Source organism: Sphingobacterium psychroaquaticum (genome assembly GCF_004421025.1).
Lineage (GTDB): Bacteria > Bacteroidota > Bacteroidia > Sphingobacteriales > Sphingobacteriaceae > Sphingobacterium > Sphingobacterium psychroaquaticum.
Map to the genome: position 1 here is coordinate 1,384,114 of NZ_CP038029.1, position 230,686 is coordinate 1,614,799.

At 42.1% G+C, this 230,686-nt stretch carries 184 protein-coding genes (2 of these 184 running past the window's edge); 93 read left to right on the forward strand and 91 right to left on the reverse strand.

Going from position 1 to position 230,686, the window contains the following annotated elements:
- The 4 genes from E2P86_RS05700 to E2P86_RS05715 form a co-directional block, all read left to right on the forward strand.
- Positions 1-422, forward strand: partial view of a helix-turn-helix domain-containing protein gene (locus E2P86_RS05700; RefSeq protein ID WP_085473920.1) — the 3' portion only. Its footprint begins 574 nt before the window's first position; the window shows 422 of its 996 coding nt (coding positions 575-996); its start codon lies beyond the left edge, outside the window; it ends in the stop codon at positions 420-422.
- A 106-nt stretch (positions 423-528) separates the two neighbouring features.
- Entirely contained in the window at positions 529-1,131 is a 603-nt protein-coding gene (locus E2P86_RS05705; RefSeq protein WP_134431469.1) for a hypothetical protein, read from the forward strand.
- A 7-nt stretch (positions 1,132-1,138) separates the two neighbouring features.
- Positions 1,139-1,327: a hypothetical protein gene (locus E2P86_RS05710; RefSeq protein ID WP_085473922.1), complete on the forward strand. Its 189-nt coding sequence runs from the start codon at positions 1,139-1,141 to the stop codon at positions 1,325-1,327.
- Between the two features lie 274 nt (positions 1,328-1,601).
- Positions 1,602-2,585 carry a helix-turn-helix domain-containing protein gene (locus E2P86_RS05715; protein WP_085473923.1) on the forward strand — a complete coding sequence of 328 codons (984 nt, stop codon included), beginning with the start codon at positions 1,602-1,604 and terminating at the stop codon, positions 2,583-2,585.
- A gap of 680 nt (positions 2,586-3,265) precedes the next feature.
- Here the strand turns inward: E2P86_RS05715 and E2P86_RS05720 are convergent.
- Positions 3,266-5,041 (reverse strand): ABC transporter ATP-binding protein, encoded by a 1,776-nt coding sequence (locus tag E2P86_RS05720; protein WP_085473924.1) that lies wholly within the window; start codon positions 5,039-5,041, stop codon positions 3,266-3,268.
- 273 nt (positions 5,042-5,314) lie between these two features.
- Here E2P86_RS05720 and E2P86_RS05725 point away from each other — a divergent pair, with 273 nt between their 5' ends.
- The 7 genes from E2P86_RS05725 to E2P86_RS05755 all read left to right on the forward strand — a co-directional run bounded on the left by E2P86_RS05725 (position 5,315) and on the right by E2P86_RS05755 (position 11,162).
- Positions 5,315-6,388: a Glu/Leu/Phe/Val family dehydrogenase gene (locus E2P86_RS05725; RefSeq protein ID WP_085473957.1), complete on the forward strand. Its 1,074-nt coding sequence runs from the start codon at positions 5,315-5,317 to the stop codon at positions 6,386-6,388.
- A gap of 62 nt (positions 6,389-6,450) precedes the next feature.
- Positions 6,451-7,398 carry a transcription antitermination factor NusB gene (gene nusB / locus E2P86_RS05730; protein ID WP_166785156.1) on the forward strand — a complete coding sequence of 316 codons (948 nt, stop codon included), beginning with the start codon at positions 6,451-6,453 and terminating at the stop codon, positions 7,396-7,398.
- Between the two features lie 4 nt (positions 7,399-7,402).
- A complete protein-coding gene (locus tag E2P86_RS05735) occupies positions 7,403-7,861 on the forward strand; it encodes a DUF1573 domain-containing protein (RefSeq protein ID WP_134431471.1) in 459 nt (152 codons plus the stop codon).
- An 84-nt stretch (positions 7,862-7,945) separates the two neighbouring features.
- Complete coding sequence (gene yajC, locus E2P86_RS05740; protein WP_085473926.1) at positions 7,946-8,275, forward strand: preprotein translocase subunit YajC; 330 nt, start codon at positions 7,946-7,948, stop codon at positions 8,273-8,275.
- 144 nt (positions 8,276-8,419) lie between these two features.
- The gene (locus E2P86_RS05745) at positions 8,420-9,367 is read left to right on the forward strand and encodes a CdaR family protein (protein WP_085473927.1); all 948 of its coding nucleotides are present in this window, start codon (positions 8,420-8,422) and stop codon (positions 9,365-9,367) included.
- A 1-nt stretch (position 9,368) separates the two neighbouring features.
- Positions 9,369-9,962, forward strand: a complete 594-nt coding sequence (gene coaE, locus E2P86_RS05750) for a dephospho-CoA kinase (RefSeq protein ID WP_085473928.1) — start codon at positions 9,369-9,371, stop codon at positions 9,960-9,962.
- A gap of 219 nt (positions 9,963-10,181) precedes the next feature.
- A complete protein-coding gene (locus E2P86_RS05755; RefSeq protein ID WP_234991279.1) occupies positions 10,182-11,162 on the forward strand; it encodes an MBL fold metallo-hydrolase RNA specificity domain-containing protein in 981 nt (326 codons plus the stop codon).
- A gap of 277 nt (positions 11,163-11,439) precedes the next feature.
- On the opposite strand, the gene purH is transcribed toward E2P86_RS05755, so the two are convergent.
- Both purH and purN read right to left on the reverse strand, forming a co-directional pair.
- On the reverse strand, positions 11,440-12,966 hold the full coding sequence (gene purH, locus E2P86_RS05760) for a bifunctional phosphoribosylaminoimidazolecarboxamide formyltransferase/IMP cyclohydrolase (RefSeq protein ID WP_134431474.1): 1,527 nt from the start codon (positions 12,964-12,966) through the stop codon (positions 11,440-11,442).
- A 52-nt stretch (positions 12,967-13,018) separates the two neighbouring features.
- On the reverse strand, positions 13,019-13,594 hold the full coding sequence (purN, locus tag E2P86_RS05765; protein WP_134431477.1) for a phosphoribosylglycinamide formyltransferase: 576 nt from the start codon (positions 13,592-13,594) through the stop codon (positions 13,019-13,021).
- 104 nt (positions 13,595-13,698) lie between these two features.
- On the opposite strand from purN, the gene E2P86_RS05770 reads away from it, so the two are divergent.
- On the forward strand, positions 13,699-14,193 hold the full coding sequence (locus E2P86_RS05770; RefSeq protein WP_134431480.1) for a TlpA family protein disulfide reductase: 495 nt from the start codon (positions 13,699-13,701) through the stop codon (positions 14,191-14,193).
- Here the strand turns inward: E2P86_RS05770 and E2P86_RS05775 are convergent.
- From E2P86_RS05775 to E2P86_RS05790, 4 genes are read right to left on the reverse strand one after another with little or no spacing between them, the layout of a single operon-like run.
- A complete protein-coding gene (locus tag E2P86_RS05775) occupies positions 14,190-15,629 on the reverse strand; it encodes a serine hydrolase domain-containing protein (protein ID WP_134431483.1) in 1,440 nt (479 codons plus the stop codon). The two genes, E2P86_RS05770 and E2P86_RS05775, sit on opposite strands and share 4 nt — an antisense overlap.
- Positions 15,630-15,653: 24 nt before the next feature.
- Positions 15,654-16,403, reverse strand: coding sequence for a LytR/AlgR family response regulator transcription factor (locus E2P86_RS05780; protein WP_085473933.1), 750 nt, complete (start codon positions 16,401-16,403; stop codon positions 15,654-15,656).
- The gene (locus E2P86_RS05785) at positions 16,396-17,421 is read right to left on the reverse strand and encodes a sensor histidine kinase (protein ID WP_234991280.1); all 1,026 of its coding nucleotides are present in this window, start codon (positions 17,419-17,421) and stop codon (positions 16,396-16,398) included. The genes E2P86_RS05780 and E2P86_RS05785 overlap by 8 nt, the downstream gene beginning before the upstream one ends.
- 19 nt (positions 17,422-17,440) lie before the next feature.
- Entirely contained in the window at positions 17,441-18,343 is a 903-nt protein-coding gene (locus E2P86_RS05790; protein WP_085473935.1) for a LiaF transmembrane domain-containing protein, read from the reverse strand.
- A gap of 277 nt (positions 18,344-18,620) precedes the next feature.
- Between E2P86_RS05790 and E2P86_RS05795 the strand changes: the two genes are divergently transcribed.
- The 6 genes from E2P86_RS05795 (at position 18,621) to E2P86_RS05820 (ending at position 25,448) form a co-directional block, all read left to right on the forward strand.
- A complete protein-coding gene (locus E2P86_RS05795) occupies positions 18,621-18,956 on the forward strand; it encodes a DUF3276 family protein (protein WP_085473960.1) in 336 nt (111 codons plus the stop codon).
- Between the two features lie 132 nt (positions 18,957-19,088).
- Positions 19,089-21,209, forward strand: coding sequence for a S9 family peptidase (locus E2P86_RS05800; RefSeq protein ID WP_134431486.1), 2,121 nt, complete (start codon positions 19,089-19,091; stop codon positions 21,207-21,209).
- Positions 21,210-21,845: 636 nt separating this feature from the next.
- On the forward strand, positions 21,846-22,637 hold the full coding sequence (locus E2P86_RS05805) for a hypothetical protein (RefSeq protein ID WP_085474565.1): 792 nt from the start codon (positions 21,846-21,848) through the stop codon (positions 22,635-22,637).
- Positions 22,638-22,643: 6 nt separating this feature from the next.
- Positions 22,644-23,804 (forward strand): 1-deoxy-D-xylulose-5-phosphate reductoisomerase, encoded by a 1,161-nt coding sequence (locus E2P86_RS05810; protein WP_134431489.1) that lies wholly within the window; start codon positions 22,644-22,646, stop codon positions 23,802-23,804.
- Positions 23,805-23,867: 63 nt separating this feature from the next.
- Positions 23,868-25,187 (forward strand): RIP metalloprotease RseP, encoded by a 1,320-nt coding sequence (rseP, locus tag E2P86_RS05815; RefSeq protein ID WP_134431492.1) that lies wholly within the window; start codon positions 23,868-23,870, stop codon positions 25,185-25,187.
- A 57-nt stretch (positions 25,188-25,244) separates the two neighbouring features.
- On the forward strand, positions 25,245-25,448 hold the full coding sequence (locus E2P86_RS05820) for a YwbE family protein (RefSeq protein ID WP_134431495.1): 204 nt from the start codon (positions 25,245-25,247) through the stop codon (positions 25,446-25,448).
- A gap of 34 nt (positions 25,449-25,482) precedes the next feature.
- On the opposite strand, the gene asnA is transcribed toward E2P86_RS05820, so the two are convergent.
- The 4 genes from asnA to E2P86_RS05840 form a co-directional block, all read right to left on the reverse strand.
- Positions 25,483-26,487: an aspartate--ammonia ligase gene (gene asnA / locus E2P86_RS05825; protein ID WP_085474569.1), complete on the reverse strand. Its 1,005-nt coding sequence runs from the start codon at positions 26,485-26,487 to the stop codon at positions 25,483-25,485.
- 253 nt (positions 26,488-26,740) lie between these two features.
- Entirely contained in the window at positions 26,741-27,067 is a 327-nt protein-coding gene (locus tag E2P86_RS05830) for a HesB/IscA family protein (RefSeq protein WP_085474570.1), read from the reverse strand.
- 128 nt (positions 27,068-27,195) lie between these two features.
- Positions 27,196-27,600, reverse strand: a complete 405-nt coding sequence (locus E2P86_RS05835) for a DUF5606 family protein (protein ID WP_085474575.1) — start codon at positions 27,598-27,600, stop codon at positions 27,196-27,198.
- 73 nt (positions 27,601-27,673) lie between these two features.
- Positions 27,674-28,132, reverse strand: a complete 459-nt coding sequence (locus E2P86_RS05840) for a peptidylprolyl isomerase (RefSeq protein WP_085474571.1) — start codon at positions 28,130-28,132, stop codon at positions 27,674-27,676.
- A 162-nt stretch (positions 28,133-28,294) separates the two neighbouring features.
- On the opposite strand from E2P86_RS05840, the gene radC reads away from it, so the two are divergent.
- Positions 28,295-28,981: a RadC family protein gene (gene radC, locus E2P86_RS05845; protein WP_085474572.1), complete on the forward strand. Its 687-nt coding sequence runs from the start codon at positions 28,295-28,297 to the stop codon at positions 28,979-28,981.
- Here the strand turns inward: radC and E2P86_RS05850 are convergent.
- Positions 28,978-29,379 (reverse strand): putative signal transducing protein, encoded by a 402-nt coding sequence (locus E2P86_RS05850; protein WP_085474573.1) that lies wholly within the window; start codon positions 29,377-29,379, stop codon positions 28,978-28,980. The genes radC and E2P86_RS05850 overlap by 4 nt on opposite strands.
- A gap of 533 nt (positions 29,380-29,912) precedes the next feature.
- Between E2P86_RS05850 and E2P86_RS05855 the strand changes: the two genes are divergently transcribed.
- Genes E2P86_RS05855 through E2P86_RS05865 form a run of 3 tightly spaced genes read left to right on the forward strand, consistent with a single transcriptional unit; the run spans position 29,913 to position 46,470 of the window.
- Entirely contained in the window at positions 29,913-43,451 is a 13,539-nt protein-coding gene (locus E2P86_RS05855; RefSeq protein ID WP_166785157.1) for a T9SS type B sorting domain-containing protein, read from the forward strand.
- 33 nt (positions 43,452-43,484) lie between these two features.
- The gene (locus E2P86_RS05860; protein ID WP_085472516.1) at positions 43,485-44,498 is read left to right on the forward strand and encodes a PorP/SprF family type IX secretion system membrane protein; all 1,014 of its coding nucleotides are present in this window, start codon (positions 43,485-43,487) and stop codon (positions 44,496-44,498) included.
- A 13-nt stretch (positions 44,499-44,511) separates the two neighbouring features.
- Positions 44,512-46,470, forward strand: a complete 1,959-nt coding sequence (locus E2P86_RS05865) for an OmpA family protein (protein ID WP_134431500.1) — start codon at positions 44,512-44,514, stop codon at positions 46,468-46,470.
- 10 nt (positions 46,471-46,480) lie between these two features.
- Here the strand turns inward: E2P86_RS05865 and E2P86_RS05870 are convergent, their stop codons facing one another.
- The 4 genes from E2P86_RS05870 to E2P86_RS05885 all read right to left on the reverse strand — a co-directional run bounded on the left by E2P86_RS05870 (position 46,481) and on the right by E2P86_RS05885 (position 50,585).
- The gene (locus E2P86_RS05870; protein WP_085472518.1) at positions 46,481-48,487 is read right to left on the reverse strand and encodes an FUSC family protein; all 2,007 of its coding nucleotides are present in this window, start codon (positions 48,485-48,487) and stop codon (positions 46,481-46,483) included.
- A gap of 113 nt (positions 48,488-48,600) precedes the next feature.
- Positions 48,601-49,212, reverse strand: a complete 612-nt coding sequence (locus tag E2P86_RS05875; RefSeq protein ID WP_085472519.1) for a hypothetical protein — start codon at positions 49,210-49,212, stop codon at positions 48,601-48,603.
- The gene (locus E2P86_RS05880) at positions 49,202-49,711 is read right to left on the reverse strand and encodes an RNA polymerase sigma factor (RefSeq protein WP_134431503.1); all 510 of its coding nucleotides are present in this window, start codon (positions 49,709-49,711) and stop codon (positions 49,202-49,204) included. Before E2P86_RS05880 ends, E2P86_RS05875 begins: the two co-directional genes overlap by 11 nt.
- Before the next feature lie 10 nt (positions 49,712-49,721).
- A complete protein-coding gene (locus E2P86_RS05885; RefSeq protein WP_134431506.1) occupies positions 49,722-50,585 on the reverse strand; it encodes a TraB/GumN family protein in 864 nt (287 codons plus the stop codon).
- A 217-nt stretch (positions 50,586-50,802) separates the two neighbouring features.
- On the opposite strand from E2P86_RS05885, the gene E2P86_RS05890 reads away from it, so the two are divergent.
- Both E2P86_RS05890 and hpf read left to right on the forward strand, forming a co-directional pair.
- Positions 50,803-51,684, forward strand: coding sequence for a tyrosine-type recombinase/integrase (locus E2P86_RS05890; RefSeq protein ID WP_085472522.1), 882 nt, complete (start codon positions 50,803-50,805; stop codon positions 51,682-51,684).
- A 13-nt stretch (positions 51,685-51,697) separates the two neighbouring features.
- Positions 51,698-52,042, forward strand: a complete 345-nt coding sequence (hpf, locus tag E2P86_RS05895; RefSeq protein WP_085472523.1) for a ribosome hibernation-promoting factor, HPF/YfiA family — start codon at positions 51,698-51,700, stop codon at positions 52,040-52,042.
- A 74-nt stretch (positions 52,043-52,116) separates the two neighbouring features.
- On the opposite strand, the gene E2P86_RS05900 is transcribed toward hpf, so the two are convergent.
- From E2P86_RS05900 to E2P86_RS05925, 6 genes are all read right to left on the reverse strand, one after another.
- Positions 52,117-53,382 (reverse strand): hypothetical protein, encoded by a 1,266-nt coding sequence (locus E2P86_RS05900; RefSeq protein ID WP_134431508.1) that lies wholly within the window; start codon positions 53,380-53,382, stop codon positions 52,117-52,119.
- Positions 53,376-55,433, reverse strand: coding sequence for a hypothetical protein (locus E2P86_RS05905; protein WP_134431511.1), 2,058 nt, complete (start codon positions 55,431-55,433; stop codon positions 53,376-53,378). The genes E2P86_RS05900 and E2P86_RS05905 overlap by 7 nt, the downstream gene beginning before the upstream one ends.
- 10 nt (positions 55,434-55,443) lie before the next feature.
- The gene (locus E2P86_RS05910; protein WP_085472526.1) at positions 55,444-56,127 is read right to left on the reverse strand and encodes a hypothetical protein; all 684 of its coding nucleotides are present in this window, start codon (positions 56,125-56,127) and stop codon (positions 55,444-55,446) included.
- Positions 56,128-56,331: 204 nt separating this feature from the next.
- Positions 56,332-56,961: a response regulator gene (locus E2P86_RS05915; RefSeq protein ID WP_134431514.1), complete on the reverse strand. Its 630-nt coding sequence runs from the start codon at positions 56,959-56,961 to the stop codon at positions 56,332-56,334.
- Positions 56,958-59,237 carry an ATP-binding protein gene (locus E2P86_RS05920; protein WP_134431517.1) on the reverse strand — a complete coding sequence of 760 codons (2,280 nt, stop codon included), beginning with the start codon at positions 59,235-59,237 and terminating at the stop codon, positions 56,958-56,960. Before E2P86_RS05920 ends, E2P86_RS05915 begins: the two co-directional genes overlap by 4 nt.
- A gap of 106 nt (positions 59,238-59,343) precedes the next feature.
- Positions 59,344-60,678: a WG repeat-containing protein gene (locus tag E2P86_RS05925; protein ID WP_159451825.1), complete on the reverse strand. Its 1,335-nt coding sequence runs from the start codon at positions 60,676-60,678 to the stop codon at positions 59,344-59,346.
- Between the two features lie 173 nt (positions 60,679-60,851).
- Here E2P86_RS05925 and E2P86_RS05930 point away from each other — a divergent pair, with 173 nt between their 5' ends.
- The gene (locus tag E2P86_RS05930) at positions 60,852-61,271 is read left to right on the forward strand and encodes a GNAT family N-acetyltransferase (RefSeq protein WP_134431520.1); all 420 of its coding nucleotides are present in this window, start codon (positions 60,852-60,854) and stop codon (positions 61,269-61,271) included.
- 44 nt (positions 61,272-61,315) lie between these two features.
- Here E2P86_RS05930 and E2P86_RS05935 read toward each other — a convergent pair whose 3' ends face one another.
- Positions 61,316-62,038, reverse strand: a complete 723-nt coding sequence (locus E2P86_RS05935) for a 3-ketoacyl-ACP reductase (protein ID WP_134431523.1) — start codon at positions 62,036-62,038, stop codon at positions 61,316-61,318.
- 163 nt (positions 62,039-62,201) lie between these two features.
- Between E2P86_RS05935 and E2P86_RS05940 the strand changes: the two genes are divergently transcribed.
- Positions 62,202-63,632 (forward strand): phytoene desaturase family protein, encoded by a 1,431-nt coding sequence (locus E2P86_RS05940; protein ID WP_134431526.1) that lies wholly within the window; start codon positions 62,202-62,204, stop codon positions 63,630-63,632.
- A gap of 52 nt (positions 63,633-63,684) precedes the next feature.
- Here E2P86_RS05940 and E2P86_RS05945 read toward each other — a convergent pair whose 3' ends face one another.
- The 7 genes from E2P86_RS05945 to E2P86_RS05975 all read right to left on the reverse strand — a co-directional run bounded on the left by E2P86_RS05945 (position 63,685) and on the right by E2P86_RS05975 (position 71,162).
- Complete coding sequence (locus tag E2P86_RS05945) at positions 63,685-64,218, reverse strand: OmpH family outer membrane protein (RefSeq protein WP_085472533.1); 534 nt, start codon at positions 64,216-64,218, stop codon at positions 63,685-63,687.
- Between the two features lie 103 nt (positions 64,219-64,321).
- Positions 64,322-64,855 (reverse strand): OmpH family outer membrane protein, encoded by a 534-nt coding sequence (locus E2P86_RS05950; RefSeq protein ID WP_085472534.1) that lies wholly within the window; start codon positions 64,853-64,855, stop codon positions 64,322-64,324.
- A 256-nt stretch (positions 64,856-65,111) separates the two neighbouring features.
- On the reverse strand, positions 65,112-67,688 hold the full coding sequence (gene bamA / locus E2P86_RS05955) for an outer membrane protein assembly factor BamA (RefSeq protein WP_085472535.1): 2,577 nt from the start codon (positions 67,686-67,688) through the stop codon (positions 65,112-65,114).
- Between the two features lie 120 nt (positions 67,689-67,808).
- On the reverse strand, positions 67,809-68,546 hold the full coding sequence (locus E2P86_RS05960) for an isoprenyl transferase (RefSeq protein ID WP_085472536.1): 738 nt from the start codon (positions 68,544-68,546) through the stop codon (positions 67,809-67,811).
- 25 nt (positions 68,547-68,571) lie between these two features.
- Entirely contained in the window at positions 68,572-69,432 is an 861-nt protein-coding gene (porG, locus tag E2P86_RS05965; protein ID WP_134431529.1) for a type IX secretion system protein PorG, read from the reverse strand.
- Between the two features lie 119 nt (positions 69,433-69,551).
- Positions 69,552-70,445, reverse strand: coding sequence for an NAD kinase (locus tag E2P86_RS05970; protein WP_085472538.1), 894 nt, complete (start codon positions 70,443-70,445; stop codon positions 69,552-69,554).
- Positions 70,446-70,499: 54 nt separating this feature from the next.
- Complete coding sequence (locus E2P86_RS05975) at positions 70,500-71,162, reverse strand: CBS domain-containing protein (protein ID WP_134431532.1); 663 nt, start codon at positions 71,160-71,162, stop codon at positions 70,500-70,502.
- 323 nt (positions 71,163-71,485) lie between these two features.
- Between E2P86_RS05975 and E2P86_RS05980 the strand changes: the two genes are divergently transcribed.
- Complete coding sequence (locus E2P86_RS05980) at positions 71,486-72,316, forward strand: 1-acyl-sn-glycerol-3-phosphate acyltransferase (RefSeq protein ID WP_134431535.1); 831 nt, start codon at positions 71,486-71,488, stop codon at positions 72,314-72,316.
- 3 nt (positions 72,317-72,319) lie between these two features.
- Positions 72,320-73,276 carry a GNAT family N-acyltransferase gene (locus tag E2P86_RS05985; protein ID WP_134431538.1) on the forward strand — a complete coding sequence of 319 codons (957 nt, stop codon included), beginning with the start codon at positions 72,320-72,322 and terminating at the stop codon, positions 73,274-73,276.
- Positions 73,277-73,298: 22 nt separating this feature from the next.
- On the opposite strand, the gene E2P86_RS05990 is transcribed toward E2P86_RS05985, so the two are convergent.
- The 4 genes from E2P86_RS05990 to ubiE form a co-directional block, all read right to left on the reverse strand.
- The gene (locus E2P86_RS05990; RefSeq protein ID WP_085472542.1) at positions 73,299-73,748 is read right to left on the reverse strand and encodes a GatB/YqeY domain-containing protein; all 450 of its coding nucleotides are present in this window, start codon (positions 73,746-73,748) and stop codon (positions 73,299-73,301) included.
- A gap of 101 nt (positions 73,749-73,849) precedes the next feature.
- Positions 73,850-74,617, reverse strand: a complete 768-nt coding sequence (locus E2P86_RS05995; protein ID WP_134431541.1) for an SDR family NAD(P)-dependent oxidoreductase — start codon at positions 74,615-74,617, stop codon at positions 73,850-73,852.
- A 1-nt stretch (position 74,618) separates the two neighbouring features.
- Entirely contained in the window at positions 74,619-75,476 is an 858-nt protein-coding gene (locus E2P86_RS06000) for a hypothetical protein (RefSeq protein ID WP_085472544.1), read from the reverse strand.
- Complete coding sequence (gene ubiE, locus E2P86_RS06005; protein WP_085472545.1) at positions 75,473-76,213, reverse strand: bifunctional demethylmenaquinone methyltransferase/2-methoxy-6-polyprenyl-1,4-benzoquinol methylase UbiE; 741 nt, start codon at positions 76,211-76,213, stop codon at positions 75,473-75,475. Before ubiE ends, E2P86_RS06000 begins: the two co-directional genes overlap by 4 nt.
- 510 nt (positions 76,214-76,723) lie before the next feature.
- Here ubiE and dnaB point away from each other — a divergent pair.
- From dnaB to E2P86_RS06030, 5 genes are all read left to right on the forward strand, one after another.
- Positions 76,724-78,322, forward strand: coding sequence for a replicative DNA helicase (dnaB, locus tag E2P86_RS06010; protein ID WP_134431544.1), 1,599 nt, complete (start codon positions 76,724-76,726; stop codon positions 78,320-78,322).
- 345 nt (positions 78,323-78,667) lie between these two features.
- Positions 78,668-80,941, forward strand: coding sequence for an ATP-dependent helicase (locus E2P86_RS06015; protein WP_085472547.1), 2,274 nt, complete (start codon positions 78,668-78,670; stop codon positions 80,939-80,941).
- Positions 80,942-80,989: 48 nt separating this feature from the next.
- Positions 80,990-81,724, forward strand: a complete 735-nt coding sequence (locus E2P86_RS06020) for a DUF4290 domain-containing protein (RefSeq protein WP_085472548.1) — start codon at positions 80,990-80,992, stop codon at positions 81,722-81,724.
- Positions 81,725-81,849: 125 nt separating this feature from the next.
- Positions 81,850-83,172, forward strand: coding sequence for a UDP-N-acetylglucosamine 1-carboxyvinyltransferase (gene murA / locus E2P86_RS06025; protein WP_134431547.1), 1,323 nt, complete (start codon positions 81,850-81,852; stop codon positions 83,170-83,172).
- A gap of 113 nt (positions 83,173-83,285) precedes the next feature.
- Positions 83,286-83,918 carry a YceI family protein gene (locus tag E2P86_RS06030; RefSeq protein ID WP_134431550.1) on the forward strand — a complete coding sequence of 211 codons (633 nt, stop codon included), beginning with the start codon at positions 83,286-83,288 and terminating at the stop codon, positions 83,916-83,918.
- 53 nt (positions 83,919-83,971) lie between these two features.
- Here E2P86_RS06030 and E2P86_RS06035 read toward each other — a convergent pair whose 3' ends face one another.
- A complete protein-coding gene (locus E2P86_RS06035) occupies positions 83,972-84,946 on the reverse strand; it encodes a 2-hydroxyacid dehydrogenase (protein ID WP_085473017.1) in 975 nt (324 codons plus the stop codon).
- A gap of 273 nt (positions 84,947-85,219) precedes the next feature.
- On the opposite strand from E2P86_RS06035, the gene E2P86_RS06040 reads away from it, so the two are divergent.
- From E2P86_RS06040 to E2P86_RS06070, 7 genes are all read left to right on the forward strand, one after another.
- Positions 85,220-86,539 (forward strand): ammonium transporter, encoded by a 1,320-nt coding sequence (locus tag E2P86_RS06040; RefSeq protein WP_134431553.1) that lies wholly within the window; start codon positions 85,220-85,222, stop codon positions 86,537-86,539.
- A gap of 135 nt (positions 86,540-86,674) precedes the next feature.
- Entirely contained in the window at positions 86,675-88,465 is a 1,791-nt protein-coding gene (lepA, locus tag E2P86_RS06045) for a translation elongation factor 4 (RefSeq protein WP_085472552.1), read from the forward strand.
- A 48-nt stretch (positions 88,466-88,513) separates the two neighbouring features.
- Positions 88,514-89,395, forward strand: a complete 882-nt coding sequence (locus E2P86_RS06050) for a bifunctional 5,10-methylenetetrahydrofolate dehydrogenase/5,10-methenyltetrahydrofolate cyclohydrolase (protein WP_085472553.1) — start codon at positions 88,514-88,516, stop codon at positions 89,393-89,395.
- Between the two features lie 61 nt (positions 89,396-89,456).
- Positions 89,457-89,969: a hypothetical protein gene (locus E2P86_RS06055; protein WP_085472554.1), complete on the forward strand. Its 513-nt coding sequence runs from the start codon at positions 89,457-89,459 to the stop codon at positions 89,967-89,969.
- 144 nt (positions 89,970-90,113) lie between these two features.
- Complete coding sequence (locus tag E2P86_RS06060) at positions 90,114-90,566, forward strand: 3-oxoacyl-ACP synthase (RefSeq protein WP_134431555.1); 453 nt, start codon at positions 90,114-90,116, stop codon at positions 90,564-90,566.
- Positions 90,567-90,657: 91 nt separating this feature from the next.
- Positions 90,658-91,149 carry a BON domain-containing protein gene (locus E2P86_RS06065; RefSeq protein ID WP_085473018.1) on the forward strand — a complete coding sequence of 164 codons (492 nt, stop codon included), beginning with the start codon at positions 90,658-90,660 and terminating at the stop codon, positions 91,147-91,149.
- Positions 91,150-91,168: 19 nt separating this feature from the next.
- On the forward strand, positions 91,169-91,591 hold the full coding sequence (locus E2P86_RS06070) for an SH3 domain-containing protein (RefSeq protein WP_085472556.1): 423 nt from the start codon (positions 91,169-91,171) through the stop codon (positions 91,589-91,591).
- 105 nt (positions 91,592-91,696) lie between these two features.
- Here E2P86_RS06070 and E2P86_RS06075 read toward each other — a convergent pair whose 3' ends face one another.
- Together E2P86_RS06075 and E2P86_RS06080 are read right to left on the reverse strand one after the other, a co-directional pair.
- A complete protein-coding gene (locus tag E2P86_RS06075) occupies positions 91,697-92,530 on the reverse strand; it encodes an MBL fold metallo-hydrolase (protein WP_134431558.1) in 834 nt (277 codons plus the stop codon).
- A complete protein-coding gene (locus tag E2P86_RS06080; protein ID WP_085472558.1) occupies positions 92,517-93,401 on the reverse strand; it encodes a LysR family transcriptional regulator in 885 nt (294 codons plus the stop codon). The genes E2P86_RS06075 and E2P86_RS06080 overlap by 14 nt, the downstream gene beginning before the upstream one ends.
- A gap of 81 nt (positions 93,402-93,482) precedes the next feature.
- Here E2P86_RS06080 and E2P86_RS06085 point away from each other — a divergent pair, with 81 nt between their 5' ends.
- Positions 93,483-94,190 (forward strand): class I SAM-dependent methyltransferase, encoded by a 708-nt coding sequence (locus tag E2P86_RS06085; RefSeq protein ID WP_134431561.1) that lies wholly within the window; start codon positions 93,483-93,485, stop codon positions 94,188-94,190.
- Positions 94,191-94,228: 38 nt separating this feature from the next.
- Here the strand turns inward: E2P86_RS06085 and E2P86_RS06090 are convergent, their stop codons facing one another.
- The 11 genes from E2P86_RS06090 to E2P86_RS06140 form a co-directional block, all read right to left on the reverse strand.
- Complete coding sequence (locus tag E2P86_RS06090; RefSeq protein WP_085472560.1) at positions 94,229-97,399, reverse strand: efflux RND transporter permease subunit; 3,171 nt, start codon at positions 97,397-97,399, stop codon at positions 94,229-94,231.
- A 116-nt stretch (positions 97,400-97,515) separates the two neighbouring features.
- Positions 97,516-98,661, reverse strand: coding sequence for an efflux RND transporter periplasmic adaptor subunit (locus E2P86_RS06095; RefSeq protein WP_134431564.1), 1,146 nt, complete (start codon positions 98,659-98,661; stop codon positions 97,516-97,518).
- A 38-nt stretch (positions 98,662-98,699) separates the two neighbouring features.
- The gene (locus E2P86_RS06100; protein WP_134431569.1) at positions 98,700-100,034 is read right to left on the reverse strand and encodes a TolC family protein; all 1,335 of its coding nucleotides are present in this window, start codon (positions 100,032-100,034) and stop codon (positions 98,700-98,702) included.
- Position 100,035: 1 nt separating this feature from the next.
- The gene (locus tag E2P86_RS06105; protein WP_085472563.1) at positions 100,036-100,617 is read right to left on the reverse strand and encodes a TetR/AcrR family transcriptional regulator; all 582 of its coding nucleotides are present in this window, start codon (positions 100,615-100,617) and stop codon (positions 100,036-100,038) included.
- A gap of 516 nt (positions 100,618-101,133) precedes the next feature.
- A complete protein-coding gene (locus tag E2P86_RS06110; RefSeq protein WP_085472564.1) occupies positions 101,134-101,565 on the reverse strand; it encodes a c-type cytochrome in 432 nt (143 codons plus the stop codon).
- 12 nt (positions 101,566-101,577) lie between these two features.
- Complete coding sequence (locus E2P86_RS06115) at positions 101,578-102,222, reverse strand: SCO family protein (RefSeq protein WP_134431572.1); 645 nt, start codon at positions 102,220-102,222, stop codon at positions 101,578-101,580.
- Entirely contained in the window at positions 102,222-102,665 is a 444-nt protein-coding gene (locus E2P86_RS06120; protein ID WP_085472566.1) for a hypothetical protein, read from the reverse strand. The genes E2P86_RS06115 and E2P86_RS06120 overlap by 1 nt, the downstream gene beginning before the upstream one ends.
- A complete protein-coding gene (locus E2P86_RS06125; RefSeq protein ID WP_240775580.1) occupies positions 102,662-103,222 on the reverse strand; it encodes a DUF4442 domain-containing protein in 561 nt (186 codons plus the stop codon). Before E2P86_RS06125 ends, E2P86_RS06120 begins: the two co-directional genes overlap by 4 nt.
- A 365-nt stretch (positions 103,223-103,587) precedes the next feature.
- On the reverse strand, positions 103,588-104,232 hold the full coding sequence (locus E2P86_RS06130; protein WP_394346507.1) for a uridine kinase family protein: 645 nt from the start codon (positions 104,230-104,232) through the stop codon (positions 103,588-103,590).
- Positions 104,233-104,248: 16 nt separating this feature from the next.
- Positions 104,249-105,196, reverse strand: coding sequence for a DPBB and LysM peptidoglycan-binding domain-containing protein (locus tag E2P86_RS06135; protein WP_234991174.1), 948 nt, complete (start codon positions 105,194-105,196; stop codon positions 104,249-104,251).
- Between the two features lie 10 nt (positions 105,197-105,206).
- Positions 105,207-105,959, reverse strand: coding sequence for a hypothetical protein (locus E2P86_RS06140; protein WP_134431575.1), 753 nt, complete (start codon positions 105,957-105,959; stop codon positions 105,207-105,209).
- A 33-nt stretch (positions 105,960-105,992) separates the two neighbouring features.
- On the opposite strand from E2P86_RS06140, the gene E2P86_RS06145 reads away from it, so the two are divergent.
- Genes E2P86_RS06145 through trxA form a run of 3 tightly spaced genes read left to right on the forward strand, consistent with a single transcriptional unit; the run spans position 105,993 to position 108,553 of the window.
- Complete coding sequence (locus E2P86_RS06145; RefSeq protein ID WP_085472569.1) at positions 105,993-107,342, forward strand: NfeD family protein; 1,350 nt, start codon at positions 105,993-105,995, stop codon at positions 107,340-107,342.
- Between the two features lie 31 nt (positions 107,343-107,373).
- Positions 107,374-108,225 (forward strand): glycoside hydrolase family 25 protein, encoded by an 852-nt coding sequence (locus tag E2P86_RS06150; RefSeq protein WP_085472570.1) that lies wholly within the window; start codon positions 107,374-107,376, stop codon positions 108,223-108,225.
- 31 nt (positions 108,226-108,256) lie between these two features.
- Entirely contained in the window at positions 108,257-108,553 is a 297-nt protein-coding gene (gene trxA / locus E2P86_RS06155) for a thioredoxin (RefSeq protein ID WP_085472571.1), read from the forward strand.
- 9 nt (positions 108,554-108,562) lie between these two features.
- On the opposite strand, the gene E2P86_RS06160 is transcribed toward trxA, so the two are convergent.
- On the reverse strand, positions 108,563-109,735 hold the full coding sequence (locus tag E2P86_RS06160) for a cysteine desulfurase family protein (protein WP_240775581.1): 1,173 nt from the start codon (positions 109,733-109,735) through the stop codon (positions 108,563-108,565).
- A 79-nt stretch (positions 109,736-109,814) separates the two neighbouring features.
- Between E2P86_RS06160 and E2P86_RS06165 the strand changes: the two genes are divergently transcribed.
- On the forward strand, positions 109,815-110,639 hold the full coding sequence (locus E2P86_RS06165) for a mechanosensitive ion channel family protein (protein ID WP_085472572.1): 825 nt from the start codon (positions 109,815-109,817) through the stop codon (positions 110,637-110,639).
- Positions 110,640-110,676: 37 nt separating this feature from the next.
- Here E2P86_RS06165 and E2P86_RS06170 read toward each other — a convergent pair whose 3' ends face one another.
- From E2P86_RS06170 to E2P86_RS06235, 14 genes are all read right to left on the reverse strand, one after another.
- Positions 110,677-111,984: a sensor histidine kinase gene (locus E2P86_RS06170; RefSeq protein ID WP_085472573.1), complete on the reverse strand. Its 1,308-nt coding sequence runs from the start codon at positions 111,982-111,984 to the stop codon at positions 110,677-110,679.
- Positions 111,985-112,134: 150 nt separating this feature from the next.
- The gene (locus E2P86_RS06175; protein WP_085472574.1) at positions 112,135-113,631 is read right to left on the reverse strand and encodes a RagB/SusD family nutrient uptake outer membrane protein; all 1,497 of its coding nucleotides are present in this window, start codon (positions 113,629-113,631) and stop codon (positions 112,135-112,137) included.
- 65 nt (positions 113,632-113,696) lie between these two features.
- Positions 113,697-116,795, reverse strand: a complete 3,099-nt coding sequence (locus E2P86_RS06180) for a SusC/RagA family TonB-linked outer membrane protein (protein WP_134431578.1) — start codon at positions 116,793-116,795, stop codon at positions 113,697-113,699.
- A gap of 354 nt (positions 116,796-117,149) precedes the next feature.
- The gene (locus E2P86_RS18280) at positions 117,150-118,397 is read right to left on the reverse strand and encodes a GNAT family N-acetyltransferase (protein WP_134431580.1); all 1,248 of its coding nucleotides are present in this window, start codon (positions 118,395-118,397) and stop codon (positions 117,150-117,152) included.
- A gap of 224 nt (positions 118,398-118,621) precedes the next feature.
- Positions 118,622-119,188: a biliverdin-producing heme oxygenase gene (locus tag E2P86_RS06190; protein WP_134431583.1), complete on the reverse strand. Its 567-nt coding sequence runs from the start codon at positions 119,186-119,188 to the stop codon at positions 118,622-118,624.
- Between the two features lie 122 nt (positions 119,189-119,310).
- Positions 119,311-119,598, reverse strand: coding sequence for a hypothetical protein (locus E2P86_RS06195; protein WP_085472578.1), 288 nt, complete (start codon positions 119,596-119,598; stop codon positions 119,311-119,313).
- Positions 119,599-119,791: 193 nt separating this feature from the next.
- Positions 119,792-120,904 carry a cytochrome-c peroxidase gene (locus E2P86_RS06200; protein ID WP_134431586.1) on the reverse strand — a complete coding sequence of 371 codons (1,113 nt, stop codon included), beginning with the start codon at positions 120,902-120,904 and terminating at the stop codon, positions 119,792-119,794.
- Positions 120,905-120,910: 6 nt separating this feature from the next.
- Positions 120,911-121,852 carry a DUF5018 domain-containing protein gene (locus E2P86_RS06205; RefSeq protein ID WP_134431589.1) on the reverse strand — a complete coding sequence of 314 codons (942 nt, stop codon included), beginning with the start codon at positions 121,850-121,852 and terminating at the stop codon, positions 120,911-120,913.
- 76 nt (positions 121,853-121,928) lie between these two features.
- The gene (locus tag E2P86_RS06210; protein ID WP_085472581.1) at positions 121,929-122,519 is read right to left on the reverse strand and encodes a hypothetical protein; all 591 of its coding nucleotides are present in this window, start codon (positions 122,517-122,519) and stop codon (positions 121,929-121,931) included.
- A gap of 65 nt (positions 122,520-122,584) precedes the next feature.
- On the reverse strand, positions 122,585-123,568 hold the full coding sequence (locus E2P86_RS06215; RefSeq protein ID WP_134431592.1) for a hypothetical protein: 984 nt from the start codon (positions 123,566-123,568) through the stop codon (positions 122,585-122,587).
- A 27-nt stretch (positions 123,569-123,595) separates the two neighbouring features.
- The gene (locus E2P86_RS06220) at positions 123,596-124,399 is read right to left on the reverse strand and encodes an HmuY family protein (RefSeq protein ID WP_234991178.1); all 804 of its coding nucleotides are present in this window, start codon (positions 124,397-124,399) and stop codon (positions 123,596-123,598) included.
- Positions 124,400-124,852: 453 nt separating this feature from the next.
- Positions 124,853-125,539, reverse strand: a complete 687-nt coding sequence (locus E2P86_RS06225; protein ID WP_134431594.1) for a hypothetical protein — start codon at positions 125,537-125,539, stop codon at positions 124,853-124,855.
- 33 nt (positions 125,540-125,572) lie between these two features.
- Positions 125,573-126,322 carry an HmuY family protein gene (locus tag E2P86_RS06230; RefSeq protein WP_134431597.1) on the reverse strand — a complete coding sequence of 250 codons (750 nt, stop codon included), beginning with the start codon at positions 126,320-126,322 and terminating at the stop codon, positions 125,573-125,575.
- A 10-nt stretch (positions 126,323-126,332) separates the two neighbouring features.
- The gene (locus tag E2P86_RS06235; RefSeq protein ID WP_317128141.1) at positions 126,333-128,687 is read right to left on the reverse strand and encodes a TonB-dependent receptor; all 2,355 of its coding nucleotides are present in this window, start codon (positions 128,685-128,687) and stop codon (positions 126,333-126,335) included.
- Positions 128,688-128,975: 288 nt separating this feature from the next.
- On the opposite strand from E2P86_RS06235, the gene E2P86_RS06240 reads away from it, so the two are divergent.
- The 4 genes from E2P86_RS06240 to E2P86_RS06255 all read left to right on the forward strand — a co-directional run bounded on the left by E2P86_RS06240 (position 128,976) and on the right by E2P86_RS06255 (position 132,772).
- Positions 128,976-129,827, forward strand: a complete 852-nt coding sequence (locus tag E2P86_RS06240) for a heme/hemin ABC transporter substrate-binding protein (RefSeq protein ID WP_085472587.1) — start codon at positions 128,976-128,978, stop codon at positions 129,825-129,827.
- Positions 129,828-129,872: 45 nt separating this feature from the next.
- Complete coding sequence (locus E2P86_RS06245; protein ID WP_085472588.1) at positions 129,873-130,904, forward strand: FecCD family ABC transporter permease; 1,032 nt, start codon at positions 129,873-129,875, stop codon at positions 130,902-130,904.
- Positions 130,905-130,914: 10 nt separating this feature from the next.
- Entirely contained in the window at positions 130,915-131,724 is an 810-nt protein-coding gene (locus E2P86_RS06250; RefSeq protein ID WP_085472589.1) for a heme ABC transporter ATP-binding protein, read from the forward strand.
- An 85-nt stretch (positions 131,725-131,809) separates the two neighbouring features.
- On the forward strand, positions 131,810-132,772 hold the full coding sequence (locus E2P86_RS06255) for a helix-turn-helix transcriptional regulator (RefSeq protein WP_085472590.1): 963 nt from the start codon (positions 131,810-131,812) through the stop codon (positions 132,770-132,772).
- A gap of 11 nt (positions 132,773-132,783) precedes the next feature.
- Here E2P86_RS06255 and E2P86_RS06260 read toward each other — a convergent pair whose 3' ends face one another.
- On the reverse strand, positions 132,784-133,419 hold the full coding sequence (locus E2P86_RS06260; protein WP_085472591.1) for an NAD(P)H-dependent oxidoreductase: 636 nt from the start codon (positions 133,417-133,419) through the stop codon (positions 132,784-132,786).
- A gap of 43 nt (positions 133,420-133,462) precedes the next feature.
- On the reverse strand, positions 133,463-134,107 hold the full coding sequence (locus E2P86_RS06265) for a helix-turn-helix transcriptional regulator (protein WP_134431603.1): 645 nt from the start codon (positions 134,105-134,107) through the stop codon (positions 133,463-133,465).
- A gap of 352 nt (positions 134,108-134,459) precedes the next feature.
- Here E2P86_RS06265 and E2P86_RS06270 point away from each other — a divergent pair, with 352 nt between their 5' ends.
- Positions 134,460-134,954: a DUF2480 family protein gene (locus E2P86_RS06270; protein ID WP_085473022.1), complete on the forward strand. Its 495-nt coding sequence runs from the start codon at positions 134,460-134,462 to the stop codon at positions 134,952-134,954.
- A gap of 82 nt (positions 134,955-135,036) precedes the next feature.
- Entirely contained in the window at positions 135,037-135,597 is a 561-nt protein-coding gene (locus tag E2P86_RS06275; protein ID WP_134431608.1) for an NADPH-dependent FMN reductase, read from the forward strand.
- Between the two features lie 67 nt (positions 135,598-135,664).
- Here E2P86_RS06275 and E2P86_RS06280 read toward each other — a convergent pair whose 3' ends face one another.
- From E2P86_RS06280 to E2P86_RS06290, 3 genes are all read right to left on the reverse strand, one after another.
- Entirely contained in the window at positions 135,665-136,387 is a 723-nt protein-coding gene (locus tag E2P86_RS06280) for a 3-keto-disaccharide hydrolase (RefSeq protein ID WP_085472594.1), read from the reverse strand.
- A 118-nt stretch (positions 136,388-136,505) separates the two neighbouring features.
- Complete coding sequence (locus E2P86_RS06285) at positions 136,506-137,675, reverse strand: PepSY-associated TM helix domain-containing protein (RefSeq protein ID WP_206367995.1); 1,170 nt, start codon at positions 137,673-137,675, stop codon at positions 136,506-136,508.
- The gene (locus tag E2P86_RS06290; RefSeq protein ID WP_134431611.1) at positions 137,676-140,009 is read right to left on the reverse strand and encodes a TonB-dependent receptor; all 2,334 of its coding nucleotides are present in this window, start codon (positions 140,007-140,009) and stop codon (positions 137,676-137,678) included.
- Between the two features lie 203 nt (positions 140,010-140,212).
- Between E2P86_RS06290 and E2P86_RS06295 the strand changes: the two genes are divergently transcribed.
- From E2P86_RS06295 to E2P86_RS06320, 6 genes are all read left to right on the forward strand, one after another.
- Complete coding sequence (locus tag E2P86_RS06295; protein ID WP_134431614.1) at positions 140,213-140,728, forward strand: DinB family protein; 516 nt, start codon at positions 140,213-140,215, stop codon at positions 140,726-140,728.
- A 58-nt stretch (positions 140,729-140,786) separates the two neighbouring features.
- Positions 140,787-141,365: a Crp/Fnr family transcriptional regulator gene (locus E2P86_RS06300; RefSeq protein ID WP_134431617.1), complete on the forward strand. Its 579-nt coding sequence runs from the start codon at positions 140,787-140,789 to the stop codon at positions 141,363-141,365.
- Between the two features lie 74 nt (positions 141,366-141,439).
- A complete protein-coding gene (locus tag E2P86_RS06305) occupies positions 141,440-142,507 on the forward strand; it encodes an SDR family oxidoreductase (RefSeq protein WP_134431620.1) in 1,068 nt (355 codons plus the stop codon).
- A gap of 121 nt (positions 142,508-142,628) precedes the next feature.
- Entirely contained in the window at positions 142,629-142,976 is a 348-nt protein-coding gene (locus tag E2P86_RS06310; protein WP_085472599.1) for a cupin domain-containing protein, read from the forward strand.
- Between the two features lie 75 nt (positions 142,977-143,051).
- Positions 143,052-143,750, forward strand: a complete 699-nt coding sequence (locus E2P86_RS06315) for a hypothetical protein (RefSeq protein WP_085472600.1) — start codon at positions 143,052-143,054, stop codon at positions 143,748-143,750.
- Between the two features lie 13 nt (positions 143,751-143,763).
- Positions 143,764-144,747 (forward strand): lipoate--protein ligase, encoded by a 984-nt coding sequence (locus E2P86_RS06320; RefSeq protein ID WP_085472601.1) that lies wholly within the window; start codon positions 143,764-143,766, stop codon positions 144,745-144,747.
- Here the strand turns inward: E2P86_RS06320 and E2P86_RS06325 are convergent.
- The 4 genes from E2P86_RS06325 to dinB all read right to left on the reverse strand — a co-directional run bounded on the left by E2P86_RS06325 (position 144,740) and on the right by dinB (position 150,497).
- Positions 144,740-145,240, reverse strand: coding sequence for a GNAT family N-acetyltransferase (locus tag E2P86_RS06325; protein WP_134431623.1), 501 nt, complete (start codon positions 145,238-145,240; stop codon positions 144,740-144,742). The genes E2P86_RS06320 and E2P86_RS06325 overlap by 8 nt on opposite strands.
- A gap of 8 nt (positions 145,241-145,248) precedes the next feature.
- Positions 145,249-146,145, reverse strand: a complete 897-nt coding sequence (locus E2P86_RS06330; protein WP_134431626.1) for a 3-hydroxyacyl-CoA dehydrogenase — start codon at positions 146,143-146,145, stop codon at positions 145,249-145,251.
- Positions 146,146-146,274: 129 nt separating this feature from the next.
- A complete protein-coding gene (locus E2P86_RS06335; RefSeq protein ID WP_134431629.1) occupies positions 146,275-149,334 on the reverse strand; it encodes a DNA polymerase III subunit alpha in 3,060 nt (1,019 codons plus the stop codon).
- Positions 149,335-149,339: 5 nt separating this feature from the next.
- Positions 149,340-150,497 carry a DNA polymerase IV gene (dinB, locus tag E2P86_RS06340; protein WP_134431632.1) on the reverse strand — a complete coding sequence of 386 codons (1,158 nt, stop codon included), beginning with the start codon at positions 150,495-150,497 and terminating at the stop codon, positions 149,340-149,342.
- Between the two features lie 82 nt (positions 150,498-150,579).
- Between dinB and E2P86_RS06345 the strand changes: the two genes are divergently transcribed.
- Positions 150,580-150,834 carry a helix-turn-helix transcriptional regulator gene (locus E2P86_RS06345; RefSeq protein ID WP_085472606.1) on the forward strand — a complete coding sequence of 85 codons (255 nt, stop codon included), beginning with the start codon at positions 150,580-150,582 and terminating at the stop codon, positions 150,832-150,834.
- Here the strand turns inward: E2P86_RS06345 and E2P86_RS06350 are convergent.
- The 4 genes from E2P86_RS06350 to E2P86_RS06365 all read right to left on the reverse strand — a co-directional run bounded on the left by E2P86_RS06350 (position 150,800) and on the right by E2P86_RS06365 (position 155,081).
- Complete coding sequence (locus E2P86_RS06350) at positions 150,800-152,053, reverse strand: hypothetical protein (protein WP_134431635.1); 1,254 nt, start codon at positions 152,051-152,053, stop codon at positions 150,800-150,802. The genes E2P86_RS06345 and E2P86_RS06350 overlap by 35 nt on opposite strands.
- Before the next feature lie 106 nt (positions 152,054-152,159).
- Complete coding sequence (locus E2P86_RS06355; RefSeq protein WP_085472608.1) at positions 152,160-153,362, reverse strand: MFS transporter; 1,203 nt, start codon at positions 153,360-153,362, stop codon at positions 152,160-152,162.
- Between the two features lie 81 nt (positions 153,363-153,443).
- Complete coding sequence (locus E2P86_RS06360; RefSeq protein ID WP_085472609.1) at positions 153,444-154,370, reverse strand: helix-turn-helix domain-containing protein; 927 nt, start codon at positions 154,368-154,370, stop codon at positions 153,444-153,446.
- A gap of 6 nt (positions 154,371-154,376) precedes the next feature.
- The gene (locus E2P86_RS06365; protein WP_085472610.1) at positions 154,377-155,081 is read right to left on the reverse strand and encodes an NUDIX hydrolase; all 705 of its coding nucleotides are present in this window, start codon (positions 155,079-155,081) and stop codon (positions 154,377-154,379) included.
- Between the two features lie 308 nt (positions 155,082-155,389).
- On the opposite strand from E2P86_RS06365, the gene E2P86_RS06370 reads away from it, so the two are divergent.
- From E2P86_RS06370 to E2P86_RS06450, 17 genes are all read left to right on the forward strand, one after another.
- The gene (locus tag E2P86_RS06370) at positions 155,390-157,036 is read left to right on the forward strand and encodes a ribulokinase (RefSeq protein WP_134431638.1); all 1,647 of its coding nucleotides are present in this window, start codon (positions 155,390-155,392) and stop codon (positions 157,034-157,036) included.
- Positions 157,029-157,721, forward strand: coding sequence for an L-ribulose-5-phosphate 4-epimerase (locus E2P86_RS06375; protein WP_085472612.1), 693 nt, complete (start codon positions 157,029-157,031; stop codon positions 157,719-157,721). The genes E2P86_RS06370 and E2P86_RS06375 overlap by 8 nt, the downstream gene beginning before the upstream one ends.
- A 33-nt stretch (positions 157,722-157,754) precedes the next feature.
- Positions 157,755-159,254, forward strand: a complete 1,500-nt coding sequence (gene araA / locus E2P86_RS06380) for an L-arabinose isomerase (protein ID WP_134431640.1) — start codon at positions 157,755-157,757, stop codon at positions 159,252-159,254.
- 29 nt (positions 159,255-159,283) lie between these two features.
- Positions 159,284-160,981 carry a sodium:solute symporter family transporter gene (locus E2P86_RS06385; RefSeq protein WP_134431643.1) on the forward strand — a complete coding sequence of 566 codons (1,698 nt, stop codon included), beginning with the start codon at positions 159,284-159,286 and terminating at the stop codon, positions 160,979-160,981.
- A gap of 39 nt (positions 160,982-161,020) precedes the next feature.
- Complete coding sequence (locus E2P86_RS06390) at positions 161,021-162,163, forward strand: aldose epimerase family protein (protein ID WP_206367996.1); 1,143 nt, start codon at positions 161,021-161,023, stop codon at positions 162,161-162,163.
- Positions 162,164-162,238: 75 nt separating this feature from the next.
- Positions 162,239-164,197, forward strand: a complete 1,959-nt coding sequence (locus E2P86_RS06395) for a glycoside hydrolase family 97 protein (protein WP_134431646.1) — start codon at positions 162,239-162,241, stop codon at positions 164,195-164,197.
- 94 nt (positions 164,198-164,291) lie between these two features.
- Positions 164,292-165,272 carry a glycoside hydrolase family 43 protein gene (locus E2P86_RS06400; RefSeq protein WP_240775584.1) on the forward strand — a complete coding sequence of 327 codons (981 nt, stop codon included), beginning with the start codon at positions 164,292-164,294 and terminating at the stop codon, positions 165,270-165,272.
- A gap of 26 nt (positions 165,273-165,298) precedes the next feature.
- Positions 165,299-167,278, forward strand: coding sequence for an alpha-L-arabinofuranosidase C-terminal domain-containing protein (locus E2P86_RS06405; RefSeq protein WP_134431649.1), 1,980 nt, complete (start codon positions 165,299-165,301; stop codon positions 167,276-167,278).
- 7 nt (positions 167,279-167,285) lie between these two features.
- Positions 167,286-169,658, forward strand: coding sequence for a glycoside hydrolase family 127 protein (locus E2P86_RS06410; RefSeq protein WP_134431652.1), 2,373 nt, complete (start codon positions 167,286-167,288; stop codon positions 169,656-169,658).
- Between the two features lie 388 nt (positions 169,659-170,046).
- Complete coding sequence (locus tag E2P86_RS06415; RefSeq protein WP_206367997.1) at positions 170,047-173,220, forward strand: SusC/RagA family TonB-linked outer membrane protein; 3,174 nt, start codon at positions 170,047-170,049, stop codon at positions 173,218-173,220.
- An 11-nt stretch (positions 173,221-173,231) separates the two neighbouring features.
- Positions 173,232-175,229 carry a RagB/SusD family nutrient uptake outer membrane protein gene (locus E2P86_RS06420; RefSeq protein WP_134431655.1) on the forward strand — a complete coding sequence of 666 codons (1,998 nt, stop codon included), beginning with the start codon at positions 173,232-173,234 and terminating at the stop codon, positions 175,227-175,229.
- 192 nt (positions 175,230-175,421) lie between these two features.
- On the forward strand, positions 175,422-177,338 hold the full coding sequence (locus E2P86_RS06425; RefSeq protein WP_134431658.1) for a family 43 glycosylhydrolase: 1,917 nt from the start codon (positions 175,422-175,424) through the stop codon (positions 177,336-177,338).
- 38 nt (positions 177,339-177,376) lie between these two features.
- Positions 177,377-179,875 carry a sugar-binding domain-containing protein gene (locus E2P86_RS06430; protein WP_134431661.1) on the forward strand — a complete coding sequence of 833 codons (2,499 nt, stop codon included), beginning with the start codon at positions 177,377-177,379 and terminating at the stop codon, positions 179,873-179,875.
- Between the two features lie 14 nt (positions 179,876-179,889).
- Positions 179,890-181,017 carry a glycoside hydrolase family 88/105 protein gene (locus tag E2P86_RS06435; protein WP_134431664.1) on the forward strand — a complete coding sequence of 376 codons (1,128 nt, stop codon included), beginning with the start codon at positions 179,890-179,892 and terminating at the stop codon, positions 181,015-181,017.
- 11 nt (positions 181,018-181,028) lie between these two features.
- Positions 181,029-182,264: a DUF2264 domain-containing protein gene (locus E2P86_RS06440; protein ID WP_134431667.1), complete on the forward strand. Its 1,236-nt coding sequence runs from the start codon at positions 181,029-181,031 to the stop codon at positions 182,262-182,264.
- A gap of 14 nt (positions 182,265-182,278) precedes the next feature.
- Positions 182,279-183,601: a BNR repeat-containing protein gene (locus tag E2P86_RS06445; protein ID WP_134431670.1), complete on the forward strand. Its 1,323-nt coding sequence runs from the start codon at positions 182,279-182,281 to the stop codon at positions 183,599-183,601.
- 59 nt (positions 183,602-183,660) lie between these two features.
- A complete protein-coding gene (locus tag E2P86_RS06450) occupies positions 183,661-184,683 on the forward strand; it encodes an amidohydrolase family protein (RefSeq protein WP_134431672.1) in 1,023 nt (340 codons plus the stop codon).
- 100 nt (positions 184,684-184,783) lie between these two features.
- Here E2P86_RS06450 and E2P86_RS06455 read toward each other — a convergent pair whose 3' ends face one another.
- A complete protein-coding gene (locus tag E2P86_RS06455) occupies positions 184,784-185,293 on the reverse strand; it encodes an RNA polymerase sigma factor (protein ID WP_134431675.1) in 510 nt (169 codons plus the stop codon).
- Between the two features lie 246 nt (positions 185,294-185,539).
- Complete coding sequence (locus E2P86_RS06460; protein ID WP_134431678.1) at positions 185,540-185,869, reverse strand: hypothetical protein; 330 nt, start codon at positions 185,867-185,869, stop codon at positions 185,540-185,542.
- A 167-nt stretch (positions 185,870-186,036) separates the two neighbouring features.
- Here E2P86_RS06460 and E2P86_RS06465 point away from each other — a divergent pair, with 167 nt between their 5' ends.
- The 3 genes from E2P86_RS06465 (at position 186,037) to E2P86_RS06475 (ending at position 187,491) form a co-directional block, all read left to right on the forward strand.
- On the forward strand, positions 186,037-186,273 hold the full coding sequence (locus tag E2P86_RS06465; RefSeq protein ID WP_134431681.1) for a hypothetical protein: 237 nt from the start codon (positions 186,037-186,039) through the stop codon (positions 186,271-186,273).
- Between the two features lie 24 nt (positions 186,274-186,297).
- Positions 186,298-186,531 (forward strand): hypothetical protein, encoded by a 234-nt coding sequence (locus E2P86_RS06470; protein ID WP_134431684.1) that lies wholly within the window; start codon positions 186,298-186,300, stop codon positions 186,529-186,531.
- Between the two features lie 69 nt (positions 186,532-186,600).
- The gene (locus tag E2P86_RS06475; RefSeq protein ID WP_134431686.1) at positions 186,601-187,491 is read left to right on the forward strand and encodes an SDR family oxidoreductase; all 891 of its coding nucleotides are present in this window, start codon (positions 186,601-186,603) and stop codon (positions 187,489-187,491) included.
- A gap of 30 nt (positions 187,492-187,521) precedes the next feature.
- Here E2P86_RS06475 and E2P86_RS06480 read toward each other — a convergent pair whose 3' ends face one another.
- Positions 187,522-189,708: a GAF domain-containing sensor histidine kinase gene (locus tag E2P86_RS06480; protein ID WP_134431689.1), complete on the reverse strand. Its 2,187-nt coding sequence runs from the start codon at positions 189,706-189,708 to the stop codon at positions 187,522-187,524.
- A gap of 343 nt (positions 189,709-190,051) precedes the next feature.
- On the opposite strand from E2P86_RS06480, the gene E2P86_RS06485 reads away from it, so the two are divergent.
- Positions 190,052-190,708, forward strand: coding sequence for a response regulator transcription factor (locus E2P86_RS06485; RefSeq protein ID WP_085472632.1), 657 nt, complete (start codon positions 190,052-190,054; stop codon positions 190,706-190,708).
- A 6-nt stretch (positions 190,709-190,714) separates the two neighbouring features.
- On the opposite strand, the gene E2P86_RS06490 is transcribed toward E2P86_RS06485, so the two are convergent.
- A complete protein-coding gene (locus tag E2P86_RS06490) occupies positions 190,715-191,737 on the reverse strand; it encodes a threonine aldolase family protein (RefSeq protein ID WP_134431692.1) in 1,023 nt (340 codons plus the stop codon).
- Positions 191,738-191,829: 92 nt separating this feature from the next.
- Here E2P86_RS06490 and E2P86_RS06495 point away from each other — a divergent pair, with 92 nt between their 5' ends.
- The 3 genes from E2P86_RS06495 (at position 191,830) to asnB (ending at position 196,253) form a co-directional block, all read left to right on the forward strand.
- Positions 191,830-192,378, forward strand: a complete 549-nt coding sequence (locus E2P86_RS06495) for a GNAT family N-acetyltransferase (RefSeq protein ID WP_200811772.1) — start codon at positions 191,830-191,832, stop codon at positions 192,376-192,378.
- 120 nt (positions 192,379-192,498) lie between these two features.
- Positions 192,499-194,337, forward strand: a complete 1,839-nt coding sequence (locus tag E2P86_RS06500) for a UbiD family decarboxylase (protein ID WP_134431695.1) — start codon at positions 192,499-192,501, stop codon at positions 194,335-194,337.
- Positions 194,338-194,564: 227 nt separating this feature from the next.
- Positions 194,565-196,253 carry an asparagine synthase B gene (gene asnB / locus E2P86_RS06505; protein WP_085472635.1) on the forward strand — a complete coding sequence of 563 codons (1,689 nt, stop codon included), beginning with the start codon at positions 194,565-194,567 and terminating at the stop codon, positions 196,251-196,253.
- Positions 196,254-196,340: 87 nt separating this feature from the next.
- On the opposite strand, the gene E2P86_RS06510 is transcribed toward asnB, so the two are convergent.
- Positions 196,341-198,518, reverse strand: coding sequence for a S9 family peptidase (locus E2P86_RS06510; RefSeq protein WP_134431698.1), 2,178 nt, complete (start codon positions 198,516-198,518; stop codon positions 196,341-196,343).
- Between the two features lie 80 nt (positions 198,519-198,598).
- Positions 198,599-199,336 (reverse strand): 3-keto-disaccharide hydrolase, encoded by a 738-nt coding sequence (locus E2P86_RS06515; RefSeq protein WP_085472637.1) that lies wholly within the window; start codon positions 199,334-199,336, stop codon positions 198,599-198,601.
- A 65-nt stretch (positions 199,337-199,401) separates the two neighbouring features.
- Between E2P86_RS06515 and folB the strand changes: the two genes are divergently transcribed.
- The 4 genes from folB (at position 199,402) to E2P86_RS06535 (ending at position 202,609) form a co-directional block, all read left to right on the forward strand.
- Positions 199,402-199,767, forward strand: a complete 366-nt coding sequence (gene folB / locus E2P86_RS06520; protein WP_085472638.1) for a dihydroneopterin aldolase — start codon at positions 199,402-199,404, stop codon at positions 199,765-199,767.
- A 148-nt stretch (positions 199,768-199,915) separates the two neighbouring features.
- Positions 199,916-200,359: an Hsp20/alpha crystallin family protein gene (locus tag E2P86_RS06525; protein ID WP_085472639.1), complete on the forward strand. Its 444-nt coding sequence runs from the start codon at positions 199,916-199,918 to the stop codon at positions 200,357-200,359.
- Positions 200,360-200,524: 165 nt separating this feature from the next.
- Positions 200,525-201,100, forward strand: a complete 576-nt coding sequence (locus E2P86_RS06530; protein WP_134431701.1) for a hypothetical protein — start codon at positions 200,525-200,527, stop codon at positions 201,098-201,100.
- A 285-nt stretch (positions 201,101-201,385) separates the two neighbouring features.
- Positions 201,386-202,609: an MFS transporter gene (locus E2P86_RS06535; protein WP_134431704.1), complete on the forward strand. Its 1,224-nt coding sequence runs from the start codon at positions 201,386-201,388 to the stop codon at positions 202,607-202,609.
- Positions 202,610-202,651: 42 nt separating this feature from the next.
- Here E2P86_RS06535 and smc read toward each other — a convergent pair whose 3' ends face one another.
- From smc to E2P86_RS06555, 4 genes are all read right to left on the reverse strand, one after another.
- Positions 202,652-206,197 (reverse strand): chromosome segregation protein SMC, encoded by a 3,546-nt coding sequence (gene smc / locus E2P86_RS06540; protein WP_134431707.1) that lies wholly within the window; start codon positions 206,195-206,197, stop codon positions 202,652-202,654.
- Between the two features lie 126 nt (positions 206,198-206,323).
- Positions 206,324-207,025 carry a hypothetical protein gene (locus tag E2P86_RS06545; RefSeq protein ID WP_134431710.1) on the reverse strand — a complete coding sequence of 234 codons (702 nt, stop codon included), beginning with the start codon at positions 207,023-207,025 and terminating at the stop codon, positions 206,324-206,326.
- Positions 207,026-207,475: 450 nt separating this feature from the next.
- Complete coding sequence (locus E2P86_RS06550) at positions 207,476-208,612, reverse strand: EamA family transporter (protein ID WP_085472644.1); 1,137 nt, start codon at positions 208,610-208,612, stop codon at positions 207,476-207,478.
- A 1-nt stretch (position 208,613) separates the two neighbouring features.
- Positions 208,614-209,093, reverse strand: a complete 480-nt coding sequence (locus tag E2P86_RS06555; RefSeq protein ID WP_085472645.1) for an Lrp/AsnC family transcriptional regulator — start codon at positions 209,091-209,093, stop codon at positions 208,614-208,616.
- 232 nt (positions 209,094-209,325) lie between these two features.
- Between E2P86_RS06555 and E2P86_RS06560 the strand changes: the two genes are divergently transcribed.
- Together E2P86_RS06560 and E2P86_RS06565 are read left to right on the forward strand one after the other, a co-directional pair.
- Positions 209,326-212,250: an FAD-binding and (Fe-S)-binding domain-containing protein gene (locus E2P86_RS06560; protein WP_317128139.1), complete on the forward strand. Its 2,925-nt coding sequence runs from the start codon at positions 209,326-209,328 to the stop codon at positions 212,248-212,250.
- A gap of 55 nt (positions 212,251-212,305) precedes the next feature.
- A complete protein-coding gene (locus tag E2P86_RS06565; RefSeq protein ID WP_134431713.1) occupies positions 212,306-212,947 on the forward strand; it encodes a hypothetical protein in 642 nt (213 codons plus the stop codon).
- A gap of 37 nt (positions 212,948-212,984) precedes the next feature.
- Here E2P86_RS06565 and E2P86_RS06570 read toward each other — a convergent pair whose 3' ends face one another.
- Together E2P86_RS06570 and E2P86_RS06575 are read right to left on the reverse strand one after the other, a co-directional pair.
- Positions 212,985-213,773 (reverse strand): Cof-type HAD-IIB family hydrolase, encoded by a 789-nt coding sequence (locus E2P86_RS06570; RefSeq protein WP_134431716.1) that lies wholly within the window; start codon positions 213,771-213,773, stop codon positions 212,985-212,987.
- Between the two features lie 78 nt (positions 213,774-213,851).
- Positions 213,852-216,407 carry a TonB-dependent receptor gene (locus E2P86_RS06575; RefSeq protein WP_134431719.1) on the reverse strand — a complete coding sequence of 852 codons (2,556 nt, stop codon included), beginning with the start codon at positions 216,405-216,407 and terminating at the stop codon, positions 213,852-213,854.
- A gap of 479 nt (positions 216,408-216,886) precedes the next feature.
- Here E2P86_RS06575 and E2P86_RS06580 point away from each other — a divergent pair, with 479 nt between their 5' ends.
- The 4 genes from E2P86_RS06580 to E2P86_RS06595 all read left to right on the forward strand — a co-directional run bounded on the left by E2P86_RS06580 (position 216,887) and on the right by E2P86_RS06595 (position 225,206).
- Entirely contained in the window at positions 216,887-220,102 is a 3,216-nt protein-coding gene (locus E2P86_RS06580) for a TonB-dependent receptor (protein WP_134431722.1), read from the forward strand.
- A gap of 791 nt (positions 220,103-220,893) precedes the next feature.
- Positions 220,894-223,134 (forward strand): hypothetical protein, encoded by a 2,241-nt coding sequence (locus tag E2P86_RS06585; protein ID WP_134431725.1) that lies wholly within the window; start codon positions 220,894-220,896, stop codon positions 223,132-223,134.
- Between the two features lie 35 nt (positions 223,135-223,169).
- Positions 223,170-224,228: a hypothetical protein gene (locus E2P86_RS06590; RefSeq protein WP_134431728.1), complete on the forward strand. Its 1,059-nt coding sequence runs from the start codon at positions 223,170-223,172 to the stop codon at positions 224,226-224,228.
- 18 nt (positions 224,229-224,246) lie between these two features.
- Entirely contained in the window at positions 224,247-225,206 is a 960-nt protein-coding gene (locus E2P86_RS06595) for a T9SS type B sorting domain-containing protein (RefSeq protein WP_085472652.1), read from the forward strand.
- 21 nt (positions 225,207-225,227) lie between these two features.
- Here the strand turns inward: E2P86_RS06595 and E2P86_RS06600 are convergent, their stop codons facing one another.
- The 3 genes from E2P86_RS06600 to E2P86_RS06610 form a co-directional block, all read right to left on the reverse strand.
- Positions 225,228-225,944 carry a hypothetical protein gene (locus E2P86_RS06600; protein WP_085472653.1) on the reverse strand — a complete coding sequence of 239 codons (717 nt, stop codon included), beginning with the start codon at positions 225,942-225,944 and terminating at the stop codon, positions 225,228-225,230.
- A 382-nt stretch (positions 225,945-226,326) separates the two neighbouring features.
- A complete protein-coding gene (locus E2P86_RS06605; protein WP_134431732.1) occupies positions 226,327-227,280 on the reverse strand; it encodes a hypothetical protein in 954 nt (317 codons plus the stop codon).
- A 162-nt stretch (positions 227,281-227,442) separates the two neighbouring features.
- On the reverse strand, positions 227,443-229,317 hold the full coding sequence (locus E2P86_RS06610) for a TonB-dependent receptor plug domain-containing protein (RefSeq protein ID WP_134431735.1): 1,875 nt from the start codon (positions 229,315-229,317) through the stop codon (positions 227,443-227,445).
- 52 nt (positions 229,318-229,369) lie between these two features.
- Here E2P86_RS06610 and E2P86_RS06615 point away from each other — a divergent pair, with 52 nt between their 5' ends.
- A protein-coding gene (locus E2P86_RS06615) for an aminotransferase-like domain-containing protein (protein WP_085472656.1) crosses the window boundary here: on the forward strand, positions 229,370-230,686 show its 5' portion. 159 nt of this gene lie beyond the right edge of the window; only the first 1,317 of its 1,476 coding nucleotides appear in the window; it begins with the start codon at positions 229,370-229,372; its stop codon lies beyond the right edge, outside the window.

Below are 230,686 nucleotides of genomic sequence, written 5' to 3' on the forward strand. Positions count from 1 at the left end.
CGAAGCTCAAAGGGGTAGCCTTGCATCTGCTCTATTACTTGGTGGAACGTGGTAAGGACATGAGTTCGGTGCTCCACAAGATTTCAATTCATGACCTTAAAGAAATTGAAGTCACCACAGATTATTTACTTAAAAATTTACTCGACGTATTTCCGGGATTAGCCTTCCTTGCTAATATGACCAATATGTCGGTCTCCAAATACAAGTCCGTTTTTAAAAACGCGACCGGTGTTTCTCCAAATCAGTTTTTTGTTAACGAAAAGTTAAGGCTTGCAGAGGCGATGCTTTTGAGTGGAACGTACAAAAACGTGAATGAAGTGGCCTACGAGCTGGGTTACAACAAGCCTGGGCACTTCGCAAACCTCTATAAACGAACGTTTGATGTCAAACCAAGTGACGTCTTTATTCGGAGGAAAAATTAAACTACACGATTAACCTTTGGTTTAAATTCGGTCTTATTGTTATATTTTTTTGGCTTATCGTGGCTTTCTCTTGGTCGGGATTTCTCTTTCTTTGTATAAGAGAGTTATGGAAATATTATATACAGATTTAATCAGCAAACTACAAGAAAACGAATTTGACGTTAAAAGATCAAATTCAGCCGTCTACGGCGGCAGTACCATTGCGCGAAAAAGCAAAGGTACAGTAGTTTTCAGACGTCTGAATAATATGGATTACTTGATGATGATGAAAAATGTAGAAGACCTCAGTCTTTTGCAATTGGAAGCGAGGTCGGAGAGTGTTTTATATTACGTGATGCGTGTTTCAAAGATTGATGGGGAGTATATGGCTTTCGTGTTTTCGTCGGATTTGGGATGCTCTTACAGTGAGTTTGGGGTGGATGTCATCAACGATGTAATTATTTTCTGTACGGTCGATAATAAGCTTAAAAATCAATTTACGTATCTCCGATTCATGGGCGAATGGGTGCGTACAAAATGCATGAGCAAGAACAGCTTTAGTACCTGTGTTAAACTTAAACAAGAAGACGTGAAAGCTATGTTTAAACTGTTAAAAAGGGATCTTAAGAAGAGACCTGAATTTAGTCACTTTCCACGGAAAGTTGAGGGCAAAGGCGCACAAACTTTACTGCGCATGAATAATCAATGGGTATTGGATAAAGGAAAATAAAATTTAGATGGCGGAAGAAAAAGTTAGCAAAAGAAAGCGATATGATGACGCTGTGAAAACACAGGTAATCAAAGATATTGTAGAGGATGGTTGCCTAATTGGGGAGGTGCTGTTTAAGTATCGGATATCGAACAAGAGAACGGTTGTTAATTGGTTAAAGTCACATCTTGAAAATCAACAAATATTGAGCGCATAGGAATCGCATACCCTATATCTACCGCACTTTTGTGCACGAAAAATAATTTACTATGACAAAACATTTTGTCATAACCATTGTTAACTATAAATTAAATAATTTATAATTAATTTGTTATGCGCTCTAAACAGTATTTACTCAACCGCTTGAGTGTGATTATGCTATTATGCATGCTCTCGATGGTTATTTTTATTTTGTTTTTCGAAAAGTAATTACGAAAAAAGTTATATTAGTATACGATTATAATGTACTAAAGTAACGAAGGGATTTCTGCATGAAACAGTTGACGATAGGTTTTGGCGTGGAGCTGGATTGGGTGCCTAATTATGCGGCACAATTGGAAGCTGATATTCATGGTAATAATATCATGGTAGGTTCGACTTTATTTGAAGGAACTCGGTTTGCTTACCAAATAGATCCTAATATTAGTTTCTTAGTCTGCGATGCGATCTATAAGGAGGATATTCATTTTAAGTTTAAGAATACCCGATCAGATTTTATTGAGATACATTATAATTTATCGGAAGATCCAGGCCTGTATTATTTGAATAATCGCGCAAACGTGGTGGGCAGAGAAACCTACAACTTGGCGATCTTGGATAGTGCTATTAATGGGGAATATGTAGTAAAAAAAGGAAGTGCTGCTTTTGTGCTATCCATCTTTATTAAAAAAGAAGCGTATGTGCCGTATCTTTCAAAGATGGACGGGCATGAAGATATTCTTTCCACGATCTTTAATCCTAAATTTAATACGGTTATTCGAAATGACCGAATGACGAATAAGAGCTGGTGGCTCTTGAATGAATTGCGTAAAAAACCTGTTTACGGCGATTTGTACCGTTATTTCTGTTGCGGTACCGTTTATCAACTCATTGCAGAATATATTGAACAGCTGAAGGAAGTGAAGATAAAGATCGATAAGGTCACTAAAGGTGATATCGACGCGATTTTTTCGGCACAGATGCAGCTGGTTATGTCCCTAAAAGGTGCTTTTCCTGGGATTGATGTTTTAGCGGAAACAGCATGTATGTCGGCAACCAAGTTTAAGCATCTCTTTAAAAAAGTGACCTCACAGAGCCCACACTCATTTTACCTGACAAATAAACTCGCTGCAGCGAAGGATATGCTTGAAAAAGGCGGGAATAATATTACGGAAGTTGCGGATGCATTTGGCTTCGCCAACGCTGCTCACTTCGGTGAGGTTTTTAAGACCGTGTACCATATTAGTCCGAAGGAATATGTCAATCTATTAAAGTAGTTTATAGTTGGTAGATCGTTGTTTATAGTTGATTGTTCATTGTAGAGCCACAAACCCCGAAGGGCTCAGCGCAGCTAAATTTTGCAGTTCATAGTTCAAGGTTGGTAGTTCGTTGTTTATAGTTGATTGTTCATTGTAGAGCCACAAACCCCGAAGGGCTCAGTGCAGCTAAATTTTGCAGCTCATAGTTCAAGGTTGGTAGTTCGTTGTTTATAGTTGATTGTTCATTGTAGAGCCACAAACCCCGAAGGGCTCAGCACAGCTAAATTTTGCAGTTCATAGTTCAAGGTTGGTAGATGTTTGGGAACTATATCGTCATCTCGACTTTGGAGAGATCTACGAACTATCTAGGTGATGTACTCGTCATGGCTTCCACGATTGCTACGTCAATGTTTCGACAGGCTCAACATGACAGGTTAGGCTAAAAACGCAGACTTTAAACTATTGACGGCTAGATCCAACAAAAAAGACACAAGATCTTGTGTCTCTACATTACCCCTGACTCTATCACCCACCAACTACACTCTACCAACTATACTCTATCAACTACACTCTACCAACTATACTCTATCAACTACACTCTACCAACTATACTCTATCAACTACACTCTACCAACTATTCTCTATAAACCACCAACTATACTCTACCAACTACACTCTATCAGCTAGCCAACTACTCCCTAAACCGTTTCCAATAACTGCTTTTCATGGAGTTCAAAGTATTCCCCGCCTTGTTCCATCAGCTGGTCGTGCGTACCTTGTTCGATGATACGTCCTTGATCCAGTACTAAAATATGGTCCGCATTTTTAATGGTGGAGATTCGGTGTGCAATAAAGATAGTCGTCTTATCTTTCATGATCAAGCTCAGATTATGGAGGATTTCCTCCTCCGTCTTGGTGTCAACCGCCGATAAACAATCATCAAAAATCAGGATTTCAGGATCCTTAACCAATGCACGTGCAATTGATATCCGTTGCTTCTGTCCGCCGGAGAGCGTAATTCCGCGCTCCCCAATATGGGTTTGGAAACCTTCCTCAAAACCAACGACGTTATCGTAAACAGCGGCATCTTTGGCTGCCTTTTCAATGCGTGGCATGTCTACATTATCTAGGCCAAAGGCAATATTCTTCGCGATGGTATCCGAAAATAAAAATACCTGCTGCGGCACAAAGCCAATCTGTGAACGTAAACTACTAATTTTTAATTTCTCAATGGCAGTACCATCATATTGTATGCTGCCTTTATCGGCATCATACATACGAAGTAAGAGGTTTGCGAGGGTTGACTTTCCAGAGCCTGTGCGACCAATAATAGCTAATGTCTTTCCTTTGGCAATGGTAAAGGAGAGGCCATCGATGGCTTTGATACCCGTATCGGGGTAGGTGAAGTGTAGGTCTTTGACTTCGATGTTACCATGCAGGACGACTTCAGATTGACCGTCTATAATCTCAGGTTCTGTTTTTAGGAACTCATTGATCCGCTTTTGTGAAGCTGCTGCTCGCTGAAATAAGGATGTTACCCAAGCCAGTGACATCGCTGGAAAGGTAAGTTGATTCACATACAAGATAAACTCCGCGATATTACCAGCGGTAATGGTCCCATTATTTACTTCAATACCGCCTACATAAACCGTAATAATGGTACTGAAGCCCACTAAAAAGATAATAAGCGGAAAGAAGATAGCTTGTATGCGGACGAGATCAAGAGATACCTTATTATAATAGTTACTTTCATCGGCAAATACCCCCATTTTCTCTTCCTCACGGGCATACGTTTTTATGACACGGATGCCTGAAAATGTTTCCTGTACGAATGAAGAAAGGGTCGATAGCTGTCGTTGTATTTTCTCACTACGGATATTAATGATTTTGTTGACATAAAGGATAACGACCGATAAGATTGGGATGGGGAGCAACGAATAGGTGGCTAGCTTGGGATTGACATCGTACATGGCATAAATAATCATGATCGATAGTACCACCGTGTTTATGGCATACATAATTGCTGGCCCAAGGTAGTTTCGTACTTGGTTGACATCTTCGGTTGCTCGGTTCATCATATCCCCCGTATTATTGCGACGGAAGAAAGCAAAATCTAGTGCTTGGTAGTGTGCATAAATTTCGTTCTTAAGGTCGTACTCAATGTGTCGTGAGGTCAAGATTAAGGTTTGCCGCATAAAGAAAAGGAATATGCCGCGTAGCAAGGCCAAAACAAGGACGACCACACCAAAAAACAACAAGCTGCTGCCAAAAACTTTGTACACCAGATCCTGCCGCTCAAAGCCATCGTATAGACGGTATAGGTCTATGTTTTCTTTCACCAAATCGAAGGCCTCCCGGATTACCTTCGCGGGAAGGATACCGAAGTAGTTAGATATGATAACAAATAGGACGCCAGGGATTACCTGCCAGCGATATTTATAGAAGTATTTATTAAGATATGCTAACTCTTTCATCAATGACAAACTTAGATAAATTTGACTGTATATGCAATATAAGAACCGGTGGATAAATAGACCTATAGGGACTACAAATAGGGCTGATAATTTGTTTTACAGCGCAAAACGTAAGAATGAAATTTTAAACGATATGGGCTACTTATAGAAAAAATGTATAAAAAATGACATTGCTTTTCAAATGTTGTAATTCTTGTCAATAATAAAGCGGTGACAGAAAAATTTCCTAATTTTGCCCTAATATTTTTAGAAAAACTGGCATTTTTTAATGTTATGGAAATAAAGCAATCTTCTATCTTCGATCAGATGAGCCTTTCAGGTCATCAGAATCTGTTTTTTTGTCAAGATCAGGCCGTAGGCTTGCAGGCAATTGTTGCTATTCACGACACCACCTTGGGCCCTGCTATCGGGGGCGTACGGATGTTGCCTTACGAGTCGCTATCAGATGCCATTGATGATGCCTTGAGACTTTCGCAAGCCATCACCTATAAGTCTTCTTTGGCGGGTCTAAATTTAGGCGGCGGAAGTGCGATTATTATGGGGAATCACCGTACCGATAAAACGGAAGTGTTGATGCGTCGTTTTGGACAGTTTGTGCAAGGTTTGAACGGTAATTTCATTGCGGCAACCGATATGGGCACCACGCAGAAAGATTTGGAATATATGCTTTCTGAAACCAACTATGTAGCGGGCTTGCCAGCTTCATTGAACGGTGGTGGCGATACGACTGTTTTTGCAGCACGTGGCGTGTTCTATGGAATAAAAGCCGCGATCAAGGAACTTTATGGGGATGATAGCTTAGCGGGTCGTAAGGTTGCTGTGCAGGGATTGGGTAGTATCGGTGAGCAGTTGGTGAGTATGCTTCGTGCGGAGAATGCACGCGTATACGTATCGGATATGACGGAAGAGCGCAAGATGAAAATTGCAGCGCAATATAAGGCGGAGCCAATTACCTATGCGACAAGTTTCGAGCTGGATGCAGATGTATATGCGCCATGTGCGTTGGGCGGAACGGTGAATCCGGAAACCGTACCACGTATGCGTTGTAAGATTATTGCGGGTTCAGCAAACAATCAGTTGAAGGATGAAGAATTGACGAACAAATTGTTGAAGGAGCACGATATTCTATATACACCGGACTTCTTAATTAACTCGGGTGCGTTGATTAGCTGTTTCTCTGAATTAGAAGGGTATGGCAACGATCGCACTGATGCATTGGTGAAAAATATATACAATGCAACGCGCCACGTGATACAAAAATCAAAAGAAGATAACATTACTACCTTCGATGCCGCTAAACAATTGGCAGAAAAACGTATCTTTGACATCAAGAAGTTAAAAAGATAAAAAAACAATAAAAAAAGTATAATACGTTCTTATTTATATACAATCGTTCTTTAAATTAAATTATGCTTAACAGAAGACACCTCCGGGTGAAAGTAATGCAAACGCTTTATGCGTACAGTTTATCCGAGGATAAGCAAGTAAAGGATTTCGAAAAAGCGCTGTTCACGAGTATCGATGAGGTGAACCAGATGTACGTCTGGACGCTTAATCTGCTGGATGAAGTTGCTGAGTACGTGCTTCTTGATGCTGAGGGGAGAGCTAATAAATTTCTTCCGACGGAGAAGGATAAAGTGTACACCACAAAATTGAATAGTAATAGTTTTATTGAGTCACTGAGACAAAATAGAACATACTTGGAGTGTGTTAAGAAGTACAAGGTTGATTGGTCCTATGACCCGGAGATTGTACGTGCTATTTTTGCACAACTGAAGGAGTCTGAAGAGTATTTAGTCTATCTGAAACAGGAAGATCGTTCGATCGGTGCTGAGAAAGATATTATCAAATATATTTTCAAAAAGATCATCTTGAAATCAGCTGATATTGAGCAGGCTTTTGAAGCTCGCTTTATCAACTGGCCGGTGGATAAAGAAGTATTGCAAGCGATGATTGCAAAAACTTTTAAAAACTTCAGCAGCGAAAATCCAGTACAAAACAAATTGGCAGATCTGACGCCTAATTGGGATGAAGATAGTGAGTTTGTCAGTGAATTACTGAAGAAGACAATCCGCTATGAAGCGGAGTATCAGGAGATGATTTCTGTAAAGACGAAGAATTGGGAATCGGATCGTATCGCATTGATCGATAATTTGTTAATGCGCATGGCCATCTGTGAGTTAATCAATTTTTCGAGCATTCCTGTTAAAGTGACGATTAACGAGTATATTGAATTATCAAAAGCATTTAGTACATCGAAGAGTAATACCTTTATCAATGGTATTCTGGACAAGATCCTTGCCGAATTAATGGGACAAGGGCGCATTCAGAAAGCTGGTAGAGGACTAAAAGATTAATAACATGAACAAGATATTTGGATGGAGTTTAATGGTGGCGGTAGCTATGTTGGGTGTTTCTTGTGGAAACAGTACGAGCAACGCCACGGGAGAGAATGCAGCAACGGATAGCGCTTTGGTGGATCCGGCTCAAACAGCAAAAGCATCCACCGGAAAGGTGGAGTTTGAATCGCCTGTATTCGATTTTGGAACCGTGAAAGAAGGGGAAATTGTAGAACATATTTACGCCTTTGAAAATACCGGTGAAGCACCCGTTATTCTCTCGCAAGTATCGGCATCATGTGGATGTACCACACCTTCGTATACACAGACTCCAATATTGCCTGGTAAGAAAGGGGAGATTAAAGTAAGCTTTGATAGCAACGGACAGGTCGGTAAACAACAGAAAATTGTGACGGTGGTGTCGAATGCTACAAATGGGGTGACGACGGTGCAGTTGAAAGGTGAAGTATTGGCAAAGTAAGTGGTTTTTTAACACTTTACTTTTAATTTTGACTTTTTGAGTCTTTATTTTATAATTTTGACTTTTTAATTTTTACTTTTAAATATGATGACAACAATCTTATTGCAAGCGGCTCCAGCAGGGGGCGGATTGATGAGTTTCTTACCTATGGTGCTGATTATCGTAGTATTCTACTTCTTTATGATCAGACCGCAGATGAAGAAACAAAAAGATCACAAGAAATATATCGAAGAATTAGGTGTTAACTCTAAAGTCGTAACGACTGCAGGTATCCACGGACGTATTGTAGAAGTGAGCGAAACTACGTTTTTGGTAGACGTTGGTTCGGGCGTTAAATTGCGTTTCGACAAGACTGCGATTGCTTTGGACGCTTCTAAAGCTGCGAATACCGATACGGTGAAAAAAGATGCTTAACATGAAACACCGTCGCTATAGACGGGGTGTAGATGAAGGCCTAATCTGGTTTATATCGATTTAGGTCTAAAAGGAAAGCCATTCGTAGTCCGTGATTACGAATGGCTTTTGTGTTTAATACGGCTAAATGTTAACTTTGTTTTTATGGCTCAACCGAGAATCAGTAAAGTAAAACGACGGAAGCTTGCAATTTTTTTGCGATGCATCGTTATATCCTTTTTTGCTTGGCTGCTTTTTGCGATATCGAGCATACAGACGTATACGATTAAGGCGGGGATATCGTATGTGAATATTCCGGAACAGAAGGCTTTTCACCCCCTTCAATCGGATACCGTGAGTGTACGGATGAAGATGAGTGGATGGAAGATTTTCCTCAAAAAACTGTACCCGGATACACCACATGTCCAGGTGGACCTCAGCGGACTAAAGACAAAAAGTTTTATTGTTTTTACCAATCAGTTGGGCTATATCAATCGACAATTTCCGGCCGACAACCAAGTTGTTTCTGTTAGTCCAGATACACTGTTTTTTGATTTCTCGAAGCAGACACAACGAAAGGTACCTGTGCGGGCCCTTTATAGTATGCAGTTTAAGAAACAGTATGGTATCATTGGGGATACCAAAGCGAACCCAGATTATGTGACCGTCACGGGACCATTGGAGGATGTCGCAAATATTGAGTATTTGGAGACGGATACGATCCGTGGAACGGCTGTATCTTCGGATATACGGACGATTGCTTACCTAAATAAACATCAAAAGAATAATATCACGATTTATCCTACATTTTCGGAGATTACGATCCCTGTAGGAGAAATTACAGAGAAGGTATTGGAGCTCCCTATTCGGGTGGAGAATGGTGGTCGCTATACGACGGTGCGCACTATACCGACCAAAGTGAAGGTCACCTTCCTGGTTTCCCTGAAAGATTATAATAAGTGGACTTCGCGTGACTTTGAAGCTATTGTGGATATGGAGAACTGGGAAGAGAATAAAGTTAAAACGCTGCCCGTGATTATAACGAAAGTGCCCAATTATTGTCAGATAATTAGCATAGAGCCACAGAATATAGATTTTTTTGTACGAAAGTAATATGGGGTTGAAAGTTGGTATAACAGGCGGCATCGGTTCGGGAAAGAGCTATGTAGCAGAAATATTTAAAGCACTGGGCGTCCCTTTTTACGACGCGGATCGTGAAGCCAAGGATATTATGGTAACCAGTGATACGGTTCGCGAAGACTTGAAACAGGCATTCGGTGAAGCGGTTTATTTTGCGGATGGTCAGCTGAACCGTGCTTATCTTTCGTCGGTCGTATTTGGTGACGAGCGCCAGTTGCAACGACTGAACAGTATTGTACACCCTGCGGTCATTGCACATGGCGAAGCATGGTCTAACCGACAAACATATCCGTATTCACTGAAAGAGGCAGCTCTTTTATTTGAGAGCGGTTCGTATAAGAAATTAGATTATACGATTCTTGTGACAGCGCCCGAAGAGGAGCGTATAGCGCGTGTTATGAAGCGTGATAACGCGACACGAGAACAAGTGTTGGCACGTATCAGTAAACAATTACCGGATAGCGAAAAGAGGGAGATCGCGGATTTCATTATTGTAAATGATGGAGTTCAACCCCTGTTGCCACAAGTGCTGGAACTGCATAAACGATTTTTAGAAGAAGGTGCATAGGGGAGCTAGATGTTTGCTGGCATCAGGAAACGTTGGCGTGCTGGCGCGAGCTTTCAGCTCGTGTCCTATTTTGCTTGATCAAAGCACGAGCTACAAGCCTGTCTACCGCAGGCAGACTCGCACTAGCGTAGAGGTAGATTGCCGCTTCGCGAGGAGCTCCTCGCAATGACGTCGAGTGGGAAGTACTACAAACAACAAACCATCATCTAAAAACTACAAATGACAAAACGTCAAATGACAGATAATAATATATTAGCAGATTTTTTAGTCAAGACCTCCATAGGTTACTATTGTCGATATGGCAATTTTTATGTGGATGCCATGGCGCCTGTGGCGGTCAATGTTATTTCACATGCGCACGGTGACCATGCTACCGCAGGGCATAAGGCGATGTGGGCGACCGAAGCGACTTTCGCTTTTATGCGGAATAAATTTTCGAAACTTCCAGAAGATACCCTGCATACGGTTTCATTTGGAACCGCCTTCTCTTTGGGCGATGTAACCGTAACTTTGTATGCTGCGGGGCATATTTTGGGGTCGGCGCAGATCTTAATGACCTATCAAGGGGTTCGTTACCTGTATACCGGAGATTACAAACTGCAAGTAGATCCGACTTGCGAGCCGATTGAGATGGTGGCCGCAGATGTATTGATTACAGAGTCTACGTTTGCTAATCCTGCGGTTAAGCATCCGGATCCGGTTACAGAGATATTGAAGCTGAAGGACCGTCATAGTAATATCATGTTGGGCTGCTATACGCTCGGAAAATCGCAACGGATTACGGCGTTGATTAATCAACATCTACCAGAATTGGAGGTGTTGGTGCACCATAAGATGCATCCGGTGCATAAACTATATGATCAACTTGGTCCGCAGAAATTACGCTACACGTTGTATAATAGAAAAGCGATGAAGGAAGGCCCGACCAATAAGGTCTATTTGGTACCTCCTTTAACCTTTAATAGTTATTTTAAGGCGAAGAATGTGCTGAAGGCTTTTGCCTCAGGCTGGGCACGATTGCAACAACAGAATGATATTGAATTGTACATCTCCGATCATGTGGATTGGTTGGATATCCTTTCTTACGTGAATCACGTGAAACCTCGGGAGATATGGACGGTTCATGGCGATGGGAAACAACTCCAAGCTCATTTTGAAGGAACGCTCTTGGTGCGCGATATTTTAAAAGTTGTCGAATAACCTGATCACCCTTAACAAGTAAAAATGAAAAGATTTTTCAATGATCTATTGGGCGGAAGAGACGCGAAAACTGTAGGGAAGAGATGTCTCTTTTTTCTCTTAGGCTTTGTAGTGATCTACTGGCTTTTGGGATTTTTGTAGCGATAGGGCACGCTATGCTGTTTGTCCTTCGATAGCACTTCCACAGGAGGGCGCATCCGGCAGCTGCACGCTCTACTTCCTACTATGTACTCTCCACCAGAACTAAAAACAAAAAAGGGGCTTTAGCCCCTTTTTTTTAGTGTTTAAAGTGTCTTACACCTGTTGTTACCATCGCGACGCCTTTTTCGTTCGCCATATCGATTGATAACTGATCCTTGATTGAACCTCCAGGTTGCAATACCGCTACTACACCTGCTTCTCCAGCAATTTCCACACAGTCTGGGAATGGGAAGAAGGCATCAGAAGCCATAACACTACCTTTGATATCGAAACCAAAAGCATGTGCTTTTTCAATCGCTTGCTTAAGCGCATCTACACGGGATGTTTGTCCGACGCCTGAAGCGATTAATGTACCGTTCTTAGCAAAAACGATGGTATTGGATTTTGTATGCTTCACAATTTTATTTGCAAAGTATAAGTCTTTTAGTTGTTCATCTGTTGGTTGTACGTTCGTTACGCTGGTCATCAATTCAGGACCTTCAACCGTGTTATCTTTATCTTGAAGGATAACACCGTTTAATAACGTTTTGAACTGCGCAGTAGGTAGAGCAACTTCCTTACGTACCAAGATGATACGGTTTTTCTTTGCCGTTAGTATTTCAAGTGCTTCAGCACTGTATGAGGGAGCAATTAAAACTTCAAAGAACAAGTTGTTGATTTCTTCCGCTGTTTCTTTGTCGATTTCACCATTCGTAATCAATACACCACCAAATGCGGAAACAGGATCACAAGCTAGAGCATCGATCCATGCTTGTTTAACGGTTGGTCGTGAAGCCACGCCACAGGCATTCGTGTGTTTTAAGATAGCAAAGGTTGGCTCTGTAAACTCATCGATGATAGCAACTGCTGCATCCACGTCTACCAAGTTGTTGTATGATAATTCTTTACCGTTCAATTTATCGAACATCGCATCTAAATCACCGTAGAAAACACCTTTTTGGTGCGGGTTTTCACCGTAACGAAGCGTTTGTGCTTGTTGTACCGACTGTTTGAAGACAGGAAGTGGGTTTTCTTGGTTGAAGTAGTTGAAGATTGCTGTATCGTAGTGTGACGATGTATTGAACGCACGTTTAGCAAACTCTTTACGCTGCTCTAATGTCGTCTGTCCTTCTTGACTAGCTAGAATTTGCTCTAATTCAGTGTAGTCATTTTTTGAAGAGATGATTACGACATCATTGAAGTTTTTTGCTGCGGCGCGAATCAAAGAAATACCGCCGATATCGATTTTTTCGATAATATCTTGTGCCGCTGCACCTGATGCTACAGTTTCTTCAAAAGGATATAAATCAACGATTACTAAGTCGATTTCAGGGATCTCGTATTGTGCCAATTGCTCTTGGTCACCAGCCAACGGACGGCGAGCCAAAATACCACCGAATACTTTCGGGTGTAAGGTCTTAACACGGCCACCTAAGATAGATGGGTAGCTAGTAAGGTCTTCAACAGGTACAACATCTACACCTTGTTCACGGATGAAAGCTTCCGTACCGCCTGTAGAGTAGAAAGTAACATCGTACTTGTTTAGGAGTTGAACGAGGGGAGCTAGGTTGTCCTTGTAGTAAACCGACACCAAAGCATTTTTAATCTTAACAGGATGATTCATTGTCATTTATTTGGAGCCGCAAAGATAGCAATAAAGCAGATATATTCTGCTACTAATTGTACTTCTTCGATAAATTCTCGATGACTTTCGGAAAATACTGGTGCTCCAGCTGCTGTCCTTTGAATTTGAGTATCTCTAGCGTGTCACCCGGTTCCACGCGAAATTTCGCTTGGTGGATAACTTCTCCTTCATCAAAGTTCTCATTTACAAAGTGAATGGTAATACCGTGCTCTTCTTCACCGGCCGCCAAAACAGCTTTATGTACCTTATCACCATACATGCCCTTGCCACCATATTTCGGTAGTAAAGAGGGATGTATATTGATGATTTTATTCGGAAATGCTTTCAATAGGTTTTCAGGCACTAACCATAAGAAGCCGGCCAGGACGACAAGATCAATATCCAGACGTTTCAAGATATCGACCACCTCGTCTGTATCATAAAAAGCCTGACGATCGAAGACATGCGAAGGGATCTCGAAATTATCCGCACGCTGTAGCACGTATGCATCCGGGTTATTACTTAAAACTAAGGTTACTTCGACGAGGTTGGAGTATTTGAAATGCTCCATAATCTTTTGAGCATTGGAACCTGAGCCCGAAGCAAAAATAGCGATGCGTTTCTTCACGATAATGAAATTTTGTTCTGTATTTGTTGATTTGTAACCAAATATATAGTATTTTTCGGAAAAAAGCGAGCCTTTCGCATGGATTACACCTTAAATAATGCCGTATGAAACATTTCATGACAATAGCGCGATTAATGCTACTCTTCCTATGTATTCAAAGTATAGCTGCTGCTCAAGCACCCAAGCAATTACCTTCTTTTGTGAAGATTCACGATATCGCAAATAATGGTAAGCTACTGCAACAAGCGATACCAACGAAAGGGAAGGTCATGTTGATCTTTTATGACCCCGGATGTGGACATTGTCAAAAGTTAGGAGCGAGCCTGTCTAAGGCGTATGCAACATTGCCGCCCGTACAGATTTATTTTGTTACGATGAACGATAAGGAATATGTGGATAGCTACCTTAACATGTATGCACCAGCGTTAAAAGGAAAGAAAAATGTAGGCTTCTGGAAGGATCCGGGTGTGGAATTTATCGAGCGCTTTATGCCGAAAGAGTACCCTGCCACCTACATTTTCGATGCAGGCAGCAAGACTCTTATAAAAGATTTTCAAGGTGAAAGCGATGTGCAAAAGATTGTACCTTCTTTGCGTTAATTCTTACTTTCCATTAGCTTCTTTAAGATAGAAGCGCCCACACTATCTACAGCAAGTTCGGCATTGGAAAGCACAACTACGGCCGTTTTGCTATCTGGTGAAATCCCTAAAAAGGATCGGCTACCACCAGTGCCACCGTTATGCCATAAGAAAATACCTTGGTCTACCATATTCATGTGCCAGCCAAGCCCGATATCGGTATTGTTTGGTGTAGCCAGGGTAAATTCGCGAGTCAGACCCATCGCAGCTTGTAGGCCATTCTGTGGCATTTTAAATTGCTCGACTGCAAAAAGCATCATATCGCGAACCGTAGACTTTAGTCCACCAGCAGCAAACATGGACTGAAAGTTCCAAGTTGGAACCTCGATGCCGGATGCATTGTAGACTTTAATGAAATTTGTGTTTTTTGGATCCGGACGGTCGGTCGTGCTGTTCATCTGCAATGGGGTTAGTACGACTTCGCGCAGCTGCTGGGTAAACGGTTTCTTTGCAATGATACTAATCAGTTCACCCAACAAGCCAACCCCCAAATTACTGTACTCATAGGTCTCGCCTACTTCACGGGTTGCTTTATAGTTCTTTAGGTAGCTAAACAAAGCCTTGCGGTCATAGTTTGCATAAGGATCTTTCATCGTAAAGCCCGGTACTTTGTCCATATTATTTGCCAGACGTGGAAGACCTGAGCTGTGGTTTGATAAGCTCTTAAAAGTAATTTTCTGTAGATCAGGGTTACTCGCCAACGAGTCCGGAAGGTATGCCGTAATTGGGTCGTCTAACTTAGTAGTACCCTTGGTTACGAGGTCAGCCAGTAACACGGCGGTGAACACCTTGGTAATCGATCCAATTTCATAGATCGTATTTTCTGTAGGGGCCACACCACTACCTTTGATTGCTTCTCCGTAGAAATACTTGTTATATTGTCCGTCATGGAAAACACCAATAGCTAACGATTGCGCATTACCTTGCTTAACGAAAGGTTTGGCGACTGAGTCAACAAAGAAATCTACAGGTGATATTTTTTCGACCACACTGACTACTTCTTTCTTTTCTACGGGTTTTGCTGCCGGTTTTTCTCCGGGCGAAAACAAGATACCTTCGTATTTCAAAGTCGACGGGTCGACGGATAAGGTAAGCTTGATGAAGGCGGTCGGGTAGGTGAGCAAGTAAACACCGGACTGCTGTTTGAAATCCAATACTTCTACATTTTTGATCTTACCGAGCTGATACAGGTTGTTCATGGTAAAACCAAACTGATCGGCGCCAATTTTGCTTTTAAAGTTGTCGCTGGCCAAGTTGTAAATAGAATCTGTGTTCTTCGTGTTGATGAAAAACTCTAGTTTATTGAATACGGCCCTGTTTGCCAACTCTTCCTGACTCTGCCCGTAGGATGTCAGGGCAGCAGACAACATAAATGCGATAATAAGAATACGACTCATGCCCACAAAATTACAAACTATTGTTTACAAGCCAATAATTTGTTTTAAACGTGCGTAGCCCGATTTGCTTATATTTATCTTTTCTCCATTCAATAACGTAGCAATGTAACTCTCTTTTTCCAAAGGTTCAATTTTAGCCAATTGGTCTACTTTGGCAATAAACGAACGGTGTACACGTACGAACTGTTTGGGATCTAATTGCTTTTCAAAAGAACTCATCGTTTTGTTTTTTAGGAAAACGCCGTCTTTCGTGTGGATCTTAACATAATCGTCGTATGCTTCCAAAAAGAGTACCTGTTGGACGGGGATAATCTTGATCTGTGATCCATTTTTTACCACGATCCGCTCCAGCGATTCTTCTTCGGTTATCGCAGCCACTTTCTCGACAGTAGTTGTTGTACTACTGCCATTATTTTGGTTGGCAAAAGCATTCCTGAACTTAGATAACCCCTGTTCAAAGCGATCTTTACTGATCGGTTTTAATAGGTAATCGACCGCATTTTTTTCAAATGCTTTAATCGCATATTCATCAAAGGCCGTGGTGAAGATCACATTCGGCATTTCATCCAATATTTCAAGCATCTCAAAGCCAGTTAATTTTGGCATCTGGATGTCCAGAAAAACGAGATCCGGTTGGTGTTGCTGGATTGCTTTAGCACCCTGAAAGCCATCGCCACACTCCGCGACAATTTCAATATCGTCGTACTGTTTTAAATATTCCATAATAATAAGACGTGCCAAGGGCTCATCGTCAATAATGATGGTTTTAATCATATTGTGGGATTTTAAGAGTGGAGGTAAAAATATTGTTTTTTATCGAAGTGTCCAGTAAGTCGGTGCGTCCGTAGAGCAAAAATAAGCGTCGCTGGATGCTAGAAAGGCCAAAGCCGGTTCCTTTTTTCGTTTCAAACTGGTCGCTATCGAATGGGTTAGTAATCGTAATATAAAGCATGTAGTTCTCCAGACGTATGTCTATCGTTATTTCAACGTCGCCGATAACATTGTACAGGCCGAATTTAATGGCATTTTCCAATAGCGGTTGAATAATCATGGACGGGACTTTTGCTTTAGCGGCTTCTTCCTGGAGGGAGAAAGTGGTGGTAAGGCGATGCCCGAAACGTACCTTTTCGATGTCTAAATACAATGTCAGGTGTGTTATCTCATCAGATAGCGGTATCAATTGCTTGTCATCCTTTCGCATGGTTCCGCGTAAAAAATCAGATAATTGGAAGGTCATGTTGCGCGCTTGGTCGGGTTTGATACCAATCAAGGCGATAATAGAGTTTAAACTGTTGAACAAGAAATGGGGCTGTAGTTGTTGCCGCAAATTGTAAAGCTCGGCATCCCGAAGTATACGCTCGGACTCTTCTTTTCTCTTTTTGTTTTCCTCGTATTCTTCTTGTATGTTCCAAAAGATATTAATGATGGTTACACACAGTAGGAGAAGAAAGTTGATAATAAAGCGATAAGGAAGTACCTCGAAAAAGTGCGATAAGGAAAGGTTATCGAAAAATTGATTTAAAAAAAACAACGATAGCCCGACACTCACGGTGGTAAGGACGAGACAGATTACGGTGATTTTTATATACTGATTCTTCCGAGGTAGATAGTATTGTAGTGTGCTATAGATCAGGTAACAGCAGATCGTGATCGATAGGGCACCAATAATAGGTTCATACGGCGATACCGCCTTGGGACGATGGTCCCACCACAGGAGGAAATAGGATACCAAGAAGTATAGTATGCAAATAGTCCACGAACTTGCGTGGACCAATCGATTTTTGGATGTCATCTTAAAAATCATGTATCTGCTAGCTGTTCTTGATGGTTATATTACCTAATATGGATGTTCCCGTGATATAAAGACACTTGTTCTGATCCACCGCATGCGTTAAAATAACGCGACGGTCATCGTTTTCGCCCAAGATACTGGATACCGTTGTTGCCACGACCCAATGTGGAGGTACAATAATTTTTGTACTACCAAACAGCTGGAAGACATCTAGGGCTACAGGTTGTTGCATATCGGCTTGAAGCAGGTTAATCTGCGTACTGCCGAAGACATTCGTCACGGTGCCGCCCAAGAAGTTCTTGGAGAATATGTTTTTCTTGGCGTTTCCAAAGATGGAATCGACCTTGATATAGTTTTCCCCTTGGTGTGTAAAGTTATTTGTATAAGACTGCTGCTGTGCACTGCCCGGTGTGGTGCGGTATTCTTCTGCCTTTTGTTGAAATGGAGATTCTATCTCAGGTTCTTGCTGAAGCTCCTCTTCTGTACGCACGCGTTTGTCCCAATCAAAAATGTCGTTAGATCCATTGTCAGGTGTTGGTCCCGCTTGCGGTGGCACCGGTGGGATGCCTCCTTGGTTGCGGTTACGCATAATAAGGTAGATACCGATTATAATAGCACCTAATGGGATAATAACTTTTCCAAAGGATAGATCCATGAGGTTTTTAAGCAAGAATAAACCGCCTATTGAAATTAATATGATAGATGATTTTTTCTTGAACTGGGAATTGATCCCAATAACTAAACCGATAATAATCAGGACCATCTCCCAACCGAAAATCCAACGTGGAAACCAAATACCTAAATCTAGATTTTTCATCAAGAGGGCCAGACCTAGAAATACAATAATGGCACCGACGATATTAGCGCTCCTATTGTTTTTAGGCGGAATTCCTGGCGGGGTTGTATTATAGTCTCTTTCCATGCTATGTGTTATTTAATGTTTGATTCAAAAGTAAGGCAAACCTTTCGAATCAGTTAGCCAAAATAGGCAATTCGGAGCATTTATTCGGTGAATGACGGTTTTTTTTCGGTGAAAATTCCAGCGTGTTGTTGGGGTCGGTCAGTGTTTCGGTAGACTTTATTTTGGCAATCTCGAGAAAAATAACTTTTTTTTGAATAAAATTTGGTTGTTTGAAAGTATTTATTATATATTTATGACTGAAAAGAGAGGATTAAAACTTAAATACTTAACAATACTAATGGGAGATTTTGAAAACAAAGAGCGTGAGGAAGTATTTTCAAAAAAGGTGAGAGCCGGTAAGCGTACTTATTTTTTTGATGTTAAAGCGACTCGTTCTAACGATTATTATGTAACCATCACGGAAAGCAAGAAGCGTTTTGAAGATGGGCAGTTTATCAAACACAAGATATTCTTGTATAAAGAGGATTTTGAAAAGTTTGCTGAAGGGTTGACAGAAGTTGTGGAATACATCAAAGGTAATCAAGAGGTGGTTGAAAAACGCTACGAACCGAACCAGGATGATACAACATTTGATAACGGTGAATACGTAGAGAAGGATAACTTTACCTTCTAGTAACGTAAAGAACAACATAAAGGAGCCACTTAGTAGAGTGGCTTTTTTTGTGTTTGATAGGAAATATGTTACATCTATTTTGTCACGAAGCGCTGTAATATTGCTATTTTCGTGCATTATCAATAATCTATTATGTATAAAAAAATAACGGGTTCGCTTTTGGGCGTTCTTTTTTTCGCTGGGGTGCACGGGCAAACGAAGGAATTAAGCTTTGCCCAAGCTTGGGGTAGAGACTACTCGGTTACGCAAGCTATAAACTATTATAAAGGATGGGCCGATGCAGGGCATTACATTGAAAATGACCAAAAGGACCACCGTGATTATAAAGTGAATGTTAAAACGGGGGAACGGACACCTTATACACCACCGGCTACAGCTGATGTGGTTGTTTTTGTGAAGAATAAAGATATCTATATACAGTACGGAAAGTCGGAAGCGAAGCAAATTACGAAGTCCCCGGAGCTGGAAGAGCAGAATCCGACACTTTCGCCAGACGGAAAGTATGTGGCTTTTACACGGAAGAGTGATTTATATAGTGTAAATGTAGCAGACGGTCGTGAGTTACGCTATACATCTGATGGTACGGATGTGATCTATAATGGATGGTCCTCCTGGGTATATTACGAGGAGATTTTGGGTCGCTCGACTAACTATAAGGCTTTCTGGTGGTCTCCGGATAGTAAGAAGTTGGCTTTTATGCGTTTTGATGATACCAAGGTGCCGATGTTCCCGATCTATGTGTCGAAAGGGCAACATGGTTACTTAGAGGAAACGCGTTACCCGAAGGCGGGGGATGAGAACCCTGAAGTGAAGGTTGGTTTTGTGCAAGTGGAGGGATCGCCCGTGGTGTGGGCTGATTTTAATGCGAAGGATGACCAGTATTTTGGACAGCCGTATTGGAGTTTTGATAGCCAGTCGATCATGGTGCAATGGATGAACCGCGATCAGAACAATCTTAAATTTTATGCGGTAAATCCAAATGATGGTGTAAAGCGTGAAATTTATGATGAAAAACAACCGACATGGATTAATCTAGATCATGACGAACGCATTACTTACTTGGCGGATAACAAGCATTATATCTTGAAATCGGACAAGTCCGGTTGGGCACATTACTATTTGTACACTTTATCTGGGCAACTTGTGAATCCGTTGACATCAGGCGATTGGCAGGTGACATCGTTGCAATTGGTGGATGAAAAAAGTAAGGTCGTGTACTTTACGGCACGAAAAGAGAATTCGGCAACTTCTGACTTGTATCGGGTGGATTACTCGGGTAAGAATCTGAAACGATTGACATTTGGCGATTATACGCACAATGTTCAGGTGTCTCCCGATGGAAAATACTTTATTACGAACTATTCGAATGTAACCACACCGAATAAGGTAGCGCTGGTTGATAATAATGGAAAAATTGTAAAGGAGCTCGCGGATAGTAAGGGAGCTGACTTTGGTCAGTACCATGTTGGTAAGACGGAGTACATAACAATCAAATCGGATGATGGGAAATTTGATTTACCGATGGTGATTACATACCCTGTGAACTTTGATGCGACGAAGCAATATCCGGTTATCATGAGTATTTACGGTGGTCCGGATGCGGGAACCGTAAAGAATACTTGGAAGGGGATGTCGAATCAATTTTGGGCAAAAGAAGGCGTTATTCAGGTTGCTTGTGATCACCGTGCCTCTGGGCATTATGGTAAGCAAGGGGTCGCTTGGATGCACCGTAGCCTTGGACAGTGGGAGTTGGTCGATTATATTACGGTGGCCAAATGGTTTAAAGCAAAGCCTTGGGTAGCTAAAAATAAATTGTTGATTACGGGACATAGTTACGGTGGTTATATGACGTGCCTGGCATTGACTAAAGGAGCTGATTATTTTGATTATGGTATTGCTGGTGCACCGGTGACAAGCTGGGAGTTGTATGATACGCACTACACGGAGCGGTGGATGGATACACCACAGGATAATGCACAAGGATATAAAGAAGGATCCATCTTATCGTACGTGAATAACTATAAGGGGGTACTTCGTATTATGCATGGCGATTTAGATGATAATGTTCATCTACAGAATACGACGCAACTGGTCGATGCTTTGACGGATCGTAATGTGCCGTTTGAGCTGATGATTTATCCCGGTAGCAGACACGGTTTCGCACGTTCAAAATCGGCTTATGACTTTAAGGAGCGAGTGCGTTTCTATTATCAGTATTTATTAGAGAAACCTGTACCAAGCGATTTTAATTAAAGAAGGGGGCTCCTCTATGCCGGAGGGGCATACTCCTCTTTGCGGGAGAGGCATACTCCTCTTTGCCGGAGGGGCATCTTACTTTTGAAGCCAAAAGTAAGCAAAAGCTTGTCGCTAGGAATATTTGCAGGATGGGCAGTGCATGGGCAAGTTGCTACAGATGCAAATATTCCTCAGGCGACATAAAGTGATTATGGGTAGCTAGAAGCGATATAGTTAGTCTGTAGTTGGTAGTTTGTAGTTTATTGTGAGTAGTGGGGCGTGAATGATAAGTGTCACAAAGCTGATAAGCCCAACGTGGCTATTCGCATACCACGTCATCTCGACTTTGGAGAGATCCATAAACTATCTCGGTAAATTAATTCTTTGCCCATATGAGCTAGCTATGACGCTAAGGGCCAAATAATAGCGTACTAAAGGTGGGCGACCGCAAGGGGAGTCCCTACGTATGGCTTATAGATGTTTCGACAGACAGGACTGTCGCAGGATCGTCGAAGGGGTAGTTCATCGACCTAACTACGAACAACCACAGTCGTTTATATGCCACGTACAGAAAACAGCAAAAAATATCGCAAATCCCTTGATTTCAATTGATGCTTACTAAAATAATGCGATATTTGCAGTAATATTATGAGCATGTTAAACTATCTTAAAGAAAGTACTTTTAGAGCGAACGAAGTGTTTTTGCGGGCAATGTCAATCCTGCGTAAACATTATATCTCGATTGCAGGGCTTTGCTTTCTACTGTTTGTTACCAACAACCTTTCATCCTTTTTGGCGATGTACCTTAAGGAGAGCGCCGCTTCTGGGGTTAAAGTATTGCTGTTGTTTGTCTTCTTGACTCTTTTTTTTAGTTTGCAATTAATGTTGATCAAGCGTGCCCTCAATTTGGTGTCTTACAAAAAGAAACTAGGTTTTATGGGGTATATACCAACCACCAAGCAATTCGTGTCTTTTATTGTCGGTTTGTTAACGGCTATTCTTATCTCGGTTATTGTTGCTTGTCTGGTTTATGTCCTTTGTTTTCCCTTGCTTTATATGGGGATATCGATGGATCGTGTAATGTTTGAGATCCATCCTGTAATTACCGGGATTATTTCGGTTTATATTATTTTGCGCACTATGTTCTTTCCTTTCTTTATTTTGGACAAGAACTTTAGTGTTTTTAAATCCTATCGCTTTAGTTTGGCGGTGACGCGCGGAAATGTGTTCCGGCTGGTCTTGGTTTTGCTGTTGGTGTCTTCGACATTCTTACTGCAATTGGGATCGGAATATTTAGAGTACAACCTACTTGCACGAGCATTTAGTATCATCAACTCTTTTATCGTGATTCCGTCGGTGAGTTTGGTCCTGTCTATCGTGTATAGCGATATGATGAGCGAATATAAAGGTGAGGGTGATCCAGAGTTTCTGAAAAATATAATTTAGACCATTTTGAATAAAAGAAATATTGCCATTCTAGGGGCAACTGGTAGTATTGGGACGCAGGCGTTGGATGTGGTGCGGGCATTCCCAGAACTACTCGAGGTATCGGTGTTGACAGGGGCACGAAATGTAGCATTGTTGATTGAACAAGCGCTTGAGTTTAGACCTAAAGCGGTTGTTATTACCGATGAATCAGCTTACACGACATTAAAAGAGGCATTAGCGGGGACAAACATACGTGTCTTATCCGGCGTGGATGCTTTGGTCGAGGTGGTTACCGATCCGGAGATCGATGTGTTACTGAATGCTATTGTTGGGGCGGCAGGTCTAAAGCCTACCGTTGTTGCGATTGAGCATGGGAAAGATATTGCGTTGGCCAATAAGGAAACCTTAGTGGTTGCTGGAGAGTTGGTGATGGGCTTGGCTGAAAAGCATCAGGTGAAGATGCTTCCTGTAGATTCCGAACATTCCGCTATTTTCCAATGCTTGGTTGGGGAGGAACAGAATCCAATAGAAAAAATATACCTGACTGCTTCAGGAGGTCCTTTCCGGGGGAAAGGACGTCTTGACTTAATGGAGGTCACCAAAGCGCAGGCTTTGTTGCACCCGAATTGGGTGATGGGGGCCAAGATTACGATCGATTCGGCATCTTTAATGAATAAAGGTTTAGAGGTGATTGAAGCCAAGTGGTTGTTTGATCTGGAGGTCGATCAGATCGATGTTATCGTACATCCGCAGTCTATTGTGCACTCCATTGTACAGTTTCAAGACGGTTCTATGAAAGCACAAATGGGTGTGCCTGATATGAAGCTTCCGATCCAGAATGCATTGACGTATCCTTTGCGAATGCAGAATTCCTTTGAGCGGTTTGATTTCTTAAAATATCCTACGTTGACTTTTGAGCCAGCCGATCAGGAAACTTTTCGCAATCTGGAACTTGCCTACAGTGTCCTTCGTGCTGGAGGTGATCGTGCTTGCGTGCTTAATGCAGCTAATGAGATTGCCGTAGAAGCCTTTCTGAATGATCAAATCTCATTCTTGGGGATGAGCGATCTGATTGAAGCGACATTGTGTCAGCAAAAGATGGTAAAACAACCAACTTTAAATGACTATATTGCCATTGATCAGCAAACCAGACTTGTGGCACGAGATTTAATAGATAAGATATAATTAGGCAGAAAACGGTGTCGTTTTCTTGTTTTGTAAATTTTTACGATTGATTTATAGATTTTAATGGGAACATTAGTAATGATAGGACAAGTTGTTTTAGGCTTGTCAATTTTGATTATCCTGCATGAATTAGGACATTTTCTTGCGGCTAGAGCATTCGGAATCAAGGTGGAGAAATTCTATCTTTTCTTTGATGCTTGGGGAGTGAAACTCTTTAAGTTTAACTACCGGGGCTGCGAGTATGGTATTGGATGGTTGCCATTGGGGGGCTATGTGAAGATTGCCGGGATGATTGATGAGTCGATGGATACGGAGCAACTGAAAGAAGAACCAAAACCGTGGGAATTCCGTTCGAAACCAGCTTGGCAGCGCTTGATCGTCATGCTGGGAGGTATTATCGTGAACGTATTGGTTGGTATTGTTGTTTTCTGGATGTTGACTTTTAAATATGGCGAGTCTGATATCGATAACAGTAAATTAAAATATGGTGTTGTACCGGGTATTATCGGTAAGAACATCGGTATTGAAGCAGGGGATAAGATCCTTGCCGTTAATGGTAAGCCCGCGGTTCACTTTTTGCGTGACGTTTTAAGTACGGATGTACTTATGGGGGATGCGGTATTGACGGTAGAGCGACAAGGGCAACAGAAACAGATTACCGTTCCTCCGACAATCTTGAATGAGGTAGCAGAGCACAAAAGGAATGAATTTGTACAACCTCGTACAAAGATTGATAGTGTAGCTGACGTGGTCAAGGATTCGGAAGCAGAGCGGATGCAACTTAAAGCTGGAGACCGTATTTTGCGTGTTAATGGGCAGCCGATTGTGTTTTTTGATGAGTTTAAAGATGCCATGGAACGGGGTAAGAATAAGAGCGTAAACCTTGTGGTGTTGCGTCAAGGCCAGGAAGCGACATTAACAGGAACAATTGATTCTACTGCGACCTTAGGTTTTACCATGGCACAGGAAGAGCTTCCGGTTACCGCCAATGAATTTGGTTTGATGGAATCATTACCGATTGGTGCGAAAAAAGCATTCTCCGTGGTGACCGATAATATCAAAGGCTTTAGCAAGATTTTTAAAGGCGAAGTTCGTGCGGATAAGGCACTTTCTGGACCTGTTGGTATTGCGAAGATGTTTGGCGAGAAAGTAGACTGGTTCAAGTTTTGGAACTTGGTGGGAATGCTTTCTATGGCTTTAGCTTTTATGAATTTACTGCCTATCCCAGCGTTGGACGGTGGACATGTGATTTTCCTTTTGGTAGAGATGGTACAAGGAAAGCCGTTGAGCGATAACTTCCTCGAAAAGGCACAAATGGTCGGCTTCTTTATCTTAATCGCTTTAATGCTGTTCACCCTAGGAAACGATATCATTAAGTGGTAATATTTTACTAGATTTTATCGATAAGGGATCGTATTTAGTGCTTAAAAAAACAAAAGAATGAAAGACGGAAAGACACGTGCGAATATAAAACCAGGAATGTTGGTCAATATAGTATTGAAAAAAGACCAACGTAGTGGGACATTAACGGAGGGCATTGTGAAAGATTTATTGACCTCGGCTCCAGTTCACCATCGTGGTATTAAGGTACGCCTTACAGATGGACAAATTGGTCGGATACAAGAAATTATAGAAGAAGATTAATATAAAAAGGGGCGAATTTTTCGCCCCTTTTTATTTATAGTAAGTTAATATCTTTTTGTGCTAAGCTGCTTCGCTGACCATCATCCCAAATGCTCACTTGAACTTCGCCAATATGTGCTTTTTTCAGCATAAACATACATACCCTGGATTGTCCAATGCCGCCACCGATAGATTGCGGTAGCTCCTCATTGATTAACATGGAATGAAAGGATAGCTTTGTGCGGTCAAGACTTTGGCGTATTTCCAATTGCTGCAAAAGCGCTTTTTTGTCTACACGTATACCCATGGAGGATAACTCAAAAGCCGTGTCGAGGATGGGGTTCCATACCAAGATATCACCATTTAATCCTTTATAACCTTCACTATTATCGGTACTCCAGTCGTCATAATCTGCCGCTCGTCCATCATGTGGTGCGCCGTGGCTCAATTCGCCACCTATGCCGTATATAAAGACAGCTCCGTATTCTTTAGCAATGGCATTCTCACGTTGCTTTGGTGTGAAATCCGGATAACGATTTAGCAGTTGCTCCGAAGAGATAAAAAGAATCTCTTTGGGTAATATTGCTTCTTTTGCGGGGTAGCGCTGAGCCACCTCTTGTTCGGTTTCGTAAAGTGCCGTGTAGATTTTGAGAACGGTATCCTTTAGGTAATCGAAGGTGCGATCCTGCGCGGTGATATGCTTCTCCCAATCCCATTGATCGACATAGATGGAGTGGATGGGTGTATAATCCTCATCCGGGCGCAGTGCGCGCATATCTGTCAAAATTCCTTCGTCTACTTCAATTTCTAATTCCTTTAACCGCACTCTCTTCCACTTCGCCAATGAATGCACCACCACAGCCCGTTGTTCATTAAGCGATTTTATCGGAAAGCTCACCGGGCGTTCGATGCCATTGAGGTCGTCATTGATGCCAGTGCCATCTAAAACAACCAAAGGTGAAGAAACAGGAATAAGGTTTAAAGCCTCAATTAATTTGCGTGAAAAAGTCTCCTTAACAAACGTGATCGCTTGTTCAGTTTTTAGTAAGTTACGTCCCATAAAATATTTATACCCTCAAAATATCATAATCCAGATTTGTGGGTGTTGTTGATATTTTCTTAAAATTTATAAACAAAAGTAATCATTTTATTAATCAAACAACTTTTTTGTGTAAAAATTCGTGAAAAAATAAACAAACGATTGCCTGTGTAAAATAAAGAAGAAATCGGGGAGGAGGAAGATGTTTTTTGTGAAGAATCAACAAAAAAGAGCCTTTGTAAAAGGCTCTTTTAGAAATATTGTCATAGAGGTCTTATACAGAGAAACTTTCGCCACATGCGCATGTTCTGCTGGCGTTAGGGTTATGGAATTCAAACCCTTTTCCTGTTAATCCATCTGAATAATCCAGCTCTGTACCTGCGAGGTAAAGATATGATTTGATGTCCAAACAGATTTTTACACCTTTATCTTCACAGAACTGATCTCCTTTTTTTTCTTCGTTATCGAAATCTAGCTTGTAAGACAAACCAGAACAACCTCCGCTTTCTACGGCTACACGTACGAAATAGTTTTGATCATAGTTCTCTTCGCGCATGATCTGATCGATGCGTTCTTTTGCTTTATCTGTAATAGTAACCATAATACTTGCCTTCAATTTATTACACAAAGAACGGGATTCTTTTTATGAAATGCAATGCGGATAGGTAGGGGAAATGTCAAAAAAGAGAGCGGGCATAGGTGTATGCCCGCTCTCTTTTTTTATGTTTTTTATTGAATTGGCTCTGGAGCTTCTTCGTTGAAAAGAGGTAAATCTTTGATAATAGCATACCAAGAGATAATCTTCTTGATATCTGAAGAGTATACACGTGATTCGTCATGACCAGGAGCAACTTCGCGGAAGAACGTACGTAAGCTATTACCATCGGCTTTAACGTCTGGAATTGTTCCACCATTTTCTTTGATATTGTTTAATACATCTAAAAGACGGATTTCTTCCTCTTCACCATAAATGGTGATGTCTTCTAAAGTTGCCATTTTCGTTGTCGATAGGTTGACAACGCTTTTTATTTTTTTATCGTCTAATGATTCTAAGATAAAACCACCTTTATTCTGACCGATCAATTTAAATAGTCCTGGTTTGCCAGTTACGGATACTAAGGCTCTTAAGTTCATGAGTGTCTTTTTATTATAATAGTGGCGCATGGAATACGCCACGAATTTAGTTGTAATTGCTTTCTAGAATGAACTAGTCTTCGATAACTTCGATTGTTAAGATACGGTCGCCTTGGCGGATATCATCAACAAGATCTACATTTTCTACTACCTTACCGAAGCAAGTGTGGTTTCTGTCCAAGTGTGCCGTGTTGTTACGACTGTGGCACACGAAAAACTGAGAACCTCCAGTATTGCGACCAGCATGTGCCATAGAAAGAACACCGCGATCGTGGTATTGGTTTTCGCCTGTTAATTCACAATCAATTTTGTAACCTGGGCCACCTGTTCCAGGCATGCCTGTTGCTCCTTCACGCGTGTTCGGGCATCCTCCTTGGATCACAAAATCAGGGATAACACGGTGGAAAGTTAATCCATCATAGTATCCGGATTTAGCTAGTTTTATAAAGTTAGCAACGGTATTTGGAGCGTCCTCTGTGTAGAACTGAACAGTCATATCGCCCTTTTCTGTTTTGATAATTGCTTTGCTCATCGTATTCAATTTTTGTATTAAACGGCAAAGATAAAGTTTATAATCGAAAAGTCGGTTTTGTAAAGCTGAAGAATTGTTAAATAATTAATTTATAAGCTGTTGCTTTTGTGGTTTGTGTCGTTTTATGTATTTTGTGGATACCGAGATAAAAGTGGGAAGGATATGGATAAGTTAGTTATTAGGGAATGGGCTGAAGCAGATCGCCCACGGGAGAAGATGATCGATCAGGGACGTCGCGCATTGACAAATGCAGAGTTGTTGGCTATTTTAGTAGGTTCGGGGTCCCGTGGAGAGACCGCTGTGGAATTGTGCCGGCGCGTGTTGGCCGATGCAAATAACGACTTGGGAAGACTTTCCAAGTTAGAAATTGCCGAATTGCAACACTACAAAGGTATCGGCGAAGCAAAGGCGATTGCTATTGTTGCTGCATTAGAGTTGGGGCGCCGACGGAAAGAAGAGGTGCAGGCGGAGCAGCCGGTTTTGAACAGCAGTAAAAAGGTCTATGATTACTTCAGGTCATACCTGCAGGATTTATCGCATGAGGAGTTTTGGGTGCTTTATTTGAGTCCGGGTTGTAAGGTGCTGGATAAACATCTAATTGGTCGAGGAGGGCATGATTTTACACCGGTGGATGTGCGTGTCATCTTACGGTATGCATTAACCTGCAAAGCCCATGCGATTATTTTGATGCATAACCATCCCTCCGGAACGTTGAAGGCGAGTCCGCCTGACAAATTGTTGACGGCAAAGGTGGTACGTGCAGCAGATATGTTAGATATCAAGGTAAATGATCATATTATCTTTACGGATACTACTTATTTTAGCTTTCGAGATGAAGGTCTGCTTTAATTGAATACCTTATCACAATCTCGACATAAATAACTTTTCTTGGTGTAGATCGGGTAGGTCATCGTTATAAAAGATAGTACCGTCGCTAGTATTCCCCGTGTTCCTTCATTGTTTTTAATGTTATTAAAGATATTGGTTGACCCGCATTCGGGGCATCGTATCGCCACATCTTGGTCTGTTAATAAAGGGGTGTTATCTATTTCCTGTAGGACGAGACGTGCGCGGTCTAAATCTGCGGCTGCGACCATGAGTTTTATGCCCCCAACAGCAATATTTAACAGTGGGTTCAACCCGACAATATTTTCATCGAGTATGTAGCATGCAATATCCTCGCTTTCTAATTTACTTTTTAGTAAATGTGCGTCAATAGGGTTGTCGAATGTTTTTAATATTTCCATAATACTGGTTCGAGGGCACTGGCTCTTTAATAATACGACCAATATACCTTTTTTTTTAAGAAATTTTTTCGAAGAATGTTCTGTTATATATCAGAATAATGTATGATCATAAGGGTGATTCCTTATTTATTGAATTTTTATTGCGTTTTAATTAAGTTTTTGTGAATAATAATTTCTTTAATATATAGTGTTAGGGGTTTAATTTGTGTTTTTTTGATTTCCCTACTTTATTGTTGTTAATCGTTAATATTATTAATTAAATGATATTATTTCCTTTGGTGTTATTTGTTGGTTAAAAATATTGCTAATAGGTTTTTGCAAACCTATTGATTTTTAGGTTTTTAATAAATTTTTTAAAAAACTTGTTATTTCGCAATAAGTTTGTAATTTTATTTCGTGGTTAATTTGTTTTTAAAACATAATGTTTCGCAACATTTTTTTAAAGCAATTTAACTATAGCCTATGAAAAGAAATTATAACTTAACAAATGGTAGGACCCATACTACCAGATGTTAAAAGAAAGGAGCTTACTTATGAAATTTCAGACCGATTTGAAAGTCTCGTCGAATTCTATTTGGCATTTACTTTTTTTGCTTGTGTTTTTTTTAGCATCGGTACCGATTGTCGGTATAGGGCAAACTAAGGTTGTCGCGAATAATGTAAGCCATAAGAGTGGTAATGAAAAGATGACTTCTTTGCTGGGGTGTTTTGGGCCTTGTTTTGTCGCCACAGTAGAGACGCCTGAGAATGCCACGTTGGATGACAATACAAGCGCTAAGCTATTGGCTTCGCCTGGCATTGCTGTAGGCTTGGCTTCGTATATCGGTGAAATCGAATTACAGTTCCCTAATTCAATTCCCGCTAACCAGTGGACGTATGTGCGAATAGGTACGACCGATCCAGGTTTACTTAACGTACTGTTGGGGGGCTCTTTGGGTAATGCCTTAGGCACTGTTGCTGGGGGGCTCCTTTTTGGTAAACAAGAAATTGAAATTGACGCACGAACAAGTTCGGGTTCGGTTTTGTCGCGAAAGAGTACGGATGGTTTTAATACGGATCGGGTTCGTCTTGTACGCGATAATAATGGAAATAGTTTTATCGCCATAAAACCGGCATCAAGTTATGATCGCGTGCGTATCACCAACAGATCAACATCGGCCGTAGGCGCTGGTACGGAATTTACATTAGAGGTATTTTCTGCTGTTTCTTTTCAGAATGATGGTGGGTATTGTGGAAGACCAAGTTATACTTCTTTTGATGGCGGAGCGGGCCTATCTTTATCCCTTCTAGATTTGCAGGACCAACATCTTGAGCGAGCGATTGATGGGGATGAGTTAACGTATTCGTTATTGAAATCTTCGTCAGCAGCATCGATCAATGTTGGGAAATCGTTCTCACAGTTTTTTTACTTTCCATCAAAATCGCCGGCAGGACATAGTGTTAATATTAAACTAGCACTTGGTTCTGGGGGTGTTGTTAATACCGATCTGTTGGGCGGAATTGAAGTTGTATTTTGGGATGGAACGACACAAGTATATAAACGATCGTTGCAAAGTAGCTTATTGAATAATACCAGCGTGTTGGCTCTTTTGGGATCCGGTGGTGCAGCTACCCTTACTTTTGGACCAGGGAAAGCCTTTGATCGTGTGGAGGTTCGATTGAACTCGTCGGTCGGCCTCAGTGTTTTGGGAAGTGGTGTTCGAATTTTCGATGTGCAGCGTTATAGTGGAGCGGCAGGATGTGTTAATCCGCTGATCGGTGCGCCACCAAGCCCTACAGAAAGTCCATTTGATGCACCTTCATGTGCAAGCTCGTTGGTTGATTTTGAGAATGTCGATTTTGCGCAACAGGCCGTCGATAGTAATAATGAAACCTTTGCTACCCTCCATGCGGATGCGGGCAGTTTGCTTGTCGGTGGAGCCACAACCGGCTTTGTTGAGATGGATTTGGGGCGTACACTGTTAGCTAATCAAACAACCTATGTTCGGATCAATTACGATAAAGATGTGTTAGATCGGTTGCTGGGCGGAAGCCTTGGTAAGCTGGCTGCCGATTTGGCGAACAATCTCCTGTTGGGTAATCAATATTTTGAGGTGGAAGCCAAAAATGGGACGACTTCCGTGTTAAAGGAGTTGAGCTCTAATGCTTTTGCGGGTACGGCTGATGGGGTCGTAACATTAGTTCAAGATAAAGTGGGACGTTATTATATTGCGATTACGCCGAATAAGAGCTATAACCGTGTGCGTATCAGTAATCATGTGGTCGCCTTATTGCCAACCGGTAAGAAGGCGTCTTTGGACGTGTATAATGCTTGTTTTGAATTGGGTGAGGATAGTTGCTTTCCAGCCAACTTTACATCGTATAAAGGGGGAGGTTTAGGAATTAGTGTTGGAAATATTTCACAGGTGGGCGTTGTGGATAGTTACCGGGCGATTAGTGATAACTCGTCAGATTATTCGACTATAAATTTAGGTATTGCGGGAGTTGCTGCTAACGTATTCCAGACTATATATTTTAACCAAGGTTCGAAACCTAATGATTATGTGAAAATTCGCCTTGCAGTTGAACCGTCCTCTCTTTTGAGTTTGGATGTATTAGGTCGATACAAGATTCGCTTCTATAATGGTCAAACACAGGTGGGGCCAGACTATGTTCTGCAACAGGGTTTATTGAATAATATTGATCTCCTTACGTTGTTTAAATCTGGGGGGCTCGTCGATCTTCAATTTACGCCAACCGGTACTTTTGATCGGGTAGATATTGGCGCTGAATCCTTGGCCTCCGTGAATGTCGCGACAGAGCCGCTCCGGGTTTATAGCGTCAAACGGTTTGGTATTGACTGTCCGGAAACAATTGGGGAAAGTCCTTTTGTAACACCTATATGTGCCGATAAATTGGTTAGTGCCACGAATGCAGATGGGGTCAGTAATCTCTTTGATGCAGATTTCGATAGCTATGCCACACTGAAGTCTGGTGCTGGCACACTATTAGGCCTGGGGAATAAGTATGAAGGGTACGTTGAATTAGGGTATGGTGCGACGGTTGCGGCCGGAACAACTTCATATATCCGTGTTGATTTTGACCCTGGTGTATTAAAAGCGCTGGTAAGTGGTAGCCTCGGGAATGTGGTGAGTGGCGTTTTGAATAATTTGGTGCTAGGGAATCATTTTTTTGAAGTTGATGTGAAGATGAACACGTACAACGGTCAAGGAGCCGTTGTATCAAGTACTTCCGTGGCAAACGGCTCGAGTGCACAAGCTAGTGCTGGTGGCAATGCCATTATTCGGGTCGTACAGGATAAACTTGGTCGCTATTATATCGCAGTCACGCCAGCTCAAGCGTACAATGCGGTGCGAATCACAGATAAGACCAATAGCGCGTTGGGACTTTTAGCACAACCGAATACGATGAACGTATATGGTATGTGTCATGAATCCAGCACAGACCCATGTTTATCTCCTTTTGCGACTTCGTATGAACATTCGGGAATAAGTTTGGGGGTAAACGATCTTGGGGGCGCTGGTGTAGCTAATCCGCATTACGCCATCAATGAGGTGAATACAACGGATTATGCAGAGATCAGTAATGGTACTTTAGCCGTTGGTGCTTCGACGAAACAATGGATTTTCTTTAACTCATTGTCGACCAGTGATGATGTGGTAAATATCAAATTTAAAACAAGTGGTGGCGCTGTAGACATTGATCTTCTTGGAGGTTTGGAAATCAAAGCTTACCGAGGTAATGTCGAGGTTGCTCAGTTGAATTGGCAAAATGGTATCATAAATGGTATTAACATCCTGCAGTTATTGAGTACAAACCAGATGGTGGAAGTGCCATTTGCTCCGGGTGTAGTTTATGATCGGATTTCGGTAGGCGTTAAGACACTTGTACAAGGATCTGTATTTCCACCGGTTCATTTGTATGGTGTGACGCGTTGTTTTGCTAAGGCTGTCCCTTCCTTTGTGGCATGGAAATCCTTTTTGGTGAACAACGATGTAGCACTTAAGACCGTGAAAGGCGGCGAAGATATTGACTATACAATACATGTACGTAATACAGGATTATTAGCATTAAATGATTTAACCATTACAGATGCCATACCGGCGCACACGACTTTTGTCTCAGCTGGTAACGGAGGAACTGTTGCAGGTGGTGTGTTAACTTTCGCAAATGTAAATGTACCTGTTGGGGGGACGGCAACCGTGAGTTTCAGGGTGAAAGTAAACACGGAGTTAACAGGAGTTCCGTCGATATACAATGTTGCTTTAGTGAAGAAGGATGTCGCGGATCCCGGAACGTCAACATTGCCACCTTCACCAACGGATCCAAACAATCCTGATAATTCTGGAGGAACTGGAACAACTATTCCTGTTCTCGCAGTACCAACCATATCGACATGGAAAGCTGCTGCTGCAACACTTAGTGGAGCGGGAGTAACCAGTGTTTCGGGAGGCGAAGATATTACTTATACTATATATATTAAAAATACAGGGAACCAGAACTTGACGGGAGTGGTGGTCTCTGATGTACTTCCTACGGGAACCACCCATAAAAGTGGTGGTGCTTTGGCTGGAGGAACGGTTACGTTCAGTGGACTTGATATTCTCGTCGGGGAAACGAAACAAGTCACTTTCACCGTAACGGTTAAAAATAATCTTACAGGATTGACGCAGATTGCGAATGTGGCATCGGTTAATGCTGGTGGCATCCCTGTTTCTACAGCTCCAGCGGATCCCGCAGCTCCTGCAACGGGGCCTGCTCCAGGTTCGCAACCTGGGGAACCTACCGTCGTGCCAGTGACCGATAAGCATAATATGGTTATCTGGAAGGCATTTGTGATCAGTAATGATCCGCAGAAAACAACTGTTCGAGGGGGCGAAGAAGTTGAGTATACCGTGTATGTTCGTAATACCGGAAATAAGGATTTGACAAATATCGTAATAACGGATCCATTACCTCCTGGTGTTACCTTGATTTCGGGAAGCACCAATGTGACGATTCCAACATTAGCTGTAGGAGCAACTTCACAAGGTTACACTTTTAAAGTAAAGGTTGCCTCTGATTTGACTGGAATCACGCAGATTCGAAATGTGGCAACAGCGCAGAGCACGGAAATCAATACACCAGTTGAAAGCTATCCTCCGCTTGTCAACGATCCAACACAACCAAATACAGGTGGTGGAACGGGAACGGTTATCCCGGTTCAGGCCGTTCATAGCGTGCAGTTTACTAAATCGGGGCTTAATCAGTCTGGTGTAAAAACAGCTGCAATTGGGAATACTATTACCTATACATTGACCGTGGTTAATAACGGCAATAAAGACCTGACAAATGTGGTGTTGACCGATCCGCTTAGTGCGCATGTTAAACTCATTGAAATAGATGGGGTGGTCACCAATGGAGGGACCGTGACTCATAATATTCCACTCCTAAAGGTTGGCGAGACACATCAGGTGGAGTTAACATTTAAAGTGGAAGTATTGACGATTCCAGATAATGATGAGCCTTTGGTGAACACGGCGACAGCAACATTTAAGGATATTAATGGGGGGGATGATACCGTATCGGCGGTAGAAAGTTTACCAACTACTTGTGTAACACTGACGGCTGCAAACATTACCCTTACAAATAATCTTGACTGGTGTGCAGGATTGCCTGTGCAACTGACGGCTTCCTTTGCAAGCGCTGGTGGCATTACCCTATTGCCTCCGGGTGCTGACTTTATTTGGCGATTGAATAGCCCTACGGGACAGGTTGTACACACGGGAGCAAGCTATATGCCGACTATCACCAGTACAACCACCTATTATGTTTCAATTGAAGGTGAAGGCGCTTGTTTCCAGGCTCCTGCAAAAACGGTGACTGTTCAGATTATTGAAGCACCAACTGTACCGACTATTAATACGCCGGCTGCGGTTTGTGAAGGTACCAGTATTACATTGACTGCTGTAGGAACTGGTACTACCTATAAATGGTATAAGGGAACTACTGAACTGACAACAGAAACGACCAATACCTTGACGTTGAGTGGTAACCTTGGTGATGCAGGTCTATATTCTGTGAAAGCAGTAAATAATACAGGTTGTGAAAGTGGTGCTTCGGCTTCGGTATCTGTGATAATAAATGCTAGACCGGCAAAACCTACAATAAGTTCTTTGCCTGCAGGTGCGGTATGTTCGGGAACACCGGTAACCTTGACGGCTAGTGCTAGCGCTGGAACTTATCAATGGTATAAAGGTGGGACAGCAATTGCTAACGCCAACCAGGCGACATATGTAACAACAGAGGGTGGCGTTTACACCGTTACTGTGACGGACCTTCTAACGGGGTGCGCAAGTGATCCATCCGACGGAGCTACGGTTACCGTGAATGTTGCTCCGCAGATTACATTTGTAGATGGAGTGTCTTCGATTACGGGAATTGTAAATACACCGATCACTTTGCCATCTGTTGTTGCTGAGGGGGGAGTCACGTATCAGTGGTACAATAATCTCGGGAATCCGTCTACCACGGGTGCTGCTGGCCCTACAGCTACCTTCGCAACGCCAGGAGTTTATGCGTATACGGTGGTTGCAACGAACACAAGTACAGGTTGTACAAGTTCCGCTACGGTATTGATAAATGTGTATACGGCAGACAGCTGTCCGCCGCAACTTGTACGTGTATATGCAAACACGGAAAGTTCGGACTCCTTTCTTACAGGTGGGGTTACAAATGGAGGATTGGCTGTTGATGGAAATGTAAAGACTCATTCGACTATCACGACAGGGTTAGGGGTCTTGGGAATTGGTACAACATGGCAAAATTTACAATTTGCAGATGTGGTTCAAAAAGGAACACCGGTAACCATTAAACTAGGGAAGGAGTATTCGGGGTTAGCTGTGGCTGGTGGCCTATCTATCGTAGGAACTAAAAGAAATGGACTCGGAACACCAATCGATATCGGTGTGCTTAGGCCAGTAGCGGGAGGATTGGTTGACCTATTGGCGGCTGATAATGTGTTTGAATATACGTTTGTACCGGCTAATGTGTCGGGGCAACCTGAGGATTATGATGGTATTCGCATCGTACAAGGTGCTCTTCTTAGTGTGGCACAAAATGCGAAAGTATATGCCGCATATTACACCGTTCCTGGAACGGTAGATTGTGCTCCAATTGATAATGTTACCAACCCTGATATTCAAGATTTACTACATGGTGTTCGTGATATTGGCCTTGGTGTTTTAAGTGCAACGGCGACTGTGAAAGATGCATGGAAAGCTGTGGATAATGATCCGGATAGTTTTGCTGAAATCTGGAATGGTGTATCTGTTGCAAAGCAAACGTTTTTGACAGCAGTCTTCAAGTCTCGTAGCATGGCAACTGATTCGGTACGCATTGTAACACGCGTTCCGGGTAATCAGGTATTGAGCCTACAGTTACTAAAGGGATACCGCATTCAACGGTACTTAGGCGCTGCGAAAGTAGGTGCTGCGCTCGATGAAACAAGTAGTATCTTAGATTTAAAGCTTCTAGGAGCGATGGGAGATGGTAGTCAAAAGGTGTCGCTTATGATTCCTCCAATAGCGGATCCTTTTGATCGCGTGGAAATCAGTTATGAAAACCTATTGGGGGTTCTGGGTGAATTTACGAATGTGTATGACATCGGCATCATGCCTACCGTAACTGTGGGTACACAACCAGGTGCAACGGTAGAGGTATGTCAAGGGGCACAGATTACGATTACCGAACAAGATGAATGTACACGTTACGCCGTGTATGACGAAGCGGGTAATCCATTGGCATCGTCTATAGATAAATTAAATTTCACGGTTCCAGCAAATACAACAGTAGGTATTCATACGTATTATGTGCAGGCAATTAGACAAGGATGTGCCGTTGGTCCAAGACAACCGATCACCGTTCAGGTTAATGAATTGCCACGGGTGGAGAATCAGCCGCAAAGTGTTACGGTACATGCTGGGGCCACGGCTAGTTTCTCGGTTGCGTTAGTGAATAAAACACAAGTGGTTACTTATCAATGGCAAACCTCTATAGATGGTACGTCATGGACTGATATCGCAAATGCTACTGCTGCAACCTATAGTGTAAATGTTCCCGCCAATGTAGCTGCGGTAGGACCTTATGGTCAATACCGTGTTTTAATAGCCTCTGATAAAGGATGTACAGTGGAGTCTGCTGCTGCGTTATTGACGGTAACGCGAGAATATGGTTTTGACAATGATGCCATTCAAAAAAATGGACAAAATAATAATGAACATGCCGTAGCGGGTAAACCGTATACGTATACCGTTCAAGTCGAGAATAAAGGGCCTTCAACGATCTTAACAGGCACATCTATTTATTTCCGTGACTTGTTGAGTGCTGGACAGACGTTAACGGAAGTGGAATACAATGGTAGTACAGTTGTACCTGGTGCTAACGGCTTGTTTAGTCTTACGATGGCAAATGAGGTTGCCGTGGGTGCTACGTTTAATTTTATCGTTAAGGTTGGTGTAGCCGCGGACGCACCGAATACCATTAAGAATACCGTGCATATCTGGCAGGATAATCCAGGAACAAATATCAATACGCTTCCACCTGCAGATGGCACGGCTACCACGCCAGATATCCCAGTGGACCGAGACTATGGATGGGGCGACCCTGATGCCGTTAAGAAAGTGGGCAATGCGGCTACTGCGACAGCGGGCACGGGATTCGGCTATACGGTTACCTTGACGAACAAGGGTACCTCTACGATCTTGCCGAGCACGGTTCTTTACCTACAGGATGTACTGAGCGCCGGCCAGACCATGGGCACGGTGAGCTCGAGCAACGGCACGGTAGGCGCGATCGGTTCGAACGGTGCGTTCAACCTGACGGTTGCGAACAGCGTTGCACCGAACCAGAGCATCACGCTGACGGTTAATGCTACCGTTGCTGCTGACATTGCGGCCAGCATCATCAACAATACGATCAAGGTCTGGAGCATGGATCCGGCAGGCGACTACAGCACTCCGGATGGCACGGCTACCACACCAGATATCCCAGTGGACCGAGACTACGGATGGGGCGATCCTGATGCCGTTAAGAAAGCGGGCAATGCGGCTACGGCTACAGCGGGCACGGGATTCGGCTATACGGTTACCTTGACGAACAAGGGTACCTCTACGATCTTGCCGAGCACGGTTCTTTACCTGCAGGATGTACTGAGCGCCGGCCAGACCATGGGCACGGTGAGCTCGAGCAACGGCACGGTGGGCGCGATCGGTTCGAACGGTGCGTTCAACCTGACGGTTGCGAACAGCGTTGCACGGAACCAGAGCATCACGCTGACGGTTAATGCTACCGTTGCTGCTGACATTGCGGCCAGCATCATCAACAATACGATCAAGGTCTGGAGCATGGATCCGGCAGGCGACTACAGCACTCCGGATGGCACGGCTACCACGCCAGATATCCCAGTGGACCGAGACTACGGATGGGGCGATCCTGATGCCGTTAAGAAAGTGGGCAATGCGGCTACTGCGACAGCGGGCACGGGATTCGGCTATACGGTTACCTTGACGAACAAGGGTACCTCTACGATTTTGCCGAGCACGGTTCTTTACCTGCAGGATGTACTGAGCGCCGGCCAGACCATGGGCACGGTGAGCTCGAGCAACGGCACGGTAGGCGCGATCGGTTCGAACGGTGCGTTCAACCTGACGGTTGCGAACAGCGTTGCACCGAACCAGAGCATCACGCTGACGGTTAATGCTACCGTTGCTGCTGACATTGCGGCCAGCATCATCAACAATACGATCAAGGTCTGGAGCATGGATCCGGCAGGCGACTACAGCACTCCGGATGGCACGGCTACCACGCCAGATATCCCAGTGGATCGAGACTACGGATGGGGCGATCCTGATGCCGTTAAGAAAGCGGGCAATGCGGCTACTGCTACAGCGGGCACGGGATTCGGCTATACGGTTACCTTGACGAACAAGGGTACCTCTACGATTTTGCCGAGCACGGTTCTTTACCTGCAGGATGTACTGAGCGCCGGCCAGACCATGGGCACGGTGAGCTCGAGCAACGGCACGGTAGGCGCGATCGGTTCGAACGGTGCGTTCAACCTGACGGTTGCGAACAGCGTTGCACCGAACCAGAGCATCACGCTGACGGTTAATGCTACCGTTGCTGCTGACATTGCGGCCAGCATCATCAACAATACGATCAAGGTCTGGAGCATGGATCCGGCAGGCGACTACAGCACTCCGGATGGCACGGCTACCACGCCAGATATCCCAGTGGATCGAGACTACGGATGGGGCGATCCTGATGCCGTTAAGAAAGCGGGCAATGCGGCTACTGCTACAGCGGGCACGGGATTCGGCTATACGGTTACCTTGACGAACAAGGGTACCTCTACGATTTTGCCGAGCACGGTTCTTTACCTGCAGGATGTACTGAGCGCCGGCCAGACCATGGGCACGGTGAGCTCGAGCAACGGCACGGTAGGCGCGATCGGTTCGAACGGTGCGTTCAACCTGACGGTTGCGAACAGCGTTGCACCGAACCAGAGCATCACGCTGACGGTTAATGCTACCGTTGCTGCTGACATTGCGGCCAGCATCATCAACAATACGATCAAGGTCTGGAGCATGGATCCGGCAGGCGACTACAGCACTCCGGATGGCACGGCTACCACGCCAGATATCCCAGTGGATCGAGACTACGGATGGGGCGATCCTGATGCCGTTAAGAAAGCGGGCAATGCGGCTACGGCTACAGCGGGCACGGGATTCGGCTATACGGTTACCTTGACGAACAAGGGTACCTCTACGATCTTGCCGAGCACGGTTCTTTACCTGCAGGATGTACTGAGCGCCGGCCAGACCATGGGCACGGTGAGCTCGAGCAACGGCACGGTAGGCGCGATCGGTTCGAACGGTGCGTTCAACCTGACGGTTGCGAACAGCGTTGCACCGAACCAGAGCATCACGCTGACGGTTAATGCTACCGTTGCTGCTGACATTGCGGCCAGCATCATCAACAATACGATCAAGGTCTGGAGCATGGATCCGGCAGGCGACTACAGCACTCCGGATGGCACGGCTACCACGCCAGATATCCCAGTGGACCGAGACTACGGATGGGGCGATCCTGATGCCGTTAAGAAAGCGGGCAATGCGGCTACGGCTACAGCGGGCACGGGATTCGGCTATACGGTTACCTTGACGAACAAGGGTACCTCTACGATCTTGCCGAGCACGGTTCTTTACCTGCAGGATGTACTGAGCGCCGGCCAGACGATGGGCACGGTGAGCTCGAGCAACGGCACGGTGGGCGCGATCGGTTCGAACGGTGCGTTCAACCTGACGGTTGCGAACAGCGTTGCACCGAACCAGAGCATCACGCTGACGGTTAATGCTACCGTTGCTGCTGACATTGCGGCCAGCATCATCAACAATACGATCAAGGTCTGGAGCATGGATCCGGCAGGCGACTACAGCACTCCGGATGGCACGGCTACCACGCCAGATATCCCAGTGGACCGAGACTACGGATGGGGCGATCCTGATGCCGTTAAGAAAGCGGGCAATGCGGCTACGGCTACAGCGGGCACGGGATTCGGCTATACGGTTACCTTGACGAACAAGGGTACCTCTACGATCTTGCCGAGCACGGTTCTTTACCTGCAGGATGTACTGAGCGCCGGCCAGACGATGGGCACGGTAAGCTCGAGCAACGGCACGGTGGGCGCGATCGGTTCGAACGGTGCGTTCAACCTGACGGTTGCGAACAGCGTTGCACCGAACCAGAGCATCACGCTGACGGTTAATGCTACCGTTGCTGCTGACATTGCGGCCAGCATCATCAACAATACGATCAAGGTCTGGAGCATGGATCCGGCAGGCGACTACAGCACTCCGGATGGCACGGCTACCACGCCAGATATCCCAGTGGACCGAGACTACGGATGGGGCGATCCTGATGCCGTTAAGAAAGCGGGCAATGCGGCTACGGCTACAGCGGGCACGGGATTCGGCTATACGGTTACCTTGACGAACAAGGGTACCTCTACGATTTTGCCGAGCACGGTTCTTTACCTACAGGATGTACTGAGCGCCGGCCAGACGATGGGCACGGTAAGCTCGAGCAACGGCACGGTGGGCGCGATCGGTTCGAACGGTGCGTTCAACCTGACGGTTGCGAACAGCGTTGCACCGAACCAGAGCATCACGCTGACGGTTAATGCTACCGTTGCTGCTGACATTGCGGCCAGCATCATCAACAATACGATCAAGGTCTGGAGCATGGATCCGGCAGGCGACTACAGCACTCCGGATGGCACGGCTACCACGCCAGATGTTACAGTAAATAGAACATCTAATTTTAAAGTTGAAAAAACGACAACAGCAGCAAAAGCAATTGCTGGTCAAAGCGTAGACTTTAAAGTTGTATTGACAAACAGTGGACCATCTACTGCGAAAACAGGGCATGCCATTGTTGTAACAGAAAAACCAGACGGTTTGGTGATCACAGGTAATGATATCTCAATTATAAGTGGCAATGCTACATTCGATGGTATTTACAATAGTGGTACCGGTAAATTTACAATAAAAGTGAGTCAAGACATAGCCATTGGATCAACCATTGTGTTGAATATTAAAGGACATGTTCCAGGTAATGCGACAGGTGTGGTGAAAAATGGTATTGAGGTTGACGGAGATGAGGACGAGACGCCACCAATTCCAGTGGAATCACAGGCAAAACTTACTGTAACTAAAGTAGCAGATCAAAATCCGGTAAAAGCAGGTACAAACACCACGTTCACTATTACCATTTCGAATAGTGGTCCTGGGGAGATTGCATCGGGAAGAGTTATTCGTTTAGGTGAAATGCCAAGTGCGGGGCTAGCGATTAGTCGTTACGATATTACCTCGAACAATGGTACGGTGGTTGGATCGGGTAACACCGCTACCGTAACAACGAACAAGGTTGTTGCCGTAGGAGGAACGATCGTGGTGAAGGTGACGGCAGCTGTTGCGGCGGATGCGCCAACGACGATTAGCAATGGGGTTAAGGTTTGGGGACCTGATAAGCCAACGACCGAGACGCCTGATGATGAAGATAAGACGCCAGAGATTCCTGTAGTATACGAAACGAAGTTAAGTATTACGAAGAGAGCCGATCAGTCTAGGGTCAAAGTGCGGGAGATGACGACCTTCACCTTAGAGGTTAAGAATGATGGGCCAGCTGTGTTGCAAGCAGGTAAAACAATCTCGCTTGTTGAGCGTCCAGGACAAGGGTTAACGATCAAAGAATATGCTGTAACCAGCAATAACGCGACCGTTTCTGGTACTGGAAATAATGCTGTACTAACGACAACTGCCTCTGTTCCGGTAGGTGCGACAATTATCGTGAAAGTTACAGCCGAAATCGACGAGCAGTCACCAGATATTATTGCAAATGGTGTATCTGTTTGGGGACCAGGAAAAGATCCAGTTAAAGATCCAGAGGACGATCGCGATGATATTAATCCAATTCCTGTAGATTTTCTACTGATATCAGCGCAGGATGATGATGCTATGGTCAAAGCGGGTGCACAGGTTACGATCGATGTTCTCGCGAACGATATAGTGACGCTATCTGCTATAAATACAGCGACAGTAGCTGTTGTAAAACAGGCGCAAAAAGGAATAGCGGCGGTAAATATTAATGGAACGATAACCTATACCGCAGACAAGAATGCGACAGGTTCCGATATGTTTACTTATCGTGTACAAGATGCGAAAGCTAGATGGAGTAATGAGGCTGAGGTTACTGTAGCGATTTTAGATAACCCATTGATTATACCAAATGCATTCTCGCCGAATAATGATAATGTGAATGATCAATTTGTAATTGTTGGGGTAGAAGCCTACGATCAAATAAGTTTAACCGTTATCAATCGATGGGGTAATGAGGTATATCGCAATGATAAGTATAACAACGAATGGAATGGTTCGGGACTGAATGCTGGAACATATTTCTATCTGATTGAGGCAACAAAAGCAGGTAAGAAAGAAGTATTCAAAGGCTCAGTGTTGATTAAGAGAAACTAAAATTGGTGCAACTATTATTAAAGTGATAATATTATGAAACACGGAAAATATCTAGTCTTGATCATAGCAGGATGCTTGGGCCTAACGAAAGTTAGTGCCCAGCAAAGCATCCAGTTTACACAATATATGTTTAATTCCATGAGTGTTAATCCGTCTTATGCCGGATACAAGGAGGAATGGTTTGCCCAAGTAGGACTTCGTAGTCAATGGACAGGTTGGGATGGTGCACCTAAAACAGGGACTATTTCTGTCGACGGGGTTTTGGATCCCTACACGAAACGACATGGAGTTGGAATAAATCTAACGGCCGACAAATTGGGCGCACAGTCTGCCACTTCTTTTTATGCGAATTATGCGCTTCGTTTACAATTGGACGATGAGGACACCAAACGCTTGAGTCTGGGTGTGGCTGGGGGATTTACACAATATGGATTAGATGGGAATAAGATTATAACAACAGAGGGAAATGATCCTGTTCTCCCAGAAGGTAAAATTTCTGATTTCGTACCCGACATCAGATTGGGTGCTTATTTCTATACACCTAAATGGTATGTAGGGGTGTCTGTACAGGATTTATTCAGTGGCTCTAATTCAGGGTCCGATTATCGGTTTAATCAAAATATAACCGAAAGTATATATCGTACTGTGCATGGTTACTTTATTGCGGGAGCATTATTTGAAGTTCAGGAGGGGTTTCACATCCGTCCAAGCCTTTTGCTGAAGGAAGACTTTAAAGGTCCAACATCGCTAGATCTCAATGCAATGTTGGTTTTCAACCGAAAATTTTGGATCGGAGCGGGGTATCGTACGCGGGCCAAAGTATTCAAACGTACATATGAAGAACAGTCTGCTAATAAGCTAAGCGCTATGAATGCGATTACCGGAATAGCACAGTTTTATGTGACAGATCGTTTGCGGATTGGGTACTCTTATGATGCAATGATCAACAAAATGAGTGGGAACCAAGGCGGTACCCATGAAGTTACAATTGGTGTGACCTTTGGAAGAGTTGGAACGAAACAGTATCTGAATCCGCGCTTCTTCTAAGCTTAATTGAAATATGATGAAACTGTCGAACAAACTTTTTTTTGCAATAGTGGGATGTATCTTCCTTCTTCTTGCAAATAACGTAGGCGCGCAAGAGCAAGCTTCGTTAGCGGATAAAGCCCATCAGTTCTATTTAGCCGGTGAATATGCTAAAGCAGCTGATATGTACAATAGGGTGCAACAGAGCAGAAAGCTATCCAATAAGGAGATGGCTGCCGTAGCTGATGCCTATTATCAGATTAATGCATATACAGATGCGGAAAAATGGTTAGAGAAATTAGTGGCCAGTGATCCCACAAAAGCAGATGTCGCATTAAAGCACGCTCGGTTGGTGAAGATTAATGGGAAGTATGAGGAGGCAAAAGCTAAATTTTTGGCTTTTCAGCAACGCTTTCCACAAGGTAAGGATGTAAGAGTGGAGATTGCAGGTTGTGACTCTGCATTACTATGGATGGCACAGGCAACGAAGCATACGATTAAGAACGAGCATGAGGTTAACACAAGTCGTGCTGAGTTCGCCGTTTTACCCTTGAGTAATGGTGCGTTGTATACGGCAGAACCAGCCATCCAGTCGACGAAAATTAGTGGTATGACAGGTCAGGCTTACCTGAAAGTGTTTTCAGCAGGAAGAGATCAAGACGGTATCTCGTTAAAATATCCGGTCCTTATGGAAGATGTATTCAATAGTGCCGATTACCATGTTGGGCCTGTGGCAACGAATGAAAAACAAGATGTACTTTTTGTTACCCGTACCTATATGGGGAAAGATGCTGAAAAAGTCAAGCGTGATAGCATGCGTTTCAAACGTTATAACCTTGAGTTGATCGTTTATCGTAAACAAGGAAGCAGCTGGGTAGGGGAACCCTTTCCGTATAATAATGTAGAAAAGTATTCCTTAGGGCATGCAGCACTCAACACCGATGGTAATGTGCTGTATTTTGCGTCTGACATGCCCGGTGGTAAAGGTGGGGTAGATATATGGTTTAGCGAAAAAAATAGTGATGGATCATGGGGGAAACCTCAAAATGCAGGTCCAGAAATAAATGGAAACGGAGATGAAATGTTTCCATCCGTATTTGCTGATACCCTTTATTTTTCGAGCGATAGTTATGCCAGCATGGGTGGATTGGATATTTTTAAGGCAGTCGGACAGAAGGCCGCTTTTAGTGGTAGACAAAGTCTGCGTTATCCGGTGAATTCTTCTGCAGATGATTTTGCTTTTGTCGTGAGTGCGGATGATGAAGAACGCCAATATGGGTATTTGGCTTCCAATAGATCAGGTGGCGCAGGAAGTGATGATATTTACTCGTTTGTGTACAATAAACCGAGAACCAAAGTAACGATTACCTTGGCGGGTAAGGTTTACGATAAGGCTACATCCGAATTGTTGAGGGAGTCGCGTGTTCATATGTTTGATAATAATGGAGGGTTGCTCTCCTCTTTTGCAGTAGCTGATTCACATTTTGATAAAGAATTAGAACCCAAGACAGCGTATAAATTCGTGGTCTCCAAAGAAGGGTATATGTCAGACTCATTGTTTGTGTCGGGCGTAACGGCGCGTCGGGATACGACGTTATTTGCTAATTTTAGACTCCAACCGGTAAATAAGAAAGGAATAAGCTTTGTGTTGGATAATATTTATTATGATTTTGACAAATATGATATCCGAAGTGATGCTGCTGTGGTGCTTGATCAACTGGTAAAAGTGATGAAGGATAATCCGACATTGCGTATCGAACTTTCTAGTCATACCGATAGTCGAGGTTCTGACAAGTACAATTTGGTATTATCACAACATAGGGCTCGGTCTGCTGTTGAATATATTGTGAGTCGTGGAATAGAGCGGGAGCGATTAGTCGCCAAAGGATACGGCGAAATGAAGCTGGTAAACAAGTGTGCGAACGGTGTTACTTGTTCAGAAGAGGAGCATCAAGCAAATAGACGTACAGAGGTAGAGGTTTTGGCGTATTAACTTTTATGGACTACAAGCCTCGTGCTAATTGGTTTAGGTCTGTTAATAGATTGTTAATGTTATTGGAACGCTCACTCAGTTGTAATTGTTTGGTAAAGTCTGTGCATTGATTGCCAATATTGACAGATAAGCCAATAGTTAATGAATTGATGCGATAGGCCAACGTATGAAACGCATTTGGCGCTGTCCAATCTTTTTTACGCTGTGCGGGTTCTGTTTGTAACTGGTGCATCATATCCGAAAAGGCCGCTAAGATGGTTTGTGTATTCTTACGTGCCAGGCGTACAGCATAGTTGTCAAATGTGTTTCCTTGAAGCTGCTGCTCCAGTGTCTTTAAGTAGGCAATACTGCTACGAACGACTTCATTAGCAAGATTTTGCATGCCTGATTTTTGTTGAACAGGAATAAAGTAACACCCGATTATAGCCAGAGAGGCCCCGGTAAATGTGAATAACAATCGACTTTCTAGGATACGTTCAATATTTCCTTCATGGATATTTAAGGCCAACATTACAGCAACAGTAATGAAGATAACACTAATCATGTAGTTCGGCCTATTAAACATAAAAAAGCCAAACAAACCAAGGGCAGCAATGCCCAGGAGAGTAGGAATATGATGAACCGTCTGAAGCAAAAGTATACCGATGGTCAGTCCCGTCAATGTACCTGTGATACGCTGGATATTTCGTTTTTTTGTATTTATGAAGCTCGGTCGAGCTACAATAGCTAAAGTTAGTAAGATCCAATATGCGTAATTGGTGTTGGACATCCAAAAGCCTAAGAAACAACCGGCACCAAAGAGTATAGCCAACCGAACGGCAAACGTAAAAATAGGCGAATTAAAGGTTAAATGATTCTTTATCGTGCGCCAATTACTATTAGTGGATGGGATGAAATGATGATACTCATTGTTCTTGATCGTTTTTCCGTGATCCGCATAATTGTGCTCGCTTTTCTGTAGAACACCTATTAGATGTATGATAGCTTTAATGTTCTGTATAATGGCATCTAAAATTGTGCGTACTTCGGCAGGATATTGATTGCGTATATTCCCTATTTCAAGCAACAGCTTGTCTACCGCGATATTTTGAGTGATTGGCGTGTTTCGTGATGTTTTGAATTGTTGCGCATGTCCAACCGCTTCCACCTCCCGACTGAGTATATGAATCAAGGATTGGATAGGTGTCAAGGCGCCTGTTGTCCCCAGCGTCTGACGGATCGCTTCGTAATCGTAATCCAATGCAGTAAGCAGTTCGTGCAAGTCAATAAGACCATAGATTCTGTTCAGCCAAGCACTGTTCATCTCCGGAGAGAGGAGTTTCTCTTCGCGTAGGAGTAGTCGTCGGATTCCTTCTTGGCTATCGCTTACCTGTATATGTACTTTGCCGAGTTTTCTATACGTTTGTTCAATTGGGATTTCGGGGTTGTAGCAGGCCGCTTTCGCTTGTAGCAAAACCGCAAGGTGATGGAAACCATCGGCCATAGCATAGCGTAGTGAACGGTAAGGCGTTATTCGGGCCTGTAGAATGCTTATGAGGTAATACCAGCACGCGCCAATTGTAATATGAATGGTTAGTTCTACGGGTGAAGTTGGTCGTAACCCTATAATAAAACTCATTAAAATAAGTGCTAATGAGCCCACAGCAGCAGGGCGGGGACCAAACACTGTTAACATGGTGTATGCAAAGGCAGACAGCATCAAACAGGCAATCAATAACACAGGCGTAGAAAAGGTGCTTGCCGTAAGGAAGGTCGCCACTGCAAAGACCGGAATACAATAGGTCGCTGATTTCCATTTATCGGCTCTATTTCCCGGTAAATCTGTCAGCGAAGCCATTAGTGTACCCACACCAATACCAATGGCGGTGTGTAGGTCTACCAAATAAAATAATAAAAGACAAGGGAGGAGAATCGTAGCGAGATTGCGTAATGCATCACCACTATGCTCTGCAGTGATAAAACGTGCGATACGACGTTTTGCGGTATTATATTTTGGCTTCTTATTGTCTATCGGCATATTTGCCTTGTATTTTCGACAAAAGTAGAAAATAATTTTAATTATTCCATGCAAAGAAAAAGCTGTTGTCGCTTTTGTGTTATTTGGGTGACGACAACAGCATTATTTTGGTGTTATGTGTCAAGATCGTCGATCATTTTTTCCAATTCCTTTGCATATTTTCCATAAATATATTTAGTCCAGAGGACAATGGCTGCGATGGTTCCGAATGTCACGATTAAAACGGCGATCACGACGGCATACTGTCCCCCATTAGCAAGTTGTTCAGCTATTGTCTTTCCTTTTTTTTGCAATAAATCTGTGCTATAGATACCAAACCAAACCAAAAGAAAGGGAAGTAACAAGAACCCAAAGGACTGATAGCGCTCCATAGCCAGCCGTAGTTCGTAATAAATGCGTAGCAAACTACCTTTGGTGTCGCTATGAAATAGATTTATCTGTTTATAGAACTGATAGAATCCATATAGATAGTATCCTGATACGACAACAAGGACACTATAAGCTACATAATAGGTGATATAATAAGAAGAAGAAATATCAGTCATCTGTGGTAGTCCAGCAAGGAGTATAATGGCAATAATTTGTGCCCAAAATTCATTACGCATACTTTTTTGGAGACGCTCCAAGGGGTGTTTACTGTTTTCTTGAGCTGGTATTTTAGTAGAAATATCCTGGTCTTTCGGTTGATCCGCATTCCAGTCTTTTTTTAGTTCATCAAAATTCATGTTTGTATTTTTTTATGATCTCTTGTAACTTTTCTTTTGTTCTATTTAGTTTTACACGTGCATTTCCTTCGCTGATACCCAGTTGTTCTCCGATCTCACGGTGCGATAGCCCTTCCATAAAATAAAGCATTAAAGCCTTCTCTATGGGACTGATTTCTTGTATGGCTTTGTAAAAAAGCTGTAACTGGGTGTCTTGGGTATCGTTGTAATCTTCTTGTGCGGGCTCGTTTACATTTTCGTTGTCTGTAAAGGTGTTGCTTCTTTTCTTCTCCTTTTTGAAGTAGGTCAATGATGTGTTGACCGCTACGCGATACATCCAGGAGGAGAAAGCGCTCTCCCCCTTAAAGTAAGCGTATGACTTCCAGAGCTGAATCATGATTTCCTGTTGTAGGTCTTCGCGATCCTCCGGGTTATCCGCATACATACGAGATACTTTGTGAAGAATTCCTTTATGTTGCTTTATTAGCGCTAGAAATGTTTGTTCGATACTACTATTCACGCGATTTATTTTAATTTACAGGCGTTACCTCGTAACCTTGTTTTCGTAATAATTCAAGCACGCCGGATTGTCCCATAAGATGGGCACCACCCATTGCGAAGACGGCCGAACCTTCTTTCATCATGTTTGGCATACTGCTGTACGCCCAATCTTTATTACGCTCATCCAACATCCAACGCTGCTGCTCGATACTCATAAAGCGTCGATCTTTACATAGTCGATCCAGCTCGGTCATATTTTCTGTTTTGAATGCTGTTAACATTTCTTTTGCGATTACAGCATAGGCATCGCCAGCTGCGAGTTGCTTAATACCTTCTTCTAGGCTATACGCTTTTCCGATATAGTCGAATTGTGCTTTTGCCGTTTCCAGTCCACCAAGCTTTTTCTTTTGTGCGGCCGCAAGCTTCAATAGTTCGACATCGTAGTATTTTATTTGCGAAGGATCACAGTCGATCGCTTTTTTGCCAATAAGTGCATAGACAGCTTGGGGAGAGTAGGTCTCTACGGCTTTGAGGTTGGTATTGTAGGAGGCCTGCAGGATGCTATCCAATTGCTGCGCTTGAGCAGGCGTAAGCTGTGCGCTCAGGCTTTTTTCACTTGCCATCATTTTTTGCATGTACGCCATCTCCGCAGGATCGGTATAGTTAATTTCTAATGTAAATTGATCAGTTTCTTGTATAGCTTTTTTTACTTTCTCTGGAATATTAAAATGTTCAGCACAAATCGTATGAAAAGTTGCTGTTACATAAGAAGGTTTTGTTAACCCATTACCCGAAATCTTCCATAAGGACGATTCTTTAGTTGACTGCGCAAAGCTTTGTAGAGAGAAGAAAATTGCTGTCCCTAAAATCGCTATTTTTTTTGTTAGTTTCATACTAGTATAGTTTAAATTTTTTAGTGTTTTTGTTTTCGTTCATACAGTAGGTAATAGGGAGGGAGGATTCGTTACAGATTATTTTTATTTTATTTGGGGTTCCGTAAAATAAGTCTGTAACCGGTACGTTTCTTAATTAAACAAAGCGAACAGAAATAATAAATATCATTTGTTCATATGAGCAATTTTGCTATCTTTATGAAAGCAGAAAAAAGGTATGGAGAAGAAAAGATTTTTGAATTTTTTGCAGTTTGAGAAGCGATTCTCAACACATACTTTGCTTGCCTATACGCACGACCTAGATATTTTTTATACATTTCTGACACAAGAGGAGATACCTTTTGAGGAAGTAGATTACCGGGTTGTACGACACTTTTTAGCGACTTTAAAAGAAGAGGGTCGCGCGGCGAGCAGTATCAACCGTACCATTTCTTCTTTGCGTTCGTTCTATAAATTTTTGCAGCGGGAGACTTTGATTACACAAAATCCGATGAGTTTAGTGAAGGCACTTAAGATGCCCAAAAAACTACCGGTTGTGGTGGAGCAAGAAAAGCTCGTACAGCTCTTAGATGAGAAGGAGCATGGTGCTGATTCGTTTGCTGAGTTGCGTGAATTTGTCGTGTTGGAGTTACTCTTTGGAACAGGTATTCGTTTGTCTGAATTATTGACGATACAAGAGAAGGATATTGATATTTATAATCAAAAGATTCTTATATTCGGGAAACGCAGTAAGCAACGTTATGTACCCATTCATGGGACATTGATGACAGGATTAAAAAAATATTTAAAATTGAAATATGATCAGGTATTTGCAAACAATTCGAGTTACCTGATCGTTACTAACGAAGGTAAGCAAGCCTACCCCGAACTGATTTACCGGATGGTAAAGCGGTGTTTGGGAGAGATTACCGCACAAAAGAAAAAAAGCCCACATGTGCTTAGACATACATTTGCGACCGCATTGTTAAACAATGGCGCCGATTTAAATGCTATTAAAGAGTTATTGGGCCATGCGGGACTGGCGGCAACGCAGGTCTATACGCATAATTCGGTTGAGAGATTGAAAACGATTTATAAACAAGCTCATCCAAAAGCTTAAAAAAGGAGGAAAAATGAACATTACAGTGCAATCTATCAAATTTGATGCTGATCAAAAATTGGTTGACTTCATTAAGAAAAAGGCAGCTAAGCTCGGACTATTCTTAGATAATATCATTGAAGGGTTCTGTTACTTGCGCTTGGAAAATGTGGATGATGAAGCAAACAAGGTTGTGGAGTTGAAGTTAAATATTCCAGGAAGTCAATTGTTTGCAAAAGCGCAAGCCAAGACTTTTGAAGAGGCTACAGACGTAGCGGTGGAATCCATCCGTAGGCAGATTAATAAATACAAAACAAAGGTAAAGACGAATTCGAGTAACCATAAAGAATTGTTGAACAGTGAAGAAGATGAATTCTAGTTTATTGTAACAACATCTTATGGAATACAGAAGGCCTCAGCAAATATAAATGCTGAGGCCTTTGTTTTTTTATACTAATCGGCGATGCTTGCATGCCCATTTATAGTCAGTGTTCGCCCTTCTTTTATGCGGCTATCGATATGTACCTTTAAGCCGGATGCTTTCCAGGTTTCGAATAATCCCATAGACCAACTGTTTGGCCAGCGTCCAAAGTCGACCGCTAAAAAGATCGGACTCTCCGTTGAAATAAATTGCTGTTGCTCGCTGTCCCGCGAAGTCGAGTTGATTTCATAATTATCTACCTCCGTTCTATAGAAATTGTAAAAGAATTTTGAGGGTAATTGGACCTTGTTTTTTATTGTACCACGCCAAGTATAGCTAACTTTCGGAACGGTTAATGTACGAATTTCGGATGTTTCGATACTGTTAAAGTTATCGTCATAACCATAGCTGATAATGGTGTCCTGCTGTGTTGTGGACTGCGGAGAAACCTGAATATCGATGTAATCAGCCTTCATCGAAGCTGTTTCATTTCCCAAGACGAGCGCACTAATACGTGCCAATAAAGGAGTTTCTTCGAAAGGAAGGGTACTCCAAAAGGTGAGTACATCCGTCGTTGGTTGGAGCTGGCGTATCATTTTCTTTGTTGGCTGTTGCTGAGATAAAAGCCAGTTGCCGGTGATAGTTGCTTTATTTTCTCTAATATCAATACCAATAGCCAATGTTTGGTCCAAGCGGTTTAGTGTGACATGCTTATCGAATGTAAAGCCTATTTCCGTGGCTTTTGATACCGCTGTTTGCCACGATTGGGGCTTGTCCAGTAGTGCTGCTAGGCTTTGCTTTAGCTCCGGCTCCGCCGTTGATACACCAAGGGCCAGAAATTCTTTGTTAAAAAGTATATGGCAATATTTATGGAGCTTGACTGCCATCAGCCCCTTTTCTTTATCGATGAGCTCAATCTGTTTCGGATAGTGGTTTACAAAAAATGAAAGACATGTTTCATAATTCGATACAGACAGGATGGCAAATAGGTTGTCCTGCTCTTGCGGTAGCGAGAAGAAAAATAGACGTGATGGTATTTTGAGACCACTATTCCAGAAGAAATCTTTCAGCCAGTTTCTTTTGCTGGTGGTATCGGATACCTGTGATTTCTTTTTTTTGAGAAGAGAAGAAACATTATCGAGGAGAAGATCGTCGACAGCAACAGACAATATCGTGGTACTTTGTGTACTTACAAATTGTTTGTTTGCCTGATATTTACGTACCAGGTAAAAGCCCCAGCCGATGGTAAAAAGCACGGCTAGGGTGATACTTGTGTATATAAAGATCTTTTTTACCATAATGAAGTAGTCATACTCTCATCTACATTATCAATAAGTTGGTCTAAAAGATACTGAAGGGCATTCTCACCTTGACGGGGGAAAGTAATAGCTACTTCGCCCGTTAGTTTATTGCCCTTTAAGCCATGTGCACGAACGGCAATATCACCGTAGTTAGATAGCTGATCAACAGTTTTTTTCCAACTGTTGATGACAGGAACCCCAAGCTTGTTTAATGTTTCTGGAATAGCCGCGGTATGAACAACAGCGTTTAAGATATTGTTCTGTATATCTTTTTTAATCTGTCCATTTGCAACACTTCTGAATCTATTTTCTTTGATGCTAAGGATCTGTTCGCGGTCGTTACTGATGAATACGATATTGTCCTTAAACGTGATATAGATTGTCGTACTTTTATTTTCGAGAATGGTATAGATACCATCTTCTTCTTGTATTTTGACCGTCTTTTCGCCGTACGTCAAGAGTTTCTTATATAAGCGTTGGTCTTCAGAAGTGAACATCCATAGGAAACTCGGAATAAATTCCTCTTTAGTTTTAATAACCTCAGTGTAATTATAGTCCTCATCATATTCGTAATCCGTATATTCGGTATTTACTTTTTGAAGGTCGTTAACAAACAGAAGGTGATCGCCACGCATTACTTTACCAATTGCTTTTTCATCTACAGCGATTTCAAGCGCCATTCCTGCAATCGAGACCAGGTCGGCAGGTTCGGAAAGGAGTGGTCCGTACCAGCGGTCAAATAAAGCAGGCATTTGCTGTAAATAACCTTCTGTGTTGATATTTAAAGAGAAGTATCCTAAATGGTTTTGTGGAATATATTTAGAGAACCGTGGATTTGCTTTCGTCTTATATATTTTTTTGAAGACCTGTTCCATCTCCTTATCTAAGCCGATAGCACCTTTTAGTTTCAATGTATGTTGGTCTTGGACTAAGTCAAACATAGCTTCCTTGTACCCATAGTTTAGATTTTGCATTTTGATGCCATACGCTAGTGTTAGTGCATCATAAGGCAATGCATTTTTATATACATCATCCAGGTCATTAACCCAAAGACGTACGAGTGTGTTTTTTGGATCAAATGCTAAAATATCTTTATTAGATGATAGATTTTTTTGAGGCGTGAGATACGTGTTGAAGTCGTGCGCTAACCATGTTGTAAAAAGGTTATTTCGGATCGAATCATTTTTTGCATTCCTTGCCATCTCTATTTGGTACATCGAGTCGGTGTAGGCATCGTTGTCATATTCATCATCGCCATAGTTATACGTGTATCCTTCAATGCTGTCGCCTTCCAGTGTAAAATCATGGGCTTCCCATAGGGTTTCTACGGAATCGGCTAGGGTAGCCTCTTCGTAAACAATAGCAGCAACCGAATCTACTGCGGCTGCAGCTTCTTCGATGGCTTCAAGTTCATCTTCTTCCCACTCTTCGGCTTCGCTCGTGTCTACCTCTATGTCATCCTCCGAAAAATCGATCGCCTCCACGGCAGCCTCGGCATATGCCGCATCAACTGCTGCGTCATATTGTGGGATTTCAATACCATAACGGTTGGCTACTTCTTCTTGTTCGAAATAACGATTATTGATCGAGCCAGTGAACAAAAACAAAACATTATTGTTCCATGCTGCTTGCATCTTCCCATCCGGAGAAACTCGACGTTGATAACCGTTCTCGGTCGGCAGGGAGCTAAAGTCAGTAAATAGTCGCTGCTCGACTTTATTGTCCTGCTTCAACGGAATTAGTATACCGATATAATATAAGCTATCGTTGTTTACCCGATAGATGTATCCATTTCGATCATAAGACATATCCAGATCCATAATGTCTTTAGTTCGTTCTTGCTGATGCTGATCCAATGCATCAAAAGCACCGAGACGAGAGAGAACGGCATTTATTTTCTCAAAGGAGCTATGCTTAACGATGGCTTTATTGTTGATGACCGTTACAAATTCAGCATTTTCGGGAACCTGCTTAATAAGATCTTGTGCATGCGTAGCATGAACACCGAATACAGTAAGCAGTGCACAGAAGTATTTTTTTGGATGCATTATGTTAGAATTAATTTTGAAGTACAATATTATTTGCTACAGAGGCCTTACCACTAATTAGGTCTGTTGCTTTTATTTTTAAGAGAACGGCTTTTTTAGTGGCGGATAGTTTTGCCGTTGGATTATTTTGTGATTTTACACTTTTATCAAAACGTACTATTTGTGTGTAAAAAGCATCATCGAAAAGTTTACGATCATTTTGGGAGAGTTTAGAAAATTCCTTACTCATCGAGGACGCATATGTATATTGGCGTCCAAAGGTTAATGATTTGTTGTTATAGCTATAGCTGTGGTTGTTCCCAAGAGGGCTTTTGAAGTGTTGCGCCAGCGTTTTGGTAAAACTATTTAAAGCCGTAACAGAAGTAAAGTCACAGGAGATGGTTGCGATAAAATTTGTAAAATCCAACGTATGGTTTACCCGACTTATGCCGGGAGTGGATTGAAGAATTTTTATGATCGTAGCCGTTTCTGACTTGATGGTAGCTTGGCTCGGGATAGTTAAACCATTAACACTTTTCATCTTCATGAGTGAGGCTACTTTTGTTTTGCTTTTACTCAAATTAAGTGTAGCCTTGATCGAGCCCGATCCGTCTGCCTTCATATCGATTTCTTCGACCAAATCGAAGCAACTGGTGAAGAGCATACAGGTGATCGATAGCAGTAAGATCTTTATTTTTAGACGTATTTTTTTCATAGTGTATCGTTGTCCAGCTGGGGACCGTAAATAACAAAGATGTTGATATAAAACAGGAATACAAAATGAGATCCAAGAGCTGTAGCCGTTCTTCCACACGACTTTTTTTGTGTTGACTATTTTGATCTAGTATATGTATTCTATAAGCACAAAAATACAGAGATAGTCGTATGCGTGAAATCCCTGAAAGCAGTGGTTTTATAATTACTGACGAATTAAACCATACTCCAGGGCTAGCTTGATGACGGAGCTCAAATTTTTGGTGCTGAATTTTTCAATTAGATTTTTTCGATGGCTTTCTACCGTGTGCGGACTGATAAACAGGCGCTCTGCAATTTGTATCGTTGTAAACCCTTGTGCTGCTTCCTGTAAAATTTCTTTCTCGCGACGCGTCAGTTTGGGTACCCGTAATAATGTGTCTTGTTGTTTAGATTCTAGTATAAATTTCGTTTGCGAACAAACATATGTATCTCCCACGAGGATGGTTTTAATGCCGGTTACAATATCATCAACAGATGAGTTTTTCTGGACATAACCGTTTGCTCCTTGGTCGAGCATGCTCTTGATTACGGCATATTCATTATGTACACTGATGATCAGTATCCGTAAATCCGGGTACTTTCGTTTCATATCGGCGACCAGGTCTAGGCTGTTGGCATCGGGTAAATTAATATCCAATAATAATACCTGTGGCGGTGTTTCAGACAGAAAAGCCAATGTACTTTTAGCATCCGGAAAACATCCAATGACGTGAAAGTCTTCTTCTTTAGATAGTATATTCTTTAATCCTTCCAAGAGGAGCGGATGGTCGTCGGTAATAGCAATGTTGATCATGCGGTAGTGTTTTGGATAGGGAAATCAAATTCTATTGTTGTGCCCAAGTTTAACTCAGACTGTATATTAAGCTGTCCTTTTAAGAATTGAACGCGCGATTGTATGTTGTGTAATCCGGCAGATTTTTTCTGTTCAATAGCGTTCATATCAAACCCTTTTCCGTTATCTTCGATGGTTACGTATATGCGGTCATTTTCTTCAACAAGTTGGATTAACAGCTGGTTGGCTTCAGCATGCTTGATTGCATTATTGACCAATTCCTGAATAATCCGATAAACCAATAGTTGGTTTTCAGTAGACAGGCGTTGTGTATAATGAAGAAAATGAACATCGATTTCTAGCTTTTCATTCTCCATGCGCTTAGCATAATCTTGAAGAACTTCTTGTAAGCCATATTTAATCAACAAGTCGGGCATCAGGTTGTGCGCCACGCGTCGTAACTCATTAACAGCGCTATCCAGCTGTGATAGGGAGTCTTGCATGTGCAGCTTTTCGACGTCATTCATTTTTTCAATGCGGTGCGAAAGATTCAGCTTGGTGCTCGAAAGAATGCCGCCCAGGCCATCATGTAAGTCGCGGGCTAAACGACCTCGTTCCAGCTCCTGCCCGTCAAGCATGGCGGTAAGATTTGAGATTTGACTATTTTGACGTTCTTGCTCTAACGCTAGGGCATGGAGTTTCTGCTGTTGTTGCATCCCTTTAGCGCGTTGGAGATAGGCATATAAGAGGAGAATAAGGAGCAATAAAAAGGCAGCAGCCAGTAAGCCATAGTATCGGTTTAATTTTTCTTTATAGCTAATCGTGTTTTGAAAGTTCAACACTTCTTGTTCTCTTTTTTGTGCTTCCAATCTAGAAAGCTTCAGTTGTTGTTCTTTTTTTTGTCCCTCAAGGTGTGCTAATTCTAGTTCCTTGCGTTGGTTTTCTTCATTGAGTCGCATATTTTGCAACAGTTGCTGCTGTTGGACTGTACGGATATGCATGAGACTGAGCTGCTGTTCCTTTTGCTGGGATTCAAGGGCCAGCCGCAATAACTGTTGCTGCTGACGTTCTTTCTCAAACTGCGCTTCCAGGCGACGGCCCTGCTCGAGTTTCTCGGTGTCATAGACACGCGTGAAAACTTCATTATAGGATTTGTAATAACGTAAGGCTTCAGATAGGTTTTTCTCCTCTTCGTATATTTTTGAAAGATGCTGATAGATGCTCATGACCACGGTTTGATCCAATAGGGGGTCTTGGTTGACCGCCGTAAGGGATGCAAGTAGATAGTCTTTGGCGCGTTCAGCGTTACCTTTCTTGATGCTTATATCGGCTAGAATACCATATGCAGATGCAACCTGTGAAAACTGTTCGCTTTGTTGTGCTTGTGCCAACGCCATTTCGGCATAGGCGATAGCTTTTTCACGGTAGGTATCCGGAAAATAATGCAAATATAGATTGGCTAAATTAATGGCAGCGAAGGATAGGTTGGAAGAGACGACCATATTTTGTTTGTTTTTTTGGTAGGTCTCAATCGCTTTTAGGTAATATCGTTCGGACGTATGGAGCTTGTCGTCTTGTAAGGACTCAATGTATTGTTGCTCGCAGAGATAGCCCATCATCATGTATGCTTCAAAGATCGCTGCCGGATCTTGTTGTTTGATGGCGATGTCTAAGGCTTGCTTACCATACTTTTCTTGCAATTCGTATTCTTTCCAGTTGGCGTAGATCGAGGTCAGCTCACTCAAGGTGGATGCTTTTCTGATCAAGAGGCTTTCCGAAGGTTGCGCATTATCAAATTGTTGAAGGGCATTTAAAAATTGACGGACGGCTTCTGCCTCTTGGTTATTACGGGCGTGGAGCCATCCTCGACAGTAACTTACATAACCTTTTGTTTCTTTATGTGTTGTCTTTTCAGCATATACATGAGCGAGATCAATATACTGTTTACTTTCTTTTTCATGATCCAGAATGCGGTTGTTCATGGCTAAGATTGCGCAGAGGTGTGCCGCATATTTACTATCGGGAAACCGTTGTGCTTGTTTCAGATTTTCTTCCAAGAGTTGCATCGCTTTCTCGGGTTGTTGATTGAAGAACAAGGCTTGGGCATACTTGCCGGCTTTATAAAACTTTGAAGGATCGTTGAGCTTACTGCTTTGATATTGATAGGCAAGCTTATCGAGAAGTTGTTGCCCTTGTGTGAGACAAGGCACGAAGAGTAACAATAAAAATATCCACTTTCCACGTACGGATTGGAGAATGTAACGGGTAAGGGATATTGTCGCTCGTTGGTTGGCCATTGTTATTTATTGCACTTTTCTGTGCAAAGCTACTGGTTTACTGTCTATTTACGAAAACAGCACGGAAAGCTAATGCCGCCGTGCTGTATCGCGGGTAAAAAATACGTTATTCGGTTGGGGCAGCTACGCGCTCACCTTTCGTGTTGATCCAGAAATTCTCATCGGTCTCTTCTATATATACAGAAGCTACACCATCGCTAAATAAAGTAGCTCCACTATATTTAAATGGAATAATGAGCTTGCCTGTATGATCGATATATCCATATTTGTCACCTTTCATGGCAATAAATATATTTGGCTCTTCCGTACACCCTATATAATCCAGGTTAGTAGCGACTTTGCGTAAACCTTGGATCGTGTACATGTGATAACGTTCGTTTTCAATGGTGATGAAGTGTGTTCCGTTATAATCGATAATCGTTTCGTAGTTTGCAGGAACGGCAGCTTCTCCTTTAAGGTTTAACAGACCATTTTTTTCATTTTCCGTGAACTGGGCAAATCCCTTGTTAAAGAAATTTATCATGTCATATTTTGGAGCGATTAACACTTTTCTGTTTGCGTCCATTATACCGAACTTTTCGTCTTTGCTGAAAACATATTGAGCCGCATCAGGGTTGAAACTCAAGTATTCATATTCAAATGGTATAACTACTTTTCCTTGACGATCAATAACACCGTATTTGTAATCGCCGTTACTCGCTACACCTTGACCCGCGTGAAACTCTGCTACAGTGGTGTAAATTGCTTCCGTTAAGAGGTTGTCTTCTCCATCTTTTAGTCCGATTAGTGAAGTCTCTTCATCCGTGTACTGGAATAGATTCTCTTCAAGCTGCGTATCGGCATATAGATCTTCGTAATCCTCCACATTATCAACTTCCGTATAGTTTTCAGGCACTTCAAACTGTGATAGCTCCACATTTTCCGCAATAACGTTTGCCGCAATAAAGCCATTACCACTCGAGCTGATGCTTAAGGCCGCCCCAGGAAGCTTTTCGAGGTAGTCGAAATCGCCCCAGTATAAAACAGGTATTTTTTCTGTATACCAAATATCAACGATAATCGGATCTTCTTCCGGGGTATCATGACGTAAGTTTAATTGCGCTAATTTACAGGCGTATCCCGCAATATTCTTTTGTTGTCCTGCAATGTATTTGATCGGGTATTCATCCGTAGTAGCTGATGCTGTATTTTCAGGATTGGCATCCACGTATTGCTCGTGTTCAGGGTACAGAAAATAAGTCTGTCTATTTTTTCTGTTATGGATTATAATCGTTTCCATTTCACCATCTGATTGTATCTTGATGTAATTTGGATTAGTCCATCCTTGTAATATTATATCGTCGGCACTAGCATCAATTCCTTCACCATCTCCTGCATCGGCTGATAAAAGAATTTTGTAATCTATCCGATGAAATTTTTGACTTTGGGCGAATGCAGCCATTGTGCATAGTAAAAAGACGGAGCACACTACTAATATTTTTTTCATATTTGCTTTAATATAGAGCAAAGATGCATAATTCATGCTAATAATTATATCCCTGAAATCGGGTATATTCTGTGATTTAGTGGTAATAGACAGGTATTGAAAACAATAGCTTATTTAATGGTGTAGCGATGCAGAGAAAAGAACTACAGATCGAACAGGTGGTGGCACCGGTGACTTGGCATTTACGACTGGAAGTGATGTATCCAGGTGGTAGTTTGCGCGATGTACAACTCCCGGATGATTTTGAAGGCGTCCATTTTGGAGCCTACCTAGAGAATACGCTCGTAGGCGTCATCTCGCTCTTCCCTGATGGCAAGGTCGCACAATTCCGAAAATTTGCCGTTAAAGAATACTATCAAGGCCAAGGTATAGGTCGCGCTTTATTGGCTACGGTCTTAACCTTTTGTCAGACTAATGGTATAGAACAGTTGTGGTGCCATGCACGGACGACCGCAGAAGGATTTTATGAACAGATCGGCATGCGCCGTGTGGGGGATTTATTTTATCGAGGAACGTTGACGTACTATCGGATGGAAATCGATGTTTAGTTATTTTAGTTTGGGCAGACTTTTGTCCGCCCAAACTAAAATAACTAAGGATTTGTAGACCATAAACTTACTTCTTTCACAAAAGCACGTTGGGGAAGTTTAAGGTTGTTGACCACTAGAAAGGCTAGGTCTTCTGGTTGTAGAACACGTTCTGGATTACCGTCCGTGAAGTTGTTGCTCAAAGTCATGTCGGTGGCAATCGTACTTGGGTTTACGATGGTTACACGAATTCCTTTCTTGCGAACTTCCTGCATGATTGCTTCAGATAAATTGATAACAGCAGCCTTGGAAGCACCATAAGCGCTCAGATCTGCCGCACCTTTAAGCCCTGCAGTGGAAGCGATGTTGATAATGTCTCCTTGTTGTTGTTCCAATAAGAAAGGTAGTACTTCATGGATCATATAATATGTGCCCAGCACATTGGTCTGTATAACACGTTCCCATTCTTCAATAGCAATATCCAAAACACTTCCATAGGAAAGGATACCTGCATTATTTATTAAGATATCGATTTTTTTGTTTTCAGCCGTCAGTGTAGTGAGTGCGTTTCTTACCTCTTCCAGTTTGCTAATATCGGCCGCTGCGATTTGAACTAAGACATCAGGGTGTAATGCTTGTACTTCTGCTGCGACTTTTTCAATGTCGCTCAAGGTGCGACTGATAAGTAATAGATTGACTCCTTCGTTTGCTAATGCGAGTGCCATGGCTTTTCCAAGGCCTTTTCCTGCTCCTGTTATAAGTGCGGTTTTTCCGTGTAATGTTTGCATAAATAAAGTTTTGGGCAAATTACAATTTTGCGGCAGAGATCCCTTAATCTGTGCGTCATCTTTTCTTTAAATAACAAAGAGATCCACTGTCTTTTGATGGAAATAGAGACTGTATTCTTGATATAAGAAAAAAAACATAGCTTTATAGTAAAAGTAATATAGATTGGAAAAATATGATGCGATAATAGTCGGTTCGGGACCGAATGGTTTTGCTGCTGCGATTACTTTGCAACAACGGGGACTAAAAACCTTGTTGTTAGAAGGGGGTACAACGATTGGTGGAGGGATGCGGAGTAAGGCGTTGACGCTACCCGGGTTTCTGCATGATGTATGTGCGGCCGTACATCCTATGGCGATGGCTTCTCCATTTTTTAGATCATTGCCTTTGGAAGCCTATGGGTTACGTTTTACCTATGCACCGTATGAAGCAGCACATCCATTAGATGACACAGACACCGTATTTCTGAAACGAGATCTTGCTGAAACCGCAAATGCTTTGGAGGAGGATGCCCCTTATTACCATAAACTTATGAGTTTGGTAGCGAACGAGTGGGAGCCGTTGGCGGATGATATTATGGGTCCCTTGCGGGTTCCTAAGAACCCGATATTATTGGCAAAATTCGGCCTTACAGCGGTACAGTCTGCAGACGCTGTTGCGCGTCGTTTTAAAACAAAACGTGCGCAAGCTTTATGGGGAGGAATGGCGGCTCACGGTATTCAACCATTGACGAATTATACCACAGCAGCTATAGGGATGGTGCTCTCAGGTGTCGGGCACCGTTACGGATGGCCTATACCCGTTGGTGGATCGCAAGCTATTGCCGATGCGTTAGCGGCATACTATAAAGATTTAGGAGGAAAGATACAGACTGATTTTTGGTTACGGGATATAAAAGCGCTTCCCGAACATCAGGTTCTTGTTTTAGATCTTACACCGCGACAATTGTTGGCCATAGATGGTCTAGACTTGTCGTCCGGTTATCGCCAGCAGTTAAGTCGATATCGGCAGGGGATGGGGGTCTTTAAGATTGACTGGGCGCTATCGGAGCCTATTCCATATCGGGACAGAAGATGCCGCGAAGCGTCGACTGTACACTTGGGGAATACTTATGAAGAGATTGCGGCGAATGAAGAACGGACTGCGAAAGGGGAGATTGTGGAGCGCCCTTTTGTATTGTTAACTCAACCTTCTTTATTTGATGCAAGTCGAGCTCCAGACGGTAAGCATACCGCATGGGCGTATTGTCATGTGCCGAATGGTTCTTTGATCGATCGAACGAATGCTATTGAAATGCAGGTGGAACGTTTTGCACCAGGCTTTCGGGATGTTATTTTGGAACGATCTACATTGAACACCCGCGAGATGGAGGATTACAATCCAAATTATGTAGGCGGGGATATCAACGGCGGTATAATGGATATATTTCAGTTATATACACGGCCAACACGTCGTTTAACACCTTATAGAACATCCAATAAACGGGTCTATATATGTTCTTCAGCGACGCCGCCAGGTGGCGGTGTTCATGGAATGAGTGGTTTCCATGCGGCACAAACAGTATTGCGCGATCACTTCAGAGATATAAATTCATAAAAAAAGCCTTTCCAATTTGGAAAGGCTTTTTTTATTGTGTTTGCTTGTGCAATTATTTTACACCAAGTTTTGTTTTGATTGCAGCTGTTAAGTCATCACCACCACCATAGTAAGGAATGCTACCGTTAGATACATCTAAAACGTATGCATAACCTTTCTCTTTTGATACAACATTGATCGCATCAACTACTTTCTTTTGGATTGGTTCGAACAACTCTTGTTCTTTCTTTCCTAAATCCTCTTGTGCAACACGTTGCACCTCTTGGATACGTTGCTCCATTGTTTGCAACTCTTGACCCAATGTTTGCAATTCAGCATCTACAGCTGCTTTGTTTGCTTCACTACGGTTTCTTAACTTCTCGTTTGCATCTGTTTGCTTCTTTTGGAACAATTCATACATGCCTTGCAATTCTTTTGTTTTAGTTTCTTGCAAAACTTTCAATTGATCTTGCGCTGTTTTGAATTCGTTGGTAGAAGAAATGATATCCCCGAAATTGATGTGACCGATTTTCTGCTGTGCACTAACATATTGCGTACCGAAGAACATCACCGCTGCTACAGCTACACCTCTAAATAAATTTTTCATTCTTTCCATTTTAATCTTTTCGTATTAAACTACGCAAGCCTAATACCACACTTTTTTTATGATGTTAATAATTAATTTGTATTTACAATAATAAACAAAAAAATTAGTTTGACAAGCTTGGATCTGGCTTAAAGCCTAATTTAGTAATGATGTCATTACTTTTATCCAATTTTGGATTGGCAAACAAAAAAGTAACCTCACTGCCTTTGTCTAGAACGATATCTAAACCTTGATTGTTGGCAATATCCTGGATGGCCTTAGCAACGCGATCTTGAATGGGTTTTACCAAACGGATACGTTCTTTGTACAGGTCTCCTTCATAACCAAACTTTTGACGCTGAAAATCCTTAACTTGTTTTTCTTTGTTTACGATCTCGTCCTCACGACGACGACGCATATCGTCGTTTAGTAATACTTGATCGTTTTGATATGCTTTGTACAGTTTTTCTATCTCACCATACTGCTTATCTACTTCCTCTTGCCAGTTCGTAGCCAAATCATCTAAATGTTTCTGTGCTGAAACATACTCCGGAATGTGCTTCAAAATATATTCCGAATCCACATACGCCATACGCTGTGCAAAGGCTGCGGTTATGGAAGAAGCTACAAAAGCAATTACAAATATTATTTTTTTCATATTTCTTAAAGTTAAGCTTACACTCTGTAGGACAATTATAGTTCCAAAAAGTTTAAAATCCGCCTTTATTTCATGAAAGATTTTTACTTGCCAAAAGTAATAAAAAACCTGCTAATAAAGGTTTAATTTCCTCCTTTAACATATTTTAACTCAATAATAAGCGAATCAGTCCTTTGCCCGTGAAAATTAAATCCTCATTTAATAAAAAAGGAGGCACTTATTAAAGTGCCTCCTTTGCCCGTATATGTCAGGATTCTTAGAATCCGCCCATGTTCTGAAGGATACTGAATGTAAAGTTTTGCTTCCACTCGCTCGAGCGTAGTCCTGGGATAGGGTCAAAGGCGTGACCGTAGTCAATACCTAACATACCAAAAATTGGTAAGAAGATACGTGCTCCAACACCAGCTGAACGGCGCATTTTAAGCGGGTTTACTTCACTGAATTTATTCCATGTATTTCCAGCTTCAGCAAATGCAAGAACAAATACTGTAGCCTGTTCATTCAACATTACTGGGTGTCTCAATTCCATTTGGTATTTTGCATAGATTGGACTACCTGAGTTGATCGCGATACGCTCATAACCATTTCCTGTAGATTCTGGAATCAACGTACCGTTGGCATAGCCACGCATAGCAATGATCTCCGAACCTTGCAAGAAGTCAAACCCTTGCATACCATCACCACCAAGTTTAAAGCGCTCAAATGTTGAAGTCGGTGTTTTGTTGGTGTAGCTACCCAAATAACCAAACTGTGCTTGTGCTTTTAATACAAGTTTACCAGCCACCTTAGTGTACCATTGGCTATCGAATTTCCATTTGTGATACTCTGTCCATTTGTATTTAACATTATCCGCTGCTGTTTGGTAATTGATATTGTTCCACGAAGAGTATGGCGGTGTCAATTGTACCGAGAAACGGAAATGTGATCCTGATGTCGGATAGATTGGTGCATCAACTGAGTTACGGCTTATCTCTTGGGTGATGTTCATGTTATATGCTGTACCATCTGAGAACAAGAAGTAGTTACCGTAATTCTGCAATTTGTAACGTTGGAACGATAAAGATGTATTAATCTGGAAGTAGTTATCAGGCCACTGTAAACGTTTACCCAATGTTGCTGTAACCCCCGTCATCCAAATTCTGTTCAAATCTCTATCCGCTACCATTTGTTGTCCGGTGTAGTAGTTAAAACCACCGTATGAAGAGCTAGAAGTGTAAGCACTCAAACCGAAATAGATAGGTTTTTTACCCCCTAACCAAGGTTCAGAGAAGGAGAAGCTGTACGATTGGTAACGTTTACCAGACGTCTGTCCACGAACGCTTAGTTTTTGTCCGTCTCCACGAGGTAATGGTTTCCACGCGTCTTTTTTGAACATATTGCTTGTAGAGAAGTTGTTGAAGGTCAAACCAAGCGTACCAATAACTTGTCCGGCTCCGTAACCTCCCGAAAGCTCTACCTGATCGGACGGTTTTTCTGTTACTCTATATTCTAGATCCGTGGTTCCGTCCTCATAGTTCAAGTTGGTCGGGTTAGGCGTGATTTTTTGTTCATCAAACATTCCTAATTGAGAGATTTCACGGACACTGCGCATTAATAATTCACGTGAAAACTTCTGTCCTGGTTTTGTATAGATAGAACGTAAAACAACTTTATCGTTTGTTACATCGTTCCCTTTAACAATCACGTTATTGATCGTGAACTGTTTACCTTCACTCAATACGATTTCTAAATCGACTGTATCGTTATAGATGCGCTTGATGATGGGTTGAATACCAAAAGTTAAGTAACCATCATTTTGGTACAAGGCGCTAATATCATCAGAGTTACGCGTTGGTCCTTGTAATTTGGTTGTGATTTTTTCTTCGCTGTATACATCACCTTTCTCAATACCTAAGATTAAGTTTAAGACAGAATCTGTGTACTTAGAGTTTCCGGACCATTCAATATTTCCAACAAAGTAGCGAGGTCCTTCATGTAATTTCAGATAAATATCGACTTCATTATTGTCATAACGAACAACGCTATCAGAAAGAATTTCGGCATCACGGTATCCTTTATCCTGCATTTTTGCAGTTAAGTTTTGTTTTGCTTCTTTGTATTTATCGTCTTTAAATTTACCCGGGCCAAAAATGCGGTACCACTTCCGAGGCTTTACACCTTTAAGGTATTTTTGCAGTTGACCGCTTGAAAAAGCCTCTTGTCCATCAAAGTGTACTTTGTGTACTTTGATTTTTTTATTTTTTTCGACATTAACAATAACAATTTCATTGTTAGCTTGTGCGGTATCTTTTGCTGTCGTGATTTTTATTTCTGGGTATAAGAAAGATTTCTCACGTAAGAATTTTTGGATGGTTGCCTGCGTCGTTTTAAGTAAGTTGTCATTGACAATTTTACCCGTATTGGTGTTTAGACGTTTACGGATTTCTTCTGTTTCCGCTTTCTTTAGACCATTGATATCTATACGTGTCAGGCGTGGACGTTCTTGCACACGAATTTCCAAATAAATGTTATCTCCTTCGATACGCTCTGCATACAGCTGAACATCATCAAATAGATTTTGTGACATTAATGTTTTTACAACATTTGCGGTAGCCTCACTCGGTACTTCGATATATTGACCAACGACAAGTTTCGAGATCGTAATCAAAACGTCGCTGTCAAGATATTCGGTACCCGTAACGCGGACGCCACCAATAACGTAATTTTTCGGATCTAGGTAGCTAATCTCGTTGGGATCGTTTAGATTGATCGGGTTTTTACCTCGGATTTGAGCAAATGTCTGCTGTCCTCCCAGAAGTAAAGTAAAAGTTATAAAAAATAATATGCGCTTCATTTATTCTGTTTTCTCGGTGCTAAAGTACACCAATCTCTTGTTAATTTTTGTTAAAAGAAAATAATTGCCGGAGCCCCTAGACATTAGGCATTTATCGGATGCTGCAAAGGTAAATAAATATTACAATTGTTCACTGGTCTTGCCGAATCTTCTTTCCCTTTGCTGGTAATCGAAAATTGCTTCATAGAGATCTTCGCGCTTAAATTCAGGCCACATTTTGTCTAAAAAACAGAGCTCGGTGTAAGCCATTTGGTAAAGCAGGTAGTTGCTTATGCGCTGCTCACCACCCGTGCGGATCAGTAAATCTGGATCGGGAATATGAGCCGTGTAAAGGTGATCATGAATGGTCTGTTCTGTAATATCCTCCAGCTGTAATACGCCTTCCTGTACCTTCCGCGCAATAGCTTTAGTTGCATCAACGAGTTCAGCACGAGAACCGTAGCTCAAGGCTAATGTTAACACACAACGATCGTTATCTTTTGTAATCTCGATCGTATCTATAAGCTTTTGTCTACAGTTTTCTGGTAAAGCATCCAGGTCGCCAATTGTATTTAGGCGGATGCCATTAGCCATAAATGTTTTTGTTTCTTTGGTCAGTGTGTTTACGAGAAGCTCCATCAGTGCGCGAACCTCAAGTTTTGGCCTGTTCCAATTTTCAGATGAAAAGGCATAGAGGGTGAGGTGCTTGATTCCTATTTCTACACTTCCTTCCATAGCTTCCCGTACGGCCGACACCCCATTTTGATGACCGAAAATACGTAGCTTTCCTATCCCTTTCGCCCAGCGACCATTGCCATCCATAATAATGGCAATATGTTTTGGTAAATTATCGTTACGAAGTTTATCCTTAAAACTCATTTTCTTGTATTACTAATATTCATCACTACAGCCACCAATAGCATCGTTTATCTAAAAAGGTGAATGATAGTGTAAAGCCCACCGTCATATAGCCATCCCTTTTGCGGCCATGTCTTTTTGCTTTGCCTTGATAGGTGCTGTAATCGCCATTCGGGTACGCCAAGTTTAGCCACAGGCCGTTTGGTTCGTATTCGGACGGTAAAGCCGGATCTCCAGAAGCAACGACAGTACGGAATTCCTCCGGTAATCGTACAGCATCTATGGCGCTATACTGCGGGTACTTATTCGATATATTATCTATATCATTGTTAAAAGCTGTTCTATATCCCACTTCGGCACCTATGGTCCAGGCACCTTTGATGTTATACTTAAAACCCGTACCTACCAGCACAAAAGGAGCTATCTTTTTGATACTATTATCATCTTGAAGCTGTAGATCCGCGAGGTTGTACTTTCCACCATCTTTAATGTTCACATACGGATTGTGTTTCATCACGCCTAGCCCTCCAAAGAGGTAGGGGGTATAGCGGTTTAATTCCTTGTCAGGGATATATCGAAAGAAGTTGAAGTCTCCCCGCAGTGCTAATTCGTGTACTTTATTGTAAAACAAATGTCCCCGTGAATTGCGGTATGGATCTTTGTCATCGCTATCATTTCCATAAAGTTGTAGGTAGTTGTAGGCCAACTGTACGCCCCATGTCGAATTGAAGTTTCGTTTGAGAAAGAAACCTCCACCAGCATTTTTTAAATAAAAAGGATTGTCTGGGTTTACATCGCCCATAAAACCAGTGGCTCCACCGTTGATACCAACTTCCCACTGCTGCCCTTTGGCAACACTCGATAGCATCATGCCGATGCCAAAGATCAAATAGGATAGTCGTTTCAAATTATGGTTTTTTTCTCGTGTAAAGATATATTATTTGCGGTAATTAGCCGGTATTAAATTCTGTTAAATTTAAGGATAATGACTTCTAGGCCTTCCATCATGGGGTGTGCGGACGTTTGCTAATAGTTTCTGACATCTAACCCCCATAGCAGTTTCTCGCGAAGTGTGCTAAAGTAGCTTTGTTCGGATAGGCGTATCAGGTTGATCCCGAATGGTGCACGGCGGATTCGTAGTTTGATGCTTGTCTCGACAGTTTCACTCTTTGAGTCACAGCTCAGAATGTATTTTTCGGTGCGGCTTTCGATTTCCAGATCGAGTACACTGTCTGCTGATATTATGATGGGACGAACATTTAAATTGTGCGGGGCAATTGGTGTGATAACAAAATTACCACTACCCGGCATCATAATAGGACCACCACAGCTCAGCGAGTACGCTGTAGAACCGGTTGGCGTAGCAATGATTATTCCATCGGCCCAATATGCGTTTAAGAGTTCACCATTAAGAACTGCATTGATGGTGATCATGGACGAGGTGTCGTGTCGGAATACCGTAATATCATTCAAAGCGAAGTTTTCCTCTCCGAAGAGTTTTTGATCATTTCCGGTTACCTCCAATAAGTCTCTCTTTTGTAGGGTAAAGTTTCCCGCAAAGATGGCATCTAAAGCTTGTACTATTTGTGTTTTATGGATAGCCGCTAAGAAGCCTAAGCGTCCAAAGTTAATCCCAGCAATGGGGATGCCCGAGTCGCGAACGAGCGAAACGGCAGAAAGCATAGTTCCATCGCCGCCCAAGCTAAGCAGGAATGATATGTTTGCCGGCAGATCTACATGGCTATAATAGAGTAGCCAGTTGCTGGGGCATTCCACTTGTTTTTTTAAGAAATTATAGAAATCAGAATGAACATAAACTTGCACATTATTCTCCCGAAGATAGGTGAATAGTTGTTCAACATAAGGAAGAACAGAAGCATTGAACTCTCTGCCATATATGGCTATGGTCTTTTCTTGCATGCGCTTAATTTTTACCAGAAACTTCTTGCAAAGATGATAAAAAAAGGACGATTCTTATAAATTTAAATAATTCATCAGGATGTCATAGCGCTCCTTGATGTCCGTATCGGGGTTTCCGTCGTTGAAGGTAGCCGTTACGGTGTAATCAAAACGCCATAAGGAAGCAACCAAAGAAGCGATGTTTTGCTTGTTTACTTTAATGGTCATTTCCACTTTGGTGCTGTCAGCAATCTCCCGCACGGCAGTGCTGATAATTCGCGTGTTTTCGGACTCAATAAGGTGCGCGATATGAGAGAAAGAAACATCGTTTTTTCCCAGCTCTAAAACGATAATGGCCCCCGGCTCATTGTTGCCTAATATTTCATTCAGTTGCGGAAGCAAACTATTAGCCGTTAATATCCCGACATAGTGATTGTCTTTATCAAGAACGGGAAGGATATCGAGGTGGTGCGCCGTCATAAATTGAAGTGCATCATAGATATGCTGATCGCCGTACAGGTATAAAAACCGGAAATGCATGGATAGGCTTGCTAGACTTGCATCTTCATCTATGGCATCAAGAAGTTGTTCTTCCTGTATGATTCCAAGAAAAGAATGTTGATCGACAACAGGTAGCTGATGGGTGTGTAGTTCACTCATTTTGTTCAAGGCATAACTGATGCTGTCTGTTGTTTTTAGCTCGTAGTCAACCTGTGTATGTGCTTCAGCGATGTACATAATGAACTCCTTTCTTAGATGATACTTTTGTGTTGGTCTCAGAAAGAATCCTTGTGGACTATCTTTCAGGCTTTGGCGATCACTTCTTTGTAAGACCTTCTATAAGATTAAACACAAAAAAAATGAAAACGTTTAAATCAGAGATGCTTTTGCCACAAAAAAATATGGAATTACACTTTTTGTTGACTTATTGATCCTTTGCCATAAACCAACGATTGTGGGCTAAAATAGAAATATTCAGTGAATTTACTGCTTTAAAATATAATTTTACTTAATTTTACGGCGCATAATAAAAATTATAATAAAGACGCTTACTATCAAAAATGAACCCAGAAGAACAGGTTAAGTTTATTCAGGTGCGGAACGTTATTCATAAAAAAAGTCCCCAGTTGGCAAAATGGATTCCTAAACCACTTATCAGTTACCTTGAGCGTGTGATTCACGAGGATGATATTAATTATATCATGACTAAGTTTAGAGATCTTTATGGGTTGGACTTTGTCGATGCATTGATTGAAGAGCTAGGTGTAAATGTGGTGTTGGAAGGAGGGGAAGGGATTCCTTTGGATGATAGTGTTATTTTTGCGTCAAATCATCCTTTGGGAGGGTTGGACGGCATTGCTATTATGCATGCGATAGGTCGCTATCGCAGAGATGTAAAGTTTTTGGTGAATGATATTCTCCTCAATATAAGAAACCTGGAGCCTTTGTTTATTCCAGTTAATAAGGTTGGGAATCAAGCAAAAAGCGGCATTATGGCCATTGATCAGGCCTACGCTTCTGATAATGCATTGTTGATTTTTCCAGCAGGGTTGGTTTCCCGAAAAATTGAAGGAAGGATTCAGGATTTGGAATGGAAAAAAAGCTTTATCACAAAAGCAAAAAAATATAAAAGGGACGTCGTTCCTGTATATATAGACGGAAGAAACTCCAATTTTTTCTATAATTTAGCCAGACTTCGGGAGAAGTTAGGCTTAAAGGTTAATTTAGAGATGTTATATTTGCCTGATGAAATGTTTTCGCAACGTAATCAACGGGTAACGATTCGCATTGGAGAGCGAATTCCATATACACATTTCGATCAGTCCAAAAGTGAGAAGGAGTGGGCAAAAGAAGTGAGAACGCACGTATACAGTATGGGGGATAATAAATAATTTATGCAAGAATTAATTGCACCGGTAGAAAGAGAATTGATAAAAGCAGAGCTTTCCAAAGAGGCTTTTGTGCGTTATACAAATAATGGGAACAACGAGGTTTACTTAGTGAATTATCACCGGTCACCTCACATCATGAAAGAGATTGGCCGTCTTCGGGAGCTTACCTTCCGGGGCGCAGGTGGTGGCACGGGATTGGCGTTGGATATTGACGAGAATGACACCTGTGCACATAACTACGATCAACTGATTGCATGGAATCCGGAAGAAGAAGAAATTATTGCAGGGTATCGCGTAATTAAGTGTGCAGATGCAATCGATAGCAAGGGAGAGGTACATCTCTCAACAGCGCATTATTTTGATTTTTCGGAAAAATTCAAAACAGAGTATATGCCCTTTACCTTGGAATTGGGCCGCTCTTGGGTTCAGCCTCGGTTTCAGCCAGCAATTGATAATCGGAAAGGATTGTTTTCCTTGGATAATCTATGGGATGGTTTAGGTGCGTTGGTGGTGATCAATCCAGATGTGAAATACTTGTTCGGAAAGGTAACCATGTATCCACAGTATAATGCCGTAGCACGTGATCTACTCATTTATTTTATGGAGTTTTACTTTCCAGATAAAGAAGGATTAGTAACGCCGTATGATCATTTGAAAGTAGGGTATAAAACAGATATCTCTGCTTATAAAGGCATTTTCGATGGTTTGGATTATAAAGCGGGATACAAGGTGTTGAATACAAAGGTGCGTGAATTGGGTGAGAATATTCCTCCATTGATCAATACCTATATGAACCTGTCGCCTACCATGCGTATGTTTGGAACAGCTTTGAACGATGAGTTTGGAGAAGTAGAGGAAACGGGTATTATGATTACCTTAGATGATATTTATCCAGCGAAAAAGGAACGTCACATGCAAACCTATGAGCGGGATAAGCATTATGGCGATAAAAGAAAATAAAAAAGAGGCGTTAGCCTCTTTTTTATTTTAATAGGTCTTTAACAACCTCGGAAATTGTTTTTCCATCCGCTTGACCCGCTAGCTTTTGATTTGCTGCCCCCATTACTTTACCCATATCTTTAACCGACGTAGCACCTACTTCGGTGATAATAGCTTTAATAATATCCTCTACCGCTGTACGGTCTAATTGTTTTGGAAGGTAACTTTCAATCACCTCTTGTTCTTCAAATTCAATTTGAAAAAGATCCTCTCGGTTTTGTGCTTTGTAAATCTCACCCGATTCTTTACGTTGCTTAACCAGCTTTTGTAAAACCTTGATTTCGGTGTCTTGTGATAATTCTTCAGTATGTCCTTTTTCAGTCTTAGCCAATAATATAGCCGCTTTAATTGCACGAAGGCCGCGTAGTTTTGCTTGATCTTTGGCGATCATCGCAGCCTTGATATCTTGGTTTATTTTTTCTTCTAACGTCATGGTGTTTTTATTTGTAATTTGTAAAGTCGCTAAGTTTTGTAAAAGTCGCTAAGTCGGAATACAGTAACAGCAGATATTCTGCTATATGCTATGAAAAACTGTTACAGGGTATCGCGCTTGACGATGGTGCCGCTAGCCTGCGCTGTAGGCATAACCAGTAAATCGTTTATATTGACATGCGTCGGTCTGGACAGTACAAAGGAGATAATATCCGCGATATCTTTTCCAGACAAAGGTGTTAGTCCGTTATACACATTCTTTGCCCGCTCTTTGTCTCCTTTGAAGCGTACTTCCGAGAACTCAGTTTCTACCATTCCAGGGTCGATCGATGTGACCTTGATGCCTTTTTCTAGCAGGTCGATACGCATTGCTTTGGTCAATGCGTCTACAGCGTGCTTCGTCGCGCAGTAGACATTCCCACTTGGGTAAACTTCTTTACCGGCAATGGATCCCAGATTAATGATATGCGGATGTGTGCTTTCTTGCATCAATGGAATAGTATGCTTGGTTACATAAAGCAAACCTTTAACATTGGTGTCGATCATACGGTCCCAATCGTCGGGATCTCCATTTTGGATAAGGTCGAGCCCTTGACTAAGTCCAGCGTTGTTGATCAGGATATCAATATCCTTCCAATCGTTAGGCAGGTTTTTTAGTTTTTGGATAATATCGGATTGATCACGCACATCCAGTTCAAAACAAAAGACCTCACAGTCCGGGTTCTGCGCTTGTATACGTTCCTGTAACTCGGTTAGCTTGGATAGCCTTCTGGCACAAAGTAAAAGACGGTATTTTTTCTCACTCGCTAAAACTTCGGCGCATGCAGCACCGATTCCTGAACTTGCGCCGGTGATAAATACGGTTCTCATATTATTGAAATATTAAACTAAATTGAATATTGCGTAGTAATGTTTTGTCGAGCGGAGCCATAAACGCATTTCCTCTCGTCAGTTCGTGTCCATGATCAAGGATGTCGCCAAAACTTTGAATGAATTTAATTTCGGGAGACATCCGAAAGTAGGTGAAGAATATTTCAGCACCAAAACCAACTTCCCAAGAATAGTACCCAGGTTTAAAGATCATATTTTGCGGACGATCCCGTATATCTTCAATCAATAGCATTTTGCTGTAAGATTTTTGAATATCGACCCATCGGGTATAGCGTACGCCGCCTGTAAGGTAGCCACGATAACGGTTGAATTTGTTTGGAAGGGTCTTTTCGTCGGAACGAAATTTAAGATTTAACGGAAACTCGAAGGCATTGAAATTCTCTCCTTTAATATTCGTTGCTACACGGTGTAGCATATTTCGGGTAATCGTAACGTTTATCTCTTCACCTTGGGAATTAATTTGCGTCCCGCTATAGTTTACACCTCCTGTATTCAGAAAGTTGAATGTTGGTTGAAACGTCGTAGAAAGGTTATCCGATAAACGAAGCTCGACCGGAATACTGACCGACATGCCGTGGCTTGGTTTAGCCTGTATCGCACTGAATTCCTCGATTCGCAAATCATTATTTACAGGCACATTTCTAATTCCCATGTTGCCCCAATTTTCTTTCAAGCCTAACCTGTAGGTTGAATTCACATAATTGTACTGCAGTCCTAGAGACAACCATGCATTTTCATCATAAAAAGAAGAAAATGGGAGGGAAATACCCTTTTGCCCTCGTGCAGCAATGCTACAGAGACTCAAGACTAGAATGATGTATACCTGTAACTTTCTCATTTAGTACATTCGTAGATGGTACAGAAACCAAATGTTTGTGGTCGTACGCGAGTCTCTTTAAATCCGACAGAATTTGTAATGGCAGCAAATCGTGCTCCATCAGGGAAATTAGCGACAGACTCTGGCAAGTAGCTGTAGGCGCTTGAATCTTTAGAAATCAGTTTGCCTAGAGCAGGTGTTAGGGTGTGGAAGTGAAAATGATATAATTGCTTTACCGGAAAAGCTGTTGGATTAGAAAGCTCTAATATAATAGCTTTTCCTCCCGGTTTTAGTACACGACGAATATCTGAAAGTCCTTGTGCTAGGTTTTCAAAATTACGGACGCCAAAAGCTACAGTAACGGCATCAAACGTATTGTCTTCAAATTGTAGACGTTCGGAGTCGCCGAGCTGCACTTCGAAACGGCCTTCTAGTCCTTTTTTGTTTATTTTTTGTTGTGCAACATCCAACATACCTTGCGAAATGTCGACGCCAATTATTTTCTTTGGATTTAGTATCCGAAGTGATTCAATGGCAAAATCTCCTGTTCCGGTAGCAACATCTAATATAAGTTGTGGCGCAATACTTTTAAGTGAACGGATTGCTTTTTTACGCCATATGGTGTCTATGCCCATGGTCATCATACGGTTGAGGACATCATACGTTTTGGAAATATTGTTGAACATGTCTGCAACTTGCTCTTTTTTTCCACCTTCTTTACCTTTGTAAGGTTTTATTGCTGAAGTATCATTTGCCATAAGACAAACTTACGTAAAATGCGTTGTATTCACGAATAACTGCGCTAAACTCTTATCTATTTTTCCGTCTATTTTTGTCATCCCGTTTTATACCGAAAAATGGTGTTTGTGACACACCAAAAAAGGTGGATAAATACAATAACTTTTGCCTTGCTGATCATAAGTGTTTGGCAATGAGAAGGTAGGGCTTTAGGAGGCGGTTTTAAGCTTTAGGAGAGGGGTGGACTTTTTTGTTTTCTACAAACAATGTAGTTGTTAACATTTTTATAAATGTCTGTCTTTTAGTGAAATATTTTTGTTTTCCACACGTTTTTAACATAACTTGTGGAAAGAGGTGGTTTTGCGGATGCTCTTGTAATGAGCGCTTTCGCATACTTGTTGGAGCAACGTTTTTGGTATGTTTAGAAATTGTTAAATTGATGCTCATTATTTTTTCTAATTTTGTTATCCCGGTCTGTTTTTTTTAGAAAGAGGATCGGTTGTTGATTTAAACTATTTTAACCCGTAAGAATGGCTTCAGAAACTGATTTTTCGAATAATCCAGGTGGTAAACCCAGCTTTGGAAAGAAACGTGCTAGTCTCCATAATGTGATTGGAGGGTTGGGGAAATTACCACCTCAAGCTTTGGATCTCGAAGAGGCCGTATTGGGCGCGTTGATGCTGGAGAAAAATGCCTTAAGCGAGATTATCGATATCCTGAAGCCGGAATCATTTTACAAAGAAGCGCATCAAAAAATTTACGAGGCTATATTTAACCTGTTTCAACAAACTTCACCGATTGACTTGTTAACGGTCACGGCCGAGTTACGTAAGATGGGAGCCTTAGAAATGGCAGGTGGCGCTTATTATATCACACAGCTTACCGATCGCGTTGTTTCGGCAGCGAATATCGAGTACCATGCTCGTATTATCTCACAAAAGTATATTCAAAGGGAGCTGATTCAGGTTTCTACGGAGATTATAAATAGTTCGTATGATGAGACGGCTGATATTTTTGACCTGCTGGATCATGCGGAGAAGTCACTTTTTGATATTGCGCAGAATAACCTTCGACGTGACTCGCGGAAAATGGATGATATTATGCGGGAGGCAATTTCCAACTTAGAGTTATTGCGCGACCGTACGGATGGTTTAACTGGGGTTCCTTCCGGACTGACGGCGTTAGACCGGATGACTTCAGGATGGCAGCCGTCTGACTTGGTTATTATTGCGGCTCGTCCGGCGATGGGTAAGACGGCTTTCGTATTGTCTGTTGCGCGGAATGCGGCGGTCGATCACAGTAAGCCCGTTGCGGTATTCTCCCTGGAGATGTCGTCGGTGCAATTGGTGAATCGTTTGATTGCTGGGGAAACCGAGATTGAGCAGGAAAAGCTGAAGAAAGGAAATTTAGCGGATCACGAGTGGCAACAATTACACTCACGGATTGGTCGTTTAACGGAGGCGCCATTGATTATCGATGATACCCCGGCTTTAAACGTCTTCGAATTTAGAGCAAAATGTCGACGCTTAAAAGCGCAACATGATATTCAGATGGTTATTGTCGATTACTTGCAGCTAATGCATGGTAAAGCCGAAGGAAAAGGTGGTGGTAACCGGGAGCAGGAGATTGGTAGTATTTCGCGGGCATTGAAGTCGGTAGCTAAGGAGTTGAATATTCCGGTGTTGGCGCTCTCCCAATTGAGTCGTGCGGTAGAATCAAGACCTGGTAACAGTAAACGTCCGATGTTATCCGATTTACGTGAATCGGGATCTATCGAGCAGGATGCTGATATGGTTCTTTTCTTGTACCGTCCGGAATACTATGGTTTAACGGAAGACGAAGAAGGTCGCCCGACAGCCGGTGTAGGGGAGGTTATTATTGCAAAGCACCGTAATGGTGAGACGGGAATAGTGCCGTTGAAATTTGTGGGTAAGTATGTTAAGTTCGTGGATTTAGAAGAGGATTTTGCTGGGGCTGGTGGTGACTCATTCAATAGTCCGGATAGTTTTAGTTCGGCAATGGGACCGTCAGATTCCTTTGGCGGTAGCTTTGGTGGCGGTTTTGATGGCGGTGGTGGTATTACGATGCCTTCACGCATGAACGATATGCCAGATGACGCTCCTTTTTAAGAAAGGGTTAGGCTTCTCGCGGTAGCTCCGTTTGTCTTAAAATATAGCGCCGATGCGCGCCTACCTACCGCAGGCAGGCGCGCATCGGCGGGTTTTAATAAAGCACTTGGGCGCACTTCGGTAGGCTCAATGTGACTTGTCAGCTCTGTGTCGCACTCGTAGGAAACCACTACAACCCCTTCTTTTTCGCTAGGAAAAACCAGTTTTTTTTAGTAAATTTACAACTGTTTGGGTATTACCTGTATTGGTGCTTAAAAGGTGCTGATTACCGCTCAACAAGAACGTGTCGGAAGGTTATTATGCCTGGGGAGATACGCATATTCAAAAATATTTTAGGAGAAAGATTTGGATTATTTAGCTGGATTAAATCCCTCTCAACGGGGGGCTGTAGAACAGATAAAAGGACCGGTAATGATTGTTGCCGGTGCCGGTTCGGGAAAGACACGCGTTATTACATATCGGGTTGCTCACTTGATACGTCAGGGAGTTGACCCATTCAATATATTGGTACTTACCTTTACGAATAAAGCGGCTAAAGAAATGCGGGAACGTATTATGAAAGTCGTAGGGCAGGAAGCTAAGAATATTTGGATGGGGACTTTTCACTCTGTTTTTGCACGTATCCTACGGGTGGAGGCGGAATTGATCGGTTATCCTAAAAACTTTACCATCTACGATACTGACGATTCCAAAAGCTTGCTGCGTGCGATCATTAAGGAGATGAACTTAGATGATAAGCTGTATAATGTAAACCATGTCTACGGTCGTATTTCATCTGCTAAGAATAATTTGATATCGCCACAAGAATACAATAAAAATGAAGCCATCATGGCTGAAGATATTGCCAATGGTCGGGGGCAGATCGGTCAACTTTATATGACCTATGCGCAGCGATGTTACCGCGCCGGGGCAATGGATTTTGATGACTTGCTTTTCAAGACCAATGTGCTTCTTAATAAGCATCCTGATGTGCTTCATAAATATCAGCACCAGTTTAAGTATCTGATGGTGGATGAGTATCAGGATACCAACTTTTCACAGTACCTGATCGTGAAACGCTTAGCGGCTGTCAGTGAGAATATATGTGTGGTAGGGGATGATGCGCAGAGTATCTATGCCTTCCGGGGTGCTAACATTCAGAATATCCTTAATTTTCAAAAGGATTATCCGGATGTTAAAGTTTTTAAATTGGAACAAAACTATCGGTCCACAAAAATGATTGTCAATGCGGCAAATAGTGTGATCGAAAAGAATAAAAATCAGTTAGAGAAGAATGTATTCTCAGATAACGAAGAAGGGGAGAAGATTAAGGTTGCTCGTGCTTTTTCAGATAATGAGGAAGGGAAGATCGTTGCTGAGGCTATCGCACAAGAGAAGTCCTTAAAAGGATTACAATATAAAGATTTTGCAATCTTGTATCGTACCAATGCGCAGTCACGTGCTATGGAGGAGGCTTTGCGTAAAATTGGTATTCCGTATAAGTTATATGGTGGTACTTCGTTCTATCAGCGTAAAGAGATTAAGGATTTGATCGCTTACTTCCGATTGACATTCAACCCGAATGATGAGGAAGCCTTGAAGCGTGTAATCAATTATCCGCGTCGAGGTATAGGCGATACAACCATTGAAAAGATTATGGTCACGGCAGATCAGCGTCAATTTCGCTTGTGGGATGTGGTGGTTAATGCACAGATGTTCTTGGACGGTCGAAGTGCAACAGCGGTTGGGAATTTTGGTCTCATGATCCAAAGTTTTCAAGCTTTAGCAAAGACTGGTTCTGCATTTGATGTCGCTATGCATATCGCGCAGCACTGTGGGATTCTGAAGGATTTGTATGAAGATAAATCGGTCGAAGGATTAAGTCGGTACGAGAATATTCAGGAATTACTGAACGGTATCAAGGAGTTTTCGGAACGAGAGGATATCGCTGAAAAAGGCTTGGATATTTTTATGCAGGATATTGCCTTGTTGACAAATGACGACAATGATAAGGATCCAAATGCGGATACTGTTTCGTTAATGACGATTCACTCCTCGAAGGGACTGGAATATCCTGTTGTGTTTATTGTTGGCTTGGAGGAAAATCTATTTCCTTCTCAACTGGCGCTTAATTCGCGTTCAGAGCTGGAAGAAGAGCGGCGTTTATTTTATGTTGCCGTTACCCGTGCAGAGAAGAAGTTACATTTATCATATGCCACCTCGCGGTACCGCTGGGGCACATTGAACAACTGCGAGCCGAGTCGTTTTTTGGATGAGTTAGATCCATCTTGCTTAGCGCTTGATTTTCAGCCTCGATCACCCATGACGTCCATGGATGGAGGTTTTCAGGGAGAACGTATGGCTTGGAAACAAAAGGATCAAGATACATTTACCAAGCCTAAGCCAAAGGTGATGAAGACGACTTCTATCTTACCAAAGGCACACGTACCAACCGAAGGCTTTAGTCCATCAGATACGACAGGTTTACAAGTTGGTATGGAAGTTGAGCATGAACGATTTGGTTTTGGGAAGGTCGTTAACCTGGAAGGAAATAAACAAGATATAAAAGCAACTATTTTCTTCAAAGAGTTGGGGCAGAAACAATTGTTGCTTAAATTTGCAAAACTTAGGATAGTTTAAAGAATAAAAAAAGAATTGCATCGTTTTTACGATATCTAAATAATTTATATGGAATTCGATTACAATAGTACAAGACCAAAATTAATTTTGGCTGAATATGGAAGAAATGTGCAGAATATGGTTGACTATATCTGTACGCTTCCAACCAAAGAAGAGCGTAATAGATATGCACAAGTTGTAATCGATATGATGGGGGTTTTGAATCCGCATTTAAGAGATGTTTCTGATTTTAAGCATAAGCTATGGGATCATTTACATATCATTTCTGATTTTAAAATTGATGTAGATTCACCTTACCCAGTGCCTACACGCGATGAAATTCAGCATAAACCTGACTTGTTAGACTACCCACAGCATAGAATTCGTTTTAAGCACTACGGTTTTACCGTAGAGCGAATGATTGAAAAAGCCAAGTTGATGCCGACGGTTGAGGCAAAGCAGAAGATGGCGATCTCCATCGCTAATTTCATGAAAATGGCCTATATGACGTGGAACAAGGATAGTGTGCAGGACGATCATATTATTCATGACCTAACAGAACTTTCTGGGGGCGAATTACAGTTACCAGCGGATACGGTGCTTACCAAAGTGGATTTCAAGACACCTCCTCCAGGAAGCCGTGTGAAAACGCAGGGTACAAATACCAATCAAAAAAGTAACAACAATAACAACTCGGGACACGGTCAAAGTAATAGCAACTATAAGAAACAGTATTCTGGTGGTGGCAGCGGCGGCGGCGGCAAGAAAAACTTTGTACCGAAAAAGGGTGGTTTTAAACGTTAGTTTAAAACATAGTTAATATATGGAGGGCAATTGAGAGGCGGTTTCGTTTTCCAATTGCTCTTCGTGTTTCAAAAATTAGGGCAGTATCAATTACGTTAAGTAGAAAAAAAGTATTAAATCAAAATATGAATGCATTTGAAATTATTGGAGGGAAGAAATTAAAAGGTGAGATTGTGCCTCAAGGGGCAAAAAACGAAGCCTTACAGATTTTGTCAGCTGTACTTCTTACCGAGGAGAAAGTGACGATAAGCAATATTCCCGATATTAAAGATGTGAATAAGCTTATTGACTTACTAGCGGCTTTAGGTGTTAAGGTTTCCCGTGTCAATAAAGATACGTATGAGTTCGAGGCGAAAGATATCAATATAGATTATTTTCAATCCGAAGAATTCAAACAAAAAGGAGGAAGCTTACGTGGGTCGATTATGATTGTGGGTCCGCTACTAGCACGTTTTGGGAAAGCTGCGATACCTAAGCCAGGAGGCGATAAAATAGGTCGTAGAAGATTGGATACACACTTCTTGGGCTTTGAAAAATTAGGTGCTAAGTTTGTTTACGATGCGGAAAACAACTTTTTCAATGTCGATGCGACGGAGTTGAAAGGGACATATATCTTGATGGATGAAGCATCCGTAACTGGAACGGCCAATATTGTTATGGCTGCTGTGTTAGCAAAAGGTACAACGACTATCTATAATGCAGCTTGTGAACCTTATTTGCAGCAGTTGTGTAAAATGTTGAACCGTATGGGCGCCAATATTTCCGGTATTGGATCGAACTTGTTGACGATTGAAGGTGTAGAGCGCTTGGGTGGTACGACACATCGGATGTTGCCCGATATGATTGAGATTGGTTCTTTTATTGGATTGGCAGCGATGACAGGATCCGAGATTACGATTAAAGATGTTTGTTTTAAGGAGCTCGGGATTATTCCAACAGTTTTTGCAAAGCTGGGTATTCAATTCGAACTCCGTGGAGATGATATCTTTATTCCTGCACAGGAGTCGTATGAGATTGATACATTTATTGATGGTTCCATCTTAACGGTATCTGACGCCCCATGGCCTGGATTTACACCGGATTTGTTAAGTATTGTTTTGGTGACGGCAATTCAGGCAAAAGGAAATGTACTTATTCATCAAAAGATGTTTGAAAGCCGTTTGTTTTTTGTCGATAAATTGATCGATATGGGAGCGCAAATTATCTTATGTGATCCACACAGAGCAACTGTGATTGGCTTGAAGAATCAGACTAAGTTACGTGGTATTGAGATGACTTCTCCTGATATTCGTGCTGGGGTATCGTTGTTGATCGCTGCATTGTCGGCGCAAGGTAAATCTGTGATTTATAACATTGAGCAGATTGAACGCGGGTATCAAGATATTGAGGAGCGATTGAAAGCCTTGGGAGCAGATATCCGACGGGTCGATGCGCAACCGGCACACTAACTCGTTTGTCTTTTTAGTGTTAAAATATAAAACGTAAATAGTATTTACTATAAACTATATTATTTTTGCAAAAGAATACGTTGTAACATATAATAAAAAAACAAAACAACAACATGAAAAAAATCGCATTATTAGCCATTGCTGCCTCGGTTGTATTAGCATCGTGTGCAGGTAATCCAGAAGGAAAGAAAGCCGAAACTACAGATTCAGTAGAAACTACAGCTCCAGCTGTAGAAGGTGTAGCGTATACTGTTGATGCTGCTGCATCTAAAGTAGAGTGGACAGGAACAAAAGTAACAGGTGCACACCATGGTGTTATTAATATCACTTCAGGTAGCCTAACAACGGATGCCGGAAAAATTATCGGTGGATCTTTTGTGCTTGATATGAATACAATTAGTTCGACTGATCTTGAAGGTGAATGGAAAGAGAAGTTAGATGGTCACTTAAAAAATGAAGATTTCTTTGATGTAGCAAAATTCCCTGAAGCAAAATTCGATATTACAAGTATTGCGGCAGGTGCTGCGGCTGACGATGTTAAAGTTTCAGGTAACTTGACGATTAAAGGTGTGAGTAAAAACATCTCTTTCGACGCTAAAGTGTTAGAACTTACTGATGCGGTTGTTAAGGTTAATGCAGACTTTAATATTGCACGCGAGGATTGGGGGGTAAGCTATTCAGGTAAGGAAGATGATTTGATCTCTAAAGAGATTAACTTCAAAGTTTCTCTTACAGCGAAAAAATAAACAAGCAAAGCTTGATAAAAAAAGGGTCGGTTTTCTAAACCGACCCTTTTTATTTAACCATACACTTCTGGATTTAAAATCTGTGGCATCGCAACGTCGTTACGGACAGCGACTAGGTTGCTAGCCGCTAAGAGAGCCATCTGTGTGCGCGTTTCGATAGTGGCAGAGCCAATATGAGGTAATACACAGACATTCGGCATCTTTAATAACGGATTTGTTGGTAACATAGGTTCCGGGTCTGTTACGTCAAGGCCTGCACCCCAGATTTCGCCATCTTCTAAGGCGCGTGTTAGTTCTGCTTCTTGGTGTATCTTTCCACGTGCTGTATTGATAAAAATCGCCGACTTTTTCATGCGCTTAAATGCATCAGCATTAAATATATGCGTCGTTTCCGGACTCAGGAAGCTATGGGCTGATATCACGTCGCTTTGTGTTAGTAGATCATCAAAGTTCACGTACTGCGCAGAAACTGCTTTTTCTGCCGCTTCATTTCGGCTACGGTTGTGGTAGATAATATTCATGTTGTAGGCACCTTTCGCTTTTTTAGCCATTTCAATACCTATTCTGCCCATACCGAAGATACCTAATGTCTTTCCATTGAGCTCTATTCCCAGGTCTTTCATGAATTCGAAATCTCTCCACTCGCCGTCCTTCACCTGTTGGGCGCGATAGAATGCTTTTCTAGATACTGCAAGCATCAACAAAAAGGCTGTATCTGCCGTTGCTCCGCTTAACACATCGGGTGTATTGCTAACTGCAATACCATGTTTTGTCGCTTCGGGTAATGAAATATGATCGTAACCAACGCTGGCTAGCGCAATACCTTTCAGATGTTGACAGGCGGATATGAAGTCAGCATCGAGATCTGCATGTCCAACATTGAGTAAAAGATCTGCATTCTGACAAGCAGCGATGAGCTCGGCTTTTGTCAGTAGCTTGTTTTCGGTATTAACGATTACTTCTAATCCTTCTTTTTTAAGATATGTAATACCTTCTTCGGGTATATTTCTAGATATAAATACTCTCATTTTAATTTTTTTGCTCGATTCTGATGATTCTTTCATGCTAAAATAAAGAAAATTGATGGTATTGTTGTTTTTTTGCCTTGAAACGTCATTGTGTACGTATTTTAATGTTTGTTTGGTTGTATTTTATGTTTGTTTTTATTGTTTTTGTAATTTTTGTTCATTTTTAATGTATTGTTTTTGGTTTATTTGTGTTTTTGTTGTTTATTTTTTAAAATAAAAATTGTTTTTATTTTAAAAAATACACTATAATTGTGTTATAAAATCATATAAAATATGTCAACACATCAAAAAAAATCTATTTTTCCGTTTGTTTTAATGGTTGTATTGGTAATTGTGGCTTTTTTTTATCCTTCTTTACCTCATAATACGAATGAGTATGTTTATAACTCGGCAGATATTGCCTGGATGTTGTCTTCTACAGCGTTGGTTTTGATAATGACGCCTGGTTTGGCATATTTTTATGGAGGTATGGTAAAAAAGAAGAATGTTATTTCAACAATGCTTCAAAGTTTCATCTGTATGGCCGTCATTGCGGTATTGTGGGTGGTCTTTGGTTTCAGTTTGGTGTTTGGGAAGTCTCTGGGGGGGATTGTCGGTGATCCACGAACCTTTTTTATGTTTAATCATGTGTTGGATCATGCGCCTTGGGATGGAGCGCCTACTATTCCTTTTACACTCTTTGCGATGTATCAGTTGAAATTTGCCATTATTACTCCCGCCCTCATTACCGGAGCATTTGCGGAGCGGATTCGTTTTACTTCTTATATCTTGTTTATCTGTCTGTTTTTTGTTTTTATTTATGCCCCTCTGGCTCATGCTACATGGCATCCGGATGGGATTCTCTTTAAGATGGGGGTTTTAGATTTTGCCGGTGGTACTGTTGTGCATATGTCTGCAGGATTAACAGCATTGGCATCCGCTATATACTTGAAACAAGGTAAACAATTTAAAGAGCATACACCGGCACGCATTACTTATGTCTTACTCGGGACAGGTATGCTTTGGTTCGGTTGGTTTGGTTTTAATGCGGGTTCGGCTTTTGGTGCATCACAACTGGCTGCAACAGCATTGGCGACGACCACGGCTGCTTCGGGTGCCGCAGCACTGATGTTCATTCTGTTTGATGCTGCACGTGGAAAGAAGCCATCGGCGATGGGGACCTGCATAGGTGTCGTTATTGGATTGGTTGCAATTACGCCAGCGGCAGGCTTTGTTTCCGTGCCTCACTCCATTGTGATCGGTGCTGTAGCTGCTATTATAAGCTCTTTATTAATAGAATGGCGTACAAAATCTAACCTAGATGATACCTTGGATGTATTTCCTAGTCATGGCGTCGGTGGAATGGTTGGTATGGTGCTTACCGGCGTTTTTGCACATTCTTCAATCAATAGTGCGGTGGAAACAAATGGACTTTATTACGGGGAAAGTTCATTGTTTCTCGCCCACATAATTGGCCTGATCGGAGCTACGGTTTTTATTCTAGTGATGGCTTTTGTACTCCTCAAGGCAACGGATATGATTACACCACTGCGCGTTAGTGAGCTAGAAGAGGAGGAAGGTTTGGATCTTTCACAACATGGAGAACGGTTATAAAAGTATTACTTTCCAAACCAAATTATGATAGAGCCACTTTCGAGTGGCTTTTTTTTCTACCATACTCAATTATAATTGCTTATAAAAGCATTTTTATCTAAGTTTGCAAATTAGAAATATTGGATAAAAACATGTATGAAGCATATACGTAATTTCTGTATCATCGCACATATCGACCATGGGAAAAGTACTTTGGCCGATAGATTATTAGAGTATACAAATACCATCACGCAGCGGGAGGCGCAAGCACAATTGTTGGATAACATGGATTTGGAGAGAGAGCGGGGGATAACAATTAAGTCGCATGCCATTCAGATGGAGTATACACAAGATGGACAGCCGTATATCTTGAACTTGATTGATACACCTGGACACGTTGATTTTTCGTACGAAGTTTCTCGTTCGATTGCTGCTTGTGAAGGCGCTCTGCTTATTGTTGATGCCTCGCAAGGTATTCAGGCACAGACGATTTCCAACTTGTATTTAGCGTTGGAGCACGATTTAGAGATCATCCCTATTCTTAATAAGATGGACCTTCCGGGCGCTATGCCGGAGGAAGTGAAAGACCAGATTGTGGAATTGATCGGCGGTAAACGAGAAGATATTATTCCAGCATCAGGAAAGACTGGTATGGGAATTCCTGATATCTTGCGCGCTATTGTGGAGCGTGTGCCTGCACCTGTTGGCGACCCGGACGCTCCTTTACAAGCATTGATCTTCGACTCTGTGTTTAATTCCTTTCGCGGAATTATGGCTTATTTCAAGGTGGAGAATGGTGAAATCCGTAAGGGTGACAAAGTAAAATTTGTCGCTACAGGCAAGGAGTACTTTGCAGATGAGATAGGCACGTTGAAATTAAATCAGGTGCCTAAAGAAGTGATTAAGACGGGAGATGTAGGTTATATCATATCCGGAATTAAGGAAGCGCGTGAGGTGAAGGTCGGGGATACGATTACGCATCGTGAGCGTCCTTGTGCTTCAGCGATTCAAGGTTTTGAGGAAGTGAAGCCGATGGTATTCGCGGGTATTTATCCAGTGGATACCGAGGATTACGAAGAATTGCGTGAATCCATGCACCGATTACAGTTGAATGATGCTTCACTAGTTTTTGAACCTGAATCATCGGCAGCTCTAGGTTTTGGTTTCCGTTGTGGTTTCTTGGGAATGCTTCACATGGAAATTATCCAAGAACGTTTGGAACGTGAATTCAATATGACCGTTATCACAACGGTTCCCAACGTATCTTATAAAGCCTTTTTATCAAAAGATAAGGAAGAGATAACGGTACATAATCCTTCGGATTTACCGGATCCTAGTAAATTAGATTTTATTGAGGAGCCCTACATTAAGGCCAATATCATTACGAAGGCTGAATTTGTTGGTCCCGTTATGTCTTTGTGTATCCAGAAAAGGGGAACGATTGTAAACCAATCGTATCTTACATCAGACCGTGTTGAATTGGTCTTTGAGATGCCGATGGGGGAGATTGTATTCGATTTTTATGATAAATTGAAAACAATTTCTAAAGGGTATGCCTCTTTCGATTACCACCAAATTGGTTACCGCCAGTCGGATCTTGTAAAATTAGATATTCGCTTAAATGATGAACCTGTGGATGCTTTGTCATCCTTGATTCACCGTAGCAATGCGTATGATTTCGGTAAAAAGATTTGTGAGAAGTTGAAAGAGTTATTACCGAGACAACAGTTTGAAATTCGTATTCAGGCATCTATTGGTGCGAAGATCATTGCCCGTGAAACGATTTCTGCTTTGCGTAAAGATGTAACCGCTAAATGTTACGGTGGTGATATCTCCCGTAAACGTAAGCTCTTGGAGAAGCAGAAAAAAGGTAAAAAACGTATGCGCCAGGTAGGAAATGTGGAGATTCCACAATCCGCTTTTATGGCTGTACTTAAGTTGGATTAATTTATTAAAATATACGAAACCCATATATTTAACCACGTAATACTAAACATGAATTTACTAGACGGAAAGCTCGTATCGGCTAAGATTAAAGAAGACATCAAAGTAGAGGCAGCAGCATTTACAGCGGCTTCAGGGCGCAAGCCGCATTTGGTCGCTATCTTGGTGGGGAACGATGGTGGTAGTGAGACCTATGTAGCGAGTAAAATGCGCAATTGTGAGCTTGTTGGATTTGATTCGACCAATATTCGATATGATGTCGATATTACGGAAGAGCAGTTAATTGCAAAAATTAAGGAAATCAATGTAGACCCTACTATTGATGGACTGATCGTGCAGTTGCCTTTACCGAAACATATTGATCCGGATAAAATAACGGAAGCAATTGACTACCGGAAAGATGTGGATGGTTTTCATCCGATCAATCTCGGACGCATGCAACGGAACTTGCCTTGTTTTATTCCTGCAACACCGTATGGTATTTTATTGATGTTAGCACATTATGGCATTGACACGGCAGGTAAGAAAGCGGTGGTCGTAGGACGTAGTAATATTGTGGGGTCTCCGATGAGCATTTTGTTGGCACGCAACAGTAATCCTGGAAACTGCACGGTAACTTTAACACATAGCCGTACGCAAAACTTAGCGGAAGAAGTGTTACAAGCTGATATTATCGTTGCTGCAATAGGAAAGAAAAATTTTGTGACTGCGGATATGGTAAAGCCGGGTGCTATCGTTATTGATGTAGGTATCAATAGAGAAGATTCAACGGAGACAAAATCAGGCTTTAAATTATATGGTGACGTAGATTTTGATAATGTAGCAGAGAAAGCTTCATGGATCACGCCGGTACCAGGTGGAGTAGGCTTGATGACGATTGTTGGTCTTTTGAAAAACACGTTGGAAGCAGCTAAAGGAACGATTTACGGGTAAATCTTTGTGAGGATTTTTTACTTAAGATATTCTTTTTATAAACATTTAAATTAATAGAGAAATGAAAAAAATCGTATTATCAGCATTTGTTGCATTAGCTTTGGTAGCTTGTAACAACACAAACACTTCTACAGCAACACAAGCAGATTCTGTAGCAACTGAAGCCGGTCATGAAGGACATAACCATGCCGAAGGTCATGAAGGTCACGATCATGAAGGACATGTACATGGTGCGGTAGATGAGGGTGTTGCAGCGGCAGAAGCAAAAGCAGCACAAGCAAAGGCTGACCTTGAAGCAGCAATTAAGAGCGGCGATAAGAAAGCACAAGAAGCAGCGCAAAAGGCAGCTGACGAAGCAAACTCTGCTTTAGAAAAAGTAAAGGCAACTGTGAAAGAGGCCGGTGAGAAGGTAGAGCATGGCGTTGGCACTGCTGTTGATGCAACGAAAGATGCTGCTAAAGCAACGGGTGCAGCAGTAGAGAAAGCCGCCGATAAAACAGCGGATAAAGCGAAAGAAGTAACAGGTGAAGCAAAGGAAAAAGTAAAAAACCTTAAAGACGCCTTGAAAAACTAAGCGTTTCCGCGTTTAGTTGTTTTATATTCGTCATTGCGATGAGCGTAGCGAAGAAGCAACCTTCATAGGTTGTTTCGATGTGATATCTCTTCGCAATGACGTTTTTTTGTTTGACAGATTTAAAGTATACCTACGTTATAGCGTATGAATGATATAAAAAATACCCTAAGAGCGCAATGTATGGCACATACGGAATTGCGTATTCAGGAAATTGTACTAGCGATGGAACAGGCACAGGAATCGTTAGAAAGTGATACGAAGAGTAGTGCAGGGGATAAATATGAAACGTCACGGGAGATGATTCAACAGGATCTTACCCGTTATCAAGGACAGCTTCTCCATGCGAAGAAAGACCGTGTTATATTGGAGCAATTGGATCCGCTTCAGACAACCGGTACAATCGTGCTGGGATCATTGGTTACGACCAATAAGGCAGCATATTTTATGGCTATCAGTTTAGGCAAGTTACACGTGGAAGGTCACGATTATATAGCGATCTCGGCAGCCTCGCCCATTGGGCAATTGTTTATGGGCAAGCAGGTCGGAGATGTGATTGATTTCAATGGTGCAAAACAGCAAATTCTTGCTGTTTTGTAATAGGATTTTCTTTATTCGTAAAACAATTGCTGAAAATCTTTGTTTAAGTCTGTATGAAATTGTTCTAACATTTTATGAAAAAAGGATTATTATGAACTTAAGAAAAGATTTTATGGTTCTAGCGGTTGCTGGAGCGTTAGCGTTGTCTTTCAGCGCATGCAAATCCAAAATTTCGGATGCTGATCTGAAAGCTAAAGTCGAAACCGTTACATCGACGCACCCTGGGGTTGCGGTGGATGTTAAAGAAGGTGTTATCACACTTTCGGGCACCGTCGGCTCGGAAGCAGAAAAGACGGCTTTGGCGGAGACCATCAAAGCTTTGGATGCTAAGCATACGAAGAACCTAGTTAATGACGTTATTGTAGAGACGGCCCCGCCAATTACGGTAAATACCGTAGATGCGGATTTAATCCCGAAAGTAGTGGACGCAACTAAAGATTTTCCTTCGGTAAAAGCAGAGGTGAAAGATGGGGTTATTACCGTAACCGGTACATTAGAACAAGCGCGCGTACAAACATTGAAAATGGCCTTGGATGCACTGAATCCAAAAAAGGTAGATATGGTTGGTTTAACAGTTAAGTAACAAATTAAGCTTTATTGGTATGGCATTACAAGATAAATATAAAGTATTATTGGATACGGCTTCGGCTTCCGGGATTTCAGATTTGCAGTATGCGGAACAAGATGGTGTTTTACAAATTCGTGGAACTGCACCCAATGCAGATGTGAAAAATAAATTATGGGATGTCTATAACCAAATAGATCCTAATTTCTTGACAGGGGATGTTGTGATGAATGTCGACGTTTCATCCGCTGTTGTGGGAAGTCAGGTTCGCGTCATTACGCAAGATGGTAATTTAAATATCAGAAAAGGTCCGGGTACGGATCAACCGATTGTTGGTAAAGCGGCTAAGGGTGAGGTAATCACATTGATTAGCCGTGCTAACGATCAATGGTGGTTGGTTCGCACAAATGGTGGTGGCGAAGGATACTGTTATGCGCAGTATTTGGAACCAGTTGGGTAGAGCTTTCCTTTATCCATGCGATTGACTGCTTTGGCGGTAAATTATACTTTTTTTATGAGAGAAAAGCTAGGATAAAAATCCTAGCTTTTTATGTTGCATGGCCGTTTATATTTCATCGAGACGGAAAGTCTCTTTTAATCGAATTCCTTTTTCAGTGTGCTGTAATGTACAGCATTGATTGACTGAGTCGTGTTCTAGAAAAAGGATATATTCTTGATCTACGATTTCTGTCCAATAATCTTGTCGCTCTGCCATGGTGGTCAGCGGGCGGACATCATAACTCATCACATAAGGAAGTGGGATATGTCCGACAGAAGGCAATAGATCTGCCATATAAAGGATAGTTTTTCCTTTGTAAGATAGCTGTGGCAACATCATGGCTTCGGTGTGTCCATGTGCGTAACGTATGGTAATGTCGGGTGCATAGGAAGCTCCTTCCGTCAAGAACTGCAATTGACCACTCTCTTGAATGGGGAGGATATTCTCCTTCAAAAAAGAAGCTTTCTCTCTTGGGTTTGGATCGATTGCCCAATTCCAATGTTGTTCATTACTCCAATAGACTGCGTTTTTAAAAGCAGGGATCAGCCGATCACCATCCCGTTTGATGGCGCCTCCGCAATGGTCAAAGTGTAGGTGGGTCAGGATAATATCTGTAATATCATCCCGATGGAAACCTAATTTATGCAACGATTTGTCCAGGGTGTCGTCGCCATGCATGTAATAGTGGCTGAAAAATTTATCATCTTGTTTGTCGCCAATCGCAGTGTCGACCAACGTCAATCGTTGTCCATCTTCAATCAGTAACAATCGGTTGGCCCATGTACATAAATTCCGTTCATCGGCGGGGTTGGTTTTTTGCCATATAGACTTTGGAACCACGCCAAACATGGCGCCTCCATCAAGCTTAAAAAATCCGGTATCAATGCTATATAGTTTCATCCTTTACGTGTTTTAGTGTGAACTGTTGTAATGCCGTAAAAGCAGGGTGTTGCCGCTCTCTTGGATACGCCAGTATAATCTCCGTTGTAATAGCTATGTTATCCAAAGCTAGGAAATTTATAGCCAAATGTTGGTATTGTTTCCTGACGGATTGAGGAACAACACTTATTCCGATATTATGATGTACTAATTCCAAAATGGATGATATATTATTGCATTCATGTCGAATGGTAGGTGAGAAGCCCATGCGGGAACAATAGGATAATGCGGCATGGTGGTACCAAGGTGCATAATCAGCATTGTACGTGATAAAGGGAGTTCCATGTAATTCGGAAAACGTGCTGGGTAGTATAAAGTCCTGTGCGTAGGCAAGACAGAATTTATCGTGATAAAGATGTTCTACCTCGAGTTGTGGTGCGGTAATCGGTGCACGGAGAATCCCAATGTCGAGCTTTCCATTGATAAGGGCTATTGTTTGCCGTTCGGTAGAAAGCTCATATAGTTTTGTTTGAAGGTAAGGAAAGGTTTGCTGTATATCTTGGACGAGTAATGCTAATTTATGTTTATCGATAGCACTGATATATCCGATGTTTATCTCCCCACTCAATGCCTCATGGATTCGGGTGGTTTTGACTTGTGCGTTGCTAAGCTGATCGAGGATTGTCTGGCATTCGTCTCGAAAGTATTTGCCCGCGTTGGTTAAAGCGACACGTTTGTTATCTCGGGTGAAAAGTTGTGCCCCGATTTCTTCTTCGAGCTCTTTGATTTGTCGGCTAAGAGGAGGTTGCGATATATAAAGACGTTGTGCTGCACGTCCAAAGTGTAGCTCCTCGGCGAGGGTGAGGAAATACCGAATATGTCTTAGTTCCATACCTATTAAGTATTATTGTATGATAAATATAGTATTTTTTAAGTATTAATATACTGCTTAGCTTTGAGAAAAGAAAAAACAATGAAATCGACATTATTGGAAATAGAACAACGCTTTGATGCTGATGTGGAGCGTTTTTCGAATTTAGAAACAGGCCAACAGACAACGTTGGATGCGGCTTTCAACATGGAATTGATTACTACGTCTATTGCACGAATGTACCCGCAACCTATCCGTGTTCTGGATATTGGTTGTGGAGCGGGGAATTACATGGTGAAGTTATTGCAAAAGAAGAAATCTATAGATATCACCTTGGTAGATTTAAGTCAGCCGATGCTGGACCGCGCTTTAGCACGAGTTGGGGCGGTCAACGCGGGAACGACGGACGCGCTTAAAGGAGACTTCCGGACTATCGATTTGAAAGAAGGTGCGTATGATGTTATTGTGACGACTGCGGTACTTCATCATTTACGTGACGATGCCGACTGGACGGATAGTTTTGGACGGTTATATCGTTTGTTGAAGCCAGGCGGCAGCCTTTGGGTATTTGATTTAATCCAACAACATACGGCGGCTTTGCAGGATTATATCTACAAGGATCTCTACGGTACGTATTTAACCGGATTGAAAGACGAAGCTTATCGGGATGCCGTATTTGCCTATATTGAAAAAGAGGATAGCCCTCGTAGCTTAGTTTATCAATTGGATCTACTTCGTTCGGTTGGCTTTAGCACCGTGGATATTCTCCATAAGAATCTATGCTTTGCCTCGTATGTGGGAATGAAGTAATAAAAAGGGCGGTTTTGAAAAACCGCCCTTTTTATCTATTAGTGTGAACTTAAGTTCTTTGCTTTTTCTTCATCGAAATTCGCTTCAAGCTCGGCTAGTTTTTTCTTGCCATAAGCCATTTTGGTGATCACGTAGAACAACACGGGAATAATAAAGATTCCCATTAATGTTGCTGCCATCATCCCACCGAATACGGTCCAGCCAATTGTTTGGCGAGAGAACGCGCCCGCTCCCGTAGAGAGCATCAAAGGAATAATCCCTAAGATAAAGGCAAATGAAGTCATGATAATTGGTCGTAACCTAAGCTTGACGGCATCTAATGTTGCATCGAGCAAAGGCATTCCGATATCCACCCGTTCTTTCGCAAACTCGACGATCAGGATCGCATTTTTTGCCGCCAAACCAATGATGGTTACCAAACCAATCTGCGCATAGATGTTGTTATCCAATGCTGGGATAAACAAGAGTGTCAGGATCGCTCCAAAGATACCAATCGGCACCGATAATAAGATGGAGAACGGAACCGACCAACTCTCGTATAATGAGGCCAATAAAAGGAATACAAAGACAATACACAGCGCGAAGATCATCACGGTCATATTACCTGATTGTTTTTCCTGTAATGATAAGCCCGAGAAGTCATAGCCGTAACCGTTCGGTAGCGTTTGTGCAGCAACTTCTTCGAGTGCGCGTAACGCATCTCCAGAACTATATCCAGGAGCGGCGGAACCACTAACCTCGATACTTCTAAAGATATTATAGTGATTAATGATGGAAGGATTTTGTACTAACTCCCATGTTACCAAACTACTTAACGGTACGGAGGCACCGTTTAGATTCTTAACATACAATTTGTTGATGTCTTCGATATTCATACGGAAATCTTGCTCCGCTTGTGTTACTACACGGAAGTTACGTCCGTAGCGCGTGAAATCATTAATATAAGCGGAACCTAAATAAGCCGAGATCGTACTGTAGACCGATGATACCGGCACCGCCATTTTCTTCGCTTGTTCTCTATTAACAGAAATCTTAAAGTTTGGCGAATTCGAGTTAAATAGGGTATAGGCCATTCCAATTTCTGGACGTTGGTTTGCCGCTGCCAGGAATTTACCTACGACACCTTCAAATTCTTTGATATCTACGGTCTGGTGATCCTGAATTAGGAGAGAGAAACCTCCAGATGTACCTAATCCAGGAATCGCTGGTGGAGTTACCGCAAGTACACGCGCTTTATCATACCCACGATATTTACCCATAATCGCACCCGTAATATCAGCAGCTGTACGTTTCCGATCTTTCCATGGTTTCAACGACACAAAGAGTGTGGCACCATTGGATTTAAAGGATCTGTTTAAGATGTTGATACCCGATATGAGGGTGATATGTTCAATCTCTGGATAGTCTTTCCGGAATTGTGTTTCTAGTTCGTTCAACACCACTTCGGTTCTAGCGGCAGAAGATCCTTCCGGTAGTGTAACCCCAGCAAAGAATGATCCATTGTCTTCTGTTGGAATAAAGCCTGTAGGTTTAGTCTTGAACATATAGCCTGTTCCAACGAAAACACAAAGGAGGATAATTAATGCTAATGGTGCTTTTTTGATACAGGCCTTTACACCGTTCGAATACTTGTGGGTAACACGAGCAAACCAAAGGTTAAACTTATAGAAAAATTTGTTTAGACCTTTTGCATTCTCGTTTACCGATGTTGGTTTCAAGAGTAACGAACACAGGGCAGGAGTTAATGAAAGGGCTATAAATGCCGATATCATAACCGATACCGCAATGGTTATGGCGAACTGCTGATAAAGTTTACCTACCATTCCTGGAATAAAACCTACTGGAATAAACACCGCCGCCAAGATTAAGGCGATCGCAATTACCGGCGCGGTGATGTCGTGCATGGCTCTGCTCGTTGCTTCTTTAGCACTCATTCCATAATGGTCGATATAGTGCTGTACGGCCTCTACCACAACAATGGCATCATCCACTACGATACCGATTGCCAGTACGAATGCAAGTAGGGTAAGGTTGTTGATGGAGAATCCAAATAAACTAAAGAAGATAAATGTACCAACGATAGATACCGGGATAGCAAGTACCGGAATTAATGTTGCACGCCACGATTGTAAGAAGAAGAACACCACGAGCGTAACCAAAATCAAGGCTTCGACAAGGGTATGTATAACCGATTCGATAGAAGCGTTGACTACGGAAATTGTTTCATATCCTACGACGTAGTCTACATCTTCAGGGAATGATTTTTTCAGCCCTTCTAAGGCGCTGTATATACCGTCAGCTGTTTCCACAGCGTTACCACCTGGTGTTTGCGATATCATCATACCGGTTGATCGCATACCATCCGTTTTAGTGGTTGTGGAATAACTAAACTGACCTAATTCAACACGTGCCACATCTTTTAGTGTCACGATAGAACCATCGGTATTGGATTTAATAATAATTTCTTCAAAATCCTGAACCGATGAAAGATCAGAGTCTGTAATAACAGGATACTCAAAAACCTGAGAGCTTTGTTGCGGTGGAGCCCCAACGGATCCGCCTGGAATTCTTAAGTTTTGCTCGGAAATTGCGCTCGAAACATCCGCTGGCGTAAGATTTAAGGCTGTCAGCTTGTTTGCATCTAACCATACACGCATGGAGAACGGTTGACCGAAAGCGGTCACATCACCCACACCTTTTACACGCATAATCGCATCTTTGATGTATAAGTTGGCGTAGTTGGCCAAGAACTTATCGTCCCGTGTTCCTTTAGGAGAAACCAAGGATACCAACATCAAGATATCGGTGTTTGCTTTACGAGTGGTGACCCCTAAACGACGAACAGCCTCTGGAAGGGATGGTTCGGCAATACCTACACGGTTCTGAACATCAAGTGTAGCAATATCAATATCGGTACCTACTTCAAAGGTTACGGTGATACTGGATTGTCCGTTGGATGTACTGTTGGATGACATGTAGATCATTCCTGGCGTACCGTTAATCTGACTTTCGATAGGCGTGGTTACCGTTTGTTCCACAGTTTGCGCATCAGCACCTGTATAGTTTGCTGTAACGGTTACCGTTGGTGGGGCAATGGTTGGATATTGACTGATTGGCAACGTCATAATCGAAATCGTACCTATAATCATGATTAATATAGATATTACGATTGCGGTGACGGGCCTTTTTATAAATACTTCTGATATCATATTCTTTTTTTCTGAAAGTGTTTGTCATCAAGGGCTATCAAACCCCCTTTCAATAGCGTTTTGACTGCTCGGGTTACCCGAGATCATGACGCCTGTTTTATGTACGTTGTTACACGCTATTTCTGTGGTTGTTGCGGTGCGCCTTGTGGTGCATTCTCAACAAGCTTAGCGCCAGTTTTAACATTCATTACACCGTCGACCACAATTTTTTCGCCGGCTTGAACGCCACTGGTCACCACCACTTTGTCGTCAACCTTTAGACCAAGTTCCACGGCACGCTGCTCGGCTCTGCTGCTGTCATTAACCACATACACATTGTATACACCTAGCTGATCTTGAACCGCTTTAAATGGAATAAGCAATTGTTCGGACGAAGAAGTGCTTTTTACAATCATGGTGAGGTTCATACCGGCACGTAAGATGTTTTGCGCATTGTTGAAGGTGGCGCGTACTTTGATTGTTCCCGTTGTTGGATCCACGGCTCTATCCATAGTAGAGATGCGGCCTTGAGCAGGGTATGAAGTACCATCAGGGAGTACAACTGTAATCTCGGTACTTGCGCGACCAGCCTGGTAGGCCGCAAATTCTGCAATTTCTTTTTCACTGATCTGGAACTCTACAGCGACAGGGTCGATGGAGCTTACCGTATTCAACGAGGTGGATGGAGAAACCAATGCACCTGTACGTACTTGAGAAATACCAACAGCACCAGAGAATGGGGCGCGAATTGTAGAACGCTGCAAGTCCGTTTGCGCAGCTGTCAATGCCGCCTGTGCGGCTTGGACTTGAGCTTTTTGGTTATTTACATCGGTGATCGCATAGTCTAAAGTTTGTTTCGCAATCGCGTCACGCTCGGCAAGCGTTTGATAACGCTGCAGATCTTTTTCTACACGCTGTAGGTTTGCTTTAGAAATTGCCAAAGAGGCTTTCGCCTGGTCAACAGCTGCTTGGTAGCGCACACGATCTATTTCATACAAGGCTTGACCTTTGGAAACAAAGGCGCCATCACTTACATATATCTTGGTAACATAACCGCTAACTTCTGCTCTGATCTCGGTCTCTTGTAACGGGACAACGCTGGCAGGGTAGCTTTTTAATCCGGATACGATCTGTTGTTCAACTGTTCCGAAAGAAACAGGAACAGCAATCTCGCCTTGAGCCGCCGCAGCCTGTTGCTGTTTTGAACTGTCTTTAGATCCACAAGATTGCCATAGCAGTCCTGAACCTATAACTAATGCTGAAAATAAAAACTTCTTATTCATGTTTCTTGTAAATTTCGAGGGTTAGAAGGGTTTGTTTCTTAATTCGTGATATTCACTGTACCTAATGCTTTTTGGATATCAAGCTTGCTTGATAATACAGCATAAAGGGCGTTCAAATAGTTTAATTGACTTGTCTTTAAATCTGTTTCGGCAGTCATCAGTTCTAAATATGTTTTGACACCGGCATCGTATTGTAACTTAATGGTGTTGTATACCTCCTCAGACAATTCCATATTCGCCTTTGAGTTGCGCCATTCATTCATGTTCGCCCGATAGCTTGCCATAGCCGCCGAATATTCAGTACTGATCTTGTTTTCCAAATTCTTTAAGTCCCATTCGATGCGTTCTTCTTGAAGTTCTGATTTGCGCAATTCCTGGATACGCTTAGTTCCTGTAAAGATCGGAAGCTTCAAGGATAGCCCAACTGAAGAATTCGGAAAGTTATCACTGTAAAGCTTGCTGAATTTATCATCGCGGTAATTTAACCCGTAGTTTGCATAGGCTCCAAGGGTGGGTAAAAAATTCCATTTTTGATATTGGGTGTTCAGCTTCTGGATTTCTTTAAGCGTTTGAATTTGTTTGTATTCTACCCGGTTTGCGATATCCAACAATTCCGTCGTATCCAATAGAATATTTTGTTCCAGAGCTTGATTAACAAAAGACAGGCTCAGTGGTTCACTCGTATTCATGCCCAGCAGCATCTTTAAGTAGTCGTATTTATATTGCCTACTTTCATGTGCCGACTTGAGCTGAGCATTACTGTTGTTTAACGATATCTGTGCTCTTTTATAATCCGTTTTATCGACTAATCCCACTTCATAGCGCGAGTTCGCTTCACTGTATTGACGTTTTAGACGAACAATATTTTCGTTGATGATCTTAATGGACTCTTCCGATGTGAGGATGTCGTAATAGGCTTTGCTGACATCCACAACGGTCGAAATTCGTGTGCTTTCGATATTCAGATTATTCTGTTGACGAATAAACTTTGCGGCACGGGAGGCTTGAAACAGTTGAGGACTAATAATCTGTTGATCCGCCTGAATCGTTAATCCGCTGGTATTCTTCTGTCCCATAGTAATGGTTTGACCACTGATAACCGTGGTCGGTAGTTGAATATTATGAACTAAACTACCTGTCGCATTGATCTGTGGAAACCACCCCGATAAGGCGGATGCGATTTCACGCTCTCCAATTTCTTTATCAATTGTGGCTTGTTTGAGTTCAATCTTGTTGCTTAAGGCGTAGTTGATTAACTCGTTTAATGTGGCATTTTCGTTTAATTTGCTTCCTTGATTATTTGTTTGTGCTTCTGCAAAACTTACAAAACAAGAAGCAATAGATAAAAATAAAGCAGCTTTCTTGAATCTCATATTATTGATTTTTAATACCATTCCAAATAATTTCAATTAAATCTTTTCGATCTTGCTTGTCCACGGGCACCATTCTGTAAACAATACCCTTGACATGTGAAGTAGCTGATCCAATAAAAAGTGATATGAATACCGTGAAACTCACTTTTTGAATAACTTCCGTTTTAATACCTTCTTCATAGAAATCTAACATATGGTTTGCACCATAATAGCACGGACTTTTAGACTGCACTACAAGTTCATAATAGGGGGAAGAGTAAAATTGTTCTATAAACCTAAAGATTTCTTTATTAGCGATATAGTACTCTATTAACCTGTCCCAAATATAGAAGAACTTGTCTTGGTAAGAAAGATCCTTATCAAAGTTGAATATATGTTCGTTTGTTCTTTCGCGGCAGTATTTAAAAAGCTCTAAGATTAGTTCGTCCTTTGATGCAAAATAATGATAGATGGTTCCTGCAGCCACATTCGCATGAGTCGCAATTTGACTCATAGGAGCACCGTGGAAACCATGCTCATGGATTAAATGTAGGGCGCTTTCAAAAATAGCTTCCTTTTTGTCTGGACTGACGTTGTTTTTCATGTTTTATTATCCTTCTTAACAAGTTGTTCGTTGCCAATTTGCTGTGTAGGTCTAGGATTTTCAACAGGCAATTGAACGTTCATTCGGTTGCAAATGTAGTGAAATTATTTACGCGCATTTGTCAAAGATTTGTTATAAATCAATATGTTCCCAGGAAGATTACTAGGGATTGAGGAGAATGGGAGGGTATAATGTTAAGTTTTTGTTAAGTTTTGAAAATCGCTTTGATTGTGCTGTTAGGCGTGTTACCTTTGTAGTATCATAATTTAGGTTTATAATTGGTTAGTAAAGGTTTCCATTCTCCCCGTTTGGAAACCTTTTTTTTATGCTCCTAGTAAATACGATGATCTACCAACGGCGAATTAGTAACAAGTAAAAGGTTCGTCCGAGCTAGAAGATCAAATCAGCGGTTAGTGATCGGATAGACAAGAAAGACACAAAATCTAGCGGTGCTGAGCCCTTCGGGTTTGTGTTTCTACAAGACCCAACTACGATCCACCAACTATGGTCTCCTCCCTAATCACAGGAAGCGATGTTTTTAGCGACTTCCTCTTGCGTATAGGTTGTTGTACTATTCCCGAATGTTGTCGTTACATAGGTCAGGATATAAGCAATCTCGACATTATTCAGTTGTGGAATGCCCGGCATTTCATTGTCAAACTTTTTTCCCGACACTTCAATCGATCCTTTCATACCATTTTTTACGATACATGCCAACTGGCTGCGATGTTTGTTCAAGAAGATAGAGTCCGTTAATGGAGGGTATAGTTGTCCGAGTCCTTCGCCTTTCGCGCCATGACAATTTTGGCAGTGCGTGGTATAGAGTTTTTGGCCATTTACGGCATATTGGGCCGTTTCTATACTTACATTAGGCTGACATGCCTGAATAGTAATAAGCACGCCGATAAGCGTGCTTATTAGAAGAGATGAAAGAAATAATTTACGCATACGTATTTTCTTTTATTTCTCTTGTAATAGGATTTCTAAGTCTGTAAACAATTGGGCGACCTGCTCCTCATTGGTGCCATCGTAAGCCCCACGAATGTGTTTATCTTTATCAACAAGCACTAAGTATCCTTGGTGATCGTATCCACCGGGAACCGATGCATCTTCTTTGGTGTAGACTAAGTATTGATCCGCAAGACCATAAATGTCCTTTTTACTTCCTGTGACGAATTGCCACTGTTCATTTGTGACACCTAGTTTTTGTGCGTACGCCTTTAAAACACTTGGTGAATCAAATTTGAAGTCGATACTGTGCGAAAGAAAAGAAACGCGATCATCACCTTTGTATTTTTCGTATACCTTTAACAGGTTACGCTGCATGGTCGGGCAGATACTTGGGCAGTGGGTAAAAAAGAAATTTGCGATGTAAACCTTGTTGTCAAATGCCTTCTCTGTAAGAAGGACACTGTCTTGGTTAAGGAATGAGAAACTTGGAATACGATGATAAATCGTATCGGTGATAGTTTTTCCATCCACGATCTTTTCTTCGATATCTGGTTCTCCAATGTAAGGCAGTTTTTTATCTGCTTTGGGAGCACATCCAACGATTGCAGCAAAAAAGAAGAGGCTCAGTAAACTTTGTTTTATCGCTATTTTCATTATTTTTTTGTGAAAGGCGCTAATATTCTATTGGCATCCGATGTAACTTTTTCAAACTCCGTTTTTAAGTCTGAAATACGTTTTATTTCTGCTTTTTGATATTCCGTATCTGTACTATCTGTAGTGTACTCGTGCATCCACACCATCATCTTGTCCGTTGCCTGTTCGAGGTTATCTTTTAAGGTAGATAGTTCGGTGCGCGTTGCAACGGTATCCAATGTCGGGTTGTCTGTTTTTAGGACCGCAAGATTTGTTAACAGTGAATCGATAACGACAGTATGCTTATCAAAAGTAGAAATCTGTGGCATAATTTCATCGTGTACCTCGATTGCTTTAGCGGAAAGCTCTTGCGGGTTGTTTTCTACATCTTTTGCCTTTTGTTGGCAGGAACTGATGGCAACTACTGTTGTGAGTGCAATAGCGCTTAACATTAACTTTTTCATATGTCTGATTTTATGTAGGGTTGGTGAGTTTGGGTATTGAGTGTAGAGAAATCAAAACCTAAATCTCGGATATAAATTTCGTTCTGCGACTGCGCGCATAGTAAGCCGTCTTTATCGAAGATATCAATAACGAAGGTCTTTACCACCTTTCCGTTGTTTTTAACGTCGGCCAGAGCGCTCGAGATATCTTCATCATGTAGTTTAATCGAGAAGCTCAAGCTTTTTTTTGCGGGCTTGATGTAATCGATTTTTGCGGACTTTAACCAAGCCACTGTTTTGTGTATTCCTTGCTGTTTAAAAATCTGGTCTAACAGGAGGGTGTGAATTGGATCAATGGATGAAAAAATAGTGCCGCCAAAGATGCTTCTATTGCCATTGATATTGAGCAGGCTTTTGAAAACACGGATATCTGCCTGCTTATAATCAGGTTGAATCTTTTCAATCCATACGCGTTGAAAAAGAAATGGTGGATAAAAACGCAGTAACCACTTGAGGGTTTTAGCCGATACCGAAAGTTCCATCCGACAAAAATACGACTCTTGGTTGTCTTTACCCAAGGTCTCAGTGTATTATTCCTGTAATATTTCATATGGAAGGCCGCAGGATCGCCTTTGCCGCACGTGGAACGCAGTTGACAGCTTGTTGAATTTATTTAGGGAACCGACAGCATAGTTGCTAATTGGAAAAACGTAGGAGGGAGTGCGCTACGAGAGGATTGAATCTATCTATTAGGACATTTTTTGCAACGTTTTCCTCTTTTATACTTTTTACAGCACTTCTTAAAAATACAGCAATCGGTATCCGTATTGGCAAAAAATCCCTTCCTGAGTTCGGTCAAGAAGGGATTTGTATCTTGTTCACTTGTTAAAGTGTTAACTATCACATCCTTCATCGGATACAAAGATAGTTATTTAGATTGTTTTTAAATAATATTAACGTCCGAATTTTGTGCTTTCAATTCGAGTGATATTTTATTTGCTGCGTCATCGATAATCTGTGGGTCATCGGTATTATTAATAATAACGAGATCACATTGCTCTTTAAAAGGGAGTAAAAACTCATTATATGATGGAACAACATGGTTGATCCATTTATACATTACATCATCTCGATCATAGCCACGTTCGACAAGGTCCCTACGCAATCTTCTTTCTAACGCCACTGATTCATCTGCCGCTAAGAAGATACGATAGTCGAGAATTTCATTAATTTCCGTGTAATGAAAGATAAATAAGCCTTCCACGATCAGGATAGGAGCTGGTTTTATTTCCAATATCTTTGGCTTAAGATTTGGATTATTAAATGTATACTCTTCCCTGTAGATTGTTTCGCCGTTGAAGAGAGACTTTATATCCTTGTAGAAATCCGCTCGGTTGATGGATGTCGGGATATCAAAGTTATACAACCTATTTTCCTCTCTGGTTTTCGTGTTGGCTGGAATATAGTAATCGTCCTGTGAAATTAAGGTGACTTGATCCTCCTGAAAGTGATTTAAAAAACTCTTGAGAAAGAACGTTTTTCCCGAGCCACTACTCCCTGCTATCCCAATAACGTATGGTTTGTTCATCAATGCAAAATTATGATTATTCTTGCAAAGGTACACCATAGGCGATTTCTATCAAAAATCTTCTGTCTAAAGCACCAATATAAGATGCAGCAGATTTTGATAAAATAACGATAGCATCTTGATTATCAGCGTTGTCATTAAATTTTCCAACAACCTTTGCGTACGTAACACTTTTGGTCATGGGGTTGGTTATTTTTAATATTGTCCCAATTGGAGCCGTTTTATGGAGGGCAAGATTACTCTTCTCATTGGTCTCTAAATTGTCCATCCATACGCCAATGCCTTTTTCTTTTTTCTCGCGAATACCATAGCGGCTTGGTTCAAACCCTAAGTCACGTCCAGGCTGTTCTATGATGGGGGTGTCTATTTCCTCAGGTTCTACAGCAACAACAGGTTCCTCAATTATCGGTGGTTGAAAATCTGCATTTGGAATTTTAAGCATCTGGCCTTCACGAACAGCATTACTGGTGAGGTTATTCAGCTTTTTAATTTCATCAACGGTTGTATTGAAACGTCTTGAAATCGCATATAGCGTCTCACTTTTACCTACTTTATAGCTTGTAAGGATTTCATTATTATCTGGAGTCTGTACGCTCGTGTTATTTTGTTTTTGGGTGTTCGTTGTGTTAACGACAGGTTTGGTAACCGCTAGCGCTTCCCCTTTTCGTCCCGTAGGTATTTTTACGGTATCTCCAGGTCTTAAATTTTTCTTGTTATTTGCCGACATTATCGCATTCACCTGAGCTTTGTAGCGTCGCCCAAGGGCATAATAGGTGTCTTTGGATTCTACTTTATGGATAATATAGATTTGGTCATTAATAATTTCTGTACCAATTGAATCTGGTGCTACCACCATATATTTATCAGCTAAAGGAGCTGTTTTTGCCAAGGTAATAAAAGGACTACAGAAGAGTCCTATAAAACTCAACTTAACCAATGTTGAGCATACATTTCTTTTTCTCATACAATTACAATTATAGTAAATACGAAACAATTTCTTGTTTATTATATGACAATAAAAAAAGTTGATTCCCAATTTGGAAATAAGGTTGAGGAATCATCTTGGGTATATCTTTCAGTAGACATTGTTCGTACAGTATCTTGGATGTGTCTGCAAGGCAAAGGTTTAAAGAATAACCATCGTTCCCTTTGCTGTGGTAGCTCCATAGATAGTGGTCTTCATGACGACTTAACCAAATGAATTCTTCTTTTGTAACATGATCGAGGTAAGATGGGCGATTGCCGTAATAGGGTACAGGTAAAACGAGCGGAGCATGACCGACGTTATTTTTCTGAGCGGTTTTCGCTGGTTCTTTTTCTAGCGTATCTAGATTGAGGTAGGTTTCAAAACCAGTTTGAAAGTTGCGGTGCCGCATAATCAGGTAATTATCTTCCACGGCCACCAAAACATGTTCATAGGTGCAAAATCGTTCATTTCCAAGACGGTCTAAGATCAAGATACCTTCTTTTACGGGTTGTTGTTCACCTACTTTTTTCAAGATAAGCTGTTCGCCATAGATATGATCTAACGTCCATTCTTTAGGGGTTATCTCTTTGTGATTCAGTTTGATCCTTCCCGTAAAGTCTAAGCGGTATAGGATTGGTGTGGTACTATCTGGATGGCGAAGTTCTACAGCAAATTGTTGGCTATCGGGATCAACCACGATTTTCCATATTTCGAACGGAAATCTTTCTACAAATGCTAGAGAAGTTGTATATTTAGTCATTACAGCGAAATGAATCGGTCCTTAACTTAGTGTATGAACAAATCTACGAAAACCTTTCTTGCTTTTCTTTTTCTATGGGTAGCCTGTATGCAGGTGAGCATGGCGCAGCGCGTGTATAAAGTAGATGTGAAAGATGATATTGGGCCCAATGCTTGGCGTACGATTAACTTAGCGTACAAAAAAGCCGAAGAAACGAAGGCTAAAATTTTTCTGGTGGAACTGAATACATTTGGTGGTGCAGTAAATTTTGCGGACTCCATTCGGACTCGATTGTTGTCTGCTGATATGAAGACGATAGTATACGTGAATAATAACGCTGCTTCAGCAGGGACTTTAATTTCATTGGCTGCTGATAAAATTTATATGCAAAAGGGAGGAAGCCTAGGTGCTGCCAGCGTGGTGAATCAACAGGGAGAAATTATGCCGGAGAAATATCAATCGTATATGCGTGGATTGATGCGTGCAACGGCCGAAGCGAAGGGGCGCGATGTTCATATTGCGGAGGCTTTTGTTGATCCTGAGGTCTCTGTGCCAGCCCTAAAGCCTGACGGTAAACTGCTGACTTTGACAACGAGTGAAGCCGTAAAAGCAGGAGTTGCCGATGCAGAAGTAACCTCGATCACAGATCTATATACAAAAGCAGAAATTAAACCAAGCGAAGTATCACAACATAAAATTACGACGATTGATCGTATAATCGCTTTTTTGATTAATCCCATGGTCAGTGGTTTTTTGATATTAGGGATTATAGGTGGAATTTATTTTGAGTTACAGACACCTGGGATTGGCTTTGCTTTATTTATTGCGCTGCTTTGCGGTGCTTTATTCTTTGCTCCGCTTTACCTTCAAGGGCTCGCTGATCATTGGGAGATCGCTATTTTTGTAATCGGTGTGGTATTATTGGCCTTGGAAATTTTTGTGATTCCAGGGTTTGGGGTTGCCGGTGTTTTGGGAATTATTTTTGTTTTGTGTGGACTGGCCTTTTCGATGGTCGATAATGATTTTTTAGATTTTAAACTTACTAGACCCGGTTTATTAATGAATTCTTTTTTAATTGTGATTGGTGCCATGCTAGGGGCTGTGGTACTTATGGTTGCCTTTGGTCGTAATTTGATGAAATCGTCGCTGTTCAAGAGATTGGTTTTGGAAGATGAACAAAAGGCCGAGGTGGGGTATACCTCGTCGCAGCAAATGGTGGATTTGATTGGTAAACAAGGGGTTGCTCGTACGGTGTTGCGTCCTGCAGGAAAGGTTGAAATTGAGGGACGCTGGTACGATGTCGTTGCATTAGATGGTTTCGTCGATGTAGGCGAGCTTGTTTCGGTAGAGAAGCATGAAAACTATAATCTCTTTGTGCGTAAATTGGAAGATAAAGCAATATAATTTCGATTAAATCTGCTAATTTCACACTTTAATGGCAAGGACCAAAAAAGTGACAAAAGGGAAGCCTGTTATTCAGGCGGCTGAACGAAAGCGGTATTTGATTTTTAGCATCGGGATACCGATTGCTGTGGCGGGGGTATTAGGTTTGATCATGCTGCGTACCGATTGGGGATTTGCAATCAAAAATTGGTTTTACGGCGAGGAAAAAGTCGATAGCCACACCGCTACGGAGCATGATAAGCGTAATCTTTCTTTAATGCAGCGGCATGACGATAAAGTCTATGGCATTGATATTTCGCAGTATCAAGGAAATATTGATTGGGATGCAGTGCTGAAGATACATGGAGCTGTACCGGTCGACTTTGTGTTTGTTCGTGCATCAATGGGGGAATCGGCAAAAGATAAGCGCTTTCGTGAAAATTGGAGTGAAGTCGCAAGCAGAACGAAGTTACGCGGTGCATATCATTATTTCAGACCGAATGAAAACTCATTAAAACAAGCAAAAAATTTTATTAGGTTAGTAAAGCTAAAACCAGGGGATCTTCCACCTGTTTTAGATATTGAGGAGCGACCACGTCGGCAATCGATGGATTCCTTGAAGGTGGGACTGAAGCGGTGGCTAGATGAAGTGGAACAACATTATGGTGTACAACCTATCTTGTACTCGGGGGACAGTTATTTCACAGATTTCTTAGAAAAGGAGTTTTCGGACTACGTGCTGTGGATCGCTAATTATAATTTTTGGATCGATCGGCCCAAAAAGCATTGGGACTTCTGGCAGTTTTCTGAACGGGGAGCTGTAGATGGTATCAAAGGGAATGTTGATTTAAATATGTTCAACGGAGATATTGAAGATTTGGAGCGGTTGACGATTCCGTATTAAAAGCGATAAAAAGAACGCAAAGATAATCCTTATGGCAACTTTTAGTGATATAATAAAAAAACATCCACTGGTATTGGTGGATTTTTCGGCTACTTGGTGTGGCCCCTGTCAGGTGTTAGCTCCGATATTGAAAAATCTGAAGGATCATTATGGCGATGCTATTTCGGTGGTTAAGATTGATGTCGATAAAAACAATGCGTTAGCGTCGAGTTATCAAGTACAGGGGGTACCAACGATGATTCTCTTTAAAGAAGGACAGCAGGTATGGCGTCAGAGTGGTGTACTCGATTTGCAACAGCTGATTTCAGTGGTTGAAGCGCATAAGTAGTGCAGCTTGTTAGGTTATGAGTCCTTGCTCGTACAGCTGCCATATCGGAGAGTTTGCGCGTAGTTGGGCTACAACTTGTATGAGCAGTTGCGCTGTCTTTTCGATTTCTTGCTTCGTTGTATATCGACTCAGGCTAATGCGTATTGTACTAAAGGCATCTTCATCATGGAGGTGCATCGCTTTAAGTACATGTGATGGATCGCGCAACCCTGCCGAACATGCTGAACCGGCAGATAAGGCCAGCTGAGGCATGGCAACCATGATTTCACTTGCTTTGATATGTCGAAAAGTAATACTGCTTGTATTTCCTAAACGCGGGGCCGCTGAGCCATGGATGATGATGGCCGGAATGTGATCTAGCAGTTGTTGTTCGAGGTAATCCCGATAATGACTGATGTGCGGCGGGAACGATGCAATCTCCATTGCTTTACCAAGCCCTACGATGCCTGAAACATGTAGCGTGCCACCGCGCAGGTCATTTTCTTGTCCACCACCAGAAATCAGGGCCGGCACTTGGATCGGTTTTCGTTTTCTTCTGATATAAAGTGCTCCAACACCTTTGGGACCATGTATTTTATGTCCGCTTAAAGCGAGGATATCAATAGGAATCTTTGTGAGATTGATTTCACTTTTACCAATCAACTGTGTTGCGTCACAGAAAAATAAGGTATCTCTTTCCTGACAGATTTTTGCTATATCTGAAATCGGATGTAAGACACCCGTTTCATTATTCGCGGCCATTAAACAAACCAAAATAGTATCCGACTGGATCGCTGATTTTAAGTTATCTAAATCTATTTCTCCTTGGTCATTAACAGGGAGGTATGTGATTTTTACACCTTTTTTTTCTAAAAGTCTGCAGGTCGTTAGAACCGCTTTATGCTCTGTTTTGCAGGTGATAATATGATTCCCTTTTCCTTTGTAAGCAGAAGTAATGCCCCGTAAGACCATATTTATACTTTCCGTTGCTCCGCTTGTAAAGATAATTTCTTTTTCTGTTGCCCCGAGACACGTCGCGACTTGGCTCCGTGCATGTTCTACTGCAGTTTGTGACGCCCGGCCTAACTGATGTTGGATGCTGGATGCATTCCCATAGCTTTCCCGGAGAAAAGGTAGCATAGCCTCGAAAACCTGATCGTCGATCTTGGTCGTAGCGTTATTATCTAGGTAAATCAGCTCCATGCCTTAAAGATATTTAAAATCTTGCATCTGTGCTTTTGAAATTAATTATTTGTTATATTTATAAAATAAATTTCTTGAAATGGAAGATAGTTTAAATAAGATAGAAAGTAACGTGAGTAAGATGATTGATGTCGTCGTACAGAAATTACCGAGTATTGCTGTTGGGTTTGTATTACTCCTTGTTGGGATTTATGTTATTCGTTTTTTTATCCGTTTAATTCGACGACGTTTTGAGCGGAGGAATGTAGATTTATCCATACGAAGCTTTGCAGAAAGTCTTATAAAGTTTGTGCTGTATGTTCTCTTACTGCTTACGGTAGCCAATACAATGGGCATCCAGACCACTTCGTTTATTGCTGTTCTTTCCGCGTTTGGCTTAGCGGTGGGCTTGGCTCTACAAGGAAGTTTATCGAATTTTGCTGGCGGTGTATTGATTTTATTGTTTCGCCCCTTCGATGTCGGGGATGAAATAGAAAGCGCGAACGGTTCGACAGGTACAGTTGAAAATATTGACCTTTTATACACCACATTGGTAGATGATGATGGGGTAAAGATTTATAGTCCTAACGGTTCGCTTGCTAATTCGGTGATCCGAAATATGAGTACCGGTTATCGTCGGATGCAGTTTGCGGTCCATGTTTCATATGACACGAATATTCAGCAGGCTCGAGAGCAGGTATTGGCTATTTTAACGGCGGATCCGAATGTGCAAACTACCCCAGCACCGACGTTTCATGTGGGAGACTTAAATGATTCCGGGATGCAAGTCGTTATTCGGGCGTGGGTTTCTCATCAGGGTTTTTTACGCTTTCGGGGCGAAATTGCCGAGAAAGTGAAAGTGGTTTTTGAAAACCAAAATATACCTTTGCCCAAAAAGAGTATTCGCGTAATTCCAGTGGATTGACAAAAAGTGTTGACCTGCTGTGGGGATCGGCAGATCTTTATACGCGATGGGATAGAGGAAAGGACATTACGACTGTCGTGCCCATTTCTGGTGCACTTTCAATATGCATTTCACCTCCATTTTTACGCAAGAGCTCATGACATAGTAATAACCCAAGCCCACTTCCGCGTTCTCCTTCTGTTCCAAAGGATGGCGTTTGGATGGAATTGAATAATTGTGCAATTTTCTGTGCCGGAATACCCACCCCTTGATCTCGAATGGTCAGCTTTACATAGCCTCCTTTGACTATACCTATACTAGATACATTCCCGTCAAGGAAGCTGAATTTGATCGCATTGCTTAATATATTACGTAAAATAACCAAGAATTGATCATAATCGACATAGATGATTGCCGAAGGGTCAATGTTCTTTATTAGATTTATTTTCTTTTCAAATGCTTGTGGCTCAAGAAATTGATACACTTTGTTTAGTGCTTCCTCTAGTTGTAATGCGGTTGGTTTTGTTTGTAGACCATCCATATTTCGAATACTCCATTTAAGGAGGTTGTCGAGTGTCTCATCCAGCTGGGTTAACCGATTATTAATGGAGGATATGGTTTCGTTAACTTTTTCAGCAGAGATAAGCTGGTTTTGAAATAAAGTAAGCATGGTCTGCGTGCTTGAGATCGGGCTTCTGATATCGTGCGCAATAATGGAAAATAACCGCTCCATGTTACGGTTCATTTCTTCCAACTTCTTCCGTTGTGTTTCTATTTCTTGCTGGTAACTAAATTGTATATCCTTGAAGACAGCAATTGCAAAAACAATAAAAACGAGAGAGCCGATAAAATTAAAAGCGAGTCTATCTGCTGGAATCCTAGCTTCCAATGGTATTGGTTGTGGCATAAAAATAATAATCATCATTGCCAATATGATGATGGCGCTAGAAGTAATCTGAATCCATCGATCCTCGAATATTAACATGGCTATAATCAAGGAACTTAAGAGAAAATATTCTGCACCATTGTGAAAAAAGTAGGCGCCTAACCAAAAAAATAAGGAGTTGAAACATAGCAACACAAAGCGCGCTGTGGTATATTTACGATAGGCGTGGAAAAGAAAAATGGACGCAGAGGTAATAAAATTTGCATAGTTGATTACCGAAAGCAGATAGCGCCCTTCCATCCAATTGGCACAAGAAAAAAACAACGTAAGGGGAATACAAACAAGGGCCACCTGGTTGAGCATCTTAGTTTTTCGCATTTCCATATACGACATATCTGTATGTATACCTGTACTTTCTACGGTATTCCAATATGCCCGAAGCTTGCGAATAATACGCTGTAGTTTATGTTTGTTTAACAAGAATTGGAAGAAATTTATCTGGCATTAAAATTACGCTATTTTTCTGAAAGTGTCAGACTTAAAAACAGAGAAAGGAGAGCTAACAAAAACGACCTAAGCAGTATGAAGTATATTCTCATGCTTAGGCCGTTCTGTCTATAAAAGTTCAGGTTACAGGTTCGGGTTCTGTTGTCCTTCTTCTTGTGGTATGGCAAAGAGATAGTATCTACTATTTGCTGTAAAGTTGGTGCCATCTGGAAACTTGATGACCCGGTGTCCTTGACCGTTAACAATTTTTGTTGCTCCTGTTGGCGTAGTTACCGTTACTTTGATTGGCGAGCCTTGGTTATCGATATAAGCCTTGCGCTCCACGGATTTCTGATTTCGAATGATATCGGAAAGGGCAAAACCTTCTCCCCAGAGCTCTTTACGTCGTTCGATAAGGATCTCACTCAATAAATCTTTGTTCTGCGTCGTTGTGTATAGGGTAGCGTTACGTGCGCTCCGCAGCTTGTTTAGTGCACTGATAGCTTCATCAGTTTTTCCCTCTCGTGCAAATGATTCCGCTTGAATAAGAAGCATTTCGGCGGAACGCATATATACAATATCACCAATTAAGTTGGGTTTGAACTTAAATTTTTTATAACGTAAAAAGCCTTCTCTACCCGTTTCCCCATCCCATTCGAACAGCTTGTATCGTATATCATTTTGATCAAAGAGTTCTTTAAAAAATGGGTCCGCCATAAAGCTGTAGTAATAGGAGCCTTCGGAAGACACATCAAGGTAATGAAAAGTGTAACTTGCCGTACTTTGTTCATTCGTTTGGAGGTGTCCCCAGATCCACTCTGTATTTTGTAAATCGTTAAAACCTTCCTGGTAAGCGGCCGTTGTCATGAGAGGAAAGCCTGCGGAAGCTGCTTCAGCAGCTTTTGCTGCCAGATCCCACGCGCCTGTCTGGAGGTAAGCGCGTGCCAATAATCCCTGAGCGACAGGTTTATTGATTTTGTACTTTTCAGCCGCTGGGCGGTTGTAACTGGCGAGCAATGTCGATGCGTCACTTAAGTCGCTGATGACAAGGTTGTACAACTCTTCCAGTGTTGCGCGAGGGTTTCCTTTGGTGGATGTTGTACTTGGCTCGGTATAGATAGGAGCAACCAAAGCTTTTTTATCCTTCAGATAGCTAAACTGATAAAATGAACCTAAATTCAAGTAGGCAAAAGCACGCAGTGTCTTTGCTTGCCCCTTTAGAATATCCTTGCTCTCTTGTGTCCCTTCAGCAGCATCAACTTTGGCGATCACATTGTTTGCATTGTCAATCACCTTGTAGAGTAGTGTCCAAAACGAACGTACTCTATAGGCGGCCGGATTGTAGAGTTCCGTAAATGCATACGGGTCGCGGTAGCCATATTTGGTGGTAACAGCCACATCATTTCCCATTGCATCACTGGTCCGCATAAAGGCGGAGTATCCCGGGTTGGCAAACGTGAAATACGTATCGTTTAGATAGCGCCACGTGCCATTGATTACCGTCTGGATATTGGCTGTGTTTTTGTAGATCTCTGATTCTGGAATAGCGGTCGTAGGCTCCGTATCTAGAACATCCTTACATGATCCAAGTAATAAGATCGTGGTTAGGATAAGTGAAATATTTCTTATTTTGTTGTACATAATCTTTCTCCTTAATAATGAAACGTTAGTGCAGGGACTAGCCATTTCGCGTGTTTTCTATCTTCTTAAAACGCCAATTGAATACCACCAGATACGGTTCGGATCGCAGGATAACGGAAGTACGTAGCCCCATTGATTGTTTGTTCAGGATCCATACCCTGATGTCCATAAAAAGTGAGTACGTTTTCTGCTAAGGCAAATACACGTAATTTCCGGATGCCAATCCGATTACTTGTTTGCTCGGGCAGCGTGTAACCAATATTTATGTTTTTCAATCGCGCGTAGGTCGCACTATATAGAAAGCGCGAAGATGCAGAAGTCCAGTTGAGATTGTCCGTTGTTAAGCGAGGTACATCTGTGATCGTATTTTCTGGGGTCCAATGGTTTAATATCTCTTTGCTCCAGGCGCGGCCGATATTGCTGCCATTATGCATTAATTGGATATAATCGTTATCCAGCACTTTTCCACCAATACTAAAGCTTAATAAGGCCGAGAAATCAAAACCTTTGTAGGTAATGGTGTTGTTGATACCACCGACAAGATCAGGAATGGAACTGCCTTGTATAAATAATCCAGCTTTCCCATATTCGGATGTTTTTTGATCCGTTTTATTTCCATTCGCATCGGCGAGGTACCATTGTGGGTTTCCATTTTCAGGATTTACACCGGCCCATTCTGGTATATTGAAGTCATAGATTGATCCCCCAACACGCAGTAGTTTGTTCCCGCTTGTAATATTTTCTTTGGTGGGAAGTTCCGTGATTTTATTGCGGTAATGGGAGAAGTTGAGGTCAAGATTCCATCTAAAATCTCCTTTGCGAATAGGAATGGTACGGATATCGACATCGATTCCGGTATTTTTCATGGACCCTATGTTGGCATCGTAACCGGAATAGCCTGTAGACAATGCCATGGGCATAGTGAACAGTAGATCTTTACTTTGTCTATTGAAAAATTCAACAGAGAAGGCAAGTCTATTTTTTAATATCGCAACATCTAATCCTGCATTGAAATTTAGATTCGTTTCCCATTTGAGTTCAGGGGTTGGAAGTCTGCTTGTTAATGTCCCACCTTGGCCCAAGCTATTAGCGATGGTATAGAGACCTTGGTAAGCGAAATAAGTACCTAGGTTATCGTTTCCTTGACCACCATAACTGGCGCGAAGGGTCAATTGATTGAATATATTACTGTTTTTGATAAAAGGTTCTTCTGCCAGTTTCCACGAACCACCAACAGACCAAAAAGTTCCCCATCTTGTTTCTGGAGCAAAACGAGATGATCCATCGGTACGTAAAGAAGCCGAAAGTAAATAGCGGTTTGCATAGCCATACTCCGCACGGCCTAAGAAACTCAATAGACGATAATTGGAACTAGATCCTGTAAAGGAATTTAATTGTGATGCGGCTACGGGTTCATACAATCCAGGCAGCACAAAGCGTTCGCGACTGCCACTGATATTGGCGCTATTAAAATCATAGTATTCTTGTCCGCCTAAGATATTGATATGATGATCACCTATTTGTTTGTCGTATGTTAGAATGTTATTCCATGTTTGGGCAACGGTGCGAACATTGGATTTGCTTACTGATCCTAAGTATGATGCACCACCACCGACGCTCGGGTTGGTATAATAGTGCGTATTACTATTGATGTAATCTACGCTATACGTCGATCTAAACTTAAGATTTTCTGTTATTACACCTTCAAGGTAGGTGCGTAATGCTAGATTTTCGCGATTTATATCGTTCTTGTCTAGCGGAAGAGACGCTGCTAGGTTATTACGTGGAATAGCGGCACTCGGACGGTAGGCGCCAAAATCATAGATCTTTTCGTTGTTTTCGTCCAATTCATAGCTGCCGTCTGGTTTTCTTTTATAGTAAGGATAGAAAGAAGGTACTAAACGGGTGAAATTAATGATGTTCGCGGTATTACTATCTTCCGATTGCGGGTACTTTTGTTGGGTGCTGCTTCCGGCAATACTGATTCCAGTGTTTAACCAGGACCGCACTTTAGCATCAATATTTGCACGTACATTGTAGCGCTTAAATGAAGACTCTATGGCAATTCCTTGGTCATTAAGGTAACCACCTGAGATAAAATAGGTGTTTTTATCGGTTCCACCACTAAAACTCAAGTCGCCCTGCGTACGACTTCCCGTGCGTTGGAGCACATCCGACCAGTTGTCGTTCCACAGTGGTGTGGCTCCAGCGACAAGTTGGCCATCTGTTCCAATCGGTTGTGGAAAGGCTGCTCCATAAGGGTTGATTCCCAGATCCGTGACGATAGTAGCACTTGCATTACGGGCTGCATTTTCGGGGGTAAGCCCATTTGCGACGTTTTTATTGCGTAATGCCTGCCAATAGAGTTTAAAATAATCGTCTGTCGATACCTGATCGTAATCGCGAACAGCACGGTTGGTTGCGCCTTGGGTAAAGTTCAGGTTGATGGCCGTTTTCTCGCCCGATCGACCATTTTTGGTGGTGATTATAATCACACCATTGGCACCACGGGAACCATAAAGTACGCTCGCAGCAGCATCTTTCAGCACACTGATAGACTGAATATCGTTTGGATTTAAAGCGTTGATGTCACCCGCATACGGGCTACCATCCACGACATACAAGGGGGCTGCCGAAGCATTGATTGAACCAATTCCGCGAATACGGATGGTTGCATCTGTACCGGGTTGTCCTGAAGCCGAAACGGATTGCAAACCGGGAACTTGTCCTTCAAGTGCTTTAGAAATACTGGATACTTGTCGGTTTTCTATTTGTTTGTTGTTGATGGTGCTGATGGAACCTGTGATGTTGTCCTTACGTGATGTTCCGTAAGCCACCACCACGACTTCGCCCAAGTCCTTGCTGGCAATGTTTAAACCAATGTCGAAATTGGTTGAGGATAAGGGAATACGTGCTGTTTCATAACCTATGTAGGAGAATTCTAGCGTTCCGTTGATAAGATCTGTGGTAACACGGTAGGTACCATCAGTGGAGGTCACCGCGCTTTGGCGCTGTCCTGTGATTTGGACATTTACACCGGCAAGGGGCTTTTGACTGCTGGCATCGATAACCGTACCTTGGATAACGCGTTGTTGTGCCAATGCGCTATTGGTAGTTATCAATAGGAGCAGCACGGGAAATAAAGAGGTAATAATTTTACGCATAAATGTTGTAGCATTTTAATGAATAACCTGTGACGCTTGTACTTGCTGCTCTTTATGTTGAAATCTTCCGGATTTTTTCAGCATGTATGGCAGATGTACCAATTTCAAGAGGGTAAGATATATCGTTCATTCTCGAATGGGAACAAAAGTATGTATATTCTATTGAATTAGTAGTCTTTTTTTTGAAATATTTTTTATTCCTATTTTATCAATGGTTCTTGATCGTGCAAATTGGGACTAAGCGCAGGTGGAAAATCGACGTGAGAAGAGGAGAGATGGAAGATAAAGGACACTGGTGTTAATTGACCAGTGTCCAAAAGTATGAAGACCCTAGAAAGGTGAACTGTCTTAAAATTAACGCTTAACAGCCTCTAACGCATATAACATTGGGATGTTGTTGCCTAGATGTTTGATGCGAAATTTTTTCTCTTCAATCTGAATGGTGTGATTAAAACAATTGTAAGGTGAATAATCGTACTCCGAAAAGGAAGCGATTGACAGCCCGTTTTGTAATAAGCTCGTCATGACTTCCGATAAACTATGATTCCACGTGACGGAGGTTACCTGGAGGTCTGCTTCACGATCGGCATAGGTTCCCTCTGTCGTCTCTATAATGGGTTCGTCTTTAAAGTAGTTGTATCCTACCTTTTGAAAATCGTCATCAAACATCCATACAACAGGATGAAATTCGACAAAAACGAGCCTGCCTTGTGGTTTTAGGAATGTTGAAATTACCTTAGCCCATTTATCCAGGTCGGGTAACCATCCAATGGTGCCGTAACTGGTAAAAACGATATCAAATTGTTCGTTCAGTACGTTCGGAAGTTCATAGACGTCGGAGGCAATGAAGGTGGCATCAGCCCCTGTTTTGGTGGCCAATTCTGTTGCTACCTCTACAGCTTTATCAGATAGGTCAACACCGGTTACCTGTGCACCTAAACGAGCCAAAGAAATAGTGTCTTGACCAAAGTGACATTGTAGGTGTAGAATTTTCTTGCCTTTAATATCGCCCAATAACTCTAGCTCTACATTGTTCAGGGATGTTTCTCCCTGTAAAAAAGCTGCTTGATTATAGAAATCCGAATCGATATGGACAGCGGTGCGCTTGTTCCACGATTCTTTATTTACTTGTAAATAATCTGGGTTTGTTTTCATCATTTTCTTTTTAAAGCACACACTATTTTCGATACCAACATATTGGTCGTAGTTCGGGATACGCGTATATCCATTTTTTTCGTAGAGGCGAATTGCTTCAGGTTGCATCGTTCCTGTTTCTAATTGAGTGTACGCATAACCGAGTTCGGAAGTCCACTTTTCGAGTTCCATCAAAAGCTGCAGACCAATACCTTGTCTACGCATTTCTGGTATAATGAACATCCGCTTGACCTCCATCGTATCCGCATCGTAGGTTTTTATTGCACCACAACCAATCGGTTTATTGTCCTGGTATGCAACGATGACATGCTTGATGTTGTTTAGGTGATTGAATTGAGAGAAGAAAGCCTGTTCTTCACCATTGCGGACAGCTAAATCTGCATCGAGCTGTTGTATCAGCATTTCAAAATCAGAATCTGTAGCCGTAGTTCGTTTTAGGATATACATTTTTCTATCATTAAATAACCAATATGGTCATCATTGTTTATAAAAATAGAAAAAGTATCGAATATAGCGAAGCAGAAAAAAACGCGTGTGCGGAACTTAACTGCAGGACTTGGCGGCAAAGAAAAATATAGCCAACCAAACCAGACCTTTGGCAAGGAAGAAAAGAAACGCGCCGAGACCGGCGCGTTTTAACCATGTTTTAGAATTTTCTTTCATGTATATGATTATGCTTTTTCAGCTACTTCAGCTGTGAAGACATCACCAAATTTAGAAAAAGTTTCGTTTGCAATCGCGACTGCTTTTTCATGCGTGCTCTCGTCTTCGCCATATTTGTTCAACGTTGCGGTAAAGGCGCCCCACATTTTGCCTGTATCTTCACCGTAACCAGAGAAGAAATTTGTACCTGCGGTAATACCGTATTTATTCAACATTTGCACGATATATGGTCCGCCCATAATGGAACCTTCCAAAACATACAAAGCCGATAGTGCTTCCAATGCATTGGTTATGGTCGGTACAGCTACTGTAGGAAGATTCTCTACCGAACCACCTAGCTCAATGATATCTTGTTTGATGTGACTGGAGTTACGACGTTCGCTATAATCAGGCAATACTTCTGGGGTAATGAAAGGAGCGATCGCTTGTTCTACCGTATTGAAGTAAACGTAGAAGTTTTTTAGTACATCTGCGTAATCAGTATTGGAGCGGATAGCTTTTAATTGTCTTACTACCGTCCCTTCCAGCTTCTGGTGAGCAGCAGTTGTATTGTCTTTAATATTTTGATGTAACATATTTCTTTGTTTTTATTTAAAACGATTCTATACAAAGATTCGTATTTATTGCTTGTCTTGTATGCTGCTATTTGCTCAAAAATATATGAAAAGTGATTTTTGTCAGCTTTTTACATACCTTCTTATCCATCAATATGCAACAAATAGGTAACCGTGTTTTCCTGATCAAAGGTCTTACGTAGCCATTGTTCTTTTAGGGCGAGGCGTACAAAGCTGTAGAATGTGGCCCAGGATATATGATGTTCCTGACGTAGTTCCAACCAAAAAAATTCCATGTCTTCTATTTTTTTCTTCTGGTACAAAGCCTGCATGATTAGTATGCGCCTTTTGCTGGCAACATGTCCTTTTGCTTGTAGCAAGGCTATCCATTGCTGCAGTCTACTGTTATTACCCTGGTCTATGCTCATCATATGCACGTTAGTTTATCATCTGAATATCCCGCTGACTTTACTTTTTTACGATTTAACACTTTTAATGTGGGAAGCTGCTTAACATATGTTTAACTTTGCCCTTGAACTAAAATAATGACATCTCTCTTCTGGTTACTTAACGAAAAGAGAGAAGTGGCCTCTTCGATTCATCTCGGAGAGGCTTTTTTACAAGCTATTCTGGAAGAACAGGTTTCTCCATCTGGGGAACGTCACTACTCAGTGCCTGTAAGAAGGCTATAATCGCTTGCTGTTCTGCTGCGGTCAGCTGAAGCGGGCGAACGAGTTCGGATAGTTTTCCATTGACTTTCTGTCTTCCTGTATGTGGCATACCGCGATTTAGTAAATCAATAACCTCATGTAAGGTTGCTATTTCACCATTATGCCAGTATGGTGCAGTGTTCGCTATATTTCGTAGACCTGGTGTTCGAAATTTTCCACGATCTGTCTCTTGTTTGGTTGCTTCATAACGACCATGATCTAATTTGCCATCCCAGTCTACTGCATACCCCAAATTGTGGTATTGCAAATCGGTAAAAAATGGACCGTTGTGACAATTGATACATTTTCCTTTGGTACGGAAAAGGTGCAATCCGGACAATTGCTGGTCATTTAAGGCGCTATATTGTCCCTGTATAAAAGCATCAAAGGGAGTCGCCTCGCTGGAAATGGTTTTTGAAAAGGTGGCTATCGCTTCCAAGATACGCTCCTTTGTGATATGGGCATCCCCATACGCTTGTGTAAATAATGGCGTATATCCCTTAATTTGCTGTAATGCCCAAGGGAGTGTTTCCAAATTCCCACCCATTTCAATCGGAGACTCAATGGCTTCTGCTATTTGGTCCATATATGTGGTGGCACGGCCGTCGTGAAATAGGTTGCCGGCTAGATACCATACGTTTTCCATCGTTGGTGTATTGCGATGGTGGGTGCCAATACCTGTAGCAACTTTCTTTTGATCGTGCCAATAGGTCTCCGGATTATGGCACGATGCACAGCTGTTACCACCGTTCCCTAAACGATTATCAAAGAACAAAGCTTTGCCCAATGTAATGAGCGCAGGATCTGCCACCGAAGGATTGTCAGGTAATGCGGCTAATTCCTTAGCGGTGACACCGTCGTACCATTCTGCCTTAGGCCACTGATACCAGCTGCTGCTATACTGTTCCCTAAGACTACGGCTGTCCACGACTGGCGGCTCCTTGGGGGAAGGGTCATGGGTTGATTTACCACAGGCGTTCCAGCATAAAGCCGCTATGAAACCATACAACAAGGTTGTTTTTCTCATTCGTCTTTATTCGATGGTAATTGGTATGGCGCCGTATACGGACATCGTTGTTTTCGTGTCATAAATACTGATATATACCATTCCCTTTTCTGCATTTGACGGAACCTTAACCTGTAGTTTGGTGCCTTCTATTTGAATAATTTCTGGCCAAATTTTTAGCGGCTGCCCGGGATATTCTACACGAACTTCGTATTGATCATTTTTATAATAACCAGCACCTTTTTCACTTTTTAGGTCCAGGGTCAGTACACCACCGGGGGTTACTGTTTTTGCGACAGTCGCATATTCGATCATATCAGAAAAGCGAGGTTTAAGTAGGGTATAAGGGCCATTGGTGACGACGCGTTTACCTGTAACAACCTTCACGTGGTATTTACCTGTGTCAATGTCCAGTGTTAGCGGAACAAAGACTTGGATGGATGAGTTGGTTAATGACCGAATATCCGTCAGTGCCGTCTCTTTATTGTTTTGTACCAGGTAAACTTTTGTTTTATCCGTGTTCGGAATAAAAAAATCGCCACCTATAGCTAAGACGGTGTTGAAATTAAAAGCAGTCGCATTCGAGGTAATGTACGGAACGGGTTGTCCCGTCTGAGGCCGTAGGGTATACGTTTTCTTGCTGCCATCCTGAGCCGTGACTGTATATTTTGTCTCTTCACTATATGCAACGGCGGTACCTGAGGCTGGACTAATAGAGGCATTCTCTGATACCTGTATCGTAGGCGTGATGGATTCCGGATCCTCCATGAGTGGCGTCCAGTATATAATGATATCTTCTCCCTTGATGACACCTTGTAAAGGCTTTCCATTTGCATCTTCAATCGTAAAGGTCTCTATGTCATTATACGGAAGATCAGGCTGTTCTTTTTTACAGGACACCAGTGTCGCGATCAACGATAAGTAAAGTGCTGTCGATTTCAATAATTGGAATATAGCGTTTAAGTTCATTTTATTTTTTTTAAGAACCTTCCAAAAGGTCTCACCATGTTTCTTTTGGAAGGTATATCAATAGATGGTATTCAGATTACAGTTTACGTACGTTGATCGTATTTGTTCCTTGGATTGTCAACGGTGAAGTAGAAATAGTTGCTGCTGTTGCAGACTCCAATGTAAAGGCCCAAGTATCGCCAGAAAAGTTGTTACGAACCAATAAAACCACGCCTGGGATTGGTGTTGCTACTTGGCTTACGTAGGTATACCAAACGTTGTTACCCGCAGGTGAGGTTATTGTTGTTGCAGCTGCATCATTCCAATCCGACGCTGTTACATCACAGATATCAACGCCTTCTAATTTTTTTAATTCAAAATTAGTGTTGTTGATAACGAAAGAGTTAACACGACTTGTAAACACAAGTTGCGCTGCCGATGAAGCCGTGCTGCTTTGCGATGCGGAAGATGTTCCTAAGGTTACATACACATCACCAAAACTTGCTGGACTAGAAGGGCTTCCTGGGTTACCAACAACGGCATACTCGTAACCACATGGAATAGCGGCTACAGTAACAGGTTGATCCGGACGTAGGCCGTTTGCTTCAGATTTTGTGTTAAAAGAGAGTGTAAATACTGCTACAGCTGTAATAGCTAGTGCTTTTTGGAAAAATTGATTTCTTTTCATCTTGATTTTTTTTAAAGTGAACTAAAAATATATGACATCCCTCTTGTTGTGGGATAAACATGGTGCTATTTTGGACTGATACTTAAATTCAGTGTATTTGTTCGTGAGGGCCAACCTTGAAATGTGGTGATGGCGGTATAGTACCCCTGTCCCGTAGGGAAATTATCCGGAACTTGGAGTGTAATGGCTTCAAAGCTATGTTTAACAATTTTGAAGTCATAGACTTGACCGTTTGCGGTTACCTTCACCGAAGTCGGGTTTAGGATAACAAGCTGTGGGTAGGCGTCATAACTTATTTCCGCTCCTTGCTTCACGATTTGCGAAGGGTTATAGTTAATCTGAGGCGCCTGATATTGAATATTTATTGGATCGGCTAATGTTACGTCATATCCCAGGTAATTGATTTTAACATCATGACGTCCTGTATCTATGCTCGCCGGAATAGGTACGTTACTTAATTGATAATTATTGATCTGGCCGGACACCGGCGTTAATCGCACACTGGTATTCATGCTATTCAGTACGACTTCCTTTTTTGTATTTCTAGATTGTAAACTCACCTTTACCAAAGCGGGATTATTACTGTAGAAGTTACCGCGTATATTGGGAAGAATGCGTACCGGATAAGCGATCGGTTTCGTCGTTGGGTATCCGGAATTGGCCCAGGTAAGAACGAGTTGTGGTGTATTTTGCTGTACGATCTTTAAGGTATAGGTGTTACGTGTGCCGTTGGCCGCTATAACGGTATACGTCTGGTTTTGCGTATCGATAGTAATGGGGGCTATTTCTTCCGATAAACGAGCACCGGACGACAGTTTAATCTCTGGATCGATCAGTTCTAATCCGTAATAAAAAGGAATATAGACTGTAATTGTTTTTGTTGTTTGGTCTACTGCGCCATAAAGACTTTCACCAGCAGGAACATTACTGACATGGTATTCGAGAATTCTATCTTGCGGTAAATCAGGCAAGTCTTCCGTTTTTGTACAAGCGGTAAAGGCAGACAACGTAGCGAGCAGCAAGCAGCAGTATTTTATAAGTCGATTCATCTTGATATGTTGAAGGATAATATGTGGTTAGTTTTTAATTTCAAATTTGGTACTTCCTGCTTTTGCCAATACGTAGTCAAAAGTGAAGAATGGTTTTTCCGTTTTTCTTTTCCAGTTTTCCTTTTTGAGTTCGTTTTTGTAGAGGCTACGGATTCTTATTTTAGCATAGTTGCCCTTCGCGGTGCGTAAAATAATCGTGCGCGGTTCGATGGTTTTCTTAACGCCGTTTGTCGTGGTAATCGGTAGTTCTTCGTGAAGCGCATAGGCAATATGTTGATTGTCGAATTCGCCGTCACGGACAAGTAATCCGCTGAAATCATATAAGTACCAGCCGATTGTTTGGCCAATGTCTCCATTTTCGTCCGGACCAAAGGCATCACTTAACGTATTGAATTTTTCGCTCTTCGGAATGTCAATAACGTCTTCGAACTTTTTCTTCACCAAGAGAACCGCTCCCTGTCCAGGCCCACCAAATCCAAAATTAAACTTGTCACTCCCATTATTACCGCCCACATAAGAACGATATACGCTCGAAAAAGAGAGATCCCAGCGGTTCGTACGTTTCAACGATTGATTGACCGCTTGGTTTTGTTCTAGACTGAAAAAAATCGGCTCTTGCTCGCTATCGGGAGCGGCACCTTCAGGTAGAGATTCACCGAAGTTGCTGACAGTAATCAAACGGTTAAACATGTGTTCATCTGTAGGTGTTTCATCGTCTGGCGTGGTATCATTATTTTTACTACACGAGCTACCTGTTAAAACCAAGAGGCACATTACGATGGTGTAATACCGCTTGGGAGATCGTGGGGTGAATAACTTTCTAAGTTTCATGGTTTGTTATTTTTATTTAAATTAATTCTAAATAATAGCAAATATAAAAGGTTTGAGAGAACGTTGCTGTATGAAAAACGGTATTTCGTTTATGGAAAACGATTTTAATTAAAAGGTTTATTTATTTGAAAAATAACCTCATATAGGCACGGATATGATGGCTTTTTTCGATTACCCTTTGATGGGCTCAGGATGACAAAGGTCAGGATGAGATCAATGGGGCTGATCGTACTTTGTCACGCTAAGTATGCCTGCTCAGCTAAGTTCAAAGGACAAAATTAGAGGGGTCAAAAGTAAAACACGTAGACATGTCCACCAATGAACATCATTGCGCGGAGGTACGACGAGGCAGTCCTATTTAACTAACTGTAAGGAACAGTTGTAGAAGATCGCCGTACCTCCGTTTTGTATGTGCGCAATGACGGACGGAACCTTTGAGGAACGTCTTGTTTCTTATTTAAATTCTTGATAATCTATGGAATAGTAGAAGTAGTTTCCGGGCTGTACTTCTTTCTCCATGGTTTCGTTGGAGTATACCGAGTTTACACGAAACTTAAAGAACGGTTTGTTATCCTTGAACACGACGATTGTGCGACCGGTCTTGGTATTCACTTGGTGATTTGGTCTTCCGGTATAAATTAACCAACCGATAACATTAGGGGTGTATTGTGATTCGAGACCTAAGGTGTTATTGGGAGCTTCTAAAAAGGTATCATTAGCGGTTACTGCGTCAAATGCCTTGTCGATATAACGGAGGGTATACCCTTTTTCCGTGTTCGATTTTAAGATGGCAGTAAGCTCTGCCGGAAGGGTTATAACCGCCTCCGCTTCCGTAACACCATCATTCTCTTTGAAATCAATATAGAAATTTTTTGCGACTGTCGTGGTTGGTTTTCCATCTTCGCCAAGGGTAAATTGTCTAAAATTTCTAACGGAATAGATTTGTCCTTTTCGGTTTATTGTTCCTTCGCTGTTCTTGGTTTTGGACACTTTGGTTAAGTCGACCGTTTCGCCCTCTTTCACCATCACTTTAGCTTGGTATTCTTTTTCTTCTTGGGCAGGTTTGTCATCCTTGTCACAAGCGGTAAAACCAACAGTAATTACGCATGCAAGCACGGTCATTTTAAAAAGTTTGTTCATTGTATAATTTATAAAAAGCTGAATAATATGTTCTTAATTTGTGTTGAGGTTTTTGCTACCATCTTGTTGCACATAGTATCGAAAAGTATAGTATGGAGATGGCCAGTTCAGATTGGTTACTGCCGGTGGATTTCCTTTATATGCATTGATGAGTTGCAACTTGGCATACTTTCCATCGGGCAAACGAATAGCATATGTGCGGTTTGTAAGGGCTTGCATGATATGGGTATTCAAGCTATATTGAAACCATCCGGTAGAAGATTCCGAAGAAGCCCAACCGATTTTATTTATCGTGCTGCTATCGAAATCTGCATCACTAGGCGCTGTTGTTACAGCTTGATACGCTTGTCGAAGCAAAACGACCGAAGTCTGCTTCGCCTCGCCGCCAAAACCGGGATTAAACTCCATATGGGCATTGTTTACAAAAACCTCTGAATTGTAGGGGCCAGTGAATGCCAAATCCCAATCTTTGCTTTGCAACCACTGCAGGGAATCGGCCTTCGTTCTTATCCAGATCTGTCGTTGGTCGCGAAAGCGAAATAGAAAAGTATGGAATGCTCTATTCTCTTTTCCATCTATTCCGCTACCCATGGAAGCTTCCACGTCGCCTGCTAAGTCTCGAATAATTGTGCTTTTCCCGTCTTCAAGTTCTTGTCGCACATCTTTATCCTTGCCGCAGGATGAAAAGAGAGTAATGCACGTCACCAATGATAAGAAGGAACACAGTTTGGCTAAACTCAACCAACTGCGAAATTCATTGCATATAATCTTTTTTGTTTTCATGTCGTTTATTTTATTCTTTAATCCATCTATAACTTAATCCGCCAAGAATAACACGTCCTGGTTGTCCCGGCATATATTGATGTGTAAAGTCTAAGATGTTATCTGCTATTAGTCGGAGGGTCAATCTCTTTTTCAATAGGCTTTTCTCCACCGTGAGATTTAACAAAACATGGTCCGGCACAAAAGCGTCATATTCATCGATAAACTGATTGCCATTAATTTCCTGGAAAGGATATTTTCCGCGAATGTTTGCCCGCAGGTTGAAATTCATATTCCAGGGACGGTATTCGTACAACGCTTTCAGGTTGACCATATGACGTGATCGGTCTTCAATACCCCAGTAATCTTTTGTAGTGACGGGTCTTGATTCGCCTGTAATCGGATTGTTTATCATTTGATTATAAGGGAACTTCCCAGCTTGAATACTGTCTATGACGGCCAAATCTTTGGCGATTAAGAACTGGTAACCCGCAGAAAGTTCTACATCCGTTGTCAACCGATAGGCGGCGGAAACTTCAAAACCTTTATTGACGGCTTTAGGTAAGTTTCGGTAGGTGTAAATCTGTCCTACAACTGTACCGACGCCAACTGATATAGGGTTTATCTGGTTATTGATGCGATGGTAAAATGCTGAGATCTCTGTACGTAGACGTTTATTACTGGAAGACCATACCAGTCCGATATTATTAGAGAGGCTCTTTTCTGCGCCTAAGTTCCCTGCAACCAAGTTAAGCATGTAACTGTTTTTGGTACTCAGCTCTCCATTTTGTTCCATTGCCTCCATGGTCTGGCGCACACGATCCGTACCAACCAACATGTAGTTGGCAGCCGGATTATAGAATAATTGGTAGCGCATTTTGTAGTCAGGGGCCTTAAATCCGGCACCAATTCCCGCCTTAGCCACTAGGTTGGTATTGATCTGATATTGGATGCCAAAGCTTGGGCTAAAACGGCCATCATACACATCGGTGTAATCGTAGCGCAACCCTAATGTGGTTTGTAGTTTTTCAATCGGATGCCATTCGGTTTGTAAGTATGTGAATGCTGTGCGCAGCTGACGATCGTCTCCCAAATCTTTGTTATCCATCATTTCGATGCTCCCTCCAAGTCCGCCTGTTAAGCGAAGCGAGGACTGAGGCGCATAGGCAAATTGTTGCTCAAAACGATGGACTTGCTGACCAAAACGCTCTGCTCCAATCAACGCACTTTGACGAATCCATTCGGCTTGCATCTGCGTTTGATAACGCGTGAAATAGTAGCGTGACATGCTACGGATACCTGAACGAAATTGGTGATCGTAGTTGAGGGAGAGGTTCAGGTCTTGATCGCGTTGTTTGTCCTCTAAAGTGAGGCCTTCGCCCCAACCGTTCTGCATCGTAGAACTACGCTCCGCATAGCGTGCTGTAAAACCAAGTGTGCCTTCTTTACTGGTGCGGTATCGTATGCGCCCTTGAAAGCTATAATTATCATACGGATGCACCGTCGTGCCCGTTGTCATGTAATCTTTGTTGGTGTTAAAACCATCGGTACGGTAATAATTTCCAGAGAATACAGCAGCGCCACGTTTATTTGCAAAAGGGGTTTCGGCTTCCACCGTCGCATCGACGATGTTTAAGCTACCATAAAGGAGGGAAGCGTGTGCTTGCGGCGTAATGGCTCCATGGCGGGTGATAATATTGATTGCACCACCTAATGCATCACTTCCATATAAGCAGGACGAGGCACCCTTTATGATTTCAATGCGCTCTATATTAGTAACCGATATCCTGGAAAGATCGAAATTTCCATTGTTTCGTCCCAACATGGGTTGGCCATCAACCAGCACCATGACATAATTGCTACTAAACCCTTGAATTTGTACGCCCACGGCTCTGGAACCGCCAGCAATATCATTGATGACAGCAACACCTGTTTGTTCTTTCATTACCTCATCCAGACGTCGGCTTCCCATGAGTTCAATCTCCCGACGCGTAATGACCTTGACAGGCATCGCCGCATTTTCTGCATTGATAAGATTGTCGACTGCGGTAATTTTTCCATTCACGGCCACCGCTTCAATATTTTTAGGTTCTGCGAGGAGCCTGATAACGATGGAGGTATCACGTTCTGCAAGCTCTAAATCCATATTTTGTGTCGTATATCCCGCACGGCGGACCTCTAATTTGTACTTACCTTCATATAGATTTTTAAAAAGGAATGTGCCGTTTGTTTCGCTTCGGAAGATCTGATTATCCGGGTATAAAATCACGGTTGCTTGATTTAATCCATGACCGGATTGTCCATCTAGTATTTGGCCTGAGAGTTGAAATTTGTGTTGGCTGAAAACAAAAAAAGGACATAAAATCCCTAAAAAAGCAGACGTTATTTTAACGGTTTTATTTCTTCTAGCTGGCATTAACTATTTTTAATCAATCTAAATAACAAGACAAAAGAAGGGATTCAAAATGGATTTTCCTCTATGAAAAGTGTCAAATCTTCTATTCAAATTGATTTGTTTTTGATCGTTTTCTTATTTTAATATGTGTTATTTTGTTGTTTTTGAGTGTGTTATGTATTGTTTTGTAGTTTGGGATAGCATCAAATACATATTTATTTTATTTGTATTTAGACTGATTATTGATTTGTTTTGTATTGTAAAAGTGAAGAATTGATTATGTTAAGAAGAGTAATATTTGTTTTTTTTCTATGTATCGGACAGTTTGTTTTTGGAAAAGAACAACGCATTGTGACCCTCAATACAGCGATCACGGAAACAGTGTTTGGGTTGGGGTTAGGCGAGTTTGTGGTGGCTACCGATGTAACGAGTATCTCACCGAAGGCTGCGGCAGCTTTACCTAAGGTAAGTCGGAATAGGTCGTTATCAGCAGAGGGTATTATGGCTTTTAAACCGACAATCGTTTTAGTTGCGACGGGGGATATGTCAAAAACTGTTGTGCAACAACTGCGCAAAGCGGGGATCAATGTGGTGCAAATACAACAGGAGTTTACAGCAAAAGGAGCCTTTCGTTTTATGCAAGAAATCGCAGATGCTTTATCGGCCCCTGCGGTTGGCAAAAGTGTTGTAGAACGTACGAAGCTAGCATATGATCGAGTAATCGAAAATATAGCGAAGGAAAACCAAGGTAAGAAATCGCCTAAAGTGCTCTTTATCTACGCACGAGGAACGGGGACAATGAGTGTCGCTGGAAAAGGAAGTAGTCTGGATGCGATGATTGAGCTGGCTGGGGCTAAGAATGCTATTCAGGAATTTGCTGACTTTAAACCCTATACAACGGAAGCTCTGGTACAAGCGAATCCCGATGTTATTTTAATGTTTGACTTTGGAGCAAGTAGTCTGGGGGGGAAGGATGAAATCTTAAAGATGCCAGGAGTCCGTTTGACGGAAGCAGGTAAGCAGAAGCGCATACTGGTCATGAATGCCTCGCTGTTGGTCAACTTTAGTACCCGGTTGCCAGAGGCTATTACCGAGCTTCATAAGGGATTGACCATATCGATGGCACATTAGTGGAGCGCGTACAAGTAAGGTTTTTAGGGGTTTGAGAATAACAGCGTGGATAAGAAACAGAAATTAATTATTAGTGGCTTGATTGTGGCATTGATCGTCGTGACGATACTAGCCCTGGGATTAGGCGCTTTTTACATTCCAGTAGGAGATGTAGCGCAATTGCTGCTCCAGAAAATTGGACTTTATCGTGAAGTAACCGTTGATGCCTTGCAGGCAGATGTATTATTTGTGGTGCGTTTACCGCGTATTTTATTGGGTATTTTGGTGGGCGCTGCATTAGGCATGTCAGGGGCAGCAATTCAAGGGATTTTTAGAAATCCGTTAGCGGAACCGAGCTTAATCGGTATTTCGGCTGGCGCCTCATTATTTGCCGTTTTGGTGATTGCTTTTGAAACCCTCTTGTTTGCAGGTCTTTCGGCATGGTTAGGGTATTATTTGTTGGTGTTTGGTGCCTTTGTGGGAGCCGGCATTACCGCATTTGTGGTGTATAGTATCTCGGTTAAAGATGGACGACCGAATGTGACGACTATGTTGCTTGCAGGGATTGCAATTAATGGATTTGCCGGAGCTTTGACTGGGCTGATGACCTACATGGCAACCGAACAACAGTTGCGTACGATTACCTTTTGGATGCTCGGTAGTCTGGGGGGGGCTTCTTGGGAAAATATAATGGTGGTGGCTCCATTTATCTTGGTCGCTTTGTGCTGTTTATCGTTTTATGGAAAGTCATTGAATGCATTTGCCCTCGGAGAATTACAAGCAGACCTTCTTGGGATGCGCACCGATAGGGTAAAACGCTGGGTGGTTGTGCTTTCTACCATAGCCGTCGGGGCCTCTGTTGCCGTATCGGGAATTATTGGTTTTGTAGGGTTATTGGTCCCCCATACGGTTCGTCTTTTTGGTGGGGTAGATCATCGTTTTGTATTGCCCGCCTCGATGTTGCTTGGCGCTTTGGTCCTGACTTTAGCCGATGTGTTGGCTCGTACTTTAGTTGCACCTATAGAGCTTCCTATCGGAGTTATAACCGCGCTATTGGGAACGCCTGTCTTTTTGTATATTCTGATCAAGGAAAAATAAAATTAAAGCTATGCTACGTGTAGAAAAAGTAAGCTTCGAAATTAATGGGCGCAAGTTGCTAAAGGAAGTTTCCTTTCAGGTGAGAAAAGGGGAGGTGCTTGCTATTTTGGGTGCAAATGGAGCGGGCAAGTCTACCTTGATGCAGATTCTTTGCGGTGATCGAAAACCGAATAGTGGGGTGGTGAATTTAAATGGGATAGCTTTGCCAGATTACGATGTTCGGGTATTGGCCAAATCGCGTGCGCTCTTAAGTCAGCAACAACATATAAGCCTTGCCTTTAAGGTTGCGGAACTGGTGTTGATGGGGAGGTATCCTCATTACAAGTCGAGCCCTACCGCGCGAGATCTCAAGATTGTGGAAGAGGTGATGGCAATCTGCGGAATTACTGCATTGGCCGACCGCGTATATATGAGCCTTTCGGGAGGAGAGCAACAACGGGTGCAATTAGCCCGTGTATTGGCTCAGGTGTGGGATAATCCTGATAGCCTACTCCTGTTGGATGAGCCAATATCAGCACTCGATATGCATTATCAACAGAAGGTATTGGCCATTGCTAAGGCACTTTCCCGGCGAGGGTTTATGGTCGTTTTAGTGGTGCACGATGTGAACTTTGCAGCGATTTATGCGGATCGTATTTTGATGTTGAAAAACGGACGTAAGCTCTTTGATGGGACTCCGGTTGAAGTCCTTAATAAAACGAATCTGTATACCGTGTTTTCGGTAGAAGCTTCAGTCGAACTGAATCCTAAAATATTAAAACCTGTTGTACAGCTTGAAGAACTAAAGCTGGAGGCCGATGTCTTTGATGTGAAAGCATAATATTACCGATTGTTATTTAGAAAGATTATAAATTACGTGTAAATTTTGTACCTTAGAGAACTGAAATCTTAGTAGGGCTAATGTTATGGTGATAAAGAGTAGAATCGAAGAATTGGATGAATGGCTTTTCATAGAAGAGATTCCTGATCTATATATGCCCGACAAGCCTTTAATCGAAAGTCGCTTAGAGATTTCGAAGGGGCCGGTTCATATGCGTAATTTCCAGCTATCAACCAGTGGTCTTTTCATTTTGCATACCGAAATGGCATTCGACAGACCGGTACATATCCATACAGAAATTGAAGGAGAGGCCATCACCAGCCAGTTTATTTTTTTTAAGACGGCAGACAGCAAGCTCCCTTATGGGATGAGCCGACATAATATCCGTTATATTCCTTCGGTAAAGACCGAACATGAGGTAAAAGATGGTATTGCTTATAGTTATTTTATAGCGGTCATCTCTAAAGAATATTATTTAAATCTTATTAAGCGCGACTCGTTGTTGCATAAACATTTTGTGGACGAGATCGAAAAAGGCGAATATGTTTCATTTTCGGCTGAAGATCTAATGGCTACGTATGAGATGCAACACACGATTGCCGAGCTGATTGAATCCAAAAAAACGGGTGAAATCCGACGATTACATACGGAATCACGGATTGTTGAGCTGTTGATGTATCAGTTTGAGCAATACAACGAGAAAATAAATAATAGTATTTCGTTGTTCAATGACGACGATATTGAGCGGTTGGAGTTGGCGCGTCAGATTTTGGAACAGCGTATTGCCAATCCACCCACACAAAAGGAATTAGCAACAGAAGTCCTGATGAGCGAGAGTAAACTACGTAAAGACTTTAAGGAGTATTTTTCGGTTACTATACACGATTATCTGACACGACTTCGCATGGAAAAAGCGCGCTCCTACCTGTTGGAGGAACGCTTATCTGTTTATGAAGTAGCGCTATTGACTGGGTTCGGACATCAGAATAATTTTAGTAGTGCCTTTAAAAAATACTACGGTATTTCTCCGGGGGAGCTAAAAATGTAAAGTGCGATTCCCTATTTGTATTCCACGACAAAATCTTCCTTTGGAGCACGTACTTTTTTCATTTGTGCGAGCCAATCTTTTTCTTCATTCGCATAGCCTAGATACAGTAATGCTACCGATCGTAACCCTTGTTCCTTAAGATTCAAAACGTCATCGATTAGTTCATTGTCATAACCTTCTGCCGGTGTACTGCTAATACGTAGTTCTGCAGCTTGTGCTAATGCAAAACCTAAGGCGATATACGTTTGTTTCGAGATATGGGCGAAATGTTGGGCGGTTGTCTGCCGGCCAAAGGATTCTTTTAACATATCGGTGTAGCGACTAAATCGACCTCTTGGTAAGCCACGTTGGTCGGTTGTTCGATCATAAACTTCGTCAATGCGCTCATCGGTGTATTGATCCCAGGCGGCAAAAACGAGTATATGTGAACAATCCCGCATACAATCTGGATTTAGAGAGCCTGGAACCATCTGTTCTTTTAGAGCTTGATTGCTTACAACGACCAGTTTAAATGGCTGTAGACCCGATGAAGTAGGGGCTAATCGCGTCGCTTCAATAATTTTTTCAATATCCTCTGTACTTACTTTCTTGCTCGGGTCATAGGCCTTTACGGCATGTCGCCATTTGAGATCACTTATCAATGTCATATTATAAAATCATTTTGTTCTATGGGGTAAACAACGACACGTCTTATTTGTTGTTTTTCTTTAGCTGATAAACGCATCGCGTGCCATCCTGTAGTATATGTTGTATTCTGGAGACCTCATAATCGGGGCCTAAAAGCTGTTGAAAGTTGGAGAGTTCGGCACGACAGAAACCTTGACATTCTATTGCTGCGGCGCAGATAGGGCAATGATTTTCTGTAAAGTAATAGGTCTGACCATCTTGGGACCATTCTGCCATGTAGCCTTCTTCACTCCGGAGTGAAGCGAGTACTTGTAGTCTTTCTTCGATATGCTGTTTGTTTTCCAATGCGGCAGCATATCGTGTATAGTGTTGCTTTTCACGGTCACTGATCAAGAGATCTAACGCATTATCGCCTAACAATCGTTTGACGGACTGTAGTAACCCGACGGTAACTTGTGCATGGGTATCTGGAAATCGAGCAAGTCCTGCATCGGTGAGCGTATAATATGCGGTAGGACGGCCAACCCCTTCGCGCTTGTGTTGGATAGCTACGAGACCGGCGTCTGCTAGTTTAATCAGATGTTGACGGGCACCTTCTTTCGTAATACCGAGATCGTGGGCAATGATGGCAAGGGGTGCATGCCTTTTCATCTTGATGATCATCAGTATCCTATCGGTGTTATCTTTTTTCTCCTTTTGCAATGTCATACTTGTTTTATTTCTGAGTTTCCTCGCTACTAAGCCGACTTGTTTTCTCTGCAAAGGTAGTTATTATTATACGATTTGTAAGCCATGCAACCTGTGCCGTCTTTTTACAATTGTCAGCTCTATGTTTTACTTTCAAATAAAACAAGTGTTTGCTTGTTTTATTTGAAACCTTTCCTACCTTTGATTTGTGAAAATATTGGAAACATTCAAATACCTCCATTACGACTTATATATATCCCGTATCGTTATACGATTATAAGGGTTTGCTATATTTTGTTGTCACGTTGCGATGGGTTTGCGGTGCCGCGCGTGGGGAATGGGTTTAAAACTGGAAATAAAAGTAAAAGTTGGTATGGATACATTTATTAATAAGGTCGAAGCTTCTGGAATTATAACGGTGGACCTGTTGGATTATGAGCCGAAGGAAAAGAGTTTTTTTCTAGATATCAAGCCTTTTCTTTTTATGGAAATGATTGTGAAAGAAAAGGAGTTTAAAGCAGCGTTGGAGACCTATGATTGGCTGTCCTTGAAAGGTCGTTCTGTTGCGGTGGGTTGTTCTGTCGATACGATTATTCCTACCTGGGCATATATGCTGTTGGTAAATAATCTAATGGGTATCGCTACACATATAGATTTTTGTTCTGCAGCAGCGTTGGATCGTCTTTTATGGCGAGATGCGGTGTTGGCTACTGACTTTTCTTACCTCACTGGAGAAAAGGTTGTTGTTCGCGCTAGACCGAATCTAGATCCATCTCTCTATATGGCAGCAGCAGAAAAATTGAAGCCTGTGGTGAAAACTTTACTTTATGGTGAAGCAGGAATGCCGAAAGTTATAGCGAAAAATTGATAGATTAACGCTAAATTTACATACACGATAGTATTTATTTGTCCTGCAAAGGGCACCTAAACATATAAATTAAGAAGAAACGATGAAAGCTTTGATATTTAACGGCGCGTTGGACAGAAGAGAAAACGCAACATCTGAACGATTGAGTGCTTACCTCTTAGAGAAGTTTGCAGGACAAGGAATTACAGCGGAGACCTTTCGGATTGTGGATTCTGGAATTCCATTGTTTGATACAACGTTGAACAAAGTTCCTAATGCGGTGGAACGCATGAATATTCTCTTCCGTGAAGCAGATATTCATATTTGGCTATCACCGTTATACCATGGTAGTATGACTGGGGTAATGAAGAATTGCTTGGACTGGATGGAGTGCAGTGCAAAATTACCTAATCCATACCTGACCGGTAAGATGGTGGGCTTAGTTTGTTGGGCGGATGGTGTACAAGCAATGCAAGGGATCAATGCGATGGATGCCGTAGCGAAATCGCTTCGCGCATGGACGTTACCGTTTAGTGTGCCGATTCAACGGAATGAGCTTTTTGCAGAAGATGGTGCGGTAAGTGCGAAATATAATCAACGTTTTGACCTTTTGCTCAATCTGCTGATAAAAGGACCAAAACTGGCGCTTGATAGTGCGATTTAAAAAATTGATTCAAATTGTTTTGTTTTCGAAAGTCCGGTTTGCGTAAGCAATACCGGACTTTTATATATTACAACGTTTTTATCTTGAGGTTTCTAAAGGAAGCCCCATGTGCCCAATCCTGTAAGGCAATCTTACCTTTGGTTTTCTTACCGAAAGCTGGTGCATCCTTAAATGAACTTGTCTTTACGAGCCTTTGCCATTGTTTGGACTTGAGATCCATTTCAGCCGTCACCGTACCGTTTAAATAAAAGGTAATATTCCCATCTTTTTGAACAATACGGGATTCATTCCATTCGCCTTTAGGTTTCGTTTTTACAAAATTCTTTTGTGGCGTGAAATTATATAAGCATCCTGGTCGTTTGAGTGGAACATCGAAATCCGGATGTGCGTCTTGTAGCAATTGGTATTCAGGTCCCGAATACCAGGTCGTAGGGATGGAGTCTTGTTCATCTACATTGATAAAGACACCGCTATTGCCACCTTCAGCTAATTTCCATTCGAATTTCAAATCATAGTTTTCAAATTCTTCATTTGTGACAAGGTCGGCACGTAAGTTTGTGCTCTCCGGGTCACAGTGCAGTTCTCCATTTTTTACTTGCCAGGTCGATGGGATAGTCCCTTTGTTGTAAACATGCCATTGATCCATGGACTGTCCATCAAAGAGTAATTTCCATCCTTCGGCACTTTCTTTTTCACTTAAGGTGTTCGGAACAGTCGACGTATTTTTGCAGGACACGGTCAGACATGCTGCCGCGAAAATCGCTACAGGAGCTAGGAATCTTACCTTCATTTCTTACTGTTTTGGTTTAGTGATTGTTTAGCTTGTACGTTGGGTACAACGCATAATCAAACTTAGTGAAAAACAAAAAGATTCGCAATAAAAAGTATATCTCAGGTACGTAACAAGGTTATTGTATTTTACGACTTACTCCTTTTCGATGTTTTTTTCTGCTTTTATTCCACCAGATGATGTACCCTGTAATAGGAAGACTTGCACAGCATAAGCTAACGATAAAGGCTAGGATCTTGGTGCCCATACCGCCAATATTACCGGTGTGTAGATCAAAGTTGAGCGCCTGAAGCTTATCGCCGCCTTGTAGTGTCGTGGACGATTTGACCTGATTTATCTCTACGGTTTTTTGGTCGAAATAATACCACTTAAAATCTCCACTTCGTTGTTCGCTCATGCGCACCTGAATATCAATTTCAGGCGCCGTCTTTTTGCGTAAACGAATAGACATAATCCCGGCGTCCGGGTGTTGGGTTAACGTATAATGGAGCGCGTTGTCAAGCGGTGTAGCTCGACTTAAATTGACTGGACTTGTGGGCAGAACTTGGGGTTTTGTTGGTTTAGAATAAGGAAGCACCGTATTGAAAAAAGTGGTATACCCTTTCTTGAAAGAAGGAAAAGTAAATACCAAACCTGTGATTGCAAGGACAAGCGCGAGGAGTAAGCTATAAAATCCAACAACATTGTGTAGGTCATAATTTAACCTCTTCCATTTCACTTTTCGGTCAATCCAGAAACTTCTTTTCAGCTTTTTTGATTTCCATTTCTTAGGCCACCATAACACCAATCCAGAAATCAAAATAAGTACAAAGATGGCGGTAGAATAGCCTACGACAGCATGCCCCACCTTTTTTCCAAGGAGTAAATTCATGTGCAGTTGTAAGACCACCTGAAAGAATTCTGTTTTGGAGTTTTCAATACTGCGTAATTCTCCGGTATAAGGGTTTAGAAAAACACGCTTATAATACCGGTAATAGTTCCAGTGTCCAAAGGCGTCTTCATCGGTATCCAGTGCACGGAAAATCCATGTACGATTTTTGGCCGGGTATACATCGATACGCGATACTTTTTCGCCTTGGGGTAACTGACTTTCAGCAATAGCTGTTAGTTCACTGATAGGGAGTGGTGTCCCTTGTTGTTCGGCGATATAATATTTATGAGGGTATACCCATAGCTTCAGTTCATCTTGAAATGTATAGAGACAACCTGTCAGACTAACCACAACGATAACAATTCCGGTTAGGATGCCAAGCCATTTGTGAAGCCAGAGTATACCCTTTTTGATCATTTAGAATTTGTAATTTATATTGAAAGAAGCTGTTGTCCCAGGTCCTTTCACATAATCGGCATTAAATGCTCTGTATTGGCTTAAGACAGGGTAGTAATCAGCATTGAGTAAATTCTCGACACCGAGTCCCAGCGACCAGCTTTTGTTTACTTTGTAACCTACATTCAGGTTGAATAGGTTGACGTCACGAACTGGGCCTTCGCTGGTTTTATATACCCCTTTAGCATTCGGTTCGAAGCGATCGCGATTTCCGGTATGCACCCAGAAAAGTTGGAAGTTCCATGCATGGTTAGGAGTGAAATACAAGTAACCTGTAGCCTTGGGTGGAGCAATACGAGAACCATTCAGGTAGGTTTTTGTTCCATCATCCTGTTTCGATTTTCCTTCTACATAGGCATAGGTACCACCGATAGTCCACTCTGGAGAGATTCGCGCATTTAGAGCCACTTCGTAGCCATACACGCGTTCTGGAAGGCGTTGTGGAATCAAGTATCCGCCAACGTCAACAAGTTCCACCCCCATTTTTGAGGTACTGTAAAAGTAGGAAGCTGATAGATTAAAGATACTGTAGTTACTGGAGAAACCAATTTCGTAGTTGTTGGTAATAATCGGATCGGTCTTTATGCTGTCGAGGTCGTTATCCGTCGCACGACGAACGATACGCCCTAACTCATTGATGGCGAAACCTTGTGAAAAACTTACAAAAGGGTTGAAGAGGTCATATTTATTGTAGCGTAATCCAGCATTGAAGGTAGCCCCATTGTATGGTATCTTTCCGCCTGTAACTGGAATACTACCCTCTCCGTTTGGTCCGGAGGCAATGGTATTAAAATCTTTGATTTTAACGGTTGCATTTTCATAGCGAACACCCCCTTTGAAGATCAGGTTTTCGAAAAAATCCATGCGCAATTGTGCATAGGGAGCCACATTGATCATATTCATATCCGGGATATAGATACGGCCGTCTACGAGATTCTGGTCTGTAACGTCATTTAATAGATCTAGACCGTAGGTTACCTCGGATTGTACGTTACCTAAACGGAATGGGGTGTTAAGGTTTAGCCGTAAGCCCTTTTTTTCAGAGTTTATCTGTGTTTGTCCCGGACCATACCATGCCGTTCCCGATTCAACATAACGGTTCATAGAGCGGAAGGTATTGTAGTAGGCAGAAGCTTGAAGCGATGTCTGTCCGAAAATTCCTGTCTTCGTGTAGGTTAGCATCGCATTATGGTTATATGGTGTGCCCGCAGGACGTCCTGGGTCTTCACCTTTTACACCGATAGTTGGCGTTTCCCCATAGACACCTGTTTTGCTGATGTATTTTGCATGCTGTGTACTGTTGTAGAAATTGTAGACAGCCATCAAGGAAGATGTTTCATCAATCGTATAGCCTACTTTAACAAAAGCATTGTATTGATAACTATTTGATAGTCCATCTGTTTGTCCGAGTGGTATACCATCCGAATCCCGCTGTAGACCCGCATAATCTACGGAACCACTTACGCTATAATCGAATTTATTTTTCCGGCCATAGAATGACTGAGCGGCTCGGTAGCCCATGGTTTCACTGCTGTGAAACGGATTTATAGTGGTTCGTAAACTGGTTGTACCGCCAAAAGCGGGCGCACCATGTGCATTATTTCGGGTAATGTAATTAATAATACCACCAGCCGAACCATTTCCATAGATGGAGGTGGCACCTTTGATTACCTCCACTCGCTCAATGACACTAGGGTCGATTGTCCGTAGGTCACGTGCTCCATTCATTAATGGGGTAGATTGTGGGATGCCATCGATCAAAACCAAAACAGCACGTCCACGTAATGTCTGTCCTGAATTGGTCGCTTTGTTTGTGGATGTTCCTAAGCCCGGAATGGTATTACCTAGGATACTGGAAAGATTGGTGTTGATCTGACTTTGGGCGGCTATTTCTTGGCTGTTTAAAATAGAAATTGATGAAGGTACCGTAGAAATATGTTCCGGCTTACGGCCTGCTGTAACAATAACCTCGTCCAAATTTGTGATACGCTGGAAGCTGAGCTGGATCGGAGACCGTAGTGTATCCGTGGCTATTGTTTTTTGTAAGCTGGCATATCCCGTGTAAGAAACCTGTACTTGTAGGGGAGAGGAAAATTGCGTTACATCGTACTGAAAAAGTCCGTTAACATTAGTATATCCTATCTTTTTATTGTTTATGCTGATATTAGCATTAGAAACAGGCGATGCTTTTTCATTTAGAATGAGGAGTTCTAAGCGTTGCGCAAAGCTGCTGTTTGCCGCCAGCAGAAGCAAGCCGGTAGCGACTGCTTTATTGATGCACGAGTGTTTTGACATCTTTAATCTTATTTAGACTGATTTTAAACTGATGCAAAAATAGAAAGATTTTAGATTTTCAGAAATCTTTTTTTGCTCCGGCATAGAAAATAAGATCATTAAATTTTTTGGCTATTATTTTTAGTTAATACTGTTGACATAAGGCTGTCATCGCACGCTTTATTTTTGTGTTAGTAATACAGCATAACTTAAATACTATCCTTATGAACTTAAAGAAACTTACACTGAGCAGTTTGGAACATAATCTTTGGGTAAACCAAAAATATGTGGAGTGGTTAAATACCAAATCGGAAATCCTTCTGCATACTGAGGTGAAATCCAGTTATAGCAGTATCTTAAAGACGGTACATCATATCTGTTGTTCACAAGAATACTGGCGCTCGATTGTGGGTCAGCAGTTTGCGTTAGATATTGAACATTTACCAGATATGCCTGGAAGACTGGAGCTATTTGAAGAGCTGATCGTGAGTTCACAAAAATTGGTCGATCTGGTTTCGGAGAGCGACGAGTCTCTATTATCAGAAAAGATCGCTGTCGATAGTGCATGGTTTTCTTGTAATTTATCTCGTTATGAATACATTCAGCAAATTGTACTGCACGCCGCGTACCACCGCGGCCAGATTGTAACAATGGGCCGGCATCTTGGTATGGAGGATGCGCCAATGACGGATTATAATTTCTGGAATATCTATAAGGATCGCTTTCGTCATGTGGGGTAGCATACATGCTGAAATCATGAAAGTTTTGTAGATTCGTGATAAATCAAACGAAAGAGAAATGCTTTTTGAATCTTTATTTCAAAATATAGAAGAAAAAGTAACGATAACGGAGTCGGATAAAACGCTTTTACGAAGTTTTTTTCGAGTAAAGAAACTTCGTAAGCGGCAATATCTTCTCCAGGAAGGGGAGTTGTGCAAGGATATTGCTTTTGTGGTGCGGGGTGCGCTGAAGTCATATACACTGGATGATAAAGGCAATGAACATGTCAGTTTGTTTGGGCTAGAGGGGTGGTGGATTTCTGATTTTCGGAGTTTCATCTGCGGAGAGACCGCGTTGCTAAATATCGACGCGATTGAGGAAACGTATGTTCTATTGTTATCCCGTGCTCATTATGATACTATGCTTGATCAGATGCCTCTGATGGAACGTTATTTTAGAATATTGTATCAAAATAGTTTAGTCACAAAAGACCGGCGATTGATTAGTTCGCACACCTACACGGCAGAAGAAAAGTATCAAGAGTTGTTACGACAGTACCCGTTTATTATTCAACGGATTCCGCAGCATTTAATTGCTTCTTATCTGGGTCTGACGACTGAAACGATCAGCCGGATAAAGAAAAAACAGTTGATCTAAGTCAACATTATTTCTTGTTTTGGGTCAATTTATACCTGCTTGGCAGGTTTTACTTTTGATACCAAAAGAAATAGATGAAAAATAGCGCATTAGTCGTCGGTTCTACTGGAATTGCCGGCAGTAATTTGGCCAAAGAGCTAGTTGCCCAAGGTTGGGAGACGTATGGCTTGTCAAGAAATCCAAGTAAACCCTTAAAGGGAGTCCATCAGCTAAGGGGAGATCTCTTAGATCCCGGCAGCTTAAAGGAAGCTTTGTCTGGTATTAATCCTACCCATGTTTTTTTTACCACCTGGATGCGTCAGGAAAATGAGACTGAAAATATACGGGTGAACAGCACCTTGGTGCGGAATATGTTGGATGTACTTTCTCTAAAAAGAAGTGTGGCACATGTAGCTTTGGTGACCGGATTAAAGCATTACTTAGGCCCTTTTGAATCGTATGCTAAAACGGGGAACCTGCCGGGAACGCCCGTGCGAGAAGATCAGGGAAGGCTTACATTTCCTAACTTTTATTATGCACAAGAAGATGTTGTTTTTGAGGCTGCTGCACGCGATGGGTTCACGTGGAGTGTGCACCGTCCACATACCATTATTGGTGAAGCAGTGGGCAACTTGATGAATATGGGGACGACGCTAGCGGTATATGCTACCTGGTGTAAAGAAAGGGGATTGCCTATGGTATGGCCGGGGTCGCGGGAGCAGTGGTCTGGTTTATCCGATGTGACCGATGCACGAATCTTGGCTAAGCAATTGGTCTGGGCAGCGACGACCCCTGCTGCACAGAATCAAGCCTTTAATGTGGCCAATGGCGATGTTTTTCGATGGAATCGTTTATGGTTTGATATTGCGGACTGGTTTGGAATTGCCGCTGAAGGTTTTGTGGAAACTATTAGACCATTAGAAAGTACAATGACAGGAATAGCAGAAGATTGGACGAAGATCGTGAAGACGCATGGTTTGAAAGAAAGTCATTTAGAACGTTTGATTTCGCCATGGCATACTGATCTGGACTTGGGGAGACCTCTGGAGGTGGTAACGGATATGACAAAAAGTAGAAAATTAGGCTTTACCGCGTACCAGGATACACGGGATTCTTTTTTCGATCTTTTTAAGTCTTTACGCACAGGACAGATTATTCCCTAGAAGGCTGGATGCGATTGACGTCTATGCGATTGTCTAGACGTCAATCTCCCTCAGAAGGAATAGGTTTCTTTGCATAAACCATCAGCTTTTCCTACCTTGACCCTAAATCAAAAAGTGGGTTATGCAAACAGCGTCTTTATTGGAGGATATCGTTTATGGCGAGGATCGCCCTGCGATAAAAGTTATGTTAGACACTACCGCTACAAAAGAGATTCGAATCGTTTTTCGTGCCGGACAGGAAATGAAGCAACATAGTGCACCTTTTCCGATTGTGGTGGAAGTGGTGGATGGAGAAATCGATTTTGGTGTTGATGGAAAGCGGATTGCCCTGAATCGCGGAATGTTAATAACGTTAGAAGGTCATGTCCCACATGATCTACTTGCCAAGAAGGACAGTATTGTACGACTATCCCTAAATAAGGCTGATGCTGTAGGTAGGGTGGAAGAGGTCGTCCGTAGACGAAAGTAGGGTTAAACGCTCAAAAACATTATTTGCCGTTAAACCAACGTGTCTCTTTTTAATCCAACAGATAAACCCATTTTTATGATCGCAGCTTTTAATTTTTTGAATGACCTCAAGAGTACATCGTATCGCATATTCGGACGAATTGCTTTTTTCCTTTTTGTATTTCTATTCTCTGGTTTATCTGTATTTGGACAACGTAGTGAAATCGATGTTGATATTTTTGGCAACTTGAATTATAAGTCTCGTGATGGCAAGTACACCGCCACCTTGGAGAAGAATATCTTTGATGACCTAATCTATAAGGACAGCCGTAGAAACCAGATTACTTTTGAAAAAAAATACTTAGATAAAGAATATCGTGGTATTATCGGAAACAAAGAACAGCAGCGTAAGCTATTCCTTAATCTAGTGCGGGAGAATAGACGCGATGAAAACTATAAAGCGTCGTATAAGATTGATATTTTCGATAAGCTTATAATTGAAGATAATAGAGGTTATAAGTTAGAGGAGGGCAAGGATATTTTTGGGCATAATAATATTGAAGAGCAGCGTAATGGCGTAAAAAGCTCACTTAAACGCAATATTCATGGATATCTAGAATTTCAAGAGGGTCGAGACAATGCTTCTTTGAAAAAAGATATCTTTGACAAATGGACCTATGAGGATAGTTTCGGGAATAAGGTGCAACTAGCACCGAAGACCTGGGATCGAATGATACGTCGTTTTCGTACTGACGAGGCAATCTTACAGTTTTTTGTGGATCAATTTTTCTTCTAACCTGGTATAAGTTATGTTTATTATAGACTCTCCTTCGAACAACGCATATTTTAATATTGCTTCTGAAGAGTATTTGTTATACAAATATCCTGAGGAAGACATCTTCTTGCTCTACGTGAATGCGCCGTCTATCATTGTCGGTAAATTTCAAAATACATTGGCAGAGATCAATCTGGATTACGTTACTAACAATGCGATAAAGGTTGTGCGTCGTATGTCTGGAGGGGGGACTGTATATCACGATTTGGGAAATTTGAATTTCTCTTTTCACACATTATTGGGAACCAATGATTTTATGGATTTTTCGACCTTTACCCAGCCGGTTGTCAATTTGCTTACTGGATTAGGTGTACCCGCAAAGTTGGAAGGAAGGAACGATTTATTGGTCGATGGTAAGAAATTCAGTGGTAATGCGAAGTTGATGAAGAATGGTAAAATGATTCAACATGGAACTATTCTGCTAAATTCGGAGATGGAGGTTTTAGGCGAGGCTTTGCAGGTAAACCCGCTTAAATTTATTGACAAAGCTGTAAAGTCTAATCGGGCGCGGGTAACCAATCTGATTCATTACCTGCCGGCAGATACGAGTACCGAAAAACTAAAAGAGCTACTGATCGCTGAGATGATCAAAGAAAATCCCGGGGCTATTCAATATGAATTAACGGTCGACGATATACATGCGATCGAAACATTAGTGAAAGAGAAGTATAATACTTGGGATTGGAATTTCGGTTTTTCACCCAATTATAACTTTAAGAAAGCGATAAAAGTACCTGCTGGATTTATTGAATTACACATGGATGTCGATAAAGGATATATTCAGCAGGTTAAGATCTTTGGTGATTTCTTCGCTTCCAAACCTATTGAAGAGCTGGAGAAAAAGCTTATTGGGCAAAAACATAGCTTGGATCAAATTGAATCCGTCTTGAATGCGGTAGATCTGACAGCCTTCTTTGGAAAGGTTACCGTGGAAGAAATCTTGGTGTTGTTTAGCTAGATTTCTCTACCGCATACAGCACCCAGTGTTGTCCATCTTCTTCAAAATCTTCAACATAATGCATGTTTAGCTTGCTAAATACGCCTATAGAGGCTGAATTCTCTATTCGTGCCCGGCCGACAATACGCTTGATACCTAAGGTGTTTTGACCGTAGTCCATGGAGGCTATCGCACTTTCTGTCGCATAACCTTTGCCCCAATGTTTTTTAAAAAATCGGTAACCAATATCATATTCATCCTCTTCAGGATGATATTTGAGTCCACACCAACCGAGTATTTCCTGGTCTTCTTTGCGAATGACCAAGAGACGGCCGACCGCATATTTCTCGTATTGATCGTAGTTCGTGAGAAACACTCGGGTAGCTTCCACATCTGCAAATTGTATATCTCCGGTGTATTGTAATACTTCGGGATCTTCATTTAAAGCGTACATATTCTCCGCATCTTCGGGAAGGAAGGGGCGGAGAATCAAACGTTCTGTTTCTAATATCATGCAGCAATTTACGTTAAAAAATCTGGATCGGTAAAGGCTGGGTTTGGATATGTGTAGAAACCTTCGCCTGTGGCGACTCCTAATTTATTTTTATCGATGAAATTTTCCTTTAAAAAGGCTACTGTTTTGACTTTTAATGGGTCACCAGTGGCATCCGCTTCCATCTTATTGATGTTGTAGGCGGTAGTAATACCAACAACGTCGAGAATTGCAAAGGGGCCTACAGGAGCACCGGTGGCGACCATCCATGTTTTATCTATTGTTTGCACATCAGCGACATTGTTGACCAATAAATCCGTTGCCGCACCGAGTAAAGGAACAAGTAACGAGTTGACAATATATCCGGGTTGTTCTTTGTGAAGAGGCAAAGCAATCATACCAATGTTTTTGGCAAATTCAACTACTTGATCGAATACCTGTTTGTCTGTGCCAGGGTGTCCCATAATTTCTGCCGTATTATGTTTCCATATTTCATTAGCGAAATGCAGGGCAAGGAATTTTTCCGGACGTCCTGTTTCGGCCGCAAATTGACTAGGTAAGAGGGTAGAAGAGTTGGTCGCAAAGCGTGTCTTTTCTGGAGCAACGGCACGTGCTTTTTTATAGAAATCAATTTTTATCTGTGGATTTTCTGGAACAGCTTCGATAAGTAAATCTGCCTCTTTTAGGGCGACAGCAAGATCGGATGTGTATTGCAGATTACTTTTTGCGGCGGCCAGCGCCGTATCTGTCGCTTGAAGATCCTTTTTATAGGCTTGAGCCAAGTTGTCGAATTTGGCTTTCGCTTTTTCTAGTACTTCATCATTAATGTCATATACCGTGACATTGAATCCATGAAAGGCCGTTTGAAATGCGATTTGATAACCAAGTACGCCACTGCCGGCCACTGTTACATTTTTAATTTCCATTATTGAACGTTTAAGTGTTTTTATATAGAAGTAATAACAAATGTTTATTGGTAGTGTTTGGAGTAGAAACAAGTTTTCATTGTAGACACGTGGCCTTTTCAGTCGTGGTTTGACAGGCCTTCAGCGCTTCTATGTTTGGTGCATGGCTTGCCGAGGAAGGCCAATTTCATGTGCTTGTGGATAAGGGGCACGATGGGTCATGCTGACATCCTCTTTGATCTGCTGGTGTACCCGGTATTGATGATTCTTTTCATGGTTATATCGTGGGTCCGGGATAAAAGGCATCTTGGCCATCTTATGGATGGTAATGGTCGGAAAATGACAATCTACTTCGACCGTTCCGAGGAGGAGATAACAACCGCCACCTTGAAAAGGGTAAGCCTGGAGGCTATCTGGGAAATGTGCGGTATCAAAATAGTCGCCATGAACATCTATCCAAGTGCCGAAATACATGGTTCCCAGTTTGGTCGGGACATGTTTACGTGCAATAAGGTAGGCCAACATCTTTACTTGTTTTTTATGATGTTTGAGTAGGTCTTGCACCAGAACCTCACCGCGATATTTTGTTTGCAGCAAGTCGAATGGAGAACAAGATACTGGAAAGCCGAGCAGCTCTATTTCATCGAAAGCATCTTCATGAGGGAGGCGTTCGAGCTCGGGGAGTTTGTATTCTTTCGCGGGTTCTTGCAGAAGCATCAGCGCACGGTTTTCAGGTTTGAAGTTAACCAGCAACATGCGAGCGGTAACGAGCAGTTCGTTTTTGTTTTTTCCCGTGAAACGGAACGCTCCGATGTAGATTAAAATTTGTACGGCCTCTATACCGATGGGGATACGGCGGATAAAATCTTCTAAGGAACGGTATGCTCCATGTTGCTTACGTTCATGCTCAATAAGGAACGCCGTCTTTTTGGGAAGACTTTGGATGTGCATAAAACCGAGGTATACGGTTTTGCCATAGAGGGTGGTTTCGTATATACTCTTATTGGCACATGGAGGAAAGACCTCAGCGCCTGATTTTTTTGTTTCGTGCACGTAAACTTCGGTGCGGTAAAATCCTCCCATATTATTGATCACAGCCACCATAAACTCCAAAGGATAATATACCTTGAGAAATAAGCTTTGGTAGCTCTCTACCGCATAGGAGGCCGAGTGTGCTTTACAAAAAGAATAACCGGCAAAAGATTCAATTTGACGGTACACCTCGGCGCTAAGGTTCTCATCGTGACCTAGTTTTCGACAAGAGGCGAAGAAGTTGTCTTTCACCTGTTGCAGCGCGGAAAGAGATCGTCCCTTACCACTCATCGCGCGCCGTAGAATATCACCATCCGCTGCCGCTAAACCACCGAAGTGGAGCGCAATCTTAATCACATCCTCTTGGTAAACCATAATACCATATGTCTCGTGTAATTGCTCCCTGAAGACATCATGGAAATAGGTGAATCCTGTCGGATTATTGTGCCGAAAAATATATTCTTTCATCATGCCGCTCTGCGCAACGCCCGGCCGAATAATAGAGGAGGCTGCGACTAATATCTTATAGTTATCGCATTGGAGCCGACGTAACAACCCCCGCATAGCTGGACTTTCAATATAAAAGCAGCCGATGGTATGGCCTCTGCGGAGAAAGTCATTGCACAATGCCTCATCTTTGGAGAGAGACGTATTGCGGATGTCTACTGTGATGCCTCTGTTCTGCTGAATTAATTGAACAGCATCATTAATATGACCGATTCCCCTTTGCGAAAGAATATCAAATTTATGCAACTCGATTTCTTCGGCAATATGCATGTCAAATTGTACGATAGGAAAACCCTTGGGAGGCATCTCCAGTACAGAATAATGTGTAATGGGTTCTTCGGAGATTAATATACCGCAGGCGTGCATGCTGCGTTGATTCGGGAATTTTTCCAACATTTTACCATAACGATGTATTGTTGCAACAATCGAATTGCTGTCGTGCTGCTCGATGGGCATGGTGGCCAGGCTATCGAGCTCGGTTTTGGGCAAACCGAATACTTTACCCAGTTCACGGAAAATCGATCGGTATTTAAAAGTAACGTTGGTGCCACAAAAAGCAACGTGATCTCGTCCATATTTATTGAATATATAGTGTAAGATAGTATCTCGGTCTTGCCAGCTCCAGTCGATATCAAAGTCGGGAGGCGTCTTGCGGTTTAAGTTCAGGAAACGCTCGAAATAAAGATCCAGCTCCAACGGACAGATATCGGTAATGCCCAAACAATAAGCAATAATGCTGTTGGCGCCGCTGCCGCGCCCGATATGCATAAAACCCATGCTGTTGCTGTACTGTACAATATCCCAGGTGATCAGGAAGTACGCACTAAAACTGAGCTGGTGAACGACTTTTAATTCTCGCTCCACCCGATCCATGGCTTCTCGATGTTCTGGAGGATACCGTTTTGCCAGTCCTCTGTAAGCTAAGGTCGTCAGGAGTTTTAAATCTTCGTCCCGGCTATGGGTGAAATGCTTTTTATTCTTTGGCGCATGAAAATCAAACGTAAAATTACAGCTATCCACAACCTGTTTGGTATTGGTAATCAATTGCGGATAATGGCGGTAATAAGAAAGAAGCGTGTGGGGTGGGACCATGGAATCTGTTTCCCGACAAGTGTCTTGCGAAGTGAGCTTGGAAAGAATAACGTTGAGATCCACGGCACGCAGGATGCGGTGCAGATTGTACGTTTCTTTACTGTCGAAGACAACCGGTTGGAGGATGACCATCTTATTGATTCGGTGTCGCCATCGAAGTTGGATAAGCTGCGTAAGCTCGTCTGGACGCACGCCGATATACGCATCCGGGGGTAAGCTGTCGGGGGCATTATCCAACGGGTAGATCGTAATCACTTCTGTAAAAGGTGGTGCTTGAACGGGGATCGGTGTTCCCGCTATATTATGCGCCGTTAATAGGTTGCACATTTCCCCAATACCGGTAGACGTTTTTGCCAGGGCAATGTATAACAATTTATTGCCCTCGCGAAACTCCATCCCCACCAAAGGCTTGATCTGTTCTTTCTCGCAGGCACGAATAAAATCATAGATTCCTGCAACGGTATTTATGTCGGTCAATGCCAGGGCTGTAACGCCACAGGCTTTAGCCTGTTTTACAAGCGTCTTGATAGACATTGTGCCGTAGCGCAAGCTGTGGTAAGAATGACAATTGAGGTACATAGCTATTACTTTTTTTTAGGCGGTACATATACACTTGATGCACGATAAACCTTATTGTGGCCAAATCGATGTTTGATATGATCCATCGCCTGATATAGTGCGAGCATCTCTTCCGTGTCTTCAAACAGATTGATTTGCAAGCTTCCCCGCACCAGTCCCGTAAAACGTATCCCGATCAACCGAATTCGCATCCGTCGATTATACAGTTTATCAAACAACTCATGCACGCAGCGGTTTAAGGTATGATCGGCCGATGTATAGGTGATTTGTGCTTGTTTGGTCTCCGTATCAAAGTTTGCATAACGTAATTTAACGACGACAGTTGAGGTAAGCCATTGTTCCGTACGCAATTGAAACGCTAGTTTCTCTACCATCCCTGTAATTAGCGTGCGAAGCATCGCTATATCGATTGTATCACGATCAAATGTATGTTCTGTAGAGATTGATTTTCGCTCCGTATAAGGTTCGACTGGTGTATGATCAATACCGTTTGCTTTTTTCCAAAGATCAATGCCGTTTTTACCGATTATCTGCTGAAGTACTTCGGCAGGCATTTCGGATAAGGTATGTATGGTACGTATACCGATGCGTGATAACAGTTGGAAGGTTTTATCGCCTACCATCGGTATTTTTTTTATGGATAGTGGGGCTAAAAAAGGTTTGATCTCATGTTGTCGAATTTCTCTTTTGCCGCTGGGTTTGACTTCTCCTGTGCCAATTTTGGCAACTGTTTTGTTGACCGATAAAGCAAAACTTACGGGAAGTCCGGTGTGTTTCGTAACATTCTGCATCAACTCCTGTGTCCATTGATAGGAACCAAAAAAACGATCCATACCCGATATGTCAAGATAATGTTCATCGACACTGGCTTTCTCTACTACTGGCGCTTTCTCTTGAATAATTTCTGTAACGGTATGAGATAAGCGGGAATAGAGCTCCATATCTCCTTTGATGACTTTGGCTTGTGGACATAGGCGTAGGGCCATTTTGATGGGCATGGCCGACCGGACGCCATAATACCGAGCTTCGTAGGAGCAGGAGGCGACAACGCCCCGATCGCCTCCACCGATAATGACTGGAATTTTATCCAACTCGCTGTTTCTTAATCGTTCACAGGATACAAAAAAGGTATCCAGATCCATGTGTACTATCGTGCGCTCCATACATCCTCTGTTTGTAAAAATCTAAACAAAATTACATGTAATACTAAAAATATTAGTATAATTGTTGTTCAAAATTAGAACAATGTTGTACCACTTGGCTGAAAATATAAAGTACCTGCGTGCGCAAGTTGGACGATCTCAACAGGAGCTGGCAAATGATTTAGGAATTACCCGAACGCGTTATTCCAAATACGAATATGGCATGGCAGAGCCTCCTGTAGAATTACTGGTGAAAATTGCGATGTATTATAAACTCCGTATTGACGATCTGATATTGGTCGATTTACAACGAGCAAGACCTGTTATCGGTTGTACGGATATTCCTGTATCCAACTAAAACTTCGTTTGTTCAGTTCAAAATCGGTGGTGTTTTGTTTTATTAGCTTAATCTCTTCTACACCTTTTTCGAGTGTTTTCTTTAAGACGATATCGCCATTATCCGCAACTTGATAATCGAACGTGAAGTTATTTAAGGAAATAGTTTTTGCCGTTGTATCCGGTCGCGTCTCCTCGTAGTGAGCTTTATAGTATCTGTCACGGATAGTCACTTGATTTTCACCTTCAAAAATAAGATATGACCAATCCGAAGGAAGGGTATACAGTTCTGAATTTTTGTCTTCAATGCGATAGATGCCGTAGAGGGGTGACTTTTTGAAGTAATGGTCCATCAGCTTTTGTCGGGAGAATAAACCCATAACCTGCGTAATTACAACGAAAGCAATAAAACCGATTTTAAGCCAAGGAGCTCCTTTCTTGAGCCATTTTTTTTGAAACACGGGGCGTGCTAATAGCTGGAGCTGAGCGGGCTCGCCTTTAAAAAAGAAATTGTTTAGTGGGCGGAGGTAAGGCAATAGCAAAAATATCGATAGGAAAAGCAAGGCTGTAGATAGTTGTTTTACAGGAACATCAAAAAAATAATTGATACTCATGATATTGATGCTTGTCGCGATGGTGACTAATGCACCTAGGACGAGTGTTCTTCTAAAAAGTAAGAAAGCTGCCGAAATTTCCACGAGACCCACGAAGATATTGTAACCTTTAGAAAACCCCATAAATGTCCAGGCTAATCCCATAGGAGAGAATTCGTTTAGCGGTTGCATCAGTCTGCTCAACCCGGGAGCAGGCATTTGGCTATGTGTCAATTTAATGGCGCCATAGTTGATCAGCATTAAAGCGATATAGTAGCGTATAAATAGCGTGAGCCAATAATACCCGATATCATAATTTTTCCGTTTACGATCAAGTAAAGACCAAATAGCGCTGCCAAGTAGCGCGAGAAGAAAAAGAACCAATAGTACTACCCAATCGTAGGAAGTGTCGCCACTGCCGTTGGTAAAAATAGCGTAGTCATATTGATAATGTAAAATATGTTTGGCAAACCAAGGCGTAAATTGCTGACTCAACGCTATAAAAGGTTTACTTATGATATTGAACAAGGGAAAAGTACCGTTGTTCTTCAGTAGAATAAACGAGAGAATAAAAATAAAAGAAAAGCGAAATCCAAGCTTTTTTAACGGTGACCAGACAGACGAATTTGCCAAGACAGGAGTATCCATAATTCAGTTATAATTTAACCCCAATTTAATAAGTATTTTATTAAAATTCTCCTATAAAGGAGAAAAAAGTATCATGGCGCATGAAACAGAAATCGCTTTCCAATATTTAGGTTGCCGTATGCTTTCGGTATATCCGCGAAACATAACACATAAGTAACAGTAATAAGGCAGCAATTAACACGTATCGAATTCCTAAATCTGCTGGTGTTTGAATTTTTCCGATTGTAGAAATCAAATAGCTGCTTAATGAAGTGAATACATAGACGAGCCCCCCGATTAAGCCTCCAGCAACACCTGCATGTTCGGGAAATGTAAGCATGCTCTGCGTGAAAAATATGGTGTATAAAAAACCACTACAGATATGTATCAGAAAGGCGAAAGCGATGAAGAGATAGAGGTTTTGAGAAAACATACTCAGTATGGCTATTGTTATGCACAGCACAACTTGTATAGCGGAGGCGTAGAGGATGCGCTTGCTCATATCCAAGGAGCTCATCTTTTTGCTAACAATACCGCCAACCATCCAGGAAAAACCTAAGATTAGTGTGCAGTATCCGATAACAACGGCGCTGGAGTTTAATGCATTTTCGAGAACAAAAGGACCCGCAATATTGAAAACCATGACGACAGAATAACTGAGGCCGAGAATTACAATTCCAAGGATAAAAGACTCGTGCGATAGCATCAGCCTGTAGTTGGCGACCACTTCGCGGAGTTTGATTTTTTTGAACTGAGCAAGCGTCTCTCCGCTAATCAACAAATCAAGCACCAAAACTAATAGTGCATACCCCGCAATGAAGTAGAAATTGGCTTGCCAGTTAAAGTAGTGCTCGAGATAACCACCCAAAAAGGGAGCTAGAATAGGGCCACAAGACCAGACAATGGTAAAATAACTAAGATAATGTTTACGTTGTTCCTGATCGTACATATCCACAAAGAAAGCTCGAGTTGAGATAACGACGAGCGAGATTGCTATTCCCTGTACAATCCGGAAAGCTGTAATCCATTGGATATCGTGTAGTTGTGTTATACCCAAACTCGTAAGGAAAACAATTGCTAAAGCAATTAATCGCGGTTTGTACCGTCCGAAGGCATCCAGCAGGTTCCCGACAAATAACTGCGCGATACCGTAACTTAAAAAATAAACGGTCAGGGTCGCCTGTATTTCATGCTCGGAAACATCGAGCGCTTTGGCCATCGATGGGAAAGAGGGGAGATAGATATCTGTCAGAAAACCAGATAATGGAATAGAAAAGAACGCTAACCGCGTAGCCCATTTGATCCGTGAAGGCGATGCATCTCTTAACATATACGAGTAATTTTTCAACAAACAAAGCTAGGCCAAGTTGTGGAAATAAGAGTTCGTAAGTCAAACAGATTATTGTAAAAATCAAAGAATATCCTGTTTGGGCTGTTGCCGAAATTGTAGCGGCGTCAAACCTGTCAGTTTCTTGAAAAAATGATGAAAATGCGACGGTTGGTCAAACCCGAGCGTATAACCAATAGCAGAAACATCCCAAGCGGTGTAGAGCAAGAGACTTTTCGCTTCCAGGAGCATGCGACTCCGGATTAATGTTGATGTTGTTTTATTTGTTACGGCCTTGACTGAAGCGTTGAGGTGGTTAACGTGAACATGTAGTTGCTCTGCATAGTCCGCGGGAGTTTTTAGCTGTAGGGGATAGGCCGGAGAGTCTAAAGGGAACTGGCGGTTTAATAATTCATCGAAAAGCCGGTATATACGGGTGCTTCCTTTGGTTTCTTCGGGTTTGATGTCGTCCACACGGTGCATCAACACATGGTGAAGCAAGAGATTTACAAAACTACCGATGGCTTCATATTTATGCGGATAGTTCGATTTGGCCATTTCATACATCTGGCTGAAATAACTGCGAACGAGAGAGAGCTCCTCAGGTTCTAAAAAAATCAATGGTTTACTCCATTCTTTAAAAACAGATGTTTTATGCAGCTGATTGAAATGGACATACTCGGTGAGGAACTCTACATTGAATAAGCAAAAAAAACCGTGCTGGTCCAAACTATCACACTCCCAATAATAAGGGACGGATGGTGAAGGGATAAACAAAGCTGGTTTATCAATGTAAATAGCATGGTTACCATAGTGGAACATGCCGGTTCCTTGGATCAAGGATATTTTGTAGAAGTCACAGCGATTAAAAGGAATCTTAAAACTACAATATTTGCGCATATTGATGTTGAAATGCGCTTCACCACAACGAATAGGATTGGTGTCGATCGGGTAAAACGCCGATGGACGCTCCCGATAATAATCATTAATAGTCTGTAACGTTGTGCTCATCCTTAATTATCCCTCAATAGACCAACTAGGCAGGTAACGCAAGAACGACATAATTTTTTCTTTATACAAGTCCATGTTCAATTTGTAGTAAAAAGCACCTTTCTTTGAGTGTTCTTTGTCCTTTTCGTTCAGTTTAATGAGTAGGTCAGAAGACAAAAGTTTTCGATTGAAATTCCGTTTATCTAATTCCGTATCGTAAACAGCCTCATAAAGTGCCGATATCTGTGGAATGGTGAATTTTTCTGGAAGTAGTTCGAATAGAATAGGATATAATGCAGCTTTGGTACGCAAGGCACGTTTCGCCACTGTAATCATATCCAGGTGATCAAAGATAAGCGTCGGATGTTTATTTACCGGAAACCACTTCGCCTCATATTCATCCGTAATAATATGGGTGTACTGTTTGGTATCGATCAATGCAAAATAAGTAAGACTCACGACACGTCCATATTTTTCCCGGTTAGGGTTTCCAAAAACCCCACATTGTTCCATGTAGACATTCTCAAGACCGGTCAATTTGAATAGGACATGAGATGCCGCTTCCTCCGGACTTTCATCCGCTTGCACAAAACCTCCCATTAAACTCCATTTATTGCGCTCCGGTTCCAGCCCCCTTTTAATAAGTAAAATCTGGAGAGATTCTCCATCAAACCCAAAGATAATGCAGTCTACTGCTAGTAAGGTTTTAGGCTCGCTTTTATAGAAATCCATAGTATTATTACGTCCAAAAATTTATGATTGGTTAGTGCTCTGCAAAGTTGCAAAATACAAACTTAACTTTAAAACTTTCCTATATACCTTGTGCTGTTACGGAAAATCACGCCTTATGAATTACGCCATCCGCTAATCAACACAATTATTTTATACAAAAAAACAAAAAAAATTTTTGATTGTGAAAAATTAAATGTTAATTTGACACTAATTAATTTTTCAACCTGTTTAATCTGCGTAAGTGTCATAGATATAGCTTGTTGAAGTTAGTGGATCAATTGTAAATCAAAAAAATAAACCTGTATATAATGAATGAATACTATGTAGTGGGAGTAGATTATGGCACAGATTCCGTTCGGTCGGTGCTGGTTAGTACAAAAGACGGCCGAGAGTTGGCTTCTTCTGTATTTCATTATCCGCGTTGGAAAAAGGGTTTGTATAATAATCCTTCCGTTAACCAGTTTAGGCAACATCCGCTCGATTATCTTGATGGACTGCAAGAAACCATTAAGTCTTGTTTAGCTGCGGTTGTTCCTGAAATTGCGGCGCAGGTTGTTGCAATCTCAGTGGATACCACTGGTTCTACTCCGGTAGCGGTGAATAAAGCTGGAACACCATTATCGTTAACAGCAGATTTTGCGGAAAATCCCAATGCAATGTTTATTCTATGGAAAGATCATACCGCTACGCGAGAGGCAAAGGAAATTAATGACCACGCTGCTACTTTTGATACCGATTATTTAAAATATGTAGGTGGTGTCTATTCATCGGAATGGTTTTGGTCCAAGATATTACGCACATATCGGGTTGACGCAGCGGTGCGTGAAGCTACTTATACGTGGGTGGAGCATTGCGATTGGATTCCGTTTGTGTTGACGGGCGGAAACGACGCGGATGCGATTAAAAGAAGTGTTTGCGCAGCAGGTCATAAAGGACTGTGGTCAGAAGCTTTCAATGGGTATCCGCCTTCTGATTTTTTTGAAAGTTTAGATTCTTTGCTGACCGGGCAAGTAGAGCGCTTGGGTAAAGATACTTACGCTTCCAATACAGCTGTGGGGAACCTTTCGCAAGAATGGGCGGCCAACCTTGGTTTATCAACGAATGTCGTGGTTGGGGTAGGCGCATTTGATTGTCATATGGGCGCGGTAGGTGGGCAGATTGAGCCGTATTACCTCAGTAAGGTGATGGGGACGTCGACTTGTGATATCCTTGTTGCACCCAAACCATTGGATATTACGGTTAAGGGAATTTGTGGACAGGTTGATGGTTCGGTTATTCCTGGGATGATTGGATTAGAGGCGGGACAATCGGCGTTTGGTGATGCGTATGCTTGGTTCAAAAATATTTTGACCTGGCCGCTCAAGAATTTGTTTGCTGACGATGCGCAGCTGTTACAGGATGCCGAAGATAAATTACTAATCAAATTAAGTGCACAAGCCGCTCAAGTGAAGCCTGATATTACGCATCCTTTTTCTATCGATTGGCTTAATGGACGTCGCACACCGTATGCGAACCAAAATCTTAAAGGTGCTTTTTTTGATGTTAATATATCTACCGATGCGGTGTTGCTTTATCGTGCAGTCGTCGAATCTACCTGTTTTGGTGCGAAGAAAATTGTGGAATGTTTTGTGGATCAGGGAATTCCGGTTAAAGGGATTATAGGCCTTGGTGGCGTGGCAAGGAAGTCAACGTTTATTATGCAAATGATGGCTGATGTTCTGCAAATGCCTATTAAGATTCACAGTTCGGAACAAACCTGTGCGTTGGGAGCAGCGATGTTTGCCGCGGTGGTTGCCGGTGTGCACCCTTCGGTCGAAGACGCTATGGTTGCTATGGGGCAAGGTTTTGATATGATCTACGAGCCAAATCCGGAAACAGTGAAGATTTATGCTGATCGGTATGCTAAATACAATAAGACAGCAGCACATTTAGAACAGAACTTATATCATGTATAGTCAATTAAAAAAGGAAGCTTATGAAGCCAATATGGAGCTTCCTAAGCTAGGGCTAGTTGTTTTTACTTTCGGTAATGTAAGTGTGGCCGATCACGACAAGAAGGTGTTTGCTATTAAACCTAGCGGTGTACCTTATGAGGATCTGAAGGTAGAAGATATGGTCATTGTTGATTTTGATGGACATATTGTTGAAGGAAGCTTGCGGCCTTCATCCGACACAAAAACCCATGCCGTATTGTATAAAGAATGGGCAAATATTGGAGCAATCGTACATACCCACTCGACTTATGGAACAGCTTGGGCACAAACAAACCGGGCTATTCCAATCTATGGAACGACGCACGCCGATCATTTGACCACCGATATTCCATGCGCGCCACCTATGGCAGATCACATGATTGCAGGCAATTATGAACACCAAACGGGTTATCAGATTATTGAACATTTTGTAAGTGAGCAGCTGGATTATGAAGAGGTGCAAATGATTCTTGTCGGTAATCATGCTCCTTTTGCGTGGGGAGCTAATGGAAAGAAAGCCGTGTACAACGCGGCAGTGCTGGAATATACAGCGAAACTAGCGTATCTGACCGAACAGATCAATCCGCAGGCTACGCGTATGAAGGGGTCTCTGATCAAGAAGCACTACGAAAGAAAGCATGGTAAAGATGCTTACTATGGACAATAATTAATATTAATAGATACTTAATAACGAATACTCATGTCATCATTGAAAGATTTAGAAGTTTGGTTTATCACGGGGAGCCAAGATTTATATGGAGAAGAAACGCTAAGACAGGCGGCATCACATTCCGAAGAAATTGCTGCATTTTTAAATAGCAATGCCACTATTCCTGTACGCGTTAAGTTTAAACCTATTGTACGGAATTCGAATGAGATTTACGATACAATTGTTGCGGCGAATCAGGATAAGAATTGTATTGGTATTATCACGTGGATGCATACCTTTTCACCGGCTAAAATGTGGATCAGAGGACTTCAAGCTTTACAGAAACCATTGCTCCATTTACATACACAATACAATAGAGATATTCCATGGAGCAGTATGGATATGGATTTTATGAATCTGAACCAAAGTGCACATGGCGATCGTGAGTTTGGGTTTATCGTGTCTCGGATGCGTATTGCGCGTAAAGTTGTAACGGGATACTGGCAGGATGCGGAAGTATTGGAGCGCATTAATATCTGGGCACGTGCCGCAGCAGCCTGGCAAGATTGGCAAGGTGCTAAATTTGTGCGCTTTGGTGATAATATGCGTTATGTTGCGGTTACCGAAGGGGATAAGGTGGAGGCTGAATTGAAGTTCGGTTTTTCAGTAAATACACATGGCATCGGAGATTTGGTGGCGGAGATTAATCAGGTCCAAGACGCCGAAGTGCATAAATTGATCGCACTGTATGAAGCGTCCTATATTTTAGCCGATGATGTCAAAGAAGGAGGTGCGAACCGTGGACAGTTATACGACGCAGCAAAGATTGAAATCGGTTTACGTACGTTTTTGGAGAAAGGGAATTATAAAGGGTTTACCGATACTTTTGAGGACTTACACGGTATGCCGCAGTTACCGGGATTAGCTGTCCAGCGACTTATGGCCGATGGCTACGGTTTTGCGGGGGAAGGGGATTGGAAGACACCTGCTATTGTTCGTGCTTGTAAGGTAATGGCTACGGGCTATGCAGGGGCAAATGCCTTTATGGAGGATTATACCTACCATTTTGACCCACAAAATGCGATGGTTCTCGGCTCTCATATGTTGGAAGTAGATGCCTCTCTTGCGGCAGAGAAACCGCGGCTTGAAGTGCATCCGCTGGGTATCGGTGGAAAGTCTGATCCCGCTCGTTTAGTGTTTAATGCAAAAGGCGGTGATGCCTTGAATGCCGCTTTAGTAGATATGGGGGATCGTTTTCGTCTCGTTGTCAACACGGTGAAAGGTGTCTCTGTAGAGGAGGACTTACCGAAGCTGCCTGTTGCACGTGTTCTTTGGAAACCTGAACCCGATATGCAAACAGCTTGTTCTGCCTGGATTTATGCTGGTGGCGCACACCATACGGTGTACAGCCAAAATTTAACGCCGGAATACTTAGCAGACTTTGCTCGAATTGCAAACCTAGAGCTGGTTTTGATCGATAAATCAACAAAATTAGATCAATTCGAGAAAGATTTGCGCTATAGTGAGGTGTACTATAAGATGCAAGGCTAACCATTATTCTATAAACCTATTTTTTAACTATGGAAAAGTTTGCAACAATAGATTATGTGATTTTCCTAATCTATTTTGTGGTCGTAGCGGGCTACGGCTTTTGGATTTACAATCGTCAGAAATCGACCACAGCGAGTAGTAAAGATTATTTTCTTGCTGAAGGCTCATTAACATGGTGGGCAATCGGAGCGAGTTTGATCGCTTCCAATATTTCGGCGGAGCAGTTTATTGGAATGAGCGGCAATGGCTTTACGGTGGGAATTGCCGTAGCGGCTTATGAATGGATCGCAGCAATTGCCTTGATTATTGTGGCCGTGTGGTTTATTCCGGTGTATCTTAAAAACAAGATATTTACAATGCCACAATTTTTGAAGCAACGCTATAACGAAACAACAAGTCTCATTATGGCGGTGTTCTGGCTGTTCCTATACATTTTTGTGAACCTAACATCGATCTTATATCTTGGTGCACTGGCAATCAGTAACCTTGGTGGAGGTGCTTATTTTCACATTATTATGCTCGCTCTAGCTGTATTTGCTATTATTATTACACTAGGAGGCATGAAGGTAATCGGTTTTACAGATGTTATTCAGGTGGTTGTCTTGATTATTGGAGGTTTTGCTACGACCTACGTGGCGCTTACTCTGGTGTCCGAGCATTTCGGTATGGGTAAGGATGTCCTGGCAGGTTTCAAGCAATTGATGCAAGATTCCCCTAAACATTTTAACCTCATCGTCGATAAACCAACAGCAACCAGTACCCAGGAAGAGGTCAACAAATACCTGATGTTACCAGGAATCGGCATGTACCTGGCTGGCATTTGGATTGTGAATCTAAACTATTGGGGCTGTAATCAATACATCACACAGCGTGCCTTGGGTGCCGATCTTAAGACCGCTAGGACGGGTATTTTGTTTGCAGGTTTCTTAAAGCTTTTGATGCCTATTATTGTTATGCTACCGGGAATTGCAGCGTACGTGCTGTATAAGAATGGCGCCTTGCAGGAAGAGATGGCTCCGGGCGGTCATTTTAATCCAGATAATGCATATTCAGCTATTCTAGGGTTTTTGCCAAACGGTATGAAAGGCTTGTCTTTAGCGGCATTGACAGCGGCTATTGTGGCTTCCTTGGCTGGAAAGGCCAATAGTATAGCAACTATTTTTACGATGGACATCTATAACAAGTACATCAATAAAGAAGCCTCAGAGAAGAAGCTAATCAATGTCGGGAAAATCACGATTATCCTGTCGATTGTTATTGCCGTTTTGTTTACCTGGGATGATTTGTTAGGGATTGGTGGTGCCGGTGGATTTACCTTTATTCAGAAGTATACTGGTTTTATCTCGCCTGGTATTTTTGCGATGTTTTTATTGGGAATGTTCTGGAAAAGAACGACGGGGTCGGCTGCAATTGCAGGTTTGATAACGGGCTTTTTACTTTCCATTGTATTTAATAATTATGCACCGGCATGGTTCGGAAATGAAACCTTTCTATATACAGCATACAAAAATGCGAATGGTGCTTACGAAATTCCGTTCCAGATATGTATGGGCTTATCCTTCCTTTTCACGATGATTGTTATGGTGGGAATCAGTTTATTCGGACCAAAAGATAATCCAAAAGGGCTGGAGCTGGACAAAAAAATGTTCAAAGTAGAACCCTCTGTTATGGTCATGATAGTGTTGACTATTTTGATTGTGGGTGCACTTTATGTTAAGTTTTGGTAACTTGATGCGATTAAATTAAATGACCTTAAGAAGAAACCTATGATGAAAAGATTTTGTAGTGCCCTGCTCTTGGGTACAATTCTGGCATCATCATGCCAGCAAGGAGCAAAAAATACGTCAGAAAATACGACGCAGACGGAACCGCATGCTTTTGATACAACGATTGATGGTAAAGAGGTAAAGCTTTATCATATCGGTAATGAGAATGTACAGGTTGCGGTGACCAATTATGGAGCCCGCTTGGTACGTCTCCTTGTTAAAAACAAGGAAGGCAAATCAACCGATGTTATTTTAGGTTATGATCAAGCTGCGGCATTTAAAGAGCATGCGGATAATTTCTATGGCGCCGTTGTGGGCCGCTATGGTAACCGGATTGGAGACGCTACATTTAAGTTAAATGGGGAAACGTATAATCTCGAAAAAAATGATGGTAAAAACTCATTACACGGTGGCACAAACGGCGTGTATAACAAGGTGTGGACCGTAGAAAATCAATCGGACTCCGCGATTACCCTCGCTTACATCTCGCCCGACGGCGAAGCTGGTTACCCCGGGGAAGTGAAGATGAAAGTGACTTATTCCGTCGGAAAGGATGGGGATCTGGAGATTGACTACCATGCCGATACCAATAAAGAAACGGTACTTAATCTGACGAGTCATGCCTATTTTAACCTGAACGGTGAAGGCGATAGTACTATTTTAGACCATGTGCTTCAGATTAATGCGGATCAGGTTACCGAAGTCAATGAAACCTTAATTCCGACAGGTAAACAATTACCGGTAGCAGGTACTGCCTTTGATTTTAGAAAACCGAAAACTATCGGTGCAGATATTGAACAGCAAGATAGACAGTTGGAGTTAGGCAAAGGCTACGACCATAATTTTGTCCTCAATAAAGCAGCCGGCCTCCAAGAAGTGGCTAGCGTATATGCGCCTAAGACCGGCATTGAAATGAAAATTTTGACTACTGAACCAGGGTTACAATTTTATAGTGGAAATTTTATGGATGCTAATGGCCCACGGGGAAAACAAGGAAAGGCGTATCCTTTCCGTGCAGCAATCTGTTTGGAGACCCAACACTTTCCTGATGGTCCCAATCAACCCTCGTTTCCGTCGACGGTGCTGAAACCAGGAGAAACATATACCTCCAAAACGATATACCGCTTTGCGGTAAAATCTTAACTAAAACGGTGTGTAAAGGTGCATTACCTGTGCCTTTATACACCGATTCAGTACCTTATTTAAAATAAAATAATAATGATAGAAACGGCAAAAAGTAAATTTTTACTGACCTGTACCGTATGGGCTTCTCTTGCCTTACAATTGACCTTTGGGCAGTCGCAGCCGCAAATTATTTCCAGTCCTAATAAAACGATTAAACTGAAATTTTGGCTTACCGAAGATGGTAAACCCTATTATTCAGTTACCCATAAAAATAGACAGGTGCTCGAGCAATCCGCACTAGGACTTGTTATGGATGACCTTAGTTTTCAACAACAATTAACCTACGTTGCTACCTCACCTCCCGAGCGGATAGAAAAAACATATGAGAGTGTTAACGCTAAACGAAAGCTAAATAGCTATCGCGCGAACAAGCGGACAATCTTTTTAGAAAATGCAGAAAAGAAAAAAATAAATATACAGTTTCAAGTTTCTGATGATGGGCTCGCATTTCGATATGAGGTGCCCGCTATTGGGGACACGACAAAAGAGGTAACAGCAGAATATACCAGCTATAAATTTCCAACGACTGCTCAAGGGTGGTTGCAGCCTGTGGCCGTTGCTAAATCGGGATGGGAGCATACAAATCCATCGTATGAGGAACATTATCAAAAAGAAATACAGGTTGGTACATTAGAGGAGACAAAAACGGGATGGGTCTATCCCGCATTGTTCAAGACTGAAGGAGCGTGGGTGCTTATCAGCGAGGCCGGTTTAGCATCGAATCATGCCGCAACACGCTTGCACCACGAATCTCCGAATGGGGAATACCGACTGGCATTTCCAGACCCGCGGGAAACGATGCAACAGGAAAAGGGGATACGTAGTAAAGCGGAGCACAGTTTTGTATCTCCATGGCGTATTGCCGCCATCGGCAGCCTCGCTACTATTGTGGAATCCAACCTCGGTCAGGACCTGTTGGATGGGCCGATCAAAGTCGACAACAGTTTTATAAAACCGGGGAAATCATCTTGGAGCTGGATCAATAGCAAAGATGATTTCATTGTCTACGAAGAGCAAAAAAAGTACATCGATTTTGCGGCTGACATGAAATGGCAATATTGCTTGATTGACGTGAATTGGGATACCAAAATCGGGTATGAAAAAATGCAACAGCTTGCCAACTATGCCAAGGATAAAAACATAGGTCTTTTATTGTGGTACAACTCCGCTGGCGATTGGAATACGGTAGGGTATACACCCAAAGATAAATTACTCTTGCGTGAAAGCCGACGAGCAGAATTTCAACGTATTCATGAAATGGGTATAAAAGGAGTGAAAATTGATTTCTTCGGGGGGGATGGTCAGTCTGTTATCCAGTATTACATAGATATTCTGAACGACGCTGCTGATTACAAATTGTTGGTTAATTTCCACGGGGCAACCTTGCCACGGGGCTGGTCCCGGCAGTATCCGCATTTAATGACGGTGGAAGCCGTGCGGGGTTTTGAGAATGTCACTTTCCAACAGGTTGAAGCGGATCGACAGGCCGAGATATGCACGATTATTCCATTTTCCAGAAATGTATTCGATCCAATGGATTATACACCGATGAATTTATACAAAGTCCCTAGTGGGGTTCAACGTCGTACGACTGCCGCTTTTGAGCTGGCAACCAGTGTGTTGTTTCTTTCCGGTATACAACACTTTGCAGAGTCGCCAGAGGGGATGTCGCACATTCATTCCGGTGTTCAGGATTTTTTACGAGAGCTTCCGGTTTCTTGGGATGAGGTGAAGTTTTTAAGTGGATCTCCGGGGAAAGAAGTCGTCATAGCGCGTCGTGCTGGAAAACGCTGGTACGTTGCCGGAATAAATGGAGAAAATGTCGCTAAAGAGATTGAGGTCGATCTAACAGCATTAAAAACGAAAGGCAGTATACAATGGATAACGGATAGCAGTAGTCCTGCTGCCTTTGATATTCGTACTTCGAAGTTTTTGAAAAAGCATAAAGTTGCAGTAAAGGCACAAGGTGGCTTTGTGATGGTGATCGAATAATCCGATTCACCACTTACGAACTTAAAATTTGATTTGTGTATTGGCTAATAGAATTAAAAAACGAATAAACAGGTTCGATTAAAAAAAAGGAAGTATGATAAATAAAAAAGATATAGGGTTGTGGGCTGTCGGTATGTTATGTACGGTGTTTGTTTCGGCGCAGGAAGGAAGTGGCGTACACCAGTTTGTTTCCAAGGGAAATCCCATCATTACACATAAATATACGGCAGACCCCGCTACATTGGTACATGCGGGGACCGTGTACCTCTATGCGGGGCATGATATTGCTCCTCCAGGAAAGGAACACTACCAGATGGATGAGTGGTTAGTGTTTTCGACTACCGATCTCGTAAATTGGAGAGAACATCCGTCGCCGTTGAAAGCAACAGATTTCCGTTGGGCAAAAGGGGATGCCTGGGCTTCACAGGTGGTGGAGAAGAATGGTAAATTTTACTGGTATGCTACGGTAGAGCACAGTGCGATCCATGGAAAAGCTATTGGCGTTGCGGTCTCCGATAGCCCAGTTGGTCCCTTTGTGGATGCCCGTGGAACAGCCTTGGTGACGAATGATATGACAAAAGATACAGAGATAAGTTGGGATGATATTGATCCAACGGTTTTTATTGATGACAACGGGCAAGCTTATATCTTCTGGGGGAATACAGTTTGTTACTACGCAAAGCTGAAGGATAATATGACGGAGCTTGACGGCCCGTTTAAACGAGTGGAATTACCCCAATTCACGGAGGCCCCTTGGGTACATAAGAGGGATGGCTGGTACTACTTGAGCTATGCCAGTGAGTTTCCGGAAAAAACGGTTTATGCCATGAGCCGTTCGATCGACGGTCCTTGGGTCTATAAAGGAATACTCAATGAAGTGGCTGGTAATTCGAACACCAACCACCAAGCGATTTTAGACTATAAAGGAAAAACTTATTTTGTATACCATAATGGTAGCATCAATCCACACGGAGGAAGTTATCGACGATCGGTATGTATCGATGAATTATACTATAACCCAGATGGTACAATTAAAAGGATTGTCATGACGACAGAGGGAGTTAAAGCATTTTAGTAGCAGAAACAATTCGAATCCAAAGGATGAAAAATATAAGAAAATATGTAGCTATAGCCTGTTTGGCTATGCAGGGAAGTGTACCGGTTTTGGCACAAGATAAAACGTTTACGGTACAGGTGGATCAACCTATAGCTCCAATTAATCAAAATATGTGGGGTATCTTTTTTGAGGATATCAATATGGGTGCCGATGGGGGAATCTATGCTGAATTAATAAAAAACCGATCGTTTGAGTTTTTTCGTCCTTTTATGGGATGGAAAAATTTAGGCCCCGTTGCGGAGGCAAATTATCTGATTTTAAATCGGCAGTCGGATCACGAAAGTAACCCGAGGTTCCTACGTGTAAATACCACGAAGGGTACGAGCAAGCCTATTGGACTCCAGAATGAAGGTTTCCGTGGGATGGGAGTCAAGACGGGCGTTGGCTATGAGTTTTCCGTGATGTATAGACAAAAAAAGAGTGGTGTTAGCCTACGCGTAGAGCTGGTCGATACATTAGGCAATGTGTTGGGAAAAGGAATGCTTATCCCTTCGAATACAGGTACAGGTTGGCATAGCCAAAGTATGACGTTTACCTCCAATAAAACCGATGCAAAAGCAAAGCTGAATATTTGGTTTGAGGGGCAAGGAGAAATAGACCTGGATATGATTTCGCTATTTCCTACGGATACGTGGAAAGGACGTAAAAAGGGCTTGCGCGCTGATATGGTACAGGCGTTGGCGGATCTGAAACCAGGTTTTTTACGATTCCCCGGCGGGTGTATTGTCGAAGGGTTTGACTTGTCACAACGCTTTCAATGGAAGAAGACTGTTGGTGCTATAGAAGACCGTCAACTCATTATCAATCGCTGGAATTTTGAATTTGGGTACCGTTTGACCCCTGATTATTTCCAGACCTTTGGGTTAGGTTTTTATGAATACTTTTTGTTGGCGGAAGATATTGGAGCAGCACCTTTGCCAATCCTAAATTGTGGTATGGCGTGCCAGTTTAACACGGGGGAGCTCGTTCCTTTGGAAGAGCTTGATCCCTATGTGCAGGATGCACTTGATCTGATTGAGTTTGCGAATGGCGCTGTAACCACAAAATGGGGAAAATTACGTGCAGACATGGGGCATCCTGAGCCGTTTAACCTTAAAATGTTAGGGGTAGGGAATGAAAACTGGGGGCCACAATATATTGAACGCTTAGCTGTTTTTCAAAAAGCGCTTAAAGCTCAACATCCCGAAATTGAGATTGTAGCCAGCTCGGGCACAGACCCTGAGGGAGAACGTTTTGCATACCTGGATAAAGAGTTGCGGGCGATGGGTATTGATATTATTGATGAGCATTATTATAGATCCCCGGATTGGTTCTTGAATAATGCAAAACGCTACGATAACTATGATCGTCAAGGGCCAAAGGTTTTTGCTGGGGAATATGCTTCACACAGTAAAAACATGTCCCGTTCAGAGTATCGGAACAATTGGGAAGCCGCTTTATCTGAGGCTGCTTTCCTGACCGGATTAGAACGGAATGCGGCGGTGGTACAACTCGCATCTTATGCACCTCTATTTGCGCATATCGACGGTTGGCAATGGACACCCGATTTGATTTGGGTGGATAATTTAAAGACATATCTCACCCCAAGTTATTATGTGCAAAAGCTGTATTCAACAAACAAAGGCACACATGTACTGCCATTATTGTCCGAAGGCCAAGCAGTGGCTGGTCAGGATGATTGTTATGCTTCGGCTGTCTTAGATAAAGAGCGCGATGAACTTATTATCAAATTAGCCAATACGAGTGCAACGGAGAAAAGTATGGTATTCGATATCCGGGGAGTGAAAAAAGTAAATGGAGAAGCGATCCATATCGTATTACAACATGATGATCCATTAGCAATCAACGAAGTGGCGAAAGCTCCATTGGTGCTGCCACAAGAGCGTAAGTTTCCGATAAAGGGTTCAAAAATTTCGGTGCTAGCTAAAGCACAATCTTTTAATGTGATTAAAATTAAACTATAAGAAGTCTATGAAGCATTTACTTCTTCTCGTTCTGATCGCTATAAAGCTCTGTGTGGGGATGGAGAGTTTTGCACAACCGTCTCCATCCAATAAAATTCAGCTCTTTCCGCTGCATGAGGTGCGCTTATTGGACGGGCCGTTTAAGCACGCGCAGGAAACGGATAAAAGGTATTTATTACGTTTGAATCCAGATCGTTTGCTGGCGCCGTTCTTGCGCGAAGCGGGTTTGCTGGCTAAGACGGATAGTTATACCAATTGGGAGAACACAGGATTGGATGGCCATATTGGAGGACATTATTTGACGGCCTTATCTTTAATGTATGCCTCCACTGGGGATCCAGAGATTTTAGAAAAATTGGTCTACATGCTGTCCGAATTGAGGCGATGCCAGGAAGCTTTGGGAACAGGCTATATAGGGGCTGTACCGGGAAGTACAACATTATGGTCTGCAATTCAAAGTGGGAATATTGCGGCGGGCACTTTTGATTTGAATAAAAAATGGGTGCCCTTGTATAATATTCATAAAACCTATGCAGGCTTACGCGATGCTTATCTGATTGCGGGGCAATCTGAAGCAAAGGAGATGCTGGTGAAAATGACCGATTGGGCGATTCGATTAGTTCAGAACCTATCCGAGTATCAGATACAGGATATGCTTCGAAGTGAGCATGGTGGACTCAATGAAGTTTTTGCTGATGTTGCGGCCATTACGGGCGATACAAAGTATCTGACACTAGCTAAACAGTTTTCGCACCATAGTATATTGCAGCCACTAGTGGAAGGTAAGGATGCGCTTACGGGCTTGCATGCCAATACGCAAATTCCCAAAGTAATCGGTTTCAAACGTATTGCTGATATGGATAACAATAAATCGTGGGATACGGCGGCACGTTTTTTCTGGGAAACAGTGGTTCAACATCGCACGGTTGCAATAGGCGGAAATAGTGCATACGAACACTTCCATCCGCAGGATGATTTTTCTAATATGATAAATAGTGTGGAGGGACCTGAAACTTGTAATACCTACAATATGTTAAAGTTGAGTGTACAGCTTTTCCAGACCGAAGGAGATGTACGTTACGTTGACTTTTACGAAAGGGCCTTATACAATCATATTTTATCAACCCAGCATCCAACGCAAGGAGGTTTTGTTTATTTTACCCCGATGCGCCCGGGGCATTATCGTGTTTATTCGCAGCCACAGACAAGCTTTTGGTGTTGCGTGGGGTCAGGGTTGGAAAACCATGCGAAGTATGGCGAGTTCATTTATGCACACGATGAAAAGGATCTGTGGGTCAATCTCTTTATTTCTTCCACCTTAGATTGGAAGGAACGTGGGGTGCAATTACGACAAGAAACTTCCTTTCCGCAGGAACCATCTACCAAGCTGACAATCGAGACGACAAAAGCACAGAAGTTTGGTCTGAAATTACGCTACCCGGCTTGGGTGCGTTCCGGCGATCTACGTGTCACCGTGAATGGTGTTGATATGAAGACAGATGTCATTCCGGGGCAGTATGTGCGTGTGGATCGTATTTGGAAATCGGGTGATCAGGTAGAGCTGCATTTTAAAATGCATGTCGATATCGAGCAAATGCCTGATCATTCATCCTATTTTGCTTATTTATATGGTCCTATTGTGCTGGCCGCAAAGACCGATACAGCTGCGATGGCGGGTATATTGGCAGACGACAGCCGTGGTGGACATATTGCTAAAGGTCCACAGATAGCTGCACAGGATATCCCTGTATTGGTTGGCCCAGCAGCCGAATTAAAAGAATTCCCCTCGTTGATATCGCCACGGGGGTTACGTTTTCGGTTAGCACATACTTTTGTCGGTGACCAGGAGGTACCGCAGGAGCTTATCCCTTTTTATCAATTGCATGATTCTCGTTATATAATCTATTGGCCTCAGGTCGACAACCGGGAAGCATTGCGGCAGAAGGATTCTGATCTCCAGCAGTCGGGATGGGCTAAAGCGGTGGTCGACAAAGTCGAGTGTGGGCAACAACAACCTGAATCGGATCACGACATTGATTATGAACAATCAGAGACAGGTGTGACCGATGGCAGACAATGGCGGGAAGCTTCAGGTTGGTTTAGTTATACCATGAAGAATGTGAAGAAGGAGGGGCGTTTTTTGATGGTTCACTTTTTTAAGACAGATGAAAAGCGCAATACTGAAGTCCGAATCAATGGTACGTTGGTTTCACCGATCAGGTCGGGGACTCTTGAAGCAAACGAATTATTTGCAGTCTATGCTTTGCCTGCTCAAAGTCATAATACAGCGTTGGTAACGGTACGGTTTCAAGCAACAGAAAATAACAAGACAAACCGCATGGCAGCGGTGATGTTGCTTACTCAGGATGAGGTAAAATAATTTTTTAGTTTAGTTTGAAGTGTAGGTACAGCGTGTCATGCGCTGTGCCTTTTTTGATTTGAACCGTTTTATCCAGTTCTGATAATAGGGGAACCATTTGATTGTCAGTAGTCAACAAATGTTTTACTTCTTTTTTCAATCTTTTTTTTCAAATAAGGTTATCATATATCAAAAAACGGTGAGAATATATGGATAAAAAAAGTTAATAAATTATTAAATGTTTATTTTACATTTAATAATTTTTCAGCATATTTGGAACGGGAAGTATAAACCACCAATAAAATTTTGAAAAGCTAGTCGAAGTATATCTGAGAGAAGTTATTTTTCAGTCATGAAGAATTTTTCGCAGGGTACGGAGACTTATTTAAATCAATAACTAAACAAACTAATGAACAACCTACAGCTTATTTTTATTGGTATGTTGATGTGGATTATTCCAAATCTAACGTACGCACAAGAGAAGATTTTCGGTCATGTTCTCAACAAAGACAGTGCGCCCGTAATGGGGGCAACGGTCATTGTGGAAGGAGCAACATCCGGAACGACAACAAATGAAAAGGGAGAATTTAAATTAAATGCAGAAAAAGGTTACTTATTGATACGATCGATAGGCTATCAAAGTCAACGTGTACTAATTCCGGCTAGCGGTCCACTTCACATTGTGTTGGAATCGAATGATCAAACTCTGGATGAAGTGGTGGTTGTGGGGTTTGGTACGCAGAGGAAGGGAAATCTAACGGGATCTGTGGCCATTGTCGACGCGAAACAGCTTGAAAATCGTCCGGTTCAAAATGCTGCCCAAGCGTTACAAGGTTTGGCTCCTGGCTTAAATATTTCGCAAAATAGTGGCTCTTTAGGGAGTAGCCCAAGCATAAACATTCGTGGTATTGGTACGATTGACGAAACATCATCATCGGCACCATTAGTCTTGATTGATGGTTCGGAAGGTTCACTGACGGCTTTAAATCCGCAAGATATAGAAACCATCTCCATCCTTAAAGATGCGGGAGCCGCTTCTATTTACGGGGCAAGAGCCGCTTTCGGTGTTATCTTGGTTACGACTAAATCAGGTAAAGCCGGAAAAACTGCCGTAAACTACAACAATAGTCTTCGGTTAAATGCCCCAACCCTCATGCCTAAAATGATGGATTCGTATTCTTTTGCACAATACTTCAATCAAGCTGAAGTAAATGGTAACGGAAACCCACACTATTCTGCGGAGCACTTACAACGTATTTTGGACTATCAGCATGGTGTGAATAAAAATTCAACCATTATTAACCCCAACAACAAATCGCAATGGGGTGAAGGTTATGCCTATGGAAATGATAATGTAGATTGGTTTGACGTCATGTACCGCGACCATGCTTTTGCGCATGAACATAACTTGAGCCTCAATGGAGGTTCAGAAAAAACAACCTACTACTTGTCAGGTAACGTTATGAAACAACAGGGGTTGATGGCTTTCAATACAGATCATTATGATCGGTATGCAGTGTCAGCAAGAATCAATTCGCAGGTTTCGGATATTTTTACAGTAGGTTATACTGCTCGTTTAGTACGCGAAGACTACGAAAGACCGGCAAATCTTACAGACTCATTTTATGATGATCTAGGACGTCAAGGCTGGCCAACGTTACCGCTATATGATCCTAATGGTTATTTGTTTAGCTCGCCATCTCCAGCTTTAGGTATGCGCGATGGTGGAAGCGATCGTTCGACCAAAGACTTTATTTACCAGCAATTGCAGCTTATATTAGAGCCGATCAAAGGGTGGAAAACATACACAAATTTAAATTATAGAACAACGACCGAGTTTAGACATTGGGATTCTCAGAGACTTTATAATCACGATGTCAACGGAGTTCCTTATTTGTACAAAAATACATCTAATGTGTATGAGTTTGGCTGGAAGGAAAATTACTACAACATCAATATCTATTCGGAGTATGATAAATATTGGGGCAGCCATCACCTAAAAGGTATGGGTGGTTTCCAAACGGAGAATTTAGCTTTTAGAAATCTATCCGTACAACGCGACGGCATTATTTTACCCAATCAGCCTGTTATTAATTTAGCTTCAGGCACTGATATTAACGGAAACCCAGTGGTTCCTGCTGTATCCGGGGAATATCAAAATTGGGCGACAGCAGGTTTCTTTGCACGCGTGAACTATGACTACGATAGTCGTTACCTGCTGGAAGTAAATATGCGTTATGATGGTTCCTCTCGTTTCCGGTCTGATAGCAGGTGGGGATTTTTTCCTTCGGTTTCTGCAGGATGGAATGTTTCCAGAGAGCACTTTTTTCAGCAAGCTTTACCATTTGTCAATCTGTTTAAAGTAAGAGCTTCCTATGGGGAACTGGGAAATCAAAATACAAAACCATTGTACCCAACCTATGTTGTGATGCCTACGGGGACAGCAAATGGCGGGTGGTTGATAAATAATACGAGACCTAACACCGCAAGTGCACCTGGTCTAGTTAGTGCACTGCTGACGTGGGAAACTATCCGTACACTCAACATGGGCTTAGATTTTGCTTTTTTAAGCAACCGGTTGTCTGGCTCTTTTGAAGTTTTTAGTCGAAGAACAGATGATATGGTTGGTCCCGCTCCGCAACTCCCTGTCGTATTGGGTACACCTGTGCCGCGTACAAACAATACGGATTTGAAAACCACGGGATTTGAAGCGTCGATCGGATGGAACGATCGTACGAAGGGTGGGGTAGGTTACGGCGCTAAATTCCTTTTATCCGACTATTCCACGACGGTTACGCGTTATCCGAATCTGATTGGAACGCTACCGGCATCAAACATGTTTTTAGAAGGACAGAAGCTGGGCGATATTTGGGGGTACACCACCTTGGGTATTGCTAAATCGCAGGCCGAAATGGATGCCCATTTAGCCAGTCTACCGAATGGTGGACAGGATGCGCTAGGTACGCAATGGGGGGCTGGTGATATTATGTATAAAGATATGGATGGGGATGGTAAAATTGGATTCGGTAGTGATACCGAAGGAAACCCTGGTGATAAACGCGTCATTGGAAACAACACCCCACGTTATACGTTCGGCCTTAATTTAAATGGTGATTACAAAAACTTCGATGTCAGCTTATTCTTCCAAGGGGTTATGAAGCGTGATGTATGGCAAGGTGGATATTATTTCTGGGGAGCGACATCCAATAAATGGTGGTCAACAGGCTTAACGGATCATTTGGATTACTTTAGAGATGCAAACAATGCTTTGGGTGAAAATCTAGATGCGTATTATGCACGCCCGGTTTTTGGTACCAGCAAAAACCAACAAGTGCAGACACGTTACCTACAAGATGCATCTTATATACGTCTAAAAAATATTCAGGTCGGATATACTATACCTGCGACAACGACATCTCGTTTTGGGGTATCTCGATTGCGGATTTATTTGTCTGGGGAGAATGTCTGGACAAGTTCTAAAGTGGCAGGGATGTTTGACCCTGAGACCATCGATGGTGGTAAAAATGGTACCGTTTATCCACTCCAAAAGGTATGGTCAGCTGGTTTAAGTCTTACATTTTAACTATTATTCTCATGAAATTTCTTAATCATTATATATATAAAATAGTCGGTGGAGTAGCGCTAATAACCGCTGTTACTTCATGTAATAAATATCTAGATATAGCGCCTCCTTCCCAGATTATTCCGGAGGTATATTTACAAGATGAAGCCCAACTTGGGGCTTATACGATTGCGCGTTATACCGATATCTTATCCTCTCATGGGAATTGGTCTTTTGGAACATTCGGAATAGATGGGAACACCGATAATATGGTTATCCCAAACTTGGACAATCGGTTTATTCCAGGACAATGGCGCGTTGGGGCTACCGGTGGAGAGTGGTCATTCACCAACATCTACCAAATGAATTATTTCATTAACGATGTTGTTCCGAAATGGAAGAACAACAAAATTACGGGAAGTGCGGAAAATATTGGACATTACCTTGGTGAAGCCTATTTCTTAAGAGCACATGAGTATTTTAAAAAACTACAGGATCTAGGCGATTTTCCAATCGTAAAAAATGTAATGTCAGATAAAGACAAGCAGATTTTAGTAGAGGCGAGTAAACGTTCTCCGCGAAACGAAGTGGCACGCTTCATCTTATCCGATTTAGACTCTGCTATTACCTTAATGAAATCGAGTTCACCTGATGGACGGAAGCAACGGTTATCCAAAAATGTAGCCTTGTTATTGAAATCGCGTGTTGCACTGTATGAAGGTACCTGGCTAAAGTATTTTAAAGGAACAGCTTTTGTTCCAAATGGCGCAAATTGGCCTGGAGCAAGCAAAGACTATAATGCCGGTTATCAATTTCCATCCGGAAGTATTGACGGTGAGATTGACTTCTTCCTTACGCAGGCTATGGAAGCGGCTGCATCTGTAGCAGATAATATTCCGTTGGTCAACAATACGGGGATAATCGAATCTGCGAACAATGAAAATCCATATTTCAGTATGTTTGGCGCTGTCGATATGTCTACTTATGGAGAAGTGCTCTTATGGCGACAATATAACCAAAGTTTGGTAACACATAATGTACCTGTTTATGCACAATCGGGAAATTATGCCGTTGGATTGACGCGAAGCATGGTTGAAAGTTTCTTAATGCAGAATGGATTACCAATCTATGCAGCAGGTAGCGGCTATCATGGAGATGATTATATTGGCGATGTTCGTAAAGAGCGGGATGGTCGTTTGCAATTATTTTTAAAGGAACCGGGACAGAAAAATGTTCTTGTAAATATCGGTTCCGGAACACACTTTACTTTGGTGGAGCCTATCCCAAGAATTTGGGAATCGAACTGGGAGCAACGCTATACCTCAGGGTACACGATTCGTAAGGGCATTTCATATGATGGTCTACAAACGAATAATGGAGGTGCATTTACAGGAAGCATTACCTTCCGTGCGACAGAGGCTTACCTGAATTATATGGAAGCATGTTTCGAGAAAAACGGAAGTCTGGATAACAAAGCACAGGCTTATTGGTCCGCATTACGTACGCGTGCTAAAGTCGATCCCGACTTTAACAAAACGATTGCGGCAACGGAAATGTCTAAAGAGAAACGCGATTGGGGAGCATATTCAGGAGCTAATTTAATATCGCCAACATTGTACAATATTCGCCGGGAACGACGCAATGAGCTGATGGCAGAAGGTCTTCGATGGATGGATTTGAAGCGCTGGCGAGCTATGGACCAGCTAACACAAACGCCGGATCATATCGAAGGATTTAAATTATGGGGACCGATGAAAACGTGGTTTACAGATGCTCAATTGGTGTATGGAGCCGCGAACGATAAAGCTGTCGTATCAGACCCTGCACGGAGTACATACTTACGCCCCTTAGAGATTCGCAGTAATGCGCTATCTTATGCGGGAGTTAAGTTTGCTATGGCACATTACCTCGCACCAATTGCTATTGAACACTTCCTGATTACTTCCTCGAGCAATAGTGCAGACCAGTCTGTTGTTTATCAAAATCCAGGATGGCCGGTGGTAGGTGGTAGTGGTGCAATCGGTTTTTAGCCCGCTATTAGATATCAAAAATAAACTCTTTACGAGGCTTAGGTTTCCGTAATCTAAGCCTCGTTTATATGATAAGTTAATAGGGGGAACAAAAGAGGCCGGGACTGACGAATTTGACCTCTTTGAATGAAGAAAATCCCCCTGTTAATGACTATGAATGATTCCTAGATTTGTTTACTAAAGAAAATAGAAATGCTGAAGATAACGCTAGCACTGAAAAGTATATTGTTGCTCACGCTTATGCTACCTAACCTAAACCTTTACGCGCAGTACAAACAAGGACCCGCACCGAAGGATTTTGCCGGATATTTATTTGCGTACTTCAAAGGTAATGCAGTGGCGGACGAAGCGGTATGTTTTGCCATCAGTACAGATGGATACACCTACAAGGCACTGAACAGCAATCAACCTGTTCTTTCCTCTGAAGTAATCAGTACGACCGGAGGTGTACGTGATCCGCATATCTTGCGGGGGGAGCACGGCGATGGTTTTTATATGGTATTAACCGATATGACATCCTCGAAGGGCTGGGATTCCAACCGTGCGATGGTGTTACTGCGGTCGGATGACCTCGTGAACTGGAAGCATTCCGTTATTAATATTCAAGAACGGTACCGCGGACAAGAGGATTTAAAGCGAGTATGGGCCCCACAAACGATTTTCGACCCCGTAAAAGGAAAGTATATGGTATACTGGTCTATGCAACACGGTGCCGGACCAGATATTATATACTACGCATACGCCAATGCGAGCTTCACGGATTTTGAAGGTGAACCGCAAGTATTATTCTTACCGAAGAACGGAAAGTCTTGTATTGATGGCGATATCATTAATAAAAATGGACTGTATTATCTTTTTTATAAAACGGAAGGACATGGTAACGGTATCCGATTAGCCCTAACCGATGATTTGACCGGCGGAAAATGGATTGAACAACCCGGATACAAACAACAGACAAAAGATGCCGTTGAAGGATCAAGTGTATTCAAATTAAATCATTCGGATACATATATCTTGATGTATGATGTATACGGAAAAGGAAAATATCAGTTCTGCGAAAGTCGTGATCTGGATGTCTTCCATGTGATCGATCACGACGTGAATATGGATTTTCATCCGCGTCATGGTTCCATCATTCCACTTTCCAGAAAGGAACTTAAAGCAGTAACTGATCGCTGGGGGCTGCCGGAAGGAATAACTTTGCCTGAAACGAAGAATCCAGTCTTAGAAGGTTTCTATGCGGATCCAGATGTATTATATTCCAATAAGACAGGTCGGTATTATATCTATCCAACAAGCGACGGTTTTGACAGTTGGGGAGGATATTATTTTAAGACTTTCTCATCCGATAATCTTAAAGACTGGAAAGATGAGGGGGTAATTCTCGATTTAAAAAGAGATGTATCATGGGCAGACCGTAATGCCTGGGCACCGACCATCACGGAGAAAAAGATAAAAAATAAATATCAATACTACTATTATTTCACGGCAGCGCAAAAAATAGGTGTGGCCGTTTCGGATCTGCCAACGGGCCCTTTTGTGGATTCAGGAAAGCCATTAATTGATTTTAAGCCCACAGGTGTGCAAGGTGGACAAGAAATCGATCCTGCTGTTTTTACAGATCCCAAATCGGGTAAAAGTTATCTCTATTGGGGCAATGGCTATCTGGCTGTGGCTGAGCTGAACAAAGATATGGTGTCAATAAAACAAAATACGGTGCAAACGATAACCATCGATAAAACGTTCCGGGAAGGGGTATACGTGATTTATAGAAAAGGTACCTATTACTTCTTCTGGTCAGAAGATGATACGCGAAGTCCTAATTACAGTGTCCGTTACGGAACGTCCAAGTCCCCGTTAGGTCCTGTTGAGATTCCTACGAACAATCTTATTCTCTCGAAAGATGCGCATAAAGGGATTTATGGTACTGGGCATAATTCGGTATTGCAAATTCCGGGCAAAGATGAATGGTACATCGTGTATCACCGCTTCAACTCGCCTGATGGTATCCATATGGGAGAAGCGGCGGGATTTCATCGAGAGGTATGCATGGATCCTATGTATTTTGATACCCAAGGTCATATTGTACCTATAATACCAACGAACTAAGGGAAGTAGGATAACTTTTTCCGTTTAAATAAAAAACGATGAGAAATTTAATAAAATATACCATAGTCGGTTTTGTCGCGGCTTTATTCAGTGCCGGAACCGCTTTCGGACAGCCTGGTTTTGGCCGTGCTGAGAAAATCAATACAGATTGGGCTTTTCATTTAGGCGATACCGATGGACAAAATCAAGCAAATACAAATAATCGGGGATGGCGACGTGTACAGTTGCCACACGACTGGACTGTTAAACAGCAGCTGAGTCCCACCTTGGCCAGTGCTACCGGTTATTTACCAGGTGGAATTGGTTGGTACCGGAAAAATATTCCAATGACTCTCGAAAACAAGGATGAAAAAGTATTTATTTATTTTGAAGGAGTTTATAACAGAAGCGAGGTTTTTATTAATGGAAAAAGCCTGGGAAAGCGGCCTAATGGTTACATCTCTTTTATGTATGAGGTAACACCGTATCTGAAGCCGGGCGATAATATGTTGGCCGTGCGCGTAGATCATAGTCAGGATGCCGATTCCCGTTGGTATACCGGCTCCGGCATTTACCGCGATGTGTGGTTGGTGCGGTCCAATCAAGTGCACCTTGATCAGTGGGGCGTATATGCCTATCCGGAGCTGAAAGGTACGAAGGGAACACTGCAGGTGGAGGCCACGGTAAATAATGAGTCCATGCAAGCTGTACAGGTATCCGTGCTGGGCGAGTTGCTTGACCCTAAAGGAGAGGTTGTAGCGAAGAAGGTGACCAAGGCGCAGGTTGCAGCGGGAAAGCAACATGCTATTCCTTTTTCGATCGATGTATCACGTCCCTTGCTATGGAGCCTCGACCAACCGAACCAATATACGTTGCGGACGACTGTCCTCCACAATGGAACAACGATTGATCAGTCCACAGTGAAAACAGGCTTTCGGTCTTTTACTTTTGATCCCAATACAGGCTTTGCCTTAAATGGCGAACGCATGAAAGTGAAAGGCGTTTGCTTACACCACGATGCAGGTGTATTGGGGGCGGAAGTGTATCCTGAGGTGTGGCGCCGCCGTTTATTGACCTTAAAGGAGCTGGGGGTAAATGCGATCCGTACAAGTCATAACCCACAAGCAACATCCCTGTACGATCTGTGTGATGAGTTGGGGCTATTGGTGATGGATGAGGCTTTTGATGAGTGGGAGTTCCCGAAGCGAAAATGGCTTCAAGGGTGGAATAATGGCAACCCAGGCTTTCAGGGAGCATACGATTTTTTTGAAGAGTGGGGAGCGCGCGACCTGGCGGATCTGGTAAAGAGAGATCGTAACCATATTTCCATATTTGCCTGGAGTATCGGTAATGAAGTGGATTATCCAAATGACCCTTATTCACACCCCATCTTAGACGGAGAGAAGAAAGAAGGAGGCTTTACGCAAGCATCCTATGGCGGATATAAAAAAGAGGCGCCTGATGCCATGCGTCTAGGCGATATTGCCAAGCGTTTAGCAGCTATCGTACGTCAATACGACCAAAGCCGTCCGGTCACAGCTGGGTTGGCCGGTGTAGCGATGTCTAATGAGACCGCTTATCCGGGGGCCTTGGATATTGCAGGATATAATTATACAGAAAGCAGGTACCAGGAAGATCATAAACGCTATCCCGATCGGGTTATTTTTGGTAGTGAAAACAGACACGATTTTGGTGCATGGAAAGCAGTTGCAGATCATGAACATATCTTTGGGCAGTTTCTGTGGACGGGCATTGACTACCTGGGCGAATCCGGACGTTGGCCTTCGCGTGGTTTCTATTCGGGATTACTGGATTTTGCTGGTTTTATTAAGCCTCGTGGTTACTATCGTCAATCGCTTTGGTCTAATAAGCCGATGGCCTATTTGGGTACTTATCCTTTGCAAGGAGGGGGCGCTGCGACCGATGTTTGGTCTGTCCTGGAGGCGGAGCAAGGCGATAGGAAAGACCATGCACCATCTATGGATGCATGGCCTGTATGGAACTATCAACCGGGACAGCAGATTCGCGTTGTTTGTTATACCAATGCCGCTTTTGCGTATTTAACTTTGAATGATAAGGTCGTGGGAGAGAAGAAGGCATATAATGAACAATATGGCATTACGCATTGGGATATTCCATATGAGGCAGGGCGACTGGAGGTTGTTGGGATCGATATAAATGAAAAGGAAGTGGCGCGTTATACCATCGAAACGAACCAACGGCCTCAGTCTATCCGCTTGGTACAGCAAGGGCCGATTACGGTCGATGCAAAAGGAGGGGTAGCACAAATAGAGTTGCAAATAGTTGACGAAAATAATAATCCAGTTATTCTTGCCGATAATGAGATTACATGCCAGGTTCTAGGGCATGTGAAATTATTGGGAATGGAAGCGGGGAACAATGCTGATATGGGTGATTACACGGATAATAAGCAACGCGTTTTCCACGGGAAGATGATCGTGTATGTCCAAGCTAATGGCACCCCAGGTGAGCAGGCTTCAATTCGATTTACAACACCATGGTTAGGGAATGCAACGCAGGAACTGATTTTGCGCTGATAGAATGAAATAATATGACAATTCAAAAGTTCTTTTTATGCCTATTTCTTTTATGTAACGTAGGGTACTTCCAGGGAACAGCACAGCCGTTAGATAAAAAGGATGTCTTGATAACGCTCAAAAAGGTGAACGACCACTGGCAGGCGCATCAAAAACCGGAGATGTGGGCGTTTTGGGATATTGCCGCATATCATACCGGAAATATGGAGGCTTATAAACTCACAAAAGATAAGAGATATTTAAATTATAGCTTGAAGTGGGCGGAGCATAATGTATGGCAAGGGGCACGGTCGACTGATCCAGCAACATGGAAGTATAGCTATGGGGAGAAAGATGACTATGTGCTGTTTGGTGATTGGCAGATATGTTTTCAGACTTACATCGACCTGTATAAACTCGAACCCGATCCAAAACGGATACAACGGGCTAAAGAAGTAATGGAATATCAAATGAACACATCAAATACCGATTATTGGTGGTGGGCCGATGGTTTGTATATGGTCATGCCGGTGATGACTAAGTTATACCAGCTGACAGATGATATCCGTTATTTGGATAAATTACATACTTACTTTCTATTTGCCGATAGCCTGATGTTCGATAAGGAAGCGAATTTATACTATAGGGACGGTAAATATATTTATCCAAAACATAAGAGTTCAAACGGTTTAAAAGACTTTTGGGCCCGTGGGGATGGTTGGGTGTTGGCAGGCTTGGCAAAAGTCCTTGCCGATCTACCACCAGATTACGTACACCGTCGTTTTTTTGAAGAACGGTTTGTGCAGCTGGCTCAAGCCGTAGCTAAATGTCAGCAGCCTGAAGGTTATTGGACACGTAGTTTATTGGATCCGAACCATGCTCCTGGTCCAGAGACCAGCGGTACAGCTTTTTTTACCTATGGTATACTGTGGGGGATTAATCAGGGATACCTAGCAAAAGAAGTTTATTTCCCCGTGGTTGAACGTGCGTGGCATTACATGCGGTATGAAGCCCTGCAACCTGATGGTGCATTAGGATACGTTCAGCCAATCGGAGAAAAGGCTATCCCGGGACAAATTGTTGATAAAAAATCGACGGCTAGCTTTGGCGTGGGTGCGTTTTTACTGTTTAGTGCAGAGCTCTATCGTTTTTTGGATAAATAAAAGAACAGCAAATGAAAAAGTGTTTGGTGATACTTGTATGTTGGTTAAGTTGGATCTGTACTACGGCACAAACGGTACACCAAGCAGTACATATAAGGGAGACAGATCGTGCTTTTTGGTTGCGGGAGATGGATCGGTTAGCGCGGCCAGTTCTGGAAAGTTTAGCGCAGGATAGTTTGCGTATTAACATGCCACAGGTGACTTCCGTAAATGTCGATAATCGGGACCATCGTATTCAGGTGCAATACCTGGAGGTTTTAGGTCGTGTTTTATCTGGAATAGCACCGTGGTTGCAGCTGGAAGGAGGCGATGCTGAAGAGGTGCAATTGCGGATGCAATATCGGAAGTGGACGATCCAGGGATTGGAAAATGCCCTAGATAGTGCTGCGAATGATTTTATGCGTTTTGATATTGGCGGACAGCAATTGGTAGATGCCTCCTTTTTGGCAATAGCGGTGGTACGCGCGCCGTGGATATGGGAAAATTTACCTGTTAAATATCAGAAGCAGCTCGTGGAATCGATAAAAACAACACGTCGCTTTCGTCCTGTCTACTCCAATTGGTTGCTTTTTTGTGCGATGAACGAGGTTTTTTTGGCGAAATATGGTCTCGATTGGGATGTGGTACGTGTCGATTACGGCTTGCGCCAACTGGAGCAATGGTATGTGGGGGATGGGATGTACCAAGATGGGGTACATTATGCATTTGACTATTACAACAGCTTTGTTATCCATCCCTATCTTGCGGCCATAGTCGATGTTTTGGAAAACAAAACAGAGGCCTATAAGGATATGTTTGGGAAGATCAAGAAAAGAAACCTGCGGTATGCTGCTATTTTAGAGCGATTGATCAATACGGACGGTACATATCCACCTTCAGGACGGTCAGTTATCTATCGGGGTGCGGCATTTCACCATCTAGCCGATATGGCATGGAAAGGGAGGCTTCCTCAGGAATTAAAGCCAAAACAAGTTCGCGGTGCGCTCACCGCCGTCCTGCGAAAGACGATGGAGGCACCGACAACCTATGAGAAGGGTTGGCTTACTATAGGTTTATATGGTGCACAACCCAGCTTAGGTGACTTTTATAACAACCAAGGCAGCCCTTATATTTGTGCAAATCTCTTTTTGCCCCTGGGTTTACCCGCAACAGATGACTTTTGGACCGGGGACAGTTTGCCTTGGACTGCGCAGCAAATTTGGTCGGGTGCGGCTGCGGTCAAAGATTATGGTGTAGATCTGCGATAAACATAGATAATGCGATGAAGAATATAGCGTTACAACGAACTCAGTTCTCTAGGATCCCCCTATATATCTGGTGGTTTTTCCTATTGACATCTTGCGCGGGGATACAGCAATCCGTTGTCGGGGAGGGATGGGCTGGAAATACTATTAATACGGCTGTCTTTAGAAAAAATGCGTTGGTTAGTGATGCAGATTTTCAATATACAGCCTACTACAATCAAGAAGGGTTTGTGGTATTAGGAAAGCGTCGCTTGGGCACAGATCTGTGGGAAACCCAGGTGACAAATTACAAAGGTAATATCCGTGATGCACATAATGTAATTGCTATCATGGTGGATGCACATGGTTACCTTCATGTAGCCTGGGATCACCATAATACCCGTTTGCGTTATGCCCGTAGCATCACACCAGGCAGTTTAGCCCTTTCTTCGGAACAGCCGATGATCGGATTGAATGAAGGACAGGTAAGTTATCCGGAGTTTTATGCCTTACCCAACGGATCTTTATTGTTTTTATATAGAGACGGAGGTTCTGGCAACGGCAATCTTGTAATTAATAAATATAATCCGGAGACAGAAAGATGGGTTCGTATTCACAATAACTTGATTGATGGGGAAGGAAAACGAAATGCATATTGGCAGGCCTATGTTGATAATAAAGGAGCAGTCCATCTATCCTGGGTATGGCGCGAAACTCCGGATGTGGGGAGCAATCATGACATGGCCTACGCTTGCTCGACCGATGGTGGTGTAACGTGGATGCGTACAACAGGAACACCTTATACGCTGCCGATTACGGCGGAGAATGCAGAATATGCAACACACATTGCGATGCAGCATGAGCTTATAAACCAAACGGCTATGGCTGCGGACGAAGACGGAAATCCATTCATCGCATCCTACTGGCGTTCGCCAGGTGCGCTGGTGCCGCAGTATAAGCTGATTTACCATATCCATGGACAATGGCAAGTGCGCTCGTTAGATTTTAGGAAAACTGCTTTTTCACTGCGCGGAGGCGGGACAAAAGAAATCCCAATCGCACGGCCACAACTGATGGTTAAAGGAAAGGGAGAAGATGCTGCTGTATATCTCTTGTTTCGCGATAACGAACGGCGCAATAGACCCTCGCTCCTACGGATCGATAAATTAAAGGACAAGGGGTTTAAATTGATGGATTTGGATAAAGCATCCTTAGCTTCTTGGGAACCAAATTACGATACAGAGCTATGGCGAAGAAATCATATACTTCATGTATTTATACAGACCACTGCGCAGAAAGATGGAGAAGGCGTGTTGGATGTACCCTCGACCCCTGTCCGTATTTTGCAGTGGAAACCTTAAGTAATTAAAACCATTCCTTGCAGTTACTTGTTGGTCTATTAATCAAATAAAGACTATACATGATAGGTTGCGCATTACATCCCGATAACGATTCTCGTGAAACATCACCTTTTAAAAGAGCAGATTCAGCTGTTGGTCCTTTGACCTACATTGATACCCATGCACATTTATGGAGTGTCGAATATTTAGATGCTATAGCTACCTTAGGTGCTAAAGACACTGCTGTCGCTCGAAATATACGAGCGACCAATAGTGCATCGGATCTAAAAGACCGTTTGCAAATGATGGATGATGCCGGTGTTAAATGTCAAGTATTATCTGCTACGCCGCAGCAGCCTCAGTGGGGAGATAACCGAGATGCACATCAACTGGCACAATCTATTAACGATTTATATGCGACCTTAATTAAGCAATATCCGGGAAGATTTATGGCGTACGGTGCTGTGCCCCTACCTCATGTTGATGAGGCGATAAAAGAAGCCCGACGGGCGATTACTAAGCTAAATTTTCAGGGTATTGGATTGAACACGTTGGTTCAAAATAAGTATAGTCTGGCTGATCCTCGATTTTTACCCTTCTTCGAGGAGCTTAATCGGTTAAAGACTGTTGTTTATATCCATCCCACCGGCTGTGGTGCGAATAGTCGTATGATAAATGACTACGATTTAGAGTGGGTTATAGGCGCTCCAATGGAAGATACAATCGCTGTCTTACAGCTTTTGAAAGCCGATGTACCCCGTAGATTCCCCCATATTCGCTTTCATGTCGCACATTTAGGCGGCGTGTTGCCCTTTTTGATGCAACGCATTGAAGATAATTATACAGATTGGAATGCCTTTCAGTCTAGCCCATGGGAAACGCTCCGTAACTTCTGGTTTGATACGGCCAATTTTCATAAAGAATCATTGCGATGTTCACGTGATACTTTTGGTTTCGCGCAACTTCTGTTAGGAAGTGACTTTCCTTATTTCCAGGACGATAAATATAAACGTGCTGTGCGTTACATCCAGTCAAGTGCCTTAGAGACCTACGAGCAGGAGGCTATTTTAATAACCAATGCGAAGCGACTGTATGGACTATAAAAGGTGCTTCAGTACATGATACCTGCTAGAAAAAGAAAAGATTACCCTATATAAGGGTAATCTTCCTACTTTTTGTAATTTATAGTTGGGTGGTATGTGTCTATTGATGATAATTGACCAATTTCTTGCGTAAGCTTTTTCGTATAATATGAATACGTGATTTTATTGTCCCTTCAGGCATGTTATAGTAATCAGATAACTCACTGTATTTGTATCCATCAATAAATTTAGTGAACATTTCTCCATATTGCTGTGGAAAGCGCTTCAATAGATTATAGATATCTTTTACAACAAGCGTGCTTTCCACGTGGCTGACAATAAACGGTTCGATACAGCCTGCATCCTGGTATTCCGATGTTTTAAAATTCTCGTAGGTATATTTCTGTTGTTGTTGTCTAAACTGATTAATGTACACATTTTTCATAATCACATAAAGCCAAGGAATTAATCTTGGGTTCTGAAAAAACTGATCCACATATTTTAATGCGCGGAATAGTGTTTCCTGCACTAAATCTTGAATATCTTCTGGATCATTGGTGAATTTGTAAGCCAATTTTTGAAGTGTACTTCGACATTCGTTCATCTGTAAATTCATTTCTCTGTTTTCCATGTGATGTAATTTTAATGTATCCAGAGTACTACAAAAAGGAGGCTGAAATTTGCGATTTCGGGTATTTTAGGTATTTGTTGTATTATTTATGTTACATTTTGCGATCAGGAATAGGATAAGTAACCGGTGTAACTAAGTATTTATACGTATAGATGTCGGTCCTGATGTCAGACTCGGTTAAAATAACACGAACCAGCCGGAGTGGACTGATTCGTGTACGTTTAGGGAGAGTACCTCCGTTTAGCCTTATAATCCTCCTTCAATTTCTCGATCGGGATCCGGATCTATTTCATCGATGTCGGGTACAGGTGTTTCAAGTGGGATATCTGTCTCGGGATGTTCTTCAGGTACATTCTCATCCAATCCTTCAATTTCAGGTGTGCTCTGCTCCGGTGGATACATATCGGGAGACGGGAGAGGAGCTTGCTCTACTGGATCTTTATCGCGGGTGTGATCCGGTCGTTCCTCTCTCTCCGGATCTGGCCGATCACTGTCACTATCGCGAGGAGCTTGTTGCATGGTCATAGCAATAACAACATCTATGCTGTGAATTGCTTTTCTTGTTCGCTTTTCCATTTTTTTTGATTTTGTATGTTATTATACGAACAGGTTGGCTATGGTTTCGTTCAAGGGAAAACTACGTGAAATAGACCTGCGGCGATACGTAATATTACCCCATTTTATATTTTGTCCAACTATTTGGTTGATGGGTTTGTTCGAGAGGTACAACAACACAGAAAATTATGCAAAAGATAAAAATGAAAAGCGTGTTAGGGTTGGCTATGTTTCTACTCTTAAGTTGTACGGATCAGTCAACAAAAAATGATAACAAGGCGCCTCGCGCTATATCGGAATCGGATAGGTCGCGTTATAATTTAGAAGAGAAAGATAACCTTCTCTATGGAACAATTGATTCGGTGGCGCGTGATTCCATGCGTAAGGATAGCATTCGTAAAGCGAGAGGTCATTCGGATAAATAATGGATGAGATAAAAACGTTTAATTATGGAAAATTTAGAAAAAGTAAAGCAGCTTCTCGAAGATGAGATGACGCGGAAAAAAGGAAATACGGCTGGGCACAAAAAAAAGAAAATTATTATGTGTGCTATTGGCGCTATGGCGTTAACCGCTATTGGCTTAAAATATATGGGATATGGAAGTGCCATGATGCGATTGGCGGCACCTTTATTCTTACTTAAAATTGGTGAACAGTCCATGAAAAACAAGGATACCTGCTAACAATAGAGGTAGGAGAGCGAGATGGATGGCCATTGAAATTGAACCCTAATTAGCGATAACTAGAGCATTATGAAAAAGGACAAAACAAAAAATCCGAGTGAGAAATATGCCAAACCGCCGTTTGAAAGCCAACCGCAACAACCGCCCGGGGTGGAGCATGTGATGTCTCCTATTCCAGACCATGGCGAATACAGTTATGAGGGAAACGGACTTTTGAGAAATAAAGTTGTCGTGATTACGGGAGGTGATTCCGGAATTGGTAAAGCAGTGGCTATCGCTATGGCACGCGAAGGCGCAAACATCGTTATTGTTTATAAGGATGAAATCGAAGATACAGATGCGATGAATACGCTAAATTGGGTAGAGCAAGCAGGAGGAAAAGGGCTACTTCTTCGAGGAGATATCCAAGAAGAAACGTGGTGCAAGGCCATCGTGGAAAAGACTATAGCCGAGTTTGGACGAATCGATGTATTGGTGAATAATGCGGCTTATCAGATGACCTATCAAAAACTAGAAGATATTACCGCAGCGGAATGGAATAAAACATTTGAGGTAAACTTGAGTGCTATGTTCTACCTCATCAAATACGCAATGCCCTACATCCCGGAGGGCGGTTCTGTCATCAATACCACGTCTGTTAATGCATATGATCCTAATCCTACATTGTTGCCTTATGCTGCATCAAAGGCGGCAATTCAGAATTTTACAGCTAATCTCGCGCAGAAGTTAATGGAAGATGATACCGGCATACGTGTAAACGCTGTTGCTCCCGGTCCGGTATGGACGCCCTTGATACCATCCACCATTCCGGATCATGAGAACTTCGGGGCTAAAGATCCTATGGGACGCCCTGCACAGCCTGCCGAGCTAGCGCCTATATATGTATTCTTAGCGTCTACTGGAGCCTCTTTCGTGTCTGGGGCGACAATTCCGGTAACGGGTGGGCGAATTAGCTTTTGATGTCCTGTTCGATTTAACGTGCGCGACGTATTACAGATGTTGCATCATATTAACAGGAAACGAAGTAACCAGGGGAAAAAAGAGGTCGACTCGTGTGCCAGATGGATCTGAATTGATTTTTATTGTGGCACCGAGTCTATCCATAATTCGTTTAACCAGTGTTAATCCGATACCCGATCCCTGATGATTCAGGGCATTATCTGCCCGGTTGAACATGTCAAAAACCGCATTTATTTGTCGGTCGGGAATCCCAATACCATTGTCCGTGATGTAATAGTGTATATGATCCTCTTTTAGTGCGCTGGTAATAAAGATTTGAGGATTTGCTTTGGAGGAAGAATACTTCAAAGCATTACTGATAATATTCATGAATATTTGATAGAGCGCACTCTTTTCACCCCAGATGGGGTATAATTTTCCGTATTTAATTTGACAATGTTGCGCTTGATGCAGAATAATGGATTCCTGAACAATCCGACGGATGTAGTAGTTCATCGGTATCGGGTCTTTGGTGAACGTCTTAATTTTATTTTGACTTAGAAAGACGATGTTGTTTACAATATCTGAAATATTGTCAATGCTATTTAGCAGATTCTTGTGCCATTGATGAAGTTTTTCGGCTTGTAATGTGTGTGCTTTGTCCGTTAAGTAATATAAACCACTATGAAGCACCGATAATGGGTTTTTGAGATCATGAGATAATGTAAAGGTGAGCATCTCTAGCTCATTGTTGGCTGTCTCTAGTTCTTCGGTAATTCGTTCTTTTTCTTTGACTTTCTGTATAATGGATGTGTTGATCGCTTCCCGCAAAGTGTAGACAAAGTTTAGATCCTTATCGTCCCACGGTACAGCTGTGTCATGTATGTTTTCCTCCGAAAAATGCAATGTTGTTGACGCGCCAACATCTCGATTTTGCTTTTTATTGGGACGAGGATATACCTGCGTTAGTTGAATTTGCTTTTCCTCTCGAAACCAGAGGATGTAGTAGCTACCTTCTTCATCCAATCTGTAGGATAAGATTCCAGCGAACGGAAGCTTACTTTTAAAGTGCTGACGATGGTTGAGTCGAAAATTATGATCTTTGAAAATAGCTTTTCGGGTGTGCCTGCCCAGATAATTCACTAAAGCGTGTAGAGTTTGCCTGTTGGGTGTGTGTCCATGTAGGTACAATTCTCCTTCATTGTAGATTGCAACCCCATCGGCGGTGGTCATTTCACGCAGGATATCCAAACTTTGTATCATCGCACAATTGACAGTTTTGTTTTGGTATAAGCGTTCTTTGAGTATATCCTCAACCTGTTTAAGGTGGGTGTTTTCTGCGAGGATACGCTGCCCTAAGCTGCTTTCATATTTACTGGATGCATTTTGTACGAAGAAAGCGCAGAGTTTTCTGTTTTGTAGATCAAGCGGCTTTTCTTGGGTGTTATGACCAATGATCATTCCCCAAAATTCGCCATTGATAATAATCGGGAAAAATATAACAGATACAATGCCATGCGACAATAAATGTTGCTCATGAAGAAAAGGCATCGCCGCCAGTTGCGTTGTATGCATATCAAAGTCCGTATCGTGAATGTATAGTTCCTGCTCCCGTTTGCGGAGATTCGGAATATAGCGATACGCTGCACGATTGTAATAGGAAAGAAGATCAGGCGGCAGGAATGTTTCGGCAAATTCTTTGTGCATCGAGAAGGCGGGCATTCCTGGCTTATCTTCCGCAATTACACGGGCCTGTCCTGTTTCGAATATCCGAATAGTAAATACGCGATCATACTTTAAGAAACTGTTGACTGCCTTACAGATCATGTTCCAATTATTTGGATAACTGCGTTCGAGCAAGAACCCCAGCTCATTGAGCTTGGAAGCGGATACATATTTTTTTAATTGAGGTTCCCATTCCAGATAAATCATTTCACCTTGCCTATGGCATTTAAAGTAATAGTTCCGACCGCCATAGCGAAGTGATATAACTTGCAAAGGGAGATCACGCAAGACGACCGATTTCACGAGTTTGGTGAGTTTACCGTCGATAGAAGGAAAAGCTTCGTGAAAAAATGTTTGCATAGAAATCCCTATGAAGGTCGTCGTATTATAGGCTGTCAGATGCAGCGCCTGTGCGCTTATCCCTACAATATGATATTGTAAATCAAGAAGGATAAGACCCCCAAATTCTTGAAGGAAAAGAGGAGAGACACAAGCAGATTCATTTTTTTTCATAGGAATGGTTTTCTGTAGCTGACATAAATTCTAACGATAGTTATTTAAAAAAATTGTAATTTTTATTGTTTGATTCGAAATGTTGCCTGTTGTAATGTGTTATTTTTCTATGTTTTAGCGCTCTATTTCTCTCGTTTTGGCGTTAAATAGAGGTTTTTGTGTATAGACAATTAAACCCGTAAATTGCACGTTATACTAACACGTATAAACCGCAACGTAAAATATAAATCAAGTATTTATTGCCTTTAAAAAGGTCTAGTTTTTGAGGTATTTTATCCTCAAGAAAGGTATTGCATGATTGATTATAATCTTCTGGCGTCGGTAAATATATAGATAAAAAAGTATGATAAAGATAATTTTAGCAGATGACCATTTGTTGGTTCGAAATGGGATAAAGATGTTACTCGATACCGATGAAAATATTGAAGTAATTGCAGAGCTTGACAATGGGCGCGAAGTGGTTGATTTGTTAAAGGGTGGGGTCGATTGTGATATGATTATTAGTGACATCAGTATGCCAGAAATGGACGGGATGGAACTCGCTGATCGACTGCGTTCCGATTATCCCTTGATTAAGCTTGTATTGCTTTCTATGTTGAACGATCAAGCCCATTTGCTCCAAGCATTCGAAAAAGGGGCAAGTGGATATCTGGTTAAAAATATAGATTATGAGGAACTTCTTTTTGCGGTGAAGCATGTACATAAAGGTGGGCGGTATCTTTGTGATGAACTGTCCCAACTTCTCATTACCTACTTACGCGAGCAACCACAATATGGATTAGATAACACACGAGCCCTCGATCAAATAGAAATAAGCGATCGAGAGCTCGAGGTTTTGCATTTAATTGGCGAAGGTTTTACCAATCAAGAGATTGCTGATCAACTGTTTTTAAGTAAACGAACTGTCGAAGGACATCGTCAAAATCTGATCGATAAAACAGGTGCAAAAAATTCAGCCTCTTTGATAAAGTACGCCGCAATGCGAGGGCTGATCAATTGATGTTTTTTAGTGCGGTATTGCCCGAATAAATTCATAAACAATAGACTCGGGAGTGGCCCAGGAGGTTACGATACGTACAGCCGTTTTATCCCTGTCTACCTTCGCCCATTCTAAGAATGAATAATTCGTTCTTAGCGTTTCAATAACCCGATTGGGAAGAATGGGAAATACTTGGTTGGTCGTGGACTCGAGTAAGAATTCGTAACCTTTTTCTTTAAAAGTGTGACGAATCTTCATCGCCATTTTATTTGCATGATCCGCTAGCTCATAATATAAATTATCGGTGAACAATTCCAAGAATTGTATCCCCAACAGTCGTCCTTTAGCTTGCAAAGCTCCTTTTTGTTTTAATAGGTAATCAAATTCCGGATAGGTTTCAGGGTCATTGAAGATAAGGGCCTCCCCAAGGAGGGCTCCATTTTTTGTGCCACCAATATAAAAGGCATCTGTTAGTCGACTCATATCTTGTAGCGTCAAATCATTATCCGTTGCCATCAGCGCATTCCCCATCCGTGCACCATCCATATACAAAAGCAGATTGTTTTCTTTACAGCAGGCAGCGAGTGCAATCAATTCTTCTTTATAGTAAATGGAACCGATTTCGGTCGCGTTGGTAATGTAAACCAATCGGGGTTTTACGACATGCGGTCGTAGCGTATGTGCGTGACAAATTTTGATTATGTCTTCAGGTCTGATTTTTCCATCTGTTGTTTCGACCGGAATAATACGGTTTCCGAGGCTTTCAATGGCTCCCGTTTCATGTACTTGAATATGCCCCGATTTGGCACTGATAACCGCTTCATGTGACTTCAGGAGACAGGATATCGCAAGCTGGTTGGTCAGTGTTCCTGTGGCAATAAAATAGATCGATGCGTGTGGATTGCCAATCTCTTTTCGGATGGCTTTTTTGGCTGCTATAGAATACTGGTCTTCGCCATAGCCCGTCTGCTGTTCGAAATTGGTGTCTAGCATCTTTTGAAGGATCGCTGGATGCGCACCTTCCGCATAGTCGTTGGTGAAAATGTACATTCTTTTTTTTATAAACTTAGATAATTTTCTGGGATAACACCAATTCGTTTCGCAGGAAATATAAAAATGTATGCCGCTAAAATGTATTTCAGATGCGAAAAATGTACGATTTTAAGTATCTTGTGAACCTACGATACGAATGGATTTATATGGACTATCAGATACAGTATAAAAAATATGAAGAAGGAGATTTTGATACTTTCTTTGAATTAGTACAGCGAGATGAGGTAATGAAATACGTAACCGGAAAAGGTTTGACAGAAGCGGAAGCGCGTGCTAAATTTGATTCAGATCTACTCGTGAATAAGGGACACCCATCGCTAGGTTATTTTTTGGTTATCGATGGAAACACGGGTGCGGTTATGGGCGATGCGAAGTTGGAGTTTAACAAGAGGGATCCGCAATATTTTGAAGTTGGTTATCTACTGAAAGAAGCATATTGGGGACAAGGTCTCGGAACGAAGGTCTGCGCAGCGATGCTGGAGTTAGCCGCCCAGATAGACCCCACGCGCGATATTATCGGTATTATCGACCCGGAGAATGGTGCGTCCAAAAGATTGCTCGAAAAATTCGGCTTTACGAGCTATTTTATCGGGATAGAGGATGATTTGCCAACAGAAAAATTGATACTGAAGAAGTAGGGGGTAGTTAGTAGAGGATAGTTAGTAGTAGGTAGTTGTAGGAGCTGGGCATGGCCCCGGCCAAGGAGCGAGCAGGAAGTAGTTGGTTTGAGGTGTAAAATATTAGAGAATTAGGATATAATGGGATATAAAAGTTTAGAGGAGTGTGTGGTTGATCTGGAAAGACACGGACACCTTATTCGCATCAAAGAGGAAGTTGACCCCTATCTGGAGATGGCAGCCATACACATGCGTGTCTTTGACGTCGAAGGACCTGCTTTATATTTTGAAAATATTAAAGGAAGTAAGTTTCCAGCCGTGTCAAACTTGTTCGGAACATTAGATCGCTCTAAATTTATGTTTCGTGATACGCTGGAGCACGTGAAGAAACTAACGGATGTAAAGATGGATCCTTCACGTGTTTTAAAAAAACCATTCGATTATATCGGATCATCGATGGTCGCTTTAGGGGCACTACCTTGGAAGAAGAAGTCGGGAGCACCGATTTTACATGGAAGAACGACGATTTCGGAACTACCACAGATTGTAAATTGGCCGATGGATGGAGGGGCCTTCGTGACGATGCCGCAGGTATACACAGAAGATGTGACCAAGCCTGGTATTATGCAGGCCAACTTAGGTATGTATCGGATTCAATTGTCCGGTAACGAATATATCCCCGATCAAGAGATTGGTCTACATTATCAGCTGCATCGCGGTATAGGGGTGCATCAAACGAAGGCAAACGCGCTTGGGCGCCCTTTAAAGGTAAGTATATTTGTTGGTGGGCCTCCATCGCATCCGTTATCAGCGGTCATGCCACTGCCCGAAGGGTTATCGGAGATGATTTTTGCGGGTGCACTTGGAAATAGAAGGTTTCGATATTTTTATGACGAGGAAGGTTTCTGTTTGTCCGCAGATGCGGACTTTGTGATTACAGGTACCGTGTATCCCAACGAGAACAAACCCGAAGGACCTTTTGGAGATCATATTGGTTATTATAGTTTAACACACCCTTTTCCATTGATGAAGGTACATCGGGTGTACCACAAGAAGAATCCAATATGGTCATTTACTGTGGTAGGAAGGCCACCACAGGAAGATACGAGCTTTGGTGCGTTGATCCATGAAATTACGGGAAATGCAATTCCCCAGCAGATTAATGGCCTCCATGCGGTTCATGCTGTCGATCCAGCAGGGGTACATCCTTTGCTTTTCGCCATTGGAAGTGAGCGTTATACACCGTATCAGGAGGTTGAAAGACCGCAAGAGCTGCTCACCATTGCCAATCAGGTGCTTGGTACAAATCAATTAAGTCTAGCAAAGTATCTCTTTATTGCGGCACATGAGGATAATCCACAACTTGATATTCATGATATATCAAGTTTTATGATGCATATTCTCGAACGAATCGACTTTAGTCGAGATGTACATTTTTTAACCAATACGACCATTGACACCTTGGATTATTCCGGAGATGGTCTCAATGCTGGTTCTAAAGTAACTTTTGCCGCTGTAGGGAATAAAAAAAGAACATTAGCACAAGAGGTACCCGTGGATTTACGTATTCCGCGACCTTTTGATCAAGGGAAGATGGCCATGCCGGGAGTCTTGGTTTTGGATGGACGTGCCTTTATCTCGTATGACGATGAAGTTGCTTTCTTGGACAAGTGGTGTGCAGAAGCTAAAAATCAGGATTGGACAGGTATCCAATTGATCATTTTAGCGGATGATGCTGGTTTTACGGCAGCGAATCTTAACAATATGGTCTGGGTTACTTTTACGCGTAGCAACCCGGCGTATGATATTTATGGAATTGATAGTTTTACGGCATTTAAACACTGGGGCTGCCATGGGCCTTTGATTATTGATGCGCGGAGCAAACCGCACCATGCACCCGCGTTGATTAAGGATGAGTCGGTGGAACGAAGAGTGGACCAGCTGGCGGTCAAAGGAGGCTCCCTACACGGTATTTTATAATGTACCATGATCCGAAGGATAGAAGCCTTCACGAGCATCATCTGCTTGTGAAGGCTTTTTTAATTTACAATGATTCTGTCCTTTTAATGTTAAATTACTAATGATTCATTGTTTAATTTGTGTTATTTTCAATAAAAAATAAAAAACATTATGATTTTAATTTTATTATTCATTTATTTGTGTCATTATTTGAACAAAACATATAGAACATTAATAAAATTTTAATTATGTGTGGAATTGTTGGTGCTTTTGAATTAAAGCCATCCTCTTTAGAAAAGCTTAGGCCGCAGGTCTTAGAAATGTCAAAGCGTATTCGTCATCGTGGGCCAGATTGGTCCGGCATATATACGCATGAGCGCGCTATCTTGGCACATGAACGATTGGCTATCGTCGACCCAAAATCGGGTAGTCAGCCATTGTTCAGTCCAGATGGAGCTGTTGTGTTGGCGGTGAATGGTGAAATTTATAACCATCAAGAGTTGCGCAATTCCTTGCCTGATTATAATTTTTCGACTCAATCGGATTCTGAAGTTGTTTTGGCCTTGTATCTAGCACACGGACCTAAGTTTATTGAGCAACTGAACGGTATTTTTGGTTTCGTTATTTATGATAGTCGAAATGATTCATTTCTTGTTGCCCGAGATCATATGGGGATTATTCCGTTGTATTATGGGAAGGATGTTGATGGACAGGTTTTTGTGGCTTCCGAGCTAAAATCTTTGGAGGGGTTTTGTGAAGAAATAGAACAGTTTCCTCCAGGTAGTTATTGGTATAGTAAGGAAAGCGATGTGCCAGTGCGCTGGTATACGCGAGAGTGGGAATCGTATGATACCGTTAAAGGAGTGGAGACTGATATGCAGAAGCTCCGTCAAGCATTAGAGGATGCGGTTCAGCGGCAGCTGATGTCGGATGTTCCTTATGGTGTATTGCTATCTGGCGGATTGGATTCGTCGGTGATTGCGGCGATCACAAAGAAATTCGCTGCTAAACGTATTGAGACCGGAGGTAAGGAAGATGCGTGGTACCCGCAGTTGCACTCTTTTGCTGTGGGATTAAAAGGAGCTCCGGATTTGATTGCGGCACAAAAAGCGGCGGACCATATTGGTACGATACACCATGAGATAAACTTTACGATTCAAGAAGGTTTAGATGCTATTCGTGATGTGATCTACCATTTGGAAACATATGATGTAACGACCGTGCGGGCATCGACACCGATGTACCTCTTGGCACGCGTTATTAAATCGATGGGAATTAAGATGGTATTATCTGGCGAGGGTTCGGACGAGCTGTTTGGTGGGTATCTTTACTTTCATAAGGCACCTAATGCAAAGGAGTTTCACGAGGAAACCGTTCGAAAATTGAAAAAACTATACTTGTATGATTGCTTGCGTGCTAATAAATCGTTGGCTGCATGGGGTGTTGAGGGGCGGGTTCCGTTCTTGGACAAAGAGTTTATGGATGTAGCGATGACGTTGAATCCCGATGATAAAATGATTCGAGAAGGTCGCATGGAGAAATGGGTAGTGCGCAAGGCATTTGAGGACTATTTACCAGAAAGCATCGCATGGCGCCAGAAAGAGCAATTTTCGGATGGCGTGGGGTACAGTTGGATTGATACCTTGAAGGAGCAAGCGGAGCAGCAAGTGAGCGATGTTGTGTTTGAAACAGCAGCGTCTCGTTTTCCGATCAACACACCGAAAAATAAAGAGGAATTTTTGTATCGTACTATTTTTGAATCGCACTTTCCTTCCGAGGCTGCAGCAAAGACCGTTCCTTCGGTGAAGTCTGTTGCTTGTAGTACGCCTGAAGCCTTAGCTTGGGATGCTTCCTTTCAGCATCTGAATGATCCGTCAGGCCGCGCAGTAGCGGCTGTGCATAACGATGGTTACGCTAAAACATCCGTAGGGGTGTAACAAAAAAAGCCTTCTTTTTCCGGTTATCCTGGTCTGTCTAAGGATAAAGAGGAAAAAGAAGGCTTTTAGATATTCTCTTCTGTTGTTTTACTTTTTCAAGTGAATATCAAAGTATTTCGCTATTTTCTCATACATATGTACGCGATCTTTACCAGAAACATTGTGTTCGTGGGTTGGGTACAGGAAGTAATCTACCTGCTTACCCGCTTTGATACAAGCTTCAACGAATTCCATGCTGTGCTGTTGTACTACAACAGGGTCTTGTGCACCATGTATAATCAAAAGATTACCTTTTAATTTATCTGCTTTATTGAGTAAGGAGGTTTGGTTGTATCCTTCAGGATTCTCTTGCGGGGTGTCCATGTAGCGCTCGCCGTACATGATCTCATAATATTTCCAGTCCATTACAGGGCCTCCAGCAACGGCTGTATGAAACACTTCAGGGTGATGTGTCATGAATGAAGTGGTCATAAAACCACCAAAACTCCACCCGAAAATACCCATACGTGTTTGGTCTACAAAAGGTTTGGTTTTTAAGAACGCAATACCTTGCATCTGATCGGCCATCTCCGCTTGTCCGAGGTGACGGTGCGTGACACGGGTAAAATCTCTTCCACGGGCATCGGACCCACGGTTATCTAGGGTGAAAACAATATAACCTTGTTGCGCCATATAGAGATCAAAGTAGCCTGCGCCGTATAACCATTTGTTTTGTACAAGCTGCGCATGTGATCCGCCATATAGATAAACCATAACGGGATATTTCTTGCTTGGATCAAAGTTATTTGGATAAATTATACGACCGTTAAGAGCAGTGGTGCCATCCGGGGATGTCAACGATACCGCTTCAATCCTTGGAAGGTCAATCTTGCCTACAAATGGATTTTCGGCCGTTACCATGTTCACTTTGGTTTTGTTGCCAACCGTGGTTAAGTCGACCTTGTTCGGCGTGGTGATATTGCTGTACTGATCAAAGAGATACTTTCCGGAGCTGCTTAATGACGCGGTATGGAATCCCGATTCACTTGTTAGCTGCGTTGTTTTCCCGGATGGGATCTGTACTTCAAAAAGCTGACGATCTAGACCTTTGTTGGTGATGCCGGTGTAAACTAAACGATCTCCTTTTGTATTGAACTCATGTATCTTGTCAACGATAACATCCTCGAACCCTAACTGTTTTACCAACTTACCTTCTGTTGTGTAAAGAAATAGTTGGTTAAAACCATCTTTGTCCGTTTGGTACAAGAACTGCTTCGGGTTGTTCGGTAAAAAGGTTAGCGCATGTTGCGGCTCTACCCAGGTATTGGATTTTTCTTCAAATAAAGTTTGAACAAAATCACCTGTTGTCGCTTGATATTTGTTTAATTTTAAGTGATTCTGCTCGCGGTTTAAGACACCGACATAAATGTACTCACCTGACGGGTCCCAGGTGCAGATAGTGAGGTACTGCTCTTTAGGCTCACCGGTTTTAAGGGTTGTCTTTTGTCCGGTTTTACTATCGTACACAACAAGCGTTACTTCTTCACTTTTCATCCCCGACATGGGGTATCGAATGTCTTTTACAGTGGCTACACGCTCGTTCCATTGAATAAGTGGGTAGTTGGATACCATTGTTTCATCCTTGCGGTAATAGAGAAGCTTATCATTTTTTGGACTCCACCACATTCCTTTTTTTATGCCGAATTCTTGGCGATGCGTATAGTCGCTTCCGTTTACGATACCTTTATTACTATCGTTAGTTACTGTCGTTTTTTTGCCATTGTTGTCGATTATAACAATGTTGTTCTCAATTAAATAGGCTGTTTGTGTTAAATCAGCGTTGTACTCGATGTTGTTCGCATCGGTAGGCGTGCTTGCTAAAAGTGTTGCCTGTTTACTTGCTGTATTGTAGTTTATAACATGTTTGCCGCTTGCGTTTTGTACGGCAAATTGAAGTGTATTGCTGTCTTTCCACTGGTAATCATAAGGGAACATAGCTAGTTTAGCGCCTTCTTTGCCTGGTAGAATCGTTGGTAGGATCTCCATTATTCGAGCCGCATTGATGGCTTCCCTTTCTGTCCAGTTGGATTTTGCGTCGCGTACCATAAGACGTTGGTAGGTGTCGTCCAGGTAGGTGAAAGCATCTTGTCCCGGAATCCATTGTTGAGCCATAATTGCTTTGGGAGCGTACTGGCGCGGGCCAAAAACCGTTTCGTTAATGTTGAAGTTGCGTTGGCCGTAGGCGAACGAAGAACCGAACAAAAACAGTACGAGTAGTTTCTTCATTTTTCTTGTTTTTAAAGAGTGCTAAATTAGAAAAATGTAAGCTAAACTAAAACCTCGTTCTGTTTTCGTTTATGATAAAGTTACAAAGGTCGGATCCAGATATTGCGAAAACTAACGAGGTCGCCATGGTCTTGTAGAACGATGGGGCCAGCGCCGTGTGCATTTATTTTCGGAAGCCCAATATATTCGGTTGTACCTTCGATCTGTGTGTTGTTTTGTACGAGTACACCGTTATGTAGAATAGTGACGCGTCCTTTGCTAAGTAGAATGCCGTCTTTATTGAATCGTGGGGCCGTGTATATGATATCATAGGTGTGCCAGCGATCTGCATTTGCCTGTACCTCTGCTAAAGGCGGTTGTTGTTTGTAGATGCTTCCTGCCTGACCGTTTACGTAGGTGGGGTTGTTCTGGTTGTCCAGGACTTGAATTTCATACAATCCTTGCAGGAAGACGCCGCTGTTGCCTCGTCCTTGACCATTGCCTTTGACGATCTCAGGACTCCGCCATTCGAGGTGAAGTTGGAAATCTTCGAATGTTTGTTTGGTCTTTATGTTACCACTTTTGGGTTTTACCGTCAAGATGTTATTGTTGATGGTCCAATCTGCTTTTCCACCAGATTTTCCATCGCTCTCCCATTGATCGAGATTTGTGCCGTTAAAAAGTGAAATAGCATCACTCGGAACATGGTTTACTAGCGTCACGACTGGTGGTTTAGGGCTGTAAAATTCGGTGTCCTGTGGTTGGAATTTTGTTTGGGCTGTCGTAGCGAGGCTGATGATGCAGCCTGCTAGAGGTAGAATAAAAAAACGCTTTCTCATGCGGATGTGCTATAGGTTTGTGCAATATTAAACAAATAATTCCAAGTTTTTTCTATGTTTGTTGCATGGGGACAACAACACAGGAAGTGGCACTACGCGATATGCGTTTCTTTTCGCCAATCGGTTTTTATGAGGAAGAACAACTGCTAGGGAACGAGTTTTTTGTCGATCTCATTGTTTCTTTTCCCTTTACGATGGTAGACAAGGAGGATTTGGGGCATACCTTAAATTATGAAGAACTCTTCGCGCTTCTAACGGCGGTTATGCGCACCAAGCGTAAGCTTTTAGAGTCTGCGGCTGCAGAAATTTTGGAAGGAGTATGCTCGCGTTTCCCTTTTGTCGAGCAGGTGCGAGTTGTCGTGCGCAAGACGACGCCTCCTTTTGGCTGGGATACATTAAACTCAGAGGTGACGCTTTGCTATAAAAAATAAAGAAAAATGACTTTTTGTCATTTTATTTACACGGTGTGATGACAAAAAGTCATTTAATTATAGCCGTATATCCTTCGGTATGGCATTTGATAACCTATTGATGTAATACAATAGAAATAATTAGCTAAAAAAACAGGAGGATATAAAAATGGCATTATTAAAGTTTCCAGCAAAGTCAATTCATTCCGGTTCTATGAACCCGTACGTGAACAGTATTTTTGATAATTTTTTCGACGATTCTTTTGTTGCGGATCGTTTGACGACCCGTGTTCCAGCAATTAATATCTCGGAAACCGATGTGGCTTTCAAGATTGAAATGGCGGCTCCAGGTTTGCAAAAATCAGATTTTGCAATTAACGTAGATAAAGATTTGATTACTGTTTCTGTAGAGAAGAAAGAAGAAGAAGTGAAAGAAGAAAAACTTTACAGTAAAAAGGAATTCAGTTACACTTCGTTTACCCGTTCTTTCGCATTGCCAGAATCGGTAGATTATAACAATATCGATGCGGCCTATACGGATGGTATCTTAACGATAACGGTAGGGAAGAAAGAAGAGGCGCAAATAGCGAAGCGTTTGTTAGAAGTGAAATAAATAGTTGTAAGTGTTTAGGTTTTAAGGTGAGACAGTCTCCACGCTTTTGTGGGGGCTGTTTTTTTTATTCCTAAAATTAATGTGAACGCTTCTTTTTATTCTAACAGAAAGGAAAATTCCTCGTGGATTGTTTACCTTGCAACAATAAATTATAGAAGTAGTCTGATGAAAAAACACTTTTTTTGCCTCTTGTTGTTGTCCCTTTTTGTAGGAGGTGTCCTTGGACAAGATCGTATGTTTGTTGTAAAGTTTATTCAAGAGGGGAAAGTGATTTCTGTGGACCGAACGGGGGAAATCACTTTGCGTAAACAACCTTTTCAAATACAAATAGAACACATTATCGATGAAGGTGTGTTGGTTGGCGCAACATTGGAGGACGATCTATATCGTTCGGCGATAGGGGAAGCTGATCTAGAAGTGTCGTGGTACGAAAATACAGGGATGGCTGATGCGTTATTTAATGATGATAAAGCAGTAATGGTATCGAATGATGCACCCAATTATTGGTTTTATTCATCTGCAGAAGAACATCGCTTTGATCGGGATCCACGAGAGAGTCGGGGACGCTACGTCGGTAAGCGAACCATTGCCAATATTGCTCTTTTAGATCCGTACAGGAAGATTCCGATCCAGCAAATAAAGAAAGATTTATATTTTGTTTTTTATGAATCTACCTACGATATGACGAAAGATGAGTTTAATCGCGGGGAGCCTCTTGGGGTTCATATTCGTTGGAAGTAATTGATTTATGGAAGCCTGCAGATGAATAATCGCAGGTTTATTTTATTTTTTTTATTGAATTTAGAGTTAAATTTTTTAGTTTTGCTCCGCTATGAAGTTGCGCTCCATATATACCAGCCAAAGACAACGTGACAGATTTGTTGCGTAGCTACTATATAGATTTAATTTTATATAGGTAGTAGTCTCTTCAACAAACGGTCTCTAGTTTGTTGAATAATTCATTTTATTATTTTTATTGATTGATAAAACCTGTGTTTACAGTGTTTTAAACTAATGCTTTTTTTTATGCAAGATTCGTGGAAAAAGAAATTTCTATTTATATGGGTGGGGCAATTTATTTCCCTAATCAGTAGCTCTGCCGTAAACTTTGCCATCATAATATGGTTAAGTATAGAGCACGGTTCAGCGGAGGTGTTGGCATACGGCGCGATAGCGGGTATGCTACCGGCGGCATTGATCGGACCTTTTGCCGGCGTTTTTATCGATCGATGGGATCGAAAGAAAACGATGATGTTTGCTGATGGGTTTGTGGCACTCTGCACCTTGGTCATGTCAGTAAGCTTCTATTACGGTAATGAGAGCTTGCTTTTAATTTATGTTATGCTTGGCTTGCGGTCGGTAGGATCGGCGTTTCACATGCCAGCGATGCAGGCCGCAGTGCCAATGATCGCGCCTGAAAGTGAACTTTTGCGCATTGCGGGTGTAAATCAGATGATTCAGTCGATATCAGCTATCGCGGGGCCGGCTTTGGGGGCTTTGGCCATCTCGTTAATGTCAATTGGAAATGTGTTGTTATTGGATATTGGAGGTGCCATAATAGCTATTATCTCCCTGTTGTTTGTGTTTATACCGAATCCAGAAGGTGATGAAAAAGCAAAGACCAGTTTTAAACAGGTTACGGATGACCTGATGGTTGGTTTTCGAGAGATTTTGAACAATAGGGGATTAAGTTGGTTGTTCTTTTTTTCTACCATAGCGACATTCTGTTTGATGCCTGTTGCTGTCTTGTTTCCGTTGCTTACACTCAACCATTTTGGTGGAGGCAAGTGGGAGATGAGTGTCATAGAAATCGCCTGGGGAGTAGGCATGTTATTAGGGGGGAGTGTTCTTGGTTTTTTTAAACCAACGATTTCTAAAGCATTTATGATTAACTTAACGATAGTTTTATTGGGCTTGAGTTTAGCACTTTCAGGCTACTTGTCTGCTTCGATGTTTTATCTATTTACAGGTCTGACTATTCTGGGTGGAATTGCGGCTTCTGTTTATAACGCTAGTTTCGTCACGCTGCTACAGGAAGAGGTTCGGCCCGAGGTTATGGGGCGTGTTTTCTCCATGTATTACAGTATTGCGGTTATTCCTACAATTTTCGGTTTATTGGGAACAGGTTGGGCTGCGGATTTAGTTGGAGTGAATAATGTCTTTATTATCTTAGGCTGTGCTATTATTTTGGCAGGTGTTTTCTCTTTGTTAAATAAGCATGTGATGCGCCTGGGGGTGAAGAAAGTTTAATAACAACAAAAAAGGTCTTGCATATGAGCAAGACCTTTTTTGTTAGGCAACGTCGCGTAAATCGACGGCTACCACGCGGGAGACACCTTGCTCCACCATGGTGACACCGTAAATAATATCGGTGCTGGCTATTGTACGTTTGTTGTGTGATACCACGATAAACTGTGAATTTTTCGAGAAGTCACGAATAATATTATTGAATTTATCGATGTTAGTGTCATCTAAAGGTGCATCAACCTCATCGAAGATACAGAACGGTGCTGGTTTCAATAGGTACAAAGAAAATAGCAGGGCTGTCGCGGTCAATGTTTTTTCTCCCCCCGAGAGCTGATTGATCGATAACGGACGCTTTCCTTTTGGGAGTGCGATGATATCAATATCAGATTCTAGTGGGTTGGCTGGGTCAGTCAGGATCATATCACACGAATCTTCTTGGTTGAACAGGGAACGGAACACTTGGATGAAGTTATCACGAACACTATTAAATGCATGCATGAATTTTTCGTTTGCCGTTTGGTCGATTTCACTGATTGTTGCCATTAAGGATGCCTTTGCTTCCAACAGATCGTCTTTTTCCTTGGTGATAAAAGTGCTACGCTCTTCCATCTCGTCATATGCTTCCTTGGCCATCGGGTTGATCGTGCCGTAGCTGTCTAGTTGTTTTTTGAGTTTATCGCACGCTTCGACCAGCTCCTCTTGAGAGTATGCTATCTCTGGCATTTCGCCTTCCAGCAATTCGTTGATATCGATGTTGAATTCGACCGATAGCCTTTCCTTCAAGGAGTTTAGGTCAATCTGTAAAGCTGTCTTTTTGTCTTTTAATTGTGAAAGCAAGAAATCGTTTTGATCTTTATTGCGACGCAGTTGGGTGATATCTTCTTCCATATCATTAATCAGCTTGCGCGAGCTGTAAAAATCCTCCTCGATCTCCTGTAGACCTTTCTCTAAAGCTTCTTTCTGTGTGTACATCGCAACCAAGTCCTCGTCATTGTGGTCTACAAATTGGATCGCGTCCTTCATTTCTACTTTTACCTGTTCATATTCCAATGAGTTTTTTTCCAGACGAGATTCGAAAGCATCTTGTTGACTTTCTCGATATTCCAGGTCTTTCTGTAGGCTGGAAACCTTATTCTGTTGTTGGTGGAAACGAATATTCTCCTGGTTGAAAACAGAAGACTTTTCATTCAATGTTTCATGAATTTCATTGTACACCGCCTGTAGTTCGTTCAGCTGTTTTTGGTGGCTTTCGCTTTCTACTTTTAAAATTTGTAACGCAGGCTCCGCTTTTTGAAGGTCGTAGCTGATCACCGTAATCTTACTTTCGATATCTTGTTTTCGGTTCAGACTCGTGGTGATAAAGGTCTGATACTGTTCCTGCTTGGTCTTTACAGAGATAAGCTCATTGTTCAACCGATTCAATACCGTCCGTAGCTCGTCTATCGTCTCTCTCCGTGAATTGACGCGCAGGGTTGCTAACTGATCGACATCTTGATCTTCCTGTTGCTGCAGTGTTTCGATCTGCGCATTCAGTGCTTTTATCTCTTTAGCCAGGTTTTCAAGGTTTTTTGCACGTCCGATACGCTTTCCTTCAAATAAGCCGACCGAGCCACCACTTACGCCCAGTTTGTATTTCGCAAATTTACCTTCCGGATGAAGGATTACAAGTTCTCCATTCGGTAGATCCTCCTCCAGGGTGTCGGTTGCTTCTGGTTTTAGGAGGTATACATGTTGAAGCAGTTGTTGACATAAAGCTTCATATTTTTTATCTACTTTGATAACATCCAGGGCAGGAATAACCTTGTCCAAGTAACGGTCTTCAACAGTTGTAGGTTTTGCTGGTTGAATAGCATCTAGAACAAAGAAGTTTGCACGACCACGGGACGCGCTGCTTAAAAGCTGGATTGCTTGAACGGCATCTTGCTGATCGTCCACCACATAGTGGTTCATAATCGATTCGAGGTAATTCTCGATCGCGACGCGGTAATCTTCCTGACAGAATAAAATGTCCGAAAATAAAGGGTAAGGTTTTTTCCAACCCGCATTTTTACGGAGAAATTTGATGGATTCCGGAAACCCTTCCAGGTTATCTACCAAAGATTTTGTCAGGTTGTACTCGTTTTGCTTGGCATCCACCAACCTCGCTTCGCGGTTTAGCTGCTCCCGAGTTTCTTGCAAGCGCTTTTCTATAATCTGCATTTGTGTTTGCAACTCTTCTTCTGCTTGCAGGGCGTTGTCAAACTGCTCTTGTTGTTGCGCCACACGTTCTTCCAAATCGTCTACGACAATGTTGAATTCACTTAGCTCGGCCTCTTTCGACGAGGTATCACTTATGGTGCGTAAAGACTCTTGTTGTAAGGCTTCCTTTTGTATGTTCAGGACCGCTATGTCTTTCTCTAACTTATAGATATTGTTTTGTATTTCACTGCTTTCTCGTACAAAATTGTCTAGTTTCGCTTTAGAAGAAGTTTGCTGTGCGCGAAGCTCTTCTACCTCGTTTTTATCTTTTTCGATATCCAGTTGATACACATCCAACTTCCCTTGTTCCTCAAAGAGTTCTTCGTTCAGTCGTTTGATCGTGTACAATACGTGCTCCAATTGCTTTTTGTCATTGTTGAGCTCCGCGGTAAGCCGCATCTCCTTATCTTGAAGGTGACGCATCTGCTCGTTCTTGATTTTCTTATCCGATTCGTAGGCCCGTATCTTGTTGATATGCTCGTTTGTACTTTTCTGTTGCGTGGCTAAGTTTTTTTCTTTCGCTAAGATATCATTACGCAAGGTACGAAGCAGATTTTCTTGCTTCTCAATTTGCTCGGACGTACCGGTAAGCACATTTTGTTGCGCATTTTCCTGCTCGCTAATGCGATCTAATTCTCCGCTAAAACCATCCAATCGATAGTAAGCAAGTCCAATGCTCGATTCGCGGTATTCGCCTTTAAGTTGGAAATATTTGTCTGCTTTTTTTGCTTGCGTTTCCAGTTGTTTCAGATTTTTTCCAATCTCAAACAAAAGATCGTCGACACGGGAGAGGTCTAGTTCGGTATCTTTAAGTTTAGATAACGTTTGTTTTTTGCGGACTTTGTATTTGGAGATCCCAGAAGCCTCTTCGAAAAGATTACGACGTGAGTTTTCCTTATTATTGATGATTTCATCAATCATTTTTAACTCAATGATGGAGTAGGAGTCGGCTCCGATACCGGTATCCAAGAATAGATCCGTTATATCTTTCAATCGACACTTTACATCATTCAATCGATATTCGCTGTCGCCGTTACGGTATAGTTTACGGGTGATCGTGACCGTTGAAAATTCGGTGGGTAGTAACTTGTTGTTATTTTCAAAGGTTAAAGATACCTCTGCCAGGTTCGCAGGTTTACGGTTTGCTGTTCCATTAAAAATAATATTTTCCATCTTCTCTGAACGTAGCATACGTGTGCTCTGTTCCCCCAATACCCAGCGTATGGCGTCTACAACATTGGACTTGCCGCAACCATTAGGACCTACAATCGCGGTAACACCCTCATTAAAATTAATGGTAATCTTATCCCCGAAGCTCTTAAAGCCCTTTATCTCTAACTTTGTTAATTGCATGAACTAAACCTATTTGGTCATAAAAATTGAAATACGAAAATAGCTAATAAAATTTACTTTTTTAATAAGAAAAGAGCCCACCGAAGTGCGCTCTTTCCAAAACTAAAATTTTATAAAAATGAAGGACTACTGTACAGCCACAACGCCAATGTATAACGGTGTTTTTGTGTCATCCTTCTTGCCTGTAAGGATGATTGTGTAGTAACGACCTTTTTGGAAAACAAAATCACCACGTGTTGCGAGTGTTGTTCCTGCATTATCCTTAACCGTTAGTTTTATAGTGCCGGAAGCAGTTGCTTGGAACGCTTCGTTGGCAACCACAGTAGCGCCTGTTTCGATTGGTCTTTTCGCAAATAAAGGTTCTGTTGCATCGCCTAAGAATAGGTTTGTTTCACCTGTACCATTTGCAAAATTGAAATAACGAACACCAAACTTATCGCCTAAATTTTCAATTCCTTTGTCCGTTGTCATGGCGAATTTAGGAAGCTCCTTGGTGCCGTATACAAACGATGTATACGCGGTTGTGTCCTTTACCGTAATGTTGGAATCAATTAATACTTTGTTTTCGTCCGCTGATCCGATACGTAAGTTTCGTTTGCCAACAAATAGACGGCTTCCTACATAACTTTGAAAAGGTGTCGGGACATAACCATTGATATTGCGTCCATCTAAGTTATAAATTACCCCGCTAGCTTCTGGGAAGGCGTTGACAAATACCATGTAGCCTTCAGGCATTGGAACGTAATCGTTATCATCTTTCAAGCAGCTGGTGAAAGCAAATACTCCAGCCACTACGCATACTAATAATCTGATTGAAAACTTTTTCATGTCTAATCTCTTTGTGTTTACTTCCTTTAATACGAATCGAATGAACCACTTGCTACAGTGTCACTTAAAAAAAATAGCAATTGGGTGTATCGATTTTTTTTACTTCTTGTTAAAACAATTTTCACTTTTTCTGTATTTAAATCGTTGTGAAGTGTTTTGATATTTCTTTATACGTAATTTTGTTGTAGTTTCGTGACTACAAAAAGTGATTTAAAGCGGTTTTTATATTTGAATAATCAAAAATAAGGCCGAAATTTAACCTTGAGTTTAATTTTGTGATAGGAATAGATATGATTAGATTTTTAGGTTTCCCTTTGTGGTTGAGGGTATCCATCTGTGTTTTGGCGGGCGTAGCGATAGGTTGTGCGCTAGGGGAAGTTTTGTTTCAGACGATTGGCGCATAAGGACAATAGGTCTGTGCAAATCCATAGAGATTGCACAGACGGTGTTTTATTCCTCTTCCGACAGGGCGGACGACTGTGGCTTTGGTTGTTTCTCTGTTTTTTCCTTTTTCTTCTCGTGCTTGCTGTTGAAGTTTGAAATTTCAATAATCCGCGGAATACTACTCTTTGGTGCCATTTCACGTAGTTTCTTCATCCGTTTTGCACGTTTATAGACTTTGAATTTTTTATTGTCTTTATAGAGCTCCCAGTTCATAAGCATTACACTGCATAAAACGACAACGAGTCCGAGTATTTGCATACTGGTTACTTGGTGACTGGTAAAGAAATGTGCCAGCAATAGCGCAACAATCGGATTGATGTAGGCATAGGTGCTTACTTCGGTTGCCGGTCTATTTTGTAACAACCAGATATAGCTACCAAAAGCGAGTATCGAACCCATCGTGGCTAGATAAGCCATTGCTCCCCAGTCGGCTGTAGTGACCGCTGAAATATCAAAGCGCGCATACTCACCGCTTAAAAGGGCGACAATGGTAAACGAGACACCCGCAGAGACCATCTGCCAAGCAGTCTTCACCATGACATGGAGGTCTTCTTCGTCCTTGTCTTGGTTTTTCTTTTCTTTACTGTATTTGGAAATTAATGAACCAATAGTCCATCCGATTGTACCAAAGATCAAGACAATCATGGCCGTAAGTTTCATGCTCTTATCTTCCGTATCTGTTGTTCCGGAAAAAATCTGTTCTGCAAAAAGCATAAACACGCCAATAAATCCGAACAGTAAACCTAATACTATGGGAAGGCTGGAGAAATTTTGTTTCCATTTGGGTTTGTCAAAAACAATAAACCAAATCGCTGTTGCTGCAGAAAGAATGGAGACAATTCCACTTGATATATACTGTTCCGACCAAATGATGGCCGCCATATCCACAAATAAAAGAAGAAAACCAATAAACAGGGCGTCTTTTACAGCGGATTTAATATAGAGTTTATAGCCCCTAAGCTTGCAGTAGCTCATGAGCAGGGTACCAGCAATAATAAACCGCACGGAGCCAAGTACAAAGGGGCTGAAGCTTCGCAATGCTTTTTCAATAAAGAAAAAGGTGGAACCCCATACAATGTACACGACTAAGTAAGCGAATACAATACTCGCCACGCTAGGTGTTTGTTGATTTGCTTTTACCATTTTATTTTTTAGCCGGAATCACAAGCTTTTGTTCTTCCTTTACTGTTTCTAATACAATTGTTGTTCTTGTCGATATAATACCTTCAATTTTACCCAACGTATTGCGCATTAAATCAACCAGGCCGGCAGCATCGTTTGTGCGCACCTTAACGAGGTAACCATCGTCACCAGCGATATCATGAACTTCTTGAACTTCGGGGATTTCGGCCAGTAAAAAACCTACTTTTTGAACACCGATAATATCTTGCGCTTTGATGAAGATAAAAGATAACATTTTTTGATCGAGCGCATTTGGGTTTATTTTTGCATTGTATTGCAGGATAACCTCTTTTTGCTCTAATTTTTTTACCCGTTCTAAAATGGCAGATGGAGCCATACCTAGCTCACGCGCAATATCAGCGTTGTTTGTACGTGCATTGTCTTGCATGATGCGTAAGATCTGATAGTCGATTTGGTCGAGATTGTATTCCATTTTTCCCATAATGCTGCAAAAGTAAGGTTTTTTGAATAAAATTCAAAATTATATTTAAAATTTAGAATTTTATTCGATATGAATCGTTTATTGTCGAAGTTTAGGTAGTTTATCTAGTTTGTAATCGTTTACTTATAAGCTTGTTTGTGCGTGTTTTGAAAACAATCATGAATAATAACTCAAAACACTAGAAACTTCAGCGCTATTTTTTTAGATTTGTTTTTATAAAAATAGTAAATACGTGCAAATAATTGATAAACTAGCGCAACTTTCTGTTGCTTTGAAGGGTGATTTGTTTTACAATCCATCGAATGTAAAGCACCAAACGATGCGTTTGGCTTACGCTACGGATGCTTCTGTATATCAGGAAGTGCCATTGGCTGTTGCTATCCCGCAAGATGTAGCAGATTTAAAGGCATTAATTAGTTTTGCGAGCAAGGAAGGGGTTACCTTGATTCCGCGTACAGCAGGGACATCCTTGGCCGGTCAGGTGGTTGGTAGCGGTATTGTGATGGATATCTCTCGTTTCTTCAACCAAATATTGGAAGTTAATGTAGAGGAGCGATGGGTGCGTGTGCAGCCTGGCGTTATCCGCGACGACCTTAATAATTATTTAAAACCCTTCGGACTGATGTTTGGTCCCGAAACGTCAACGGCTAGTCGCGCCATGATAGGTGGGATGATCGGGAATAATTCATCGGGATTACATTCTATTGTTTGGGGCGACACCCGAAAAAACCTTCTTTCTGCACGTGTGCTTATTAATGATGGTTCTGAGGTTGTTTTTGAAGAGTTACAGGAGCAGCAATATTTTGATAAGTTACGACATAATTCGCGAGAGGGAGATATCTATCGTGCGGTGAATACCTTGATCACCGATCCGCAGAATATTACCGCTATACAATCGGGTTACCCGAAGAAGACATTGACACGTCGAAATACGGGGTATGCGCTCGATTTTTTGGTGGATCGAGATCAACCTTTTAATATGTGTAAGCTGTTGGCAGGTTCGGAGGGTACAATAGGTATCGTTACAGAAGCTAAGCTACAATTGATGCCTTTACCTCCGAAAGAAATAGGTCTTTTATGCGTGCATTTTGAAGATATGATTTCCTGTATGCACGGAAATAATGTGGCGTTGAGCCATGGGCCGGAAGCATCGGAGCTGGTTGATAAATATATTTTGGATTTCACGGTTGGACATCCGACATACCAGCATAATCGTTTTTTTATAGAGGGTGATCCGCAAGCGTTATTGATTGTAGAGTTCCGTTCCGATGATCCGGTGCTGTTACAGCAAAAGGCGGAAGCGCTGAAAAAAGATCTAATAGCGAAAGGACTGGGTTATGCATATCCTTTTATAACGGGAGTGCAAGAGACAAATTTGGTGTGGGATGTGCGTAAAGCAGGGTTGGGGCTTATCCGAAACCTGCCAGGCGATGAGCAGCCGGTGAACCTGATAGAGGATTGTGCTGTCTCGCCTGAAGATTTACCGGATTATGTACGTGATGTGCAAGTGCTGTTGGCGGAGGAAGGTGTGCACGCTTCATACTATGCGCATGCTGGTGCAGGGGAGTTGCATATCGAACCGTTTATCAACTTGAAGACAGCTGATGGCAAACGTAAGTTTAGAACGATCTTGGAAAAGACGACCGATCTTGTCTTGAAATATAATGGATCCCTTAGTGGCGAACATGGTGATGGGCGTTTGCGAGGTGAGTTTATCGGTAAAGTGTTGGGTGAAAAAGTGTATGAGTTGCTCGTTGAAACTAAAGATATTTTTGATCCTTTAGGTGTTTTTAATGCCCAAAAGATTGTAAATACACCGCCGATGGATACTGCTTTACGGTATGATCAGGTGACGGATGGAAAAACCATTAAGACATACTTTGACTTTACCAAACAAGAGAGTATTCTACGGTTGGCCGAGAAATGTTCGGGGTCGGGCGACTGTCGGAAAACAGAAATCACAGGTGGTACGATGTGCCCTTCGTTTATGGCGACGCGTGATGAAAAGGATACGACGCGAGCACGAGCCAACATGTTGCGTCAATTTTTAACCAATTCGACGCAGAAAAATCGTTTTGATCACGAAGAAATTAAGGAGGTCATGGACCTTTGCCTAAGCTGCAAGGCTTGTAAAAGTGAATGTCCATCCAGTGTGGATGTGGCAAAAATGAAGGCAGAATTTTTACAGCATTACTATGATGCGCATGGGGCATCGTTCCGTGCTTCGGTAATTGCGAATTTTACGAAAAGCCAAGTGCTTGGTTCTTATGTCGCGCCCTTGTATAACTTGGTGGTAAAGACGCCATTTTTGGCTGGAATTGTCAAATCTGTTGTTGGCTTTGCACCGAAAAGGTCGCTGCCGACGGTTAGTTTTACCACCCTTTCTGGCTGGATAAAAAAACAGGAGAAATTGACAGCGCCGAAGCGTAAGGTATACCTATTTAGTGATGAGTTTACGGAATATAACGATACGGCAATAGGTATAACGGCTTACAAGCTGTTGACTGCATTGGGGTATGAAGTTGTTGTGCCAAAACATATTGAAAGTGGTCGGACCTATCTTTCTAAGGGTTTTGTCAAAGAAGCGAAGCGCATTGCTAATCGAAATATTGAGCTCCTTGATGGGCTTATTTCGGAAGATACACCATTGATAGGCATTGAACCATCGGCTATTATTACGTTTAGAGATGAGTACCTGGATCTGGTGGATTCGAATAAGCACGCTGCTGCGCAGGCTATTGCAAAACATGCGTTGATGATCGATGAGTTTTTGGTGGCGGAAATAGCGGCAGGGCGTTTGCATCCAGAGCAGTTTTCGAACGAGAAGAGACATATAAAGTTGCATGGCCATTGTTATCAGAAAGCCTTCCATCTGGTTGGATTTACTGAAAAGGTATTAACATTACCACAAAACTATACGGTCGAAGTTATCCCTTCAGGCTGTTGTGGTATGGCTGGATCGTTTGGCTATGAAAAGGAACATTATGAGGTATCGATGAAGGTGGCGGAATTGGTATTGCTTCCAGCGGTACGTAATGCCGAGGAGAACACTATTATTGCGGCTGCAGGTACGTCTTGTAGGCATCAGATTAAAGATGGAGCGAGTAAGAAATCCTACCATCCGGTTGAGATTTTGTATGACGCTTTAATAAAGTAATTTCGGAAAACACTTTTTGTTTTTATTTGTTATTATTCAATAAATGGTGAAAATTATGAAAAATAACTTTATGAAAGCCTTGGGTTTATGTGGGATGGTGTCTGTTTTATTCAGTTGTACTGGAACTAATTCAGGTGGTGGTAAAGATGGCCAGGCAGGAAAACTAGAGCAAAATCTAAGTCAGTTTAACGTGCCAGCGGATCGGGAGATACCAACGGTATTTCTTTCGTTGGTGAAAACGGAAAAGACTGACTCTTCTGTCGTGTATACAGCTAAGTCGCTGAATGACAAAGATACTATTGGTGTTAATGTTGAAGTTATAAATAATCTGCCGGCAGGCATCTTTTTGGATGGAAATCCAAATAATGACCGCGGTTTTACGCCCGGAGCGATGAAATTTAGCTCGATCGGTTCGCAGTCAGATGCCTTTGTTCGAGCTCTTGCTCAGGTGTATGGTTTGCCTGCGGGAGGGGCAATGACGAAGTCCACGTTGTTACCCTTAGTTTTTTCATCGAATAAGAAGGTGGTAAATTTGGATGGAACAGATACATATACCTTTAAACTGTTTTTTAGAAATAAGGCAGACGATGAAGCGGAAGTGTTCGCGGTCTTGGATCTCTATAAACGTCTCTTTGAGTTTCGGGCAAAGGACTCGACACAATTTACACGAATTGTATCCGCATTTGAAGGAAAATAACATAAAAAAAAGAGAGCTAAGCTCTCTTTTTTTTATGTTATACTATACCAAAGTGTTTTAAAGCATTGGCTATGCCGTTACTGTCGATATCGTCTGTGATGTAATCTGCTATCTCTTTTACTTCAGGATTAGCATTACCCATGGCGACACCAATTCCAACATGCTTCAGCATGCTGATGTCGTTCCCGCCATCTCCAAAAGCCATCGTTTCTGCAATGTCAATATTGAAGTGTTTACAAAAGATGTCAATCCCGACTTGTTTACTCTGTCCTTGTGGATTAACGTCCGCAAAGAGCGGGGTCCAGCGCGAAGCGAGTGAGTTGGGCATCACGGTTTCCATAAAGACCTTTTCCTCTTCCGGTCCCAAAAAAATATTGGTTTGCAGGATGCTGGCCGTATCAACCTGATCAAATTCCACCAAAGGAGGGACGGGAAGATTAACATGCGCGTACATGCCTGCAATTTCCGGTGTTACATCATGGATGCTTACCGCTTTTTCGGACATAAGAGAGAAGCTTAACGAGTTACTTTGCGAATAATCTAAAAGCGCTTGGATATCTCGGGGGTCGATTGCTTGTCGGAAAAGGATCTCTCCTTCTTTGCTGACGCAGTACCCACCATTAAAAGTAATAAAGCCGTCGAATCCCAAAAACTTGATATGATCGATACTGTTGATGGATCGGCCGGTAGATACGATTACTTTAATGCCTTTTTCTTGGAGTGCTTGGATTGCTTCTTTTGTGGAGGTCGGAACTTCATGCGTTTTGAAGCTGAGCAAGGTTCCGTCGATGTCAAAAAAAACAGCTTTGATGTTAGGATTTTGCATATTGTAAATGTAGGAAATAAAAAAATCCTCGACAATGAATGCCGAGGATTTTGATATGTTTAAGACAAAAGATTTGTTTTAGAACGTGAATTTAATTGAACCGTTCCATGTACGTCCCATACCGATCAATACGGTGTTGGCTGTATTGATGCCATTCCATAAATTCTTAGCGCCGTCAGCAAATGTGTTGGTGGTTGCTTCAGAGATATAGAACTTATCGAAGAGGTTGTTTACGTTAACACGGAAGCTCAATGTATTTGTTGGGCTCAATACGATTTTGTATGAAGTACCAACATCGAATAATTGATAGGAAGGAAGTTGTAATACTTTTCCTTCTCCGGCCTGTAGTGACGAGTACAGTCTGTCATATGATCTAAAGTCTGCATCGATAGAAAGGTTTCTGATGATGCTGTATTTTGCGCCTACACCATATGATGTTTGTGCGGCATCACCTACTTTACCATTGTTTACATCTTTATTTTCAGTAGCAAGTTCTACGCGGTCTTCGTTACGCACGATTGTTGTGGCGTTGCCTTTGTATCTCCAGTCGCCAATCGATCCGAAACCTTTTACTTCCAGGCCTGTGAATGGACGCGCTGTGAAATCTAATTCTACACCTTTGTGATCTTGCTTTACACCGTAGTTAGAGAAGTAAAGGAAGTCTCCTTCTTGAAGGATATCTGGATTACCTGTAGGGTTGTACTTTGTAACGTCTGCTGCATTTGCGTTACGCGAGCTACCCGTTACACGGTTTTCCCAAGTTGTACGGTATGCGTTAACATTTACGTCAATGTATTCCGACGCAAATTTGTACCCTAATTCTAAACCTAAGATTTTTTCGTTTTCAGCATATTCGTTTACATCATTACGGTAATTCATAAAGATGTTGTTCTGGTAAGGCTGGCGTGAGTAATAACCGGCATTACCGAATAGGCTGTGTTGTCCTAAAGTATAGCTTACGCCACCTTTGGTGTTATAGCCAAAATTATTGACTTTTTCGGATCTTCCTTCTCCTAGCTTGTACAAGAAATAATCTTCACGAATATTCTGTTGTTCAGATAATGATCCTTGGAAGAAAGCGGTGAAGCCATCTTTTGCATATTCAATTTGCCCAAATAAACCAGCGTAACGAACGATTTGATCATAATCCCATGCTAGGCGATCTTCCGCGTTTTTAGGTTTGTCGGTAAATGTTTTCCATGGGTTGGTCGAGTATGAGTTGGATGTTGTCAATGGACCGCTGTAGTTTACGTTTCCAGTGTGAACAATGCTATTTGCACCCAAAAGGTCTGTTACCTGTCTGTAGTGCTCCCCTTTATAGTCTCTTAAGTCAAAACCTACGTTAAACGTTAAGTTGTCGTTCAGTTTACGGTTGTAGTTTGAAACGATACCGTACCATTGGTGATTGTTTACGTCAGCAGCTAGGTAAGGAACTTTCGCTGTTGAGTTGTCATTGCGTCTTGATTGACCGCCGCCGCGCGCCATAGAAGCGTAGATTACCGTAGATAACGATGAGCGATCACTGATTTCCCAATCCCAGTTGAAGTTAGCAACAGGTTTGTGGTAGTAGTTTTTACGTGGGTTCATTTCGACACCGTTGATCGTTTCGATATTACGGTTGTATTTACGGCCTTTATCCAGGTAGGTTTGTAGCGTCGCTGTACCACCTTGCTCGTGCCATTGCGGCGCACCAGTAACCATCAGGTTTAAGTTGTGCTTGTCGTTTACTTTGTACCCTACTGATAGGAAGTAGTTCTGGCCCGCACCCGCTGTTCCGTTCATGTATCCATCACCTTGCCAATGTGTAAACATCGCTGAAACGGCAAAGCCGTTTTTCATTAGGCCTGTATTGTAACCCAATGTTGATTTTACGAACATGTCATTACCAACCGTATGTTTTAGGAAGCCGCCTTTTTTCATGTCGGTGGATTTGGTGACGAAGTTTGTTGTTCCGCCGACCGAAGAGATCGCTAATTTAGATGAACCTAAACCGCGTTGTATTTGAATAACTGAAGCAATATCAGATAATCCAGACCAGTTTGACCAGTAAACACGACCATTGTCCATACCGTTGATCGGCTGACCATTTAATAAAAAGGCTGTGTTTGATTGGTCGAAACCACGCGTATTCATGGATGATTCCCCAAAACCTTTGGCTTGCCCTGTGATGTATACAGAGGGCGTATTCGCTAAAGTGGAGGTGATGTCTAGTGAACCAACTTTTTCTTCAATTGCTGCCTGGTGGATAGTGGAAACCGCAATCGGTGTCATGCGACCCTCCGCGATATCGATTACACCACGACCAACAACAACGATTTCATCCAGAGACTGTTCTTTTGAAGGAGCCAAAACAATCGTGCCTAGGTCGTTATTCTTGCTGAACTTAACCAGTTGGGTAAGGTACCCTAAGAATTTGATTTCTAGCTGACCATTTTCTTGATTGGTAGTCAATGCAAAATTTCCTGCTGCATCAGTCGAAGTTCCGGTCTGTGTACCAGAAACAAGGACAGAAACACCAGCGATCGGGTTGAATCCGTCCGAAACTTTACCAGTAAGAATCCGTTGAGCAAAGGAAGCGTTACTGATAAGCATGAATGCCAAGAGGGACATCCATAGAATAGAGCTTTTTTTCATTACGAGAACGATTTTTTTAAATTGGTTGCAAAGGTAATAATTTTTTATATCTAAATGCTTGTCTTGAAACCTTTTATTTGCTGTTTTGCGTGGTTTTTATTCGTTTAGGACATATTTTTATTTGTTTAAGGTTGTTTCGGCAATTGTTTGTTTGGTGCACTTTTTTTACGTATAGTTTTAAAAAATTGATGTTACCGATTCATGTTGTCGTAAAACGGGTGATGTAAATATTTATCCACATTTTTAAAATGTTAATTATTGTTAAAATTGTAATCTGAAGGCGGAACTGTTGCTAGTTTTTGAATTTTTATTGTTTAAATCATTAACCTGTTATTGTTCGTTTAAAAAGTTTAAGAAATTGATATATGACGCTTTCTAATGGTTTGTGAATGTGTGTATTAAGTTTGTGTTAACTTTTATAAACATTAAGTTGTATTCCTAACTTTGCATTATTAATTCTAAACAGAAACAAATTGAGTATGAAAAAATCTCTACTTTTCTTTGCTTTAGTTCTCGCTAGCTACGGAACTATTCAGGCACAGGTTACAACAAGTAGTATGTCGGGGGTGGTCACCCAATCCACTGGGCATGCTACCGCTGGTGCAACGATCAAAGCGACCCACACACCGTCAGGAACCGTCTACTCGGGTTCGGCGAATGTTGCGGGTCGTTTTAGTTTACCGAACATGCGTGTCGGTGGTCCGTACCGGATTGAAGTAAGCTATGTAGGGCAGTCGCCGCTAATCTATGAAGATGTTTATTTGCAATTAGGGCAACCCTTTGTTTTGAACCCTGTTTTTGGAGATAATGCAACAGCCTTAGACGAGGTTACTGTGACGGCTTTGAAAAAGGCGCAAAGCTTAAAGACGGGTGCAGAAACATTTGTTTCACGCAAACAAATTGAAAATCTGCCTACGGTGTCCCGTGGTATTCAGGATTTTACACGCTTGACTCCTCAGGCAGATCTCAAAGGTACTTCTTTATCCATAGGGGGGAGTAATAATCGTTTTAATCAGTTTACAGTAGATGGTGCTGTTTCTAATGATGTTTTTGGTTTGAATGCTAGTGGTATGAATGGAGGAGGAACAAAGACGAATCCAGTTTCATTGGATGCAATCGATCAAATTACGGTGCAGATAGCTCCGTTTGATGTGCGTGCAAGTGGTTTTGCTGGTGGTGGAATTTCTGCTGTAACGCGTTCGGGAACAAATAATGTTGAAGGATCAGTCTATTACTATACGCGTAATCAGAATCTAACAGGTAAAACACCGAAGGCGCTAGTTTCAGGTAGTGAACAAAGGTCTAGATTAGAGGATTTCACAGAGAAGCAATATGGTGTGCGTCTTGGTGGTCCAATTATAAAAGATAAATTATTCTTTTTTGCGAATTACGAAAGAACAGAATCGAATACTCCTTTGAATTATCCAATAGGTTCTTCTTCCTCTAATTTAACGGTAGAAGAGGCTGATAAAATTTATAGTATTGCTACCGGTACTTATAGCTACGAACCAGGATCGTATAGTGATTTAGCCAATACGAATGAGTCAAATAAAATTTTTGGACGTTTGGATTGGAATGTGAATGCACAACATAAATTCTCCATCCGTTACGGTTATACAAAAGCAAACGACGCTTCGAATTTTAGGAATGAGAACAGCGTTACCTTTGCTAATGGCGGTACGCTGAAAGATTACAAAAATCATACGCTAACCGCAGAGCTAAATAGTCGTTTTAACAATTCGTGGTCTAATAATTTGGTTGTTGGTTATAACTCAGTACGTGATTTTCGTAGTTTTAATGGCGATTTATTTCCTCGTGTAGCTATTCGTACGAGTAACGGAACCTACAATTTAGGTACAGATGCGGTGGCAAATGTCAATCAGTTAGATCAGGATATCTTCACGTTAACAAATAACTTAACGTGGTATAAAGGCGTGCATACAGTGACTTTTGGAACGCATAATGAATTCTACAAAGTTTATAATGGTTATATTAATAACTCAAATGGCGCATATACCTTCTCCGATTCGCCAGCGACAGATATTAATCCTGTTACAGGAGTGGCTTATACAGCAATAGAGAACTTTGCTCGTGGTAAAGCATCTTCGTATGCGCATCAATACAGTAATACGGATGATCCTCGACAAGGAGCGAAATTTAGTGCTATGCAACTTGGGTTTTACGTGCAGGATGAGTACCAGATGCAAGATAATTTGAAAATAACAGCCGGCGTGCGCGTAGATATTCCTATCTATAATGATGTGCCGATGGAAAATACTGATTTTAACAATTCTATCCTGGCGAAGATGTACGATGTACAAACGAATAGAATGCCAAAGGCGCAGTTGATGTTTTCTCCACGTGTCGGTTTTAACTGGGATGTGAACTCCGATCGTTCAACTATTGTTCGTGGTGGATTAGGGATCTTCACATCAAGATTTCCTTTGGTGTGGGCGTCAGGTGCCTTTACACAAAGTGGTGCGCTCTTAGGTGGGCACTCTTTGGGTAACGGGACAGTAGCTAATGTGGATTTTGTTGCTGATCCATATAATCAACCGAAGTTTAATGGAACAGTATCGCCTTCAGGAAATATTTCTGTATTAGACAAAAACTTAAAGTTACCTCAAATCGCTAGGTTTTCTGCAGGTGTAGATCAACAGTTGCCTTGGGGAGTTAAGGGTACTCTTGAGTTTATGTACTCGAAGAATTTAAGTTCATTCCGTTTTACAGATCTTAATTTGGAACGTCCTACAGGTGTGTTGGAAGGAGCTGATAATCGCGTTGTTTACGACGTTAATAACAATAATAGACGTGTATTAGATAACTATACGGAGATTATCTATATCGATAATGTGAGTCAAGGTTATTCTTGGTCGACAACTGCTTCTTTGGCGAAAAACTTTGATTTCGGGCTGAATGCATCCTTTGCATATACGTACACCGAGTCAAAAGATATTACCTCGGGTGCTTCTTCGCAGAATCAGTCAAATTTTTATCGGGTAGCGACCGTGAACGGTTCGAATAATGCTCGCTTAGCACATTCTCCTTTCAGTACAGGTAGTCGTTTGTTAGGTGTTGTGTCATATTCTAAAGAATATATCAAACATTTAGGAACAACAGTCTCTTTGATTTATTCAGGACAAAGCGGACCGCGTTATTCTTACATGGTGTCAGGTAATCTAATTGGATATGCTGCTTCTAATGGTAATCAGTTTCAATTAATGTATATACCGAAAGAGCAATCTGAAATCACTTTTGTTCAGAATGGTAATAAAACACCTCAACAGCAGTGGGATGAGCTTAATACATTTATAGAATCTGATAAATACCTAAAATCACGTAGAGGTAAATACGCAGAAAGAAATGCTGCTAGAACACCTTTTTCGCATCAGTTCGATTTGAAAATTGCGCAAGATTTGTTTACAAACATTGGTAAAACCAAAAATAAGTTACAGCTTTCTATTGATATCATGAATGTAGGTAATTTGATAAATGGTAATTGGGGTAAACAATATAGTGGTTCAGATAGTTTCTGGGATAACAGTTTTAAACCTGTTACCTTTGCTGGTTATGAAAGTGGTACAAAGAAACCAACATATCGTCTAAATAACCTAAACAATAATGTTCCTTATTACTATCAAGATATTCCATCTAGATGGTCTGCACAAATTGGTGTGAGGTATATTTTTAACTAATTCCAAATAGTAAGTTTTTGAGAAATAGCCACCCGCAAGGTGGCTATTTTTTTTATTCACTCTTTTTATAAGTGATCTAATCGTTTTTTACAGCTTGTTCGGTACTGGGTGTTTGTGGCAATGACTGGCTTTGTGTGTCGATTGAAATTGTTGTTTGATATTTTGTGTATATCATTTGCTTGTGGTTTAGGTGAAGGAGATAACCAAATATAAAGAGATTCAGCGGTAGCGGTTCTCGTGTTAGTGATTTCTATGCCGTATGGCTATAGGGGCTTCTGTCTTGTAAAAAAAAATATTATAGATTAATATTTTAAACTCAAATATATCGAGGGTGGACATGCGGCGATCCCCGTGGACTTGTCCCCTAAAAACTTTCCTAGTTTACAGTAAATCAGAATAAACACGGGACAAATCATGTGTTTTTTTTGTATTTATAGTGCTACTATCCGACATTTTTGTAGTTGTTAAACTACAGTAAATTAACTTATTTGAAGTAAATTAATTATTGGTATTAATTATTTCTTTAGGTTTTCAATTTGAAAAAAAAACTATCTACTTGTTCTTGTCTCGTTTAAATTAGTTGTTAAATTATATAATAATGATAGTCTGATTTCATTCATGATTCTTTGTGCTTGATAATTGTTTGTATAACTTAATTAATGTAACTTAATTTATAATTGTGATATATGACGTTGTGTTGTAAAAAAAATATTTCGTCTTTCTTTTTTTATTTCTGTCATATATTCCAAAATTGGCGCCATCGTCAGGTGCAGCCTATTATAAATAAATTAATGAAGTGTTTGCTTCATCTGCCTCTCTGTTTTTTTTTCGCGCTTCATTTTACAGGATACGTTGCAGCCCAAGAACGAAATAAGGTTTATCCATCGGCTTATGCAATCAGTTCTACGGGACTTTTGGGCTCCGTAACAACACCGGAAAATACTGTTGGTGCAGAAGCAAGTCAGGGAAGTACGGCTACAATGACTCCTGGCACCTTAGGATCAGCGACATTAGTGCTTAAGTTTCTGCAATTATCTGCTCCGCTACCTGTATCTGTTCCGTTATATGTTAAGCTTAACACGGGGGTGACCATGGCAAGTATGACTTTTACGGTACTTTCCGGAACGACTACGCAAAATTCGACCAGTGAAGGGACCAATCTTACAACAAGCGCAACGACTTTACCTAGTAATGGTCCTGTTAAACTTACTGCAACGACGACCGGAGGTGTTAGTACATACAATGGCGTGCGACTGTATACCACTGCTACAAAAGAAGTAATCACCTCTTTCTTCTACGCACAAGATGTTCCATTGACCTTTAAAGCGGCAAGCATCACAGCTTGTGGTTCCTATAATTTATTGGATAATCTAACACATAAATTCACGAACGAGTTAAGTTATGAGGTTTTTAATGATGTAGGCGTGAAGCAGGTCGGAACTTCGATCGCACAAACGGGGCGGTACAAGATTGTTGCAAAGGATAACGCCGTACCTACGGCAGCAGCGATCGAATCTCCTTTTATTAATGTTACGATTAATAGTCTTCCTGTTCCTTCGAGTTTTACTTCCTATTACCACCTTCCGATCAATCAAGCACAAAGTTTTCCGTCGATTACTTGCTCGGGGGGCTGTACCACGGTGTGGCGCAACAGCGCGGGGACGACGGTTACGAGTATATCAGCACAGACGGTGCCTGGTATATATACATACACAGCAACGATTAGTAATAGTACGTGTTCCGTGGAACGCTCTGTGGTGGTTGAGGTGTATGATCCGCTCAATGAATGTGCCCGGACCAAAAGAACGTATGCGACCGTTTCTGTAGATCAGTCAGGTACAACAAATCCCGGTAATGCATCAGATGCAGACCCGTTAACCAGCTCGTTGATATCGGCGCCCATTTCTTTGCTGGGGCTAGGCTCACATCAGACTGTTGGCTGGGCGAAGAAAATCCCTATAGGAACCAAGGTGTATGTGAAGCTCGGTATAGGTAGTAACCTGCTAGGGTTGATCAGTAGTTTAACCGTACGTGCAAAAAATGCAACAAGTTATGTTGGTGCGACCATGTCAGTGAGTGGGGAGTTAATTGGTCTGGCGGTAGGTGAAAATGATATGATCTATAGTTTCACGACCACTGCAGAGATGGATGCCGTGGAAGTAAAGGTCGCTGGGGTGCTTTCTTTGGGGTTATCAGCAAATCTATATGGAGTTTGGGTTGAAGAATCGACGACCAGCCTATCGGACTGCCCACCAAACGATGAAATTGACGTATTAAAAGGGTCGGAGGAATTGTTGAAAGGTGTGCTTAATGCAGCAACAGCGACCGTTGGTGTGGATAATCCTTCCTGGGCGATTGATGGAAGTTTGACAACAAAGGCGACTATGCGTGCTGCGGTGGGGGTTGCCGCACAAGCGAAGCTGGATATTATCTTCCACACGATGAGCCAACCGGGCGATTCAATTTTTATCAAGGTACAAGATTTAGGTGTTTTAACGCTTTTGGATGGTTTTTCAATCCAGCGATACCTAAAAGGGGCTCCTGTGGGGGCGCCACTTTATATGGGAGGGAGTGTGCTATCCCTACTTAAAGTGGGAACCAGTAGCCAGATTATTTTTACGACCACCACGGAACCTTACGATCAAATCTCCATTAGACTAGGTGGGGTGCTGAATGTGCTGAGTACGTTGGAAATATATGATATTGAACGGAGACCTTTTATTAAAACGGTAGCAAATGTCGATAAACGTGTGTATGTGTGTGAGGGAGATCCTGTTGCTGTAGGTGTGGTAAGTCCATGCTTAGTGTACGATTGGTATGACAGCTTATCGGCAACGACGCCACTTTTTTCTGCGGGTGGCGTACGGGATGGAAGTAATCCCTATCACCCAACCGGCACATTGGGTCAGCGAATATTCTACATCCAACAAAAGGTAAACGGTTGTGTGGTCGGTTCTCGTGTTCCGATAAAGGTTTATCTGATGCCGAAGGCGGGTAAGCCACATTTAAGTATTAGCAATGTAGTAAACTGATAAGTAACAATATTTTTAACCAAAAACTGATTTATATGAAATTAATTCTTAGAACAGCACGAGTAGGATTAGGCCTTATGCTCCTATTTAGTACGTTGACCACGTTGGGCCAAACGGGCACAGCGCAAATTTCCAAACCACCTGTAAGCGTAGGGCCTTTTACAGCCGTGGATAATGCTGGACGAACAACAGCTTTGGGTTCGGATTTGGTACCTGCCTATGAGAACACCAATACAATCTTGTTTTTCAATCCAAATGCACCAGGATCGGGGCTTACGTTGGTTGCTTCAACGAAAGAAGATCACCCGACGCGTATCGGTGCCGATGCGCTTGCATTTACTTCGTATAAATGGTTCTATATGGGGCAAAACCCTGCGTCACCGACAGCAACCGCTTTGGGTAGCATTCCTGCTTTGGGGTTAGATCAACCGTCCAATAAGTTGCAAGTTCAGGGGTTGACAGAAGGATACCATGTTTTTAAAGTACAAGGTTTTATTTTGCCTGCGGGTGCCGATGCGAGCGCAATCTGTCCGCCAGATAAAGAAGAAACTTATGTGGTATATGTATTGCCTCGCTTGAAAGTTGATATTACACGTGAAGCCGGCGGTACGACCCCATTGCAGTATTGTGAAACGGAGGCCGCTACGCAAACCAAGGTGCAGATGCGTGTTGCAACCTCTTTTGAGACTCCGGGAGTTCTTCCTGCGGTCGCAAGTTTCGAGTTGAAGTATACGTGGTATGCTGTAAAAGCCGATGCTGCTGGTAATTTTCCAACGATCGATGCAACGAAAGTTAATTTGACTGGAGCCACCAAAGTGAAGGAAGTTGTTGTTCCGGCTTCTGCGACAGACCCAAATATCTTTGCGCCAACAATCGCTGATATCGGTAAATACAAGTTCTTTGTGGAGGTCGAGCATACATTAAAATCAAGAACTTACGACGGTGCAGATGCCGATGCGGTAACGAATCGTAAACGTGCATATACGTTATACAGAGGGTGGTATGCCGGAACAGATCAAGCAAGTTCACCTGTTATTATTGTAACACCTGCACCAGGTAAACCACACATTACTATTGAAGCTATTCAGGATTAATCTGAAGCATAAATAAAGATGACACCTACACTGCCTATAAGAGTATATATAACTTTTCTCCTTGGAGCCCTACTTGTCTTTGGACAAGTAAGGGCCCAGGTGGGGCAGGTATTGCAGGTCGTAAAGGGAAAGAAAGTCACCCTGCGCGCGGATGCGGATCATGCATTATCTTATGTTTGGTTTAAAGATGATGTCCCTCTTTCCGGTACCCACGAGCAGCGTATTATTGTTACCGATCCGGGCGTATATACCGTTATGGCATTGGGCGATGATTGTATTTCTGATCTTTCCGATCCTGTTCGTATTGTGTTAGATGACCGTGGGACTGATGTAGAGGTTGATCTGGAGATTAGGAATTTGCCGGATAAACGAACTATTGGTGTTGGTAATACGGTGGCGGTACAGTTGATAATTTTTAATAAGGGCGTGGAAACAGCCGAGGATGTTGTCGCAACGTTCACGATTCCACCTGAACTGTCTTACAGTCGTATTATTGGGAGCTACCCTGGGGAGGTGAATTATGTAGAGTCAGAACGAAAATTATATTGGCGTCAGCCCAGTTTGGAGGGTAAATCATCAGCTATGTTATGGCTTGAAGTGGTGGGAGCGGCCAATGGATCTGCTGTTACCTTAGCAGCGGTATCGGCTAAGCAACGTGATCGTATGCAAGGAAATAATACCGATGATGCACGTATAGATATCGTGCAGTTGATTATTCCTAATGTATTTACGCCGAATGGGGATGGTCTGAATGATTATTTCCGTATAGTTGGTTTGTCTTTGTTTCCTGGTAGGCGCCTCACAATTTATAATCGGTGGGGTAATAATGTGTATCGCAGTGAGCAATACGAAAACGATTGGGGAGGTTCGGGATTGTTGGAGGGAACCTATTTCTATGTTCTGGAGTTGACAGATGAAACAGGGCGATCGTCTACTTACAAAGGTGCTGTGCTCATTATTCGTGACCGGATACAGTAGTGTAAAACATGTTTTTTATATTTAATGGAGTGCCGTTAAACTGCAGTTCTCATAATCGGCAATTTTCTTTTTTAGACGTTGTTTCGCTTTTTTGATACCATCGACCGATATCGATAGCTTGTCAGCGAGGTCTCGATTGGATAAATTGAGATATACCAAAGAAAGAAGTCGTAAATCTCCTTCAGAAAAGGGAATTGATGAGGCTTTTAAGTCGTCGTAAAAATTTGGGAAATCTTGACTGAAAAGCACCTTGAAATCACCCCAGCTACGATCATTTACAATATGTAAGGCTAGAAAATCTTTTAATTCCAGACTTACCTGAGGTGGTATACTATTTTGTGCTGCATAGGGTTTTCTATTCGCCATTATATCGCCTGGTTTATATTTTCTTTCTACAGGGGTATCAATCTCTTTATCTAGCAGGGTCATACTTCTGTAAACAATTTTTTTGCGACGTAAACGGAGGTAAAACATTGTTCCTAAACATATATTGATTAATAAAGCCGCTAAAAGTCCGTGGATAATAGCTTTATTTCTCTTGCTTTCTAAAAAGAAATCTTCAATTTGTTTTTTTTCCTCTTCGAGTCTGAGTTGTTCTAAATTAATGCTATTTGCTACGGATGTTGTTTCTTGGAATATGCGATGTCTGGGGGCTGAATCTTTTTCTTGGGATGCGTCAGCAAGTAATGTGTAATATGACAAAAGTAACGACAGAACAAAAAATAGAAGCGTTTTCATAATGGGGTTAATAGCATGCAAGAAACAATCGTATCTTCCTTATAAGCGTATTATATGTGCTTAAAACCTCGGATTTATCTTCGTGTTATTTTTTGTGAGTCACAAATAATAACGAAAAGAAGTTTTCAGGAAAGGCTAGCACTGAGGTAAGTTGCGTTGGCTTTGTTGAAAGAAAAAATGCCTTTTATACAATTGTCTCATTTGTTAGGCGAATTTTGGTATTATTATCCTTTTTCCGAAAAATAGAAGGGTACTTTTAGGTGGACAATTTAAATAAATAGGGGACACGGCGGGAAAAACAGGGGGAATGTGTCCCGATAGAGGTGAGTACGATACTTAGTTGCTGTCTTGGGAATGATTTTGACTTGTTTATGGTGTGGTCTTAACCTTGACTGATCTCGCTTTTATTCGCCACATATTTTTTCAATACATAAATGGTCGATAAAATGAACAAAGCCATTAGAAATACCTTTATGGTAAAATGTAGCGGTGGCTGTGTCGGAAGTATTAGGGGCAGAAGCGCCATGGCATATGCCGGCGGAAGTTTAAATTTACTGATATGAAGTACCAGGTAGATGGCCAGAAAGCTGGTGGATGCGCCGAGTATCATATTACTGAAATACGTTGTCGTGAGACTGCCGATCAGGGCGGCAATGGTCAATAGGAAGATTTGCTTTAGCCATACTTTGCGCGTATACATTTGTTTTTGTATGCTTTCAAAAGCGACAACAAGAACTGGGGGTGTGGCAGCCATATCCATTCTATCGGTATAGAAACAAAATCCCATCCAGCCGATAATAATCGTTAAGTAGGCAGCTATGTCGCCTTTTTGTAGGTTGAATTGTGGTGTTTGAGCAGGTGTAGATGTGTTTTTCGTTTTGAAAGACGCCACTGCCCAAGCTAAGAGGAATGTTAGAATAAAAATGGCAGCTAGAAAGGTGGGGGATGTTGCGTTGGTAATTACAGGCAATAGTCCGGTTGCAAGCGCGGGGGCTAGGTAGTTTCTTAGCCATGTAAGAACCAAGAGCATAGCTGAAACAACCAGTATTAACTTTAAGACCAAGGAGAATGTGGTCATGTTGATTCCGAAGCCAATGATAGCTGTGATCGACGGTAATTTAAAAAGCTCCCAAGGTCGTGAAGTCCACTCCGGTTTCATGTAAACAAAGCATCCCGTAGCAAGCGCTGCTAGCTCTGGTAAGATGATCTCCCGATCTTGGAGAACAATGGCCGCGCAGATCATCAATAAAATAAGAGCAATGCCAAATGTATAACTTTGTATGTTTTTTTTATGATGGACCAGTTGAAGACTGGCTGCTTTAAAAGCTTGTTTCATAGTGGGAATCTCCAGCGTGTTCGAAGCACTCTATATGTGTGAAACAAAGCTACGACCTACGGCCTGAAATTACAAATCGACTTGGTAACAATCGTATCGGGTTTTATTTCGTTGCTCGACCTGCTGAGTATATCAATAGGTCGAGCAACGAAAGAAACTTGTTTATTTTTTCGCATTCCATTGGTAGCGTAAGCCCATGTTGTACCAACGACCCGGCATCGGGATCGCCATACTCTCAATGTAGGTAACATCGAATAGATTTTGAAAATCTGCATATACCTGGAAGGCACCTGCGGTATAACTTAAAAGCGCATCAGAAAGGAAGTAGCTTTTGTTTGAAATACGTTGATTCAACCGATTTGCAAGAGAAATGGACCAACGATCCTGCGTTGCCGATAGTACTAATTTTGCCTGATGTTTCAGGTTCTCCATTTGATATTTTGAAATCAAATTGGGATCGGTCTCCATACTCGGGTGTAGATAATTATAACCTAGGTTAATTTGATAGAACCAATGATTGACAGAGCCTAATGTGTAGTTGATATTCGTGTTTACCCCATTGACAATATTGTTGCCCATGTTAAAGGGTTGATATGGTTGTGTGTTGTCGTTGCGAACCCAGTCAATGAAACTTTTTATACGACGATGGAAATATCCTGCATGTGCGGTAACACCTTTATGCTGATATTTTATGGCCCCTTCTATTTGCCATGCATTCTCGGGGCTTAACGCTGCATTTCCCACATTGCTGGGTTGTTTCAGATATAGATCGGTAAAGGATGGTATACGTTGACTCGAGCCGGCATTAAGCACTAACTTCCATCGGTTATCGAGTTGGTACCCCATATCAATGCCAGGGTACAATTGCCAGCCATATTGACTATTGTAATTTAAATAGGCGCCGATATTGACGATTAATTTGTTGAATTTTTCGGTGCGAAATTCGGCATAAGCACCATGGTTGTTGCGGTCGTGTTGACCAATATTTGAACTACTTATGCGCTCCAATCGACTTTCCCAGCCCAATCCAAAATCACCGAATGACGTTTGGTATCTACTGTTTAACTCCATACTGAACGCATTGTTGTAATGGCGGCTACGTGCGCGGGATAGATCATTTCTAAAATAACGATAGTCGTCCTCATTATAACGATTGCTAATGCGTGGGTTCAACGAAAGATTGTCGGTCAGTTGATGCCTGGTAGCAAGGCTTGCCAACACTGTTTCTACAATCTCTTCCGATTCTTTATCACCGGGAGCAGCATAGAATCCATTTGCGCCAAATTTGTTATACATATAACTACCCATCCACTCGGCCTGGTTACGGCTGTCTATTGTTAGATTTCCTTGGTAATGTATTTTATCGTTTTGTGCTGCGGTGTTATACCGCTGTCCATTTGTTTTTTCCTTACTGTAGTATAGCTGATGTTGATGTTTTTCTTGGTACCAGGCAGCCCCCAGTTGTGCGCCCGCACCATAATAGATTCCATCCTTTTCTTCTTCATCTCTGTTTTTAAAGGAAGAGCCACCATAAATATGTGCTGTGATACTGCTGTTTTCAACGCGCTTGGTTACGATGTTAATGGCACCTGTCAACGAATTGATACCATAAATGCGGGCAGCGGCGCCACGGATTACTTCTATCCGTTCGATCGACTCTAATGGAATAGGTAGATTTAAATTGTGGTGTGCCGTTTGTGGATCGGAGACCTTAATTCCGTTCAGTAAGATGAGTGTTTGCTCAAAGCTGCCTCCATCTATGCTCACATCAGCTTGTGTGCCAAAAGGGCCACGTTGGCGAACATCCACACCGTTTAAGAAAGGGAGAACTTCATTTAATGAGCGAGCCGGTAGCTTTTTGATATCGGCAGCTGTCATTATTTCGATATTTCTATTGTCTTTACTAAAAGGTATTTGTAGTCTGTTTTCTGTGATAATTATTTCTTTAATACTGTCCTGCTTTACATTTTGTCCGGCGCCAATGAATGGAATCAAAGCGGCGGATGTTAGTAAATATGTTTTTATTTTATTGTTCATGCTGCAAAAGTGCTATCTTTCCGGATTGTTTAACTGATCCGTTTTTTAAAATATGAGTAGTCCGGTTGAGAATTTATTACTAACCATTGTGAAGTTGGATAGAAAGGCACAGATGCCGATTTACTTACAAGCCGTACAACAATTGGTTAATGCTATTCAACGGGGCTATCTTTTGGTTGGGACAAAAATGCCGGGAACACGGGTTTTAGGGCATTTATTGGTGGTGCATCGAAAAACAGCAGTTGCTATATATGGGGAGCTGGAAGCACAGGGCTGGGTGGAAGTTCGCCCCAATAAGGGAACTTTTGTTATTGCCCAAGGTCAAGAAGTGAAAATTTATAAACCTTATGAGCAACTGACCTCTTTAGCGAAATATCCACAACAAACGGGATATGACTTTCGTCGGTCTAATATACTAGATAACCCGTTTGACTATGCGCAGTGTCGCTATACTTTTAATGATGGTGTTCCTGATATCCGCCTGACTCAACTACAAAACTTAACACGGGTATATAGTGCTTCCATGAAACGGAAGAGCAATCGCAAGCGTATTGGTGCATATAACCAGGAGGGAAGCGAGTATTTTAAGGAGCAACTTAGCAATTTTCTCAATATGTCGCGCGGACTGCATATTGGTAAGGAAAATTTACTGATTACGCGGAGTGCTGAAATGAGCCTATATATTATTTCTCAAACGCTATTATCTCCAAACGACGTGGTATTGGTTGGTGCATTGAGCATGTTTACCGTTAATATGGTTTTTCAAAAGATGGGCGCGCGTATTTTAACGATTCCTATCGATGATGAAGGGATTGATGTATCTTATATCCGGCAACATTTTCAGCCGGGCCAGATACGGATGGTTTATATCACGCCACACCATCATTATCCGACAACGGTAACCTTGTCTGCGCAACGACGTGTGGATCTCTTACAGTTGGCAACTTCCTTTGGCTTTGCCATTGTGGAAGATGATTACGATTATGATTTTCAATATGATAAATCTGTAATGATGCCCTTGGCCAGTGCTGATTTGAATGGGATGGTTATCTATGTCGGTTCGTTTGGAAAATCTTTGGCGCCGGCGTTTAGAACCGGCTTCGTGGTCGCTCCAGATAATATTATGGTAGAGATGCGGAAGTATTTAGGCATAATTGATCGTCAAGGGGATGTTGTGATGGAGTACGCATTGGGGGAGATGATTGAAGAAGGTGAAATTCACCGTCATTTGAAAAAATCCTTGAAAGTATATCGTGAACGACGCGATGTCTGCTGTGCACTCCTGCGTTCTGAACTCGGGGGGGTGCTCGATTTTCAAATCCCTTCGGGAGGTTTGGCCATCTGGACGCGATGGGATACACAGATTTCT

What these genes read in the sequence shown, in the direction of transcription:
- E2P86_RS05705 (WP_134431469.1), top strand. Translation starts at nt 529, where the DNA reads ATGGAAATATTATATACAGATTTAATCAGCAAACTACAAGAAAACGAA.
- E2P86_RS05710 (WP_085473922.1), top strand. Translation starts at nt 1,139, where the DNA reads ATGGCGGAAGAAAAAGTTAGCAAAAGAAAGCGATATGATGACGCTGTG.
- E2P86_RS05715 (WP_085473923.1), top strand. Translation starts at nt 1,602, where the DNA reads ATGAAACAGTTGACGATAGGTTTTGGCGTGGAGCTGGATTGGGTGCCT.
- E2P86_RS05720 (WP_085473924.1), bottom strand. Translation starts at nt 5,041, where the DNA reads ATGAAAGAGTTAGCATATCTTAATAAATACTTCTATAAATATCGCTGG.
- E2P86_RS05725 (WP_085473957.1), top strand. Translation starts at nt 5,315, where the DNA reads ATGGAAATAAAGCAATCTTCTATCTTCGATCAGATGAGCCTTTCAGGT.
- nusB (WP_166785156.1), top strand. Translation starts at nt 6,451, where the DNA reads ATGCTTAACAGAAGACACCTCCGGGTGAAAGTAATGCAAACGCTTTAT.
- E2P86_RS05735 (WP_134431471.1), top strand. Translation starts at nt 7,403, where the DNA reads ATGAACAAGATATTTGGATGGAGTTTAATGGTGGCGGTAGCTATGTTG.
- yajC (WP_085473926.1), top strand. Translation starts at nt 7,946, where the DNA reads ATGATGACAACAATCTTATTGCAAGCGGCTCCAGCAGGGGGCGGATTG.
- E2P86_RS05745 (WP_085473927.1), top strand. Translation starts at nt 8,420, where the DNA reads ATGGCTCAACCGAGAATCAGTAAAGTAAAACGACGGAAGCTTGCAATT.
- coaE (WP_085473928.1), top strand. Translation starts at nt 9,369, where the DNA reads ATGGGGTTGAAAGTTGGTATAACAGGCGGCATCGGTTCGGGAAAGAGC.
- E2P86_RS05755 (WP_234991279.1), top strand. Translation starts at nt 10,182, where the DNA reads ATGACAAAACGTCAAATGACAGATAATAATATATTAGCAGATTTTTTA.
- purH (WP_134431474.1), bottom strand. Translation starts at nt 12,966, where the DNA reads ATGAATCATCCTGTTAAGATTAAAAATGCTTTGGTGTCGGTTTACTAC.
- E2P86_RS05770 (WP_134431480.1), top strand. Translation starts at nt 13,699, where the DNA reads ATGAAACATTTCATGACAATAGCGCGATTAATGCTACTCTTCCTATGT.
- E2P86_RS05775 (WP_134431483.1), bottom strand. Translation starts at nt 15,629, where the DNA reads ATGAGTCGTATTCTTATTATCGCATTTATGTTGTCTGCTGCCCTGACA.
- E2P86_RS05780 (WP_085473933.1), bottom strand. Translation starts at nt 16,403, where the DNA reads ATGATTAAAACCATCATTATTGACGATGAGCCCTTGGCACGTCTTATT.
- E2P86_RS05785 (WP_234991280.1), bottom strand. Translation starts at nt 17,421, where the DNA reads ATGACATCCAAAAATCGATTGGTCCACGCAAGTTCGTGGACTATTTGC.
- E2P86_RS05790 (WP_085473935.1), bottom strand. Translation starts at nt 18,343, where the DNA reads ATGGAAAGAGACTATAATACAACCCCGCCAGGAATTCCGCCTAAAAAC.
- E2P86_RS05795 (WP_085473960.1), top strand. Translation starts at nt 18,621, where the DNA reads ATGGGAGATTTTGAAAACAAAGAGCGTGAGGAAGTATTTTCAAAAAAG.
- E2P86_RS05800 (WP_134431486.1), top strand. Translation starts at nt 19,089, where the DNA reads ATGTATAAAAAAATAACGGGTTCGCTTTTGGGCGTTCTTTTTTTCGCT.
- E2P86_RS05805 (WP_085474565.1), top strand. Translation starts at nt 21,846, where the DNA reads ATGTTAAACTATCTTAAAGAAAGTACTTTTAGAGCGAACGAAGTGTTT.
- rseP (WP_134431492.1), top strand. Translation starts at nt 23,868, where the DNA reads ATGGGAACATTAGTAATGATAGGACAAGTTGTTTTAGGCTTGTCAATT.
- E2P86_RS05820 (WP_134431495.1), top strand. Translation starts at nt 25,245, where the DNA reads ATGAAAGACGGAAAGACACGTGCGAATATAAAACCAGGAATGTTGGTC.
- asnA (WP_085474569.1), bottom strand. Translation starts at nt 26,487, where the DNA reads ATGGGACGTAACTTACTAAAAACTGAACAAGCGATCACGTTTGTTAAG.
- E2P86_RS05830 (WP_085474570.1), bottom strand. Translation starts at nt 27,067, where the DNA reads ATGGTTACTATTACAGATAAAGCAAAAGAACGCATCGATCAGATCATG.
- E2P86_RS05835 (WP_085474575.1), bottom strand. Translation starts at nt 27,600, where the DNA reads ATGAACTTAAGAGCCTTAGTATCCGTAACTGGCAAACCAGGACTATTT.
- E2P86_RS05840 (WP_085474571.1), bottom strand. Translation starts at nt 28,132, where the DNA reads ATGAGCAAAGCAATTATCAAAACAGAAAAGGGCGATATGACTGTTCAG.
- radC (WP_085474572.1), top strand. Translation starts at nt 28,295, where the DNA reads ATGGATAAGTTAGTTATTAGGGAATGGGCTGAAGCAGATCGCCCACGG.
- E2P86_RS05850 (WP_085474573.1), bottom strand. Translation starts at nt 29,379, where the DNA reads ATGGAAATATTAAAAACATTCGACAACCCTATTGACGCACATTTACTA.
- E2P86_RS05855 (WP_166785157.1), top strand. Translation starts at nt 29,913, where the DNA reads ATGAAATTTCAGACCGATTTGAAAGTCTCGTCGAATTCTATTTGGCAT.
- E2P86_RS05860 (WP_085472516.1), top strand. Translation starts at nt 43,485, where the DNA reads ATGAAACACGGAAAATATCTAGTCTTGATCATAGCAGGATGCTTGGGC.
- E2P86_RS05865 (WP_134431500.1), top strand. Translation starts at nt 44,512, where the DNA reads ATGATGAAACTGTCGAACAAACTTTTTTTTGCAATAGTGGGATGTATC.
- E2P86_RS05870 (WP_085472518.1), bottom strand. Translation starts at nt 48,487, where the DNA reads ATGCCGATAGACAATAAGAAGCCAAAATATAATACCGCAAAACGTCGT.
- E2P86_RS05875 (WP_085472519.1), bottom strand. Translation starts at nt 49,212, where the DNA reads ATGAATTTTGATGAACTAAAAAAAGACTGGAATGCGGATCAACCGAAA.
- E2P86_RS05885 (WP_134431506.1), bottom strand. Translation starts at nt 50,585, where the DNA reads ATGAAACTAACAAAAAAAATAGCGATTTTAGGGACAGCAATTTTCTTC.
- E2P86_RS05890 (WP_085472522.1), top strand. Translation starts at nt 50,803, where the DNA reads ATGGAGAAGAAAAGATTTTTGAATTTTTTGCAGTTTGAGAAGCGATTC.
- hpf (WP_085472523.1), top strand. Translation starts at nt 51,698, where the DNA reads ATGAACATTACAGTGCAATCTATCAAATTTGATGCTGATCAAAAATTG.
- E2P86_RS05900 (WP_134431508.1), bottom strand. Translation starts at nt 53,382, where the DNA reads ATGGTAAAAAAGATCTTTATATACACAAGTATCACCCTAGCCGTGCTT.
- E2P86_RS05905 (WP_134431511.1), bottom strand. Translation starts at nt 55,433, where the DNA reads ATGCATCCAAAAAAATACTTCTGTGCACTGCTTACTGTATTCGGTGTT.
- E2P86_RS05910 (WP_085472526.1), bottom strand. Translation starts at nt 56,127, where the DNA reads ATGAAAAAAATACGTCTAAAAATAAAGATCTTACTGCTATCGATCACC.
- E2P86_RS05915 (WP_134431514.1), bottom strand. Translation starts at nt 56,961, where the DNA reads ATGATCAACATTGCTATTACCGACGACCATCCGCTCCTCTTGGAAGGA.
- E2P86_RS05920 (WP_134431517.1), bottom strand. Translation starts at nt 59,237, where the DNA reads ATGGCCAACCAACGAGCGACAATATCCCTTACCCGTTACATTCTCCAA.
- E2P86_RS05925 (WP_159451825.1), bottom strand. Translation starts at nt 60,678, where the DNA reads ATGGCTGCATTCGCCCAAAGTCAAAAATTTCATCGGATAGATTACAAA.
- E2P86_RS05930 (WP_134431520.1), top strand. Translation starts at nt 60,852, where the DNA reads ATGCAGAGAAAAGAACTACAGATCGAACAGGTGGTGGCACCGGTGACT.
- E2P86_RS05935 (WP_134431523.1), bottom strand. Translation starts at nt 62,038, where the DNA reads ATGCAAACATTACACGGAAAAACCGCACTTATAACAGGAGCAGGAAAA.
- E2P86_RS05945 (WP_085472533.1), bottom strand. Translation starts at nt 64,218, where the DNA reads ATGAAAAATTTATTTAGAGGTGTAGCTGTAGCAGCGGTGATGTTCTTC.
- E2P86_RS05950 (WP_085472534.1), bottom strand. Translation starts at nt 64,855, where the DNA reads ATGAAAAAAATAATATTTGTAATTGCTTTTGTAGCTTCTTCCATAACC.
- bamA (WP_085472535.1), bottom strand. Translation starts at nt 67,688, where the DNA reads ATGAAGCGCATATTATTTTTTATAACTTTTACTTTACTTCTGGGAGGA.
- E2P86_RS05960 (WP_085472536.1), bottom strand. Translation starts at nt 68,546, where the DNA reads ATGAGTTTTAAGGATAAACTTCGTAACGATAATTTACCAAAACATATT.
- E2P86_RS05970 (WP_085472538.1), bottom strand. Translation starts at nt 70,445, where the DNA reads ATGCAAGAAAAGACCATAGCCATATATGGCAGAGAGTTCAATGCTTCT.
- E2P86_RS05975 (WP_134431532.1), bottom strand. Translation starts at nt 71,162, where the DNA reads ATGTACATCGCTGAAGCACATACACAGGTTGACTACGAGCTAAAAACA.
- E2P86_RS05980 (WP_134431535.1), top strand. Translation starts at nt 71,486, where the DNA reads ATGAACCCAGAAGAACAGGTTAAGTTTATTCAGGTGCGGAACGTTATT.
- E2P86_RS05985 (WP_134431538.1), top strand. Translation starts at nt 72,320, where the DNA reads ATGCAAGAATTAATTGCACCGGTAGAAAGAGAATTGATAAAAGCAGAG.
- E2P86_RS05990 (WP_085472542.1), bottom strand. Translation starts at nt 73,748, where the DNA reads ATGACGTTAGAAGAAAAAATAAACCAAGATATCAAGGCTGCGATGATC.
- E2P86_RS05995 (WP_134431541.1), bottom strand. Translation starts at nt 74,617, where the DNA reads ATGAGAACCGTATTTATCACCGGCGCAAGTTCAGGAATCGGTGCTGCA.
- E2P86_RS06000 (WP_085472544.1), bottom strand. Translation starts at nt 75,476, where the DNA reads ATGAGAAAGTTACAGGTATACATCATTCTAGTCTTGAGTCTCTGTAGC.
- ubiE (WP_085472545.1), bottom strand. Translation starts at nt 76,213, where the DNA reads ATGGCAAATGATACTTCAGCAATAAAACCTTACAAAGGTAAAGAAGGT.
- dnaB (WP_134431544.1), top strand. Translation starts at nt 76,724, where the DNA reads ATGGCTTCAGAAACTGATTTTTCGAATAATCCAGGTGGTAAACCCAGC.
- E2P86_RS06020 (WP_085472548.1), top strand. Translation starts at nt 80,990, where the DNA reads ATGGAATTCGATTACAATAGTACAAGACCAAAATTAATTTTGGCTGAA.
- murA (WP_134431547.1), top strand. Translation starts at nt 81,850, where the DNA reads ATGAATGCATTTGAAATTATTGGAGGGAAGAAATTAAAAGGTGAGATT.
- E2P86_RS06030 (WP_134431550.1), top strand. Translation starts at nt 83,286, where the DNA reads ATGAAAAAAATCGCATTATTAGCCATTGCTGCCTCGGTTGTATTAGCA.
- E2P86_RS06035 (WP_085473017.1), bottom strand. Translation starts at nt 84,946, where the DNA reads ATGAGAGTATTTATATCTAGAAATATACCCGAAGAAGGTATTACATAT.
- E2P86_RS06040 (WP_134431553.1), top strand. Translation starts at nt 85,220, where the DNA reads ATGTCAACACATCAAAAAAAATCTATTTTTCCGTTTGTTTTAATGGTT.
- lepA (WP_085472552.1), top strand. Translation starts at nt 86,675, where the DNA reads ATGAAGCATATACGTAATTTCTGTATCATCGCACATATCGACCATGGG.
- E2P86_RS06050 (WP_085472553.1), top strand. Translation starts at nt 88,514, where the DNA reads ATGAATTTACTAGACGGAAAGCTCGTATCGGCTAAGATTAAAGAAGAC.
- E2P86_RS06055 (WP_085472554.1), top strand. Translation starts at nt 89,457, where the DNA reads ATGAAAAAAATCGTATTATCAGCATTTGTTGCATTAGCTTTGGTAGCT.
- E2P86_RS06060 (WP_134431555.1), top strand. Translation starts at nt 90,114, where the DNA reads ATGAATGATATAAAAAATACCCTAAGAGCGCAATGTATGGCACATACG.
- E2P86_RS06065 (WP_085473018.1), top strand. Translation starts at nt 90,658, where the DNA reads ATGAACTTAAGAAAAGATTTTATGGTTCTAGCGGTTGCTGGAGCGTTA.
- E2P86_RS06070 (WP_085472556.1), top strand. Translation starts at nt 91,169, where the DNA reads ATGGCATTACAAGATAAATATAAAGTATTATTGGATACGGCTTCGGCT.
- E2P86_RS06075 (WP_134431558.1), bottom strand. Translation starts at nt 92,530, where the DNA reads ATGAAACTATATAGCATTGATACCGGATTTTTTAAGCTTGATGGAGGC.
- E2P86_RS06080 (WP_085472558.1), bottom strand. Translation starts at nt 93,401, where the DNA reads ATGGAACTAAGACATATTCGGTATTTCCTCACCCTCGCCGAGGAGCTA.
- E2P86_RS06085 (WP_134431561.1), top strand. Translation starts at nt 93,483, where the DNA reads ATGAAATCGACATTATTGGAAATAGAACAACGCTTTGATGCTGATGTG.
- E2P86_RS06090 (WP_085472560.1), bottom strand. Translation starts at nt 97,399, where the DNA reads ATGATATCAGAAGTATTTATAAAAAGGCCCGTCACCGCAATCGTAATA.
- E2P86_RS06095 (WP_134431564.1), bottom strand. Translation starts at nt 98,661, where the DNA reads ATGAATAAGAAGTTTTTATTTTCAGCATTAGTTATAGGTTCAGGACTG.
- E2P86_RS06100 (WP_134431569.1), bottom strand. Translation starts at nt 100,034, where the DNA reads ATGAGATTCAAGAAAGCTGCTTTATTTTTATCTATTGCTTCTTGTTTT.
- E2P86_RS06105 (WP_085472563.1), bottom strand. Translation starts at nt 100,617, where the DNA reads ATGAAAAACAACGTCAGTCCAGACAAAAAGGAAGCTATTTTTGAAAGC.
- E2P86_RS06110 (WP_085472564.1), bottom strand. Translation starts at nt 101,565, where the DNA reads ATGCGTAAATTATTTCTTTCATCTCTTCTAATAAGCACGCTTATCGGC.
- E2P86_RS06115 (WP_134431572.1), bottom strand. Translation starts at nt 102,222, where the DNA reads ATGAAAATAGCGATAAAACAAAGTTTACTGAGCCTCTTCTTTTTTGCT.
- E2P86_RS06120 (WP_085472566.1), bottom strand. Translation starts at nt 102,665, where the DNA reads ATGAAAAAGTTAATGTTAAGCGCTATTGCACTCACAACAGTAGTTGCC.
- E2P86_RS06130 (WP_394346507.1), bottom strand. Translation starts at nt 104,232, where the DNA reads ATGAACAAACCATACGTTATTGGGATAGCAGGGAGTAGTGGCTCGGGA.
- E2P86_RS06135 (WP_234991174.1), bottom strand. Translation starts at nt 105,196, where the DNA reads ATGAGAAAAAGAAATGTATGCTCAACATTGGTTAAGTTGAGTTTTATA.
- E2P86_RS06140 (WP_134431575.1), bottom strand. Translation starts at nt 105,959, where the DNA reads ATGACTAAATATACAACTTCTCTAGCATTTGTAGAAAGATTTCCGTTC.
- E2P86_RS06145 (WP_085472569.1), top strand. Translation starts at nt 105,993, where the DNA reads ATGAACAAATCTACGAAAACCTTTCTTGCTTTTCTTTTTCTATGGGTA.
- E2P86_RS06150 (WP_085472570.1), top strand. Translation starts at nt 107,374, where the DNA reads ATGGCAAGGACCAAAAAAGTGACAAAAGGGAAGCCTGTTATTCAGGCG.
- trxA (WP_085472571.1), top strand. Translation starts at nt 108,257, where the DNA reads ATGGCAACTTTTAGTGATATAATAAAAAAACATCCACTGGTATTGGTG.
- E2P86_RS06160 (WP_240775581.1), bottom strand. Translation starts at nt 109,735, where the DNA reads ATGGAGCTGATTTACCTAGATAATAACGCTACGACCAAGATCGACGAT.
- E2P86_RS06165 (WP_085472572.1), top strand. Translation starts at nt 109,815, where the DNA reads ATGGAAGATAGTTTAAATAAGATAGAAAGTAACGTGAGTAAGATGATT.
- E2P86_RS06175 (WP_085472574.1), bottom strand. Translation starts at nt 113,631, where the DNA reads ATGTACAACAAAATAAGAAATATTTCACTTATCCTAACCACGATCTTA.
- E2P86_RS06180 (WP_134431578.1), bottom strand. Translation starts at nt 116,795, where the DNA reads ATGCGTAAAATTATTACCTCTTTATTTCCCGTGCTGCTCCTATTGATA.
- E2P86_RS18280 (WP_134431580.1), bottom strand. Translation starts at nt 118,397, where the DNA reads ATGTATATCCTAAAACGAACTACGGCTACAGATTCTGATTTTGAAATG.
- E2P86_RS06190 (WP_134431583.1), bottom strand. Translation starts at nt 119,188, where the DNA reads ATGTTACATCAAAATATTAAAGACAATACAACTGCTGCTCACCAGAAG.
- E2P86_RS06195 (WP_085472578.1), bottom strand. Translation starts at nt 119,598, where the DNA reads ATGATGAGCATAGACCAGGGTAATAACAGTAGACTGCAGCAATGGATA.
- E2P86_RS06200 (WP_134431586.1), bottom strand. Translation starts at nt 120,904, where the DNA reads ATGAGAAAAACAACCTTGTTGTATGGTTTCATAGCGGCTTTATGCTGG.
- E2P86_RS06205 (WP_134431589.1), bottom strand. Translation starts at nt 121,852, where the DNA reads ATGAACTTAAACGCTATATTCCAATTATTGAAATCGACAGCACTTTAC.
- E2P86_RS06210 (WP_085472581.1), bottom strand. Translation starts at nt 122,519, where the DNA reads ATGAAAAGAAATCAATTTTTCCAAAAAGCACTAGCTATTACAGCTGTA.
- E2P86_RS06215 (WP_134431592.1), bottom strand. Translation starts at nt 123,568, where the DNA reads ATGAATCGACTTATAAAATACTGCTGCTTGCTGCTCGCTACGTTGTCT.
- E2P86_RS06220 (WP_234991178.1), bottom strand. Translation starts at nt 124,399, where the DNA reads ATGAAACTTAGAAAGTTATTCACCCCACGATCTCCCAAGCGGTATTAC.
- E2P86_RS06225 (WP_134431594.1), bottom strand. Translation starts at nt 125,539, where the DNA reads ATGAACAAACTTTTTAAAATGACCGTGCTTGCATGCGTAATTACTGTT.
- E2P86_RS06230 (WP_134431597.1), bottom strand. Translation starts at nt 126,322, where the DNA reads ATGAAAACAAAAAAGATTATATGCAATGAATTTCGCAGTTGGTTGAGT.
- E2P86_RS06240 (WP_085472587.1), top strand. Translation starts at nt 128,976, where the DNA reads ATGTTAAGAAGAGTAATATTTGTTTTTTTTCTATGTATCGGACAGTTT.
- E2P86_RS06250 (WP_085472589.1), top strand. Translation starts at nt 130,915, where the DNA reads ATGCTACGTGTAGAAAAAGTAAGCTTCGAAATTAATGGGCGCAAGTTG.
- E2P86_RS06255 (WP_085472590.1), top strand. Translation starts at nt 131,810, where the DNA reads ATGGTGATAAAGAGTAGAATCGAAGAATTGGATGAATGGCTTTTCATA.
- E2P86_RS06260 (WP_085472591.1), bottom strand. Translation starts at nt 133,419, where the DNA reads ATGACATTGATAAGTGATCTCAAATGGCGACATGCCGTAAAGGCCTAT.
- E2P86_RS06265 (WP_134431603.1), bottom strand. Translation starts at nt 134,107, where the DNA reads ATGACATTGCAAAAGGAGAAAAAAGATAACACCGATAGGATACTGATG.
- E2P86_RS06270 (WP_085473022.1), top strand. Translation starts at nt 134,460, where the DNA reads ATGGATACATTTATTAATAAGGTCGAAGCTTCTGGAATTATAACGGTG.
- E2P86_RS06275 (WP_134431608.1), top strand. Translation starts at nt 135,037, where the DNA reads ATGAAAGCTTTGATATTTAACGGCGCGTTGGACAGAAGAGAAAACGCA.
- E2P86_RS06280 (WP_085472594.1), bottom strand. Translation starts at nt 136,387, where the DNA reads ATGAAGGTAAGATTCCTAGCTCCTGTAGCGATTTTCGCGGCAGCATGT.
- E2P86_RS06285 (WP_206367995.1), bottom strand. Translation starts at nt 137,675, where the DNA reads ATGATCAAAAAGGGTATACTCTGGCTTCACAAATGGCTTGGCATCCTA.
- E2P86_RS06290 (WP_134431611.1), bottom strand. Translation starts at nt 140,009, where the DNA reads ATGTCAAAACACTCGTGCATCAATAAAGCAGTCGCTACCGGCTTGCTT.
- E2P86_RS06295 (WP_134431614.1), top strand. Translation starts at nt 140,213, where the DNA reads ATGAACTTAAAGAAACTTACACTGAGCAGTTTGGAACATAATCTTTGG.
- E2P86_RS06300 (WP_134431617.1), top strand. Translation starts at nt 140,787, where the DNA reads ATGCTTTTTGAATCTTTATTTCAAAATATAGAAGAAAAAGTAACGATA.
- E2P86_RS06305 (WP_134431620.1), top strand. Translation starts at nt 141,440, where the DNA reads ATGAAAAATAGCGCATTAGTCGTCGGTTCTACTGGAATTGCCGGCAGT.
- E2P86_RS06310 (WP_085472599.1), top strand. Translation starts at nt 142,629, where the DNA reads ATGCAAACAGCGTCTTTATTGGAGGATATCGTTTATGGCGAGGATCGC.
- E2P86_RS06315 (WP_085472600.1), top strand. Translation starts at nt 143,052, where the DNA reads ATGATCGCAGCTTTTAATTTTTTGAATGACCTCAAGAGTACATCGTAT.
- E2P86_RS06320 (WP_085472601.1), top strand. Translation starts at nt 143,764, where the DNA reads ATGTTTATTATAGACTCTCCTTCGAACAACGCATATTTTAATATTGCT.
- E2P86_RS06325 (WP_134431623.1), bottom strand. Translation starts at nt 145,240, where the DNA reads ATGATATTAGAAACAGAACGTTTGATTCTCCGCCCCTTCCTTCCCGAA.
- E2P86_RS06330 (WP_134431626.1), bottom strand. Translation starts at nt 146,145, where the DNA reads ATGGAAATTAAAAATGTAACAGTGGCCGGCAGTGGCGTACTTGGTTAT.
- E2P86_RS06335 (WP_134431629.1), bottom strand. Translation starts at nt 149,334, where the DNA reads ATGTACCTCAATTGTCATTCTTACCACAGCTTGCGCTACGGCACAATG.
- dinB (WP_134431632.1), bottom strand. Translation starts at nt 150,497, where the DNA reads ATGGAGCGCACGATAGTACACATGGATCTGGATACCTTTTTTGTATCC.
- E2P86_RS06345 (WP_085472606.1), top strand. Translation starts at nt 150,580, where the DNA reads ATGTTGTACCACTTGGCTGAAAATATAAAGTACCTGCGTGCGCAAGTT.
- E2P86_RS06350 (WP_134431635.1), bottom strand. Translation starts at nt 152,053, where the DNA reads ATGGATACTCCTGTCTTGGCAAATTCGTCTGTCTGGTCACCGTTAAAA.
- E2P86_RS06355 (WP_085472608.1), bottom strand. Translation starts at nt 153,362, where the DNA reads ATGTTAAGAGATGCATCGCCTTCACGGATCAAATGGGCTACGCGGTTA.
- E2P86_RS06360 (WP_085472609.1), bottom strand. Translation starts at nt 154,370, where the DNA reads ATGAGCACAACGTTACAGACTATTAATGATTATTATCGGGAGCGTCCA.
- E2P86_RS06365 (WP_085472610.1), bottom strand. Translation starts at nt 155,081, where the DNA reads ATGGATTTCTATAAAAGCGAGCCTAAAACCTTACTAGCAGTAGACTGC.
- E2P86_RS06370 (WP_134431638.1), top strand. Translation starts at nt 155,390, where the DNA reads ATGAATGAATACTATGTAGTGGGAGTAGATTATGGCACAGATTCCGTT.
- E2P86_RS06375 (WP_085472612.1), top strand. Translation starts at nt 157,029, where the DNA reads ATGTATAGTCAATTAAAAAAGGAAGCTTATGAAGCCAATATGGAGCTT.
- araA (WP_134431640.1), top strand. Translation starts at nt 157,755, where the DNA reads ATGTCATCATTGAAAGATTTAGAAGTTTGGTTTATCACGGGGAGCCAA.
- E2P86_RS06385 (WP_134431643.1), top strand. Translation starts at nt 159,284, where the DNA reads ATGGAAAAGTTTGCAACAATAGATTATGTGATTTTCCTAATCTATTTT.
- E2P86_RS06390 (WP_206367996.1), top strand. Translation starts at nt 161,021, where the DNA reads ATGATGAAAAGATTTTGTAGTGCCCTGCTCTTGGGTACAATTCTGGCA.
- E2P86_RS06395 (WP_134431646.1), top strand. Translation starts at nt 162,239, where the DNA reads ATGATAGAAACGGCAAAAAGTAAATTTTTACTGACCTGTACCGTATGG.
- E2P86_RS06400 (WP_240775584.1), top strand. Translation starts at nt 164,292, where the DNA reads ATGATAAATAAAAAAGATATAGGGTTGTGGGCTGTCGGTATGTTATGT.
- E2P86_RS06405 (WP_134431649.1), top strand. Translation starts at nt 165,299, where the DNA reads ATGAAAAATATAAGAAAATATGTAGCTATAGCCTGTTTGGCTATGCAG.
- E2P86_RS06410 (WP_134431652.1), top strand. Translation starts at nt 167,286, where the DNA reads ATGAAGCATTTACTTCTTCTCGTTCTGATCGCTATAAAGCTCTGTGTG.
- E2P86_RS06415 (WP_206367997.1), top strand. Translation starts at nt 170,047, where the DNA reads ATGAACAACCTACAGCTTATTTTTATTGGTATGTTGATGTGGATTATT.
- E2P86_RS06420 (WP_134431655.1), top strand. Translation starts at nt 173,232, where the DNA reads ATGAAATTTCTTAATCATTATATATATAAAATAGTCGGTGGAGTAGCG.
- E2P86_RS06425 (WP_134431658.1), top strand. Translation starts at nt 175,422, where the DNA reads ATGCTGAAGATAACGCTAGCACTGAAAAGTATATTGTTGCTCACGCTT.
- E2P86_RS06430 (WP_134431661.1), top strand. Translation starts at nt 177,377, where the DNA reads ATGAGAAATTTAATAAAATATACCATAGTCGGTTTTGTCGCGGCTTTA.
- E2P86_RS06435 (WP_134431664.1), top strand. Translation starts at nt 179,890, where the DNA reads ATGACAATTCAAAAGTTCTTTTTATGCCTATTTCTTTTATGTAACGTA.
- E2P86_RS06440 (WP_134431667.1), top strand. Translation starts at nt 181,029, where the DNA reads ATGAAAAAGTGTTTGGTGATACTTGTATGTTGGTTAAGTTGGATCTGT.
- E2P86_RS06445 (WP_134431670.1), top strand. Translation starts at nt 182,279, where the DNA reads ATGAAGAATATAGCGTTACAACGAACTCAGTTCTCTAGGATCCCCCTA.
- E2P86_RS06450 (WP_134431672.1), top strand. Translation starts at nt 183,661, where the DNA reads ATGATAGGTTGCGCATTACATCCCGATAACGATTCTCGTGAAACATCA.
- E2P86_RS06455 (WP_134431675.1), bottom strand. Translation starts at nt 185,293, where the DNA reads ATGGAAAACAGAGAAATGAATTTACAGATGAACGAATGTCGAAGTACA.
- E2P86_RS06460 (WP_134431678.1), bottom strand. Translation starts at nt 185,869, where the DNA reads ATGGAAAAGCGAACAAGAAAAGCAATTCACAGCATAGATGTTGTTATT.
- E2P86_RS06465 (WP_134431681.1), top strand. Translation starts at nt 186,037, where the DNA reads ATGCAAAAGATAAAAATGAAAAGCGTGTTAGGGTTGGCTATGTTTCTA.
- E2P86_RS06470 (WP_134431684.1), top strand. Translation starts at nt 186,298, where the DNA reads ATGGAAAATTTAGAAAAAGTAAAGCAGCTTCTCGAAGATGAGATGACG.
- E2P86_RS06475 (WP_134431686.1), top strand. Translation starts at nt 186,601, where the DNA reads ATGAAAAAGGACAAAACAAAAAATCCGAGTGAGAAATATGCCAAACCG.
- E2P86_RS06480 (WP_134431689.1), bottom strand. Translation starts at nt 189,708, where the DNA reads ATGAAAAAAAATGAATCTGCTTGTGTCTCTCCTCTTTTCCTTCAAGAA.
- E2P86_RS06485 (WP_085472632.1), top strand. Translation starts at nt 190,052, where the DNA reads ATGATAAAGATAATTTTAGCAGATGACCATTTGTTGGTTCGAAATGGG.
- E2P86_RS06490 (WP_134431692.1), bottom strand. Translation starts at nt 191,737, where the DNA reads ATGTACATTTTCACCAACGACTATGCGGAAGGTGCGCATCCAGCGATC.
- E2P86_RS06495 (WP_200811772.1), top strand. Translation starts at nt 191,830, where the DNA reads ATGCGAAAAATGTACGATTTTAAGTATCTTGTGAACCTACGATACGAA.
- E2P86_RS06500 (WP_134431695.1), top strand. Translation starts at nt 192,499, where the DNA reads ATGGGATATAAAAGTTTAGAGGAGTGTGTGGTTGATCTGGAAAGACAC.
- asnB (WP_085472635.1), top strand. Translation starts at nt 194,565, where the DNA reads ATGTGTGGAATTGTTGGTGCTTTTGAATTAAAGCCATCCTCTTTAGAA.
- E2P86_RS06510 (WP_134431698.1), bottom strand. Translation starts at nt 198,518, where the DNA reads ATGAAGAAACTACTCGTACTGTTTTTGTTCGGTTCTTCGTTCGCCTAC.
- E2P86_RS06515 (WP_085472637.1), bottom strand. Translation starts at nt 199,336, where the DNA reads ATGAGAAAGCGTTTTTTTATTCTACCTCTAGCAGGCTGCATCATCAGC.
- folB (WP_085472638.1), top strand. Translation starts at nt 199,402, where the DNA reads ATGGGGACAACAACACAGGAAGTGGCACTACGCGATATGCGTTTCTTT.
- E2P86_RS06525 (WP_085472639.1), top strand. Translation starts at nt 199,916, where the DNA reads ATGGCATTATTAAAGTTTCCAGCAAAGTCAATTCATTCCGGTTCTATG.
- E2P86_RS06530 (WP_134431701.1), top strand. Translation starts at nt 200,525, where the DNA reads ATGAAAAAACACTTTTTTTGCCTCTTGTTGTTGTCCCTTTTTGTAGGA.
- E2P86_RS06535 (WP_134431704.1), top strand. Translation starts at nt 201,386, where the DNA reads ATGCAAGATTCGTGGAAAAAGAAATTTCTATTTATATGGGTGGGGCAA.
- smc (WP_134431707.1), bottom strand. Translation starts at nt 206,197, where the DNA reads ATGCAATTAACAAAGTTAGAGATAAAGGGCTTTAAGAGCTTCGGGGAT.
- E2P86_RS06545 (WP_134431710.1), bottom strand. Translation starts at nt 207,025, where the DNA reads ATGAAAAAGTTTTCAATCAGATTATTAGTATGCGTAGTGGCTGGAGTA.
- E2P86_RS06550 (WP_085472644.1), bottom strand. Translation starts at nt 208,612, where the DNA reads ATGGTAAAAGCAAATCAACAAACACCTAGCGTGGCGAGTATTGTATTC.
- E2P86_RS06555 (WP_085472645.1), bottom strand. Translation starts at nt 209,093, where the DNA reads ATGGGAAAAATGGAATACAATCTCGACCAAATCGACTATCAGATCTTA.
- E2P86_RS06565 (WP_134431713.1), top strand. Translation starts at nt 212,306, where the DNA reads ATGAAAAATAACTTTATGAAAGCCTTGGGTTTATGTGGGATGGTGTCT.
- E2P86_RS06570 (WP_134431716.1), bottom strand. Translation starts at nt 213,773, where the DNA reads ATGCAAAATCCTAACATCAAAGCTGTTTTTTTTGACATCGACGGAACC.
- E2P86_RS06575 (WP_134431719.1), bottom strand. Translation starts at nt 216,407, where the DNA reads ATGAAAAAAAGCTCTATTCTATGGATGTCCCTCTTGGCATTCATGCTT.
- E2P86_RS06580 (WP_134431722.1), top strand. Translation starts at nt 216,887, where the DNA reads ATGAAAAAATCTCTACTTTTCTTTGCTTTAGTTCTCGCTAGCTACGGA.
- E2P86_RS06585 (WP_134431725.1), top strand. Translation starts at nt 220,894, where the DNA reads ATGAAGTGTTTGCTTCATCTGCCTCTCTGTTTTTTTTTCGCGCTTCAT.
- E2P86_RS06590 (WP_134431728.1), top strand. Translation starts at nt 223,170, where the DNA reads ATGAAATTAATTCTTAGAACAGCACGAGTAGGATTAGGCCTTATGCTC.
- E2P86_RS06595 (WP_085472652.1), top strand. Translation starts at nt 224,247, where the DNA reads ATGACACCTACACTGCCTATAAGAGTATATATAACTTTTCTCCTTGGA.
- E2P86_RS06600 (WP_085472653.1), bottom strand. Translation starts at nt 225,944, where the DNA reads ATGAAAACGCTTCTATTTTTTGTTCTGTCGTTACTTTTGTCATATTAC.
- E2P86_RS06605 (WP_134431732.1), bottom strand. Translation starts at nt 227,280, where the DNA reads ATGAAACAAGCTTTTAAAGCAGCCAGTCTTCAACTGGTCCATCATAAA.
- E2P86_RS06610 (WP_134431735.1), bottom strand. Translation starts at nt 229,317, where the DNA reads ATGAACAATAAAATAAAAACATATTTACTAACATCCGCCGCTTTGATT.